This window comes from Bacteroidota bacterium (assembly GCA_016722375.1).
Taxonomy (GTDB): domain Bacteria; phylum Bacteroidota; class Bacteroidia; order Chitinophagales; family LD1; genus Bog-950.
This window is the reverse complement of sequence record JADKJG010000005.1, coordinates 173,014-403,699: the sequence shown is the minus strand read 5'-3', so window position 1 is coordinate 403,699 and position 230,686 is coordinate 173,014. Positions and strand designations below refer to the sequence as shown.

The 230,686-nt window shown below is 42.2% G+C and carries 198 protein-coding genes, 3 tRNA genes and 10 pseudogenes (2 of these 211 running past the window's edge); 96 read left to right on the top strand and 115 right to left on the bottom strand.

Features of this window, described 5'->3' with window-relative positions:
- Together IPP77_09160 and IPP77_09155 are read right to left on the bottom strand one after the other, a co-directional pair.
- Window positions 1–130, bottom strand: the 5' end (the start) of a protein-coding gene (locus tag IPP77_09160; GenBank protein MBL0309822.1) for a formylglycine-generating enzyme family protein. It extends 704 nt beyond the left edge of the window; 130 of the gene's 834 nt are visible here — the first part of the coding sequence; the start codon lies at window positions 128–130; its stop codon lies off the left edge, out of view.
- A gap of 163 nt (window positions 131–293) precedes the next feature.
- Window positions 294–2,177: a T9SS type A sorting domain-containing protein gene (locus IPP77_09155; protein ID MBL0309821.1), complete on the bottom strand. Its 1,884-nt coding sequence runs from the start codon at window positions 2,175–2,177 to the stop codon at window positions 294–296.
- 322 nt (window positions 2,178–2,499) lie between these two features.
- On the opposite strand from IPP77_09155, the gene IPP77_09150 reads away from it, so the two are divergent.
- The 12 genes from IPP77_09150 (at window position 2,500) to IPP77_09095 (ending at window position 18,865) form a co-directional block, all read left to right on the top strand.
- Window positions 2,500–3,906, top strand: a complete 1,407-nt coding sequence (locus IPP77_09150; protein ID MBL0309820.1) for an anthranilate synthase component I family protein — start codon at window positions 2,500–2,502, stop codon at window positions 3,904–3,906.
- Entirely contained in the window at window positions 3,903–4,469 is a 567-nt protein-coding gene (locus tag IPP77_09145) for an aminodeoxychorismate/anthranilate synthase component II (GenBank protein MBL0309819.1), read from the top strand. The genes IPP77_09150 and IPP77_09145 overlap by 4 nt, the downstream gene beginning before the upstream one ends.
- A gap of 4 nt (window positions 4,470–4,473) precedes the next feature.
- On the top strand, window positions 4,474–5,457 hold the full coding sequence (trpD, locus tag IPP77_09140; protein ID MBL0309818.1) for an anthranilate phosphoribosyltransferase: 984 nt from the start codon (window positions 4,474–4,476) through the stop codon (window positions 5,455–5,457).
- Window positions 5,454–6,242, top strand: a complete 789-nt coding sequence (gene trpC, locus IPP77_09135) for an indole-3-glycerol phosphate synthase TrpC (protein MBL0309817.1) — start codon at window positions 5,454–5,456, stop codon at window positions 6,240–6,242. The genes trpD and trpC overlap by 4 nt, the downstream gene beginning before the upstream one ends.
- 2 nt (window positions 6,243–6,244) lie before the next feature.
- Entirely contained in the window at window positions 6,245–6,865 is a 621-nt protein-coding gene (locus IPP77_09130; GenBank protein MBL0309816.1) for a phosphoribosylanthranilate isomerase, read from the top strand.
- Window position 6,866: 1 nt separating this feature from the next.
- Window positions 6,867–8,054 (top strand): tryptophan synthase subunit beta, encoded by a 1,188-nt coding sequence (gene trpB / locus IPP77_09125; GenBank protein MBL0309815.1) that lies wholly within the window; start codon window positions 6,867–6,869, stop codon window positions 8,052–8,054.
- Window positions 8,047–8,841: a tryptophan synthase subunit alpha gene (locus IPP77_09120; protein ID MBL0309814.1), complete on the top strand. Its 795-nt coding sequence runs from the start codon at window positions 8,047–8,049 to the stop codon at window positions 8,839–8,841. The genes trpB and IPP77_09120 overlap by 8 nt, the downstream gene beginning before the upstream one ends.
- Window positions 8,819–9,841: a 3-deoxy-7-phosphoheptulonate synthase gene (gene aroF, locus IPP77_09115; GenBank protein MBL0309813.1), complete on the top strand. Its 1,023-nt coding sequence runs from the start codon at window positions 8,819–8,821 to the stop codon at window positions 9,839–9,841. The genes IPP77_09120 and aroF overlap by 23 nt, the downstream gene beginning before the upstream one ends.
- 1,503 nt (window positions 9,842–11,344) lie before the next feature.
- Complete coding sequence (locus tag IPP77_09110; protein MBL0309812.1) at window positions 11,345–12,934, top strand: hypothetical protein; 1,590 nt, start codon at window positions 11,345–11,347, stop codon at window positions 12,932–12,934.
- A 32-nt stretch (window positions 12,935–12,966) separates the two neighbouring features.
- Window positions 12,967–15,705: a T9SS type A sorting domain-containing protein gene (locus tag IPP77_09105; GenBank protein ID MBL0309811.1), complete on the top strand. Its 2,739-nt coding sequence runs from the start codon at window positions 12,967–12,969 to the stop codon at window positions 15,703–15,705.
- Window positions 15,702–17,294 (top strand): SUMF1/EgtB/PvdO family nonheme iron enzyme, encoded by a 1,593-nt coding sequence (locus tag IPP77_09100; protein ID MBL0309810.1) that lies wholly within the window; start codon window positions 15,702–15,704, stop codon window positions 17,292–17,294. The genes IPP77_09105 and IPP77_09100 overlap by 4 nt, the downstream gene beginning before the upstream one ends.
- Window positions 17,295–17,473: 179 nt before the next feature.
- Entirely contained in the window at window positions 17,474–18,865 is a 1,392-nt protein-coding gene (locus IPP77_09095) for a T9SS type A sorting domain-containing protein (protein ID MBL0309809.1), read from the top strand.
- A gap of 126 nt (window positions 18,866–18,991) precedes the next feature.
- Here the strand turns inward: IPP77_09095 and IPP77_09090 are convergent, their stop codons facing one another.
- Both IPP77_09090 and IPP77_09085 read right to left on the bottom strand, forming a co-directional pair.
- A complete protein-coding gene (locus tag IPP77_09090) occupies window positions 18,992–19,366 on the bottom strand; it encodes a helix-turn-helix transcriptional regulator (protein MBL0309808.1) in 375 nt (124 codons plus the stop codon).
- Window positions 19,367–19,391: 25 nt separating this feature from the next.
- Window positions 19,392–22,592 carry a PKD domain-containing protein gene (locus tag IPP77_09085; protein MBL0309807.1) on the bottom strand — a complete coding sequence of 1,067 codons (3,201 nt, stop codon included), beginning with the start codon at window positions 22,590–22,592 and terminating at the stop codon, window positions 19,392–19,394.
- A 289-nt stretch (window positions 22,593–22,881) separates the two neighbouring features.
- Here IPP77_09085 and IPP77_09080 point away from each other — a divergent pair, with 289 nt between their 5' ends.
- The 5 genes from IPP77_09080 to IPP77_09060 are packed head-to-tail and all read left to right on the top strand — an operon-like array spanning window position 22,882 to window position 25,339.
- Window positions 22,882–23,370: an asparaginase gene (locus IPP77_09080; GenBank protein ID MBL0309806.1), complete on the top strand. Its 489-nt coding sequence runs from the start codon at window positions 22,882–22,884 to the stop codon at window positions 23,368–23,370.
- 2 nt (window positions 23,371–23,372) lie between these two features.
- Window positions 23,373–23,759 carry a lipocalin family protein gene (locus tag IPP77_09075; GenBank protein MBL0309805.1) on the top strand — a complete coding sequence of 129 codons (387 nt, stop codon included), beginning with the start codon at window positions 23,373–23,375 and terminating at the stop codon, window positions 23,757–23,759.
- Window positions 23,760–23,812: 53 nt separating this feature from the next.
- Entirely contained in the window at window positions 23,813–24,229 is a 417-nt protein-coding gene (locus tag IPP77_09070; protein MBL0309804.1) for a hypothetical protein, read from the top strand.
- Window positions 24,230–24,256: 27 nt separating this feature from the next.
- Window positions 24,257–24,745, top strand: a complete 489-nt coding sequence (locus IPP77_09065; GenBank protein MBL0309803.1) for a hypothetical protein — start codon at window positions 24,257–24,259, stop codon at window positions 24,743–24,745.
- Window positions 24,746–24,751: 6 nt separating this feature from the next.
- Complete coding sequence (locus IPP77_09060; GenBank protein MBL0309802.1) at window positions 24,752–25,339, top strand: DUF3109 family protein; 588 nt, start codon at window positions 24,752–24,754, stop codon at window positions 25,337–25,339.
- A 184-nt stretch (window positions 25,340–25,523) separates the two neighbouring features.
- Here the strand turns inward: IPP77_09060 and IPP77_09055 are convergent, their stop codons facing one another.
- Window positions 25,524–25,751, bottom strand: coding sequence for a hypothetical protein (locus tag IPP77_09055; GenBank protein MBL0309801.1), 228 nt, complete (start codon window positions 25,749–25,751; stop codon window positions 25,524–25,526).
- A 220-nt stretch (window positions 25,752–25,971) separates the two neighbouring features.
- Here IPP77_09055 and IPP77_09050 point away from each other — a divergent pair, with 220 nt between their 5' ends.
- The 10 genes and pseudogenes from IPP77_09050 (at window position 25,972) to IPP77_09005 (ending at window position 34,947) form a co-directional block, all read left to right on the top strand.
- Entirely contained in the window at window positions 25,972–26,622 is a 651-nt protein-coding gene (locus IPP77_09050) for a fibronectin type III domain-containing protein (GenBank protein MBL0309800.1), read from the top strand.
- A gap of 55 nt (window positions 26,623–26,677) precedes the next feature.
- Entirely contained in the window at window positions 26,678–26,833 is a 156-nt protein-coding gene (locus IPP77_09045; protein ID MBL0309799.1) for a hypothetical protein, read from the top strand.
- A gap of 88 nt (window positions 26,834–26,921) precedes the next feature.
- Window positions 26,922–28,262, top strand: coding sequence for a T9SS type A sorting domain-containing protein (locus IPP77_09040; GenBank protein ID MBL0309798.1), 1,341 nt, complete (start codon window positions 26,922–26,924; stop codon window positions 28,260–28,262).
- 129 nt (window positions 28,263–28,391) lie between these two features.
- Complete coding sequence (locus IPP77_09035; protein MBL0309797.1) at window positions 28,392–29,006, top strand: hypothetical protein; 615 nt, start codon at window positions 28,392–28,394, stop codon at window positions 29,004–29,006.
- Between the two features lie 234 nt (window positions 29,007–29,240).
- Window positions 29,241–29,900, top strand: coding sequence for a rhomboid family intramembrane serine protease (locus IPP77_09030; GenBank protein ID MBL0309796.1), 660 nt, complete (start codon window positions 29,241–29,243; stop codon window positions 29,898–29,900).
- Window positions 29,900–30,793, top strand: a complete 894-nt coding sequence (locus IPP77_09025) for a rhomboid family intramembrane serine protease (protein ID MBL0309795.1) — start codon at window positions 29,900–29,902, stop codon at window positions 30,791–30,793. The genes IPP77_09030 and IPP77_09025 overlap by 1 nt, the downstream gene beginning before the upstream one ends.
- Before the next feature lie 80 nt (window positions 30,794–30,873).
- Window positions 30,874–31,989: an endonuclease/exonuclease/phosphatase family protein gene (locus tag IPP77_09020; protein ID MBL0309794.1), complete on the top strand. Its 1,116-nt coding sequence runs from the start codon at window positions 30,874–30,876 to the stop codon at window positions 31,987–31,989.
- Window positions 31,990–32,023: 34 nt separating this feature from the next.
- Window positions 32,024–33,486: pseudogene (locus IPP77_09015) on the top strand (cysteine--tRNA ligase).
- A gap of 32 nt (window positions 33,487–33,518) precedes the next feature.
- The gene (locus tag IPP77_09010; protein ID MBL0309793.1) at window positions 33,519–33,896 is read left to right on the top strand and encodes a GxxExxY protein; all 378 of its coding nucleotides are present in this window, start codon (window positions 33,519–33,521) and stop codon (window positions 33,894–33,896) included.
- Window positions 33,897–33,906: 10 nt separating this feature from the next.
- Window positions 33,907–34,947, top strand: a complete 1,041-nt coding sequence (locus IPP77_09005; protein ID MBL0309792.1) for a M28 family peptidase — start codon at window positions 33,907–33,909, stop codon at window positions 34,945–34,947.
- Between the two features lie 50 nt (window positions 34,948–34,997).
- On the opposite strand, the gene IPP77_09000 is transcribed toward IPP77_09005, so the two are convergent.
- Window positions 34,998–35,918 carry a rhodanese-related sulfurtransferase gene (locus IPP77_09000; protein ID MBL0309791.1) on the bottom strand — a complete coding sequence of 307 codons (921 nt, stop codon included), beginning with the start codon at window positions 35,916–35,918 and terminating at the stop codon, window positions 34,998–35,000.
- Between the two features lie 96 nt (window positions 35,919–36,014).
- Between IPP77_09000 and kbl the strand changes: the two genes are divergently transcribed.
- Window positions 36,015–37,202 carry a glycine C-acetyltransferase gene (kbl, locus tag IPP77_08995; GenBank protein ID MBL0309790.1) on the top strand — a complete coding sequence of 396 codons (1,188 nt, stop codon included), beginning with the start codon at window positions 36,015–36,017 and terminating at the stop codon, window positions 37,200–37,202.
- A gap of 5 nt (window positions 37,203–37,207) precedes the next feature.
- Here kbl and IPP77_08990 read toward each other — a convergent pair whose 3' ends face one another.
- From IPP77_08990 to IPP77_08920, 15 genes and pseudogenes are all read right to left on the bottom strand, one after another.
- Window positions 37,208–39,628 carry a transketolase gene (locus tag IPP77_08990; GenBank protein ID MBL0309789.1) on the bottom strand — a complete coding sequence of 807 codons (2,421 nt, stop codon included), beginning with the start codon at window positions 39,626–39,628 and terminating at the stop codon, window positions 37,208–37,210.
- Window positions 39,629–39,683: 55 nt separating this feature from the next.
- Entirely contained in the window at window positions 39,684–40,184 is a 501-nt protein-coding gene (locus tag IPP77_08985) for a hypothetical protein (protein MBL0309788.1), read from the bottom strand.
- Window positions 40,185–40,190: 6 nt separating this feature from the next.
- On the bottom strand, window positions 40,191–40,427 hold the full coding sequence (locus tag IPP77_08980; GenBank protein MBL0309787.1) for a hypothetical protein: 237 nt from the start codon (window positions 40,425–40,427) through the stop codon (window positions 40,191–40,193).
- A gap of 45 nt (window positions 40,428–40,472) precedes the next feature.
- Window positions 40,473–41,021 carry a DUF420 domain-containing protein gene (locus IPP77_08975; protein ID MBL0309786.1) on the bottom strand — a complete coding sequence of 183 codons (549 nt, stop codon included), beginning with the start codon at window positions 41,019–41,021 and terminating at the stop codon, window positions 40,473–40,475.
- Between the two features lie 11 nt (window positions 41,022–41,032).
- Window positions 41,033–41,779, bottom strand: a complete 747-nt coding sequence (locus IPP77_08970) for an SCO family protein (GenBank protein ID MBL0309785.1) — start codon at window positions 41,777–41,779, stop codon at window positions 41,033–41,035.
- Window positions 41,780–42,411: 632 nt separating this feature from the next.
- Window positions 42,412–44,228, bottom strand: a pseudogene (locus tag IPP77_08965) (excinuclease ABC subunit C).
- A gap of 3 nt (window positions 44,229–44,231) precedes the next feature.
- Complete coding sequence (locus IPP77_08960) at window positions 44,232–46,457, bottom strand: transglycosylase domain-containing protein (protein MBL0309784.1); 2,226 nt, start codon at window positions 46,455–46,457, stop codon at window positions 44,232–44,234.
- A gap of 75 nt (window positions 46,458–46,532) precedes the next feature.
- On the bottom strand, window positions 46,533–47,888 hold the full coding sequence (locus IPP77_08955; protein MBL0309783.1) for an MATE family efflux transporter: 1,356 nt from the start codon (window positions 47,886–47,888) through the stop codon (window positions 46,533–46,535).
- A gap of 99 nt (window positions 47,889–47,987) precedes the next feature.
- Window positions 47,988–48,176 carry a 50S ribosomal protein L32 gene (gene rpmF / locus IPP77_08950; protein MBL0309782.1) on the bottom strand — a complete coding sequence of 63 codons (189 nt, stop codon included), beginning with the start codon at window positions 48,174–48,176 and terminating at the stop codon, window positions 47,988–47,990.
- 41 nt (window positions 48,177–48,217) lie between these two features.
- Window positions 48,218–48,757 (bottom strand): DUF177 domain-containing protein, encoded by a 540-nt coding sequence (locus IPP77_08945; GenBank protein MBL0309781.1) that lies wholly within the window; start codon window positions 48,755–48,757, stop codon window positions 48,218–48,220.
- Between the two features lie 267 nt (window positions 48,758–49,024).
- The gene (locus tag IPP77_08940; protein ID MBL0309780.1) at window positions 49,025–51,184 is read right to left on the bottom strand and encodes an OmpA family protein; all 2,160 of its coding nucleotides are present in this window, start codon (window positions 51,182–51,184) and stop codon (window positions 49,025–49,027) included.
- A 261-nt stretch (window positions 51,185–51,445) separates the two neighbouring features.
- Window positions 51,446–53,344: an amidophosphoribosyltransferase gene (locus IPP77_08935; protein ID MBL0309779.1), complete on the bottom strand. Its 1,899-nt coding sequence runs from the start codon at window positions 53,342–53,344 to the stop codon at window positions 51,446–51,448.
- Between the two features lie 48 nt (window positions 53,345–53,392).
- Complete coding sequence (locus tag IPP77_08930) at window positions 53,393–53,605, bottom strand: type II toxin-antitoxin system HicB family antitoxin (GenBank protein MBL0309778.1); 213 nt, start codon at window positions 53,603–53,605, stop codon at window positions 53,393–53,395.
- Window positions 53,602–53,796, bottom strand: a complete 195-nt coding sequence (locus tag IPP77_08925) for a type II toxin-antitoxin system HicA family toxin (GenBank protein ID MBL0309777.1) — start codon at window positions 53,794–53,796, stop codon at window positions 53,602–53,604. The genes IPP77_08930 and IPP77_08925 overlap by 4 nt, the downstream gene beginning before the upstream one ends.
- A gap of 6 nt (window positions 53,797–53,802) precedes the next feature.
- Window positions 53,803–54,582: an AAA family ATPase gene (locus IPP77_08920; protein ID MBL0309776.1), complete on the bottom strand. Its 780-nt coding sequence runs from the start codon at window positions 54,580–54,582 to the stop codon at window positions 53,803–53,805.
- A 372-nt stretch (window positions 54,583–54,954) separates the two neighbouring features.
- On the opposite strand from IPP77_08920, the gene IPP77_08915 reads away from it, so the two are divergent.
- The 4 genes from IPP77_08915 (at window position 54,955) to IPP77_08900 (ending at window position 58,355) form a co-directional block, all read left to right on the top strand.
- Window positions 54,955–56,412 carry a flippase gene (locus IPP77_08915; GenBank protein ID MBL0309775.1) on the top strand — a complete coding sequence of 486 codons (1,458 nt, stop codon included), beginning with the start codon at window positions 54,955–54,957 and terminating at the stop codon, window positions 56,410–56,412.
- Window positions 56,413–56,620: 208 nt separating this feature from the next.
- The gene (locus IPP77_08910; protein MBL0309774.1) at window positions 56,621–57,349 is read left to right on the top strand and encodes a hypothetical protein; all 729 of its coding nucleotides are present in this window, start codon (window positions 56,621–56,623) and stop codon (window positions 57,347–57,349) included.
- A 5-nt stretch (window positions 57,350–57,354) separates the two neighbouring features.
- On the top strand, window positions 57,355–57,918 hold the full coding sequence (locus IPP77_08905; protein MBL0309773.1) for a cytochrome-c peroxidase: 564 nt from the start codon (window positions 57,355–57,357) through the stop codon (window positions 57,916–57,918).
- Window positions 57,912–58,355 (top strand): c-type cytochrome, encoded by a 444-nt coding sequence (locus IPP77_08900; GenBank protein MBL0309772.1) that lies wholly within the window; start codon window positions 57,912–57,914, stop codon window positions 58,353–58,355. The genes IPP77_08905 and IPP77_08900 overlap by 7 nt, the downstream gene beginning before the upstream one ends.
- A gap of 113 nt (window positions 58,356–58,468) precedes the next feature.
- On the opposite strand, the gene xylA is transcribed toward IPP77_08900, so the two are convergent.
- Window positions 58,469–59,800 (bottom strand): xylose isomerase, encoded by a 1,332-nt coding sequence (gene xylA / locus IPP77_08895; GenBank protein ID MBL0309771.1) that lies wholly within the window; start codon window positions 59,798–59,800, stop codon window positions 58,469–58,471.
- A gap of 3 nt (window positions 59,801–59,803) precedes the next feature.
- Window positions 59,804–61,303, bottom strand: a complete 1,500-nt coding sequence (locus IPP77_08890) for a carbohydrate kinase (GenBank protein MBL0309770.1) — start codon at window positions 61,301–61,303, stop codon at window positions 59,804–59,806.
- Window positions 61,304–61,364: 61 nt separating this feature from the next.
- Here IPP77_08890 and xylF point away from each other — a divergent pair, with 61 nt between their 5' ends.
- The gene (gene xylF, locus IPP77_08885) at window positions 61,365–62,405 is read left to right on the top strand and encodes a D-xylose ABC transporter substrate-binding protein (protein MBL0309769.1); all 1,041 of its coding nucleotides are present in this window, start codon (window positions 61,365–61,367) and stop codon (window positions 62,403–62,405) included.
- A gap of 2 nt (window positions 62,406–62,407) precedes the next feature.
- Complete coding sequence (locus IPP77_08880; protein ID MBL0309768.1) at window positions 62,408–63,919, top strand: xylose ABC transporter ATP-binding protein; 1,512 nt, start codon at window positions 62,408–62,410, stop codon at window positions 63,917–63,919.
- A gap of 413 nt (window positions 63,920–64,332) precedes the next feature.
- Here IPP77_08880 and mfd read toward each other — a convergent pair.
- Window positions 64,333–67,708, bottom strand: a pseudogene (gene mfd, locus IPP77_08875) (transcription-repair coupling factor).
- Between the two features lie 473 nt (window positions 67,709–68,181).
- Here mfd and IPP77_08870 point away from each other — a divergent pair.
- The 6 genes from IPP77_08870 to IPP77_08845 all read left to right on the top strand — a co-directional run bounded on the left by IPP77_08870 (window position 68,182) and on the right by IPP77_08845 (window position 74,438).
- Window positions 68,182–69,045 carry an ABC transporter permease gene (locus IPP77_08870; GenBank protein MBL0309767.1) on the top strand — a complete coding sequence of 288 codons (864 nt, stop codon included), beginning with the start codon at window positions 68,182–68,184 and terminating at the stop codon, window positions 69,043–69,045.
- 4 nt (window positions 69,046–69,049) lie between these two features.
- Window positions 69,050–70,303 (top strand): ATP-binding cassette domain-containing protein, encoded by a 1,254-nt coding sequence (locus tag IPP77_08865; GenBank protein ID MBL0309766.1) that lies wholly within the window; start codon window positions 69,050–69,052, stop codon window positions 70,301–70,303.
- Between the two features lie 5 nt (window positions 70,304–70,308).
- Window positions 70,309–71,187 carry a hypothetical protein gene (locus tag IPP77_08860; protein MBL0309765.1) on the top strand — a complete coding sequence of 293 codons (879 nt, stop codon included), beginning with the start codon at window positions 70,309–70,311 and terminating at the stop codon, window positions 71,185–71,187.
- A gap of 4 nt (window positions 71,188–71,191) precedes the next feature.
- Window positions 71,192–71,983: a hypothetical protein gene (locus tag IPP77_08855; GenBank protein ID MBL0309764.1), complete on the top strand. Its 792-nt coding sequence runs from the start codon at window positions 71,192–71,194 to the stop codon at window positions 71,981–71,983.
- A 3-nt stretch (window positions 71,984–71,986) separates the two neighbouring features.
- The gene (locus IPP77_08850; protein MBL0309763.1) at window positions 71,987–72,913 is read left to right on the top strand and encodes an alpha-1,2-fucosyltransferase; all 927 of its coding nucleotides are present in this window, start codon (window positions 71,987–71,989) and stop codon (window positions 72,911–72,913) included.
- Window positions 72,914–73,313: 400 nt separating this feature from the next.
- A complete protein-coding gene (locus IPP77_08845) occupies window positions 73,314–74,438 on the top strand; it encodes a GDP-mannose 4,6-dehydratase (GenBank protein MBL0309762.1) in 1,125 nt (374 codons plus the stop codon).
- A 12-nt stretch (window positions 74,439–74,450) separates the two neighbouring features.
- Here IPP77_08845 and IPP77_08840 read toward each other — a convergent pair whose 3' ends face one another.
- The 4 genes from IPP77_08840 to IPP77_08825 all read right to left on the bottom strand — a co-directional run bounded on the left by IPP77_08840 (window position 74,451) and on the right by IPP77_08825 (window position 78,688).
- Entirely contained in the window at window positions 74,451–75,104 is a 654-nt protein-coding gene (locus IPP77_08840) for an MBL fold metallo-hydrolase (protein ID MBL0309761.1), read from the bottom strand.
- 9 nt (window positions 75,105–75,113) lie between these two features.
- A complete protein-coding gene (locus IPP77_08835; protein MBL0309760.1) occupies window positions 75,114–76,205 on the bottom strand; it encodes a DegT/DnrJ/EryC1/StrS family aminotransferase in 1,092 nt (363 codons plus the stop codon).
- Between the two features lie 18 nt (window positions 76,206–76,223).
- On the bottom strand, window positions 76,224–77,552 hold the full coding sequence (locus tag IPP77_08830) for a hypothetical protein (protein MBL0309759.1): 1,329 nt from the start codon (window positions 77,550–77,552) through the stop codon (window positions 76,224–76,226).
- 65 nt (window positions 77,553–77,617) lie between these two features.
- Complete coding sequence (locus IPP77_08825; protein ID MBL0309758.1) at window positions 77,618–78,688, bottom strand: PorP/SprF family type IX secretion system membrane protein; 1,071 nt, start codon at window positions 78,686–78,688, stop codon at window positions 77,618–77,620.
- Window positions 78,689–78,936: 248 nt separating this feature from the next.
- On the opposite strand from IPP77_08825, the gene IPP77_08820 reads away from it, so the two are divergent.
- The 3 genes from IPP77_08820 to IPP77_08810 all read left to right on the top strand — a co-directional run bounded on the left by IPP77_08820 (window position 78,937) and on the right by IPP77_08810 (window position 88,261).
- The gene (locus IPP77_08820; protein ID MBL0309757.1) at window positions 78,937–79,878 is read left to right on the top strand and encodes a hypothetical protein; all 942 of its coding nucleotides are present in this window, start codon (window positions 78,937–78,939) and stop codon (window positions 79,876–79,878) included.
- Between the two features lie 821 nt (window positions 79,879–80,699).
- Window positions 80,700–81,935: an NAD(P)-binding protein gene (locus IPP77_08815; protein MBL0309756.1), complete on the top strand. Its 1,236-nt coding sequence runs from the start codon at window positions 80,700–80,702 to the stop codon at window positions 81,933–81,935.
- A 452-nt stretch (window positions 81,936–82,387) separates the two neighbouring features.
- Window positions 82,388–88,261 (top strand): T9SS type A sorting domain-containing protein, encoded by a 5,874-nt coding sequence (locus IPP77_08810; protein ID MBL0309755.1) that lies wholly within the window; start codon window positions 82,388–82,390, stop codon window positions 88,259–88,261.
- Between the two features lie 80 nt (window positions 88,262–88,341).
- On the opposite strand, the gene IPP77_08805 is transcribed toward IPP77_08810, so the two are convergent.
- Together IPP77_08805 and lptB are read right to left on the bottom strand one after the other, a co-directional pair.
- Entirely contained in the window at window positions 88,342–89,868 is a 1,527-nt protein-coding gene (locus tag IPP77_08805; GenBank protein ID MBL0309754.1) for a GH3 auxin-responsive promoter family protein, read from the bottom strand.
- A 15-nt stretch (window positions 89,869–89,883) separates the two neighbouring features.
- Window positions 89,884–90,621 (bottom strand): LPS export ABC transporter ATP-binding protein, encoded by a 738-nt coding sequence (gene lptB / locus IPP77_08800; GenBank protein ID MBL0309753.1) that lies wholly within the window; start codon window positions 90,619–90,621, stop codon window positions 89,884–89,886.
- Between the two features lie 293 nt (window positions 90,622–90,914).
- Here lptB and IPP77_08795 point away from each other — a divergent pair, with 293 nt between their 5' ends.
- The 3 genes from IPP77_08795 (at window position 90,915) to IPP77_08785 (ending at window position 94,595) form a co-directional block, all read left to right on the top strand.
- A complete protein-coding gene (locus tag IPP77_08795; GenBank protein ID MBL0309752.1) occupies window positions 90,915–92,696 on the top strand; it encodes a gliding motility-associated C-terminal domain-containing protein in 1,782 nt (593 codons plus the stop codon).
- 315 nt (window positions 92,697–93,011) lie between these two features.
- Window positions 93,012–94,157 carry a glycosyltransferase family 4 protein gene (locus IPP77_08790; GenBank protein MBL0309751.1) on the top strand — a complete coding sequence of 382 codons (1,146 nt, stop codon included), beginning with the start codon at window positions 93,012–93,014 and terminating at the stop codon, window positions 94,155–94,157.
- Between the two features lie 30 nt (window positions 94,158–94,187).
- On the top strand, window positions 94,188–94,595 hold the full coding sequence (locus IPP77_08785) for a DoxX family protein (protein ID MBL0309750.1): 408 nt from the start codon (window positions 94,188–94,190) through the stop codon (window positions 94,593–94,595).
- Window positions 94,596–95,577: 982 nt separating this feature from the next.
- On the opposite strand, the gene IPP77_08780 is transcribed toward IPP77_08785, so the two are convergent.
- The 3 genes from IPP77_08780 to thiL are packed head-to-tail and all read right to left on the bottom strand — an operon-like array spanning window position 95,578 to window position 98,079.
- Window positions 95,578–96,360: an enoyl-CoA hydratase/isomerase family protein gene (locus IPP77_08780; GenBank protein ID MBL0309749.1), complete on the bottom strand. Its 783-nt coding sequence runs from the start codon at window positions 96,358–96,360 to the stop codon at window positions 95,578–95,580.
- 10 nt (window positions 96,361–96,370) lie between these two features.
- Window positions 96,371–97,006, bottom strand: a complete 636-nt coding sequence (locus tag IPP77_08775; GenBank protein ID MBL0309748.1) for a hypothetical protein — start codon at window positions 97,004–97,006, stop codon at window positions 96,371–96,373.
- A gap of 29 nt (window positions 97,007–97,035) precedes the next feature.
- The gene (gene thiL / locus IPP77_08770; protein ID MBL0309747.1) at window positions 97,036–98,079 is read right to left on the bottom strand and encodes a thiamine-phosphate kinase; all 1,044 of its coding nucleotides are present in this window, start codon (window positions 98,077–98,079) and stop codon (window positions 97,036–97,038) included.
- Between the two features lie 80 nt (window positions 98,080–98,159).
- Here thiL and IPP77_08765 point away from each other — a divergent pair, with 80 nt between their 5' ends.
- The 6 genes from IPP77_08765 (at window position 98,160) to IPP77_08740 (ending at window position 102,960) form a co-directional block, all read left to right on the top strand.
- Window positions 98,160–98,570 carry a CPBP family intramembrane metalloprotease gene (locus IPP77_08765; GenBank protein ID MBL0309746.1) on the top strand — a complete coding sequence of 137 codons (411 nt, stop codon included), beginning with the start codon at window positions 98,160–98,162 and terminating at the stop codon, window positions 98,568–98,570.
- 288 nt (window positions 98,571–98,858) lie between these two features.
- Complete coding sequence (locus tag IPP77_08760; protein MBL0309745.1) at window positions 98,859–99,446, top strand: hypothetical protein; 588 nt, start codon at window positions 98,859–98,861, stop codon at window positions 99,444–99,446.
- A gap of 11 nt (window positions 99,447–99,457) precedes the next feature.
- Window positions 99,458–100,360, top strand: coding sequence for a DMT family transporter (locus IPP77_08755; GenBank protein ID MBL0309744.1), 903 nt, complete (start codon window positions 99,458–99,460; stop codon window positions 100,358–100,360).
- A 55-nt stretch (window positions 100,361–100,415) separates the two neighbouring features.
- Window positions 100,416–100,985 (top strand): crossover junction endodeoxyribonuclease RuvC, encoded by a 570-nt coding sequence (ruvC, locus tag IPP77_08750; GenBank protein MBL0309743.1) that lies wholly within the window; start codon window positions 100,416–100,418, stop codon window positions 100,983–100,985.
- Window positions 100,986–101,215: 230 nt separating this feature from the next.
- Entirely contained in the window at window positions 101,216–101,833 is a 618-nt protein-coding gene (locus tag IPP77_08745; GenBank protein MBL0309742.1) for a hypothetical protein, read from the top strand.
- A complete protein-coding gene (locus IPP77_08740) occupies window positions 101,833–102,960 on the top strand; it encodes a c-type cytochrome (protein MBL0309741.1) in 1,128 nt (375 codons plus the stop codon). The genes IPP77_08745 and IPP77_08740 overlap by 1 nt, the downstream gene beginning before the upstream one ends.
- Here IPP77_08740 and IPP77_08735 read toward each other — a convergent pair.
- The 6 genes from IPP77_08735 to IPP77_08710 form a co-directional block, all read right to left on the bottom strand.
- Complete coding sequence (locus IPP77_08735) at window positions 102,944–103,963, bottom strand: agmatinase family protein (protein ID MBL0309740.1); 1,020 nt, start codon at window positions 103,961–103,963, stop codon at window positions 102,944–102,946. The two genes, IPP77_08740 and IPP77_08735, sit on opposite strands and share 17 nt — an antisense overlap.
- 34 nt (window positions 103,964–103,997) lie before the next feature.
- Window positions 103,998–104,687 carry a VIT1/CCC1 transporter family protein gene (locus IPP77_08730; protein ID MBL0309739.1) on the bottom strand — a complete coding sequence of 230 codons (690 nt, stop codon included), beginning with the start codon at window positions 104,685–104,687 and terminating at the stop codon, window positions 103,998–104,000.
- Window positions 104,688–104,731: 44 nt separating this feature from the next.
- Window positions 104,732–104,818, bottom strand: a tRNA-Ser gene (locus IPP77_08725).
- 10 nt (window positions 104,819–104,828) lie between these two features.
- Window positions 104,829–104,913: transfer RNA gene (locus IPP77_08720), tRNA-Ser, on the bottom strand.
- A 19-nt stretch (window positions 104,914–104,932) separates the two neighbouring features.
- Window positions 104,933–105,706, bottom strand: a complete 774-nt coding sequence (locus tag IPP77_08715; protein ID MBL0309738.1) for a TatD family hydrolase — start codon at window positions 105,704–105,706, stop codon at window positions 104,933–104,935.
- Window positions 105,703–106,344 carry a polysaccharide deacetylase family protein gene (locus IPP77_08710; protein ID MBL0309737.1) on the bottom strand — a complete coding sequence of 214 codons (642 nt, stop codon included), beginning with the start codon at window positions 106,342–106,344 and terminating at the stop codon, window positions 105,703–105,705. Before IPP77_08710 ends, IPP77_08715 begins: the two co-directional genes overlap by 4 nt.
- Before the next feature lie 725 nt (window positions 106,345–107,069).
- On the opposite strand from IPP77_08710, the gene IPP77_08705 reads away from it, so the two are divergent.
- The 8 genes and pseudogenes from IPP77_08705 to IPP77_08670 all read left to right on the top strand — a co-directional run bounded on the left by IPP77_08705 (window position 107,070) and on the right by IPP77_08670 (window position 112,741).
- Window positions 107,070–108,611: a glutamate--tRNA ligase gene (locus IPP77_08705; protein MBL0309736.1), complete on the top strand. Its 1,542-nt coding sequence runs from the start codon at window positions 107,070–107,072 to the stop codon at window positions 108,609–108,611.
- Between the two features lie 87 nt (window positions 108,612–108,698).
- Complete coding sequence (locus IPP77_08700) at window positions 108,699–109,043, top strand: hypothetical protein (GenBank protein ID MBL0309735.1); 345 nt, start codon at window positions 108,699–108,701, stop codon at window positions 109,041–109,043.
- A 60-nt stretch (window positions 109,044–109,103) separates the two neighbouring features.
- Window positions 109,104–109,511, top strand: a complete 408-nt coding sequence (locus tag IPP77_08695; GenBank protein MBL0309734.1) for a cobalamin B12-binding domain-containing protein — start codon at window positions 109,104–109,106, stop codon at window positions 109,509–109,511.
- 71 nt (window positions 109,512–109,582) lie between these two features.
- Window positions 109,583–110,365, top strand: coding sequence for an enoyl-CoA hydratase/isomerase family protein (locus IPP77_08690; protein MBL0309733.1), 783 nt, complete (start codon window positions 109,583–109,585; stop codon window positions 110,363–110,365).
- 45 nt (window positions 110,366–110,410) lie between these two features.
- Window positions 110,411–111,807 (top strand): annotated as a pseudogene (gene fumC / locus IPP77_08685) (class II fumarate hydratase).
- 94 nt (window positions 111,808–111,901) lie between these two features.
- A complete protein-coding gene (locus tag IPP77_08680) occupies window positions 111,902–112,222 on the top strand; it encodes a hypothetical protein (GenBank protein ID MBL0309732.1) in 321 nt (106 codons plus the stop codon).
- Window positions 112,162–112,479, top strand: a pseudogene (locus IPP77_08675) (DUF1573 domain-containing protein). The gene IPP77_08680 and the pseudogene IPP77_08675 overlap by 61 nt, the downstream one beginning before the upstream one ends.
- 91 nt (window positions 112,480–112,570) lie before the next feature.
- Window positions 112,571–112,741 (top strand): hypothetical protein, encoded by a 171-nt coding sequence (locus IPP77_08670; protein ID MBL0309731.1) that lies wholly within the window; start codon window positions 112,571–112,573, stop codon window positions 112,739–112,741.
- A gap of 2 nt (window positions 112,742–112,743) precedes the next feature.
- Here the strand turns inward: IPP77_08670 and sucD are convergent, their stop codons facing one another.
- Genes sucD through IPP77_08655 form a run of 3 tightly spaced genes read right to left on the bottom strand, consistent with a single transcriptional unit; the run spans window position 112,744 to window position 115,151 of the window.
- Window positions 112,744–113,631 carry a succinate--CoA ligase subunit alpha gene (gene sucD / locus IPP77_08665; GenBank protein ID MBL0309730.1) on the bottom strand — a complete coding sequence of 296 codons (888 nt, stop codon included), beginning with the start codon at window positions 113,629–113,631 and terminating at the stop codon, window positions 112,744–112,746.
- 21 nt (window positions 113,632–113,652) lie between these two features.
- Window positions 113,653–114,411 (bottom strand): ATP-binding cassette domain-containing protein, encoded by a 759-nt coding sequence (locus tag IPP77_08660; protein MBL0309729.1) that lies wholly within the window; start codon window positions 114,409–114,411, stop codon window positions 113,653–113,655.
- Window positions 114,408–115,151: an ABC transporter permease gene (locus IPP77_08655; protein ID MBL0309728.1), complete on the bottom strand. Its 744-nt coding sequence runs from the start codon at window positions 115,149–115,151 to the stop codon at window positions 114,408–114,410. The genes IPP77_08660 and IPP77_08655 overlap by 4 nt, the downstream gene beginning before the upstream one ends.
- A gap of 111 nt (window positions 115,152–115,262) precedes the next feature.
- On the opposite strand from IPP77_08655, the gene IPP77_08650 reads away from it, so the two are divergent.
- On the top strand, window positions 115,263–115,985 hold the full coding sequence (locus IPP77_08650; protein ID MBL0309727.1) for an SDR family oxidoreductase: 723 nt from the start codon (window positions 115,263–115,265) through the stop codon (window positions 115,983–115,985).
- A gap of 96 nt (window positions 115,986–116,081) precedes the next feature.
- Window positions 116,082–116,534 carry a RecX family transcriptional regulator gene (locus IPP77_08645; GenBank protein ID MBL0309726.1) on the top strand — a complete coding sequence of 151 codons (453 nt, stop codon included), beginning with the start codon at window positions 116,082–116,084 and terminating at the stop codon, window positions 116,532–116,534.
- Window positions 116,535–116,580: 46 nt separating this feature from the next.
- Here the strand turns inward: IPP77_08645 and IPP77_08640 are convergent, their stop codons facing one another.
- From IPP77_08640 to IPP77_08630, 3 genes are read right to left on the bottom strand one after another with little or no spacing between them, the layout of a single operon-like run.
- Window positions 116,581–116,781 carry a DUF167 domain-containing protein gene (locus tag IPP77_08640; GenBank protein ID MBL0309725.1) on the bottom strand — a complete coding sequence of 67 codons (201 nt, stop codon included), beginning with the start codon at window positions 116,779–116,781 and terminating at the stop codon, window positions 116,581–116,583.
- Window positions 116,750–116,944: a hypothetical protein gene (locus tag IPP77_08635; protein MBL0309724.1), complete on the bottom strand. Its 195-nt coding sequence runs from the start codon at window positions 116,942–116,944 to the stop codon at window positions 116,750–116,752. Before IPP77_08635 ends, IPP77_08640 begins: the two co-directional genes overlap by 32 nt.
- Window positions 116,945–116,968: 24 nt before the next feature.
- A complete protein-coding gene (locus IPP77_08630) occupies window positions 116,969–117,259 on the bottom strand; it encodes a helix-turn-helix transcriptional regulator (protein MBL0309723.1) in 291 nt (96 codons plus the stop codon).
- A gap of 386 nt (window positions 117,260–117,645) precedes the next feature.
- On the opposite strand from IPP77_08630, the gene IPP77_08625 reads away from it, so the two are divergent.
- From IPP77_08625 to IPP77_08570, 12 genes and pseudogenes are all read left to right on the top strand, one after another.
- The gene (locus tag IPP77_08625; GenBank protein ID MBL0309722.1) at window positions 117,646–118,350 is read left to right on the top strand and encodes a hypothetical protein; all 705 of its coding nucleotides are present in this window, start codon (window positions 117,646–117,648) and stop codon (window positions 118,348–118,350) included.
- 134 nt (window positions 118,351–118,484) lie between these two features.
- Window positions 118,485–120,023: a T9SS type A sorting domain-containing protein gene (locus IPP77_08620; GenBank protein ID MBL0309721.1), complete on the top strand. Its 1,539-nt coding sequence runs from the start codon at window positions 118,485–118,487 to the stop codon at window positions 120,021–120,023.
- An 81-nt stretch (window positions 120,024–120,104) separates the two neighbouring features.
- A complete protein-coding gene (locus IPP77_08615) occupies window positions 120,105–121,373 on the top strand; it encodes a dihydroorotase (GenBank protein ID MBL0309720.1) in 1,269 nt (422 codons plus the stop codon).
- Window positions 121,374–121,382: 9 nt separating this feature from the next.
- Complete coding sequence (locus tag IPP77_08610; protein MBL0309719.1) at window positions 121,383–121,706, top strand: DUF4199 family protein; 324 nt, start codon at window positions 121,383–121,385, stop codon at window positions 121,704–121,706.
- An 8-nt stretch (window positions 121,707–121,714) separates the two neighbouring features.
- Entirely contained in the window at window positions 121,715–121,951 is a 237-nt protein-coding gene (locus tag IPP77_08605; protein ID MBL0309718.1) for a DUF4199 domain-containing protein, read from the top strand.
- 10 nt (window positions 121,952–121,961) lie between these two features.
- On the top strand, window positions 121,962–122,906 hold the full coding sequence (locus IPP77_08600) for a glycosyltransferase family 2 protein (GenBank protein MBL0309717.1): 945 nt from the start codon (window positions 121,962–121,964) through the stop codon (window positions 122,904–122,906).
- Window positions 122,903–124,045 carry a glycosyltransferase gene (locus IPP77_08595; GenBank protein ID MBL0309716.1) on the top strand — a complete coding sequence of 381 codons (1,143 nt, stop codon included), beginning with the start codon at window positions 122,903–122,905 and terminating at the stop codon, window positions 124,043–124,045. Before IPP77_08600 ends, IPP77_08595 begins: the two co-directional genes overlap by 4 nt.
- 35 nt (window positions 124,046–124,080) lie before the next feature.
- A pseudogene (locus tag IPP77_08590) lies at window positions 124,081–125,101 on the top strand (dehydrogenase).
- The gene (locus IPP77_08585; GenBank protein MBL0309715.1) at window positions 125,098–125,682 is read left to right on the top strand and encodes a D-sedoheptulose 7-phosphate isomerase; all 585 of its coding nucleotides are present in this window, start codon (window positions 125,098–125,100) and stop codon (window positions 125,680–125,682) included. The pseudogene IPP77_08590 and the gene IPP77_08585 overlap by 4 nt, the downstream one beginning before the upstream one ends.
- Window positions 125,683–125,714: 32 nt before the next feature.
- Complete coding sequence (locus IPP77_08580) at window positions 125,715–126,833, top strand: glycosyltransferase family 4 protein (protein ID MBL0309714.1); 1,119 nt, start codon at window positions 125,715–125,717, stop codon at window positions 126,831–126,833.
- Between the two features lie 158 nt (window positions 126,834–126,991).
- Complete coding sequence (locus IPP77_08575; protein ID MBL0309713.1) at window positions 126,992–130,486, top strand: PKD domain-containing protein; 3,495 nt, start codon at window positions 126,992–126,994, stop codon at window positions 130,484–130,486.
- A 136-nt stretch (window positions 130,487–130,622) separates the two neighbouring features.
- Complete coding sequence (locus IPP77_08570) at window positions 130,623–131,138, top strand: 3-hydroxyanthranilate 3,4-dioxygenase (GenBank protein MBL0309712.1); 516 nt, start codon at window positions 130,623–130,625, stop codon at window positions 131,136–131,138.
- Between the two features lie 109 nt (window positions 131,139–131,247).
- Here the strand turns inward: IPP77_08570 and IPP77_08565 are convergent, their stop codons facing one another.
- Window positions 131,248–131,985 (bottom strand): gamma-glutamyl-gamma-aminobutyrate hydrolase family protein, encoded by a 738-nt coding sequence (locus IPP77_08565; GenBank protein MBL0309711.1) that lies wholly within the window; start codon window positions 131,983–131,985, stop codon window positions 131,248–131,250.
- Window positions 131,986–132,067: 82 nt separating this feature from the next.
- On the bottom strand, window positions 132,068–132,322 hold the full coding sequence (locus tag IPP77_08560; protein MBL0309710.1) for a DUF2442 domain-containing protein: 255 nt from the start codon (window positions 132,320–132,322) through the stop codon (window positions 132,068–132,070).
- A 253-nt stretch (window positions 132,323–132,575) separates the two neighbouring features.
- Between IPP77_08560 and IPP77_08555 the strand changes: the two genes are divergently transcribed.
- Complete coding sequence (locus IPP77_08555; protein ID MBL0309709.1) at window positions 132,576–133,460, top strand: hypothetical protein; 885 nt, start codon at window positions 132,576–132,578, stop codon at window positions 133,458–133,460.
- Window positions 133,461–133,770: 310 nt separating this feature from the next.
- Window positions 133,771–134,298, top strand: a complete 528-nt coding sequence (locus tag IPP77_08550; GenBank protein ID MBL0309708.1) for a fasciclin domain-containing protein — start codon at window positions 133,771–133,773, stop codon at window positions 134,296–134,298.
- A gap of 364 nt (window positions 134,299–134,662) precedes the next feature.
- On the opposite strand, the gene IPP77_08545 is transcribed toward IPP77_08550, so the two are convergent.
- From IPP77_08545 to IPP77_08520, 6 genes are all read right to left on the bottom strand, one after another.
- On the bottom strand, window positions 134,663–135,196 hold the full coding sequence (locus IPP77_08545) for an NAD(P)H-dependent oxidoreductase (protein ID MBL0309707.1): 534 nt from the start codon (window positions 135,194–135,196) through the stop codon (window positions 134,663–134,665).
- Window positions 135,197–135,305: 109 nt separating this feature from the next.
- Window positions 135,306–136,085: a PIG-L family deacetylase gene (locus IPP77_08540; protein MBL0309706.1), complete on the bottom strand. Its 780-nt coding sequence runs from the start codon at window positions 136,083–136,085 to the stop codon at window positions 135,306–135,308.
- A gap of 326 nt (window positions 136,086–136,411) precedes the next feature.
- Window positions 136,412–136,804, bottom strand: coding sequence for a hypothetical protein (locus IPP77_08535; protein MBL0309705.1), 393 nt, complete (start codon window positions 136,802–136,804; stop codon window positions 136,412–136,414).
- 306 nt (window positions 136,805–137,110) lie between these two features.
- Window positions 137,111–137,935 carry a hypothetical protein gene (locus IPP77_08530; GenBank protein MBL0309704.1) on the bottom strand — a complete coding sequence of 275 codons (825 nt, stop codon included), beginning with the start codon at window positions 137,933–137,935 and terminating at the stop codon, window positions 137,111–137,113.
- A 146-nt stretch (window positions 137,936–138,081) separates the two neighbouring features.
- Complete coding sequence (locus tag IPP77_08525; GenBank protein MBL0309703.1) at window positions 138,082–138,708, bottom strand: hypothetical protein; 627 nt, start codon at window positions 138,706–138,708, stop codon at window positions 138,082–138,084.
- A gap of 31 nt (window positions 138,709–138,739) precedes the next feature.
- The gene (locus tag IPP77_08520) at window positions 138,740–139,609 is read right to left on the bottom strand and encodes a restriction endonuclease (GenBank protein ID MBL0309702.1); all 870 of its coding nucleotides are present in this window, start codon (window positions 139,607–139,609) and stop codon (window positions 138,740–138,742) included.
- 618 nt (window positions 139,610–140,227) lie between these two features.
- On the opposite strand from IPP77_08520, the gene IPP77_08515 reads away from it, so the two are divergent.
- Window positions 140,228–140,770 carry a fibronectin type III domain-containing protein gene (locus IPP77_08515; protein MBL0309701.1) on the top strand — a complete coding sequence of 181 codons (543 nt, stop codon included), beginning with the start codon at window positions 140,228–140,230 and terminating at the stop codon, window positions 140,768–140,770.
- 69 nt (window positions 140,771–140,839) lie between these two features.
- On the opposite strand, the pseudogene IPP77_08510 reads toward IPP77_08515, so the two are convergent.
- Window positions 140,840–141,963: pseudogene (locus IPP77_08510) on the bottom strand (aminopeptidase).
- A 62-nt stretch (window positions 141,964–142,025) separates the two neighbouring features.
- Between IPP77_08510 and IPP77_08505 the strand changes: the two are divergent.
- The 3 genes from IPP77_08505 to IPP77_08495 are packed head-to-tail and all read left to right on the top strand — an operon-like array spanning window position 142,026 to window position 145,802.
- Complete coding sequence (locus tag IPP77_08505) at window positions 142,026–142,541, top strand: DUF4442 domain-containing protein (GenBank protein ID MBL0309700.1); 516 nt, start codon at window positions 142,026–142,028, stop codon at window positions 142,539–142,541.
- Window positions 142,542–142,567: 26 nt separating this feature from the next.
- Window positions 142,568–145,327 (top strand): HEAT repeat domain-containing protein, encoded by a 2,760-nt coding sequence (locus IPP77_08500; protein ID MBL0309699.1) that lies wholly within the window; start codon window positions 142,568–142,570, stop codon window positions 145,325–145,327.
- A 1-nt stretch (window position 145,328) separates the two neighbouring features.
- A complete protein-coding gene (locus IPP77_08495; GenBank protein MBL0309698.1) occupies window positions 145,329–145,802 on the top strand; it encodes a cyclic nucleotide-binding domain-containing protein in 474 nt (157 codons plus the stop codon).
- Here IPP77_08495 and IPP77_08490 read toward each other — a convergent pair.
- The 36 genes and pseudogenes from IPP77_08490 to IPP77_08315 all read right to left on the bottom strand — a co-directional run bounded on the left by IPP77_08490 (window position 145,793) and on the right by IPP77_08315 (window position 189,234).
- A complete protein-coding gene (locus IPP77_08490) occupies window positions 145,793–146,386 on the bottom strand; it encodes an HD domain-containing protein (GenBank protein MBL0309697.1) in 594 nt (197 codons plus the stop codon). The two genes, IPP77_08495 and IPP77_08490, sit on opposite strands and share 10 nt — an antisense overlap.
- 21 nt (window positions 146,387–146,407) lie before the next feature.
- Entirely contained in the window at window positions 146,408–147,703 is a 1,296-nt protein-coding gene (locus IPP77_08485) for an adenylate/guanylate cyclase (protein ID MBL0309696.1), read from the bottom strand.
- 520 nt (window positions 147,704–148,223) lie between these two features.
- On the bottom strand, window positions 148,224–149,123 hold the full coding sequence (locus IPP77_08480) for a hypothetical protein (GenBank protein ID MBL0309695.1): 900 nt from the start codon (window positions 149,121–149,123) through the stop codon (window positions 148,224–148,226).
- A gap of 42 nt (window positions 149,124–149,165) precedes the next feature.
- The gene (locus IPP77_08475) at window positions 149,166–150,152 is read right to left on the bottom strand and encodes a site-specific DNA-methyltransferase (protein ID MBL0309694.1); all 987 of its coding nucleotides are present in this window, start codon (window positions 150,150–150,152) and stop codon (window positions 149,166–149,168) included.
- Complete coding sequence (locus IPP77_08470; protein MBL0309693.1) at window positions 150,145–150,468, bottom strand: helix-turn-helix transcriptional regulator; 324 nt, start codon at window positions 150,466–150,468, stop codon at window positions 150,145–150,147. The genes IPP77_08475 and IPP77_08470 overlap by 8 nt, the downstream gene beginning before the upstream one ends.
- 610 nt (window positions 150,469–151,078) lie before the next feature.
- Window positions 151,079–151,333, bottom strand: a complete 255-nt coding sequence (locus IPP77_08465) for a hypothetical protein (protein ID MBL0309692.1) — start codon at window positions 151,331–151,333, stop codon at window positions 151,079–151,081.
- Window positions 151,334–151,649: 316 nt separating this feature from the next.
- Window positions 151,650–152,417 (bottom strand): SCO family protein, encoded by a 768-nt coding sequence (locus tag IPP77_08460; protein ID MBL0309691.1) that lies wholly within the window; start codon window positions 152,415–152,417, stop codon window positions 151,650–151,652.
- Window positions 152,384–153,826, bottom strand: coding sequence for a cbb3-type cytochrome c oxidase subunit I (locus IPP77_08455; protein MBL0309690.1), 1,443 nt, complete (start codon window positions 153,824–153,826; stop codon window positions 152,384–152,386). The genes IPP77_08460 and IPP77_08455 overlap by 34 nt, the downstream gene beginning before the upstream one ends.
- 21 nt (window positions 153,827–153,847) lie before the next feature.
- Window positions 153,848–154,288, bottom strand: coding sequence for a cytochrome C oxidase subunit II (locus tag IPP77_08450; protein ID MBL0309689.1), 441 nt, complete (start codon window positions 154,286–154,288; stop codon window positions 153,848–153,850).
- Window positions 154,289–154,915: 627 nt separating this feature from the next.
- A complete protein-coding gene (locus IPP77_08445) occupies window positions 154,916–155,629 on the bottom strand; it encodes an SDR family oxidoreductase (protein ID MBL0309688.1) in 714 nt (237 codons plus the stop codon).
- 30 nt (window positions 155,630–155,659) lie between these two features.
- Window positions 155,660–156,109 (bottom strand): carboxymuconolactone decarboxylase family protein, encoded by a 450-nt coding sequence (locus IPP77_08440; GenBank protein MBL0309687.1) that lies wholly within the window; start codon window positions 156,107–156,109, stop codon window positions 155,660–155,662.
- Between the two features lie 144 nt (window positions 156,110–156,253).
- The gene (locus IPP77_08435; GenBank protein ID MBL0309686.1) at window positions 156,254–156,910 is read right to left on the bottom strand and encodes a sigma-70 family RNA polymerase sigma factor; all 657 of its coding nucleotides are present in this window, start codon (window positions 156,908–156,910) and stop codon (window positions 156,254–156,256) included.
- A gap of 45 nt (window positions 156,911–156,955) precedes the next feature.
- Window positions 156,956–157,294 carry a cupredoxin domain-containing protein gene (locus IPP77_08430; protein MBL0309685.1) on the bottom strand — a complete coding sequence of 113 codons (339 nt, stop codon included), beginning with the start codon at window positions 157,292–157,294 and terminating at the stop codon, window positions 156,956–156,958.
- 3 nt (window positions 157,295–157,297) lie between these two features.
- Window positions 157,298–157,837 carry a DUF4142 domain-containing protein gene (locus IPP77_08425; GenBank protein ID MBL0309684.1) on the bottom strand — a complete coding sequence of 180 codons (540 nt, stop codon included), beginning with the start codon at window positions 157,835–157,837 and terminating at the stop codon, window positions 157,298–157,300.
- 139 nt (window positions 157,838–157,976) lie between these two features.
- On the bottom strand, window positions 157,977–166,628 hold the full coding sequence (locus IPP77_08420) for a cyclic beta 1-2 glucan synthetase (protein ID MBL0309683.1): 8,652 nt from the start codon (window positions 166,626–166,628) through the stop codon (window positions 157,977–157,979).
- A gap of 71 nt (window positions 166,629–166,699) precedes the next feature.
- Window positions 166,700–168,346 carry an alpha-D-glucose phosphate-specific phosphoglucomutase gene (locus IPP77_08415; protein ID MBL0309682.1) on the bottom strand — a complete coding sequence of 549 codons (1,647 nt, stop codon included), beginning with the start codon at window positions 168,344–168,346 and terminating at the stop codon, window positions 166,700–166,702.
- A 42-nt stretch (window positions 168,347–168,388) separates the two neighbouring features.
- Window positions 168,389–169,360, bottom strand: coding sequence for an L-histidine N(alpha)-methyltransferase (locus tag IPP77_08410; GenBank protein ID MBL0309681.1), 972 nt, complete (start codon window positions 169,358–169,360; stop codon window positions 168,389–168,391).
- Between the two features lie 7 nt (window positions 169,361–169,367).
- Window positions 169,368–171,347 (bottom strand): 6-phosphogluconolactonase, encoded by a 1,980-nt coding sequence (gene pgl, locus IPP77_08405; protein ID MBL0309680.1) that lies wholly within the window; start codon window positions 171,345–171,347, stop codon window positions 169,368–169,370.
- Window positions 171,316–172,845, bottom strand: coding sequence for a glucose-6-phosphate dehydrogenase (gene zwf, locus IPP77_08400; protein MBL0309679.1), 1,530 nt, complete (start codon window positions 172,843–172,845; stop codon window positions 171,316–171,318). The genes pgl and zwf overlap by 32 nt, the downstream gene beginning before the upstream one ends.
- A 1-nt stretch (window position 172,846) precedes the next feature.
- Window positions 172,847–174,265, bottom strand: coding sequence for an NADP-dependent phosphogluconate dehydrogenase (gndA, locus tag IPP77_08395; GenBank protein MBL0309678.1), 1,419 nt, complete (start codon window positions 174,263–174,265; stop codon window positions 172,847–172,849).
- A gap of 80 nt (window positions 174,266–174,345) precedes the next feature.
- Window positions 174,346–176,010 (bottom strand): hypothetical protein, encoded by a 1,665-nt coding sequence (locus IPP77_08390; GenBank protein MBL0309677.1) that lies wholly within the window; start codon window positions 176,008–176,010, stop codon window positions 174,346–174,348.
- Between the two features lie 26 nt (window positions 176,011–176,036).
- Window positions 176,037–177,245, bottom strand: a complete 1,209-nt coding sequence (tal, locus tag IPP77_08385; protein ID MBL0309676.1) for a transaldolase — start codon at window positions 177,243–177,245, stop codon at window positions 176,037–176,039.
- A 33-nt stretch (window positions 177,246–177,278) separates the two neighbouring features.
- Window positions 177,279–177,994 (bottom strand): annotated as a pseudogene (locus IPP77_08380) (FAD-dependent oxidoreductase).
- A 126-nt stretch (window positions 177,995–178,120) separates the two neighbouring features.
- Window positions 178,121–178,597 carry a DNA starvation/stationary phase protection protein gene (locus IPP77_08375; GenBank protein ID MBL0309675.1) on the bottom strand — a complete coding sequence of 159 codons (477 nt, stop codon included), beginning with the start codon at window positions 178,595–178,597 and terminating at the stop codon, window positions 178,121–178,123.
- Window positions 178,598–178,623: 26 nt separating this feature from the next.
- A pseudogene (gene tkt, locus IPP77_08370) lies at window positions 178,624–180,650 on the bottom strand (transketolase).
- A gap of 48 nt (window positions 180,651–180,698) precedes the next feature.
- The gene (locus IPP77_08365) at window positions 180,699–181,715 is read right to left on the bottom strand and encodes a fructose-bisphosphate aldolase class I (GenBank protein MBL0309674.1); all 1,017 of its coding nucleotides are present in this window, start codon (window positions 181,713–181,715) and stop codon (window positions 180,699–180,701) included.
- Between the two features lie 9 nt (window positions 181,716–181,724).
- Entirely contained in the window at window positions 181,725–182,261 is a 537-nt protein-coding gene (locus tag IPP77_08360; GenBank protein MBL0309673.1) for an RpiB/LacA/LacB family sugar-phosphate isomerase, read from the bottom strand.
- 3 nt (window positions 182,262–182,264) lie between these two features.
- Window positions 182,265–182,879, bottom strand: a pseudogene (locus IPP77_08355) (HAD-IA family hydrolase).
- Window positions 182,880–183,278: 399 nt separating this feature from the next.
- Window positions 183,279–183,530, bottom strand: a complete 252-nt coding sequence (locus IPP77_08350) for a hypothetical protein (protein ID MBL0309672.1) — start codon at window positions 183,528–183,530, stop codon at window positions 183,279–183,281.
- A 24-nt stretch (window positions 183,531–183,554) separates the two neighbouring features.
- Complete coding sequence (locus IPP77_08345; protein ID MBL0309671.1) at window positions 183,555–183,770, bottom strand: DUF2945 domain-containing protein; 216 nt, start codon at window positions 183,768–183,770, stop codon at window positions 183,555–183,557.
- Window positions 183,771–183,821: 51 nt separating this feature from the next.
- The gene (locus tag IPP77_08340; protein MBL0309670.1) at window positions 183,822–184,373 is read right to left on the bottom strand and encodes a DUF488 domain-containing protein; all 552 of its coding nucleotides are present in this window, start codon (window positions 184,371–184,373) and stop codon (window positions 183,822–183,824) included.
- Entirely contained in the window at window positions 184,373–184,702 is a 330-nt protein-coding gene (locus tag IPP77_08335; GenBank protein ID MBL0309669.1) for a carboxymuconolactone decarboxylase family protein, read from the bottom strand. The genes IPP77_08340 and IPP77_08335 overlap by 1 nt, the downstream gene beginning before the upstream one ends.
- Window positions 184,703–184,733: 31 nt before the next feature.
- On the bottom strand, window positions 184,734–185,222 hold the full coding sequence (locus tag IPP77_08330; protein MBL0309668.1) for a hypothetical protein: 489 nt from the start codon (window positions 185,220–185,222) through the stop codon (window positions 184,734–184,736).
- Between the two features lie 178 nt (window positions 185,223–185,400).
- A complete protein-coding gene (locus tag IPP77_08325; GenBank protein ID MBL0309667.1) occupies window positions 185,401–185,826 on the bottom strand; it encodes an OsmC family peroxiredoxin in 426 nt (141 codons plus the stop codon).
- Between the two features lie 66 nt (window positions 185,827–185,892).
- A complete protein-coding gene (gene acnA / locus IPP77_08320) occupies window positions 185,893–188,679 on the bottom strand; it encodes an aconitate hydratase AcnA (protein MBL0309666.1) in 2,787 nt (928 codons plus the stop codon).
- A gap of 84 nt (window positions 188,680–188,763) precedes the next feature.
- Complete coding sequence (locus tag IPP77_08315) at window positions 188,764–189,234, bottom strand: universal stress protein (GenBank protein MBL0309665.1); 471 nt, start codon at window positions 189,232–189,234, stop codon at window positions 188,764–188,766.
- Window positions 189,235–189,922: 688 nt separating this feature from the next.
- Between IPP77_08315 and IPP77_08310 the strand changes: the two genes are divergently transcribed.
- Complete coding sequence (locus IPP77_08310) at window positions 189,923–190,675, top strand: DUF2249 domain-containing protein (GenBank protein ID MBL0309664.1); 753 nt, start codon at window positions 189,923–189,925, stop codon at window positions 190,673–190,675.
- Between the two features lie 64 nt (window positions 190,676–190,739).
- Here IPP77_08310 and IPP77_08305 read toward each other — a convergent pair whose 3' ends face one another.
- On the bottom strand, window positions 190,740–191,258 hold the full coding sequence (locus tag IPP77_08305) for a hemerythrin domain-containing protein (GenBank protein MBL0309663.1): 519 nt from the start codon (window positions 191,256–191,258) through the stop codon (window positions 190,740–190,742).
- Window positions 191,259–191,513: 255 nt separating this feature from the next.
- Window positions 191,514–192,974 (bottom strand): catalase, encoded by a 1,461-nt coding sequence (locus IPP77_08300; protein ID MBL0309662.1) that lies wholly within the window; start codon window positions 192,972–192,974, stop codon window positions 191,514–191,516.
- A gap of 919 nt (window positions 192,975–193,893) precedes the next feature.
- On the opposite strand from IPP77_08300, the gene IPP77_08295 reads away from it, so the two are divergent.
- Together IPP77_08295 and IPP77_08290 are read left to right on the top strand one after the other, a co-directional pair.
- On the top strand, window positions 193,894–194,820 hold the full coding sequence (locus tag IPP77_08295) for a magnesium transporter CorA family protein (GenBank protein MBL0309661.1): 927 nt from the start codon (window positions 193,894–193,896) through the stop codon (window positions 194,818–194,820).
- 259 nt (window positions 194,821–195,079) lie between these two features.
- Window positions 195,080–197,212, top strand: coding sequence for a T9SS type A sorting domain-containing protein (locus IPP77_08290; GenBank protein MBL0309660.1), 2,133 nt, complete (start codon window positions 195,080–195,082; stop codon window positions 197,210–197,212).
- 32 nt (window positions 197,213–197,244) lie between these two features.
- Here IPP77_08290 and IPP77_08285 read toward each other — a convergent pair whose 3' ends face one another.
- Both IPP77_08285 and IPP77_08280 read right to left on the bottom strand, forming a co-directional pair.
- Entirely contained in the window at window positions 197,245–197,862 is a 618-nt protein-coding gene (locus IPP77_08285) for a YdcF family protein (GenBank protein MBL0309659.1), read from the bottom strand.
- Between the two features lie 4 nt (window positions 197,863–197,866).
- Entirely contained in the window at window positions 197,867–198,697 is an 831-nt protein-coding gene (locus IPP77_08280) for an alpha/beta hydrolase (GenBank protein MBL0309658.1), read from the bottom strand.
- A 67-nt stretch (window positions 198,698–198,764) separates the two neighbouring features.
- On the opposite strand from IPP77_08280, the gene IPP77_08275 reads away from it, so the two are divergent.
- On the top strand, window positions 198,765–199,835 hold the full coding sequence (locus tag IPP77_08275; GenBank protein ID MBL0309657.1) for an endonuclease/exonuclease/phosphatase family protein: 1,071 nt from the start codon (window positions 198,765–198,767) through the stop codon (window positions 199,833–199,835).
- A gap of 46 nt (window positions 199,836–199,881) precedes the next feature.
- Here the strand turns inward: IPP77_08275 and IPP77_08270 are convergent, their stop codons facing one another.
- The 4 genes from IPP77_08270 to metF form a co-directional block, all read right to left on the bottom strand.
- Entirely contained in the window at window positions 199,882–200,412 is a 531-nt protein-coding gene (locus tag IPP77_08270; protein ID MBL0309656.1) for a hypothetical protein, read from the bottom strand.
- A 70-nt stretch (window positions 200,413–200,482) separates the two neighbouring features.
- Complete coding sequence (locus tag IPP77_08265; protein MBL0309655.1) at window positions 200,483–202,438, bottom strand: T9SS type A sorting domain-containing protein; 1,956 nt, start codon at window positions 202,436–202,438, stop codon at window positions 200,483–200,485.
- 258 nt (window positions 202,439–202,696) lie between these two features.
- Complete coding sequence (locus IPP77_08260) at window positions 202,697–203,098, bottom strand: phage holin family protein (GenBank protein ID MBL0309654.1); 402 nt, start codon at window positions 203,096–203,098, stop codon at window positions 202,697–202,699.
- A 12-nt stretch (window positions 203,099–203,110) separates the two neighbouring features.
- Complete coding sequence (gene metF / locus IPP77_08255; GenBank protein MBL0309653.1) at window positions 203,111–204,070, bottom strand: methylenetetrahydrofolate reductase [NAD(P)H]; 960 nt, start codon at window positions 204,068–204,070, stop codon at window positions 203,111–203,113.
- 144 nt (window positions 204,071–204,214) lie between these two features.
- Here metF and IPP77_08250 point away from each other — a divergent pair, with 144 nt between their 5' ends.
- Window positions 204,215–204,625, top strand: a complete 411-nt coding sequence (locus tag IPP77_08250) for an OsmC family protein (protein ID MBL0309652.1) — start codon at window positions 204,215–204,217, stop codon at window positions 204,623–204,625.
- A gap of 144 nt (window positions 204,626–204,769) precedes the next feature.
- Here IPP77_08250 and IPP77_08245 read toward each other — a convergent pair whose 3' ends face one another.
- Window positions 204,770–205,036, bottom strand: a complete 267-nt coding sequence (locus tag IPP77_08245; protein MBL0309651.1) for a hypothetical protein — start codon at window positions 205,034–205,036, stop codon at window positions 204,770–204,772.
- A 349-nt stretch (window positions 205,037–205,385) separates the two neighbouring features.
- Between IPP77_08245 and IPP77_08240 the strand changes: the two genes are divergently transcribed.
- The 3 genes from IPP77_08240 to IPP77_08230 all read left to right on the top strand — a co-directional run bounded on the left by IPP77_08240 (window position 205,386) and on the right by IPP77_08230 (window position 206,911).
- On the top strand, window positions 205,386–205,613 hold the full coding sequence (locus IPP77_08240) for a hypothetical protein (protein ID MBL0309650.1): 228 nt from the start codon (window positions 205,386–205,388) through the stop codon (window positions 205,611–205,613).
- A 380-nt stretch (window positions 205,614–205,993) separates the two neighbouring features.
- Window positions 205,994–206,536, top strand: coding sequence for a hypothetical protein (locus IPP77_08235; GenBank protein MBL0309649.1), 543 nt, complete (start codon window positions 205,994–205,996; stop codon window positions 206,534–206,536).
- 108 nt (window positions 206,537–206,644) lie between these two features.
- Window positions 206,645–206,911, top strand: a complete 267-nt coding sequence (locus tag IPP77_08230) for a T9SS type A sorting domain-containing protein (protein MBL0309648.1) — start codon at window positions 206,645–206,647, stop codon at window positions 206,909–206,911.
- A gap of 119 nt (window positions 206,912–207,030) precedes the next feature.
- On the opposite strand, the gene IPP77_08225 is transcribed toward IPP77_08230, so the two are convergent.
- The 7 genes from IPP77_08225 to IPP77_08195 all read right to left on the bottom strand — a co-directional run bounded on the left by IPP77_08225 (window position 207,031) and on the right by IPP77_08195 (window position 213,144).
- Window positions 207,031–207,750, bottom strand: coding sequence for a methyltransferase (locus IPP77_08225; protein MBL0309647.1), 720 nt, complete (start codon window positions 207,748–207,750; stop codon window positions 207,031–207,033).
- Window positions 207,751–207,940: 190 nt separating this feature from the next.
- A complete protein-coding gene (locus IPP77_08220; protein ID MBL0309646.1) occupies window positions 207,941–208,603 on the bottom strand; it encodes a hypothetical protein in 663 nt (220 codons plus the stop codon).
- Between the two features lie 91 nt (window positions 208,604–208,694).
- Window positions 208,695–209,453 (bottom strand): alpha/beta hydrolase, encoded by a 759-nt coding sequence (locus tag IPP77_08215; protein ID MBL0309645.1) that lies wholly within the window; start codon window positions 209,451–209,453, stop codon window positions 208,695–208,697.
- A 70-nt stretch (window positions 209,454–209,523) separates the two neighbouring features.
- Entirely contained in the window at window positions 209,524–210,561 is a 1,038-nt protein-coding gene (gene galE, locus IPP77_08210) for a UDP-glucose 4-epimerase GalE (protein ID MBL0309644.1), read from the bottom strand.
- Between the two features lie 3 nt (window positions 210,562–210,564).
- Window positions 210,565–211,503, bottom strand: coding sequence for an NAD-dependent epimerase/dehydratase family protein (locus IPP77_08205; GenBank protein ID MBL0309643.1), 939 nt, complete (start codon window positions 211,501–211,503; stop codon window positions 210,565–210,567).
- 61 nt (window positions 211,504–211,564) lie between these two features.
- A complete protein-coding gene (gene rfbA, locus IPP77_08200) occupies window positions 211,565–212,425 on the bottom strand; it encodes a glucose-1-phosphate thymidylyltransferase RfbA (protein ID MBL0309642.1) in 861 nt (286 codons plus the stop codon).
- Between the two features lie 101 nt (window positions 212,426–212,526).
- Window positions 212,527–213,144, bottom strand: a complete 618-nt coding sequence (locus IPP77_08195) for a hypothetical protein (GenBank protein ID MBL0309641.1) — start codon at window positions 213,142–213,144, stop codon at window positions 212,527–212,529.
- Between the two features lie 604 nt (window positions 213,145–213,748).
- Between IPP77_08195 and IPP77_08190 the strand changes: the two genes are divergently transcribed.
- Window positions 213,749–215,149 carry a hypothetical protein gene (locus IPP77_08190; protein ID MBL0309640.1) on the top strand — a complete coding sequence of 467 codons (1,401 nt, stop codon included), beginning with the start codon at window positions 213,749–213,751 and terminating at the stop codon, window positions 215,147–215,149.
- Window positions 215,150–215,221: 72 nt separating this feature from the next.
- On the opposite strand, the gene IPP77_08185 is transcribed toward IPP77_08190, so the two are convergent.
- Both IPP77_08185 and IPP77_08180 read right to left on the bottom strand, forming a co-directional pair.
- Window positions 215,222–216,880 (bottom strand): ATP-binding protein, encoded by a 1,659-nt coding sequence (locus tag IPP77_08185; protein MBL0309639.1) that lies wholly within the window; start codon window positions 216,878–216,880, stop codon window positions 215,222–215,224.
- A complete protein-coding gene (locus IPP77_08180; GenBank protein MBL0309638.1) occupies window positions 216,877–218,082 on the bottom strand; it encodes an SIR2 family protein in 1,206 nt (401 codons plus the stop codon). Before IPP77_08180 ends, IPP77_08185 begins: the two co-directional genes overlap by 4 nt.
- A 194-nt stretch (window positions 218,083–218,276) precedes the next feature.
- Here IPP77_08180 and IPP77_08175 point away from each other — a divergent pair, with 194 nt between their 5' ends.
- Entirely contained in the window at window positions 218,277–218,939 is a 663-nt protein-coding gene (locus IPP77_08175; protein ID MBL0309637.1) for a hypothetical protein, read from the top strand.
- A 261-nt stretch (window positions 218,940–219,200) separates the two neighbouring features.
- On the opposite strand, the gene IPP77_08170 is transcribed toward IPP77_08175, so the two are convergent.
- The 4 genes from IPP77_08170 to IPP77_08155 all read right to left on the bottom strand — a co-directional run bounded on the left by IPP77_08170 (window position 219,201) and on the right by IPP77_08155 (window position 220,984).
- Window positions 219,201–219,611: a DUF559 domain-containing protein gene (locus IPP77_08170; GenBank protein ID MBL0309636.1), complete on the bottom strand. Its 411-nt coding sequence runs from the start codon at window positions 219,609–219,611 to the stop codon at window positions 219,201–219,203.
- Window positions 219,612–219,834: 223 nt separating this feature from the next.
- Window positions 219,835–220,059, bottom strand: a complete 225-nt coding sequence (locus tag IPP77_08165; GenBank protein MBL0309635.1) for a hypothetical protein — start codon at window positions 220,057–220,059, stop codon at window positions 219,835–219,837.
- Window positions 220,060–220,192: 133 nt separating this feature from the next.
- Window positions 220,193–220,876 (bottom strand): RNA pseudouridine synthase, encoded by a 684-nt coding sequence (locus IPP77_08160; GenBank protein MBL0309634.1) that lies wholly within the window; start codon window positions 220,874–220,876, stop codon window positions 220,193–220,195.
- 34 nt (window positions 220,877–220,910) lie between these two features.
- A tRNA-Asn gene (locus IPP77_08155) sits at window positions 220,911–220,984 on the bottom strand.
- A gap of 74 nt (window positions 220,985–221,058) precedes the next feature.
- On the opposite strand from IPP77_08155, the gene IPP77_08150 reads away from it, so the two are divergent.
- Window positions 221,059–221,988, top strand: a complete 930-nt coding sequence (locus IPP77_08150; GenBank protein ID MBL0309633.1) for a bifunctional hydroxymethylpyrimidine kinase/phosphomethylpyrimidine kinase — start codon at window positions 221,059–221,061, stop codon at window positions 221,986–221,988.
- Here the strand turns inward: IPP77_08150 and IPP77_08145 are convergent.
- On the bottom strand, window positions 221,985–222,983 hold the full coding sequence (locus IPP77_08145; protein ID MBL0309632.1) for an aspartate-semialdehyde dehydrogenase: 999 nt from the start codon (window positions 222,981–222,983) through the stop codon (window positions 221,985–221,987). The genes IPP77_08150 and IPP77_08145 overlap by 4 nt on opposite strands.
- A 47-nt stretch (window positions 222,984–223,030) precedes the next feature.
- Between IPP77_08145 and IPP77_08140 the strand changes: the two genes are divergently transcribed.
- The 3 genes from IPP77_08140 to IPP77_08130 all read left to right on the top strand — a co-directional run bounded on the left by IPP77_08140 (window position 223,031) and on the right by IPP77_08130 (window position 227,454).
- The gene (locus IPP77_08140; protein MBL0309631.1) at window positions 223,031–224,725 is read left to right on the top strand and encodes a gliding motility-associated C-terminal domain-containing protein; all 1,695 of its coding nucleotides are present in this window, start codon (window positions 223,031–223,033) and stop codon (window positions 224,723–224,725) included.
- Window positions 224,726–224,898: 173 nt separating this feature from the next.
- Window positions 224,899–226,017 (top strand): DNA polymerase III subunit beta, encoded by a 1,119-nt coding sequence (dnaN, locus tag IPP77_08135; GenBank protein ID MBL0309630.1) that lies wholly within the window; start codon window positions 224,899–224,901, stop codon window positions 226,015–226,017.
- A 39-nt stretch (window positions 226,018–226,056) separates the two neighbouring features.
- Window positions 226,057–227,454 (top strand): hypothetical protein, encoded by a 1,398-nt coding sequence (locus IPP77_08130; GenBank protein MBL0309629.1) that lies wholly within the window; start codon window positions 226,057–226,059, stop codon window positions 227,452–227,454.
- Here IPP77_08130 and IPP77_08125 read toward each other — a convergent pair.
- Window positions 227,411–228,076 carry a DUF502 domain-containing protein gene (locus tag IPP77_08125; protein ID MBL0309628.1) on the bottom strand — a complete coding sequence of 222 codons (666 nt, stop codon included), beginning with the start codon at window positions 228,074–228,076 and terminating at the stop codon, window positions 227,411–227,413. The two genes, IPP77_08130 and IPP77_08125, sit on opposite strands and share 44 nt — an antisense overlap.
- A 26-nt stretch (window positions 228,077–228,102) precedes the next feature.
- The gene (locus IPP77_08120) at window positions 228,103–229,287 is read right to left on the bottom strand and encodes an aspartate aminotransferase family protein (GenBank protein ID MBL0309627.1); all 1,185 of its coding nucleotides are present in this window, start codon (window positions 229,285–229,287) and stop codon (window positions 228,103–228,105) included.
- A gap of 35 nt (window positions 229,288–229,322) precedes the next feature.
- On the opposite strand from IPP77_08120, the gene IPP77_08115 reads away from it, so the two are divergent.
- A complete protein-coding gene (locus tag IPP77_08115; protein ID MBL0309626.1) occupies window positions 229,323–230,513 on the top strand; it encodes a sulfotransferase in 1,191 nt (396 codons plus the stop codon).
- A 49-nt stretch (window positions 230,514–230,562) separates the two neighbouring features.
- Window positions 230,563–230,686, top strand: partial view of a polyprenyl synthetase family protein gene (locus tag IPP77_08110; protein MBL0309625.1) — the 5' end (the start) only. 851 nt of this gene lie beyond the right edge of the window; only the first 124 of its 975 coding nucleotides appear in the window; its start codon is at window positions 230,563–230,565; its stop codon lies off the right edge, out of view.

Genomic DNA, 230,686 nt, shown 5'->3' with positions numbered 1-230,686 from the left:
CAATAATTTCAGGCTTAGAAGCGTTGTGCTTGGCTGCTTTGCCATGCGTTTCGTTTTCATCGGGGGCGGCCTGAGTAAAGCCGATTGACATCATAAAAAAAAAAAACAGGAGGGGGAATAACTTTTTCATAAAGGTAAATTTTGACTGTGCTATGTATTTAATGGCTTTGTTGAATAATGATAAGTACGATGGCTGTACGAAAAAGGTTTCATCTTTTTCTGTTTTATATTGCCATATATAAAGCGATAGCATGTTGAATAAGGTTTATTGATAAACAAATTTTGAACTGAACTTATTCCCGTTGGTGGCAGCGCTCAGTATGTATGTACCGGGGAACCAGACCACCCACATTAATATTGATGGTCTTCATCACACCATTTTCTTCTACGGTATATATGTTGTCATAAACCATCCTGCCGTTGATGTCAAACAAGGCTAACGAGATTTCATCTTTCGGGTTGTCCACTTCCAATACTAGGTTGCTGGTGGTAGGATTTGGATAGAGCCTGAAATTAGATTCGCCGTCTTCGCTCAGTTTTGCTTCGGCTATTTTTGAATATTCAAAGTTGCCGTTGTTGTCTATCTGTTTCAGCCGATAGTAATAACGTGTTTTTTCATAAGGATGGTCGTCATGAGTATAGGTATTCGTGATGGTAGAATTATTGTGACCGTCCACCCATCCTATATCTATAAAGTTAATGCCATCAGTACTTCGTTGAATTTCAAAGCCACGGTTGTTTACCTCTAGGGCAGTAGCCCAATCCAGACGAATCAGGTATTTGCCTTGTGCTTCGGCAGTGAAATACAGCATCTCCACCGGCAAGGCATTTCCGGAAGGCCCTTTGCCCAAAGAGAAGTGTGAGAAGTCATGATAAAGCCCACCCGGTATTCCACCGGAGTTATTGCAACCTGCATTCATGGTGTAGGTTAACAAGTCGGTGGGGTTGGATACCGTGGAAGCAATTTCGGGCATCCAATCCACTTCGGGAGTAGAAGGGTCATCGCCATAAGCTGATTCATGCTTGATCGCCCGCCACATCGTACTCAAATCCATAGCGGTCATCCCGTTGGGAAATACTTCCATGTCATAATAGTATCCGGTATCGGTAGAGGCGAAGCTCCAGTAGCCGTGATCCTTGGGGGTACTTTCAATAACCAGCCATTGTGGTATATATGCGTTGCATGGATTGCCGGGAAAGTATTTGTTGAATCCATTATAAACGGCTGTTGGATTAGAGCCGTCACATCCTTCACAGCGTTGCGACATCTTCCCGATGTACCCACTTGGGTTGGTTGACCCGGAGCAGAATTTGGTCTTTACACTACCGGTTCCGGGAACCTGCACAAAGTTCAAACGAACTCCGTTAAAACCTTTGTCGGGCGTTCCTACCGGCCAAACATAACTAGTGGCAGTATTGATTTTTCGTTGCACACCGCCAAAGGGAGTACCTCTTTTCCCGCTGCTCAGAATATAGCCGGTAGTAGGTGCGCCCGCTGTTTGCAATACCGGATAGCCGATAATAGCATCGGGACGGCCATTGCGGATATTTAAAAGAAACTCGGTAGAATCGGTATAGGTTTTTAATAAGCCCTTTTGATTGTTATTAGTAAACAAGTTGGAGGGTTCATACGTGGTATTGATGCTGGCTGTGCCAAAAACCAGAGAGCCATCAATGACGATGGAGTCCTGCATTTCTACTAGAGAGGTAGCGTTTGATTTGTCAATCACCAAATTATAAAAACTCGAAACGCCCGGATGGTGCATATTTCCTTTGATAGCCTGCGTTCCTGACCCAACGAACTTGACCGCCTTATCTTTAGAACTGCCAGTATCTGAAGTAAGGAAAAGCGCACCGTCTTTATTTTCAAAGTCGCCTCCTACCTCAATAATCCCATCGTTATTAATCAATCCGGTGGAGTCGCCTGAGCCATTTACGAAATTACTTTGCACATGAATCAAGCCGGCCTTTTGTACATATATATTACATCCTTGGTTGATGAAACCACCCTGTGCTTTTCCTGCCAACGGGGTAAAAACCATAAACAGCAAAGCGGATATAATCACCAGCAAAGAGATGAGTTTCTTATGGTCATTCGACGATACCACTGAATAGTGTGAGCGACGCAGGTAAGCGGTCCTTTTCAAATAGGCCAAATGATGACTTCCTTCAATCATAATCCTTCAATCAATACAAATTACAAAACATAAAAGGTTCCTATCCAAAAGCTAAACCACTCTTGGCTTCTGTCTTTGTATACGATGAGCCGTTCAGGAAGTTTCACTTAACCGTTATTTATATTTGATAAATGGATAGGCCGCTTGTGCGGATTTGGATGATTACTATATTTGTGATTGTAAATGAAGACGAACAATTCAAATCAAAGTTGGTGGCCCGTATATAATCAGGCGGCTGGCTGTTCGTTATATTGATAAACGAAAAGAAACTATAGAAATATGAAAGCCCGCTGCAAACACAGCGGGCTTTTTAATTTTAGTCATGGCACAAAAGATAAAATACACTAGTAGGACCACCAAGATGTTGGCAGATACCTATACGCCCGTTTCGGTCTATCTGAAACTGCGGGATGTATATCCCAATGCCATCTTGTTGGAAAGCACGGATTATCGCGCTGCGAACAATAGTTTCTCCTATATCTGCCTCGACCCACTGACGTCTATCATCTGGAGCAATCAGGAAATCAGTATCTCCAATCAACAACATCAAAAGAAGAAGCATAAAGTAGGAGAGGCAAAAGACGTTTTTGATCTCTTTGAAGATTTTAGAAATGCTTTTCTGGAGCAAGAAGGAATGCAGTCTATCGCTAATGGCCTCTTTGGCTATATGTCCTTCGATGCAGTGAATGTTTTTGACAAACTGAATTATAAAAGCGAGCGAGAAAATGAAATCCCCTTAATGCATTTTTCGTTCTATCGCTTTGTCATAGCCTTTGACCATTTCCGGGATGAATTGGTAGTGTATGAAAATATCCCCGAGGGAGATTTTTCGAGAAAGGAAAGATTGCAATCGCTTCTTCAAAACAAAAATGTTTCGCAACTCCCATTTATGATAAAGGGGAAGGAGCATTCAAATATCAGCGATGATGCTTTTGTGAAAATGGTAGAGAAAGGGGTGAAACATTGTTACCGGGGAGATGTGTTTCAGGTAGTTTTGTCCCGCCGGTTTACTCGAAAGTTTACCGGTGATGATATGAATCTGTATCGCTGCCTGCGCTCTATCAATCCTTCGCCCTATCTTTTTTATTTTGATTATAGCAGCTATCGCATTTTTGGCTCCTCACCGGAGGCTCAATTGGTGGTGAAGAAGGGCGTGGCAAAAATAAATCCAATCGCGGGTACTTTCCGGCGTACCGGTGATGATGAAGCAGATAGGGAGTTAGCGGCAAAGCTGGCAGCCGATGAAAAAGAAAACGCAGAACATGTGATGTTGGTTGATTTAGCCAGAAATGATTTGAGTAAACATGCAAGAGAAGTAACGGTAGAGCACTATAAGCAGGTGCATTTCTATTCTCATGTCATTCACTTGGTCTCCGAAGTAACCGGTAATCTTTCGAGTTCATATAACCCTTTAGCCTTGATTGCCGATAGCTTCCCGGCTGGTACTTTATCCGGTGCGCCAAAACACCGTGCCCTGCAACTGATTCATGATTATGAAAACCAGGAACGGAGCTTCTATGGCGGTTGTATCGGATTTATCGGCTTTAACGGAGATATCAATACCGCTATCACGATTCGCAGTTTTATGAGCAAAAACAACACCTTGCATTATCAGGCCGGTGCAGGAGTAGTGGCGGCTTCAAACCCGCAGTCGGAGTTGGAAGAAGTAAATAATAAATTGCGCGCGCTGCGTAGCGCTATAGAAATGGCAGAGCAATTCAGATTATGAAAAAGATATTGGTCATAGATAATTACGATTCGTTCACCTACAACTTAGTGCATCTGTTGCTGCCCCATGCCGAGGTGAAAGTGGTGAAGAACGATGAGGTCAATATGGACCAAGTCAAAGAGTTTGACAAGATTTTATTTTCCCCCGGTCCGGGTATTCCCGAGGAAGCCGGACAGATGATTGCGGTGATCAAAGAATTCACTTCGATTAAACCTATGCTGGGAATTTGTCTCGGACATCAGGCTATCGGAGAAATATTTGGAGGGAAGTTGAAAAATCTAAGTAAAGTATATCACGGGGTATCTACACCGGTGAAGATTACTAAACCGGAGCATTACCTTTTCAAAAACATTCCTGAAAGATTTGAAGTGGGCAGATACCATTCATGGGTGGTGGATGAAACAAGTATCTCTCAGGAACTTTTGGTCACAGCTGTGGATGATTCGGGAATGATTATGGGCATATCACATAACGAATACGACATCAACGGTGTGCAGTTCCATCCAGAATCTATTATGACGGAATATGGAGCTACGCTTATCCAAAATTGGGTGAATCATTGAGGGCATGAAACAAGCATTGAATGACTTACTGGAACATCAAAGCCTGAATGAACAGGAGGCCTATAATTTGATGAAAAAACTTGTTACTGAGCCAACGAATGAGGCGCATACGGCTGCTTTGCTTTCCGTCTTTATCATGCGGGACATCAGTTTGCAGGAATTAAAGGGCTTTCGCAATGCTTTGTTGGAACTCAGTCTTCCTTTCAAAGTAGAAGGGGATGCCATTGATATGTGCGGCACCGGAGGCGATGGCAAAAACACCTTTAATATATCAACCCTGGCATCGTTTGTTACTGCCGCTGCCGGTGGAAGAGTAATGAAGCATGGTAATTATGGAGTGTCTTCCGTTAGCGGTTCCTCGGATGTGATGGAATATCTAGGATACAAATTTACCAACGATACCGATGCCTTAAGTAGGCAGTTGGACAAGACAAACATCTGCTTTCTGCATGCGCCTTTGTTCCATCCTGCGCTTAAACAAGTTGCACCGGTGAGGAGGCAAATGGGGATCAAGACCTTCTTTAATATGCTGGGACCTTTGGTCAACCCCGCCTGTCCATCTCATCGTTTTACCGGAACCTATAATTTGCAATTGGCAAGATTGTACCACTATCTATTTCAACAGGAGGATTGTCATTATACCGTGGTTCATGCTCTGGATGGTTACGACGAAATCTCGCTCACCGCCGGTTGCAAATACTATAGCAATGATGAAGAGTTTATCTTCTATCCACCTGACTGGAATTTGCCGGAGTTAAAACAGGAAATGCTTTTTGGCGGAAATACTATTAAAGAAGCAGCAGATATATTTGTGCGAGTGCTGGAAGCAAAAGGGACAGAGGCGCAACATGCTGTAGTCATCGCCAACGCCGCTGCGGCTCTTCACTGTCTGCAACCAACAACACTCATTGGCGATTGCGTGGACTCTGCCACCGATGCACTTGTTTCGGGCAAGGCTCTTAAAACATTTAAACGTACCATAGAATGAACATACTTGAGAAGATTGCGTCTTTCAAAGAAAAAGAAGTAGCAGAGAACCGATCGCTCTATCCGGTGAAACTTTTGGAGCGCAGTATTTATTTCGAAACCAAGCCGGTATCCTTGCGCACTTATCTATTGGATAAAAACCTTTCAGGTGTTATTGCTGAATTTAAACGCAAGTCACCATCAAAAGGAAATATCAATCCTTATGCTCCTGTCGGACCAACAACCTTGGGCTATATGCAGGCTGGGGCTTCTGCTCTATCTATTCTCACCGACAAAGAGTTTTTCGGAGGAAGCAGCAATGACCTGACCGAAGCACGCAGATACAATTACTGCCCAATCCTTCGTAAGGATTTTATCATAGATGAATATCAAATCATCGAAGCGAAGTCTATAGGAGCAGATGCTATATTATTAATCGGTGCGCTGCTGACCAAAGAGAAAGTGAAGCAACTATCTGACCTTGCTGTTTCTTTTGGAATGGAAGTGTTATTTGAAATTCATGACGAGACAGACATGGTCAAGTTGAATCCTTCTATTATTCATGTGGGGATCAACAATCGCAATCTGGAGAATTTTGAGGTGGACACAGACCATGCTCTTCGGTTGGCAGAGAAGTTGCCGAAGAATGTTGTGAAGATTGCAGAAAGCGGTATCAGTAAACCCGAACAGGTGTTAGCTTTTCGCAATAATGGTTTCAAAGGTTTTTTGATTGGCGAGCAATTCATGAAAGAAAGCCGCCCCGGGTTGGCCTGCAAAAAGTTTATCCGGCAATTGAACGCACTCTAAAAATGAAACTCAAGATCTGTGGTCTAAGGGAAGATGAAAATGTCAAAGCCATTACGGCCTTGCGACCAAAGTGGATGGGTTTCATCTTTCATCCTACCTCGCTCCGATATTTTATTAATGCAGAGCATCCGGCAAACATCCTTTCTATACCGATACACATAAAAAAGGTGGGTGTTTTTGTGAATGAAAGCGAAGAGGAGATCATGCGAATTCATCAATTGTATGGGTTGGATATGATTCAACTTCATGGGGATGAGAAGCCTGAATTTTGCCTGAATTTGAACAAAGCAGGAATTAAAATTATCAAGGCATTTAGGATAGATGATAGATTTGATTTTTCAAGTGTTGAATTGTATGCGCCTTATGTAGAGATGTTCCTCTTCGATGCAGCGGGAAAAAATTATGGGGGAAATGGCGTTGTGTTCAATTGGAACTTGCTCGAAGGGAAAAGGTTTTCGCGACCCTTTCTTTTAAGCGGTGGTATTGGCTTGGAGCAGGTTGCTCTTTTAAAATCATTTCATCATCCGGATATGATTGGGGTGGATGTCAATAGTTGCTTTGAGTTATCACCGGGTATAAAAGACATTGCGGCCTTGCAATTATTTAAACAGCAAATTGTGTAGCATGGATTTCAAAGCAAACGATAAAGGATATTATGGAGAATTTGGTGGCGCCTACATTCCCGAATTGCTTTATGCTAATGTAGAAGAGCTGCGGCTTCGCTATAAAGAAATTGTAGCGGAGGAAAGTTTTCAAAAGGAATATCATCAACTGCTGAAAGACTATGTCGGAAGACCTTCGCCTCTTTATTATGCTACACGCCTTTCAGAACATTACGGAAGTCATATTTACCTGAAACGCGAGGACCTGAACCATACTGGCGCTCATAAAATCAATAATACAATTGGCCAGATTCTTTTGGCCCAACGATTGGGTAAAAAAAGAATCATTGCCGAAACCGGAGCCGGTCAACATGGGGTAGCGACGGCAACGGTCTGTGCTCTGAAGGGAATGGAGTGCATTGTGTACATGGGAGCAAAGGATATGGAACGCCAGGCGCCTAATGTGGCACGCATGAAAATGTTGGGGGCCAAAGTAGTTCCCGCTTTATCGGGCAGCAGAACTTTGAAAGATGCGACCAACGAAGCCATTCGTGATTGGATTAATCATCCTGAGGACACTCATTATATTATTGGGTCAGTGGTGGGGCCACATCCTTATCCGGAGATGGTAGCCAAGTTTCAATCTGTGATTAGTGAAGAAATGAAATGGCAATTGAAGGAAGCCACCGGCAATGAAAATCCAGATTATATAATGGCCTGCGTGGGGGGTGGCAGTAATGCCACCGGTGCTTTTTATCATTTTCTGAATGAGGAAAAAGTAAAACTAATAGCTGTGGAAGCCGCAGGAATGGGGGTGGATAGTGGCCACACCGCCGCAACTACTTATTCGGGACGGAAGGGCATTATTCATGGAAGTAAAACTTTGCTGATGCAAACGGAAGACGGACAGATTGCAGAACCTTACTCTCTCTCTGCCGGCTTAGATTATCCGGGTATTGGCCCTTTACTGGCTCATTTATTTACCTCAAAGCGCGCCGCGTTTGAATATGTCACCGATGAAGAAGCTTTGAAGGCGGGTTTCTTCCTTGCTAAGCAGGAGGGAATTATTTGTGCGCTAGAAACAGCTCATGCACTGGCCGTTTTAGAAAAGAAAAAATTTGGTAAAGAAGAAGTGGTAGTGATTTGCCTTTCAGGCAGAGGAGATAAGGATTTAGATACGTACATGAAACATCTTGACACTTATGTCTAACCGAATTGATACCCTATTTGAGAAGAAGAAGGAAGGAATTCTTTCCGTTTATTTTACCGCCGGTTATCCGAATCTGGAGGATACAATACCTATTCTTCAATCCTTGCAGAATGCAGGATGCGACATGGTGGAAATCGGCATGCCCTTTTCTGACCCCTTGGCGGATGGTCCGGTGATTCAGCATAGCAGTACGGTGGCACTTAGCAATGGAATGAGCATCAAAAAACTTTTATTGCAACTAAAGGATTTCAGAAAGCAGATTCATCTACCCGTACTTTTGATGGGCTATATGAATCCGGTGGTTCAATATGGCATAGACAAGTTTTGTAGCGACGCTTCCGCGGTCGGTGTGGATGGATTGATTATTCCCGATATGCCTTTGGATATTTATCAAGATCAGTATGCTGCTCTTTTCAAAAAATACAATCTTCATCAGGCACTCTTGATTACTCCACGTACTGGCGAAGCACGAATCCATGAAATTGAAAAATCAAGTGGAGGATTTATTTATGCGGTGTCTTCTTCCTCAACTACTGGTTCTGTTTCCGCAGATAAAAAGAAACAGCAGGACTATTTCGAGCGATTGAAATCACTTCGCTTGAAGAAGCCTGTCATGATTGGCTTTGGTATAGGCAACCGCGAGCAGTTTCAATTTGCCTGCCGCTATGCACAAGGTGGCATCATCGGTACGGCATTTATCAAGCATATCGAACAATATCCCAATTTAGAGAATAGTATTCCTCAATTCATACAATCCATTCGACATGATCATACAGTTAACGGCTGATATCACCGCGCAGCAGAAAAAAGAAGTGAACGACTTGCTCTCTTCTCTGCAATTCAGCAGCAGGGAAATAGAAACGAACCACAAAACGTATCTGGTCTGTCCGGAAAGCAAGACATTTGACATCCGGTTAATAGGTCATTTGGCCGGTGTGGCCGACGTACACATAGTGAAAGATCAGGTTCAATTGGTGTCGCGTCAATGGAAAGTGGAAGACACAAAGATTGACCTGGGTGATGGGGTAGTTATCAGTCGCGGGAATTTCTCATTGATGGCCGGACCTTGTTCGATAGAGAACGAGGAGCAGGTAGAGAAAACGGCGAGTTTTCTCGCTGAGCAAGGAGTAAAAATTATGCGGGGCGGTGTGTTTAAGCCGAGAAGTTCACCTTATGCTTTCCGGGGATTGGGCATTGAGGGCCTGAAATTTTTCTATAGCGTATGTAAAGCAAAGGGAATTAAAATCATCACCGAAGTCATGGAACTTTCCCAAATACCAGACATGATGGACTATGTAGATATTTTTCAGGTAGGCGCGCGCAATTCTCAGAATTTTAATCTGTTGGATGCGCTCGGCGAAGCAGGTAAGCCGGTTTTGCTGAAAAGGGGAATATCGGGAACTATAGAAGAGCTGCTTTCTTCTGCCGAATATATTTTCTCTAACGGCAATGAGAAAATAATTCTCTGCGAGCGCGGCATTCGTACTTATGAAAAAGCATACCGCAATACGCTGGACTTGAATGCCATTCCATTATTAAAGGAGAAAACGCATTTGCCGGTGATGGTTGATCCTTCTCACGGAATAGGCATGCGCGAACATGTGGAAGCTGTTTCCCTTGCCGGGGTGATGGCCGGTGCTGATGGTTTAATTGTGGAAATCCATGAATGTCCGGAGAAAGCTTTTTCTGACGGACAACAAACACTGGATTTTAATGAAGCAGCGGCTCTCTTCGATAAAGCGCGCAAGGTTTACGAACTTCATCATAGTTTTGAGATGGGGATTTAGTTTTGCAGGTTTGTCTATTCATTAAGTTGATTGTCCTCAGTTCATCCATGAAGGCAAGTTATTAGCTTGTATATAGATCAAACTATTAGAGGCTGTTTGGATTTCTCTGTAAAAAAATGTGTATCGCACAGAGGCACGGAGCATCACGGAGAAAATACCTCTATGTTCTCCGTGCCTCCGTGCGACATATCAGATTCATAAGAAATTCGGTTGTTCAAACCCAAACAGCTCCTTAGGAAATTATTGACTTTGCCTTATTTCAACCACAAAGGGATAGTAGGAATTTTAATTCCTCGAAAGTATAGATTCAGTAAAACGTTTATCCAAAACTCTTGGTACCAACAGTTCCGCTATGAATGGCGGTTTATAACACCGCGTTTCAGTGTGTTGAGAGTCCGACTCTTGCTAAATGGCTTTAGCCATGATGATCGCGCAGAAAATAAGTCCTTGAACATTTAATGTCGCAGCCTATTTTGGGCTAACTGGTCCCTATCTTTGGCTAACAGGGACCGAATAGCTGCTAACTGGTCCTTGTCTTTAGCTAACAGGGACCGAGTAGCTACGAACGGGCACCTGTCTTTGACTAACAGGGACCGAGTAGCTGCTAACAGGCACCTGTCTCTCGCTAACAGGGACCGAATAGCTGGAGATGGGTACCGAATAGCAAAAAATTGGTCAAAAATGGATGGAGAGAATGACAGTTTGGCATGGAAAGGGCGCGAAGCGGGGAAATCTAATACATACTTATTGCTGTTCCTTTTGTAACACATATATATAGACAACAATTATTGCCGAATTAACTACTCTGGGAAGGCATATACAAAGTAGGGAAAAGGCGATTCAAGTCGGTCATGTAGGTTTTGCTTAAACCAATCAAGCAACTATTTTCCTTAAGCAATAAAAAGGTCTTTGAATTTTCAACTATCCAATAATGGATAGACACGAAGGATTCGCAATCAAATATCAAACGACCGAACCAAAATACTACTTGAAAGCTACTGAATACTTTCAGTAGGTAATTAAACGGCAAAGAACGGGTGTTTTATGGTAGTTGTTTAAAAAGTTTGGGTATAAAATCTTAGAGGATTAAGATGGGATAGTGTTAGTTGCGCTGATTGTATTGCTCATAATAGAGATGATTAATCTATATAGCCTCAAAAAACTTTTCCATAGCAAGTGGTATTTCAGACACCCTTCAATAAACCCAATAGATGGCTTCAAAGGCCCTACTCTGTATAGAGAACTAAACAATGAATGACCAGATTTAAAGACACTTTTGGAAAAGCCAGATTGGAAACTTTAGCCCTTAATAACCTATGGGTTTCACTCCTATTTAAGGGGCTTATAATACCTTATTATACTTTATGGCATGATAATTGCGATGCAGGGAATCGCAGGCATAACTGCAAAATGTTAAAAGTCAAATAAATTTGTCAAACGCACTTGCTTTTTTATAATTTCCACATTATTTTATAATTTTAAACAAAAATTTAAAGCATCCTTATGAAACATTTATACTCCTGGATTTTCTTTTTGGTGCTGGCACCAATCACTCTTCTGGCGAATAATCTTCAGATTGACAGCGTCAGTGCGACTGTTTCCACCGTTACTTTCCAATTGTCTTGGGATAACAGTTGGAATATTAATAACCTGAGCAGAGATGCGGCCTGGGTATTTGTTAAGTATCAGGATTGCGGCTCGGCAAACAAATCATGGGATCATCTTGATTTGAGCACCTCTAGTGGTAGCCATAGCGTAACCGGTGGTCTTTTGCAGGTAGATGCTGTGACGGATGGGAAAGGGGTTTTCATTTATCGCTCCGGTTTTGGCGGGGGAAACAATCCTACTGCTTCTGTAACACTGACATTTGGAACCGCCTTTGCCGATATTTCGCAGGTTAACTTTGACGTGGTAGGTATTGAGATGGTCTATGTGCCACAGGGAAGTTTTATTGCTGGAGATGGAGTAAGTAACAGTTCTTTTGGAACAAATGGTACCAACGTGCCAAACACTATAACCAGTGAAGGATCTATTGCCGCTGACGGACTGGCAAGTACTACAGCATATAACTGGGATTGGGCAAATAAACATCCTGCAATTCCCGCCGAGTTTCCCAAAGGCTATGCTGCATTTTATTGTATGAAGTATGAAATTACTCAAGCACAATATGTGCATTTTCTGAATCTTCTGCCAGCCGCTCACCAAGCGGTGCGTACTGCAGTGGCTCCTGGATCAGCAACAAAATCGGAAGCAATGACTACCGCTAGTATTCCTTATACTTATCGTAATTATATACAAATTAAAACTCCAGCAGCCGGAGGGCCTCCTCTAAACCCTGCAGTTTATGGCATGAACAGAAATAACAACAGCACCTTTGATGAAGTGGATGATGGCGGAAATATCGCGTGCAACTTTTTAAGCTGGACCGATTTGCTGGCATACCTTGATTGGTCAGGCTTGCGTCCGATGACGGAGCTCGAATTCGAGAAATCTTGTCGTGGACCTGCCTCTGCCGGGCCTTTCCCTGATCAGATTTATGCATGGGGAAACATTAATCTCTCGCAAGCAACCAATCAGTGGGATGATGGGTGGAGGATTTCAAACCCCGGTCGTCCTGATGAAATATCAGGACAGGCTGGCGATGGGCTCTGTCCGTACAGCATAGATAATAACGTTTCAGGGCCTTTTCGTGTAGGGTTTGCCGCTAAATCGGGTACCAGTCGTGCCCAAGCAGGCGCTACGTATTATGGCATTCTGGATATGAGCGGTAATGTTGCAGAGCAGTGTTATCACATCGGTCGTATTCACAACGAGGGTAACCCAGGGCTTGGGCCGATGACTATGACTGCTGGTTTCCAAGGAACTTTAGGCGATGGTACGCTCAACTCAAATGGCGAAGCCGACCAAGCCAGTTGGGGATCTCCGCTCGTTGATTATCGTGAATCCATTCTCCGTGGGGGAGACTTTGCAAACGACTGGAGCCAACTAAGAGTTTCAATGCGCTATTATTTGCACCCGCGTATGGAATGGAATGGGCCTCAAACTAATAACCGTTGGTATTATGTTGGCGGTAGAGGGGTTAGACAATTTTAAGATCCACTGTCACACAGTAAAGATCTACGCCGATGTATGGAAAACTACCCATATCTTTAATACTTAGCTGCATCATAACTTGGTTTAGTGTCACTTCCATGTATGGTCAGGCTCCGTTTGTTGGAGGATCATCGGATGGGCAGTCGGGTGTCAGACTAACTAATTCCACTTGCGTTGCTATCACGGCCAATCCTTATGCCGGAGGGGACGGCAATACTCATTTTTATGATACTTTAATCAACTCGGTTTGCGCTCCCACTTTGTTTACGGCTTTCAGTGGTGGAGTGGCAGATGGTTTTGCCGAAGGACAATTAATTGTTTCGGTTTGCACTCCTTCATTATTACTTCCCTTTAGCGGTGGTGTTGCCGATGGGTTTGCACAGGACAATCAAATGAACTCAACTTGTTCTTCAGTCATTATTAATCCGTTTAGTGGCGGTGTGGCGGATGGCTTTGCAGAATATGCTTTAATTAATTCCACGTGCTATTCGGTCATTATCAATCCGTTTAGCGGTGGTATTGCTGATGGGTTTGCATATAATACACAGGTTGTTTCGGTTTGCTTTCCTATACTGATTACTCCTTTTAATGGAGGAATTGCCGATGGGTTTAGCAATGATGCCTTTATACAGTCGGTATGTTATCCAGAACTGTTTTCCATATTTAGCGGGGGCGATGCCGATGGCTCTGCCGGTGCCCTGTTGGCTGCTTCACTTGGTTTTAATGTTCCTCCTCCGGCCTCCAATCCTGTCTGCGAGAACAGCCAGGCCCTTATTGGTTTAGCAGGGGGAGATACATCGCTTATTTACCAATGGGAGCTATCTATCAATGGCGGAACCGTATTTAATTCTATTTCAAATGGCGCTCCTTATACCGGTGCAACCGAAGATACCTTATGGATTGATCCCGTAACAAATTCATTTAATGGTTATGTATATAGGGTTTTAGTGAGCTATCCGGGGTGTATCTCCGGCTATTCGCCAAATTCAACATTGGTAGTAGGTGCCCAGCCCTCATCACCAACTATTATTAAGGATCCCAACGTGGATTATGTTTGTCCGGGTACGGATGTAGCGGCCTCTTTCAATGCCGGAACAGGAGGCGTTGGCACGATTCAAGATATATATGAATACAGTACCAATGCTGGTACTCTTTGGAATTCATACACAGTAAGTGATCCCATTCTTACAAACTCTTTACAGGGGATTGAAATTGTAAAAATCCGTTCATGGCGTTCGGCTACCGGCCAAGGATGCCTGGCCGCTGATTCAAGTATGGCTTCCTGGACGGTAGCAGGAGAAGGCTATTGGATAGGCGTGACCAGCCCCGACTGGAATACCAATTCCAACTGGGGATGCGGTATTATACCGGACACTACCATTGATGTGACCATCCCCGAAGTGCAGCTCGGCAATCACCAACCCAATATTTATAATACGCCGCCTGCTTTTGCACATAATCTAACTATTGAACCTGATGCCTCGGTCACCACTTTTTTTGGATTCAATCTGGAACTTCATGGAGATTTCACCAACAACGGGATAACTTCGCTTGGTATTGGCACGGTCAAATTCGGAGGCCCTACGCTGCAATCAATACAGGGGACGATCCCAACTGAATTTTCCTATGTGGAGGTCGCTAATCGCAGTCTTTCCACCGCATTAATATTAAATCAGGATATTGATGTGAGCGATGAGTTTAAGATTACACAAGGCATGGTGAATCTGAATGGTCATTATATTGATTTGGGCACTACCGGTATGCTCGCCGGAGAAACGGAAACCAGCCGTATCACTGGCGATTCAGGTCAGGTAAGAAGTTTAATTGATATATCTCAACTCTCCACCGCCTATAATAATATTCATGGACTTGGAATTGACTTGACAACCGGCGCCACAGCGGCACCGGGACTTAGCGAAGTCAACCGTGGTCACCATTCTTATCTGGTAGAACCCGGCAGCCCCGCCATAGAGCGATATTTTGAAATTATTCCAGTGGTAAACGCCAATCTGGATGTCACCATGAAAATGCACTATTTCGACGCTGAACTTGCCTCCAACAGCGAACCGGTCTTGACTCCTTGGCGGTCTGAAGATCAGCGAGCGACATGGACCGGACAGTTCTTTCCTTCGCTGCTCACTCGAGATGCAAATGCTAACTGGGTGCAACAAACCGGAATAAATGCCTTCTCAGACTGGACACTTAGCGGTCCTGGTTCGGCGCTACCGGTGGAACTGCTTGAGTTTACCGCCTGGGCAGAAGGAGAGGTAGTCCGGTTGAAATGGATGACCGCCATAGAAATCAATAACGATTATTTTACGGTAGAGCGCAGTCGTGATGGAGTTAATTTCTCCGACCTGTTTATGGTAGATGGAGCGGGAAACAGTACAGCAGTACTTACGTATAGAGAAACGGATAAACAACCACTAAGTGGAGTATCCTACTACCGACTTCGCCAGACAGATTTTGATGGAACTACCACCCATTCTCAGATAGTGGCCGTTTCGTTCAACTCATCCTATTCACAATCTTTCAACGCTTTCGTTGGAGAAAATCAAAATTTCAACGTATCGTTTCAGACAAATGTAAATGAACGTCTTAGCCTCTCTGTATTCGACGTGGCAGGCAGAAAGGTAATCAGCCAAGATGCGAATGCCACCAAAGGGAATAACATGATATTGGTGAAGAATCCGGGGCTGGCCGCTGCTATGTATATTCTGGAGTTCATTGCGGGTGATTTTCACGAGAGTAAAAAATTATTTGTAAAATGAATTACTCAGTAAAACGAGACAAGGTGAATACGAGCTGCAACCTTTGGAAGCGCTTTGGGACAACGCTTTTTGCAGTGATTGCTTTTTGTGGTTCTGCTTTTGCCAATAATCTGCAATTGACAAATATCTCTGCCACTACATCAACTATAAGTTTTGATATCAGTTGGGATAATAGTTGGAATATGTCCTCCGCCCCTTCCAATTGGGATGCCGTTTGGGTGGTTGTGAAGTATCAGGATTGCAATACGGAGGAAAAGACTTGGAACCAACGGATACTTAGTACCACCAGTGGAAACCACAGTGTTTCTGGAGGAGTATTACAGGTAGATGCCGTTACAGATGGGATGGGAGTTTTTATTCGTCAAAGTGCTGTGGGTACGGGCAATATTTCTACCAGTTCTGTCAGTTTGGCGTTTGGAACTGCCTTTAGCAATATTGCCAATGTAAACTTTGAACTAGTGGGTATTGAAATGGTGAATGTGCCTGAAGGTGCATTTTATGTAGGCGATGGAAGTACAGCAACTCCTCCACTATCACAAAACTCCATGGGGACTAACGGCACATCTAGCCCGAAAGAAATAACCAGTGAGGGTGGACTTTCGGCCAACACTCTTGCCGGATACAACAATACTGCTCCTACCCAACACCTTGCTATCTCCGCAGATTTTCCAAAAGGCTATGCAGCCTTTTATTGCATGAAATATGAAGTGAGTCAAAATCAATACATCCAGTTTCTCAATCTATTACCAGCAGCTCAGCAAATCAACCGTACCGCCTCATCGGTTACCTCTTCTGTCGGCACTTTGGCATTGGCTCCTGCCGCCACACCTAGCCGAAACGGAATCAGAATCAAAACTTCCGCGACCGGTTCACCCCTCAGCCCGGCAGTGTATGGAGCAGACCTGAACAATAATGGCACTTTTGATGAAGCCGACGACGGAGGGAATATCGCCTGCAATTACTTGAATTGGTATGATTTGATTGCCTACTTAGATTGGGTAGCCTTACGACCTATGACGGAGTTGGAATTTGAAAAAGCTGCGCGCGGACCTTCTTCGCAAGGGACACCCGTAGTAGCGGCTCATGTATGGAACACCACAACGATATTGCAGGCAAAATCTGATGCCTTATCCAACGCCGGGCAAGAGACAGAAGTTTCAACGGCCTCCGGCAATGGCCTTTGTGCTTATGATGCAGGCAACACTTTAGGGCCGCTTCGAGTAGGTTTTGCCGCCACCGGAAGTACCGATCGCGCTGGAGCAGGCGCTTCTTATTATGGCATTCTTGATTTGTCGGGTAACGTTTGGGAACAAGCATATCATATCGGCTTTAATAGCGGCTCCGGCTACGGAGTTGCCCCCGCATTTACCGGTGTACTGGGAGACGGCGAACTCGGTGCTATCGGATTCGCTGATGCGACAAACTGGGGTGGGCAAAATGGGGTGGTTCGCTCGGTAGTCCGAGGTGGTAATTGGAATAATATTTCTTCCTATTGTCAGACTTCAAACCGAAGTTTTGTTACTTCTGCCGGTGGAGAAAATTCAACCCGCATCAACAGAACCGGAGGAAGGGGAGTCAGGCAATTTTAGTTGCTGATAGATTCCTCTTGCTAAAATTTCCATCTTAGCTCTGTATGTTGCAAAACAAAACACATCAGGGAATCACCATCTTTTTTGCTTTAGTCTTTTTATGTCCAGGTCTCCATGCTGCCACTTGGCTTGTGGGAGCAAGTCGCACTTATCCTTTGCCGAGCACAGTAAAAAATCTTGTGAATGACGGTGATACGATTTATTTAGACGGAGGGACCTATGTTAATGACGCGGTAAAGTGGGAAAAGAAGAATTTAAAATTCATCGGAATGGGCACGAGTCAGAACCCGACGGTGATGAAATATACCGGTGACATTTCTAACGGCAAAGGAATCTGGGTATTTGAACAGCCAGGGGTATCTGACAATGCCTATATCGAAAACATCACCTTCGACGGAGCACAGGTTTCAGATGGCAATGGAGGTAACGGCGCCGGTATCCGGTATCAATCAGTTAATCTCCATATCAGAAATTGCTGCTTTGTGAATTGCCAGAATGGAATTTTGGAAGGCGGAAATTATAACGGCAGTCAGGTGATTATTGAGAACTCTGAGTTCAGCAACAATGGCTATAACGGCAGCAACTCATCATACATAGGCTACGAGCATCATATTTATATCAGTGCCAACACCGACAGTTTCGTGGTAATGAATTGTCATTTTCATGACCCGAGGGGACAAGCTAACTCTCTAAAGACACGGGCGCAGAGAAGCTATATCTTATACAATCTAATTGATGAAGCATCTGGTAACGGTAGTTGGGAATTGAACATAGCACAAGGTGGAATGTTGGTCGTGATTGGCAATGTGATTATTCAAGGACCTTCCGGCGCCAATCATGGTATTATCGGATGGGATGCAGTTACTAATCCGTTGGAGGAACTATATTTTATCAATAATACGGTCATTAATAAATTTGCAGGAAATGTTCGATTTGTAAATGTTTCTCCGGTTTCCGACATTACGGCCTTCAAATTTTACAATAACATTTTTGCTTCCACCACTGGTGCATCGAACACCTTGTTTTCAGGGAACATACCTGCGGTGCTGGATACGTCAAACAACCTCTTCATCCCGAATTTCGTTTCTTTTAATTTTGCCAATTCGACTGATGGTGATTTTAATTTACTGGCATCTGCCACGACTGCTATAGATCATGGAGCAAACCCTGGCCAGACCAGCACCGGATATAACTTGGCTCCTGCTTTTATGTTTCAAAGCGATACCCTGCCTTTATTACAACGTAATATTTCCGGCGCAGCTATTGACATTGGGGCTTATGAATATGGGTTCCCTACTTTTTTGAGTAATGAAATGCAAAATCAATTGGCTATTTCTGTTTTCCCGAATCCTATGCGTAAGGAAGCAATCATAGAAATGATGGCAAATGATTTGCTAGATGGGATGAATTTTTCCCTATATAATGTGCAAGGTCAGGTCGTGATGAAAGATATTCCTCTGGTTTTAAAGAAAACTAAAATCACCGCCGAGAATTTACCTTTGGGTATTTATCTTTATAAGGTCATCCGCCACGGAGAGATGATTGTCACAGGTAAGATTGTGTTGGAATAGAAATAGAAACTGACTGAGGAGATGTAGTATTTTCTACCAACCTAACAGCTGTTCGTTCTGTACTTATGTGTGTCTTACGAAGGAAGCCTATTTGTGCTTTAACAGCTTTGAGTTGAGGGCACATTATCACATAGTGAGATTATCTATCGCATTTTTCTTTTGTAGGAGGCTTTCGTAAGCTTCGGCTTTGGCTTTCAATAATTTGAAATCATTGAAAACGCTAGAATAGTTCAGGCGGTCGAAGGTTTCCATATTTTCCTTGGTCACCGGAATGTCGGTAGCCAAAAGGAAGGGTAAATCCACCTTCATGACGTTACAAAACTTCTTCAACGTATCCATTTTTACATTGCCTGCTTTTCGTTCGAGAAAGCTGTAAGCTTGTTGAGAAATCTGCATGTCGTTCGCTACAGAGATCTGCTTAAATCCACGAAATTCTCGAATGGTCCGGATGCGATCAGAGATGCTCAGTGGTTTGTTTAGATTGTTTAAATTATTATTCATAGTTGTATTATTAAGAGATAAATTTTTATCGGACAGCGGTTACATTTCCGCTTTTAGAAATCGTATTACCATTTTCACATTTGCCTTGGAACATATAGACATAGACACCGGTGGACTCAAATTGTTTGTTAGGAGCTAAGCCATCCCAGCCTTTATCCAACTCTGTAGTTTCAAACACTACCCCGCCCCATTTATCAAAGATGCGGAAGTAGTCAAGGCTAGTTAGTGATAGTGAACGGATGCGGAAGACATCATTTCGTCCATCGCCATTGGGGGTAAATGTGTTGGGCACAAAGACCGTATTTTCATCACATCCGGTGATGCGGATACGGATGGAATCTTGAGTTTTGCAACCATATTCATCAGTTACTTCGATTTGTACCGTTTGTGAAAGGGTAGGGCGAATGACCGGTCGGCGACAGTCGGTGCAACTGAGTTCTTCGGGTGCCTGCCATTGATAGCTTACTTTTTTACTGGAGGTAGCCAATAATTGTATTTCAGAATTTGGAGTGGTGGTGATATCATTTGATACCTCTAACACCGGTAAGGCACGTATATTGATTGTAACGATTTCGGTATCTGCTTCACATTCACCTCCTGACGCAATTAACTGAAAAGTGATTGGACGGTTTTTCATCACAGCGAAAGGATTAGCTGTCTGTGCATCATCCACGTAATAGGGTGGGCTCCATTGGTAATGAACTCCGAGCACCGAACCAAAGTTCATCATGGTTTCAATCTGAGTGGTATCGAAAGGACAAACGGCGAAGTCTTGTGGTAGTGAAATATCCACTTTGCTTTTGACGGTTATAGGAACTATGGCTGTGGCCGAGCAACCGAGAAGATTATAACCGGTAACTGTATAATCAACAGATTGTTGCGGTTTGCAGAGAGGGTTCAATGAAGAAGAATCATCTAAATATATGGCTGGAGACCAAACTATTCTCGGGGCATTGCCGACAAACAATTGATATTCATCGTTTGCACAAAGGCTTATGGGGCCTGTACTCACTAAATTTGGTATTGGCTCTACATTTACTTTAATCGAAGCCTTTGTTTCGCATCCTCCCTTGTTAGTTGCTACGATTTGATAAGAAATAGTGTCATTAGAAGAAACAAGCACATTCTTGCAAGTATCACAGTCCAGAAATTGAGAAGGAGTCCATTTAAATCGGGTACCATCTGATTTCAGACTGATGGTCGGATAATCACCGCGACATACAGAAGTATCTTTGACCTCCAAAGTTGGCGAGGCGTATGTTTTGATAGAATCTAATGGATAAGAAACAGAACAGCCTACATGATCTATCAGCACAAACTTTGGGTAAAAGGTTCTCGCTTCAGAATAGGTATGATTGATGCTAAGCGAATCTTCTATTACATTTCCGTCACCCAAATCACACCAGAATTTTTTAGTGTTGGATGAAGGCTCGGCTGAAATATTTACTTGAAGCGGCAAACAACCTAGCTTTGGTGATACATTGAATTGGGCTGTTGGTCCCTGCACTTCAATCAGGTCAGGATAATTAGCTACATCCTTACAGCCATTTTTATTTGTGCCGGTTAGTTTTACGGAATACTTACCCGGGTAGTAATAAATATGTGTGGGGTTTAGCTTGCTGTCCTTAACCCCGTCTCCGAATTCCCATGAATAGGTTAATCCGCTGGTTTTTGAAGTGTTTTTAAAAGTAGCCACGAAAGGTGGACAAGGAGAGAAGGTGGCATCCACATTAAAATCTACGTTGACCGTATCTATCTTAATAGTTTTTGTGATGCTTTTCTCACAACCTAAAGAGCTTCTTCCTCTTAGCGTTACATTGTATGATCCCGGATTGGGAAATGTAATTTGGGGATTGGTGGTGGTCGAAGTCGTCCCATCATAAAACGTCCATAAATAAGAAGTTGCCCCGGCGGAAGAATTCCGAATAGTATAAGGAGTGCCAAAGCAACCTGTCGGAGTGTTAAAATTTACTCCTGGTCCAGAGGTGCTGATATAATTAGGAAAACTCATCTTTGTAATACATCCGCCACTATCCATTACAGTTAAGGTAACCGTAAACGAGCCAGAACTGGTATAGGTGTGTGTGGGATCTAATTCAGTGGAAGTATTTCCATCTCCAAAATTCCATTGAAGACCTATAACTCCATCCATCGGCGTTTTGTTGGTGAAGTTTACTTTTAAAGGCGGTGTGCATGACTGGCTAACATCTGCCGAAATTCCCATGCCGTTTATTTTGGCACCTGGGGTAATGGTAAGGAGCGCTAGATACATAATGCTGTCCTTACATTCTCCATCCGCAATTCGTAAGCTGACATCATAGATGCCGGGGTTTTCATAGGCGTGGGAGGGGGTTTTTGATGTAGAAGTAGTACTGTCACCAAAATCCCAGAACCATTCTGTTCCCAGAAAATTTGAAGTATTAGTAAAAGTGATGTTCTCTCCGGTACATACAATATACTTCGAGGGCTTAAAATTTGCTGTCATGGATGTCGCTTGTACTACCACACTGTTTTTACTTCTGCAACCGTTGGAATCTGTTACGGTCAGATTAGCACTGTATTTTTGCTGATGGTAAGTGTATGCAGGGGGATTTTTAACTGTAGATGAATTGACTCCGTCAAAGTCCCAATAATAGCTCAATCCATTTCCGGTAGAACTGTTACTAAAGTTCACTGTTAATGAAGGATTGCAAGTCTTGGTAGGGTAAGCTGTAAACTTTGCTACTGGTGGTTTAAATACGTTTACATACCCTGGTTTGATTAGGCTGGCAGAACATCCATTAGAGTCTTTAACCACTAAAGTAATATCATAGGAACCTACTGGATATTTAAGGCTTGGATTGGGTATAATAGTCGCTAAACCATTTCCATATCCCCATCCATAATCAGTAATTGGAGCATCGCCCAGAGTAATGTCATGATAGAAAAAGATAGTATCATAAGTACAGGCAATCGGTTTATTTACATAGAAATCTACTTTTGGTGTCCTGAAAACTCTGATATTTCTAGTTGTTGAATCGGTTTCGCCCAAGTCATTTTTAACTGTCAGCTTTACCAGATAATCTCCGGGTTCCAGAAACAGAGCAGAGGGAGACTGTAAAAGCGAAGTGTTTCCGTTGCCAAAATCCCAAAGCCAATCCGTTGTATTGTCTGAAGAAGAATCGGCGAAATCAACTAACAGTGGCGGACATCCGCTTGTTTTGTCAGGTAAAGCCTGCCTGAACATTAGCCCAAGAAGCACCTGATAAAACCACTAAGAGAATTGTAAAAATCCGCTTCATCTAGCAATCCATTTTTCTAAGTTATACGACGACGATGCTTTTAAGATTCAGTTTGGCGGATATATTTTGTAGCATACCAATAATCCAACACAACCTGCCGTGGTACTTTTACAAGGTTTGACTGGTAAATTAATCGTCTGTTTTTTCAGAGAGTTATAATCGCTTTATAGAGATCAAACTCCGGTTCTCGCCCGAAATAGATTCCTTTTCTACTTTTGCGCTATATCATATTGCATGGCTATTAAAATTCTGGTTACCGGTGGCACCTTCGATAAGGAATACGACGAGATAAACGGGCAGCTTTATTTCAAAGACACGCATCTTCCCGAGCTGTTGAAGATGGGGCGAAGCAACCTGAATGTGCAGGTGCGTACCCTGATGATGGTGGACAGCCTGGAGATGACCGATGCCGACCGCGAGTTAATCGTGAGCCATTGCAAACAATGCAACGAAGAAAAGATTGTGATAACCCACGGAACCGATACCATGGAATTGACTGCCCGAAAATTGGGTGAGGTCGCTTTGGACAAAACCATTGTACTGACCGGTGCTATGATTCCTATTAAATTTGGCAGCTCTGACGGTCTGTTTAACCTCGGTAGTGCCATGGCTTTTGTGCAGTCACTTCCAAAGGGCGTTTACGTGGCGATGAATGGCAGATACTTTATGTGGAACAATGTTCGAAAGAATAAAGGAACCGGTACATTTGAAGAAACTAAATAATTATGAAAACAATATCCATCATTTTCATTGGGCTTATGCTCACCATGTCCTCCTGCAAAAAAGTAGCAGAAAGTGTCGCCCTTATCGGAACCTGGAAGGTGGACAAATATTATGAAGACGGAGCCGACAAAACGAATGATTTCAATACCATGCTCAGCAATTACCAGCTTAAGTTTGAAACCAACGGCACCTTTACCGAAACGGCGATGGCCGTTTTCATTCCGCTCACGGTCACTGGCCCTTGGGAAATAAACAACAACGGAAATAATCTGAAGCTGACAAACAGCGCCGACCAAACTGTTCGCAATTATGGATTGTCCGGCCTCACCGCTAAGAAGATGACATTGAAAGAAGGCAGCAATAAAGAATATCGTCTGGTGAAATTATAAGCAATGCCGTTTAAGAATTTTTCTATTTTCGACCGTCTGAAAACCAAAACCGGATGAAAAAAATATTTCCACTCCTGTTACTAACGCTGGCCTTCGTTTCTTGCAACAAAGAGGGTACTTATAAAAAAGCGCTGGATGGCAACTGGGAGCTTTACAAATACCTCTACCGGAATGCAGACCGGACAACGCAGTTCCAGAGCGATTTCGCCGGCTATATGATTTCATTTACAAAAGCCGGAACTTTTTCGGAACAATATGCCGGGAATCCCGATACCATTCGCACGGCGGGAGCCTATTCTTTTTCTGATGATGACACCAAAATTATTCTCGCCTACACCGGCTATAAAACCGTGGACACCGTACAGATTCCCTACGACATCCTTCGTGCTTACACCATTTTTAATCTCACTTCTGCCCATGTGCAGTTGCGCAACGACAGCACCGAATTGTATTTGCGCAAATTAGAGTAAGCCTATTCATTCAATAAAAAATATACTGTGAAAAAAACGCTGATCATTTTCTTGGGCTTGGGCATTTTACTATCCTCTTGCGACCGAAAATCCTTTGTCAAAAAGCTGAGCGGCACTTGGACACTCGATAAGTATCTATATGCCGGACAGAATTTTTCAACCAAAATGAAAGATACGGTGATGGTAAATTATCGGCTGACTCTGGACAACAACCAGAGCTATTTAGAATCATGGGAATCGTTCACCTATTCGGCCAATTTCTTTGTCGTTCCCGATACTTTTTACAACACCGACGGCTCCATCAATTTTATCCAATACGACACCACCCACTTTGTGGACACTGCGGTTATTCCAAGTGCTAATTCGGGAGGTTGGGAACTGATCAACAGCGAAGAAGACCTGCAACTGCGCAACGCCGCCACCAACGATGTGCGCATCTATCGCATTCTCAATCTGAGCGGCAGCCAACTGGATATGCGCAAAGGCAACGAGGAGATTTATCTTAAAACCCTTTAGACTATTATGATTGTCATTGATGATAAAACAATCAGCGATGATGTGGTGGAAGAGCAGTTCGTCTGCGACTTGAGCGCCTGCAAGGGTGCTTGTTGTGTGGCCGGCGACTTCGGCGCGCCATTAGACCAAAGCGAATTAGAAATTCTTGACTCTATTTATGAAAAGGTGAAACCCTATCTCACCGAGCAGGGCATTCGCGCCATCGAGAATCAGGGGAAATATGTTTTCATCAAAGAAAATAAAGAGTGGTGCACGCCTTTGATGGACAACAGCCCCGGCTGTGCCTGGCTGAATTATGATAAAAACGGCGTGGTCATCTGCGGCATCGAAAAGGCCTTTCGCGACGGGGTGATTGATTTCAAAAAGCCTATCTCTTGCCATCTGTATCCCATACGAATCAAAAAATACAAAAATTATGACGCGGTAAACTATGAGCGTTGGAATGTGTGCAAGGCCGCCTGCAAAAACGGCAAAGCATTAAAGGTGCCGGTGTTTAAGTTTTTAAAAGAGCCGCTCATCCGAAAATACGGTGCCGAATTCTACTCCGTGCTCGAACAATACGCACAAGAATATCAAGAAAAGAAATCCAAGTAGCTGCTCGCTTAGGGCCTGCCTCCGAAACTTAGGGTGGGGCAAATAAATATTTGGAAATTAGAATACAGTTGCTAATTTCGTTTAGGATTCATAGCAAAACAGCCGCCACGTGCTTTTGAAACAAACAAATAAAAATCTCCTTTCTATCGCTACAATGCCCTCTGGCAGCGTAACAGGGGCGCTTTTACCCCCCCCCATGTACTTTAATATTTAGGAAACCTCCCATCACCGGTCTGCTTTTGCAGCATCGGGAGGGCAAGTATTTTTCATCCACCAAGATGTCTTTCTCGTCAGGTTGTATGTCAAACTTGTCAGGTTTGATGTCTAACCTATCAGGTTGTATGTCTAACTCGTCAGATTTGACGTCTATCTTGTCAAGTTTGACGTCTTCCTCGTCAGTTTGTATGTCCAACTCATCAGGTTTGATGTCTAACCCGTCAGGTTGGACGTCTATCTCGTCAGGTTGACGTCTGCCGTCTCAGGTTTGACGTCTGATTTCAAAAAAGGATGTCTGTTTTTCAAAATAGGAGACGCTCGCTTCAAAATTTCCTTGTTTTTATGTTAAAACCGTCGAAAACCCCGCCTTCATGGCTCTATCATAAATCCATTTTTTAACCTCAAAATCAAACAAAATGCTACCTACACAACTCGTTTTAGACCTCTGGAACAAAACTCTAGACAAAAAAGTTGACTTTACCGAAGAATTGGTTCAAAAACTCACGGGCGATGTCCGATTCACGAATCCCGACCCTACTTTGGCCGATGTAACAACGGCGGTGGATGCCGCCCATCAGGCTTTATTAGATGTGGCGAACACAAAAGGGGCCTATACAGCGGCAGTGGAGGTGCAAGACCTCCGCGAAAAAGCACTGGTGGAGATTGTTACCCGCCTGGGAAATTATATTGAAACCACCAGCGGAGGCGACAAAACTATCATCGAAAGCCTCAACCTAAAAACCAAGGAACAGGGCAATGCCAGCCCGCTGCCTCCAAGAGTGGCGGATGTTGGGCTTACTCAAGGTGATAATCAGTTTGAAATTGATATTCACTGGCATCGCATTTCTAAACTCTATAACATCCAGAGTTTCCAGATTCGCTATGCCATTGGCGATGCCGTTCCTTCTTCTTGGCTGACGTATGACAAAACCACTCGTAAATCGAGCATCACTTTTGTCGGCACTCAGGAAAATGTGCGGGTATGGATAGAAGTGCGCGCCGTGAACGCCACCGGCGACGGCCCCTGGAGCGAAGTGGCGACTATTGTGATTGCACCGCATACCTAAACAAAACCTTAAAACAAAAACGGGCTCCCGGGTCGGAAGATTCGGGAGTTTTTTTATGCTTAAAAGAATATGGGGACATATCACCCGAGGTTGGGATGAGGAACCTTATTCGCATCCCCGCATGAAACTACTGCCACCCATTATTTGGGAAATATTGGCCTACGCAATCGGTGCAAGCATATTATATGAATTGGGGAAGGTGGGCTTTTGATATTCTGAAAGAAAAGTATTTTTAGTCTTGAAACATTAAACCCAGGTAGCCGAAAAGGGGAGATAGAGTAGGCGGGAAAACCAACATCATGAAAAATAAAATTATGCTAATTGCTACTTCCATTTGTCTTGTAGCATTCCAGCAGCTTTCCGCACAATGGCAAGTCACTAGTGGCCCTACCCAACCAAATGTTACTGCAATAATCCCAAATGGTTCAAATTTATTTGGTGTAACAAGCACAGCGGTATCTATTACTTCCAATGATGGCGGAAATTGGGCAATTGTTAGCGGCACGACTACCGGGCCATATTATTCTTTGGCTACCAAAGGTTCGGATATTTATGTTGGAGCTGGTGGTGGCGGCTTTTATCAATCTTCTAATAATGGAACCAATTGGACTAATACAAACAATGGATTGGGTGCTTATGATGTAAGATGCTTAGCTGTTGACAACGGAAATATTTATGCTGGAGCCTTTGGTGTTTACAAATCAGGAAATAATGGTTTGAATTGGAATAAGATAAACAGTTGGAATGCTTTAGTTGCTTCCTTAGCCGTCAAAGGAGACACAATTTTAGCAGGTACAATTAGTAACGGTATGTATTTGACAGTAAATGGAGGCGTCAACTGGAATACAATAAATAATAGTGGTTTGCCTTCTCAAATTAGCGCTGTATCATTTTTCAAGTCAAAGTATCTAGCAGGAACTAATTCTGGTTTATATGTATCTTCTAATAATGGAAGTACCTGGACGGCAACAAATGTTACCGGAGCGATAAGTTCCTTTTTAGTAGTAGGCTCTAATATTTTTGCTAGCAGTAGCAGCGGTGGCGGCGTTTATCTATCCATTGATGGGGGCAGCACTTGGGCTGCCATTAATAATGGCTTAACCAATCTGACTGTATTTTCTTTAGCAGTAAACAATGGATACATTTTCGCCGGGACTACGGGATATGTATGGAAAAGATTGTTGTCAGATGTATTGCCATTTACTGTAACGACATCTGCTAATCCAGTTAATGGCGGTACAACTACGGGCAGTGGCACCTATACTTCAGGCAGTGCTGTTACTGTTTCAACTTCAACCAACACTGGTTACTTATTTTCACATTGGTCTGAAAATGGAAATAATGTCAGTTCCGATACTAGTTACACCTTTTCTATATCATCCAACAGAAATTTGGTCGCTGAATTTTCTCAAATAACTAAAATAGAGGAGAACTCAATTGATTATTTTCTCAATATTTATCCTAATCCTGCAAATGGATTTATTATTCTTGAAACTCAAACCGAGAAGTTTATCACCCTTACCAATCTTTTAGGCGAAGTGTTATTCAATGAAAAGGCGATAGGCAGAAAAGAAATAGATGTCTCTCACCTGCCTAGCGGCATGTACTTTGTCAATAACAAGAAATTTGTGAAGGAGTAGGTGGAGAGAGATCTCTAAGCTAGTGGCTTAAAAATAAAACGCAACCCTGTTCCCCCTTTGGGGGTTAGGGGGCTCCCAGGTAGCCGAAAAGGGGATATAGAGTAGGCGAGAAAATATTAATAAATAAAAATGAAAACCATCCTGTTTACCATAATTTCAATTATTTTTTCACTACCATCTTTTTCGCAAAACTCAGATTGGCAAAAAAGTGATAGAAACGGGGTTTATGATGAGGCAATGAATTTGTTATCAAAGTACACCCATATAAATCAGGAACAAAAACAATCAGTTGCATTATGTTTTTTAGAAGAAATAACTAAGAAATATTCCAAAGCAGACTACAATGCTAAAATTGATGCCGAACTGAAAAGAATTCAAAGTGCTGCATTAAATGTTTGTTCAAAAAATGTTGGTGTTGAGTTAGCTATTCCTAAAATCGAGGAGACCCATGTTCCAGTTAAATCTGAAGTTAATAATCAGTATTTAGTAGGCTCATGGAGAACAGGTTTAGAGTCGTTTACTTTTGCTGAAAGTGGAATGTGTTTGGTGGAAAACGGTAGTAAAAGCTGTTCGGGTGCTTGGACATTGATTGGGAAAACCGTTTCAATTAATAGTAAAGGTTCAAAATGGGGTAAGTTAGATTCATGTAACAAGGACAGGCAATTTGAAATCGTAACTTATACTGAAAATGAAATGATTGTTTTGATGGGGAAAGAGAAAGTTCGTTTGACGAGAGAAAAATAAAATTTTATGTCCCCAACTGGGTGTAGGCCATTTAAACTACAAAAGTCTCAAAGACTTTTGTAGTTTATAAAACCCAAAGCCCCGTTCCGATAGCTATCGGGCGGGGTTTTTTCTTCTTATTTTATTAGCTGGCGCAGGTCTGAGGCAGTTTCAAAAGAAAAAAATAGTCAAGAGGAGGAGAAGAGATGATTCAAATCTGAAAGGAGGGGTTAAATTTGCCTTATGTTCGGACAGATGAGTGCGCGGAGTGTGGTTTTTAACCTGATTTTGGTGAACGTGATAATGTTTGCCGCCACGATGTTGGGCGGCGAAAAGCTTTATACACTTTTTGGCTTGCATTATTTTGCGAACCCCGAGTTTAAGCCTTTGCAGATTGTGACGCACATGTTCATGCACGGAGGGCTGGCGCATATTTTCTTCAACATGTTTGCGCTGTATATGTTTGGGGTAGTGCTGGAGCGAGTTTGGGGGCCGCAGAAGTTTTTGTTTTTCTATATGGTGACCGGCTTGGGTGCCGTGGCGCTTCACATGGGCGTTCAGGCTTGGATTGTACATAATTATACCGGCACTTTTTTCCCGTCGGCGCAGGAGGCCTATTCTATTCCGGGCTTGCGGAGTATTTATTATAGCACAACCGTGGGAGCTTCGGGAGCCATTTTTGGTGTGTTGGTAGGCTTCGGTGTTTTGTTCCCTAATACGGAATTGATGCTTTTGTTTTTTCCGGTACCGGTCAAGGCAAAGTATTTAATCACAGGATATATTTTGTTGGAACTCTACCTGGGGATTAATATGAACTCGGGGGATAATGTGGCACACTTTGCCCACTTGGGCGGGGCTTTGTTTGGTTTCATATTGGTGAAATACTGGAGCCGAAACACCGATTATTTTTATTGATGCTGACGCAATCTTTGATCGGTGATTTGAAATATAAGTTCCGCTATGGCAACGTGGTGGTGAAGCTGATTTTCGCCAACATCGGGGTATTTCTGGCGGTGGGCTTGCTGCAACTTTTCAGTTTTCTGTTTCAAACCAACAGCTTTATGGAATGGCTGATTAGCAACCTGGAAGCACCCGCTTCGCTATCACTGCTGATGAAACAGCCTTGGTCGGTTTTGACCTATATGTTTTTGCATAAAGGAGTTTTTCATGTGTTGTTCAATATGCTTTGGTTGTATTGGTTTGGCGAGATTTTTATTTTGTATTTGGGAGATAAAAAAATATTGCCGCTCTATCTCATCGGCGGATTGGCCGGGGCAGGGCTTTATATTTTGGCCTTCAACGTACTTCCGGTATTTAAACCCATGTTGGAGAGTTCGTACATGCTCGGTGCGTCGGCCAGCGTGTTTGCCATTGTCTTTGGCGCCACCACGCTGAACCCTGATCACGAAATGCGGCTGTTGTTGATTGGGGATGTGAAGATTAAGTACATCGCTCTGGTATCGTTGCTCTTAGGGGTGATTAATATTCCGATGGGGAATCCCGGGGGCAACATTGCGCATGTGGGCGGAGCCTTAAGTGGTTTTCTTTTTATCAAAGCGCTGAGAAGTGGCGTGGATTTGACCAGTCCGTTCAGAAGGTTTTTTCAATTTTTGAAAGAACTATTCAATCCCTCATCGAAAATGAAAGTGACGCACCGCAGTGCGCAGCAGCGTTCCGAAACGAACCATCCCCGCTCAGGAAATGAGCAGGAGAGAGTAGATGCTATTCTGGATAAAATAGCTCGTTCAGGTTATGACGGTCTGACCAAAGAAGAAAAGGATTTTTTGTTTCATTATTCTAAGAAGTAAATGGTTGTCAGATGGTACTTCGCGGAAAAAATAGAACGGCTGTTTCTGTCAACTGCTATCCGTTAACCGCTAACTAAATAATGCTTCGAGGCTTTTTTAAAATATTGAACATCCTTGCCCTGTTGGTGTTGTTGGCGTCCTGCCTCGCGGCATATATTAACCCGGCAAAACACTGGCAGTTTGCTTTTATCGGCTTTGCTTTTCCGGTAGTGCTGGTGATGAATTTTTTCTTTCTGGTTTTGTGGATTGCTAAACGTGACCGGTTTGGCTTGTTACCGCTATTTGCTATTGTGCTCAGTTGGTCTTTTATTCAGTCCACCTTTGCGATGAATTTCAAAGAGGACAGTAAGGAAGAAGGAATTAAACTGATGTCCTGGAATGTAAAGAGTTTTGACCTCTATAACTGGAGTCACAACAAAGAAACGCGCACGACGATGTTGGCCTTGATTGAAAAAGAACAACCGGATGTGCTTTGCATGCAGGAGTTTTATACCAACAATCTGTTTTTTCATAACCTTGAATATTTCAGAGATACGCTGGGCTATCCTTACTATTACTTTCCGCCGAACGTGGATTTGTATAAGTTTTATAAAACAAAGGCTCCTAAAAACAATTGGAAAACTGATCTGTTGAATCAGCAATGGGGCGTGGCGATATTTTCAAAATTTCCGATTGGTGAAAAAGGGAAGATTGATTTTGACAATTCATTAAGCAATGGAGGAATTTATGCCGATATTCAGATTAAGGGTCAGACCCTTCGGCTATTCAATGTGCATTTTCAGTCCATCCATTTGGGTCAGGATGATTACGCCACGCTCGATTCGTTGGAAACAAAGCAACAAACCAACTTGCAGGGAATCAAAAGCATTGTGCGCAAAATGAAACGAGCCTACACCCGGCGTTCGATACAGGTGAATGCCGTGAAAGAGCATCTGGATGAATTCAATGGACTTAAAATTCTTTGCGGCGATTTTAATGATGTACCGGTTTCCTATACCTATAAAACAGCGGAGGAGGGATTGAACGATGCGTTTATCGAAAAGGGGAAAGGTTTTGGAGCGACGTACGCTCATCGGCTGTCCATTTTCAGAATTGATTATCATTTGTATTCACCTTCGATAAAAATTAATTCATACCGAACGATTACTAAGCCATTGTCAGATCACTATCCGGTGGTGACCACTTTCTCATTGTAATACCATTCGCAGAATCTCCCATTATATTTACACCATGCAGGAACTCAAAATTTATAACACCCTTAGCCGAGAAAAAGAAATTTTCAAACCTATTAGCGCGCCGCATGTCGGCATGTATGTATGCGGCCCCACTTTGTATAGCCATGCGCATCTCGGCAACTGCCGCACCTTTCTTTCGTTTGATATTGTGTTTCGTTATTTGTTGCATTTAGGATATAAGGTGCGTTACGTGCGCAACATTACGGATGTAGGGCATCTGGAAAGCGACGGCGACGAAGGGGAAGATAAGATTGCGAAACGGGCACGGCTGGAGAAGTTGGAGCCAATGGAAATTGTTCAGTTATATGCTGTGGACTTTCATCGCGTATTGGAACAATTCAATCTGTTGCCACCGAGCATTGAGCCTTCCGCCAGCGGACATATCATCGAGCAAATCGAAATGACAAAAAAAATCATGGAGCATGGTTTGGCTTATGAAGTAGATGGCACGATTTGGTTTGATGTGGAAAATTCGCCAAGCAGTATCCATATACCAAACTAAGTGGTAGAAAATTAGATGAGTTGCTCGAAGGTACTCGTGAGAATTTAGAAGGACAAGAAGAGAAAAAGGGAAGACTGGATTTCGCACTTTGGAAAAAGGCAAAGCCGGAACATATCATGCGTTGGCCAAGTCCTTGGGGCGAAGGTTTCCCGGGTTGGCATATCGAATGCTCCGCGATGAGTACGAAGTATTTGGGAGAAGAGTTTGACATTCACGGAGGTGGAATGGATTTGATTCCAACACATCATACCAATGAGATAGCACAAAACGTTGCTTGCAATCATAAGGCCCCTGCTAAAATATGGATGCACACAAATATGCTGACGGTGAACGGGCAGAAGATGAGTAAGTCTCTCGGCAATTCTTTTTTACCGGAACAATTATTCACGGGTAATCATCCTTTGTTAGAGCAAGGCTATTCTGCCATGACGGTTCGTTTTTTCATGCTTCAAGCCCACTATCGCAGTACGCTAGATTTTTCTAATGCCGCCTTGCAAGCTGCTGAGAAAGGTTATCAGCGCTTGATGAACGCTGCTAAACTGGTGGATACTTTAAAAACATCTTCCACTACATCGTTTGATTTGTCAGCGATTAAAGCAAAGGTCTATGAAGCCATGAATGATGACTTCAATACCCCGATGGCCTTGTCGCACTTATTTGAAGCCGTTCGCATTATTAATTCGGTGAATGATGGTAATGACAGCATCTCTACTTCTGATAAGGAGCAACTTCAAAAACTATTTCAGGAATTTGTGGTGGGTGTTTTGGGCCTCAAGGAAGAGGGAGAATGCGGAGGTGATAAAGTAGAAGGTCTAATGAACCTGATTCTGGAACTTCGAAAAGATGTACGGACTCGGAAAGATTTCGCGGCTTCAGATAAAATACGCGATGAATTAGCGAAGGTCGGAATCCAGGTAAAAGATGGGAAGGAAGGAGTGTCATGGAGGGTGGGATAATTGTTCACCACAGATTACGCAGATGATCACAGATGAAAACTAATGATATAACATATAAAATCATTGGCTGCGCTTATAAGGTTCATTCGGCTTTGGGTCCCGGCTTATTGGAAAGTACTTATGAGGTTTGCTTGGTTCATGAATTAGTTAAGGAAGGATTGAGTGTGGAACAACAAAAGAGCTTGCCGGTTGTTTATGATGGGATAAAATTGGAAGCAGGTTATCGGATTGATTTGTTGGTAGAAAATGAAATCATACTCGAATTAAAATCGGTTGATGCGATTGCCGAAATACATAAAGCTCAGATCTTGACATACCTGAAATTATCTGGAAAAGAAATCGGTCTGTTAATTAACTTCAATGTCACTGACATGAAAAAGGGTATCAGTCGTTTAATCATGTCTCCTTAAATAAAATATCATGTCTTTAAATCTGCGTTTATCTGCGTTCATCTGTGGTGCTTCACTTTTTCTCTCCTCTTGCGATAAGTGCAATAACCAACCCAAAGTTGTGGATGTGCCACCGGTGCATACCATTACGGTGAATGCTCCATCTTTCAATACCGACTCTGCTTATGCTTACATTCAAACCCAAGTAGATTTTGGACCGAGGAATATGAATTCTAAAGGACATGAGGCATGTGCAAAGTGGATAGAAGATAGAGCCAAACGATTTGCCGACACGGTATTTATTCAAAAATTTGATGTGAAAGGTTTCGATGGAACGGTGTTGAAATGCACCAATATTATCGCCTCATTCAATCCTTCCGCTGCCACCCGGATATTACTCACCACCCATTGGGATACTCGCCCTTGGGCAGATCAAGACTCTAAAGATCGCGATAAACCAATTCTCGGTGCCTGTGATGGTGGAAGTGGTGTTGGGATTCTGTTGGAAATAGCAAGAGCCATGCAATCGCAGCAGCCAAAAATCGGTATAGACTTATTCTTCAATGATGCTGAAGATTATGGCTATAGTTCATCAGTTGATGATATCATAAAGGCAGTTCAACCAACAGACAATACATTCTGCCTTGGTTCCCAATACTGGAGCAGAAATCCACATGTTCCCGGCTATAGAGCTGACTTTGGGGTATTGTTAGATATGGCGGGGTCAAGAAATGCGGTGTTTGCCCGTGAAGAGAATTCATCCTTTAACGCCGGCTGGGTGCAAGATAAGGTTTGGGAGAATGCTCAGGCTCTGGGGTATTCATCTTTTTTCAGTAATGAATCTGCTCCACCCATCACAGACGATCATTTTTACATCAACCAAATTACCAAAATACCCACGATAGATATTATTCCTTACGATAGAACCTCCTCTTCAGGAACCTTTCCCGAATTCTGGCATACGCATCAGGACAATATGGATGTGATTGACAAGGCAACTCTGGAAGCAGTCGGAAGAACCGTGCTTTATACTATTTACCAGTACGATTCAGAAAAAAACATGAATCCGTAGGGGTAAAAAATTCTTTGTGTCTTTGTATTGGGGCAGATGATTATCTGCTACTATGAAACGATCTCTCGCTGATAATAACCGGTACCGTCATAGACACGTCTCGATGGAGCTTTCATGCAGGCCTCGCTGCAACAACCGTCCATTTTCCTGCCACATTCTTCGCAGAGCACGAAATGCTCGTTACACTCGGGGTTAGCGCAGTTTACCATGTGGGCTGATTTGTTGCCGCATATTTTGCAACTGGACACGATGGAAGGCCTCAATTGATTCACGTCCACCACCACCCGGTTATCAAATACATACAGCTTACCCTCAAAATTTTTACCACCGGTTTCTTTGGCATATTTCACTACGCCCCCGTCCACCTGATAAACATTCTTAAACCCATTTTGCAGCAAGTAACCACTGGCCTTTTCACATTTAATGCCCCCGGTGCAGTAAGTAACAACCTTTTTATCCTTCAGATGTTCCAGTTCTTTCAACTGTTCGGGGAAGTCGCGGAAATTATCAATGTCCAACTTCAAGGCATTCTTAAAATGACCTACATTACTTTCATAATTGGAACGGACATCCACAAAAATCACGTCGTCCTGCTCAATCATTTTATCTACTTCATGTGGTGCCAAGTGAATTCCTGTAATTTCATTTGGATCCACATTTTGGATTCCCCGCAGACTGCTGTGTACAATCTCAGGTTTGAAACGCACATAAAGTCTTTCAAAAGAAGGGGCGTCCATCTCATCCATTTTAAATTCTATTCCATCAAACAGAGGATTCGATTTCACATGGTCCATATATTTTTTACACTGCACCACGGTGCCCGAAATGGTGCCATTTAAACCTTCTTCGGCTACGATAATACGACCTACGATTCCGAGCCTTTCACAAAACTCCAAGTGTTGCTGCGCAAATTCCTCGGCATCAGGAATCCTAGTGTACTTATAATACAATAGCGTTTGATATGGTTTCATCTTTATAAAGTGGGAACAAAAATAAGGATTCTCGACTTGAATATCTATATCAAGATTCAGTCCTTCATTCGTTTATATTCGCACAAAAAATCAGTCATGTATACCATAGAACAAAGACTTAAGAGCGAAATAGAGGATATTAAATCTAACGGGCTCTATAAAACGGAACGTATTATTACTACCCCACAAGGAGCAGATATCAAGACCTCGGCCGGCAAGGAGGTTATTAACTTTTGCGCAAACAACTACCTCGGGCTGTCCTCGCATCCTAAGGTTATTGAAGCAGCAGAAAAGGCAATAGATAGCCACGGCTATGGCATGAGTAGCGTTCGTTTCATTTGCGGCACGCAGGATATCCATAAGGAACTGGAGAAAAAGATTTCAGAATTTCTTGGTACGGAGGACACCATACTCTACGCTGCGGCATTCGACGCGAATGGCGGTGTATTTGAGCCTTTGTTCAATGAACAAGATGCCATTATCAGCGATGAATTGAATCACGCTTCTATAATAGATGGAGTTCGTTTGTGCAAAGCAGAGCGCTTTCGTTACAAGAACAGCGACATGGCGGATTTGGAACAGCAACTGATTGCATCGAAGAAAAATCGCTCTCGAATCATTGTTACCGATGGGGTATTTTCTATGGATGGAACCATCGCCCAACTCGATAAAATTGTGGCGCTAGCTGAAAAATATGACGCGATGATTATGGTGGATGAATGTCATGCTTCGGGCTTTGTGGGTAAAACCGGAAGAGGCACGCATGAGTATTGTGGGGTGATGGGAAAGATTGACATTATTACCGGTACACTGGGCAAAGCATTAGGCGAAGCCAGTGGCGGCTTTACTTCTGGCAGAAAAGAAATTATTGATATTCTGCGTCAGCGTTCTCGACCCTACCTGTTCAGCAATACGTTGATGCCGGCTATTGTAGGTGCGTCCATAGCAGTGCTAGATATGTTAAGCGAAACGACTGCACTGCGCGATAAACTGGAAACCAACACTAAATATTTCCGTGAAAAGATGACGGCTGCCGGTTTTGATATCAAGCCAGGCATTCATCCAATCACTCCCGTGATGCTTTACGACGCGGTGCTGGCACAAAACTTTGCGGCGAAACTTTTGGATGAAGGAATCTATGTCATCGGATTTTTCTTCCCGGTAGTTGCCAAAGGGAAAGCCCGCATCCGGGTCCAGGTAAGTGCCGCTCATGAAATCCACCACCTTGACAAAGCCATCGCGGCCTTTACGAAAGTAGGGAAGGAATTGGGAGTTTTGAAATAGTCGGCCTATATCGCCGGATAACTACCGGGGTCTGCCTCATTCATCATTCCGTAGATTACTTCGAAGATATCCTCTGCATTTGGTTTGCTGAAGTAATCGCCGTCGCTTCCATAAGCGGTACGATGCTCTTTAGCGGTAATCGTTTTAGGTTCTGAATCCATGTAGCGGAAAGCAGCCTGCCCCTCAAAAACTTTTTGGAACATATAAGCAGAAGCTCCTCCCGGAACATCTTCATCCAGAAATACCAAGCGATTCGTTTTCTTAACCGATTCGATGATGGAGTGATGAATATCAAAAGGAACCAAAGTCTGCACATCAATCAACTCGACAGAAATACCTACCTCTTCCAGCATCTTCATAGCTTCTTCTGCAATACGAACGCAAGAGCCGTAGGTGACCAGCGTTAGGGCACTACCTTCTTTTATCACTTCAGGAATGCCTAAAGGAACTGTGAACTGGCTTAAATTATCCGGCAACTTTTCTTTCAAACGATAGCCATTCAAACATTCAATGACTAAGGCTGGCTCATCACTTTGCATCAGAGTGTTATACATCCCTGCAGCCTGCACCATATTGCGCGGCACACACACATACATTCCACGAAGCGAATTTATAATCATGCCCATCGGCGAACCCGTATGCCAGACTCCTTCCAGCCGGTGCCCTCGTGTACGGACAATCAACGGTGCTTTTTGAATGCCTTTGGTTCTGTATTGGAGACACGAAAGATCATCTGCCAGTGGCTGCAATCCATAAAGCAGGTAATCGAGATATTGAATTTCGGCTATAGGTCTGAAACCACGAAGGGCCAATCCTATTCCCTGCCCCATAATAGTGGCTTCGCGAATGCCGGTATCGAAAATCCGGTTCTCACCATATTTTTCCTGAATACCGCTGAAGCCCTGATTCACGTCGCCGATCTTTCCTACATCCTCTCCAAAGGCTACTATGTTCGGATATTTAGAAAAGAGATGGTCAAAAGCAGCATTCAGAATTTCAAAACCATTTATAGTTTTTGAATCAGAAGAATACTCGGCTGGCACCACAGGGACTTTAAGTGCATTTTTGTCGCTCTCACTATAGAGGTGTGAACTGTATATGTTCTGGTATTTGGCTTGAAATCCTTTCACCCAATCACGAAAATCATCGAGGGCGGTAAAGCTTTCGCCCCGCAATTGGAACAATACTCTTTTAGCAGCTTTCAGGATGTCCCTGCGCACAGGGTCAATAGTCGTTTTCAATTGTTGAATCACCTCGTTCGTGAAATCTTCCTGACCGCCTTCAGTACCTACTTCAGCTATTTTTTCAATCACCTCGGCGATTTCTAATTTCATCGGCTCGTTGAACTTTCTCCAGGCCGCCTTCTTGCTTTCGGCTACATGTATTTTAGCCTCCTCGCGGATTTGCTCACATTCTTCTACGGTAGCGAGTTTATTTTCTACCATCCAATCGCGCAGCTTTTTGATGCAATCAAATTCGGCTTCCCACTGCAACCGTTCGGCGCTTTTATAACGCTCATGCGAGCCCGAAGTGGAATGTCCCTGCGGCTGTGTCAATTCAGTAATGTGAAATAAAGCTGCGTTATGCGTCCGGCGCATTTTTTCGATGCCGCTTTTGTAGGTTTCAATTAACTTGGGGTAATTCCATCCTTCACAGGTATAAATCTCCACTCCATTCCCTTCAGCATTGGTCTGGAAACCTCGGGTGATTTCGGAGATACTTTCTTTGGTTGTCTGATATTTTTTAGGAACGGATATTCCATATCCATCATCCCAAACAGAAATGGCCAAGGGCACTTTCATCACGCCGGCGGCATTCAGGGTCTCCCAAAACAAACCTTCGCTGGTCGAAGCATCGCCAATAGAAACAAAGGAAACTTCCTCTCCATGATTGGAGAAAATAGTGAAGTCTTCCAACTCCTTATTCGCCCGATAAAGCTTTGATGCCAGAGCAATGCCCAGAGAGCGGGACATTTGTCCTGCAGTCGGTGAAATATCCGCCGATGAATTATAGCGCGAACTTTGTTCCAGCCAGTTGCCGTTTTCATCTTGCAGAGCGGTTACATAATGGCCGTTCATTTGTCGGCCTGCGCTCATGGGTTCTTCCTTCTGGTCAGGATTAGCATAAAGTTGGGCGAAGAATTGCTCCACGGTCAACTGGCCTATAGCCATCATCCAAGTTTGGTCGCGATAGTAACCGCTGCGCCAATCGCCGGGTTCAAATGATTTGGAAAGCGCAATCTGCGCTACTTCCTTGCCGTCGCCGAATATGCCAAACTTGGCCTTTCCGGTCAGCACCTCCTTTCTCCCGAGCAAACTGGTTTCGCGCGAAATGCAGGCAATGCGATAGTCATTCAGCACCTCGCTTTTAAATTCTTCAAAGTTCAACTTTGCCTTGCTGCCTTTTTGTATGATATTTTCTGCCATAATCCTCAAATCTGCCGCGAATATAATGCAGATGAGTGACGAAACCCTATATAAATCAGGATAAAGAGCCTTGTAAAGTCTCAATAAATTGCTGCGGGTTGTCTGGAGTAAGCACTATATTCTTCCCGTTTTTGGTCAATAATATGACCCAATTTTTACCCTGACTGGCGTACCATGTCATGTGTCCGAGATGGCGATTGTAGAACTTGCCATAATAGCCAAACAAGCCTCCCACACCAAACGTCCGAATAGAACTTACCATTTCTTCGTCTCCGGCTCTTCTTATTTTGTCCATTTCGGCTTTCGGATAAACGATAGATCTGAACGGTGTTTTTATAATGATGGCAGCTTCTGTACACTCGTATCCCGCCGGATGAAATCCATAACAAAGGACAAAAATGAGCCACAAAGAGATTGCAATGACCGCAGTCAAGGTAGAATTCAAATTGGAAAACACCAAAAAGAAAACCGTTTGTCCGATGAATAATGCACCTACCAACGACGAAATGATCATTGTTTTCTTATCGAAGGAGGCCTTAAACTTTACCGATTTCATTTAAGTTCATCCCTGCGCCTTCTTTCTGGCTTTCCACCAAAAAAAGCCAATGGTGCCTATGATGAGATAAGGCATCATGAAGATGTAGAGGATTCCTTTATTCAGTCCTTCCGCCACAGAGGCACCGGCTCCGTGTGAAGACTCTGCCGTGGCTTGACACATGGCACATTGAGCAGCCGAGTCAGAATACGAGAGTGTGAGAATAATAAGGATAAAAAAAGCAAGTGCAATCCAACGTTTCATCTGGTAAATATAAGGATGTTTTAAGTCTGCTTCATTAAAGAAGATTTAGGCGAGTTGGTAATAGGGAGAAATCATCAGATAGACCAGTACTCCTGTGATAGATACATAGAGCCAGATTGGAAAGGTGATGCGTGCTATTTTTTTGTGCTTCGCAAACTGTCCCGATAAACTTTGGTAAGCGGTATAGAGAATAAAAGGGAGGATTATTCCGGCCAACACAATATGTGTGATGAGAATGAAGAAGTAGAAATATCGGATAGCTCCGATACCCCCAAACTTAGTTTCTCCGGCAAAGAGATGATGGGCGATGTAGGAAACCAAAAAGAGAACTGAGAGAAGGATAGCTCCGAGCATCGCTGCTCTATGTGCTTCATATTTCTTTTTCATTACCAAAACATATCCGGTAACTAATAGAACTGAAACCAGAGAATTAATCACCGCATTCATCTTTGCAAAAATGTGCGCATCAAAACCTAAAGTCACCGAAAAGGGATTGTTTTTCAGAAGTACCACAGCGGCAAAAACAATGACGGATACAATACCGATCAACCAATAGGCCAGTTGGTCGTTTCTTTTAATAGTGGCACCTAACATGATTGCTTCACCTATTTTTTTGTTTTGTTCTTGAACCCACCGCCAAAACTTTTCCGACCTTCACTTTCGCGCAGCAACAATACTACATCCGCCATCAGCTTATTCACGGTGCTACTGTCCACCCCGCTATAATATCCGCGGATATTACCCTGTTGATCTACCATCACCAGTTTCTCGCTATGGATAAAATCTTCCGGTCCGCCGCCGTCATCTTCTTTAGCCGTCAGAAAAAAACCTTCGCTGGCCAATCGGAAAATATTTTCCCGGTTCTGGCGTAAAAAATACCACTTGCCCGGAATAGCATTGTGCTCATTGGCATAGCGGCGCAAAACATCTATCGTGTCGCGCTCCGGATCTACCGTGAATGATACTAGTCGGAAATTACCATCCTTAATAAATGCTTGCTGCACCCGCTCTAGGCTATGGTTCATCTTGGGACAAATGCCGGGACAACTGGCGAAGAAGAAATCAGCGATATAAATTTTTCCGCGCAGCGAATCTAAAGCCAGTGAATCGCCGCTCTGAGTTTCAAATTTCATATTGGGAATGGAGTGATAGACCGAATCTACCGACTTTTCTCCATCGAAATCGGTGGTTTCCTGTACGCCGGAGGCAAACATCTTGCCCGGTGAATGTGGCCGATTCTGCTCGCGCGACAGATTTTGCTTCTCTATATACCATTTGAAAAAGAAGGTGAGGACGACCGGTGCCGCTATTGCCAATATCAATCCAATAATTTTATTCCTTTTTAAATTCATGTTGTTCTTTGAATGAATAGTGACCAGACCCCTACAGGCCACTAAAGCAGATGCAAATAAAGTCAGAAATGAGGACGAATTGAATTCAACTCCACCGTTCTAATCGTTTTGTAGGCTATGATACCGTAATACATCTCTGTTTTAACAAAATATAGACCTGTGACCGTGGTGGAAGTATCCTTCCGTTTGCCAAATCAGCAGCTTGACCTGCCACTTTGACCGTTTGATTCTTAGAAAGGACGTCTTTCTTCGTAACAGGCACCGATCTCCTCGTAACCGGTGCCTGTTAGCAAGAGACAGGTCCCTGTTAGCAGCTACTCGGTACCTGTTAGTAAGAGACAGGTGCCTGTTAGCGGCTATTCTGGTACCTGTTAGCAAGAGACAGGTCCCTGTTAGCAGCTACTCGGTACCTGTTAGCAAGAGACAGGTCCCTGTTAGCGACGATTCGGTACCTGTTAGCCAAAGATCGGTACCTGTTTGCAGCTATTCGGTACCTATTTTATAAATGCCTGTCCACCAAGTGTTTAGAGTTTAGATGAAGATAATTTGTATTGGATTTTTGATGAAATGGATGAGATTTGTATAACTCCCAATTGTCATTTTTTGAGATTGTACAGACAAAGATGCTCAGACTATTCTTTTTCGCCTGAATTATTCCCCCCTTTCAACCCCTCCATCACGACCATCGCTTTCTTTTCGCCCAACACTTCTTTCAATTCTTCTAAAGAGGCTTCCTTGATTTTTTTCACGCTCTTGAAATGTTTAATGAGCAGTTCAAACGTTTTTTTACCAATGCCTTTTATGTTGAGCAGTTCAGAGTTGATGGCTGCTTTGCTACGGCGCAAACGGTGATGCATAATGCCGAAGCGGTGGGCTTCGTCCCTCATGCGCTGGATGAGACGAAGCGATTCTGATTTTTTGTTGATGTAGAGCGGCAGCGAATCGTCGGGGAAATATATTTCTTCCAGCCGCTTGGCTATTCCCACAATGGCTACTTTTCCATAAATGCCCAACTGCTCCAGCGCATGCACCGCAGAACTGAGTTGCCCTTTGCCACCATCCACAATAATGAGTTGAGGCAAGTCTAAGCCTTCGTCCAACATTCGTTTATAGCGACGGGTAATTACTTCCTCCATCGAAGCAAAATCATCGGGGCCTTCCACTGTTTTGATGTTGAAGTGGCGATAATCTTTTTTTGAGGGCTTTGCTTCTTTAAATACTACACAGGCACTCACGGGGTGGGTGCCTTGTATGTTTGAGTTGTCAAAGCACTCGATATGGCGCGGCAGTTCGGTGAGTTTCAAATCTTCTTTCAGCGTTTTCATAATGCGGAACCCAGGCTTCTTTTCTTCGGGTGTCATGTTTTGGCGCACCCGTTCCTCGCGCATATAGAGGGCATTCTTTAAAGCTAAATCAAGCAGGCGTTTTTTATCACCCACTTGTGGTATGGTCAGTTTGATATTCGCCACAGGAAATTCAATCTCAAAAGGAATGATGATTTCGGCTGCCGGTTCTGTTTCGGACAGTGAATGTTCCGTTATTGCACGAAGCAAAAGTTCTTCTCTGGTTTCATCCAGAATTTTCTTCACCTCAATGGCGCGGGTCTTCACTACGGTTCCGTTTATGATTTTGAGATAATTCATAAAGGCCGCTGCGCTGGATTCGGTGTAACCATACACATCTATATCAGTCAACTTGGGATTGACAATCGTGGATTTACTTTCATAATCGCTCAGCATGTCAATCTTCTTCCGGAATTCTTCTGCCTTTTCAAATTGAAGTTGGTCGGCGTATTCATTCATCTTCTTGGTCAGATAATTTTTGACCGATACAAAATTACTTTTGAGGATGTTGCGGATTTGCTGGATGTTTTCGTTGTACTCTTCCGCAGTTTGCAAGCCTTCGCAGGGGCCAAGACAATTCTTGAGATGATACTCCAGGCATACTTTGAATTTCCCGGCCTGAATATTTTTATCTGTAAGCACCAAGTTGCAGGTGCGCAGCGGAAAAATACTCTTCATCAGGTCGAGTACAATCCGCGCATTGAATATGGAAGTGTAGGGGCCGAGATATTCTGATCCATCTTTAATCACATTGCGCGTGAAGAACACACGCGGGAAGGGTTCCTTTTGATGCAGATAAAGGGATAGGTTCTATCGTCGCGCAACATCACGTTATAGCGCGGCAGATATTTTTTGATGAGTGAATTTTCGAGCAGCAAGGCATCTTGCTCGGTATCTACAATCACGAACTCAATATCTCGAATGAAATGAATCATGCGCGCGATACGGTTCGAGTGATCGTTTTTGGTGAAGTAGGAGGAGACTCTTTTCTTCAGGTCTTTGGCCTTACCGATGTAGAGAATCTGACGTTCTTCATTCAGGTATTTGTAAATGCCCGATTCATTTGGAATGGCATCTCGATAGGATTTGAATTCTTCGGAGGTCATGCCTTACTCATATTCGCTACCTTTCACCCGGCCGCTGCTGCCTCCGCTGAATTTACTACAGTCCAGTTCGATAGTCATCTTTTCTACCGGAGGCTGAAAGCGATGTTCAGGATTGATTTCCTGATGGAAATTGAGGCTGTCTGCATAAACTTTTTGGAAAAACTTAGCCCATATAGGCAAAGCGGTGCTAGCCCCTTGCCCATATTGCATACTTCGGAAGCGGATATAGCGGTCATCGCAGCCTGTCCAAGAACCGGCAATTAAATCAGGGGTGCAACCGATGAACCAACCATCAGAATAGTTTTGGGTTGTACCGGTCTTGCCGAAAATGTCATTCATCAGTTTATAGCGATAGCGTAAACGAACACCAGTTCCACCCAACACAACGTTGCGCAATAGCTCTACCATCACGTAAGTGGTCTGCTCATCAAGTGCTTCATTTTTATTCGCTACAAAATCTTGAAGCACATTCCCGTTTTTATCTTCAATGCGCGTAACGAACATAGGCTCGACATGGGTCCCGCTGTTGGCATAGGTGGTGTATGCTCCGACCATCTCGAACAGCGAAATATCAGGTGTGCCGAGACAGATAGAGGGCTGAACCGGTATCTCACTTTTTATACCCATAGTTTGCACCAATCTAATAACGGCTTCGGGACCTATTTCATGCATTAAATAAGCCGTCACCACATTCACCGAATTGGCTAACGCTTGCTTTAAACTTAATGTGCCCCCGTATTTACCATCGCTATTGCGCGGCGTCCAGTTTTGAATCAAGTTAAACTTGGGATCGCCTTTCTCAAAAGTGACGGGCTGGTTTGGAACCCGGAAGCAGGGGGAGTATCCTTTATCTCGGATAGCCACCGTGTAAACAAAGGGTTTGAAAGTAGAACCAATCTGTCGCTTGGTATTGATGTTGACATGGTCGTATTGAAAGTATTTGTAGTTCACTCCGCCAACCCAGGCACGGACGAAACCAGATTCGGGATCAACGGCGAGAAAACCGTTTTGTAAAATCATCCGATGGTAGCGAATGGAGTCATAGATGCTGATGAGCGTATCTTTTTCGCCACCATCGTACGAAAATATTTTTCTCATTTCGGGTTTATTCATTTCCCGGTCAATCTCAGCTTCTGTTTTCCCCTCTTTTTTTAATTCTACATAACGTGGATGGTGCTGATACATCGCCTTCCATTCCGTAGGAAAATCTTTCCAGGGGTCTTTGCCTTTCCAATGTTCAAAAAATAATTTCTGCACTTCGCTCAAATGCTCTCGTTGAGCTTCTTCTGCATAAGTCTGTAACCTCGAATCCAACGTGGTGTAAATTTTCAAACCGTCTTTATATAAACTGTATTTACTTCCATCCGGTTTGCTATGTGTTTCGCACCAGTTCTTCATCCACAGTCGTAGGTATTCTCTGAAGTAGGGTGCAATTCCCTCCACCTGAGTATCTGCATGAAAATCGAGTTTAATAGGTAGTTTAAACAGGGAATCTCTTTGTTCTTTTGTAATAAACCGGTAGGTGCACATCTGGTCAATCACAACGTTTCTCCGCTGCCTTGAGGTTTCGGTATGTGAGCGGGGATTAAAATAGCTGGGAGCTTTCAGCATACCTACCAATACAGCGGCTTCTTCTATCTGAAGAGAATCTACTGCTTTGCCAAAGTACACATGAGCTGCAGATTTCACCCCATAGGCATTGTCGCTAAAAGGAACGGTGTTGAAATACATGGCCATGATTTCCTCCTTTGTATAAGCACGTTCTAACTTGACGGCTATAATCCACTCCTTAAATTTTCGAAATGCTAGTTGAATTTTATTTAACCGCTCACGGGGAAATAGATTCTTGGCTAATTGTTGTGTGATTGTGCTGCCTCCTCCCTGGCTTTCACCGGTAAACAGACCTTTGATGACGCGGAGTAACGCCCTGAAATCTACTCCAGTATGACTGAAATACCGAATGTCTTCTGTTGCCAGAAGAGCATTTTTTAAATTGGAATTGAGGTTTTCGTAGGCAACATTGCTCCGGTTCTCAAGATAAAATTTTCCGATGATTTTCTGATCGGTGGTGATGACCTCGGTAGCCAAGCTATTGTTTGGATTTTCAAGATCTTCAAAGGTGGGCATATAGCCCATCTTCCCATTTGCTATGAGGTAAAACAGTAGGATGATAGTAGAAACACCCACTAAAAACATAGCCCAGAGACCTAAATAGATTTTTTTGCGCACCGAGGGTAAATGTAGAAAGAAAGTGTTCTTTTTTATGAAATGGTCAGATAGTAATCATCGGAGAGCAAACTGAGTTTATACTTCCTCAAATTTTATTCTGGGTACCATCCATTTGAATCTTGAAATCTGCATCACAGCAGTGACACTCAAACCGACAATGAACCCGATCCAGATTCCCTTTAAGCCTAACCCAAATGTAAAGGTCAGCAAATAGCAAGTAGGCAGCATAATCATCCAATAAGAAACAAAGGCTATAACTGCCGGAATCTTTACATCCTGTACCCCTCGCAGCACTCCGGCTGCCACTGCTTGTAAACCGTCACTGATTTGAAAAAACGCCGCAAAAAGGAGCATGGAAGATGCGAGAGCTATTACTTCCGTATCGTCCGTATATAAAGTTGGCAGAAAGCGGGCACCTGATAAAAACAGGATAGCAAATAGGATTTCTATTGCTATAGTCAGCATAAAAGCGGTGTTACCCGCAATACGAATTTCTTCTCTGTTCCGGGCACCATAGGCAAAACCGGCCAGAATACTGCCCGCCGCAGAAATACCGGTTAAAATCATAAAAGTTATTGATGCCAAACCTATAGCAATTAGGTGAGCGGCTTCATATTTCACACCAAGCCAGCCGCTCATAATTTGAGCACCGCCAAAAGCGGCCACTTCCCAAAAGAATTGTAACCCTGCTGGAATCCCTATTTTTAAAATCATACGGATGTAACTGATTCCTTCAGCCACGGTTTCCTTGTATTCGTTTCTTAATTGGCCAAGTTGTTTATCCCATTGAATAAAGGATAAAAAAGCAATCACCATCAGAACCCTTGAAATTGTGGTAGCAATTGCAGCGCCTTCAATTTCTAATCGGGGCACACCTAGGTTTCCGTAAATAAATATCCAGTTTAAGAACACATTGAGTATCAGGCCGCCAATAGTGACCACCATTCCCACTTTTGTTCTGCCCATGCCATCCAGCAGTTGCTTGCAGGCTGTGAAAAGAAATACAAAAATGGTGGAGTAGTTAACGATGTTTAAATAACGGGTTGCTATTTGATCTACCACTTTATCCTGACCAAACCAATGAATATTGGTTGTGATGAGCATCATAGCACCTGTAAATAGGACAGATAGTACCAGTGCTACTTTTATACCGGATCGGTAAACCGCCATCGCTTTCCAGTTTTGCTTTTCTCCATATACCTCTGACACCAAAGTAGAGATTGCAAATAAAATTCCCATGCCAAGCAGGTTCGTCATCCAATAAATACTATTGGCAAAACCTCCCCCGGCGATATACTCCTGTCCCAGTCCTCCTATTTGGATAATGTCAAAGAAGCCCATTAACACCTGCCCTAATTGTCCGATAATAATCGGTAAGGCCAAGCGTAAAGCCTCGCGGGCTTTATTTCTATAGATTTCTGATAGTAACATGAATCAATATCCTTGAAGGAATTCTTATCCGGATAAAATAAAAAACCCCACCAGCAGATGCCGATGGGGGAAAAAATAGTTTTTTACTTGGTAGCTTGCCTACTTCTTGGTTTTCTCTAAAACGGTCTTACCGCGATAAACCAGTTTATCTTCGCTCCAATGAGCCCGGTGCATCAGGTGTGTTTCGCCCGTGGTCTGATCTACGCTGGTAGTAGGAGCTTCGGCTTTGTAATGAGTTCTTCTTTTGTCTCTTCTCTGTTTAGAGAGTCTATGTTTAGGATGTGGCATAAATATTATTTTTTAAAGTTGATTAAATATACTAAGGCTTATTAGTTCTTCAAATTTTTAAGTGCTGCCCATCTGGGGTCAACATCTTTTTCTTCTTTTCTCTCTTGTCCAATTTTTTCGTTGATGATATATTTCAATACCTCCTTATTACATTGAGGCTCTTCTCCCGGATTCTGGCAGCCCTTCTTTTGAATGGGAAGGCAAAGAATAATGTACTCATACACCAAGTGTGAAACATCGAGAATGGTTTCATCCGGTGGAATGAATATCACTTCATCTTCATCTTTCAAATCCAAAGCGCTCTCGCTGAATTTCACATAACAAGTAAAGTCGCCAAAAACTTGCTTGTCGAATGGCTCTAAGCACAGGTCGCACTCGGTACGGACAGTGCCATCAATGAAAAAATTCAAAACAAAGAACGTTTCCTTTTTCTCCAACTCCAGTTTTACCTTCACCTTACAATCCTGTACAGGCGATTCGGCGAAAAAACTGAAGAACCTTTTGTCAATATCAAAACTGAATTGATGATTGCCAATCCTCAAACCGACAAAGGCTATTTCAAATTCTCTTAGTCCTTTCACAATCCTTATTTATATTATGATTTCACTCGGATTCCGAACCTATTAACTCAAACACTTTAACTACTGTTTTTGCCAAAAGGACGGCAAATATAGGAGAATTACAGAAAATTAAAAATACTTGGGGAAAGAATCTGAATTTCCATCAATGATGCCTTTGCTGCTTTCAAAAGCGCTAAAGGAGAACTCTTGTCAATTACTAATGCCGGCAGTGGCACGTTGGTTAGAAATGAAAAAGGCTTCTGAAATTTCAGAAGCCTTTTTTCAAAATTATTTATCAGATGATCCTGCTTTGAGTCCGGGATGTGGTGCAGGAGGATTGCTGCTACCACTCTCCCCATCGTTGGCGTAGCGGAAGTCCACCTTGTTGGTTGCCTTACGCTCGGCAGGTGAACTTGCGGCCTTTTTCCCGCCGCGATATTTTAAAATGAATCGGTCACGAGAGATGCCGTATTTTTCTACAAGATAATCTACTGCGGCGTTGGCCCGATTCCAACTTAATTGTTCGTTAAATTTGGGATCGTTTCTCGATTCATTAAATCCGGTAACCACTAACCTAATATCCGGACAGAGCAACATCCTTTCGGCTATTTGCTGTAGTTTATTTTCATAACTCGGATCTATATTGAACTTATCATCATCAAAAGAGATGTAAGGCAACGCAACTTTGGCACAATCAATTCCAGTACCAGTACTGGTACCAGTGCCAGCACCTAGACGAGGAGCAGCGCCTTTTCTCTTATCCACCCGCTCACCCGCATCTACCGCAGTTTCTCGGATGGTATTGCCCTTTTGTTGAATTACTGCTCCTGTCGAATCCGTTTCCTGAATATTATTACCATGAACAAGTTCCCCCTCTGGTCCTGTCTTATAACTATTGCCCTGATTAACTTCATCACAACAACTTGGAACTATCGCAACACCTACCGAATCAATCGGATATCCCGGCGGCGAATAAGGCTCCTTATCTTCACAATCAATGATGCCATCTTTATCGCTGTCTAAAGCTACACCATGTGTATCAACCGGACAATCTTTTTTCGTATTAGGCTCTTTGTCAAGCATGTTTGGAACCCCATCTCCATCATCATCCTTAAACAAGGCTTCTGCAATCGCTTCTGGATTCATATCTCCAATCTTCTTGTAAGAATATTGAATCGGATTGAGCCAATAAAGCGGCTCTGTTCTCTTCTTCAATCCTATATGGAAGTTAAAATTCAACGAGGTATAAGAGATATTATCATAGTGGGATGTTAGTGAGGAGTGCTCATCCTGCTCCCAACGGTAGCCATCCAAAAGTCGGCTGCTTTGGCTAAGAATAACCCGTTCCTCTAAGCCAATAGTGAACCATTTAGTAGCGTGGAACATTATTCCTGCACCAACGGTAAATGCCGGTACAAAATGCCATTTTTTAATGCCGACCAGATTGTCATCTTGTTCGGCATCCGTTTCGTATTTCCCATCCAAAATTTGGTTCAGCCTGATGTAAGCTTCTTTTCTTCTATCCTTCCTAGAGGCATTTACCCAAGGACTATTCGCTGGGGTCTGTTGAAGTTCCATCACTGGCGAAAAATCATAAGCTTGGCCGTTTTCATCTAAGGCATCATACCGGGTTCGATAAAAGTAACCATCCACCCCGCCTAACAAGTAGATATTGATAATATTTCTCTCTCGGTGAAAGTTGATATTGCCGATGTTGACAATCGCTTGCAGGGAAACATCATGGACGTAGGTCCGGTAGTTAAAGAAGAAAAAACCGTTCATCCGTATGCCCCTCGATGTCCGGGTAGCATCTAATTTTGGATTGTTATAGTAGCTCGGTCCTATAGAGTCGCGAACAGTATTATTGGTTCCGGGCCCTTGCTGTAGCGGATTCAACACCCTATTAAACCGTAGAGTGGCATCGGGTCTCCAGTTTCTACCTGTACTACGCTGAAAGAGATACTGCAAACGGACGGAAAATACATAACCAACTGCCTTTCGAATGGTAAATCCTGCTCCGATATTATCAAAGGGACTAAAAGGAGAAAGTTTAGGACTTACGTTTCCACTGACAAAAGCGGCTCCGAAATTCACCCCAATCTCCCAAGCATCTTTAGGTTTTGCCGGGAAATAGTATTGACTGTTTCTATAAGATTGTTGTTGCTTTCCTCTTTTCTTCCCCCGCTGAAAGGCCGCCGAATCCGTATCATAACGCGGCATGAGGGGTGTAGAAATTTCTTTTCGCTTGTAGAAATTATATTTTTTTGATTCCAAGTCAGACTGCATAAACTGCATCTGGTTTTGAGGATCATGTAGCTTCTTTTTTTTCTCTTGCAAAGTTGTATCCCTAAAAGAGGTGTCTGCCTTTGCTACCTCATATCTAGTCACCACCGCGTTTTTCAACGTGTCTTTGCGGTTCTCTCCTGTCTGAATTTTTGTGGAATCCACTGACGCATTTTGCGCAAAGGCAACACAGAAGCCAACGCTCAGAAGTAATGTAAAAAGGAATTTCGAGTAGTCTTTAATCATTTAGCGGTCACTTTAATTATTCATTTATCGCCTTTGTCCCTAGGAAAATTAATCTGTGGCATGCAAATTAAATCAAAAAGGCTTATCCACACAACCTTGCGCTAAGTTTCTTAAAAAAAACAGAAAATAACTATTGTCTATAAATGGAATACAAGAATCGAAAGGCGCAATATTATCTTCCTAATAAGCCCGATCATTTTTTCCATCCACATAGTTAATAAATGCTTGGTTGGCCACTCGGTTTCCACCAGGGGTTGGATAATTTCCGGTAAAATACCAGTCGCCCAAATTATCGGGACAAGCCAAATGCAGGTCTTCAATCGTTTGATATATAATCTCTACATCAGCAAAAATGTGCTGTGGACGAACGATTTCAGCTATCTTATTTGAAATTTCTGTAGCCGAAAAGAGGTCATATAGTCCCTTTAAGCAGTTTTTTACTTCATCAGCCGGCTTTGCGTTTGCCATTTTACATAATTCATATACCTCCTGAACTTGGGTTTCCAAGGCTCGGTCTATTAACAAGGCCATCAGGGCTCGAAAGGCGACGAAATCTTTCATGCGACTCATATCAATTCCATAACAGTCAGGATAACGTATCTGCGGCGCAGAAGAAACAACAATAATTTTTTTCGGATTCAGCCGATCAAGAATAGAAAGAATACTCTTTTGAAGAGTCGTTCCTCGAACGATGGAATCATCCATCACCACCAAGGTGTCTTTTCCTGAAACGATAGACCCATAAGTAATATCATAAACGTGGCTGACCATTTCATCGCGAGACTTATCATCCGTAATGAATGTCCTTGCCTTGACATCTTTCACCGCTATTTTTTCGACGCGTGGCCGTAAATCGAGTAGCCGTTTTAATTCTTCCGGGGAAATATTTTTTTCGGCGCTTATTTTCTCACGCTTATACTTATTCAAATAATCCTCGACTCCTTTCATCAATCCATAGAACGCCACTTCGGCAGTATTGGGAATAAATGAAAAGACGGTATTGTCAAAATCATAATCAATTGCCTTCAGGATTGCTGGAGTCAATAATTCTCCCAACTTCTTTCTTTCACTATATATTTCTTTATCCGTCCCCCGGCTGAAATAGATTCGTTCGAAACTGCATGATTTTTTTTCACCCGGTTCGCGGACTAAATCATGCTTCACTCTGCCATCCTTTTTAATGACCAATGCATGACCCGGCCTAACCTCCTCAATTTTCTCAAAGGGAACATTAAAAGTGGTTTGTATCGCTGGCCGTTCTGAAGCTACCACCACCATCTCGTCATCATAATAATAGTATGCGGGACGAATTCCATTCGGATCGCGCAGCACAAAAGCATCACCGTGACCAAAAGCTCCTATAATGGCATATCCGCCATCAAAATCTTTGGCAGAGCGCGACAAAATACGCCGAACGCTTAACTCCTTAGCAATAAAATCAGTGATTTCCTTGTTGCCATAGCCTTGATCTTTATAGCGATCAAAAATCTTCTGAACTTCATCATCCAAAAAATGTCCAATTTTTTCCATGACGGTAATCGTATCACTTCTTTCTCTTGGATGCTGACCAAGATGGATGAGCATGTTAAATTGGTCATCTACATTAGTCATGTTGAAGTTGCCAGCCAATACAAGGTTCCTGGTCATCCAGTTGTTTTCACGAATGAAAGGATGACAAGCACTGTCATTGTTTTTTCCGTAGGTGCCATAGCGCAAATGTCCGAGAAGCACCTCACCTATGAAAGGATTGTTTCTTTTATACCAGTCTGCCTCTGCAACCGGATTGTCCAGAGGTTTCCGTCCATCTGGGAAGGAAGAAAATATCTCCGTAAAAATATCTGCAATAGGCTGGTTCGTGCTGCTGCGCACCCGATTGATAAAATGACTACCCGGATGTGGATCCAGCTTGATAACCGCAGCACCGGCTCCATCTTGCCCACGATTGTGCTGCTTTTCCATCAACAAATACAGCTTATTCAGCGCATAGTTAACGGTGCCGTATTTTTCGGCATAATATTCAAGGGGTCTGAGCAGACGAATGAGTGCAATACCGCACTCGTGTTTAATAGGATCGCTCATAGCGGGAGCGCAAATTTAATTCTTTTAGAAGGACTTATTGGTTAAGAATTACTCAAAAACAAAATAACTGGCATCAGAAGTTGCTTTGGGCAAACTTTCTTTTTCCAGTTTCATACCTTCTAAATGAAAACGGATAGCCTCATAAATATTCTTTGCCACCATCTTCACTGTCTTGCCAGTAGCAGCTACACCAGGAATATCGGGAGAATAGGCCGAATAGCCGGTTTTTGTTTTCTCTGTTACAATTAAATACTTTTTCATTTTTGGCTGATTTGAGCTTGTTTCCAAATACTATTTAAAGTTCCTACTGCAATATCGTCAGAAAGTTGATGAAATGCAAGCGTTACCAAGCCTGATTTAACCGGATGTTTTAATTGGCGATGGCTTCCTTTCTGCCTAACGACTTCCCAACCATCTTTTTCAAGTGTTTTCAAAACCTCACGCGCCTTCATACAATATTACAACAAACCGCCGATGATTTTATCAATACTTAAACCCTCTGCTTCTGCTTTATAATTTTTAAACACCCGATGGCGCAAAATAGGCAAGGCCACCGCCTTCACATCTTCAATGTCCGGCGAATACTTTCCATGAATCGCCGCATGAGTTTTGGCGCCAAGCACCAAATATTGCGAAGCCCTTGGGCCCGCACCCCAACTGATATAATTATTGACCGACGTCGGCGACCCTTCCCGATTCGGGCGGGTGCTGCTGGCCAACTTCACCGCATACTGCATCACATTGTCTGCAATCGGAATGCGCCGAATCAATTGATTTTGCGTAGCCAATACAAAAAACGGCAAATCCAAACTATGCTTCTTGCCGCTAATCGTCACACTTCTTTCCTGCATCGCCTCCAGCAAAGCCGACTGCGTTTTGGGCGGCGTACGATTGATTTCATCCGCCAAAATAATATTAGCAAACACCGGCCCTCGGTTAAACCGAAACGTGCGGTTCTCCTCCAAGATTTCCGAACCCACAATATCGCTCGGCATCAAATCGGGCGTAAACTGAATCCGGTTAAAACTCAAATCCAACACATCCGCAATCGTATGAACCATCAACGTCTTCGCCAGACCCGGCACTCCAATCAACAGACTATGTCCATCCGAAAAAACCGAAATCAAAATCTCCCGAACCACCCCATCCTGACCTACAATGACCTTCGCCACCTCACTTTTCAACTCCTTATATTTTGCAGCAAAGGCATCGAGCGCTTCTACGTCAGATTTATACATGTTATGGCTTAATAATTTTTACGCTAAAAAACAGCGCGCGCAAAGAAAGAAAAAATTGCTCGTGCCAAACCCCGCAATTCACAAGTCCTGCCACTTGAGCTCACTTCCATAGTTTCTACTCAACATATAAGGGTATCAAAACTGTATAATGAATATCACTCGCCCCTAAGCTGCGATATACAAACAGCTGAGCAAATCCATCAATAATGACAAACACCAAAAAGGAAAAGAGAAACCCATTACCGAAAAAACAGTACTCTTGTCAACCTGTTCCAAGAGGAAGCCATAGCCCGCCAATCTGTACCAGGATGATTATTTCATTGATTTTGATCCAATCATCATCGCAATGAAATAAGGATTATTAAAACCGCGATGCGCAGGAAGTTCGCCACCAACCTCTTATTTCTCTTTGCCGCCAATCTTTTGGTAAAGCCTTTCTGGATATTCGGCATAGACCGAGTGGTACAGAATAAAGTCGGACCCGAACTATACGGCACCTACTTCGCCGTCTTCAACTTCAGTTTCATCCTGAGCATTTTCCTTGATTTCGGCATCAACAACTTTAACAATCGAGCTATTTCCCGTCATCCAAAACGCGCCGGAGAATACTTGATGAACCTGCTCGCCGTGAAATCTGTTTTGAGCATTGCCTACTTTATTTTCACCTTGCTCACTGCCTTTTTCGCCGGTTTTGACCACGAACAAATGGTCATGCTCATTTTCCTCGCAATCAATCAAATCTTGCTTTCGGCTATATTATACTTCCGCTCTCAACTTGCCGCGCTTCAACTGTTCAAAACAGATTCCCTCCTTTCTACCCTCGATCGCCTGTTGACCATTCTGTTTTGTTTAACGCTGCTGTATCATCCGTTCTTCAGCGAAAATTTCAATATCCTCTGGTTCATTTATGCGCAAACGCTGGCACTGTTGCTCACCGCTATTATCGCTTTTGTCCTTGTGGTTAATAAATCAGGATTCATATTCAGTTGGTGGAAAATAAAATTCACCCAGATGATATTATGGAAGTCTCTGCCCTTTGCCTTGTTGGCTTTGCTGATGGGTATTTATTACCGCATTGATGCCGTGATGATTGAGCGGATGCTACCCGACGGGGCACTTCAAGCGGGTATTTATGCAGCTTCGTTTCGTTTGCTTGATGCAGTGAATATGTTCGGCTTTCTTTTTGCCACGTTGCTGCTCCCCATGTTTGCCCACATGATTCGACGAAATGAAAGCGTAAAAAACCTGGTCAAGTTTAGTGCCGAACTTATTTTCGTGATGTCAGTAATCGTGTCGGTGAACTGTTGGTTTTTCCGTTCCGAAATCATGAGTCTGTTGTATCATCAAACCGACGGATATTGGTCGAAAATATTCGGCTGGCTGATGCTGAACTTCATTCCTATGAGCAGCATCTATATTTTTGGCACCTTACTCACCGCCAAAGGAAGTTTGAAAACGCTGAACTTCATTGCTCTTGGAGGTATGGTAATGAACGTGGTGCTCAACCTATTCCTAATTCCAAAGCATGGCGCCTTTGGAGCCACCATAGCGACTTTGATTACTCAACTTGTTGTTGCGTTGGCACATATTATAGCGGTAAACAAACAGTTTAGACTTGATTATCCTGTCAGCAACCTCTGGCGACCTACTTTATTTGTATTGGGCTGTTGGCTCATTTTAATGTTGATCAATTACTTGCCTGTCGCGAATCGTATGTATCTATTTTTTCTCGCCATTTCTGCTTGCACTGCTTTATCTGCACTGCTGCGATTGCTGCCTGTGAAAGAGGCTTGGGGATTTGTACAGAATAAGAACTTTCAGGAACGATAAGCCGCCTCCTGATTTCGCACGCTGGTTGACACTTTTTAGTTCCTTCCTTCTGACCGCACAGAAAGAGAAAGTGGAAATAAATGAATTCAATATAGTGTTATGAAAATTTCAATCGCGCCTTGTGTGACAAATGTCATAGTTGCTCCCTGCCCTTTGCTATAGCTTTGCGTGGCGAGAGATAATCTGATTTTTAATAAAATAATTAAGCATGAAATTCATTGATTGGGTAAAAGTAGGCACCTTGTTTTTGGTAATAGTGGCTGGCTCAGGATGCAACAAGTCAGATCCGCCGGTTATCAGTTCCACTGTATTATTAAATACTTCCTATAATGTGGATGATCATTCGTTGATATTTGATAGCCTGATGTATGTGAATGCGGCTGGCAACCTTTATTCATTAAACAGGTTGGAGTATTATATCTCCGGCATTACTTTACTGAAGGAGTCGGGGGATAGTATTCGTTTTGACAGCATATTTTATATAGATGCACAAACCCTAAACACAAATTCTTTCTCTCTTAAAGACGTTCCGGTTGGAAATTATATAGGAATGACCTTTCATTTAGGTTTAAGGCCGGATCAGAATGTCAGCAATAGTCTGCCCGCCACCAGTGAAAATGTAAATATGGCATGGCCCGACCCGATGGGTGGCGGCTACCATTTTATGAAGATGGAAGGGCATGTCAAGGACTCTGTATCTAGCCAAGGCTACGCTGTTCATTTGGGCAATAACATGAACCTAGTCACTTGTGTTATTCTCCATCCCTTTAAAATTGAAAAGGCCTATGAGAATATTGACTTGGCCATGAATATTAACGAATGGTATTCGAACCCATATACCTATGACCTTCTACTGGATGGCAATTATACAATGGGGTCTATGGCGCTCATGAGTAAAATATCCAAAAACGGTGCCGATGTTTTCACGTTTAAGTAAATTGAATGAGCACTATTCGGATTTATATTTTTTCACTGTTGCTTTTAGGGTTAACCTTTGCTGTTTCATGCAATAAAGAACCCACGCCACCTACCGACCTTCATCCGGTAAGTCTCACTTATCCCAAATATATTCCGCCACCAAACCTTTCAGCCGACAACCCGCTGACTGAAGAGGGCATTGCCCTTGGACGAAAATTATATTACGATCCAATACTTTCAAATAATGGAAAATCTTGCTCCAGTTGCCACCCGCAACAAAGCGGGTTTACTGATTCTATATTCAATGCTTTACCACACGTTAACTTGGCATGGAACAAATATTTTCTTTGGAATGGAAAGGTAAAGGGTTCTCTTGAAGACATCATGGATTTTGAGGTTAGAGAGTTCTTCAGCACGGATGTTTCAAAGCTTAATGCAGAGCCCACTTATCCTGACCTGTTTAGGAAGGTGTTCAATGCGAAGACCATTAAGGAAGAGCATATAATTAAAGCATTATCACAATTCATGGCTACGCATGTCAGCATGGATTCAAAAGTTGATAAGTACTTGAAAAGGAATGGATGCTGAACGATGATGAACTGAGAGGGCTATATATTTTCAATACTGAAAAAGGCGACTGCTTTCATTGTCATTCGCTGGGCTTGTTTACCGATGGGCAGTTTCATAATATTGGAATAGACTCCGTATTTTCTGGAGTGAATCTGGGAAGATATAATGTTACAGGGGAGGATGGCGATATAGGAAAATTCAAAACACCAAGTCTTAAAAACATTGCCTTAACCGGCCCATATATGCACGATGGAAGATTTAAAACTCTGGAGGAGGTAATTGAATTTTACAACTCGCAGGTCCGAAAATCACCTAGCCTGGACCCAATTATGAGCAAGCCTAGTTTCAAATATGGGCTGCAATTGACCCAACAGGATAAAAACGATTTACTTGCTTTTTTGAAGGCATTGACCGACTCTGCTTTTATCCATAACCCAGCCTTAGCTGCCCCCTGACAGTTTGTATTCTAAATTTCTTTCTATCGCTTTATGATATCTGTGCTTTCCACGTCCTACATTTCACCAGTAGATTTCCACTCTTAAATTATTTAAGAAAGCCTTGGTTGTATTTAGATATAACGGTTAATCAGGTTCTCCATCAATTCCTGTTTACCACTAATTTGTTTCGGCTCTCCACTTTGAATAGCAAGGTCGCGAAGCTGCTCAAGCGATAATTTCCCTTTTGAAAATTGGAAACCGGTATCGGTATCAAAAGAGGCGTACCGTTCGCGTCGATTTTTTTTGTAGTCCGACTTTTCGAGAATCTCATGAGCGATTAAAAGTGCCCGAGCAAAAATATCCATGCCGCCAATGTGGGCGTAGAAAATGTCTTCCAAATCTGTTGAGTTCCTCCGCACCTTTGCATCGAAGTTGATGCCACCGGTGGCGAATCCGCCGGACTCCAGAATGATGAGCATGGCCTCGGTGGCTTCATAAATATTGTTGGGAAACTGGTCGGTGTCCCATCCGTTTTGATAATCGCCGCGGTTAGCATCCATGCTGCCGAGCATGTTGGCATCGGCAGCGACCTGCAATTCGTGGGCGAAGGAATGAAGCGCCAGCGTAGCGTGATTCACCTCAATGTTCAGTTTAAAATCATGGAGCAAATCAAACTCTCGCAAAAACCCAATCACCGTAGCTGCATCAAAATCGTATTGATGCTTGGAAGGCTCCATCGGTTTTGGTTCAATCAGGAAAGTTCCTTTGAAACCAATTTTTCTTCCGTAGTCACGGGCCATCGTTAAGAACCTCGCCAGATGTTCGCGCTCACGTTTCATATTGGTGTTGAGCAGCGAAGAATATCCTTCACGCCCGCCCCAGAAAACATAATTCTCGCCGCCCAGTTCAACGGTCGCTTCCAATGCGGCTTTGACTTGGGCCGCAGCATAAGTAACAACTGCAAAATCAGGATTGGTGGCCGCGCCATTCATATAGCGTGGATGAGAAAATAGATTTGCTGTGCCCCACAACAACTTAACACCCGAATCTTTTTGTTTCTGTTTGGCATAAGCCACCATCTCTTTCAAATTCTTTTCAGATTCGGCGATGGTATTTCCTTCAGGCGCGATGTCGAAATCATGAAAGCAATAAAAAGGAATACCCATTTTGGTGATGAACTCAAAGGCCGCGTCCATCTTGTCTTTAGCAGCCTGCATGGGATTGCTGCACTGCAACCAAGGATAATTTCTGGTGCCCGGACCGAAAGGGTCCGCACCGGTACCGCAGAGTGTATGCCAGTAAGCCACTGCAAAACGAAGATGCTCTTTCATGCTCTTGCGTCCGACTATTTGCCTTTCGTTGTAATAACGAAAGGCAAGCGGATTGGCAGATTCTTTGCCTTCATAAGCAATGCTTTTTATGGTGGAGAAAAATTCTTGGCTGCCGGTGAGGATGTTTGTCATGGTTTATGATTGTTGGGATAAGATTTTGTTTAAATGTTTTAGCCAGTTGGCATAAGTATCCTGATATTTTGTTGCTAAATGTTTATCTGGCTCAACAGTGCGGGTTTTGTTCAGGTTATTAAATGCTTCGCTAAAGCTTTTGTAAAAGCCGAATCCAATTCCGGCACCTCTTGCCGCGCCTTGCGAGCCGTCAGTATTATACAATTCAATGATCGTTCCGGTCAACGAAGAAAATGCTTCGCAGAAAACCGGACTGTGAAACATATTGGCTTCTCCAGCCCGAATCACTTTTGCTTTCACATCCATGCCTTTCATAATTTCCAAACCATAATTCAGGGCAAAGACAATTCCTTCCTGTGCCGCCCTAAGAAGGTGTGAAGTGCTGTGAGTATTGAAATGAAAGTTTTGAAGCAAGGCGCCGGGATTTTTATTCTCCAAAATTCTTTCTGCTCCATTGCCGAAAGGATAAAAGAGCAGCCCTTCAACACCAACTGGAGCCTGTCCAGCTAGTATATTCATTTGCCCGTAGGAAAATTCTCCGCTGATATTGAGAAACTGTTTGAGCCAGCTATTCAGCACACCAGCGCCGTTGACACACATCAACACTCCATAGCGGGGGATTTCTTTGGCATGGTTGACATGAACAAAGGCATTCACTCTGGAACGCTCATCATATTTTGTTTGGTCGGTCACGCCGTAAATCACACCGGATGTTCCTGCCGTGGTAGCCAACTCGCCTGGATTCAGGCAGTTCAGAGAGAAGGCGTTGTTTGGCTGGTCACCCGCACGATAAGTGATTTTGGTGCCGACCTTCAATCCTAATTCTTTGGCGGCGGTTGAAGAGAGTGTTGATTGAATAGAAAAGGTGGAAACTATTTCAGGGATTAAACTTTCAGAAATACCATAATGATTCAGCAACAAGTTCGCAATGCCCTGTTCTTTATAATCCCACAAGGTTCCTTCTGAAAGTCCGCTGATGGTAGTCTGAATCTCACCCGACATTTTCATGGCAATGTAATCACCGGGCAGCATGAATTTGTAAATGCGGTTGTAAACTTCAGGTTCATTTTCCTTTACCCATTTTAATTTAGAGGCCGTGAAATTGCCGGGTGAGTTGAGGAAGTGGGAGAAACATTTGCTCTCGCCAATTTCAGTAAAAGCCTTATCACCAATTTCGCTGGCACGGCTGTCGCACCAGATGATAGCGGCACGGAGCGCTTTCTGATTTTTGTCCACCAAAACTAATCCGTGCATTTGATAAGAGATGCCGATGGCCTTGATGTCTTCTATATTCACAGTCTTTTGGGAAAGAATCTCTGCGGTTGCCGCTTTGACATGCTCCCACCACAATTCCGGATCCTGCTCAGCCCAACCGGGTTTAGGGCCTGATATTCTCATTTCCGTCTGCGGTGAGAAAGCAGAAGCAATTAACTTGCCGTTAGCACCTTCTATCAAAGATGCTTTTACAGAAGAACTGCCGATATCATAGCCGAGGAAGTACATTTTTGTTAAAGGGGTTAGAAATTTCTTTCTTTATCTCCTGTACAAAATAAAGAATCCATTTATGTCTGATAAAACTTTCAAGCCCTTATCTGTTTTATTCTTTGCCTTAGTAACGACCATTCTGTTTTCAGGATGTCATGGCAATGCCGAAAAAAACAACCAGCCTGTTATTGGCTTGTTGCTCGAAACCCTGAAGGAAGAACGCTGGCAGAAAGACCGTGATTATTTTGTTGCCGCAGCAGAAAAACTGGGAGCGAAAGTGATAGTGCAAAGTTGCAATGGAAGCGACGAAACACAAATCGCTCAGGCAGAGAATATGATTACTCAAGGAGTAGATATCTTGGTAGTGGTGCCGCACAACACCAAAATCGCTGCTACGATTGTCAACAACGCTCATAAGAACGGTGTCAAAGTGATTGGGTATGATAGGATAGTCAACGATTGCGATTTGGATTTGTATATCTCTTTTGATAATGAGCAGGTGGGTGAGTTACAGGCGCAATATTTAGCGGAACATGCTCCTTCCGGAAATTATATTCTGATTGGAGGGTCACCTGTTGATTTTAATGCGAAGCAAGTCCGTAAAGGTCAATTGAAAGTTTTACAGGCTTTGATGGACGCTGGTAAAATCAAAATCGTTGCCGACCAATGGGCGATGGACTGGCAACCAATTGAAGCATTGAAACATACAGAGAATGCGCTGACCAAAAACAATAATGATGTAGTGGCGGTGGTCACTTCCAATGATGGAACCGCAGGCGGTGCCATACAAGCATTGCAGGAACAAAAACTGGCAGGAAAGGTTTGGGTGTCTGGACAAGATGCAGACTTGGCAGCTTGTCAGCGTGTGGTGGCAGGTACACAAAGCATGACCGTTTATAAACCTATTCAGCCCTTGGCTCAAGCCGCAGCAGAAGCAGCCCTCCTGCTGATTCAGAATAAACCGGTTCCGAATGCGAAAAGAACAGTCAACAATGGACAAATAGATGTCCCGAGTATTTTGCTCACCCCGGTTACCGTTGACAAATCAAACCTTATGGAAACAGTCATCAAGGATGGTTATCAGAAAAAAGAGGAGGTTTATAAAGTTGCAGCAAACTAAAAATGGCTTTTCTCCAACTCAAGAATATTTCCAAACATTTCTCCGGAGTTCATGCTTTGAGGAATGTCTCCTTCTCTGTGGAGCAGGGAGAAGTTCATGCTATATGTGGCGAGAATGGTGCTGGCAAATCCACTTTGATTAAAATTCTCGGAGGTATTTATCCTGCGCATAGTTTTGATGGTGAAGTTCTGTTTGAGGGAAGCCGCACTAATTTCTCAGGAATCAAAGATGCGGAAGAAGCGGGTGTAGTCGTTATTCACCAAGAACTTGCTTTGGTAAAATACATGAGCGTGGCAGAAAATATTTTTCTCGGACGGGAACCAAACAGTGCCGGAGTGATTGATTATCATAAAATGTATTCCGACACTTCCAGCTTGCTTCAACAATTAGGATTGAACATCAATCCGCAAAAACAGGTAGTGGAATTGGGTATTGGAGAACAACAATTAGTAGAGATTGCCAAAGCCATCAACAAAAAAGCACGCATCCTGATTTTGGATGAACCCACTACTGCCCTTTCAGAAAAAGAAACCTCAAAATTACTAGGCATCATCCGTGAGTTGAAAGCCAAAGGAGTCACCTGCGTCTATATTAGTCATAAGTTAGGTGAAGTACTTTCCATCGCGGATTGTGTCACCGTGATGCGTGATGGACAATACATCGCAACGAAGAAGGTTTCTGAAATTACTGAAAGAGAACTTGTATCCCAAATGGTCGGACGCGAGATTACTGACTTCTACCCCAAAAGAAATCTTCAAAGAGGAGAAGTGTTGATGTCGGTAAAAGACTTCTCTTTGTTCGATCCGGATATTCCAGATAAAAAGAAGATAGACCATGTCAGTTTTGATATTTATCGCGGAGAGATTTTAGGTATCGCGGGACTGATGGGGGCGGGAAGAACGGAACTGCTCACCGGTTTGTTTGGTGCCTGGAATGGAAAAAAATCTGGTGAAGTGATGCTCAAAGGAAAGGTGCATGATTTAACGGTTCCTCAAAAGGCTATTGAAAATTATATTGCCTTAGTCCCTGAGGACAGAAAACGGCATGGACTTTTAACAGAGTCATCTATCAACACCAATCTAAACCTGGCGAGCTTATTGGATGTGGCCTCCGGTGGTTTGGTAAGAGGTAGTAAAGCATCCAAAAGAAGCAAGGAAACAATTATTCAAGTCGGTATTAGGTGTAAAGATGCAGAGGTGGAAGTAAAAACGCTTTCCGGCGGTAATCAGCAGAAAGTGGTTTTGGGTAAATGGCTGCTCACCAATCCCGACATTTTATTTCTCGATGAGCCTACCCGTGGGGTAGATGTAGGCGCCAAAGCCGAAATCTATGAACTGATGAATCAAATGGTGTCAAAGGGAATGGCTGTGGTGATGGTTTCCTCCGACCTTCCCGAAGTCATTGGTATGAGTGACCGCGTTTTAGTACTGCATGAAGGAAAATTGGGCGCCGAATTTATAGGGAAGGCCATCTCTCAGGAGCAAATCATGATGGCGGCGACGGGGCAGAATTGATTATAAATTACGATGCTTCGATTTTTGCCCATTTTTTACCCCAAAATGTACTTTTTGACATGTTTTCGGCTTCAGTTTTTAGCCTTATACCAAGTGTTTATTATAGCCTAAACAGCTATTAAGTAGTCTTTTATGTCTGTAGACACCCCATTTTAGCCGTTTCGTTGCAAACTCTTCGTGTTTTATACAAAACAGCTCTCGTTTGTATACAAACGCGAAATATTCGCACCAAAACGCCATCTGTTTTGGTCAAAATAGATGGCGTTTGATACAAGACAGCATGTGTTTTGGTGCAAACAGGAAGTATTTTGTACAAAACAGTCCGAGTTTGAATGCAAACGTTTTCTGTTTTTCATCGAATCGAAAGTGTTTGTATCATTTCATCCTGAGAGATGCCCATTCGATACACAAAGTCACTTTTTTTCTGTCACCGAAAGAATCTCTTCTAGTTTTCCTTCTGCCTCTTTCATTGAACGTACTCCTTCAAAATTCAGTACGAGGAATTTTTCAGTCTCCCGCAGATAAATACCTTCTTTATGTTGCTGAACGTAAGTCAACACTTTCCCAAACATGCTGGAGGAATAGAAACTTGATTCCCGGTTAGCAACAAAATAGCATCGCAGGTGCTTTGATTTGAGAATGATCTGTTCCATACCGAGTTTAGTGGCAAGCCACTTCAGGCGCATGGCATCAAACAATTCATATACTTGTGGTGGGATGGGCCCAAAGCGGTCAACCAGCTTTTCTTCAAAATCTTTGATGGCCGGCTCATCTTTTAAATCGTTTAAATCGCGGTAGAGCAACATCCGCTCCGTAGAGTTAGAAACATAATCAGATGGAATGAGCGTTTCCAAATCTGTTTCGATGGCACAGTCCCGCACATAATCATGAGAACGTTCCATCTCGTCTTTATATAAATCTTTGAATTCAGTGGTTTTGAGTTCGCGAATCGCTTCATCCAAAATTTTGTGATACACATCGTAACCAATCTCAGCAATAAAGCCGCTTTGTTCTGCGCCAAGTAAATTACCTGCACCGCGGATGTCCATATCACGCATAGCAATGTTGAAGCCACTTCCCAATTCACTGAATTCCTCAATTGTTTTGAGTCTTTGTCTGGCATCGTTGGTCAGCGTACTCAACGGAGGGGTAAAAAGATAACAGAAGGCATGTTTATTACTTCTTCCCACTCGACCACGCAACTGGTGCAAATCACTCAATCCAAAATGATGCGCATTATTAATGATAATCGTGTTGGCGTTTGGAATGTCAATACCACTTTCAATAATGTTCGTACAAAGCAATACATCGTATTCGCGATTGATAAACTTCATCACTACCTCTTCCAATTGATGCCCTTCCATCTGACCATGTGCTACCCCAATGTCCACTTGCGGAACAATTTTCATCAACATTTGCTTCACTTCAGCAATATCTTTCACCCGGTTGTGTACAAAAAAGATTTGACCGCCCCTATATACCTCGTATTCAATTGCCTCTTTAATCATGTCTGGGTCAAGCGCATGAACCTCTGTAGTGATGGGCTAACGGTTAGGCGGCGGCGTGTTGATGATGGATAAATCTCGCGCGCCCATCATACTGAATTGAAGTGTTCTGGGAATGGGTGTGGCCGTGAGAGTGAGTGAGTGTACCTGAGCCCTCATGTTTTTGAGGGTTTCTTTGGTGCCCACGCCAAATTTTTGTTCTTCATCTATGATGAGCAGTCCCAAGTCTTTGAACTTGACGTTTTTACCTACCAATCCATGTGTTCCAATAATGATGTTGGTCTTGCCTTCCGCTAAGTTTTTAAGCGTTTCTTTTTTCTCTTTCCCAGATTTAAAGCGATTGATATAATCCACTTCCACCGCAAAATCGTCCAGTCTTTCTTTGAAAGATTTGTAATGCTGCAAAGCGAGAATAGTAGTCGGCACCAGTACAGCTACTTGTTTGCCTTCTACTGCTGCTTTAAAAGCTGCACGAACGGCGACTTCTGTCTTTCCAAAACCCACATCGCCACATACCAACCGATCCATCGGTGATATGTTTTCCATATCGCGTTTTACATCTTCCGTGGCTTTGGCCTGGTCTGGAGTATCTTCATACATGAAAGATGCTTCTAACTCAGTTTGTAGATAAGAGTCTTTAGAAAACTGAAATCCTTGAGAGGCTTTGCGGCGGGCATAAAGTTGAATCAGGTCAAAAGCGATTTCTCTGATTTTTTTCTTCGTCTTCTTTTTAAGGTTCGACCAAGTTTCAGTCCCTAGTTTATTGACGCGAGGTGGCTCCCTTCTTTTCCTACGTATTTGGAGATTTTATGCAGCGATTGAATTCCTACATATAAGATATCATTGCTGGCATAAATCAAGCGGACGGTTTCCTGTAGCTGTCCGCCCACTTCAATTTTTTCTAAACCGGAATACACTCCCACCCCGTGATCAATGTGTGTGACGAAATCGCCGGGCTTCAATTCGCGGAGAGTTTTGAGAAGCAGCGCTTTGTCTTTATTGAAACCTTGTCGAAGGTTGTATTTATGATAACGGTTAAAAATTTGGTGATCTGTATAGCAGGCTACTTTTAAATCATCATCTATAAATCCCTGGTGAATCCCAATGCGAACCGGAGTCCAATTGATCTGAGCCTTCAAATCTTCAAAGATGGCATAGAAACGCTCCATCTGTTTTTCGTTTTCCGAAAAAATGAGATTGGAATATCCCTTCTCAGTATTCTCATGCAGATTGGAAATGAGTAAATCAAAATTTTTATTGAAAGAAGGCTGCGGACGGGAATGAAAGGAGATGTTGTCTTCTGATTTGAAAAAAGATTGTCTGCCAAATTCAATCAGATGAAAGTTTTGCATCCCTTTGAGCAAATCACTCCAGTTCAGAAAAACATCTCCCGGCTTTCCCTCATTCAGAGGATGCTTCTCTGAAAGCGAAGCATGACCAATACTCTGTTTGTATTTTGCAGCCTTATCTAAGGCCATCTCCATCTTTTCAGCAAGCAGTTGCGTGTCCTTTATCCAAATGACAGTGTTCGGTGGAAAAATTTCGAGCAGCGATGTTTTTTCTCATTGCCAAAATGCGTTTGAATATTGGGCACGATGGATACCGAAGCAATTTTGCGAACAGAAAGCTGTGTCAATGGGTCAAAAGTGCGGATGCTTTCTATTTCTTCTCCGAATAGCTCAACGCGATAAGGAAACTCATTGCCGAAGGAGTAAATATCCACGATGTCTCCGCGAATACTGAATTGACCTGGTTCATAAACAAAGTCCACCCTTTCAAATTCAAACTCCACCAACAGGTCAATAACAAAGTCAATATCCAACTTTTCATTCACCTTCATGCGAAGGGTCTGTTGTTGTAGTTCATCTGCTTTTACCACTTTTTCAATCATGGCTTCGGGATATGACACCGCTATTTCGGCTCTTGAACTAGAATTGCTGATGCGATTCACCGTTTCTGTGCGAAGCAGAATATTATTATTGTTGAGTTCCGAAAAATCTTGCGGTCGTTTAAATGAATCGGGGAAAAAGAAAATGTCCTTTCCATTCAAAATGTTTTTCAGGTTGTTCTGAAAATAGGCTGCTTCTTCTTTGTCCGGCAAGATGAAGAAATGATTGAACTCTGATGATTTGAAAGTTGCTGCTGCGATGAAGGAATCCTGAGAGCCGAGCAGGCCTTTAAGATGGATATTCCTTTTCAGACCACCATTAGCGCTTAATTGACTGGTAAGTCGCTTAACCGATTCGCTTTCGCAATATGCCTTTAGTAATTCTTCAATATTCATAAAAAGATTTAACCCCGTTCTGAAGCAGAACGAGGTTCCAATTAATTAATAGGGCGAAAATAAAATTTTGAATTCTAAGGATAATCAAACCGAATGAATTTTACTGAAACAGATTTGTTATCCACCGGAAACGATTCAGTCTCTCCCTTTCATTTCTTCAAATTGATACGTGAAAGGCATTGAATTATCTTCTTTACAGAATTCATTATGGATAAGAAATATTGGAACACAATAGCACCGCAACTCAGCCAGAAGATTTTCGACGTTTTCGAGAATGACGGAATTCAATAATTCACCTAAATGGATGGGCGCTCCCTATCCTTGGGATTGGATGGTGATTGCACAAAGATTGAAATAATTGTCCTTATCCAAATGAAATTTACGGTGCTGGCTGGTATTATTTATATCTAAAATGCCCTTATTCCTATAATTCTTAATGACACTTGATATATTCGTCGGTTCAAGAAGGAGATATGGAGTCTATAGAAAAAATTGAAAGTAATTGGACTGAGGTGATAGCGCCTCGTCGAGGGATATTTGATATTAATTTGAGTCAGATTTGGCACTATCGTGATCTTATTGCATTATTCGTCAGGAGAGATTTTGTTTCGGTTTATAAACAAACCATTTTGGGTCCACTTTGGTTATTTATTCAACCGCTTTTTACAACCTTCACTTTTTTATTCGTATTCAATCGAATTGCCAAAATACCGACCGATGGGGTTCCGCCGGTGTTGTTTTATTTATCAGGGATAACTCTTTGGACATATTTTTCAGACTGCTTTACTAAAACTTCCAACACCTTCGTCGTAAACGCAGGAATTTTCGGCAAGGTTTATTTCCCCCGCTTGGTTTCTCCTATTTCTATCATCTTCTCCAACCTAATTAAACTTGCTATCCAAGGTAGCTTACTACTGGCGGTGTTAGTTTATTATATGGTTTTTGAAGGCACCCGATTAAATATTAATGTGACTTTATTTTCTTTGCCTTTTCTTATTGTTCTCATGGCCCTATTAGGACTTGGGCTTGGGATTGTTTTCTCGTCTTTGACTACCAAGTATAGGGATCTTGCATTTTTACTTCAATTTGGTGTTCAGTTGCTGCTTTATGCAACTCCGGTGATATATCCTTTGAGCTATACCACTGGGAAAATGAAACAGTTCATTTCTTTAAACCCTTTAACACCAATTATTGAATCGTTCCGCCATTCAATATTTGGTATCGGCCAGTTTGATATTGTAGGTTTGGGATATGCAACCTTATTTACCTTCATTGTTTTAATAGTTGGGGTAGTAGTTTTTAATCAGGTGGAAAAAAGCTTTATGGACACAGTTTGATTTTATGAGTAATACTGTAATTCAGGTAGAACATTTATTTAAACAATATAGACTTGGTCTGGTAAGTTCAGGTACATTAACTAATGATATTAATCGTTGGTTTCATCGGATTCTAGGTAAAGAAGATCCATATGAAAAGATAACTGGTGTCAATAAGCGTGACGAAACAACTAACGGCGAATATGTTTGGGCACTATCGGACATCAATTTTGAAGTAAAGGAAGGGGAGGTGTTGGGGATAATTGGGAGAAATGGTGCCGGCAAATCCACATTGTTGAAAATCCTTTCTAAGGTCACTGGGCCTACTAAAGGAAGTATTAAGGTGAAAGGCAGGATTGCATCACTGTTGGAAGTAGGAACCGGATTTCATCCGGAACTTACTGGTCGTGAAAATGTTTTTCTGAATGGAGCAATATTGGGGATGTCCAAATCAGAAATCAAATCAAAGTTTGATGAAATAGTGGCCTTTAGCGGAGTGGAAAGATATATTGATACGCCGGTAAAACGATATTCCTCCGGGATGTATGTACGTCTTGCTTTCGCAGTAGCAGCTCATTTGGAGCCGGAGATTTTAATCGTAGACGAAGTATTAGCGGTTGGAGATGCGGATTTTCAAAAAAAGTGTTTAGGCAAGATGAAGGATGTGAGCAGCAGAGGCAGAACCGTGCTTTTTGTGAGTCATAATATGAAGGCTGTTGCCAGTCTATGTCCAAGAAGTATATATATGGTTAATGGCGCTGTTGAATATAACGGTGAAACGGAAAAGGCTTTAAATATCTATCTGAATAAGCCAGATGTTCAGACTGACACATTATACTATACAGGAGACGCTATAGAAGACCAGAAAGATGGAATTAGATTGGTAAACGCACGAATAGTTAATGAGGCGGTCATTAAAAACAGTGACCCCGTTCAAGTGGAAGTTGAGTTGCATTTTGGAAAAAAAATACGTGAGTTTCATTTTAATATTCAGCTAAAAACAATCTCAGATATTCACTTGTTGCAGGCTTCCAGTGCTTCATTTGGCACAAATCCGGATGAGACCAAAAAGGTGACATTTTCAATTCCTGCACACCTATTGAATGAAAGTCAATATAAGATTAGCTTTAATTACGTTTTGGATAAGTCCCAAACTATTCATACCATTTATGACAAGTTGATTTTTACCGTAATTGAAGATTACAAGAACCATGATTTAAACTGGTATGGTAAAACACCCGGCTTACTTAACATGAAAATACCGTCCACCGTTATTTAATGAATATGAACGAATCAAAAACATTGCAAGCTAAAGATTGGATGAGAGCCACATCAGAAAGCCTTCTTTCTACTCTGAACTTATTACAAACTTTTTGTCCTTCTTGGCAAACGGAAAAGGAAAATCGAGATAAACAAGTTGCCTTTGTAAATAATTATGTGAAGGAAACACTTTTAAAACTTACAAACCATCATCCGGTATTTGGTCGACCGATTATTGAATCAGGACTATTTCAAAACATCAGGATAGAAAGTGTGGCAGACCTACAGGCAGGAATTGCACAAAAACTATTTGGAGTATATGAGATTGAAATCAAAGAAGACTTAGAGCGATTTTTGAAAAATAAGTATGATTATGTTTTAAATATTGGTGCAGCCGAAGGGCTCTATTCAATTGTATTTAGCAAAGCATTTCCCAGCACTCCAGTTTATAGCTATGAAGAGAGTTATCATACTCGGAAACTATTTAGAAAGTTGTGCGCAATCAATAATGCAGAGAATGTAGAAGTACTAGGCAGATTTGATGTAGAGGAGCTTGATAAGTTGAACAGCTCATTTAAAGGACTTGTTATCTGTGACTGCGAAGGTTTCGAAAATGTAATTTTTAGTCAGGCCAATATTCAAAAGTTTCTGAAAAGTGACATACTTATAGAGACTCACGACCACATGGTTCCCGGCACTACCACTAATATTCGCAACATTCTTGAGAAAAATTTTGAAGTGAAAATTGTGGAACAAATGTCGCTTGAATCAAGAGCATCTCTAATAAAAGAGAAGGCGTTCAACAATTTGGACATTGCCAGTAAGGTTGCCGCGCTCGATGAAGATAGAAACCCCCTTAATCGTTGGATTGTAGCTAGTCCGAAAATCAATTTGAATCTCTGACCTAATGAATAAGAAGGTTGTTATTTACACCGCTATTTTCGGTGACAAGGATGATGCCCCGATAATTCATAACCCTGAAAAGATAGATCTTTCGCATATTGATTTTTATTGTATCACCGATAATCCTGAGCTAAGAAGTATAGATTACAAAATGCAAGTAGTTAGCCGAAGGTTTTCAGACGTAACGAAAAATGCAAGGTATTTTAAAATTTGCGGGGCGCCAGAACTGTCGGGATATGATGTTGCTATATGGCATGACTCGAGCGTAGTTATTCATGCATCCCAAATTGAAAAGATTATTTCATTCTCCGCAAAATTTTCTTTAGCCACTTTCAGACATGGGCATATCTGCATTTATCCCGAAGCTCGACAGTGCATTGAGATGGGGAAGGACAGCCCTTTAAGAATTGCACTTCAGGTTATCTACTATGGCTTCATATTGAAATATCCTCGCAAGAATGGAGTGTACGAAACAACGATGCTCGTGAAAAATCTCCATGAGTATGATGGAAGTGAGCTGCAAAAAACATGGTGGAAGCATGTTCGCTGGTTCAGCCGGCGCGATCAATTATCATTGCCCGTGGCTAAATGGCTTTCGAATCAAGAAATTGGAATTTTAGAGGGAAAGGGATTTGATAATCCATATTCTACTTATAGGGGGCACCGTTATTATCATTATATCACAGGAAACCCCTTGTGGAAATTGAATAGTGCATGGCTGAAAAAAATTGGCGTCTGGGTAACTTATAAGGTAGAGCACTATCTTTCGAAAAAGGGATTAGTGAGGCAAACTTAAACCATGATTGTCACTCGCATCTTTCAGGGATTAGGAAATCAAATGTTTCAATATGCTTATGGTTTTGCCAGAGCCTATGAGTTGAAAACGGCTTTGAAAATTGACACTACCTATTATGAAAAACATTCCGAAGTTGAGCAGTGGGGATATAAATACAAAAGAGATTTCGGACTCAACCGGTTTAGAATATCTGCCGTCGAGGCAGACAAATCAGAGATAGAGCAGGTTATTTATCCAAAAGGGAAGAACCTGATTCAAAAATTGAAAAACCAATACCGATTACGATGGGCACCAGCAAATCACAAGTTTCAGATTAAAGAGAAGAATTATGAATTTGATTACGCCTTGTTGAATATTTTAGATAACACGTATGTAGAAGGTTATTTTACTGATGAGCGCTATTTCAAAAACGTATCAGCTCAGTTAAGGTATGAATTTACATTATTAAACAGACCATCAGACATTAACATAGAACTTATCACTAAAATGCAGAACAGCAATTCGGTCTGTATCAGCGTTCGGAGAACTAATTTTTTAAACAATCCTTTACACGGAACCTGTGGTGAAGAGTATTACTACAACGCCATGGATGAAATGGCGGCCAAAGTTGATGCTCCCACTTTCTATATATTTTCTGATGACAACCAGTGGTTAAAAAATCATTTCCGAAGTAAGCATAGCTACCAAATCATGGAGCACAATTACCCTGACTTCTACGAAGATTTCAGACTTATGGTTAGTTGCAAGCACCATATCATACCAAACAGTACTTATCCTTGGTGGGCTGCATGGTTGAGCAATAGCCCTTCAAAAATTGTAATTGCTCCGAAATACTGGCTCAACACTACCGAAATTAACTATTCTAATTTTGTTCCTGCAAATTGGATTAAACTGGAACATCAGATTAACACCAAATTCAGCGGTGATTAGCGAATTTTCCGCTCTATTTATGGTTTTTCTATACTCAGCCCCATAGCGATTAATATTTAATTGACGGTTTGGCGGATCATTATGTAAAACTCGAGTTTCCAAGGTGATAATTCAAGTTATCGGAGCAAAAGCTTGAGTTATCGCTCTAAAAACTCAAGCTTTCAAATCAAAAACTTCAATTTTTACACTGAAAACAATTGTTATCGGAGCGGAAATAACTATTTCTGCGCCTGAAACAACTGTTTCTGACGCGATAATTAAAATTTAAGTACGAAAAACTGGAGTTTTAAGCAAAGAAATTAGTAGTCTTAGATACCACTCTTTATAATTGCGGATTGTTGGGGTATCTGGATTAGGGGATGTATATTTTGAGGAGATTTTGAATAATATTAAAAGCAGAATGAAGAATATTTTAATCACAGGCGGTGCTGGCTTTATCGGCAAAAGGTTGATAGAAAAACTAGGGGGGACTCTAGAATTAAAAATTTCAGTATTGGATAATCTGGACAAGCAAATTCATGGTCTGAATCCCGACATTGAATATTTTAAGAAAAACACCAATTTTATCGTTGGTGATGTTCGCAATGAGGATTTGGTTGAAACTCTTGTTTCCAAAGCCGATTCCATCATTCACTTGGCGGCCCAAACCGGAACCGGTCAATCCATGTACCAGATAAGGAACTATACCGATGTCAACTGTATGGGAACTGCTGTGTTAATGGAGGCTGTTTCAAAACACAAATCAAATGTGGCAAAGGTAGTAGTGGCGTCCTCGCGAGCTGTTTATGGCGAAGGTAAATACACTTGTGCCACGCATGGAGTACAATACCCCGGACAGAGAAACGATGCGGAAATGAAGTCTGGAATTTTCAATCCTGTTTGTCCGATATGCAATAGTCAATTAGCGCCTTTGCCAACCGATGAATCATCGCCGGTTAAACCTGTGTCGGTTTACGGGCTTTCAAAATATTATCAAGAAGAATTAGTAAAAATCGCCTGTGGCTCTATGCAGATTCCTTATACCATCCTTCGTTTTCAGAACGTATATGGTGCGGGCCAGTCTTTGAAAAATCCTTATACAGGAATACTTTCTATTTTTTCAAGTTTGATTTTGGGAGATAAAAAGATGAACGTGTTTGAAGATGGTTTAGAAAGCCGTGATTTTATTTGTGTAGATGATATATGTGACGCCATTATTCAGTCTTTGAAGGATGAAAACGCAAACAATCAAATCTTTAATGTCGGCTTGGGTCAGGCAGTTTCTGTTTTAGATATTATTCAATACTTAGCCGAGGCATACGAAAAAAAGCCTGAGTATTTTGTATCGGGCAATTACAGAGCAGGAGATATCCGGCACAACTACGCCGACATTTCCGCTATTAAAAATGCCATTGGTTTTCAGCCAAAAGTCTCACTTAAAGAAGGGATACAAAAATTAGCTGACTGGGTAATGACGCAACCCTTAGAAACAGTTGCTTATGAAAAGAGCCTTTCTGAAATGAAAGAGAAGAAACTTTATAAATAGCCAAGGAATGGATTAGGCGAGAAATCCCTGTTGTATAAACGGATTATTCAGTCGTTCGAATCCAATGGATGTTTCGGGCCCATGTCCTGAATAAACCTTCACATCATCGGGCAATGCCATCATTTTTTCAGTAAGTGTCTTGTATAAAACAGTACCATCAGATCCGGGCAAATCATAACGGCCTATGCTTCCATAAAACAATACATCGCCGCTAAAGAGGAGCTTTTCGGATTCGTTATAGAATGAAAGGCTTCCCGGAGAGTGACCCGGTGTAAAAAGTACATGAAAGGAACTTTCCCCAAACTTGATTATGTCCGGCTCTTTTAGAAATATTTTGGGCAATGGCGAAGATTCACAATAAAAGCCAAACATTTTTCCGTATTCCGGTGCGCTGCGCAATAGCGGCAACTCCAACTCATGAATTTCAGGTAATAGGCCATACTTATCAAAAACAAATTTATTTCCCGGAACATGATCAATATGGCAGTGTGTGTTTAGCAAACGAACCGGATTCAAACCAAGGGATTCGATTCCTTCAACCAGTTCTGCTTTTTCCTTTTCATTAGAGCAGCCCGGATCTATGATGACACATTCCTTTGTTTCATCAGAAACCAAATAGGTGTTTTCCATAAAAGGGTTAAAAGTAAGTTTGTGGACTTTGAGCATTTTGTTTTGTTAGGATTTGAACCGGATAACCTGACGAATTATTTGACAGATGCGTTTAACCTGTTCGTTTTCCAACTCGAAGTAAAGAGGTAAACATAAGGCTCTTCTGGAAATATCTTCGCTGACCGGGACGCTGTATTTCTTGACGTAATTAAGCGTTGAAAGACTGGGATAAAAATAGCGACGAGGATAGATAAACTCAGCATTCAATGCATCACGAATATGCAGCAGAGTCTTTTCGTTTTCAAGAACAATAGGATAGTACGCATAATTGTATTCTGTTTCAGCAGGTATTTCGGGCCTCCGTATATTTAGCCCTCCGGATAGAAGCAGTTCATCATACTGTTCTGACAATTCCTTCCTCTTCTTGATTATTTCTTCAATATAGGGAAATACACACAAACCCATTGCGGCATGAAACTCAGAGTTCTTTGCGTTAATTCCCAAACCCCAAAAGTCTTCTTGTCCTTTATGTCCAAAATTGCGCATATAAGAGAATCGGTGGGCGTTCTGTTCATCATTTGTAATGATGGCACCACCCTCAACTGTGTGAAATAGTTTAGTCGCATGAAAACTGAGTGTAGAGGCGTCGCCATAGTTCACCAATGGAACTCCCTTATACTTAACACCAAATGCGTGCGCCGCATCATAGACTACCTTCAGGTTATACTTCTTGGCTATTTTTTCAATGGCTTCAATATGGCAAGGAATACCATAAACATGGGTAGCGAGGATAGCAGATGTCTTAGCGGTAATACATCGCTCAATTTCAGTGGGGCTGATAGTTAAGGTCTTTTCATCTATATCTGCAAAGACCGGTTTGCAATTCTCCCAAACAATGGAAGACGTAGTGGCAACGTACGAAAACGGCGTCGTAATAATCTCCCCCTTCAACTCTAAACCTTTTATGGCGATTTGTAAAGCCGAAGTACCATTATTCAGAAATAAAAAATGATTTGCCTGAAAGTAATGTTTCAACTTCTCCTCCAACTCCGTCAAAATTGGTCCGTTGTTGGTCAGATGTGCGCGCTGCCATATCTCCTGGAGATAGGCTTGGTATTTTTCAATCGGAGGAAGAAAAGACCTAGTAACGTGAATCATGCTTCTGCTTTAAAAAGATTATCCATACTTGATTCGGTATCTTGTTACCGAAATCAACACAACAAAGAAAGGTAAAATGGGGATTTTGTAACGAACCAAAGCTCCGTAATTAAAACTGGTCATTCCTACAGCAATACCGATGGCAACAATAAAAAGGATACAGAACATGACAATATGGTCTTTCGACAACACACTAAAGGCTCGATATACCCGGATATTTATAAAAACTGTAGAGAAGTAGTATAAGAAAATCAAACTTTCGATTCCAGAAACCAGCATCACCACATTTTTTATCTGCCACACAAAGGGGCCAAAAAGTGTGATAGCTAATGCCAGTGGAGCCTTGCGCATGATACCCGCTACACTATAGTCCACATCATCGCCCAGCGAATAAAACGAACCGCCCTGTGTTTCTCCCAGGGTAGTATGCCAACTGTGAAAGCCCTCCGCCTTTTTTTGTAAACTCTCCATGCTGTACGACTCTACCATGTTGCCAAAACGTTCCACAAAAACAAGCGAGCCTACTAAACCAATACCTATAAATACTGGCAAAGCAACAAAACGAACCACAGCGCTTTTAAATAGATTTCGATAATAGACTGCGGTCATAAGCAACAAGCCCGGGGCAATGGTATAGACCAAAAACCCACGAATCTGTGATATGATATAAACCACTATCATCAGCATGAATAGGTTTCGAATAATTTTTCTTTTTCGGATAACCAGGTCATAATAAGTGCAGAAGAAGAGCATGATGCTTCCGAGCATGATAGAATCTTTCCCGACACCGGAACCCCAGAAAACAACTGATGGAACCATGAGAAAAGCGATGACAAAATCTTTTTCAAGTTTTGGATATAGAGACACAAAAAGACGGAATGCCCGCCAGACAAACAGGTAGCTGACAAACCCAAACATGATATTACAGACAATAAAGGAATTCAAACTCAATATGCTGATGATGGAGCCCAGCCGAATAACCGTCAGACTGGCAGTGCCGCGCAATATATAAGCTACTACCATTCGGTTGGCCTGATAAGCACATTCAGGTGGATAGAGTTCATTCCAGGAGGTCATAAAACTGAAATAGCGATCCGGTTGGCTGAAGGCCAATTTAGAAAGAGGCTTCATAGCGTTATAAAAGCTCATGGCATCGCCGTTGCCGTAGTAAAAGATATAGATGAAGGAAAAGCCAAGCGCGCCCCCCATTTTGTAGTTTAACCCTCGGATGAAGTTGCGTTGATATACCGGATCGTGTGCATTGCGTTTTCGGATCTGGAAAGCGATGAGATAGAAGAGGCCAAGATAAAGAGGCAACAGCAGAAAGTCTATCGTTTCAAAATACATATCGCGAACGTAAATAAAAAAAGGGCACCCCTTGGGACGCCCTTCTATCTGTTTATTTTATTTAACTAAAACTTTGGACAGTAGATGGTCGAAGGTCCTCTCTTCTTGCATTTGCCAATATAGGTAAGGCCGATTTCAAATCCACCGTAAGAACGAGTGCCGCTGATTAGTTTAGAGACGTTAATATCATAACCTAATCCCAAATTAAAACCTAACCAATCTACTCCGGCAGTCAGCACTACGGATTCTGCATTGATAGCTTTGTCTTTCCAAGGGGCACTTGCGTCGCCGCCCACCAAGCGCATCATCGCGCCAAAACGGAAGGCTGCTCCATTCGGTTCTCTTTCTTCAAAGAGTACGCGAACATCGGTAGCAATCATCAACTCCATAGATTTTCCCTGCATCATGAAGATAAATTTCGGCTGTAGATCAAATCTTCCTTTTATCGGAAAAATAATTCCTCCGTGACCGGCAAATTTCATGTTGAGGCGAACATTGCGGTCGCCGAGAAAAGAAATGTTCGGACGGTTGATGTGATATGCCGAAGCTCCTAAATACACATTCGTCCTTTTGCTCAATTTCATGTACCAAAGCAAACCGGCGTTCACGTCCCAATACAGTTTGTTGTTATCCACCAAAAATTCGTTGGTAGGCAACAAGGCATTGTAGCTGTTTCCATCCCACTGACTGCCAAATTGTAATCGGGAATAGTCAATGCTTTGATAAAAAATCTGTGAACTGAATCCCAGTGCCAGATAGTTGGTGCCTTTACTGTTTAATGATTTATGATAAGCCAGACCCAAACCTCCGATGGTATAACCAAAGCGGGATTCACCGGCTTTATCGCTCAAGAAATGAGCGCCAAAACCAAAGGCATCTTTCTTTCCAAAGCCGCGGTTGGTGCGGAAATCGGCAGAGAAGGTATAGGTGCGATACATCGGCACCTGCTCGCTGCGCAACACCGAGCCCCATTGGCTGCGGAATAATCCTGTTAAACGATAGCAGCCATCAAAAGCCCCCGTCAATGCCGGGTTCAAATACATGGGTGCCATATAGAATTGCGATAAGTGCGGGTCCTGTGCTGAGGCGCAGAAAAGCGTCAGTGACAATAGCAGCGTGGGTATAATTCTTTTCATTCTCCGGTTTTAATTGACGGTCTAAAGTAAAAACTTTTTGATTTTACCAAATTTTCCTTTCAACGAGGATAACTATTCTGTATTCTTTTAGCGAAAAACAGGACTAAATGTTTCGATTTTCGGCTTCTTATTTAATCGCTTAGCAAATATACAAGTCAAGACGGGGTTGATACAAGTTCCGTTGTGTGTAGCGCGAAAAAATATTTCTTTTTATTTTAGCCCTGCTTTCGCTAAAAACCATATTTGATATGAGCCGGGTCATCACGCCAAACCGATTTTTAGAGCAATTGACTTTATTGAAGAACATAAAGGCAAAGCATGATTTGGATGGCCCCGCCAGTGTGTTGCTTCCTTATCTTTTGCAGCAGGAAATTGACCTGAATGTATTGGCCGCTATCGCTACGGCGGCGTTGGCACGTGACGAAAGCCGTCAGACATGCCAAAGCGAAAAAGAAAAGAACCGGGAACTGCGCGACGTGAAGTTTGGACCCGTGATGAAACGCTTGCGCGCCGAGGTGCAATTTCTGAAAAATCTTTTTTCGGATAATGTACACGAATTGGGAAACTGGGGAATTACGGTGAATGGCAAAGGGCGCATCGTTTATCCGGCATCTATCGAGAAACGGGCGGTGGTGTTTGCTAATTTTAAGACGAAGCATGAAACCTATCCGGTGGGCAGCCGTCCCTTGCAGGTATATCTGGATTTGCATGGCATAGATATGGCGGCTGATAGTGTTTTGGTGGGCGAAGCGCTGGATAGGCACGAAGATTTTATGAAGGCGGCCAAGAACGAGGAACAGGAAACGGAGCTTCGGAATAAAATATGGAAACCGGTGGTGGGCGAGTTGCGCGGCGTGGCCAATTATTTGAAAAAATTATTCACGGGCAATACACAGGCGCTCGGAGATTGGGGTTTTGTGGTGAATAGCAGCCCGAAAAAGCACCACGAGCGAACCACGAGGCTGCGCCCGAAAATGAAACGAAGGGTGCGGTCGGTGATACGGGGTTCTTTGTTCAAGAATTTGGGAGCAACTGAACTACATTTGTATGGAGGAAAGAAGGGGGCTTCCGTGCCTTTGATAGTTCCTCCCGAAACGGAGGTGAAGCTGCCTCGAGGATACAGCAGTTTGACCGTTTTTAATACATCTATGAATGATTTTGGAAAACATAAGGTCATTTTGAGCCAGTAGAAGGTCGGATTTTTATTAGATAAGGTCGGTTATAAATTATAAAAGGTCATTTTTGAATATAAAAAGGTCGGATGTTGGTTAAAAAAGGTCATTTCTATAGGAGAAAGGCGGAAGGGAATGGCTGGAAGGTGAGTAAACTACAAAAGTCTTAAAGACTTTTGTAGTTTCTATTTCTACGCAAGCCCGGCAACCGAAGCGCCAACCAGAACAATTTCGGAGAGTAAGACATGATAAGGTATTGGGAAGATGACAAAACAAATGCTGTCTGTGTATTTTAGCTCCGTAGGAGCTATATGTTTGGTAGTAAATAAGTCGCAGCTCATTTAAGTTCCGTAGGAACGTACGATACGAAACAATCGGTCGCCGCGATAGGGCTTAGCTTAGTATGATTGAAATCTTCCTGTCAAAGGCTTTGGCCCTACGGGTCAAGCAACCAGTACTACATAACATTATATAAGGTTCTGAACAGTTATGGTTACAGTCTATGTCGCGGAGTTCAACTACAAAAGTCTTTAAGACTTTTGTAGTTTATAAATTAAAAGTTTCTCAAAGACAATCTGTTTAAAGAAGCGCTAAGCCCGCGGCAGGGATAGAGCCGGCATCCTTTTTCTTTCCAAAATATTTTAGAGTTAAGAAAAAGATATAGGCGAAAGCCCGGCTGCCGCCATCCTCATTAATTTTATTGCGCAGGCGAGGTTTAATGTGGTGCGTTTAGGCCGCCATGCTCGGCGGGTCTCTGATTCAAATCATAGAATGGATTGGTTTTCAATTTTAATATTGCGCCTCGTTGATTTTCAATCTCAGCGGGTTTAATTTTTTATATGGAAGCGAAGTATGATTATGATGTTGTAGTAGCTGGCGCGGGGCCGGCGGGGCTGTCGGTTGCGGCTGAATTGAGTAAGGATTTTAAGGTGTTGGTGTTTGATCGTCGCCTTTCTGCTATTCCGGGGGCTACTTGGTATAGTTATGAGGATCGGATGATTACTTATGGATTGGAAGAGGCAATTGCGAATCGTTGTTCGTCGTTAATATATGAGTCGCCGAACCATCGGCACGAGATGAAGGATGATTGCATTGTGGTGGATGAGAAGGCGGTATTTGAAATATGGCAAAAGCGAATATTGGATAATAAGGGGGAGATAAAGCGGATGAAGCTGGTGTCGTGTTCTTCGGATAAGGATGGGGTGGTGGTTCACGCAGATAAGCAGCATATACGCGCCCGGTTGCTGATTGATTGTACGGGAATTGGTTCGCCTATTTTGCGCAAACATCGGCTCGTGAAACATATCAATTCGTGGGTGTGTTATGGATATTCGCTTTTGGCCGAGAATGTGAATGCGGATCAGATTCACTTTGCGCCTTTGAATGATGAGATCAACACGTATGTTGGGATACATCCCACCTCGGCGACGGAAGTGAACTTTTATGTCTTCGTGAATGTTGAAAATGAAGTGGGCGATAGTTCAAAGCTGAAGCAGAGTTTTGAGATGGCGCGCGAAAAATATTTTCCCAATGCGAAGAAGCAAAGGCTGATAGAAGGAAAAATAATTTCGGGAGAATTGAAACGCTATGCTTTGGATCATGTGGTGTTTTTTGGCGAAGCGGGCATGTTGACTCCGCCGGGAATTGGTATGGGTTTCAATGAGATATTGGTACAACATCGTCCCTTCACCGAAGGGATTGCGCACTTGATGCGCACCAACCGGCTTCGAGCAAGCCATCTCCAAAAGCTTTCGCTGAGTCTGCGAGATAAAGAAACCATCAACTTCCAGCGAATCATCGGTAAGTTTTCATACTACTTCAACTTTGAGCCGTCGAAATATGATGGAGGTGTTCAATGGTTAAACAAGATGGGCCACGATAGCAAGTATTGGATGCGGAACGAGATAAATATGGCTTGGATAAAAAGTGGAGTTATTAATCTGAACAATATTTTTACGCTAAAGGAAGTGCTAAGGGTGATGCCCGCTAAAGATTTTTTGTTTATAGCAAAGCATTTCCTCCGCTTTCTAAACAATGCGCTCTCCGTTGAAATCAGGAATTATCGAGGCAAATAATTATTTGCGCGGATGTCCTTAGATAACCTTTGAAAAATCTTCTTTAGGAGTGACCCACCTCCGGAAGCAAAAGTCTTTAAGGCTTTTGTAGTTTATATAGAGCGCGGGTTTAATAGAACACCTTTTGGTTTACAAGTTTTAGCGCGCTCGATACTTCATTCTTTATGTCGCATACAAGTTTTAGCTTGTAATAAAGTGACGACATGTTGAAACCTTAATTGCCCTTTAGAGTATAATGTATTAAGACCCGTAATACTCCCTCCGATTACGGTTCTCTTTGAACTATCTTCCTAACTGACAACCACCCCTCGTTGTTGAGAAACGGTCAGGTATTTTCAGAGTAAGTTTTAGGTGATTTATTTTTTGGAAAAAAACGTAGTTGGCCCAAAGAGGCTTGGAGTATGGTTATGGAGGAATGTTTATTGCCCAAAAAAAGTAAGTACCGGTATCGGTTGAGTCAATTAGTAAGAGACACGTTTGGTTTTCTCTTGCTTTTATTCTCCACCCATACTTATGCGGTTACTAAAACCTCTGTTGCTACAGGCAACTGGAGTGACTCGGCAATCTGGAGCCCGGGCGGCGTGCCGGCTTCGGGGGATGATGTGGTGATTCACGGTGGAAATGTGGTAACGATAGATAGTGTTTTCACTTGTCGTAATTTGGATGTCAGCGATGCGACTTCCGGAACTACTACTTTAAAAATTATTACAGCAGGATGCGGTATGACCATAACGGGCGATCTGCGCATCAATCCCAACAACAGGGCAAGCACCATTGTGCTGGATGCAGGGCCTGGTGTGGTCAATGTTTCAGGTACCTTCAGCACCTGGGGAACAGCCGGAACTAATTCATTTAGAATCGGATTAGGCGGTGTGCTCACCTTTGCTCCCGCCGTTACAATATCCGCATCCACCCAATACATCACATTTTATGCTGCTGGAACGGTTAATTTTAATTCCTCTTTCACAGATAACTATAACAGGTTAACCACCTATGCCGCCTGTATAGTGAATTTCAAAAGTTCTTATACGGTGAATACAACTAGTGCCAGTTGGGCAGCTAAAGGCACGGCCTATTTTTCAAGTACCGGCAGCATTACACCAAACACCAACCTTACGCTGTATGCCGTGGTGTTTAATTCAACCGCCAGAACCACACTAAACGATAGCGCGGGAACGGTAATTATAGGTGGACTGGTTACACTGTCTTCCGGTGCTGTGTTTACTTGCCGCAAAGATATAGAGGTGAACGGTGCCTGGACCAATAATGGAGGTACTTTTAGTGCTACCGGCAAGACGGTCACTTTTAATACGGGTGTTATCATTAGCGGCTCGGCTGCAACGACTTTTCCAAATATCAAAATAGGACAAGAAAGCAGTGCGGCGACCAAGGCTATCACTATGAACAATAATAATTCGTGTACGGGTCTTTCGTTCAGCAGCGCTGCACGAGCGCGAACACTGACTATTTCGACGGGTGTTACCTTGACGATTAACGGGGATTTAACCATCAATCAGAATACAGGTAATTATCCCAACACCCTATCGGTGAATGCAGGAAATTGTTTGGTGAGCGGAAACCTCATTTTTACCGGAACGGACAATACCGCAAGCCAGTATGGAAAAATAGGGATAACCAGCGGAGCTTTTACCTTGAACGGAAATGTCACCTGGATGAATAATACGGCAGTAGTCACTGAAGTGATTACGGTAAGCACCGGAAGTCTTATCTTTAATAGTTCTGTAACGATGGGTGATGGCACCGGAACCGTATCTGTAACCGGCGCCGGTGTAGTTAACTTTAACGGCACCACTGCACCCTCATTTACTTTTGGCGGCGCATCAACGGCTCCGGTATTTACTACCGCAGCCGGATCAACAATCAACTTTGCCAAAGGCTTTACCAACAATACAAACACGCTTACTTTCTACTCAACCAGTACGGTAGTCTTTACCGGTAACGGGGCAATTACTCCAAACGCCAATATTACTTTTGGAAAAGTGACGCTCAACACGAATGATACCTTAAATGCCGGAGCAGGGTATGTAAAAGTAGCGGGAGTTTTTACGCTTGCTTCAGGCTCTTCATTTATAACAAATAAAAGTTTTGAACTGACAGGGAACTGGGTTAATAACGGAGGAACGCTCGATGCCGCAAATGATACCATTTTTCTAAACGGTACCGCTCAAACTATCAGCGGCACCTCCTCTACTTCCTTTACTACCCTTCAAATGGGCACTGCTTCTGCTATTACGGTGGTATGCACCATGAATAACAGCAATACCTGTACTAACCTGACATTCTCTACGTTTACCAAAGGGCGAACGTTGTCATTAGGAACAGGATCCATATTGACCATCAACGGAGATTTGAACATGAATCAGGCTACTGCAGCGGTTACCAATTACCTGAATATAAACACCGGCACTTGTATCCTGAATGGGAATCTAATTTTCACCGGCACCGTTAATACCACTACTTATGCCTGTAAGGTAGCAGTCACTACGGGCTCATTTACGTTAAATGGAGATATTACCTGGATGAGCAATACCGTTGTTGCTACGGAGGTAATCAGCGTCACCACCGGTACATTGACCTTTGCCAATTCATTAACCATGGGGCAAGGCTCGGGTACCATAACAGTATCCGGTGCGGCCACGGTGAATTTTAACGGCACTTCTGCTCCCTCTCTAAATTTCGGAGGCGCAGTCACCAGCCCGATATTTACCACCGCAGCAAATTGTACAATTAATTTTTATGCCGGATTTACTAATAATTCTGTTGCATTTACTTTTAAATATCCCAGCACTGTGGCATTTACCGGCAACGGAACGGTCACTTCTAATGCAGCGATAACGTTTAGTAGTATCCAGATAAACTCAGGAGCCACGATGACTTTGGGCGGTAATATTTATATTAAAGGAAACTGGACAGACTTGGGGACTTTTGTGCCGAGTACCTATATCACTAACTTCAACGCAGTCAGCCCCAATATACAAACCATCTCTCGAGTTGGCGGAGAAACTTTTTCCAGTCTAACTGCATCGGTTACCGGGGCTACATTGTTTCTTGCAAACAATATTATGGTTACTAGCTTATTTACCATGGGTGGACATGGCATTAATTTGAACGGAAATACTTTGACCTTGGGGGATAATGCATCTGCCTCATTGACCCGTACTGCCGGAATTGCTTACGGGGGCACTTGGAAGAGATGGTTTCCTGCTTCTGCCATTACCAGTAGTTCAGGCGCTTACTTGGGATTGTTTCCGATTGGCACCTCTACCGATTATCGTCCGATCGCTATTAATACCACAGTAAGCCCCACCACTGCCGGATATGTGATGGCAACCCACGTGAGCGCTACCTCCATCACCTTGGTTACCTATACGGATAATGAAGGTCACAACATCCAGGACATTTCGGATATGAACTCTACTCTTTCCACTTCAGACTTAGCAGGAGGAACCTACAAGATAGATATGTATTTCACCGGTTTTATGAATGCTGGAGTTACTACTGATTTGAAGTTAGAAACCTATACGGGTGCCACTATGGGTTCGGCAGGAACCAGCGCGGCAACGACCGGTACGGTGATTAACCCTACCGTAAAAAGAACCTTGCTAACGGTTGCTGACTTGAACAATGTTTGGGTAATAGGAAGTAAAAATCTTGCCAGCACTCCTCTTCGCCAGTTTTACTTTTCGCGCAAGACCGGCAATTGGAATGACGTAACAATTGGAGCTGGAACCTGGTCTTATACTCCCGGTGGAGCTGGAGCCAGTTGTGATTGTACGCCTTCCGGTACCGGATATGCCATTATCAATAGCGGACATACCGTTACCATCACTTCAAACGCTTCGATAGATTATATCGAAATCAATTCGGGAGGAACGCTGAAAGACAATGGAACTGCTACCTTAACGGTGAATCGGGATATTCGTCTTTCCGGTACCGGCACATTCAATAATAGCAGTTCCTGGACGATTACAGGCGGTATGTATCTTGATTCAACATCTGCAACAACCAGTACAGGAACCATCACCATCAACGGAGATCTTAACATTCCGGCAGCAGCTATATATACTCAAACCTCCGGGACATTGAACCTTGTGGGAGATGGCATGATTGACGGAACCATCGTGGTGAGTACCGCTACAGTAAGTTTGAGTGGTAGTAGCACTGTATTAAGTGGTAACGGGGCTTTCATCAGTACCGGAACTTCTACTTTTAATATGAGCAATAACCGAGAAATATCTGTTGGTTCTAATCTGACCATAGGTTCTGCAGCCACCCCTGTAACATTTGCTATCACCGGCGCTAAAACGATGACTAATTATGGCACCGTTAAAATATATGGCAACCTTACCGGTACGGTTGCCGGTTCTACCTGGCTTAATGCGGCGAATTCATCACTTGAGGTAACCGGAAGTCTGCTGACCACCGGTACTCTGAATGTTTCATCCAGCCCCAATACAGTAAAATATAGCGGCACTGGCTCACAAACCATCAAGGCTCCTGCCAGTACATACTATCGCCTCGTGACTTCCAACTCAGGAACAAAATCTCTTCCTGCAAATATTGCGATTGATGATGCAGTTACCATTCAGGATTCTTCCATTTTGGATATGATCACCTACGTTTTGACCGGGTCTGCTGATTTGAACATGACTGGGAATAGTGAATTAAAATTGCAGCGCAGCACCAACGGAACCTATCCGGGATTAACGGGTGATTTCAACCTTTCTGGCGGTACGGTCACAATCAACCAAACCGCAAACACGGCCACCTTGGCTCCTGCCCGCTACCACCATGTTAAATTTACCGGCAGCCGTCCCTACGATATTTCAGGTGTGGCAAATATTGATGGTAATTTTACAGTCCAAGGATCTTCAACCTTGATTAATAATATGGAATTAACCGTAGGTGGGATATTTACTTATGCCAGTTCGGCTACTACAACGTTGAATGACGATTTGCACACAGGGGGTATTACGCTCTCCGCCGGGACATTAGCCGATGGAGGCAACACTATTTCTATTACCGATACAGCAGGATGGGAAAATAACGGTGGCACCTATAGTACGACCGGATTAGCCATTTTTTCCGGCCTTGTTCCCCAAAAGATTAAAGGAAATACATCCACCACCTTTAATGCGCTTGAAATAAATAACCCCTCGGGGGTCACTCTGAGCCTGAGTGGTTCTGCTTCTGCCATAGTGAGCGATGCGCTTATTTTAGCCAAAGGGCTGTTAACTACAACTACGGAACAAAAACTCATCATGCTCAATGGTTCTACGGCTTCCGGCGGCTCTGACATAGCCTATATCAATGGCCCGATGGTTAAAGTAGGCAACGATGATTTTGTATTTCCCATTGGTGGAGGAGGAAGATGGAGAAGAGTGGGCATCAGCGAAATCAGCGATAGCTTGACTGAAGTTACAGCCGAATATTTCCCTAGGGCATATTCCAACCTGACACCTATAGTTCCTCCATTATATAACATCAGCGATCGCGAATACTGGAATGTGAGCCGGGAAATATCCAGCGATTCGATAAAACTAACTTTATTCTGGGAGGATGTTATTCAATCGGATGGATGGGAATGTGACCATATTACTGTTGCTCACTGGAAAGACAATCAGTGGATAGATGAGCCGGCCAAAGTGGTCAGTGGTTCTTCTTGTAATTTGGGCGGCAAGGGAAGCATTCAAACTATCGGATACGTTAACTCATTTAGCCCTTTTACCCTTGGAGGATATACTCTCCACGCATTGCCGATTGAGTTGGTATCGTTTAATGCGATGCCTCAGAATAATTTTGTTCAAGCAAAATGGACGACAGCACTCGAGATTAACAATGATTATTTTACGCTAGAGCGAAGTGAAGACGCTGTCCACTTTGAAGAAGCTGGTCAAGTAGAAGGCGCTGGAAACAGCACCACCGAAATAGCTTATGAATTCACTGATGAACATCCATTTTACGGAACCTCATATTACAGGTTGAAACAAACAGATTTTGATGGGCAATACACCTACTCTAATATTGTTTCTGTAACAATGAAAAATGAAAGTAGGTTTACCTTATATCCCAACCCAACTCAAGGAGACATTTATTTGGGCATCACTCATCCTTCCGACAAAATAAATGTACAAATCTATGACCTAAACGGGCAAAAGGTCATGTCAGAAATTTTTGACGGCGAGACCGAAACTTCTGTTCAAACATTGAGTATTCATGTCAATCATCTATTGCCTCCAGGAATATATTTCGTCAAGATATCTACAGGGGACAGTAATGCAACTGAAAAGATGATTGTCCAATAAAATGATTCTATACGCAATGATTCTATACGCAGGAGGCAAAAAGTGAGCCTGAACAAATCAGGCTGCCCGATTTTTAATGCTCATGATATATTTTGTTCGATAACTTGTAATAATTCTTCCATCACCCTTCTGCCATTCACCAGCCTGGGGACTTTATTTTGGCCGCCCAATTTATTTTGTGCGAACATCCATCGGTAGAATGTTCCTTCGGGAGCAGAGAGGAGTTCCAGAGGGGCAAGCGCCAAATTGTTACTTCTTTTTTGGGCATAGTTTGAGTTTTCCCGTTTGAGTTGTTCGTCTAAGTTAAGTTCAAAATCTTTGAGATTTTCAGGCGCTTTTGAAAACTCAATGAGGAATTGAATTCGCCCCTTAGACTGCATGTTGATATAGAAAGGCGCCACGGTATATTCTTTCACTGAGCAAGACGAGATTTGACAGGCTTTCATCAGTGCATTTTCTACGTTAGCAAGCAGGAGGTCTTCTCCAAAAGCATTGATATATTCCTGTGTTCTGCCGGTAATGCGAAAAGAAAAGGGATGAAGATTTGTGAAAGTCAGCACGTCACCCACCACATAACGCACTAACCCATTGGAAGCTGTGATAAGCAAGGCGTATGGAATATTAATTTCAACTTCCGAAAGGGGGATAGCCTCAAGATTTCCGGTAGTGTATTTTCTTAGAGGAATAAATTCATAGAAAATATCATTTTCAGTCAAAAGCAAAAGATCTCCCCCTGTGCTGTTTTTTTGAATACCAAAAAAGCCTTCAGTAGCATTATAGACTTCATAGAAGATAAAATCGGTTCGACCTGCTATTTCTTCAAACTGTTGCCGATAAGGCTCAAAGCTCACTCCGCCGTGAATAAAGAGTCGGAGGTTTTTCCAAACGTCTGTTAGTTTATGAAAAGAAACATGATGCATCATTTTTTGTAAGGTAGCGAGATGCCAGGTGGGTACCCCGCTTAACGTTCCTACATCTTCATGAATGATTTGTCGGACGGTTTGCTCCAACTTTCCTTCCCAGTCAGGACGTGTCTGCGTTTTCAAATCAGGGACATAAAAGGAGCGATAGAGAAAGGGGACATTCAGCGCCATAATGGCGGATATATCGCCAATGGTGATTCCCGAAACTGGTAAGGTTTCATAAATACCTCCGGGAAGCAATAGTGTTTTATGGTTCAAAAGATGAAAATCCTGATGGATTTGATGGATTTTTGAAAGGCTGAAAAAAACACCCCGAACATGGTTACGATGAATGATCCGGGAAGTAATTGGGATGAGTTTGCTTTTGCCACTTGTAGTGCCCGCTGTTTTGGCCAGCCACTTCACCACTCCGGAACTCATTACACTTTTTTCGCCGGCCATAATACGGGCGATGTAGGGCTCATAGAAATCATATTGCGTTACAGGAATTTTATTTCTAAATTCCTCATAAGTTGAAATGTGACCTAAACCGAGTTTAGCACCTAACTGTGTTGGAGAAAGTTCGCGACAAAGCTGATTTAATATCTGCTGCTGGTCGCGCAATGACTTTTCAGCTGTAAATTCAGGTGAAAAAAAATGCTTGAGATAAAACCGAAAGGCGATGTTGCGCCAAAAAGAAACCATTGGGCGAAGATATACTCAACGCGCGACTTTCTTTCTCAATTCAGAGTTCTGGCCAAGATAGACTCTGCGCACCTGTTCGTCAGCAGCAAGTTCATCCGCGTTCCCCTGTTTGAGGATATTTCCTTCAAACAACAAATAAGCCCGGTCAGTGATAGAGAGGGTTTCGTGCACATTATGGTCGGTAATCAGGATGCCAATATTTTTTTCTTTCAATTTTTCAACGATGCGCTGAATATCCTCTACTGCAATGGGGTCAATACCGGCAAATGGCTCATCTAGCAAAATAAATTTTGGGTCAGTGGCAAGTGAGCGAGCGATTTCAGTTCGCCGCCTTTCACCGCCGCTTAGTACGTTTCCCATACTTTTCCGCACTCGGTTCAAACCAAATTCTTCTAACAAAATCTCCAATCTTTCTTTTTGTGCTGCTTTGGAAAGCGAGGTCATTTCCAGTACCGCCTTCACATTATCTTCCACCGAGAGATTGCGAAACACAGAGGCCTCCTGGGGCAGATAACCCACTCCCATCTTCGAACGCTTGTACATGGGCATGTTGGTCAGTTCTTTCTCACCGAGAAATATTTTTCCTTCATCCGGTGGAATTAAGCCTACAATCATATAGAAGGAAGTGGTTTTGCCGGCTCCGTTGGGGCCGAGCAATCCAACGATTTCGCCTTGGTTCACTTCCACCGAAACATGATTCACCACCGCGCGACCGCGATAGGTCTTTAATAAATTATCAGCCCTGAGTTTCAGCATACCGTTTCTCCTAATTTTGAAGTTGCAAAATAGAGGAATTCAGGAGAGGGGGATCTAATCTTCATTTTCTTTAACAAAAGGTCGGAAGCAGATTGCAAGTGTACTGAGGCTAAAGGTATCGTTGACCATCAAAAGGCATCATTTATGTAGGGAGTAAATGATGTTTTAATTGTCTGGAGTAGGACTTTCTTCTTCTTCAGCTTGTTTGTATAAAATACTTTCCCCTTTCCTTCGTTTGAAAACAACCTTTGCCTTCGTTTTCAAATCCTTTTATTTGCAGACTTTATTTAATGAATAAGCACCGCCTCATCTTATTGTTTGTCTTCGGAATGTTGCTCCGGCCTTTATTCGGGCAAACCATCCTTGCACCCGATCTACAGTGTGTTGAGAACAATAACGTGAATGGCAACATCACACTCTATTGGACCAATGCCCCTACCAATCCCTGCGGCGCTTTTGTAGAATACACCATTTACGCTTCCCAAAACGGGCCAAACGGACCTTTCAATCCGATTGCTGTCACTACCCAGTCTGCCACCAGTTTTGTATTAGCCAATTACCTTTCTCTTTCCACTACCTGGTATTTTTACATGGAGGCCAAGTACAATTGCCCCGGTGCAACGGCGTTACAGTCGGACACTATCAATAACCTGAACCCAGCCACACCAAAAATTATTAATGTAGATGTGACCCCCGGGGGCGATGTAATATTCAACTGGGCGCCTAGTTCGTCACCCCAAACGCATGGGTACATTATCTATTACGGCTTGGCAAACGGCAATGCCACTCCACTTGGTACCGTTACAGGGCGCTTTAATACCACCTATCTTGATGTTGCCGGAGACCCCTCGACCGAGCCGCTAGTCTATACAGTGGCTGCGGTAGATAGTTGTGGCGGAGTAAGCGCCTTTGATACTCCTTTTCATTTTACTATTTATCAAACTGCTTCTATCGCGCGCTGCCAACGACAGGTGAATATCAACTGGACCAACTATTTCAATTGGCCGGCAGATGTATTAGAATATCAGATATGGGTGAATAAAAACAATGCCGGTTTTGCGATGGACGGCACCACCGGTCCGGGAACACTAGTCTATGCCTTTACCAATTTCAATGATGGCGATTCTCTTTGTCTCGTGGTGCGTGCTATTAGTGCTGCTGATACGACCATTGTATCGAATAGTAATATGGTCTGCATGCACGCATCTATCATTCAACCTCCATCTTACATCTATATCACCAATCTGACTGTGAATACAGACGACCAAATTGAGATGACTTGGATGACTGATACCATTGCTCAATTACTTGTTTATAAAATCATGCAGAGTACCAACGGTACCAGTTATTTACCGGTGTACCAGTTTGGGGTTCCTTCTCCACTGCAACTTTTTGAAATGCACATTGACTCTGCGGTATTCCCAAATATGAACCCCTATTACTATCAAGTGGTGGCGGTGGATAGCTGTCAGAACCAATATCCGACACCCTACGGCAAAACGATTCATTTGGACGGTGAACTATATGATTTTTATCTCGCCAACCTGAAATGGAATGCTTTTGAACTGGAATACGCTACCGTAACCAACTATAAACTATACCGTAATTACGGTTCCGGTTACCAGTTGCTCGCTACCTTGCCCGTAGGCACTACCGAATATTCGGATTCATTACAACAATTTTTGGATCAAAAAGGAGTGTTCTGCTATCGGATTGAAGCGACCTATCAATTGAATTTACCAAACGGCTACAGTGCGACACTTTCTAGTTGGTCAAACGAAAAGTGCATCATCCACCGGCCTATTATATATGTCCCCAATGCTTTTGCTCCAAATGGATTGAATAATGTTTTCAAACCCACCATTATCTATGGAGAGAAAAGAGGTTATTCTATGATCATTTATAACAAATGGGGCGGAAGGGTGTTTGAAAGCAACGACTACGACACCGGCTGGGACGGCACTCAGGGAGGAAAAGCATCGCCACCGGGAGGCTATGCTTATTTTATTGAGTTCACCGCCGATGACGGGGTGGTGGTGCAACGACAGGGAATGCTGCTTTTGGTAAAGTAGCACACGTCTGTTGATAGGGTATTGGGCCGTTTTCGTCATAAGTTAAGGGCTGCCACACAATTTTTTATACACCTAGTCGTTGAAACAAAGCAAAGCCAGATGGGCCTTATGCTGGTGCATTTTAACAAGAGAATTACCAAGCAGAAGACCGCAGTTGTTAATGAACCAGTAGGTTTCCATAGAAATTATATTCATGTCCTGATTGAACAAAAAATGAATTTCTGAACTTCCGTTTCCCTGTACAATCCCTTTCTATAATTATATGTTTCGTAGCTCAAGGTTAAAAATGGATATTATTGCGAAGCAAATCCTGACTTGAGCCGCAGAACCAAAATAGTGGTCAATACCCGTTTCCTGATTAAGAATAAACTGGAGGGTATCGGTCTTTTCACCTTCGAATCGCTGAAACGGATGACGCAGGCGCATCCTGAAGTAGATTTCACCTTTCTTTTTGATAGCTATTATGAAGATGAGTTTCTGTTTGGGCCGAACGTGATACCTATGGTAATTCTGCCCCCTGCCCGTAGGCCAATTTTGTGGTATTGGTGGTTTGAAATCGAAATGGCTATTTGGCTGAAACGAAATCCACACGACTTATTTCTTTCTACTGATAGTTTTGGCTGTTTAAGATCAGATATACCACAGGTACTGGTAATGCACGACTTATCTTATGAGCATTTCAAGAATCAGGTGCCTTGGCTTTCGTTGCTTTATTATAGATATTTCATTCCCCGTTATGCGCGCAAAGCAGCACGCATCGCCACGGTATCTGAATTTTCAAAAGAGGATATTGTGAAATACTACGACATTTCACCGGATAAAATTGATGTGGTGTACAACGGTGCCAAGGAGGTTTATCGCCCCATAGCTGAAGACAGAAAGCAAGAGGTGAAAGAAAAATATAGCGATGGAAAGAACTACTTTGTTTATGTAGGCTCCATTCACCCGCGAAAAAATGTCGGAAACTTATTGCAGGCGTTCGAGCAATTCAAGACCGGTACCGGTTCAGATTTTCAACTGCTGATTGTCGGGCGAAAGGCATGGAAGTACAATGAAGTGGAGCAGATTTATAAGAAAATGAAGCATCAAAAAGATGTCAGCTTCTTAGGGCATATTCCTTCGGAAGATTTAGGGGAAATTGTCGCTGCTGCTTTTGCTATGGTTTATGTTTCTTTATTCGAGGGTTTTGGAATTCCCATTATCGAGGCGATGAGCTGCGAAGTGCCTGTCATTACCTCCAACGTCAGTTCCATGCCCGAGGCCGCCGGAGATGCGGCGTTGCTCGTCAATCCTTTGTCGGTAGAGGAGATTTCTTCTGCCATGAAAAAGCTAAGCGAAAATGATGCATTGCGCCAAGCACTTATTGAAAAGGGGAAAGAACAAATAAAGAAATTCAGTTGGGAGCTAACCGCTCAGAAACTCTGGAACTGCTGTGAAAAAGTATTGGTTAGGAATAGATAATTCATATATTCGGGAAACAAATTTACTGCCATGAAAAAAATACTCTCCATCAAATACACAGACTTTGGATTTAATCTCGCCCTGCTGATTTTACGATTGGCTTCCGGCATATTGATGATGGCACATGGATATGGGAAACTGATTCAGTATGCCGAAAAGAAAGATGGCTTTATGGATTTTATGGGCTTGGGAGGACCGGTTTCATTTGCCCTCCTCATCTTTGCCGAATTTTTCTGTGCTGCTTTTATCGCTGCCGGGCTTTTTACTCGCTTAGCTGCCATTCCCCTCATATTTGCTATGAGTGTGGCTTTGACTCATGCTCACGGTGGCGATGTTTTTGGCAAAGGCGAGGTGCCCGCACTTTTCCTTGTCTCCTTCACTACTATTCTGCTGCTAGGTCCTGGCAAATTCAGCGATGATGGGGTGATAGGAAAATGATGCTGCCCTATAGATTTATTCCTGAATTCCATGTCAATATCTTTATTGGTTTCAGCAATTCTGTAACCACTGATGTCAGAAGTTTGAGGGAATTACAACGCTTGAATACATGTTTCCCGCAATCATGATCTGGACAGCTGATGGAATAATATCTGCTTATATTCTCAATCATATATAACGCTATCTCAGTGAAAAAATATGAAAGACTGCCTAATTATAAAGATTTGATACACAGTTACCTCCAAAGATACTGCATTGCCTCATGACTCCAAATCATCAAAGGGCCTAAAAAACGCTTATCTTGAGCTATTCGGTACCGAATAGCTCAAGATAGGCACCCATCTCTTGCTAATAGGGACCAAGTAGCAGCTAACAGGCACCGAATAGCAGCTAGCAGGGACCGAATTGCCGCCAACAGGAACCTATCTCTTGCGAACAGGCACCGAGTAGCTACGAACAGGGACCTGTCTTTAACTAACAGGGACCGAGTAGCAGCTAACAGGCACCTGTCTCTTACTAACAGGTACCGAATAGCTACAATCAGGGACCTATCTCTTACGAACAGGGACCGAATAGCTACGAACAGGCACCTGTCTCTTGCTAACAGGGACCGAATAGCTAGAGATGGGTACCGAATAGGAATAAGTCGGTCAAAAATTGAAAGAGAAGAGGACAATTTGGCAAAGAGCCGGTTGAAACGGCAAAAGCTAATGCCTACTTATAGCTGCTTCGTGTGTAACACCTATTGTTAGACAACGATTATTGCCGAATTAACTAATACAAGGAAGGCAAATACAAAGACCAATTCCTAGTGAAATGTGTTATCTTCTTAGTCCAACTTGCCATACCGGGTTCAAAATGCAAGCCATTTCATCTAAACCGAACTTAGATTCGTGGAGGTGTGATGAATTTAGCTGGACTAAACTAAGTTGATTACAATTTCAAATCTAAAAGACTAGCAATTCCTTTTTAAGGTAGTGTCTTACTGTCCTTTAAATTGTGGTTTCCTTTTTGCTATGAAGGCAGCAACGCCTTCTTGATAGTCTTCGCTGCTTCCTGCTATGCCTTGGTTATAGGCTTCGTATTGCAGCATATTATTCAAGTCGGAGGTATAGGCTTTGTTTAGCATCTTCTTCACCAAACCGTAAGTTTTAGTAGGGCCGGTAGCATAGCGCAGAGCTAATTCCTGTGTAGCGCTGTCCAATTCTTCAGAGGATACTACTTTATAAACGAAACCAAAATCTAATGCTTCGCGGGCAGTGATTTTAGTGCCGAGCGTGATGAGTTCAAAGGCTTTGTTGTATCCCACCAGACGAGGCAGGAAAAAGGAGGAGCCGGAATCGGGCACCAGTCCCACGTTGATAAAGACTTCAATCAGGGAAGAAGATTCAGCGGCAATAATCAAGTCGCAGGCCAATGCCAACGAGGCACCGGCACCGGCGGCTACTCCGTTCAGTTTGCAGATAATAGGTTTAGGCATTTCGCGGATGGCGAGAATCATCGGATTGTAGCGACGCACCACGGAATCGCTCAGGCTGCGGTTTCCGGTTTGGTTCTGTATATCTTTCAAATCTTGCCCCGAGCAGAAGGCTTTTCCAGTACCGGTAATAATAACTACGCGAACGGCTTCGTCTTTGTCGGCCTTCTTCAATGCATCAATGAATTCGGCACTCATTTCTTCATTAAAAGAATTGAAAACATCCGGACGGTTGAGAGCAATAGTGCAGATGCTGTCGCTAATCGTAAAGGTGATGGTTTGATACATAAAATAGGTTTTAGAATAATCGTGAAATCAAACTGAATGCAATAAACTGGCAGGTGAAACCGGTAAGGTATCCGGTGAGAACTTCCTGCTCGCTATGCGCTTTAATTAATAGTCTGGAAGCGCCAATGGCTCCGCTTAAAATTAGGATACCGAGGAAAACAATTCGGAGGTCATAGGTGGAATAGCGAATCATGGTTAGGCAAATTGCTATCATGCTTCCAGCGGCCAGGGTGTGTAAACTGATTTTGGAAAAGATGTTGATGACAAAAGCTGCAAATACGGAGAGCGAGGCACCTGCCATCATATAGAAGAGCAATTCGTTGGAAGGGATTTTCATATTGACTGCCGGCTTAAACATCCACGTCGCCCATAGGTAGAAGGTGGCGGTAGCGATAAAGGGGATAATTCGTTCGCGCGAAGTTTCAAGGGCTAAACTTTGAATCATTTCCAGTCGCCTCATCATGAGCAACCAGATCACCGGAAAAACAAAAGTGAGGGCAAAGACTATAATCAACCAGGCCATTTGAACCCGATTGCCAAAGACGCCAAACCTATTGGGGTTGCAGAACAGAATAAAGGTGGAGCCGTAGATGGGAAACAACAAGGGGTGAAAGAGGAAGGAAATAATTCGAGCGGCGGTTTTCATGCTGTAAAGATAGAAAGGCTTAGACGTATTTATTTTTGTCCGAAATGATTCCAGCCCTGTGCTTGCAAAGGGTGCCGGTTTCCGCTGCGGGTAACCAGCATCGTTCCTGTTGCCGTTTCCGTGATTTGCCCAATAATCGAAAAGGCTTCTTCACCGCCCAGTTTGGTTTCATCTTCGGGACGGATGGTAAAAAGCAATTCATAATCTTCACCGCCGCTCAAGGCACAAATAATAGGGTCGAGATTGAATTGTAAAGCCATATTGTATACGTCTTCGCTTACCGGAACCTGGCTTTCCATGATTTCGCAGCCGACACCACTTTGTTTGCAGATGTGCAGCATATCAGAGGAAAGGCCGTCGCTTAGATCCATCATAGCGGTAGGCTTCAAATCAATTTCATTGAGAAAGCGGATGACATCTCGTCGGGCTTCAGGTTTTAGTTGCCTGCTGATTAAATAAGGGGCATTTTCCAATTCGGGTTGTACTTCGGGATGCTCCAAATAGATTCTTTTCTCCCGTTCCAGAATTTGCAAACCCAGATAGGCAGCGCCTAAATCGCCACTTACGCAGATCAGGTCGCCTACACGAGCTCCATTTCTATAAACCAGATTTTGTTCATCGGCTTGACCAATAGCAGTGACCGAAATAATCAAGCCCTTTTGCGAAGAGGCCGTATCGCCACCGACTAAATCTACTTCATAATTCTTGCAGGCTAAACGAATGCCTTCATATAATTCATCTAAAGCCTCTAAGGTAAAACGGGAAGAGATACCAATAGAAACAGTGATTTGTTTTGGATGAGCGTTCATGGCATAAATGTCACTTAGATTTACCACCACACTTTTATATCCTAAGTGTTTAAGCGGCACATACATCAGGTCAAAATGAATGTCTTCTATCAGCAGGTCGGTACTTATCACGGTCATTTTACCTGTATTATCTATTACAGCCGCATCATCTCCTACTCCTTTAATAGTAGAGGGTTGGGTTTTTTCAAATGACGATGTTAAACGGTCAATTAAACCAAATTCGCCCAGCGTATGGATGGGAGTCATTTTCTTTTCGTTGGACATGCAAAGAGTTTATTTCGGCAAGATTAGTATATTGGTAACCAAATTCAATAAAGGTGCAACATAAAAAACGCCTTCATTTTATGAGTTGGCTCACACTGGTGGCTATGGGCATTGCCGGTGTTCTGTTGGTTATTTATTGGCAGAAAAAGGATGTCAACAAGGTTTTGATAGGGGGCAAGCGCCTTTATATACAAGCGCTCACCGGATTGTTCTTTGGCACATTTTCTTCCCTGCTCGCAGCTGCCTTGATTCATGGTAGGAGGTTCAAAGGTGTTTTACTTTTTTTTGAAAATATCGTTCAGCAGGTAAATCCATCCTTCCTCAATATTCTATTCTATTCCACTTGTGCCGGAATCGGGGAGGAAATACTTTTCCGGGCAGGTATCCAGCCTATGATAGGAGTTTGGCCTGCGGCCATAGTTTTTGTCTTGCTGCATGGCTATATCAATCCTTACAACCTGAACATGACTATCTATGGACTTTTCTGGTGATTATCGCGGCAGGGTTTGGCTACCTATTCAAATTTTTTGGACTCCTGTCAGCGACGATGGCTCACATTATTTATGACGTTTCGATGTTTTCTCTTTTGAAATATTCCACCCGGCGACAGGTGCTCACTTAAAATTTCTGAAATAATTACTTTCGCTGCCCAATTTTAATGTTCCTAATTTTTTCTTAAAGCAATAGTTGTGTTTAATGAACTGAAAAACATACCGGAAGCTTGGCGCAGAAAGTTCCGATCAAAATCTTGGATCAATCAATTTTCTGTTTCTGTTTTGGTGCTGACATTAGTTGCGGCACATAATTTTCATTTTCTACAGGTTTGGCAGGAACGGGAAGGTGTTCAACTGAATGACATGCTATTGAACCAGCTCCCTCCCGTTGATTTGTCGTTATGGATTTTTCTGCTTGAATACTCCACGCTTCTCTTGGTTTTTGTTTTTATACTTCCTTATCCAGACAGGTTTATCAGAGGTATTCAAATGTTCACAATGGCAACCTTCCTGCGCACCATCTGTATTTATTTTGTGGCCTTAGAACCACCCAAGGATATGATTCATCTGATTGATCCTTGTGCCAACTTTTTTCTTCATTCCAATGGAGTCTTTGTAACCAAGGACTTGTTTTTTCCCGGACATATTGCCGCTATCACACTGATGATGCTCGTTTCGACTAATCGGTATGTCAAAACGTGGGCATTGCTGGCAACCATAGTTATCAGCATAATGTTGCTTACACAGCATGTGCATTACACCTTTGATGTTTTGTTTGCTCCGGTAGCGGCCTTTATTTGTTATAAGGTAGTCTTGTTTGCTCATAGCCAAATAGGGCAAAAGACTTTTGAGTTTCAAAGTCAGAAAAACTAATCATTGGCTTGGTGGATTCACATCATAATCCATTAAACTGGTTCATTATCTTTTTGCTGACTATTATTTGGGGATCATCCTATCTCCTAATAAAAAAAGGTCTCGTAGCATTTTCTCCGGTTGAGTTGGCCTCGTTACGAATTAGTATTTCCTTTTTGGTTTCTCTGCCATTCGCGATCATCGCCTTACGGAAAATCTCTCGTGAAAAATATTTATCGGTCCTTCAAATAGGCTTCTTTGGTAGCGGAGCTCCCGGATTTCTATTTGCCCTCTCTATGACGAAGTCGAGTAGTGCAGTCAATGGGATATTGAATTCGCTGTCCCCTTTATGGACCTTGCTGATTGGGTATTATTTGTACAAAGTGCAAATTTCTTCTCAGAAAATAGTCGGAGTAATTATCGGTTTTCTGGGGGCCGTAGTTCTGGTATTCGGCAAGACAGGTGGAGATTTTCAGATGGAGGTGCTTTATACTGCTTTGCCGGTGGCGGCAACCTTTTGTTATGGATTGAGTACCAATATCACGAAGCAAAAACTACAAAACGAAAATTCGCTTTACACTACTTCGCTGGCCATGGCTTTTGTAGGCCTTCCGGCGTTCATCATCCTGATGTTTACAGATGCTCCGGCAAAAATATATTCCGGAACTATCTGGCTGCCGTTTATGTATGTAATGATTCTTTCTCTGTTCGGTACTTTGATAGCCTGGGCGCTTTACTATAAGTTAATCCAACGCACCGATGCGCTCTTCGGGGCAAGTGTGACGTATCTTATTCCTGTTGTAGCTGTTGGATGGGGGTTATTTGACGGCGAGGTGCTTTCTATGATGCAATTGGCAGGTATGTTATTGATTTTGGGCGGAGTTTATTTTACTACCTCTCCAAAGGCCATCGGCCTGAGTAAGTCTTTTAAGTAGATAAACTTAGTTTGACATTTCCGTCCTTTCCGTGGTAGGTTGCTATATTTGAAAGGTGAGCGGCAAAAGTGAAATCATCCTTGGTGTGGATCCTGGCACCATTGTTCTGGGGTATGGAATCATCGAAGTTGAAAAACAAAAGATGAAAATACTGAGCATGGGTGTGATTCATTTGTCTCAATATGAAGATCATCTGGAGAAGTTGAAAATCATCTATGAAAAGATTCAGGGGCTGATAGAAAATTATCGTCCGGGAGCTTGTGCTATTGAAACACCTTTCTATGGCAAGAACGTACAAAGTATGCTGAAACTAGGGCGCGCGCAGGGAGTGTCTATTGCATCTGCACTGACAAACAATGTCCCGGTTTTTGAATATGCCCCAAAGAAAATAAAGCAGTCGGTTACCGGCAATGGAAATGCCTCTAAAGAGCAGGTGGCATCTATGCTTCAACGACTGTGTCATTTTGAGTTACAACCTAAATTTCTCGATGCTACGGATGGGCTGGCTGCTGCTGTGTGCCATCATTTCCAAGGGAAAGTCGCTATCCAAGGTGCAGAGAAAATGTCGGGATGGAAGGATTTCATCAAGCAAAATCCGGAGCGTTTGGGCAGAACCAAAGAATGAAGAGATTGGCACGGTTGAAGTATCGTTTGTTAAACAAGAACAAACATCATTACAGCGAAACGCTATTTCTGCTAATTTAGAATCTCTTATTAGTGGAGATGAAATTTATATCAGCATATTTATTGGCAATCATATTGCTTTTGTCAGCCCCTTCTTGCAAAAAGCCGAAGGATGATAGTAGCCTTAAGGTTGAGCTCAAGGGTTTCGTGGAAAGCCACGAACTTAGTTTTGTGAATACTATATATGGAGATGGTGCCGGTAAAGAATTTTTTTTCAGCGCCTTTAAATTTTATGTGTCTCATATCAAACTGATTAAGAATGATAATTCTACGGTGGAACTTAGCGAGGTAGAATTTTTCGATTATTCAGAAACCATTTCAAAATCATTTTCAGTGAATGCGCCAGCCGGAGATTATAAGGGTATAGAATTTTTTGTAGGATTGGATTCAGCTCAGGATAAGACCAAGCCAGAAGACTATCCTGCTAGTGAGCCGCTAGGTCCTAAGACCGGAATGTATTGGCCTTGGTTGAATCATCGGTTCGTAAATCTGGAAGGTACTGCCGATACCTTAGGGCAGAATTTTGCAGGAGGTAATATCGGACTGAATTATCACGTTGGTACGGATGCTTGTTACAGGCAAGTGTCGCTCTTAGGCAAACCATTTTCGATTATTGATGGAGCATCCAAAACAATCTATTTGAATGTAGATATTCTTAAAGTTTTTTATGGGCAGACTGATAGCTTAGATATGTTTCTAAATCCTGGAACACAGTCAGAAAATAATGACATCGGAGTTGCCATTAAATTTGCCGATCAGTTTTCAAAGGCCTTTTCATATTCTGATTAATGGCAAAGAAGTTTTTTCTAAGTTCGATTCTTATCGTTTTTCTGTTCGCTCTTTTCCCTTCCTGCAAAACAGATTTGCCTCTTCCTCCGGTTGGAAGCGAACCGGATAGTTTATTCGTTGGCACACCTTATGTGATAACCGCTCCTCAATTTGGATTTCCACCTATTTCAATTCCTCCTGATAATCCAATGACGGTGGAAGGAATACAATTGGGTAGGCTGTTATTCTATGACCCTACACTTTCATCTGACAGCATGTTTTCATGTTCCTCTTGTCACAAACAAGAGTTTGCTTTTGCCGATGGAGGTAAAGTATTAAGCCAAAATATTTTTGGGCTGACGAAACGCAACACGCCTCCATTATTCAATTTGGTATGGATGAAAAAATATTTCTGGGATGGTAGAGCAGGGTCATTGCCGCAACAGGCAAATGATGCCCTGATACACGAACAAAATTTTATTGCCAGTCAATCAATAGCCAGATTAAGTGCCAAGCCCGAATATGTTTCTCTGTTCAAAAAAGCATTTGGCAGGCCCGGTGACATTACGCAGCAGAAAATTGAAAAGTCTATTGCGCAGTTTATGATGACGCTTATTTCGTCCGAATCAAAATTTGATAGTGTACAAAGGGGCCAGATGTCTTTCTCTCCTGCTGAACTTCATGGATTTAATCTTTTTCTTACCGACACTCCTAATCATGGGGCCGATTGTTTTCATTGTCATGCGGATAACTCAGCCGGCACTTCATTCACCATGATTGATAATGGATTTCATAATAATGGATTGGATGCGGCCAATTCGTTTACCGATTTCCCCGACTTAGGATTGGGAGGATTCAATGGCAATATGTTGGACAATGGAAAATTTAAAACACCACACCTCAGAAATGTAGAGGTGACCGGTCCCTATATGCGCAATGGAAGATTTGTAACGTTGGAACAGGTCGTCAACTTTTATAATGATAGTTTGAAGACATCTCCTACGATTGACCCGTTTATGAAAACTGCATATCGTGGAGGACTACGCTATTTAAGCGAACAAGACAAGCAGGATCTAATTGCCTTTCTTAAAACGTTAACCGACCACCGCTTCCTGACCAATCCAGATTTCTCTACCCCTTTTCACTGATAAAATAGGCACAGCAAAGCTGAAAGAGCATACGCGCTCCTACGTTGGCATCCCATTCATCTTCGCGGGGAGAAACTTCATTGAGGTCGAAACTGATAATATTTCTTTTCAAGGCTACCTGCTCTAATAAATAAGAGGCTTCCGCAAAGCTCAATCCACCCGGAACCGGTGTCCCGGTATGCGGACATAAATCAGGAGTCAGTCCGTCAATATCGAAACTGATGAAAACATTTTCGGGGAGGGTGGCGATAATCTTTTTGCAAATCTCATCCCAGTTCCCTCCCTTCAGCTTATGTGCCTGATTCTCACGGTCAAAAAACACTTTCACTCTTTCTTTGGAAGAATTGATGTATTCCACTTCTTCTTCGCAATAATCTCTGATTCCTACTTGCGTTAGTGATTGAATATTTTTCAACTGCATTGCATTATACATGATAGAAGCATGAGAAAAATCAAATCCTTCATAAGCTTTTCGCAAATCGCAATGGGCATCTATATGCAAGATTCCAAACTTCTTCTTTTTGGAAAGTGCCCGCAACAATCCAAGCGGAGTACTGTGATCGCCGCCTAATCCGGCAACTGCTTTTCCCTTATTCAGAAGTTTTTCCGCTCGCGACTCTACTTCATCAACCATGTTTGAGCAAGCCTCATTCACCTCCTTTTGCAGTTGCTTGTCTATCTTCTTTCCCGCGGTGATCTGTGCAATAATCTTCTTTACCTTCTTCCGAGATTCGGTGCTTAGCTTACCCATCTTGGTAGAAATCTCATCCATTGCTATCTTCTTTTTCCATACCTCCTTAACTAACGGATGGAATAAGTCAATCTGTTTGGATGCTTCAAAGATGGCTTCAGGCCCTTTGACGGTTCCGGCTCCATAAGACACCGTAGCCTCCCAAGGAACGGGAAGCAAAATAAGTTGGGCTTCATCCATACTGTATGGTAGTCCGAATACATTACTGTCAGCAGTACCGGGGTTGTTTGGATTAAAGTCTGTATGGCTCATATCGTTTTTCTTAAGCGGCAAAAATAAAATTTTGCTAAGCCTGAATAAGTTTGGCCAAGCCAAATGCGGCACCTGCGGCAAGCGCTCCGATTAAAGTTGTTTTAACGGCTCCGTTGAGCGGCGGCTGTCCAATGGCTTTGGCTTTCAGAAAACCGAAAACAAACAGTGCAATCAGGGTGAGCCCTAACGATATATAAAGTGCTTGTGTGGAATCCTTGTCAAAAAAATAGGGGGCAAGTGGGACCAACCCACCAGCGATATACGCCAATCCGATGTTGCGAGCACTCTGCGCTGCTCGCTTTTCGTTCGGCTTTTCTAATCCTAATTCAAACCGCATCATAAACTTGACCCACTTGTCTTTGTCCTTGGCCATTTCCTCCGTGATGCTTCGGCTGGACGCTTCCGTGACTCCAAATTCCTGAAGCACTTCCATCACTTCTGCTTTTTCCTTTTCAGGATATTCTTCTATCTCTAAATATTCACGGGCTTCTTCCGAAGCATAATGATCAACTTCGGTCTTTCCGGCCAAATATCCTCCCAACCCCATGGCAATGCTTCCGGCCGCAATTTCTGCAATGCCCGCAGTAACAATAATAGTGCTTGAATCTACTGCCCCGCTTAGTCCGGCGGCTAAGGCAAAAGGCACGGTGAGACCATCGGCCATTCCAATGACAATATCCTTTACAAAATCAGGACTTTCAAAATGTTTTTCCTCGTGTGCCATAAAAGAATTTTAATAAAGGTAAAAATTCAGAGAAAGGTAGGTTGCGGAAAGAGAGGGATTCGAACCCTCGGTACCCTTACGAGTACAACAGTTTTCGAGACTGACCCATTCAACCGCTCTGGCATCTTTCCTGGGTGTTTGCAGAGAGTGAGGGATTCGAACCCTCGATACCTTGCGGTATACACGCTTTCCAAGCGTGCTCCTTAAGCCACTCGGACAACTCTCTAAAGTGGGGTGCGAATTTATCAATTCAATTGAAAAACCTTCAAAGCATTCTTCGTCGTTATCTCTGCCACCTCTTCAAAACTCCTTCCAAGAGCATCGGCAATGGCGGCACAAATGAGTTTTATATGGGCTGGCTCATTTCGTTTTCCCCGATGAGGAACGGGTGTTAGGTAAGGCGCATCGGTTTCGAGAACGACATTATCCAAACCAACTTCAAGTAGTGTTTCTCTTAAATCAGTCTTCTTGTAAGTAACCACACCGCCGATTCCCATGTACATTCCTAAATCAATAATTTCGCGCGCCTGTTCCAGCGTTCCTCCGAAACAATGAAAAATTCCTTTGGCTTTTCCGCCAAACTTTCGGACGATTTCAATACAATCTCCGGTCGAGTTGCGGCTATGAATCGCAACGGGAAGGTTTCTGTTCACCGACCATTCTATCTGCCTTTCAAAAGCGATAATTTGTTGTTCCTTGAAACTTAAATCCCAGTAATAATCCAAACCGATTTCGCCGATAGCATAAAACTTTCCCCGGTCGAGATATTGTTCCACTACTTTTAATTCTTCTTCAAAATTTTCTTTCACACTGCAAGGATGCAAACCCATCATGGGGAAGAGTTGGCAGTTAGCCGCTGACAGTTGGCAGAGTTTCAATAGCCTTTCATGCGTACCTGTATCTATTGCAGGGAGAAATATCTTATTAACTCCGTTTTGTTCTGCTCTTTCGATTACGGTTTTCAAATCCGCATCAAAGTCTTCGAGATATAAATGGCAATGGGTATCAATCAGGCTCATAATTTTTCAAACTTAAATCCTTTGGCGGCAAAATGCTCCAACACTTTCGGCAGCGCAAACTCCACCTTTGATTTCGCTTTCAGGCTGTCGTGAAATACCACGATGGAACCTTCTTCGGCATTCTTCAAAACATTCCACAACACTTTTTCTTCCGCCATCGTTAAATCAAAATCAAAACTCAACACATCCCACATCACCAACTTATATCGCCCCTTCAAAAACCAATATTGTGAAGGTTTTAGTTTTCCATAAGGAGGACGGAACAAGTTGACAGTTGGCAGTTCGCAGTTGGCAGAAAGGGTTTCACTACATTTTTCTATACTCTCGAAATATTCTTTATCAGAATAATTCCAGCCATTCAAATGGTCGTAGCTGTGATTGCCGATGGTATGTCCTTCATCTATTATCCGCTGAAACAATTCAGGATGTACCGCCACATTTTTCCCGATGCAAAAGAACGTTGCTTTCGCATTCCACTTTTTCAATTCATCTAAAACAAAAGGAGTGATTTCCGGTATCGGTCCATCATCAAAGGTGAGGTAGAGATTTTTTTCTTTCGTCTTTACTTTCCACAAACACTCCCGATACACCGCGCTGAGTAGGGATGGGGTTTTGGTGAAAAGCAAGGCATCTAACATGCCGCAAAGGAAAAAGAATCGCTTTAAGAATTTACCACGTTTTTTAAGTGGGGTGAACTACCGAATTTTTACAAGAGGATAGAAAACGAATTTTCAGCCAATTTGGCAGCAAATTCGCCAATTCGTCACTGATATAAAGGGGGAAAAACAGCTTTTTACAAAAGCAGCACACATCTTCAGCGAATGCGTGCACATTGCAAGCGAATGTGTGCACTTCTTGACAAGAAGTGGGCAGGTTAGCACTAAACATGTGCATGTTTAGACAAGAAGTGTGCAGGTTTAGTGAAGATGTGTGCATGTCTTCGCTAAACATGCACACATTCGCACTAAATCAGCGCGAGATAGCACGCAATGTGTGCACTTCTTGTCAAGAAGTGTGCAAGATAGCTGAGAAGCTGCTTTTTAAAAAAAAGTGATTTTATCTTCCGCCGCAGATTCTCCGCTTCGGGACTGTGCGAAAATGAAAGAGCAAAAAACATAGCACAGAGTCCTTTTTACATTTATATTTATTGAAAAATGAGACGCTACGGGGGGACGATTATTATCTGACCCGCTCTTCCACGTGTTGCGAATCCCACTTGGAAGAACTAATGAATGCAAGTCTGGAGATTTGCACTTGGACAGCTTAGTCAAGACTTTCCTTATTTATAAAACCTGAAAAGGCTTAATGGTATAGCGTTTAGCAACAAAAACTAATTTCGCTCCCCACGATTTTTATGGAGAAGATGAACAGAAAAGTAAGAGTGCGTTTTGCACCCAGCCCCACCGGCCCGCTGCACATGGGCGGCATCCGCACGGCCTTGTATAATTACCTATTGGCAAAACAACAGGGCGGCGATTTTATTTTGCGGATTGAAGACACCGACCAGAACCGTTTTGTGCCCGGCGCCGAGCAGTATATTATAGAGTCCTTGAAGTGGTGCGGCATCGAGCCAAATGAAGGGGTAGGTTTTGGCGATGGTCTTCATGCGCCTTATCGCCAGAGCGAGCGCAAGCATTTGTACCGCGAGTTTGCCGACAAACTGATTGCCAGCGGCAACGCCTATTACGCTTTTGATACCGCCGAAGATTTGGAACAGATGCGCGCCAACATGCAGGCACAGGGCGTTCCGAATCCGTCCTATAATTCCGTGACGCGGGCATACATGAAAAATTCAATCACGCTGCCGCATGATGAAACAGAACGCCGCTTGAAAAACGGAGACCCTTATGTCATCCGGTTTATGATGCCGCGCAATGAAGAGGTGAAGTTTCACGATGAAATCCGCGATTGGGTGACCTTTAATACTTCACAGTTAGACGATAAAGTTTTGTTCAAAAGCGATGGCATGCCCACCTATCATTTGGCGAATGTGGCAGATGATTATTTGATGGAGATTACGCATGTGATTCGCGGGGAAGAATGGCTGAGTTCTGCGCCGCTGCATGTGCTGTTATATCGTGCTTTGAAGATTGAAGATTCGATGCCGAAGTTTGCGCATCTCTCTTTGATTTTGAAACCGGATGGAAATGGAAAACTGAGCAAGCGCGATGGCGACCGCCTAGGCTTTCCTTCTTTTGCCCTGAACTGGACCGATCCCGCAACCAAAGAAACATCCACCGGTTACCGCGAGCGCGGATTTTTTCCCGAAGCCTTTATCAATTTTCTTTCTCTGCTCGGCTGGAATCCGGGAGGAGATAAAGAAATGATGAACAAAGAAGAATTGATTCAATTGTTTTCGCTGGAGAAAGTACACAAGGCCGGTGCCCGTTTTGATTTTGAAAAAGCAAAGTGGTTCAATCATCAATATCTGAAAGCCAAACCGGATGAGGAACTGGCCTTAGCCATCAAAGATCAGGTGATTACTAAAGGCTATCCCTTCGATTTAGAATTTGTGAAAGAATTCTGCCGCCTGATGAAAGAGCGGGCCACTTTTATCAATGACCTGTTGGAAATAGGCTATTATTTTTTTGAGGACATCAAAGAATATGACACCGAAACGGCGAAAAAGAAATATGTCCAATCAAATCGCGAGAAATTTAATCAGATAGTTTCGGCTATTGATAGTGTCCCGGAATTTGATGTGGCTTCGATAGAGAAAACGGTGAAGGAGGCAATCGCAACTATTGGGATGAAGGCGGGAGAAGTGATGCCTATCCTGCGTCTTGCTTTGGCGGGAACCATGCAGGGGCCTCCGGTGTTTGATATGATGCACCTGCTGGGGAAAGAGCGCTCTGTAGATCGCTTAAAGAAGTCTCTGGACTATTTTGATTCTTTGCAGGGCTAAGTCCTTTCGAAAAAAAATTGTGATTCAAAATAGAGAACTATTAAATTTACATCGCAAAACGTATCAAACAATAAAAATCGCAAAGCTATGCCAAGTAAAAAACCTAAAAAAGAGGAGGAAGAAAAACCCCTAAAGAAGAAAGGCGCTAAAGCAAAAAAGAAAGAGGAGGATGATGACGAAGAAGAAGAGGACGAGTTAGTCGTTGCCAGTGAGGAAGAGACGGAGGCTGAACCTTCTGCTGATGAAATCCAGTCCATGGAGGGAATGGAAGAATTTGATGACATCATCGAAAAGCGTTCAACCGGTAAAGGACGAAAGGCTTCGAGCAAGGATGATTATGATGAGGAAGACTTTGAAGGGTTTGATGACTTCGGAGAAAATGACGACGATGATTACGGCGGCGGCAGCCGTGGTTCTGACGACGACTATTAATATAAGTGGACAGGGCAGGAGAAATTAAACTATTCCTGTCCTGTTTTTTATTCTGCATACATGAAAAGACCTATCAGAATCTTAGTGGCAAAAGTAGGACTCGACGGTCATGACCGCGGAGCTAAAGTGATTGCTTCCTCTCTGCGTGACGCAGGCATGGAGGTGATTTATACCGGCTTGCGCCAAACTCCTGAAATGGTGGTGAACTCTGCTTTGCAGGAAGATGTGGATGTCATTGGCATCAGCATTCTTTCAGGAGCACACAATACGATTTTCCCCAAAGTGCTTGCCCTGATGAAGGAAAGAGGGATGAATGATGTGTTACTTACAGGTGGCGGCATCATTCCCGATGACGACATGAAACAACTGAGAGCTCAGGGCTGCGGTGAACTGTTTCCTCCCGGAACGCCTACTGCTACCATTTCGGGATACATCAACCTTTGGGTGAAAGAACACCGGAACTTCTGATGAAATAATCTGAATACAGATTTCGCTGTTTCACACAGCTATTTACATTTGCAACCTCAAATTTTAGCTACATGAATAAGTACACTACGCTCCTGACAGAACTATCTGATGGTGTTTTTGTCATCACGATTAATCGGGAAGACAAACTCAATGCCCTGAATAAAGCAGTGATTAACGAACTGGACGAGGTCATGAATGAAGTATATTCAAATCCGGAAATCAAAGGAGCCATTATCACCGGCAAGGGAGCGAAATCTTTTGTGGCCGGTGCGGACATTGCCGAATTCAAGGGGATGAACGAAGAGCAGGGAAAAGCATTGGCCAGAAGGGGTCATAATGTTTTCAATAAGATTGAAATGAGCGGTAAACCCATTATTGCCGCCGTGAATGGTTTCGCCTTAGGTGGTGGTTGCGAACTGGCTATGGCTTGTCACCTGCGTATCGCGAGTGAAAATGCCAAGTTTGGGCAGCCGGAAGTGAAATTGGGCTTGATTCCGGGATACGGGGGTACGCAACGTTTAACTCAACTGATTGGGAAAGGAAAAGCATTAGAAATGCTGATGACGGCTGACACTATTGACGCTACCACGGCTGAACGACTGGGCTTGGTAAATGATGTAGTGCAAACCGTTGAGTTGCTCGAAATCTGCCGGGCTTTGATAGTTAAGATTACCTCTATGGCTCCTTTTGCGGTGGCGCAGGTGATTCAAAGTGTTTACGCACACTTCAAGAGCGGCATTGACGGATTTGATAAAGAAATTGAGTTTTTCGGTCAGTGTGCGGCTACGAACGATTTTGCCGAAGGTACTACCGCATTTTTAGAGAAACGCAAAGCTGCTTTTAAGGGCAATTGATGGTAGCATCTGTGTCATTATTATAAATCCAAATAATCGGTAAATATGGAATTCAGAAAAGAAAAAGACACAATGGGAATAGTGGAAGTTCCCGCCAATGTTTATTGGGGCGCACAAACACAACGCTCGATTGATAACTTTAAGATTGCGCAAGACATTAACAGGATGCCCAAAGAAATTATCGCTGCCTTCGCTTACTTGAAAAAAGGAGCAGCACTCACCAACTTTGAAGCGGGGGTATTATCTAAAGAAACCTGCGACCTCATTGGTAAAGTCTGCGATGAAATCCTCGCAGGAAAATTAGACGACCAGTTTCCGCTGGTGGTTTGGCAGACCGGTTCGGGAACGCAGAGCAATATGAACGTGAACGAAGTAGTCGCTTACCGCGCTCACGTGCTGAACGGCGGGAAGTTGACGGACGAAAAAAAGATGGTACATCCCAATGATGATGTGAATAAATCACAATCATCCAACGATACGTTCCCACGGCCATGCACATTGCTGCGTACAAAATTCTAATGGAGAACACGCTCCCCGGAATTAGAAAACTGAGAGATACTCTCGCTGCGAAAAGCAAGGAGTTTATGGGTGTGGTGAAGATTGGAAGAACACACTTGATGGATGCCACCCCACTGACGCTGGGTCAGGAAATATCCGGATATGTTTCACAACTCAATCACGGCATCAAAGCTATTGAGCATACGTTGCCCCATCTCGCCGAACTGGCTTTGGGAGGCACGGCAGTCGGTACCGGCATTAATACCCCACCGGGTTATGATGTGAATGTGGCAAATAAAATCGCTGAACTCACCAAGCTGCCTTTCGTTACTGCTGAAAATAAATTTGAAGCACTCGCCGCGCATGACGCTATTGTAGAAACACACGGTGCCTTGAAAACCGTCGCTTGTTCTATGATGAAGATCGCCAATGATATTCGCTTGCTGGCATCCGGCCCGCGCTGCGGCATCGGCGAGTTGTATATTCCCGATAACGAACCCGGCTCTTCTATCATGCCAGGGAAAGTGAACCCTACGCAATGTGAGGCGATGACGATGGTGGCAGCACAGGTGTTGGGCAACGATGTAGCCATCAACATCGGTGGAGCAACCGGTCACTTTGAACTGAATGTTTTTAAACCGGTGATGATTTATAACTTCCTTCATTCTGCGCGCCTCATCGGCGATGTGTGTGTGTCGTTCAACGACAAATGCGCTATGGGTATCAAACCGATTGAAGAGAACATTAAAAGGAACCTCAACAATTCGTTGATGCTGGTAACGGCGCTGAACACCAAAATCGGCTATTACAAAGCTGCCGAAATCGCACAGACGGCCCACAAAAGTGGCAAGACTCTGAAAGAAACCGCCATTGAACTGGGCTACCTCACCGCCGAACAATTCGAGGAATGGGTGGACCCGAAGACAATGGTTGGGAATATTTGATGAGCGCATTATTGCTCGTTAAATTTTGTCAATCTCTTGTGCGGGGGTTTACTTTCTTTGTGATAGGGTGTATCTTCACTTTCAAAATATAGTTATGAAAAACGTTTACCTCATTTTCATTATGGTGCTGACGATTGGCGTTCGTGCGCAGACTAAGGCTCCTGAAGCTAAGAAAGCCACACCAGCCGCTACAAATGCGGCAGTGGGACATGAAGGCCACGATCACGATGGACATAGTCACGATGCTTTGATGAAGCAGGTTGGAGGGGATGAAAAGAAGGTGGCGCCTGCCAACCCGAATGCGCCGAGGATAATTTTTAAGGAGGATGGTTTTGAGTTTGGCGAGTTGCCGGAGGGCCGCAGGCTACTCATGAGTTTAAGTTTACAAATACGGGTAAGGAACCTTTGCTTTTGAGTAATGTGCGTGCTTCTTGTGGTTGTACTACGCCGAGTTGGCCTAAGGAACCGATTCTGCCCGGAAAGGACGGAACGGTTTTGGTTACTTATAACACCCAGGGTCGTGTAGGGCCTTTTACGAAGACGATCACGATTAGTTCCAACGCTCAGGAAGACAGTAAGGTGATCACTATCAAGGGGGATGTTGTGAAGGCGGATCCTGAGAAGTCGGTACCGGTAGAGAAGCCGTCGTTGCTTTCTCCAAAGGGCAAATAGTTTTTTATTGTTTTAAAGCTCGAGGGCGCTAAGGATGATGTGGATACTAAGAATTCTTGGCGCTTTTGATGTTTAACAGCCGCTATCTTTTATGAAAAAAGGATTTGTCATGTTCCTCATCATTCAACCGATTGTGTCGTTTGCGACGGATATGAATGACGTAGATGCAGATTCTGACTCAGGCACTTTGGGGCTGATTATTGTATCGGTTTTTTTAATCGCCGGCATCGTTGTGCTGGCGCTGCGAAGAAAAAAGGATTGAGCTTAGGTTTTGGCCGGATTTCCTTTCAGCACTTTGGCCATGGTTTCACCAATGGCAGCCGGTGAGTCAACTACGGTAATCCCACATTCACGCATGATGGCCATTTTGGCGGCAGCGGTATCGTCTTTACCTCCGATGATTGCTCCGGCGTGTCCCATTCTTCTTCCTGCCGGAGCGGTTTGTCCGGCAATGAATCCTACTACCGGTTTGGTGCCGTTAATTTTTATCCATTGAGCGGCTTCGGCTTCAAGGTTTCCACCAATTTCTCCAATCATAATGATGCCATTGGTTTCGGGGTCGTTCATGAAAAGTTCTACAGCTTCTTTTGTCGTGGTTCCGATAATTGGATCTCCGCCAATGCCGATGGCGGTGGAGATACCCAGCCCGGCTTTTACCACTTGGTCGGCTGCTTCATAGGTTAATGTTCCGGACTTAGAAACGATTCCTACTTTCCCTTTTTTGAAGACGAAGCCAGGCATGATTCCAACTTTCACTTCTTCGGGAGTAATAACGCCCGGACAGTTGGGTCCCACCAGTCGTGTTTTTTTATCGCTGAGGTATGATTTTACTTTTACCATATCCTGCACGGGGATGCCTTCGGTAATACAAACAATCAATTCGACACCTGCTTCGGCGGCCTCCATGATGGCATCGGCAGCAAAAGCCGGAGGAACAAAAATGATGGACACGTTGCAGCCCGTAGCTTTGCGGGCATCTGTCACCGTATTGAAAACGGGCTTGTCGAGATGTTTTTCACCGCCTTTGCCGGGGGTTACGCCACCTACTACATTGGTTCCGTATTCTATCATTTGAGTAGCATGAAAGGTTCCTTCTTTGCCGGTGAAACCCTGTACTACTATTTTGGAATTTTTGTTGACTAAGACACTCATGAGGTATAAAATTTTAGATAATTAGATTTTAGCGTTTAGGCGCAGATCTTTCAAAAAATCGGAGGCGAATATAAAATCAAATAATTCTCCTTCGGTGATTTTCATAATCTCTGTATTCGGTCCTTCCCATTTTTTCAAGCCCTTGCTGATGAAGAAGACCTTATCTCCGATACCCATCACTGAATTCATATCGTGGGTATTGATAATGGTAGTCATATTGAATTCTTGGGTGATTTCGCGAATCAATTGATCAATTACAATAGCTGTTTTGGGGTCTAAGCCGGAGTTGGGTTCATCACAAAAAAGATATTTGGGATTCATCACAATGGCCCGGGCGATACCGACTCGTTTTTTCATGCCGCCCGAAAGTTCAGCAGGATATTTATGGTTACTGCTCCACATATCTACGCGCTTGAGACAAAAATCTACGCGCTCTCTCTTTTCAATCGGTTTCATGTCGGTAAACATATCGAGCGGGAACCGGATATTTTCTTCTACCGTGAGGGAATCAAAAAGAGCGGTGCCCTGAAAGAGCATGCCTATTTCTCGACGGATGGTTTTGCGCATGGCAAAATCCATTTCTGTCAGATTTCGTCCATCATAAGAAATGTCTCCTTCATTGGGTTCATATAAACCCACCATGCACTTGACCAGAACCGTTTTGCCTGAACCGGATTTGCCGATAATGAGGTTGCACTTGCCCGTTTCAAAGACCGCTGAGATTCCTTTGATTACTTCATTTTCGCCGAAGCTCTTCTTAATGTTTTTTATCTCAATCACAACAGCAACAGGGCAATAAGGAAGTTAGCAACAATGATTACGATACTACTCAATACCACCGCTTGGGTAGAGGCTTTTCCAATTTCAATGGCACCACCGCTAACGGTAAAACCCTTGAAACAGGAAATAGAGGAAATGATGAAGGCGAAGATGATGGACTTGACCAGCATTATGTTTACGTCTTTCATAACAAAGGCATCTTGTAAGCCACGCTTATATTCTGTCAGTGTAAAATAGCCGCCAAGCACGCCACCCAGATAACCACCTATAATGCCCAGAAATACAGCGATCACTACCAACATAGGAATGACAAAAATAGCAGCGAGAATCTTAGGCCCGATTAAGTAGGCCGGTGTATTTACGCCCATAATTTCATAGGCATCAATTTGTTCAGAGATTCTCATACTGCCCAATTCCGAAGCAATGTTTGAACCCACTTTGCCCGCCAAAAGTAGGGCTGAAATAGTCGGTGCCAGCTCCATAATCATAGATTTCCGAAGGATAGATCCCATCCACCACATTGGAATTAAACTGATACTCCGCAGTTGGTATGAGAACTGAACGGCTGTTACTGCGCCCAAGAATGTTGCGATAATGGCAATAATGCTCAAAGAACCTACGCCTATATCCGTCGCTTGACGGAATACTTCTTTCCAGTACATGGACGATTTTTCCGGCAAGGAAAAACATTGCCTCATCAAAATGAGATAGCGCCCAAAATCTTCAAAAACTTTTATCATAATAATGAGTCGCGAAGATAACAAAGGCAATAAGGTAGGAAAGTGATGACGGAAGGTGCCGGAGATATTCAGGTTCTAAAGATTAAGTTTGTTCCTATAATCAGTCAGAACGTGAATAAGAAAATTGTCATTACCGGAGCAACTAAAGGAATAGGCAGGGCGGTTGCCGAAAAATTTGCCCAAGAAAATTTTGACCTAGCTCTTTGTGCCAGAAATGGAGCGGATTTAGAGCAACTGAAAGCGGAGATTGGAAAACAGAGAGGGGAGAGCGGAGAGCAGAAATCAGCGGTTTTTATCCAGCCTTGTGATGTCAGCAAGAAAGAGGATCTGAGAAATTTTTCAGATAGGGTGACGAAGCAATTTGGTGCGGTGGATATTATCGTCAATAATGCGGGAATCTTTCTGCCCGGGCAGGTCTATAAAGAGGAAGAAGGGGTATTGGAGCAACTGATGGCCACCAACCTTTATAGCGCCTATCATCTTTCTCGCTGGCTCTTGCCGGAGATGATTAAGAGAAAGCGCGGACATATCTTCACCATGTGTTCGGTAGCAAGCATCGGAGCCTATCCCAACGGAGGTTCTTACAGCATTTCAAAATTTGCGATGTTGGGGCTGACCAAAGCGCTGCGAGAGGAACTGAAGCCATTCAATATTAAGGTGACCGCTATTATCTCCGGTGCGGTCTATACCGACTCCTGGAAGGGAAGTGGGCTGCCCGAATCGCGATTTATGAAAGCAGAAGATATAGGAAAAGTGATTTGGGATACTTTTCATCTTTCCGACAGCGCTGTGGTGGAAGAAATAGTCTTGCGACCTATGCTGGGAGATATTTGAAAAGTAGATTGAAAGTATTACTTAGATTTTCTTCGCTCCAAATAAGAAACAGCGCTGCACAAATTTTCTATTTAACCGCTTACTTAACTTGCACAGATGTTTGACCGGACCATTTATGACAAGCTCACTTCCTATTGTGCCTATCAGGAGAGATGTGCGGCGGATGTCCGGGGCAAGTTGTTCAAGCTAAAAACCGATAAAGAAGATTTTGGTTCTTACATAGAGCGCCTGACAGAAGAAAACTTTCTGAATGAAGAGCGCTACGTAAAATCATTTATCGAAGCTCATGCAAAAAAGAAGTGGGGCAAAACAAAAATGAAAAGTGCGCTGTTGCAAAAACAGATGAATTCAGGGCTTATCAAAAAATATCTGGACGAGATAGTAGAAGAGGATTATACTGAGCATATTAAACTGCTTGCCGAAAAAAAACTAAGGAGCATCAAATCATCTTCCAAAGCTGAAACAAAAACCAAGTTGATGCGCCACTTGCTCAACAAGGGTTATGAAATGCAGAAAATTTCCGGGGTGCTGAAAGAGCTAAAACTTTGAAAAGATGTCGTTCACGTAAACTTCCTCTGCTTCAATTTGAAATGTTTTAAAAGCATTGGTTTCGCCCTTCATCAAGGTTGATTTTTGATTTTGGCAGACTCAGCACTCCAGCAAGGTATTTCATCAGATATTCATTCGCTTTGCCTTCTACCGGTGGAGCTTTTATTTTGACTTTGAGCGTGCCGTCTGCTTCGCGGATGATTTCATCTTTCTTGCTATTGGGCTTGGCTTTGATTCGGAGAAGCATCTTCAAAAATAGCTTTATGAGGGAAAAGCGGGATAGCTGCCAAGCCTACCAACGCAACGCTCATCGTTTTGTGATGAAACACCGCCACGCCCACTAAGGTCAGTGCAAACAGAAAAAACTCTAATTCAATTTCCCCAATATGAACCGGTGCAAATAATTCCATTGACGCGGATATAATATAGCGGGGTTATGCAAAAAGGCCAGAATCATTTTGAGGAGGTATCGGCATAGTCCATAAATATTTTTTCACTCTTCCCTCCCGCGCATTTTTCAATACCAAACCTTCATCTAGCCCCAACTCCTTACACATTTGCAGAAATTCCGGCATGGTGGGCGCGGCTTTGCCTTTCATAAATCTGCTGTACCGGCTTGGCTGCATGTTGAGGTGATAAGCAAAGTCCTGTTTATTGGGGAATTTAGACTTCCGCTGCTTCTCAATCAGGTTCACTACCATGTGTATGGATTCACACTGCTTCATGGGTGGGGTGTTAGTATCCACAAAAATAAAGGAAAATCATTTTTAACAAAAACTTGCCAGTGGGGCAAGAATAGTTTAGAAAGAGTCCCGATTCTTGCCCCCGCAAATCAGACGACAGCCATGCAAGCACTATCTTCCATAAGCCTTCTTTTCAACGGGAATAGCCTTATTCTTCGCTTCCAGAGCCTTATTGTTGCTGTCAAGAACCTTCTTTCCGTGAGGAATAACCTTATTCCCGGCGTCCGGAACCTTCTTTTCGGGAAGAATAGCCTTCTTCTTGTCAAGAAGAACCTTCTTTCTGCTGTAAATAGTCTTCTTTCCGGCAGGAAGAAGATGATTTTACCCCTATTTCTAACACATTTCTTCACTTATAAACCAATTTAACAATGAAACACAAGTTTTATCTGCCAACAACCGACGATGGCAAAGTGACCTGGTTCACTGCTTTCAATTTAAACTTACCCACCTATGCCGCCCTCTTTGGTATAGACCCCTCCGTGGTGGCATCGCTGCTTGACGATGGCACTTTTTTCAGCTTTCTGATCGGGCTGATGCCTGCTTTTAAGGATTATCAGAAAACGCTGATTGATTACAAAGACATCATTCGCGATGGAGGAGCGCTGGGGGTGTCGGACGTGCCCGCGCCTCCGATTTTAGCGCCACATGCTGCAACCGGCGCCGGAATATTTCAAAGGGTGGCGTCCGTGGTGGGGCAAATCAAGGCACACCCTGCTTATACCGAATTGATTGGCGCAAACCTTGGCATCATTGGTGAGGAAATCACGGTGGATTATAACACGGCCCAGCCCAATCCGAAGGGAATTTTGAAAAACAATCATGCTTATTTAAAGTGGGATATGGAACATGCCGACGGCGCTAATATTGCGGTGGATTATACCGGTGGAACCAATTACAAATTCATAGGCCATGTGGTATCGGGTCATTTTTTAGACCCGCATACGCCTGATTCGGGCGTAGCTCAAAAGTTTGCCTACATCGTGCGCCTGACCATGGGCCCCGAGCAAGATGAAGTAGGGTCTTGGAGCGACCCCGTGCTGGTGACCGTGACGGGACTGGAGTTGATGCGGTAGGTGCCGAGATTTGACAAATTTTAAATTTGTCAAAGCTGGATGAACCAAAAAAGCCATCTCGCAAGGGGTGGCTTTTTTTATTGGATTCATTCCACCACCACCACTCCATCAAAATAAATATCTTTATAAAACCGATGAGAAGAATAAGGTATTTGACCCTGACGATAGGTTGTTGTCTGTTGCTGTTGATGGCGGAGGGGCAGAAGCATGATTATGTATGGCTGATGGGTTATAATAGCCATCTTGGTGATACTTTGGGATTTCATTTTGGTAACACCATATTTGATTTCAACTCATCAACCATGGAGATGAGGCGGGATTCGCTTAGGATGAATTTTGACTTTACCAATACGAGCTACTGTGACAGCAGCGGGAACCTTCTTTTTTATACCAATGGAATCTATGTAGCCAACTCCTTAGATGAAACCATTGAAAACGGCGACAGCTTAAATGCGGGCTGGCTTCAGTATAAGTGGGATACTACAATCAGAAAGTATGGCTATCGCGACGCTCAGGGGGTGCTGGCTTTCCAGGATGGCAGGAACAATTCTTATTTTTTACTGCATTCCTTTGTTGATTCCAATGTGAATAAGGCCCCTTTTGGAGCAAGATTACTTTTGACTTATTTGGATATGGACGAAAATGTAGGTCATGGAAAAGTGATAAATAAAAATCAGACTATACTTAAGGATAGTATAGGAACTGCTTTATCTGCTACCAAGCATGGTAATGGGAGGGATTGGTGGATTTTGGTGCAAAAACAATTAAGTAACTGCTATTACCGGATACTGATAGACAGTAGTGGTCCTCATGTATTGCCGGATTTAACCTGCGGGGCAGCAACTGTTCCACTTTTTGACGCGGCCGCGGCTTGCTTTTCTCCGGATGGAAGCAAATATGTTTACCTCAATGTCAAAGGAGGTATAAGTCTTTTTGATTTCGACAGATGTAGCGGAACATTAAGCAATGCAAAATATATGCCATTGCGGGTTCTTGTTGATTCCGGCTGGTACGGAGTGGGAGTTGCATTTTCCCCCAATAACCGGTTTCTGTATGCTTCGGTTTCGGTGCACCTATATCAGTTCGATTTATCGGCGCCCAATGTTTTTGCGAGCATAGATACAGTTGGAGTTTGGGACGGATACGCAGCGCCATTTGGCAGTATATTCAAACAGCCGCAGATAGCACCGGATGGTAAAATCTATATCAACTGCGGTAATACTGAAACCGTTTATCATGTAATCAATAATCCCGATGCCAAAGGGGATTCATGCAACTTCGCTCAACACAGCATAGCCCTTCCTACTTTTGCAGGCAACAGTATTCCGAATTTTCCGAATTACCGCTTAGGAAGAAAAGTAGGGAGCGAATGCGATACGCTTTGGAATGACCTCACCCCCGACCCCTCTCCAAAGGAGAGGGTGATAAAGGTCTTCCCTAGTCCGGCTACAGATGTAGTAACGATAGATTATGGGTTTACGGATTGGAGTAAGCAAGGGGATGTAGCAATGGAAATTATCAATGAACTCGGACAGTCGGTACTTCAACAACAGCTACCAAAGTATTCCGGGTTCCAGCGATTAAATGTTACTTCTTATCCTTCGGGCATCTACATTACCTATATCAAACGCAACAACCAAATCATTGCAACCAGCAAGTTTGCGAAGCAGTAGGGCCAGCCCGGCTTGCTAAATTTTGACCGGCTCCAAGCCCCATTCAAAAAATAATATCTTTGGGCTCCGGTAAAACAAGACATGGAAATTCTCCTCCGTTCGGCACGAATCATAGACACCGGATCCCCTTTTCATAATCAAGTGAAAGACATCCTGATCAGCGATGGTTTGATTAAAAAGATTGGCCATAAACTGGCGGGCAGTTCTAAGGCCAAAGAAGTGAAGGCCGATAACCTGCATGTGTCCATCGGCTGGATGGATTTGAATACTTTTTTAGCTGACCCCGGTTTTGAATATAAAGAGACCATCCGAAGCGGATGTCGCGCGGCGGCGGCGGGCGGCTATACGCATATCTGCTGTATGCCGAACACGAACCCCGTGATTCAATCTAAATCGCAGATAGAATATGTGTTGCAGAAATCTGCCGGCGAGGCGGTGAGTGTTTGGCCGATTGGCGCCATGACGCAGGACGCCAAAGGCAAGGACCTGGCCGAGATGTATGATATGTTCGGCGCCGGGGCGGTGGCCTTCGGCGATGGGATGGTGCCGGGCGCGGCGGCGGGCGTGGTGGAGCGCGCCTTGTTATATGTCAAAGCCTTTAATGGCTTAATCATGATTCACCCGGAGGATAAAAGTATTTCGGGCAACGGGGTGATGAATGAAGGCGTGGTGAGTACCCGCCTCGGTCTGCCCGGTATGCCTGCACTGGCCGAAGAGGTAGCCGTGAGCCGCGATTTGTATCTGTTGGAATACACCGAATCGAAACTTCATTTTCTGAATATTTCTTTAAAGAAATCGGTGGACTTGATTCGCGCCGCTAAGAAAAGAAAGCTGAAGGTGACCGCCTCGGTAAATGCGCATCATTTGATACTGGACGATAGCGCAGTGGGCGATTATGATACGAATATGAAAATCAATCCGCCTTTGCGCGCAACAGAAAATATAGCCGGACTGGTGAAAGGCATTTTGGATGGAACGATTGATACGATTACTTCTGCTCACCAGCCACAGGATGAAGAATCCAAGAAATTGGAATTTGACAAGGCAGATTTTGGAATGATTGGACTGGAGACTTGTTACGCCATTGCCAACACCCAACTCAACAAGCCATTGGGGATAGATAAGTTGATAGAATTATTTACTGCGAATCCGCGAAAAGTGTTGGGTATGGCGGTACCGGTGATTAAAGAAGGAGCCAAAGCAGATATGACCCTGTTCGACCCTAATAAGAAATGGAAGTTTGCAGCGAAGGATATTCGGTCTTTATCAAAAAACACTCCCTTTGTTGGCACCGAATTTACGGGGAAAGTCATCGGTATTATTCACAAGAATCAATTAGAAACCAACTAAAACCTCCAAATGGAAAATTTTAAAGTTCCCATTCGTTATGGCATTATCGGTGCCTTGATAATGAGCATTTTCAGTTTTGTTTCCTACTTGTTTTACCGCCAATTGTTTAGTTCGTTTTATACCCAGATTGCGGTGGGGATTTTCTCCTTTGCGATTATGGTGCTGATTCCCATCATAGGCGGACTCGCTTTTCGGAAAGACCGGGGAGGAATTCTTTCCTTTCAGGATGCACTGGTCGGGTTAATGCTTATTTGTGCCATTTCCTTTGCCGGAAGCGCCATCATGGGGTACCTGATTCCAAACGTGATTGACCAAAATATCCGGAGGAGGTGACGCAATTGATGAAAACTACAACCCAGAAAGCCATGGAAAAGTTTGGCACCTCCGATGAAGAAATGGAAAAGGCAATGGCAAGATTTGACGAAAATCAATTCAAGCCCTCCATTTTGCAAACCGTAAAAGGCTACGGCATTGCACTGGGCATTGCGCTGATACTGAGCTTAATCATCGCCGCTTTCATTAAGCGGGCACCAAGCCCGGAAATAACAGAGGTGGATTCAGATACCTCCTCCTCATAACCTCTTATCCATGCAGATTTCTGTTATCATCCCATTATTGAACGAAGAAGAGTCTCTTCCCGAACTCACCGCCTGGATAGAGCGAGTGATGAAAGAGAACAACTATTCTTATGAAATTATCATGGTGGACGATGGCAGCCGCGACAAGTCGTGGTTGGTGATTGAAGAGCTGGCTTCGCAAACCCCCCATATTAAAGGAGTTCGATTTCGGAAGAACTACGGAAAAAGTGCCGCGCTTCAAATAGGGTTTCAATCTGCGCAAGGCGATGTAGTGATCACTATGGATGCCGATATGCAGGATTCGCCGGATGAAATTCCGGGCCTATATCAAATGATTACTAATGAAGGTTTCGATCTGGTGAGCGGCTGGAAACAAAAGCGTTATGACCCGATTACAAAGACGCTTCCCACCAAACTTTTTAACGCGACAGCTCGTGCTGTCTCCGGCATATATCTTCACGATTTCAATTGTGGTTTGAAGGCCTATAAAAATGAAGTGGTGAAAAGTATAGAAGTATATGGGGAAATGCACCGCTATATCCCCATCCTTGCCAAGAAATCGGGCTATAGCAAAATAGGAGAGAAAATCGTACAACATCAGGCGCGCAAATTCGGTATCACAAAATTCGGCATGGAGCGTTTTCTCTATGGATTCCTCGACTTGCTGTCTGTTTCTTTCATGACGCGCTTTGCCAAGCGACCGATGCATATTTTCGGTGGGCTGGGATTCCTGAGTTTTTTCATCGGCTTTTGCATCGTGTTATATCTGACTATTGCCAAGTTCGCTTTTATGCAATACCGGATGACCGAGCGACCGGTCTTCTTCATCGGTTTATTATCTATTGTGGTAGGCGTACAACTTTTTGTCGCCGGATTTCTGGGTGAATTGGTTTCCCGTTCTTCTAATGACCGAAACCAATACGACATAGCCAAGCTATTGAATCTGCGTTCATGAAAATAGTCATTCTCGGAAGCGCGCATCCGCTTCGCGGGGGATTGGCTGCCTATAATGAAAGATTGGCTCGGGAGTTTATCAAGCAGGGGCATAGCGTTCAGATTTACACATTCAGCTTACAGTATCCGTCCTTTCTTTTTCCCGGCACATCACAATACAGCGATGCCCCGCCGCCCGATGATTTATATATTCATGTCAAGGTAAACTCTATCAATCCTTTTAACTGGATAAGCGTAGGGAAAGAAATAGCAAAACTGAATGCCGACTTGTTGCTTATAAAGTTCTGGTTGCCCTTTATGGCTCCTTGTTTGGGAACCATTTCTAGAATCGTAAAGAAAAACAAGAAAACAAAAGTAGTGGCCATTCTCGATAATATTATTCCACACGAAAAACGAATCGGGGATGTGGCGCTGGCAAAGTATTTTGTAAACTCTGTGGATGGCTTTGTAGCCATGAGCGAATCGGTTTTGCAGGATTTGAAACAATTCGACAATGAAAAGCCGAAGGTTTTATCTCCGCATCCTTTGTTTGACAATTTCGGCGAAGCCATAAACAAAGCAGAAGCTTATGAACGATTGGGGCTGGAAATAAACACTGAATACATTCTCTTCTTCGGATTCATCCGTGATTATAAGGGTTTGGATTTGTTGTTACATGCTATGAATGATGAGCGGGTTCGTTCATTAAACATGAAGCTGATTATTGCAGGCGAATTTTATGCCAACGCAAAACATTACCTCGATTTAATCGCTGAGTTAAACCTGGCAGACAAGCTGGTTTTGAAAACACAATTCATTCCCGATGATGAGGTGAAAAACTATTTCTGCGCGGCAGACTTAGTCGTACAGCCTTATAAGCATGCTACACAGAGCGGTGTTACCCAAATCTGCTATCATTTCGATCGTCCGATGTTGGTTACAAATGTCGGCGGACTTCCCGAAATAGTGCCAAACAAAAAGGTAGGCTATGTGGTAGCCCCGGAACCTCAGGCTATTGCAGATGCCATCGTTGATTTCTATCAGAATCATCGTGAATTCGTGATGCGCGATCACATCAAAGAAGAAAAGAAAAAGTATTCATGGGCCATGATGCTGAATAAAATTTTGGATGTAGCAAAGGCCAATTCTTCTCATTCATAAGTGTATCATTAAATTGCGCCCGTTTTAGAACCAATATGATTATTCGCAGCAAAGCACCCTTACGACTTGGATTAGCCGGTGGCGGCACCGATGTTTCTCCCTACTCCGATATATACGGAGGAGCAATCCTAAACATTACGATCGGCATGTATGCTTATGCTACGATTAAGCCTCTGACGGGCAAAAAGATTCACATCAAAGCCATTGACCGGAACGAAGAACTTATTCTGGATGCCAAAAAGGAGTTACCGGTTACCGGTAAACTGGATTTAGCAATCGGTGTATATAACCGGGTGATTAAAGATTTTGTAAAAAAACCATTGGCATTTGAACTTGCTACTTACGTAGATGCTCCTCCCGGTTCCGGACTTGGCTCATCTTCCACTTTAGTGGTCGCAATTTTAGGTGCCTTTGTGGAGTGGTTAAAACTGCCTCTTGGAGAATATGACATTGCCCATCTTGCCTATAAAATAGAGCGTGAAGATTTGGGTATGCACGGAGGGAAGCAAGACCAATATGCCGCTACCTTTGGCGGGGTGAACTATATGGAGTTTTATAAAGAGGATAAGGTAATTGTCAATCCGCTGCGTGTGAAAGATAAATGGCTGCATGAACTGGAGAACAACTTGATTCTTTTTTTTACAGAAACTTCCCGATTGTCTTCTTCTATTATTGCCAAGCAATCGGAAAATGTAAAGAAAAAATATAAAATCCATTGCAGCGATGAATAGCCTGAAAGAGCAGTCGGTGAAAATGAAAGAGTCCCTTCTTAAAGGTGATATAGACGGAATCGGCAAGATACTTCATGATAGTTGGGAGCATAAGAAAGCTATGGCAGAGGGAATATCTAATCCATTCATCGAACAGATTTACCTCACCGCGATGAAAGCGGGAGCCACCGGAGGGAAAGTATCGGGAGCCGGAGGAGGAGGTTTTATGTTTTTTTATGCCCCCTACAATGCTAAGTTCAAAGTGATTGACGCTCTAAATAAATTAGGCGGTAAGGTGATGAGATATAATTTTACCCAACACGGATTAACCACATGGACTATATGATGCAACATCAAGAAAAAATTAAAGCCATCGTTTCAGCTTCGGTAGAAGTCAAGAACAAGATACTTGCTGATAATATCTTGTTAAATCGAATCGAAGAAGTATCTAAACTAATTTCTACCGCATTCAAAAGCGGCAACCGACTGTATCTGTGCGGCAATGGAGGCAGTGCTGCCGATGCGCAGCATCTTGCTGCTGAATTTACGGGCCGTTTTTATTCTGATCGCGAACCGCTTCCTGCCGAAGCCTTTCACGTCAACACTTCTTTTCTTACAGCTGTAGCAAATGATTATTCGTACGATGAAGTTTATCAGCGCGCAGTGAAAGCGCATGTGCGAAAGGGCGATGTGTTAATCGGAATATCCACTTCAGGCAATTCAAAGAATATTTTGTTAGCGCAAGAAGAAGCAAAAAAACGAGGAGCAGTAGTTATTTCATTCACCGGCGAGACCGGAGGAAAGATGAAAGATTTCTGTGACTATCTTTTCAATGTACCAAGCAAAGACACCCCTCGCATCCAGGAAAGCCATATCCTTATCGGTCATATCATTTGTCAGTTGGTGGAAGAGACGCTATTTGCATAGGTAGATGAAATCATTTCTACTTTATAGGCTGAATGGATGACGCGTTGATGACAATGAAAAAGACAAAGATTTTATTTCTTATCGGTAGTTTTGCCTTTGGAGGAAAGGAGCGTCAGTTGCACGTTATCATGGAACATCTTTCGCGAGAGAAATACGAGGTCTATTTGTTGTTCAAATCGCATGACAACACCTTCTTTAACACGATAAAAGACAAATTGAACGGCTATAAAAATTTAGATCAGGCACATTTTAATTTTAAGTCTGTGGTGAAGACCTATAAATATATTCAGGAAGTTAAGCCGGATATTGTTTTCAGTTTTGCATACACCGCATCTCACATCGCGCTGATTTGTAAGTTTTTCAGTAGCCTTAATTTTAGACTTTTCAATGGTGCTATCCGAAATGCTCCTGACCGTTTAAATCTCAAAGAGAAGATCGAATCTTTATTATACAGACTTTATAGAAATGTTGTCGCCAACTCTTATGCAGGATTAAAGTCATTCCGACAATTGGGGAAAAGGGGGCGGCATGTGTTATACAATGGTTGTTATACTTCAGAAACAGAAACTATTTCTAGATATAAAGCACAGGAGTCAATAGGCTTTGCAAAGAATAGTTTCCATGTGATCATGGTAGCTTCTCTACGACGAGATAATCCTAAAGATCCGATAACCTTTCTGAAAGCTGCACAAGAAGTGCAACCACTTGAAAAAGACATTCAGTTCCACCTGGTTGGAGGTGGGGAAATGTTGGAGGAACTCAAAAATTATGTTCAAACTAATCATATACATAATGTAGAATTCCTAGGCTACCGATCAGATATTCCGGACATTGTTCAGGCTGCTCATCTTTCCGTACTCACATCAAGAACAGAAGGCGTATCCAATTCTATTTTGGAATCTATGTCCTTTGGTATACCCGTCATTGCCACCAGCGGCGGTGGCACCCCGGAGGTGATTGTGCCAAACGAAAATGGATTTATTCTTCCCTTTCAAGATTATAAGGGTGTCGCGGCATTGGTCATTCAATTAAAAAACAATCCCAGTCAATTGCACGTGATTGGGGAAAAAGCAAAGCAGACTGTAATGGACAAATTTTCTATTCGGGCTACGATTCAGCGGTTTGAAGAAATCATTCATTCAACCGAATAAGGAACTACATAGTCCTTAATATTACACAAGTGCCCACGACTGTTTAATATTTTACATAGAGAGACCTAAGTCGATAATTAGAAAGCACGGTAAATTGCACTTGGTTTTAGAAATCGTGATTTTTAAGTTTCAGTGAACCCAATTTTGGATTTGATTGAATGGATAATCGTATAAACATTACCCGACGCGGCCCTATGTACAAAATATTTTTTCTATTTACAGGCTGGCTGATATGCCTGTCCGGGCATGCTCAACATTACAGACTAATATCTCCGAAACAAGACTACGTTTTTTCTGACGCTACCATCAATTTCCGGTGGAACAATGTGGACAGTGCTGTTACATACGACATACAGATTGCACAGGATGCGGGATTTGGCAACTTAGTTCAATCCCAAACGGGGATAAGCGGGACCAACGTGCAAATAACATTAGCTCTTGGAACTACTTACTTCTGGCATGTAAGAGCGAGCACTCCATCCGGTTCACAATCATGGTCGTATAGCCGTAGTTTTTCAATTTATAGACCTACTAATTTTCCAGGACTGGCTGCGTGGTTTGATGCCGAAAAAAATGTGGTCAGCAGTGCAAACAAAGTTTCATCATGGACAGATATCAGCCCAGCATCGTTAACGGCGGCACAACCTACAGCCAACAAACAGCCAACCTTTGTAAGTGGCATCGCTCAACTGAATAGTAAACCTGTACTCAGGTTCAGCGGGTCTTCCTCTACCGGAAGCACCCTGAACTTTACTTCTATTTCGCTGACCGATTTCACCATATTTATGGTTAGAAACTATGCATCAAATAGCAACCTGATACAGTATGTCTTGGGAGGAACCAAATCGGGAATTTGTGCTGCGGCTTCGTATTACACTGCCGGATATGGTGTTTACAGCAACCTTACATCTACCGATGCTTTATATGCTGCCAATACCGCCTCTCTCAATACTGCATATTCAATTTATTCATACCAGAAAAATCGCTTGGCACGAAACGGCATACAACCTCCGCTTGCTTTATCCAAACAAATACCGGGGATCAATTTTTCTGCCATTGGCACTCGCCCTGATGCCACCAGTTTTGCATTTCAGGGAGATATAGCAGAAATCATTGTCTATAGCAATGCAATAGACAGCACCGGAATCAATAATATAGAAGGATATCTTCGGTTTAAGTATTCTAAGCATGTTGATTTAGGTGCCGATACCATTTTGAATAGTTTCTGTGTCTCTGTTCCGATACCGGCCACTCCCGGATTCAGTTCTTATCTGTGGTCAACCGGAGCAACCACTTCCTCTATTACTGCGACCAAATTTGGTAAATACTGGGTCCGTGCTACTGATATATTTGGCTACGTCTCTTCCGACACTATGGAAATCAGACCACAAATTGTTTTCAATCAATTGCCAAAAAATATCGGTTTGTGTCAAGGAGATTCTATTGAATGGAACACCGGTTATCCCTCCTCCGGGTTTCAGTTTACGTGGTCTACCGGTGCTACCACTCCTTCCATAATTATCAAAAATCCGGGCACTTACTCTGTCCGAATAAAAGACGCGGGAAATTGCACCCTCAATTCAGATACAGCCAAAGTTGCCATTGATAATTTTCCTAATTATACAGTGGGAGCCGATACTTCATTCTGTTCGGGAAACCGATTGAATTTTGGTTATACCAACTCATTGACATCTATCCTTTGGTCTAATGGGGATACCACTCAAACACCCGCCATCTTTTCGTCTGGAAATTATTCTGTAGCGGCTATCAACAGCAATAGCTGTAGGGCTTGGGACACCCTCCACGTGAATATCAAAGGATTGGCACCCAATGCTAATTTTAGCTTTCAAGGTATATGCCTTTCTGATACTTCTCGGTTTATGGACTTATCACAGACCGTGCCTACCGATCCCATCAGTTCATGGAAATGGACCTTCGGAAATGTAGGGGCCTCTATACTTCAAAATCCCAAAATCGTTTTTGACAGCCTGAAGACCTATCCAATTACTCTATTAATTACCACCGACTCAGGTTGTACAGATGGAATTACTAAATCTGCCACCATCGGATCAATTCCCACAGCAGATTTCGCTTATCCCCCCATTCAATGTCTGGGCGGGTTGGCAAAGTTTACCGACAACAGTTCTGTTCTAATCACAGACACCATTATCCAGTGGCAATGGATTTTTAACCAAACAGATACCCTGCAAGGACAAACTCCTGAATATTCTTTTCCCCACAAAGGAATTATTCCGGTTACATTAAAAGTAACTACCACGCGCGGTTGCGAACACACCGCTTTCAGAAGCGTATCGGTATTTAATGAGTTGATTGCCGACTTTAAATACTCCGGTATTTGCGATGGCGACTCTACCTCTTTCACCGACATCACCTCCTCCTATTCGGTGGTTAGATGGCAATGGAATTTCGGTGACGGTAGCTTTCTTTCTGCCCTTAAAAATCCTAAACACAAATTTACAATTCCCGACTCCTACGTGGTGAACTTCACGGTAGAGAATGCCATTGGTTGTGTGGATACGGTGCAGAAAAATGTTCAAATCATCCGAAAGCCTACCGCATCATTCAGCAAAATTTCTTCTTGCGTTAATGCCCGCTATACACCCCTTCAAAACAGCCTGTCCCCAACGGAGCCGATTAGCCAATGGCAATGGAACATCAATGGCAGCAGTTATAATAAACCGGCACCGAATCATGTATTTAAAGATTCAGGAACCTATTCAATAAAGTTGATTGTTACTACTCAAAGCGGATGCAAGGATTCGATAACCAAATTGGTCAGCGTTACACCCAATCCGGTCGCTGCTTTTGGCTATACTCCTCTGTATGGCGAAGCTCCTTTAGATGTAAATTTCAGCAACAAGAGTACCAAGGCCAATACTTATAGTTGGGACTTTGGCGATGGATCGCCTTCTTCTGCTTTAGTCAATCCTTCACATACGTACGAGGATAATGACACTTTTCGCATTGTGTTACACGCCTATTCGGGAAGTGGCTGTGTGGACTCCGCCGCAAAAACGTACATTGTAGTACCCACCCTGCTCGATCTTTCGGTTGATGATGTTCAAACCAAAACAGAACCCCAGACCGACGGCTCGGTATTAGTAACCGTCACAGCCTCTATGAGCAATCTTGGCACCCGTTTGATTACCGATGTTCGCTTATTCGCATCACTGGGAACCGGTGGAATAATCACCGAGGACTGGGCCGGTGCCCTTACCACCGGTCAAAGAATGGACTATATATTCAAAGCTCGTTTTGTACTATCTCCCGATGCTATCAACAACACATACGTTTGTGTGGAAGCCAGAAATGTCAATAAAGATGAGCCGGAGACTAGAACCGACAACAACCGTCAATGCCATTCAGTTAACGGAGTCATTCAGTTAGTGGGCCCCTTTCCTAATCCATCAAGAGAAAATTCCAGACTGGGACTCATCTTGCCAAAAGCCGGTATTGTAACAATAAATATTACGGATCTCTATGGACGCTTCATCATTCAAGAGGAAATGCTGACTTTACCCGGCGGCCGCAGTGATTATGCCCTTCCTATCGGCCAGCTACGGGCGGCTACTTACTTCATTCATGTGTCCTACCTCGACGAGCTAAGAGTGATTAAGTTTGTGGTAAGGTAATTCGCTCTATTTAATAGAATGGGCAAATAGCATGAAAAGGCCTGTGGCGTGGATAGCAGGTTGTATAAATCCGGGAGTCGGGTTATCTTCATAAACTGTATATGGAAATGTTTCTGAAAAATCAAAATCAAACACCATGATTACCAAGCCCTTCAACTTCAAAAAATGGATTGACGAGCATCGCCATTTACTCAAGCCTCCGGTCATGAATCAGGTAGTTTATAGCGACAACGACGACTTCATTGTGATGGTAGTCGGAGGGCCCAATAAGCGCAAAGACTTTCATTACAATGAAACCGAAGAATTCTTCTACCAACTGGAGGGAAACATTGTGGTAAAAATTGTAGAAGACGGACACGTGAAAGACATGAATATAAACGAAGGAGATATTTTTCTCCTTCCAGCACGGACACCACATTCACCACGGAGGCCGGAAAATTCCGTTGGCTTGGTGATGGAAATAAAACGCCCTGCGGGCATGAACGATGGCTTCCAGTGGTATTGCGAAAACTGCGGCACTTTCCTGCACGAAGAAAAATTGCCCGTTAAGGATATTGTAAAAGATTTGCCGGCTGTGATGGATAAGTTCTACTCTAACCTTGAATTAAGAACTTGTAAAAAATGTAACAGCATTTTTGAGCCGCCGAAATAAGCTAGGGTGCTTATTTTACTATGACCAGTCTTGGTCATAGTAAAGGCTTTTAGTCCGGCACGAGCAAGCGAAGTTCCAAAGCTGAAAGTATTTCTGCTGAATCTTCTTTTTAGTGGATGGGTTGATTGCTTTCATATTTCTTGTGCTTCACTTCTTCTAAAAACCTTTCCCGGATATTTTTTGAAAAGGGATTTGTTTCCCCATCCTCCATTCGTTCCGGATGCCATTGCACACAAAGCATCCAGGGTTCTCCTTCTTTCTCTTTCCATTCCAAGGCTTCAACCACCCCATCCGGACTTGTCGCACTAATCATCAACTCCTCGCTTATCTTTCCGGCGGCCTGGTGGTGCGCAGTATTTATCTTTCCGGATATTGCTCCGGTCACCTGATGAAGTAGTGTTCCTTCTTTGGCCTCCACTCCATGATATTCATCTTGGTCGCCATGCCTCCGATGATCATTTTTTCCGGCTTCTTCCAAGTCTTGAATCAAATCCCCACCAAGCGAAACATTGACCAATTGCAGGCCGCGACAAATAGCCAGTACCGGATGGTCGAAATTTAAAGCAGTCTCAAATACGTGCATTTCAAATTCATCCCGCTTTTCGTTCCACTCTTTCGGTTTGTTGGGATAGTTATCGCGTTTACTATTATAAAATCGAGGATGCGCATCCAACCCACCGGTCAACACAATGCCGTCACAATCTGCAATCTCATCCCAATTTTCCTTATCTGATGAAAGGTCAATGACTTCAATCCAATCCTCGTTTCCTTTTATCCAATTGCCATAATTCTCCCCTCTTGTGTCGGCATGAGTAATTCCGATCACAATTTTTTGTTCCTCACTCATAATGCTTCTTGATACAAGGTTTTATAATCTTCCCGACTCACCGGCTTCGGGTGGTTCAGATGGGCAAAATCTGCAAAAAAGTTTAACAGGCGATAGACTGTGGATGGAGCAACTCCTTGACTGAAATATCCACTTCCAGTTGAGGCCAACGAATAACGTAACCCCCGGCTACGATATGAAACTTTGTTCGTTGAAACGGACTGGCTTGATACAACTTAGGGAACCAAGCTAAAGGATAGGAAACCTCCTCTCCATCGACGAGGCAAATAATAATCTGTTCTAGCTCAAAGCGAACATCGGTCGCAAAGAACAATCTTGGGGTGAATAAGCTGTCCATATATTCCAGTTTTGGGACTGAATTGAGTTGCAATGTACAAAGTTCTTCCCGAAAAACAAAATCGGGATTAAATCCAAATACTGGGAGGAAAGTTAGAAGGAACCCCACCGTAAGTACTCATTTATTTAAAGACGCACAATCCTAAAACCGCACAGTAATCCTTTGTTGGAGACAAGTGGCCAATTTCCCAAAGCGGCCTGATATAATAAATCACTGCCCCTCTGCGTTAATATATTATCCTAAATATCAAGCTATGTATGCCTATTCCGTCCCTTGCCTCGTCCTGCTGTTATGGTCATTCAGTGCACACAGCGAAAACGCCTACAGCCTTTCTAACGCTTTACAAAAAAAGCTGGTGACCGTCGAAATCCGCGGAGACTCACCGGATACTTCGCTTCGGGATTATTCCTCTCATTATGGCCCCTCTATGGCCATGAAGATATCGAACAAATCTGGGATTGCCCTGCAAATCAATCTGGACTATGGCTATAAAATAGTGCCTGCCGATTCTTCCTATCAAACCATGATAGTCACACAAACTGCCACTATCCACCTACCCGCCGGTCAAAAGAAAAACAGCCAACTGTATGCCATGTGTACCGAGGCGAATGACCATGGTCCTTCGCCATTGGCACCCTTCTCTATGGGTCCGCGGGCGACCGGAAGCCTGCTGCAACTGTCAGAACTAATCAACCGAAAAAATTATCAAAGCGATGCGGCGCAGCAGGCCGTCTGGTGCTTGACCAATGACTACGACCTCCACACCATCTATAGCGAAGATACTTTGATGATGTACCACCTCCGAAGATTTATTGCTCAAGCAAAAAAGATTCCCCTCTCTAAAATCTATGAATCGGAATCTTCCTATGCGGAACCCACTTACACCACCCGAACTATTTATTCCGGCAGCATCGGCTATTCCATAGCCAGCATGCGACCGGTGAAGGTGATGATTGCGCTGTTCGATGAAGACAACCACATGAAAACAATTTATGTAAACAACGAGTTGCAGCGCGAAGGAATCTACAACTACGACTATCGCGTGAGCAGCGAGGAGATGAACCATAAAAAACATTATCTCCGTATGTTCCGCGATGGAAAAATGGAAGAAGAAGTGGCGATTATTCCGAGGGAATAAATAGATCTTCGATTATCAGAGAGAAGAAGGGTTACATCGGATTATTTGAAAATTTAATCTGCCAATAGGGCTGTATGGTAGCCGCAGGCTACCTACTTAATAGGACGTAAGTACAGTTTACCCCTTATGGGGAGAAGTCAGATTGGGTTATTCATCCTTTAACCAATTTTATTAACCAATTAAACAAATTTCAACAGAGGTCTCCAGGTCGTTCTCCTCTGAAATCAAAAAATAATTTCAAAGTCGCGAACAAATTTGAACTCTGTGTGTTTTAGATAGTATTAATTAACCAAAACTTAAAAAACAAAGAATGAAAAAGCAAATTTTAACCTTTGCCTCGGCTCTAACCTTAGTGGCAATTATGACAGTTTCTTCCTGCAAAAAAGACGAAACACCCACCCAAACCATTACTCAAATTGCAGCGGGTGACACCACCTTCAGCATTTTAGTGTCGGCATTAACGGATCCCAGGCTTTCCACCAACTATGCTACTGTGTTAAGCGGAGCAGGCCCTTACACCGTATTTGCACCCACTAATGCCGCTTTCAGATCTCTTCTAACGGAATTAGGTGCTACTTCCCTGAACGATCTTCCGGGTGCTACTCTGGAAGCTGTGCTGAAGTATCACGTTGTTTCGGGCAAGGTGTTATCCTCCAGCCTGACCAACGGCCAAGTGGTTAGTCCGCTGCTTACCGGAAAAACATTTACCATTGGTTTGACCGGCGGTGCAAAAATCACTGACGGAAGCGGTCGTGTTGCCAACATCACTACTACAGACCTTGAAGCTACAAATGGTGTCGTTCACGTAATTGACAAGGTATTATTGCCAATGCCATAAATCAGTCCTTCAATATTCCGATAAGGAATAATTTTAATCACCAATGGGGGTTTGGTGGTTAATGCGGGGTTCACGGCTTTTCGTGAGCCCCTTTTTTATTTTCTCAAATCAGAAACTTACCATCCTGATAAATCTTCACTCCATCGGCCCAAATCTCACCTCCGTTTTTCATATCGGTGATCATGTCCCAATGAATGGCGCTTTCATTCATTCCCCCGCACTATTTGTAGGATTGGCCGACGGCCATGTGAATACTTCCACCGATTTTTCCATCGAACAGAATATTGCGGGTGGTTCATTGGGTATTGTAATTGGTTCCAATCGCCACTTTTGGGTAGGTGCTGTTAGCTGCTGGCGTTTTTTTTTAGTTTATTATGTTTTTAAAAGCATCAATAAATTTCATAAAACTCTCTTGTGTTTTTTTGTCCGTAATCTGTCCTTGTTCATTTATTTTCCCCTTTATTCCTTGTATTAATAATGTTGTTTCGTCTGTAAATTTTGTCATTACGGTTTTCATAATCAACTGCAATTCTTCGTGTCCTTTTTGTCCGCTTGCAGAAGCCGTTATAAGTCCGATTGGCTTGTCCGAGAAAACTGTAGTGGAAATGCACCATTCAATTCCATTTTTCAGACCACTTGGTATGCTAAAAACATATTCAGGTGTGCAAATTATAATTCCGTCTGCGTTTTCAATACTTTTTCTAAACTCTGTTATTTCTGTCGGTGTATTGCCTACCGAAAGTTCTGGGTCAAAATGAGGAAGTGTTTTCAAGTCCTTAAAGACTGTCAAATTAAAAACGTCCTTTGTCAAATCAACGAAATTGTCTACGAGCTTTTCGTTTGCAGAATTTCTACTTGCACTTCCAATAATTACAAAAATATTTTTCTTCTCTGTCATATATTTTTGTCTGTTGGTTACGGTCTTTTACGCTTGCAGATTACGTTTGGCAGCTACCCGAAGGGCGGGATTTTTACCACTAAACTTGATTTGAAAAACTAAACTTCCATTAACCACAAAACTGTCTTTGGAAAACGAAACCCCGCCTTTTGTGCATGGAGCGGCTATCGGCGGCTATCTCTCCATAGCTTTTTCCCAACAGCGGATTAAACACACCGACATCCACCTGTACCTGGTCCGGTGAGGTGGTGTTGTTTCCACCGAAATTGAAGGTGTTCCAAAACAAGCGTTTGGTTTTCCAGATTTTCAACTCTTGTAACTGTTCCGGAAACCGGTTGGCATCGGCAGCCGCTTCGAATGCTTCTAAGGCAAGCAGGGCAGAGGCGGTGTGATGACCGTGACCTCCTTCACCGGTAGTAGGGAACCGGCAGATAATAACGTCGGGTTGAAAGCGGCGAATAACGCGGACTACATCACTCAGCACACTATCGTGATTCCAGAATTTCAGTGTTTCCTCCGGGCTCTTTGAATATCCAAAGTCATTGGCACGAGTAAAAAACTGTTCGGCTCCGTCAATTCTTCTGGCTGCGAGCAGTTCTTGCGTGCGCACAAGTCCGAGCAAATCGCCTTGTTCTTTGCCCACGAGGTTTTGTCCTCCGTCGCCGCGAGTGATGGAAAGGTAACCGGTGCGCAGATTCTTTTCTTTGGCTAAATAGGAAAGCAGCCGGGTGTTTTCATCATCCGGGTGAGCCGCTATGTATAATACCGAACCGACGGTATTCAGTTTCTTCAAACCTTGAATAATTTCAGAAGAGCCGGGCTGGGCCACTTGTTGCGCCTGAAGCACAGAAGTCCATAACAGACTAAAGAATAGAATATACCTCATCATAAGGCGGCAAAGAAATAAAAGAAATGGGGTAGAGATGTTAAGAGGTGGTAAGTCGCTTGCGAGCGTGAGCCCCTTTCCGCATCCTGCGTATTTAGTAAAATATTGCCGGGGGCAAATTTATACCGTCACTCAGGAGATGCGAACTACGGCGGGGTGTCATGGGTCTATCCAATCTTAACCCGGGCTGAAACTTCTCTTTGGGCTTGTTGCAGCAGATCTTCGAAAACGGCGACGTGCTTTTGGAAGTGTGCGTAGAGGGTACCCTCCACCGGGTTTCGGGGCGCTGCGTAGAAACAATTATCATCCATTGAATCTTCGTCGTCTATCTATGTTTGATAACCAATTTCTGCGGCTGCTTCCATGAATTGCTCCAGGACTTTGAACGGGTTGATATCCATTTTTTCAATGTGCTGCCTGTAAACAGAGAAACAAAAACACATGGTGAAGGGTTTTTTCTTAGGTCTCAGGTAAACACCTTCCAACGCTTCAATGCATTTTGTGGGCGCGAAACTAACATAGTAATCAAAGCCCTCCGGAAGATAGGCAACGTCGAAATCAAGAAATTTTTCGGGGGGCATATTTACGTATGCCTCGCCTCCATAAAAGGATATTATTCCATCATCATACTTCTTCCCCTTAAACATCACCGACCAGGTATAGGGTCCTTTGTCTTTGGGCGCGGGCACCACATCAAATATGGGGTTGTGGATCTCTTTCATATTGAGGGCGCAATTTTAAGAATGTATTTTTGCTTGTACAATGAAGCCAATAAAGACTTTGCTGGTATAAGTTTAATCCACCCCTTCCGGCGCAGACTACTCCCAGATGAATTCAGGATATGCCGATAGGGCAGCTGAAGAAATGAGGAAGAGATGAATAAACTGGGGGTGAGAAAGAAAGACACAGCGGAAGATTGCCGGGAAATATTCAAAATTGATTTTCAATGGAATATTATTTGTAATTAGCTGTAGTTAGGTTGGCGAAGCACCCATCGGGGCGATAATGAACGCAACGACACTGGTAGATTAAATAGGATCGGCTAACTTATCATTGACTTGACCCATGGCGGAAAGAATATTTTCTACCGGATACATGCTTAATTGAGCTTTGAAGTAATAATCATAGAAGTCTTTCCATTTGCTCTCATTCCCAATTAAGATTTTTGCTTTGTCATCTTCTCTATTAATACAAGCATCATTTAGAACCATTTCTGGAAGATTAGACATCCGAGCAAATGTTTTGGGATCGGTTTTTGATTCTGTTTCGAAATGCGTCAGTACTACAAAATCATTAAGCAAAAATACTTCAGGATTTAGTTTTTTATGAAACGCACTTATTACGCGCTTATTGTCAACTTCAAAATGGGTCAGTAGAGTAAAGCCAACTCGGCAATCGCAATTGTCATCTAAACAAGCGTTCAAATCTTTGCATAATTTTTTTCGCATTGTTTCAAAATGTATTTGTGGCAGAACGTCCATTTGCTCTTCAATCTTTATCCTTAAGCAAAGCCGCCATACAACAGAAAGTAAGAAAGTATAAAACCCCGATGCATCATACTTCCATTCATAAAGAGCTAATTCTTTGGTTAACTCCTTGATAGTAAATTGCCCCTTATATTTCTCTTGTCTAATTTTTTCGACCAATAAAGCTTTGAATTTACTTTCCAGTTTGCCTAATGCATCTTCACAATACGAGCAAAATATGAATTTGCAGGTATGAGAATTCTGGGTTATTGTAGTTTCTTGGTTTTTTAGATTTCCTCTTCCATAATGAACCTCTCCCGTTCCCTCTTTAAAATCAATAGATATTGCTTCTTCTTTGTTCCTATCTCCAATTGCTGACTCAATCATCCAAGTGGGAGTAAAGTGGGATTCAATAGATGAAGCCTTTCTTTCCGGGTTCTGGCAAATTAGGCAAATGTCCTTTGAGGTTCTCATTATTAATTTTCTCTTCGATAGGCATTCTTGCCAACCGTGTCAAAGAAATGTTTTACAAGTTATTCAGCATAGGTATAATGCTTTGTTGGTCTATCCAAAAATCTTTTAGTCGCATTTTTCATATAGAGATTAAAGTCAAAGAAAAATGAAATCATTCCTTCTAACTGTCCTTTCCACTCTTTTAGAAATAATTTATAATCTCCGTCAGACATTCCTTCTCTCCTTCTTAGGTCGACTTGCCCATCTATATTATCCTCCAAATATTTCGTCCAGCGATAGCATGTTTCCATAATCTGACCGTATTCGTACCAGATTAAATTTTCTTCAAAAATTCCTTTATTTAATGATTTAGAAACTAAATTGAAAACCTCAATCATATTCTGAACATCACCGTTCCCACAGCCGCCCTCAGAAAACATTGTTTCTATATAATCCTTTCGTCCATTGTCTAGATGAAACTCATTTTCGGGAACCCCTATCGGATTATTTGCGTGAAATAAGCTGACAAAAGTCTCTATTTGATCTTTGCTGATATGCTTCCTTAAATATTCTAAGGTCTTATAGGTGTTATCAAGTTTTCTTTGACGGGTATTGTCAATAAATGTTTTTATGGTAACAATTGCGCCAACTGTACCAAGAATTAAAATCACCCAGTTTCTAATTTCAGCAAGGTTCTCTACTGTCATAAACTTTACAATATATTTCGTTCATAGATTCTCATTCTATCACTTGTTCACTTTCAGGCTTTTCATGTTTCACCTTTCCTGGAATAACATTGATCATTATATTCTCCAGCTTTCGGATATTCTTGCTTTCTAGTTCTATAGGAGAAAACATGACAGCATAAAAAATGAAATCCTCAAATTCTACAAACCCAGTGTACTCCGGAGCTGGATAGGTTGGGATTGTTACTTTGCGCAATGCGGTTTTATTTCTTTCTCGCTTTATGGTCGGCACCATTTCGATTTGTGCTTCTAATCCATCAAACGTTGCGAGTTGAATTTTTAGCAAATCATCCAAGGACACATTTTTAATCCTTCTATCCCAAAAATTTACGTACATCCACTCTCGCTTATCCGCTGCTTCTTCAAAAGTTAGTCCCCTTTGATATATTAGAGCAAGCCAATCATTTTCTTTTGTTCTATTATCAATAACACAACCAAAAGGGGCTGGCAAAAAGACACTTATATCTCCAGCGAAAGGGAATGCTAAAAAACCGTGATATTCTTTTAGTTCTTTGAAATTCAAGATATCGAGTTCGACATCACTTGGATCATTGTAGGCTCTTTTGATTGCTGCATTTGTATAGCCTTCTTGGGTGATAAGTAATCCTTTATGTACACCTATATCTGCTAACATTCCAATAAAGCATTCGACATCCTTAACATCAATTTTCTGATTAAAAAATTTTGCGTCGATAACAATAGTAATACGATTTCCAGCGACGTAATCCTGAATCAGAATATCAATCTGCCTATTAATTAAGGAATATCTTCCTTTTAATTTGGTATCACTAGTGATTTCAGCTTTTGGAAACTCTCTTTTAAAAATTGCATAGATTTCCTTTTCGTACTTCCGCCAATCCATATTCCTCCCGCCGTTTCCGGTGTTTAGTTCATCAAGTGAAAATAACCATAAGAACCTCACCCACAACCCAGCCCCAAAGGGCATCTCTCCAGAATCCGCAGCTTTTGTTCCGAAGTTCATGGTCTTTGCTCCAAAGTTCATGGGATTTGTTCTGAAAGCTATGGCTTTTATACCAAAGTCCAAGGACTCTATTTCGAAGTTCGCGGCTTTTGTTCTTGAGTTCATTGCATTTGTCTCAAAGTTCATGGACTTTGTTCCAAATGCCACGACTTTTGTTCCGAAGTTCAGGGACTTTGCTACAAAGTTCAGAGCTTTCGCTCCTATGTCGCTGGCATAGCAGAAAAAGACTGTCTGCATCGGGTACAAAACAAAGCAGGTATTTTATAAAAGCGCTGTAATAACGAAACAGAAGAAAGTGGATGGTGTATATTTATGGTATGCCTTATTCATCTACGCATACACCGCGATGCATGATAACCGCATAGAGGGAAATGAAGTCCCGCTTGAAAAAACTTCTGTATTTTTTTAACCAAAAACATAGATATGGCGAAAATTAAAATTGGATTTTCGAGGCTGAGAACAGCGGATCAGATTGACCGCGCGTATCACATCGTATCCATGATGACGGGAAATTTGAGTTTTCCGGCACCTTCTCCCACGCTGCCTAATGTCAAGACAGCCACGGATGCTCTGCTTGTTGCCTATAATGAGGCAAAAGATTTGGGCAAGACCAAAACCTACATTATGCGCCAGAGGCGGGCTGCGTTGCTTGCGCTGATCAGCAGACTGGCTGCGTATGTACAGGATGTTTCGGACGGAGTGGGAACGGTTATCCTATCCAGCGGATTCGGCGTAACAGCCGAGCCCCGACCTCTTGCACCAGTGGGCATGGTGTTGCACCTGCGCCTGAGGGGCGGCAAGTTTCCCGGAAGTATTCATGCAATTTGGGACAAGGTGATTGGTGCCGGCGCTTATGCGGTGGAGATTTCTGACGAGGGTCCGTCACCGGATTCTTTTTACCTCCACAAGATAGTGTTGTCCAGCCGATGCGATATTATCCATCTGGAACCGGGCAGGATGTACTGGGTACGTGTGTATGCCGTGGGTCGCCTTGGATACGGAGAGGTGAGTGGTGTTTGCGTTGCACACGCAACTCTGTAAATTTTTCTGGTGCATCATCCCGCGAAAAGCGGGATGGTGACCCGTGCCTACTGCGAGTGTAGCGGAGTGCTAAATCAAAAACTTCCCGTCCTGATAAATCTTCACTCCATCCGCCAGGATTTCTCCTCCATTCTTCATGTCGGTAATCATATCCCAGTGGATGGTGCTTTCATTTTTTCCGCCGCATTGTTTGTAGGATTGCCCCACCGCCATGTGGATGCTTCCGCCGATTTTTTCATCGAATAGAATGTTTCGCGTGGTGCGCTGAATATTATAGTTCGTGCCGATAGCCACCTCACCCCATTGACGGGCACCTTCTACCGAAAAAACCTTGTCGAGAATTTCTTTCCCCTGCTCGGCATCCCATGTCACAATCAGTCCATCTTTCACTTCGAGCGAAATGCCGGTTACATCTTTACCCATATAAATAGTAGGATAGCTGAATTTCACTTTCCCATTCATACTGTCTTCCACCGGTGCACTGAATACTTCGCCGCTGGGCATATTAGCTCGACCATCGCTGTTCATCCACTTTCTTCCTTTCACAGAAAATGAAATATCCATATCCGGGCTTTTGTATTGAACCTTGTCCACTTTATTCAGGTAGTCCACATAAACCTGTTGTGTCTTGCGCATTTCCAACCACTTCGCCACCGGATCGGCTTCATACAAATTGCAGCTTTGATAAACAAACCTTTCATATTCTTTGAACCCAGTTCCGCATCATCGGCGGCAGCTTTAGTAGGATACTGGCACAAGCATCTACGCATAGAGCCATTGCCAATCCGTTCAAAATATATTTTGTTCAACTCCTGTTGGGCCTTCTGATAGATTTTGAATTTTTCAGGTTGTTCAATGTTTACTTCGTCACTTCCTTTTTCAAAAGATGCTTTGATGTTGAGATAGCAATCGAAATGTTCCATCACATGTTTCCGCATGGGGTTCACCCAAGATAGCTGGTGTTCTTCTCCATATTGCAAAGCAAGTTCACCAATACCATTTAATTCAACATTCAACACCGGAATTCCTCCGGCGAGATAAATTTCTTTCACCACTTCACGTAGCAGCGGTTCGGCGAGATAAGAAGAAGACACAAAAACCTTGTCATTCTTCTTTACATCCAGACAGTAGTTGATGAGCAGCCGGGCGTATTTTCCATGAATCTCTGTATTTGCTTTAGTGCTTGTCGTCATAAATCATTTGTTTTGAGGGGGCGAATTGATATAAAAGAATCTATAGAACAAAATGCAGGAGCATGGAACTGTTTAAAACTGAAAGAAAAGAGTCGGGCGGAACGACCTTGTTGCGCTGGGCATACAATTTCTGGCCTTGTATTTTTTGCAGTGGAGGTAGGGTGACTTTTATTGCTGCTGATTTCAAAGAAGTACATGTGCGCCTTTCTTTAAACTTGCGGACCGTAAACCGGGTGGGAACAATTTTTGGTGGTAGTATTTATAGTTCGATTGATCCGCACTTTATGCTCATGTTCATGAGGATTCTGGGAAAGGATTATGTGGTATGGGATAAAGCAGCCCATATTCGGTTTCTTCGTCCGGCGACGGAAAAAATGAAGTGTCGGTTTTTGATTCAGGATGAAATGATAGATGAAATACGACAACAGGTGGCGATGAAAGGTGAATATGTTTTTGATTTGCCCCTAAAATTTGAAGATGAAAGTGGTAAGGTATATGCCGCTATCAATAAGACTTTATACGTTGCCAGCAAAGAGTTCTATCAGAAAAAAATAGAGGCCAAACAGAATAAAAACTAAATTAGCTTCCACAGGGGACCGACTCTATGAAAAATAAAATTCTCCATTTGTTCAACATCCGACAGGAGGAGGCGTGGCTGGTAAATAATCTGTTTTGGCTACAGTTTTTTCAGGGGGCCGGAGTAGCGATTTTCAATACGGTAGCGTTTGCGCTTTTTCTGCAACATTTTGCTGTTCATGAATTGCCCAAGGTTTATCTGTTCTCTGCCCTTTTATTATTTATAACGGGCTTCGCATACAGCAAGGTGGAACATGCGCTGTCTATCAATAAACTGGTTCCCCTTGTCATTGTTTTTATCGGCCTGAGCATTTTTGCTTTTTATGCGCTCTATCAAAACTCGGAGAATGTCTGGTTTTTGTTCCTGATGTTTAGCTGGTATTACGTTATCTATCTCCTCAGCAATTTAGAGTTCTGGGGCTTGGCTGCTCTTCAGTTTGACATCCGGCAGAGCAAACGACTATTTGGTATGATAGGCGCGGGGGATATTCCTGCCAAGTTGATTGGTTATTCAGCGGTGCCAGCGCTGATAAAAATTTTTAGTAGCAGCGGGATGCTGGTGGTGGCGGGGGGGTCCATTCTGATTTCATTGATCTTCTTTTTCAGGCTCCAACGTTCAGGGATATTAACCGTTCATGTAGCACATACACACCAACACCACCGCGCCCATAAAGTCACCGTGAGTTGGCAGGAAATGTTGAAAGGATTTTTCGGTAATCGGATGATTGCCCTAGTGGCCTTTCTTTCTTTTATCATCGTTACCTGCGTAACGATTATCAGCTTTTCGTTCTACTCAGAAATTAAACACCAGATGAAGACCGATGTGCAATTGGCCAGTTTTATCGCAGCCTTTTACGCCGGTGGTAGAATCCTGGCTATTTTTATTCGTCTGATTTTAACCGGAAGATTAACCAACGTGTTGGGCACAAGAGGGTCTCTGCTGATCAGCCCAATTATTCTTTTTGTTTTTCTGTTTGCCATTATAGCCCTTCCCTTATTTACCGAAAATCATTCCGCCTTGCTTTATCTATTCGGAATGATGATGATCATTACCGAAGTATTAAAGACCTCCCTGCAAGACCCGGTTTTCCTTTCGCTCATGCAGCCTCTTTCATCTTCTCTGCGCCTGAAAGGACATACCATCGTGAAGGGCGTGATGGACCCATTCGCACTGGCCTTCAGCGGTTTTATGCTTTACTCACTGATAAAACTTTCCGGCGGAGTGGATTTGTATTTGCTCAGCTATTTGTTGTTCACGCTACTCATTGTTTGGGTCATTATGATATTTGTAGTGGATCGGCAGTACGTACAAACCTTAGTGACGGCTCTGGATAAACGCTATTCCATTGGACAAGAGATGGATATGAATAGTGAACAAACTCTTGCTGTGTTGAAGTCGAAAATTAGCGACTGCAAGCAAGGAGAGGCTATCTATATTCTGAACCTGATTGAAAAACAATATGCTGAAGACAAGGAAGAGATAGTATTGAAAGCCTTAGAACATCCCATGACCGAAGTGAGGATGGAAGCCATTAAATTAGCAGAACGAAAAAAGGTTTATGCCGCCTTGCCCTACATTGAAAAAATCATAGCGGCGGGAACGGAAACAGGGCTGCTGCCCGAAGCGGTGAAGGCTAAATGTATGTTGCTTCCTGACGAGTCAGAAAATTTGGATGTGTATGTAAAAGACGCAGACCAGCGGCTGATGAAATCGGCCATTATCGGATTAATGACCAGCGGGGGTATCGGAGCGGTGGTTACCGCCGGTCAGCGCCTGCTTCAACTGATTAGTTCGGTGGATAGCAAGGAACGAAAAATGGGAGCTGAAATCATTGGTGAGTTGGGAGTAGATTCCTTCTACAAGCCTTTGCTCACTTTGCTCAAAGATGAAGATGTTGCGGTGCAAAAGGCGGCCATCATTGCTTGCGGATCGGTGCGAAACGCGCGGACGGTTCCTCCGTTGCTGGATCTATTTCTACAAAAAAAGCATGAAGGAATTATTCTGGATGCACTGCGCCACATTGGAAATATCGCCTTGCCTCAATTAGAAAGCACATTGACCGGCACCTCACTGAGTCGCCAACAAAAAACCAAATTGATTTTACTTCTCGGAAAAATTGGTACAGCGGAAGTTTCTGAAATTCTCGATAAATTGGTGTGGAAATTACCCTCCTTTCAGATAGATATTTTCCATGCACTGCATTTATGTGCGTTTAAAACAAACCCCCATAACCGCGAGGGACATATCGCCCTCATGAATCAATATACTACATCTGCCATTGCCATTATCTTTATGATTCAAGAATTAGAAAAAAATTCTACGGCACAGCTATTAATTGATGCGCTTTACTTGGAGTTGCAAGAAATCAGAAATGCACTATTGTTACTTTTCTCCTTCACATATAACCGGGAAATGATGATGAAAGCTAGAAGCGCTTTCCAGTTTAACAAAAAGGAAAGTATCGCTAATGCCTTTGAGGTGATCGAAATTGAGGTGCCCAAAGAAATAGCGCAGAAATTTATCCGCATATATGAGCCGGCATCCATCGCTGAAAAGTGTGCCGGATTAAGAGAATATTTTAAACAGCCTTTGAGCTATCCGGGCATTATTGATACCATACTAAGCAACAAAAAACACCCCTTCCATCGGTGGACAAAAGCAACCGCTTTGCACTCGACGTTATATTATCGAAGTCCAGAAAAACAAAACTGGCTGAATGCGGTGAAGGACGATTCGGATATCTTACTGCTGGAAGTGGCTCAAAAAATTAAATCAGAACTAAACTAAAATGTCAAGCAAGAACCCTCCTTTTGAATCGCGCCTTATCCTGATCGAGAAAGTGCTGCTGCTAAAATCCCTAAGCCTGTTTGAAGAAACACCCGAAACGGTGTTGGCAGAAGTAGCGGAGATTTTGGAAGAAGTAGAATATGAAGAAGGGCAAAATATTTTTCATGAAGGCGACCTAGCCAATAGCATGTATATCATTTTTAAAGGAGCGGTCAATATTCATAAAGGCAGTCATAGCCTGGCCATTCTGAAGGAGAATGATTTCTTCGGTGAGTTGGCCTTGCTCGATACCGAAACCAGGTCTGCCAGCGCCACGGCTCAATCAGAAACCTTTCTGCTTAAAATTGATCAGGAACCTTTTTACGAATTGATGGAAAGCCGTATAGAAGTAGCGAAGGGAATCATTAAAACCTTATGCCGGAGATTGAGAGCCTTGAACGAGAAATCTGCCAAGCAGAACAACGCTCAATCATAGGAATTCACGATACTGATAATTTCTTCCAGATGTTTTTCCTTCTCAGCCTCGCGGTTCTTTTTGCAAAAGTCTGTAAAGTATTTGTGGGTCCTTAGAAAGTTCATCTGGATGATATTCCATTGCCGCTCACTCTCTAAATTCAGATAGATCTTCATTTCGTCATAAAGAGTTTTCCCTATCTTTTTGAATTTATCTGTCCCCAAATAGTCTAAGTCTGAATCAGCGATAATCCGCTCTAATTTGGTTTTAGGGTTCTGCGGAATTTTTGTGGCCATAATCATCCCACAAATAGTCTGAAGATCAGCCGAATTAAATCCAAATCTGGTCAATTCCGTTTCCGCTATTTCACAGCCCTTCTCCTCATGGCTCTTATAAACTTTCGTAAAACCAATATCATGAAACAGGACCGCCACCTTGAGCAAAAACATTTCCTCTTCCGAAAGGTTTTCCTCTTGTCCAATCTGCTCGGCAGATCTCAAAACATCTAAAGTATGATGATACCCGTGGTAATATAAATCCTTAGGCAATTCAGACTTTAGTTTTGCGATTACATATTCTTCAATCTTCTGATAATTCTTCTTCACGCAGTAAAAATATATTGTGGATTAAACAAAACCCGTAGCTTTTTCAACGAAGTACATGTCAATTTCTCCTTTATTCTTCGCTTCAATCTTGCCCCGATGAACACAGGCGAACTTGTCCTTTACCAATTCATAAGTCGCTCCTGATATGTTTATTTTACCCGCTTCGCTGGTCTGCTCCATTCGGGCAGCCATATTCACGGTATCGCCCCAGATGTCATAGGCAAACTTTCTAATTCCAATCACCCCCGCTACTAATTGTCCGGTGTGGATGCCTATCCGAAATTCAAAAGGAATTTTTCCAACGGCCTCGCGCTCTCGTTTAAGTTTGCCAATTTCATATTGAAAATCAAGGGCGGCCTGCACCACCTCATGCGGATTGACATCATTCTTTGTAGGGACGCCACCCGCACATACATACGTATCGCCAATGGTTTTGATTTTCTCTATCCCATACTTTTCTATCACCAAATCAAATCGTTCGAAATAGGCATCCAGGCCCTCAATCAGGTCATCGGGTGATAAGATTTCGCTGATGGCTGTAAAGTTTTTAATGTCGGCAAAAAGTACAGTGGCTTTGGCATAGTTGCGCGCCTGTGTTTTGCCATGCTCTTTTAATTCCTGCATCACCTCCACCGGCAAAATATTCAACAACAATTCATCGCTGCGTCTTTTTTCTTCTTCAATGACTTTATTTTTCCCGGACAACTCCTTGATAGATCGTTGACGGGTAACGAGCAAAGCGCCTAATACCACAAAGAAAGACAACAACAAAGCAGCCGCTATAATATACCAACGGTTGCGTTGATCCTGTGCATCTATTTCCATTTGCTGGTTGTGCAATAGCAAATTCTGCATTTTGACACTATCCTCTTGGTGAAGCAATGCTTCTTTTGTTCTGTGAACCACCAACTCAGATTCCTGCAATTGGCTTTGCGTTATCGCTAACCTCGCTTTAGCCGAATCAATCAATGCATCGGTCTCGATCAGTTCATGCTGCTTCACATCTAGCTCACTCTTTGCACGAGCCAAATCTACTCGGGCCTGGCTTGCATCCAGATGCGCCCGTTCGGCCTCCTGTCTGCTGCTTTGAATTTGAATGGATTTTTGCTGATTGTCCTGATTCAGTTTCTTGATCTCCTGTTGCGACGATTGCGTATTCCATTCAGTTTGCTGCTGTATGGTTTTTTGCTCTTCTATCATCTGCTTCTTCAATTTGCGCATTTCCTCAACTTGCGTCGCTTTAGAATCGCCCGGTGTTTGTGCCCGAATTTGGAAAGAGAAAAAGAGAAAAACGGAAAGAAAAAAGATTTTTCTCATGAGTTTGGCAGATGCCTTAAGGACCTATCAGAAATGAAAGTAAAGGAAATCCGGCACTTATAATAACCAAACTCATAAATTTACTTTCGCTCTCCAGTTGCGAAGCATTGAGGCCTCTGCGCTAAGCTAGTTTACCCAACTGGGCGCAGGCCGTGCCCATAAGCGTTCGAAACATGATAATCTGTGGCTAAAGCCAACCCCCTTCACACACACTACTCCGCCATGAATGGCGGTTTATAACACCACGCTTCAGCGCGGTTAGAACTGGCTCTTATTAAATGGCTTTAGCCTTGATACTTAGACTAAAACAATAAGGTTTCGAACACTTATAAGTTGCAAATTTGCAGGACGTAGGCACAGCCTAAGCCCAGTTAGGCTGATAGAAGTGTGTGCTTTGTATTGAGGGGTCTGCCGGCCCAAGTTTGCAGTGTCAGCGTGCGGTTGCTTACACTCCTTTTTTATTTTTTCTGCGGTTGCACTGTGCGTTGCAAAAAATAAAATGTGAGTGCAAATGCGTTGGCTATATGAATTTCCAAATGTCTTCAATGAGTAAGTTGTCAAATGTTTTTATGTGGTCTTTCAAAATACTTTCTGTTCTCATGTTCGGTCTGATGTCGCAATAATAAACTCCGTCAAGCGGATTTAACTTTACTGTGTAACCTTTGAAATGTCCTGGAAGAAAGGTCGCACTTACGCCATACTCATTTTCTCGTTTTGTGTTTTTCCTTTGAACATCATTCAAGAAAATTGCAATGTGTGGTGTTGCTTTTTCAGTGAGTTTGTTGTAAAGAAACTTGTCAATGAAAATTTTATCAATTCGGTCTTTGCTCGATGTTTTAATTGAGCCAATAACTTTTACATCTCCTTCTTTCTCAATAATTAAATCGTGCTGATAATTCATATTGAACTGCGGCTCGCTGTCAACGATTACTGGAATTTGAATTACACCTGCATTGCAAGTAATTCCAATTTCACGAATGATTAAGCGAATGAAATGTTCAAACAAATCGCCATTCAGTTTTCTTGCAGTGTTTGATTGCCCTGCCGGTAAACCGTCCAAAGCTGAACCTACAGATTGTTGTATGGTGTATGTTGCATTGTTTAAGATGTTACGAATTGCTTCATCTTTTTTGTCAATGGTTTTTATGCTGCGCAATATTTTCAAAAACTCTTTTGATGTTTTTAAAAATGCTTTCGCGTCATACATCAATTTTGAATTAATTGGTCTTGTAATTTGAAAATTTCCTTCTTTCTTGTATTGATAAAAGCAATAGTGATTTTCATTTTGTGAAACGATTGTTGCTTGCAAATTGTCGCTGATGAAATTCAAGTACTCATCACAAAATGCGATGTATGCTTTCAAGTCAACGAAGTTGCTTTTGTCTTTAGCTTTGTTTACGAGTTGTTTTAAGTTACTCACAGTATAATTTTATTTTAAAGGTGTTCGTGAATGCTTCGCATGTCATCTTATAGAGTTGCGTCTTTTTTGATTTTCAAAATCATATTTAATCCATTTGTCAATGCTCCAATCTTCAACTAATTCAATTCGATTTGATGCCCAATCCAAATACTCTGGCGATAAGTCGCAAGACAACCATTTGCGTTGAAGTTGCTCTGCACAAACAGGAGTTGTTCCACTTCCGCAAAATGGGTCAAGCACTGTGTCGCCAATGTTGGATGATGCCAAAATAATTTTTCGTAAAAGTTCTTCCGGCTTCTGTGTTGGGTGTGGAGTCTTTTCGTGCATCCCGTTACAAGTTGTTGGCACTTCAATAATGTCTTGTGGAATTTCTAAAACATCTTTTGGTTTTGCTCCAAGCGGATTTGGTTCCCAAATATGATTTCCATTTTTTCCGTTGTTGTATTGACTTGTCTCCGCTTGCGGATGGCTCGGATATTTCAAAGTGTGTTCGCTGTATGGAATACGGATCTCGTCAATGTTGAAGGTAAAATTTTTTGTCTTACGAAAATGCAAAATACTTTCGTGGCTTCGTCCCCAATCACTTCCGAGGTTTGCTTTGTTTTTGTAATTCCAAATAATCCATCTGCACGATTTAAAAAGTTTTGAAGCCGGATGTTTTAAGTCTGCAAGAATTTCAGAGAAACCGCAAATGAAAAGTGTGCCTGTCGGTTTCAAAACTCTTGCAGCTTGTTCAATCCAGTGCATCGAAAATTTTATGTATTGCTCTTGACTTTCAAATGTGTCCCAATCTGCTTTCTTTATGTTGTAAGGTGGGTCGGCAAAAATTAAATCAACACTTTCTGTCTGCAACGATTTGAGCCAAGCAATACTATTGCCTTGCCAAAGTTCTCCGTGTGGGTGCTGGTAAAACAAAATTGGTTCTTCGTTTTGCTTTTGTGAAAAGTCAGCAAGTAAGCGTTCACCTTTCAGTTGCACTTCACCAAAAAATGTCGGGAGTTCTGTGTTTCTTATTAATGTTTTACCCATTGCGTTGTGTTTTATAGTAAGATACTTTTTGTTCTGCCACTTTCAAAATTTCTAAGTCCGCTTCTTCGTCTAAAATTTTGTAAGCGATTTGGTCGCTTAGAAATTCGTTTTGTAATTCTTTCAAGTCAACCTTGAAATAGCTTGCTACTTCTTTGATGAGTTGTTTGGTCGGTTGTCTTTCGTTGCGTTCAATCTTTGCAAGTAGCGAAGGGTCAATGCCAAGCTGAGATGCAACTTCTCTCAAAGGCAACCCCGTTTCTGCTCTCAATGTTCGGAGGTGTTCCCCAAATGACTTGAATTTCTGTTTAGCTAGCATCAGGACAATTTTTGTCCAAAGATATAAATTGGAAATTTATGGACAATAAAAGTCCACAAAAAGTTATTCACAAACGTCAAGCGGTCAATGGTGTGGTTGGGCAAAATAAAATGTGAAGCAATTGTGTGTCGGCTTTATGGGTGGCGTTGCTTCTCTTTTTATTTTGCGAAGCGTTGGTATTTATTTCTCGTTTGTCTGTCTAATGTTAGCACTGTCGTCTTTTAGGGTGAGGCATAACTTGTTTATGCCCGCATCTCTTTCCCCAAAGGGTGCAGGTATCCCAGCCAAGCAAATTTATAATTTTTACAAATCGAGGTCACCCAAAGGACTCTTTATTTCTCCTATCTTCTTGCTGCTTATCCGAGCTATATAGATTCATAGTTTCCAAACTATTCAGTCCCTAAATAGATCACTTACAGAGGATTATGTCATTCGATCAAAAACAGGAGCTAGTTTATCTTATGCCAAACATCTATGATAGATAAGCGGAAGAGACAGATTGTATTTCACCTCTTTCAGCTTTTCCATCAAACATGAATTAAAACAATCATAATATGCCATCCTTTCGTATTTTTCTGTTAATTCATGGATTTTCCGCAAATATCCAGACTCATTCTGTCACAGAATGAGGCAAAACCGCGACAGAATGAGGGAAGTTCGTGACGGAATTAGGACAAGTCGCCGCGAAATTAGGGAAGTCCAACACAGAAATACCTAAGTCCGGCGCAGAAATAGGGAAGTCCATCACGGAAATAGGTAAGTCTGTGAGAGAAATAGCTATTTCTGAGGCGGAAATAGGCAAATCTGTGTCAGAAATAGGCAAGTCCGCCACGGAAACAGGCAAGTTAGCGGCAGAAATACCCAAGAATATGGTGTAGATAAGGAGGCCTTTAAGGGAAATTAATTGGAAGAGTCTGTCGTATGAGTATTTTATACGGTATTTAAGGAGCAACATATTAATAGGTGATAGGCTCGGTTACGGACAGTGGCTTTGTGATAGAAGGAAGAGCAGTTTGTTTCCCGTCTAGCAGAAAAAATTCGGGATTTGCTTCCTCTCTGTCCGGTGCTTTATAGGGATCGTTATACGGCAGTGGCCGAGATGAAAGTCGGCAGCGCAAATTAGCCTACGGATAAATAGCCAGGAGGTTTTTAAAATACGTATGGTTACCGCAGCGCTGTCATTAGCTTGTAACAGTCGTGTCGTTGGCTTTATTCCGAACCAGATAGCTGATCAAGGCGAGCAGCAACACGGTGATCACCGCCGGAAGCGCTATGAAAAGCAGTCCTAGGCCGGGCGTGTTTTTGCCGGTGGTAGGGTCATAATTAAAGCAAGAGAACAAATCATTTTTCCCCGGCAAGCGATAGGTAGGGGAGAAAATATTATGGACGCTGCCGATTAACAGGCTCAAATCGTTTGCAGACCGAAGCCCTATCAGCTTCTTGGTGATGTATCCATCTTTATTGATCCCCACCAAAAGGGCATCGTGATCGTATTGCTGTTTTACACTGTCCCACACCGGATAGAATCCAATGGATTGGGTGAGCCGGTCTATACTGTCTGTTATGGCAAAGGTCCATTGCTCGTTATTTTCTAAAGCCAATTTTTGAGCTAATAGGTTCATGTTGTTCACGCTGTCTCGCGGATCAAAACTGACAATCAGCACGTTCACCGAATTGTTATTGCCGGCAAGCGGCAAGGCTTCTTTTAGCTGCAATAAAAACGGATTGCATACCCCCGAACAGCGCGTAAAGATACGCCCAAGCAACAGCGGTTTTTTTTGGTACAGTTCGCTGATTGAAACGGTTGGGGTATCGGTTGTAACGAACGGCGCGTTGTATATTTTTTGATAAATGTTTGTCTCCTCTCCAATGGGGGATGAAGCAGTCTGCCCTATGGCAAGAAAGCCCCCACCGATCAGGAAGATGGTGAGGAGAGTATTTTGACACATCCTTTAGAAATAGTAAAGAAGAAAATCAGAATCGCAATTAAATAGATGGAGGCAAAGGCGGCTCCTATGGTAGCCAAAGGCGCACCCAAAGCAAGTTCTGCCGGATAGTTGCTGTATCGGCGCGGAATAGAGTCGGCCCCGCCGAGATAGAAAGCTAAAAGAAATCCGATGCCCCCTATAAGAAGTAAGGTCAATACCACCTTGGTGTATTTTCCCATGTTTATTTTCTCCGTACCCAAAGTGGCAAACCAATAGAAGAAGCCCAGACTGAATAATACATTTCCCATAGCGTTGTAGGTGTGGAAGTGTGCCGGTACCCATAAAGTGTTATGCAGCACTATGTTATTGCTGATGGTGGCATCAATGACTGCACCCATACCGCCAATCACCCATCCGGCAACGCCGATAAAAAATAATAGGTTGGGCAAAGACCAATTGATCTTGGTGCGATAAACAGCTATAAAAATACTGAACACGGTCACTCCGGCAGCCGGTAAGCTGGCTAAATAGGAGGCAAACTGGCCCACAATTTGCAAACCTTCGGGCTGCACAAAATCCATGTATAAATGGTGCAAAAAAGCAGTGAGAATAAATACCAGTGTGCAGTTCCATGCTACCGCTACATACCAAGTAGTTTTCCATTTCGGTCTTCCGCTAATTTCGGGAAACAGTTCATAGATAACCGCGAGCCCCAAATAGAGCATCTCGTTGGCAATGGTATGTCCGAAGAAATAGGTGAGGTTTTTCATTAACAACGCATCATTTACAAAAGCGCCATTTGAAAAATATTCGGCAGCCGTGAGCGCCACCAGCACTGCTGCGGCTATCAGGCAAGTGGTGATGCCCACGAGCGTAATCATGCTGATGAGTATGAAAGGAGGCGTCTCTACTTTCGGGTTCTTTTTAAAATGCTGCCAGGCAAATGCCTCTGATAGGGAGTATTTTTTAAGTATCTGCGCGATGAGACTTAGACACCAGATCAGCCATCCCACCGCCAAAATAGTTAGGGAAAGATAAAATACGGGAGTAGCCCATTTTGCCCACATCACCTTGAGCGGTAAAGGATAAAGGAAAGTCCATCCCGCGTGAAACTTACCGATAAAGGTAGAGGTCCAGAGCATCAGTACCCCGATAACCGTCAGTATTAAGGCAAGCATATTAATAGTGTAGCTGGTCTTTACATAGCGCTGCATTAGAAAATTGACGGACACCATGCCTGCCACAAACCAAATTCCAATCATGGTTACGCCGTGCGTGGTCATATTGACATAAAATGCGACCGGTGTTTGTTCTATCATGCCGCCTTGATTGAGCCGCATTAGAATACCCAAAACAATACTGACCACGAACAAGGTGAGTATCGTTATAATCCAAACTGCTGTGATTTTTTTTGACTTAATTGATTCCATAGTTTCTATTTTTTTGATGATCTATTTAACAATGAATGAGGATGCCATGCCCTGATGAGCCATTCCGCAATATTCCAGACAGAAGATTTTGTAGGTGTCCGGCTCGCTGAATTTATAGCGCAGCCGATTGACATAGCCGGGCATAGCCTGAGTCTGTGTCAGTAAAGTGCCTTCTCCGTTATAAATGGCAAACCCGTGATTTACGTCTGTGCTGGTCACCCTAAACTCAATCAACTGGTTGACCGGTAATTCAATTGCTTGTCCCGAAGGTCGTAGAGGATCTATGGCCTTTTCTGACATCACGAAGGCAAATTGCATAGCCGATACATAAACCACCTTTGCCGGTGTTTCGTTTTCAAAAAGATAGTAAGGGGATTTGGGAATAGTAACCGTGGCAAAGATTCCCAGTATCACAAACAGGATCAGGATAAACCAAAATCGTTTTTTTAAAGGATTGGCCATTCCCTGTTCTTCCGACTTCACATTTTTGGACGATAGATAAACATAGATAAAGACGATGGCTGCTAGACCTGCCAGTACGAGAAAAAATAGTAGAATGGATTGTTGTTTCATAGTAGCTGTGATTTATAGTTGATAAATGGTTATTAATACTCCGCTCCGTGTGGAGGAGTTGTTTTGATTAAATTTCATGTTGACTTGTCATCTTTTAGTTACAGTGGGTTTGCCGGATCAACAAGCCCCTGAATTTCTTTTTCTCCTGCTTTCAAAAAAGCAATCGTTGTGACTATACAAGAATAACGCACCGCGCCAAAAAGCACTAATGCGAGCGTGAAGGCCAACTAAAGTTGTATACTCATTCTTTACCCGGGGATTTTGGAATCCACCAATCTTTAGTAAAAATTCTTTAGAACAGATATGGTGACACCATCGAACCCTAATAGTCTGCAAATGAAGATAATTGTGCGGACTTGTTGTATCTATATTATAAACAGCATTCAAGGCTTAGTACATTATTGCATAATCTCTCCAGTGACAAAAAATAATTTTAGAAGAGCGAAAGAGATGACTTGTTTGTAGTTGTATAGTACGCGCCGTCTCGGCTCTCCACCGGTTGCTTGAAAGGAGTGATTATTCACTGGCGTTTGGCATTAAAGGGCGCAACGTAATTTCATCAACTAATAAATTATCGGGGGTTTCTAAAATATGCATGACTAAAGCAGCGATGTCGTTAGGTTGCAACATGCGGTGATGTGGTTTTATCCCCGAATCTTCAAAAAAATGCGTGTCTATACTTCCCGGATTAACGCAGGTTACTTTGATATTGAATGAGCGCAGCTCTTTGAATAAGGCTTCGCTAAAGCCCTGCAATCCATATTTAGTAGCAGAGTAGGCAGCACTATCTGAGCTCGTTGTTTTTCCCAGGGTGGAACCGATATTGATAATATGGTAAGCATTCCGATTTCGCTTCATGATCGGAACTATAGAGGAGGTCAGATAGAATAGTCCGTTTAAGTTAGTGTTGATCATCTCATGCCAGTGCGCCAACGAAAGTTCTTCTATCTTCTTCAAATAGCCCACCCCGGCATTGTTGATGAGAATATTCGGAACACAGGAATCGGAAAAGGTTTTGTTTACCCAATCGTTGATTGCTGTTTGGTCGGTAATGTCTATGCCAATAGGTATAAATGAATCTCCCAAGGTGTGGTGAAGGGCATGGAGTTTCTCCATATTTCTGCCAAGACCATAAACCACTGCTCCTTTATGGACCAAAGCACTGGCAAAGGCAGCGCCTAATCCACTACCGGCACCGGTTACCACAGCAATCGTCTTCTCAATTTTCACTTGTCTATGTTTTCAAAACATCTCGTTTTGTCAGGGTTCATAAGAACCGGGTACGGTACGAAAACTTATAGCTAAGCGGTTCCATCCGTTTATAGCTATAATAGCCATTGTAAGCGCTACCAATTCCTTTTCACTAAAATATTTGCAAGTGGCTTGGTAAAGCGAGTCCGGTATATCATTTTGCGAAATCAATGTTACTGCCTCCGTCCAGGCCAGTGCCGCACGCTCTCGTTCACTATAGAAAGGGGTCTCTCGCCAGGCGCTCAACGCATATAAGCGTTGTTCGGTTTCTCCCGCCTTGCGGGCATCTTTGGTGTGCATGTCCAGACAATAGGCACATCCGTTTATCTGGGATGCTCTTGTTTTTACTAACTCATATAAGGAGTGTTCTAATCCGGAGTTCGCTGCATATTTTTCAACCCCCAACATAGCCTTTAAGGCATCGGGATCAACCGTAGCGTAATTCAATCTTGCTTTCATTCTTTAAATTTTTAATAGTTTATCAATGCATTGATTTAACCATGAGAAGACTATCAAAAATAAAAATATCATCGCAGATGGATGTCCCCGGCGAGCTCTTCATGAAATCATTGCCGATCAATTCAATCGTAGCATCATAAGAAACTATAAGCCAAGTTTTTTGATTTTGTCCATCACCCTTGCTACCATTACGTCACAATAAATCAGGTTGAATTCAAAAATTTCTTCGGGTGAATAGGATTTGGCTACTTCTTTTCTCAACATAGCTTTTGCTCTGCTAAATCTGACCTTCACATTTGCTTCGCTGATGTCTAACGCATCTGCTACTTCTTTCACCTTTAGCCCGTTTACCTCCTGTAAGATAAAAGCCACGCGATACTCTATTGGTATCTGCAACAACGCATTTTCTATGACAGAACTCAATTCTCTATTCATAACTGTTTTATTGGTTTCTAATCGTTGACTATCAGAAAAAACAGGGGTTGATTGTTCACTTATTTCGGTGTAGGTTATGTTTTTGAAATTCCATTTTTGCCGTTTTCTAAAACAATTATTCAGCATTATTTTGACTATCCAGGTTTTGAAAGTCGAACGATCTTCAAACTTGGATAAGCCGATAAAGGCATCAACATAGGTATCTTGCATCAGGTCCTGCGTGTCTTCATGATTATAATCCTGAGACCTTCCAACTTTGTACAAGTAGGGGTTATAGCGTCGAATCAACAATTCGTACAATTCTGTTTCCCCTTCTACTACCTTTTGTATAATTTCTGAATCCGTATACTGTATCGGTTCTTTCACGAATAATCTTCTTTTTTATCTGATGCCAACATATTACTCATCTAATTATTTCACTACCAGCTCTCCTTTCATATTAATATGGATGCTGCAATAGTAAGGATCACTGCTATTAATCACCTTTTGCCAAGTAGCTTCGGGAGGCAAAGTTGGAGACGCCCAAGCAGCATCCTTTTGTGTCACGTTATGCGCCACAATGTCTTCATTGACCCATGTTACGGTATCTCCTTTGCTTAGCGTGAGTATGGCAGGCTGAAATTGCATATCTTTAATCTCAACAACATAGGCCCGCGGGGCCTGACCCGCCTGACCGCTGTTGCAAGCCACCAACGAAACCACTGCTAATAAAAAGAAGATACCGTTTTTCATGGAAATCAAGCCCTTCATGTCCTATTTTATTTGTTTTTGAGTCATCATAACATGCTCCAAATGGGCTTCAAGAATAGGTACTACTTTTTGCAGCAAAGCTTTCAACTCACCGTTTTGAGATTGAGGTATCAAGACGGTTTTAACCGCCGCAATCACCGCTTTGTGATAGGTTACCTCGTTGTCAACATAGGCTTTATTAAATTCTTTGCTAGATTTTGAATTGAGCATTTCCTTTGTTTTCTCTGCATCGGAAAGCATCTTTTTACTTACCGCATTGTCTTTGGGAGTTACGTGCAACTTTGTAACCAACGCCACTGCCAAATCAATGACCGACTTATGATCCTTTATCATTGTATTGGCGAACTCCAACACTTTCGCGTCGTGCGACTTTTGCTTCGCTATTTGAGCGAAATCAATATCGTTCTGATTAGCGACTACGGCTACGGAGGCTATCTCCGCATCAGAAAGTGTTGTTTTTTCCTGCCCGAATACTGGAGACAAAGATACAAGTGAGAACAGAGCAACACTCACTGCAAGGACTACTTTTTTATTGTTTTTCATTTTTATTGAATTTTGAAGGTTAACTGAATAAAATTTAGAATCTACCCCCCAATAGAGTAGGGCTGTGGTAAAAAGGTTACAATCTTTATCATTTTAATTTCTACTCGACCAATTTTTTGTTCGTAGATATGAAATACGTTTAAGTGATTTTATCCTCCATGTCATTCTTAATCCCTTTACTAATGGTTACTAGTACCTCATGTTCAGCTTGGTCATCTATAAGAGCAATTACATTTTCATCCTGCTTCACTCCATCAACCGTTACGGACATTTTTTCGCCAGCAGGGACCCGCATTACTTCGATATGATAGAACGTACTTTTATACCGGTAGCGTGCTTTAAATGACTCCCATTCGTCTGGAATACAGGGAGTACATCTCAATTTATCTCCCTCCTTTTGTAACCCAAGAAATGACTCTGTAATTAAACGATACAGCCAACTGGCAGAACCGGTGTACCAAGTCCATCCACCACGTCCGGCATGGGGTTCGCGTGAATATACATCAGCCGCTAGCACATAGGGTTCTACCTTGTAGATAGCGATTCTCTCTGCTGTTTTGCCATGATTAACGGGATTGATCATGTTTAATAATTCCCAGACACGTTCATTATTCCCTAGTTTAGTAAATGCCATGATCATCCAGATAGCAGCATGCGTATATTGACCGCCATTTTCTCTTACACCGGGTATATATCCTTTAATATAACCCGGATTCAGGTTGGACTTATCGAACGCAGGATCTAGCAACTTAATAAGCCCCACATCTTTTTGTACTAGATTTTTATAGGCTGACTCCATAGCAGTATGAACTAGGCTTTCATTGCCTCCACCCGACAAAACAGACCAGCTTTGAGCAATAGAATCAATTTTACATTCTTCATCAGTTTTAGATCCCAGTGGTGTTCCGTCATCAAACCAGGCACGTTTATACCATTCGCCATCCCAGGCAGTTTTATCAATATTCACTTTTAATTTTTGCGCCTCATTTTTACAGGTATCCGCAAACGTTTGATCCTTGTGCAAAGTTGCAGTATCTGCAAAACGATTCAAGATATCATAAAGAAAGAACGCCAGCCATACGCTTTCGCCTTTGCCATGCTGCCCTACTTTGTCAAAGCCATCATTCCAATCGCCAGTACCAATTAATGGCAGCCCCTTTTCGCCAAAACGGAGCCCATGTTTTATTGCCTGAACACAATGCCCATACAAGGTGGCAGGGGCGTTAGCATTAAGTGGAAGATCGTAATAGGATTCTTCTTCCGGATTTAACGGACGCCCATCGAGAAAATCAATTAATACATCCAGCACTGCAACATCACCGGTATGTTTAATGTAAAAAGTTACTACAAATGGCAGCCAGAGATAATCATCTGAAATACGGGTGCGTACACCGCGCCCGCTAGGCGGATGCCACCAATGCTGTACATCACCCTCTTTAAATTGCCGGGAAGCAGAAAGCAATATCTGTTCGCGGGCAAGTTCAGGTTTTGTGTGGATCAGCGACATCACATCCTGCAACTGATCTCTGAAACCAAAAGCACCTCCGGACTGATAAAACCCACTTCTACCCCACAGTCGTGAGGAGAGTGTTTGATAAGTAAGCCAGCCGTTGGTAATAATATTGATGGCGGCATCTGGAGTTTCTACCTGTAAAGCTCCAACGGTTTCTGTCCAATATTTTTTTACTTTTTCCAATGCCTCCGTGGCTATTTCTTTTCCCTTGAATTGTTTGGCTATGGAACTTGCTTCTTTCGAATCTTTGCCTGCTCCAAGTCTGAAAACAATTTCCAGTTCTTCACCATCTGGTATAATGAAAGGAACTTGTATCGCAGCGCAGGGGTCTAAACCAAGTCCGATTTTTCCGGAAAGTTTTAAACGGGACATGACATCGGGATTTTGCAGATTGCCGTTGCGGCCCAGAAATTCTGTGCGATCACCGGTAAAGGTTTTTTTTAAAGAATCAACATCAAAAAAAGCCACTCTGCTGTTAAACTCCGTGCTATATGGATTCTTCGCAAAAAGTGCTCCACTATCCGGGTCCATCTCTGTTCGAATATACATGGCAGTTTTCGTCCGGTTATCTCCTAACACCCATTCAACATAACCGGTAGCAGATAGATTACGCAATCTTCCTGATTGATTCCGTATTTTTAAAATGGTAAATTTCACTGCGGACTCTATATCCACGAACACGGTCATTTTCGAATGGATGCCATCTTCAATATGTTCAAAAACACTATAACCAAATCCGTGACGGGTAATATACGGTGATAGACCACCAGCGGGCAGCAAAGCAGTAGACCAAAAATGACCGCTTTCTTCATCCCTTAAGTAAAAGGCCTCTCCGCTAGTATCCGATACAGGATCATTACTCCATGATGTAAGTCTTAATTCGTGTGCGTTTTCAGTCCATGAATATGCCGATCCACTTTCTGAAATAACCGTTCCGAAATTTGGATTCGCAATTACATTTACCCAGGGAGCCGGCGTTTTGTTTTTGTTATCTGTTTTAATAAAATATTCTTTCCCATCTGGTGAAAACCCTCCTAATTCATTAAAAAAGATAAGTCCTTGTGGCAACTGAATGGAAGCCGTAGAGAGTGGATATGTTTCGCTTCTGTTAATAAATGGAATAGTCACTTTCTTAAGTTCCTTTCTATTAACATGATCTGTGAATGACCCACCACTATCGGAAATAATAATACGAGCTACTGTTTGAAATAAAATACGATCCTCATTTGGTATTTGGTCGGAAGCAGTTATAAAAATGCCTCCCTTTTTTCCATTTAATTCTGTCGGAATAAGCGCCTGAATATCATCATGAAACTCTTGCCGGTAACCATAATGCATTTCGTTCCAAATAACAAGATCCACCATGAGCCCTTTCAAACGCCAGTAAGCATGTGCCTGAATCATTTGCTTTATCAATGGCATGTTCTCCTGGCTTTCAACCTTTAAAAGAACAATAGGTAAATCACCCGAAATAGCATATTTCCATAAACCAGATTGTTGTTGATGATTGTTGATTAGAATAGCAGGGTCGGCACGAAACAAAGCATTCGGAAATAGAATTGAACTTGCCAAACGACCATATAGTTGCGCATCCCTTTCGGAAGCATTTATATGGTGAAGAACTACCTGACTATGTGACCAGGCCATTTCAAATACTCGGTCTTTATGAGCTTTGTTATCATAATATTTGTTTATCAAATTCTGGCAAATTTCTCTCGTATCTGCAACGCCGGTAACCATATCAATAGTTACGGTCTCTTCAGGCTCAATAGTTATTCTAAAACGGATGGCAACAATAGGGTCCAATACTGATCCCTGACTCCCGCTAAGCTTCTCCTGTTTCATGGCTTGCGGATTGACGATGGAGTTGCCACGACCAATAAATGCCATCCGGTCTGTTTCATAGGAGATTTCATCAACAGCTTTTCCTTCTGAGGCCATCAAATGAAACATCCATGGAGGAGTTTCTTCCGCAGACCTCGGTCTGCGGGTGCATAAGATTGTATTTTGATGAGGAATAATTTCTGTTTGAACAAAAAGATTGCTGAAAGCCGGAGCTATTAAATCCGATGCAGCGGAGGCCAGTACCACTTCTGCATAACTGGTAATCTCTAATGTTTTGCGAATACCGGAACCGTTTGTCACGTGCAATCTACGCATCTCTATATCGTCTTCAGGCGAAACAACAATTTCCGTGCGGACATCTATTTCATGTTGAGTGATATGAAAATCAACACGACCCTGCGAATGAACTACTTCATATTTATCTGCATTTTTAAGTGTGGGTTGGTGGGTATTAGACCAATAAATTTCGCTTTCTAAATCGCGGATATAACAAAAGGTGCCTCGGTTATCGCAGGTAACATCATCGTGCCAGCGAGTAACCGCAAGGTCTTTCCAACGACTGTAACCCCCTCCAGCATTACTTACCATCACATGATATCGTCCATTGGACAATAATTGCACTTCAGGTATAGAAGTGTCTGGAACAGTGATGATTCGTGTTTCTTGGCCACCTGTTGCAAGGCTAATCTCTGCTATGTCTGTAGTGTGTGTAAAAAACGAAGTTGCTTTTGGAGTCCTTTCCTGTAACAATAAAAGTGTTGCTTTAAACTGTGGTTCCGATTCAAACAGTTTTTGCATCGGTTTATCCTGAAGCAGGTAGGCTAATGATAGCAGACTCATCCCGTGGTGATGCGCCATAAATGAATAAACAATAGCGCTTGATTGCCCCCGCTGTAACCGTGATGGCGTATAATCTACCGCTTCATAAAACCCATATTTTCCTTCCATTCCATTTTTACTTAATAGTTCCATGTTTTCACATGCTTTTTCAGGTGCTACCATCAGTGCCAATACGGATGCATAAGGAGCAATTACTGTATCTTCTTCCAGTCCTCGTTTCAACCCAAGTCCGGGAGCACCAAATGCACGGTATTGATAGTTGGAACTAGTATTAATCAAATTGTAGCCCGATTCAGAGATACCCCAAGGCCTACCTGCTTTTTTATTATATTTAATCTGCCAGTCTACCGCTGCTTTATAAGTTTGATCAAGCAAGGTATTTTCAAAAGTAGGCATCACTAAAAGTGGCATTAAGTATTCAAACATGGAACCACTCCATGATAAGAGTATAGAATGACCATTAATATTTGTTAGTAAGCGCCGTAATGCGAACCAACTTTCTTCCGGAAGCTTTCCTTGAGCTATACATACAAAAATACATAGCCTAACTTCGGATGCGAGCAGATCATAATAACTTGCATCTATACGATGATCCTGCACATTGTAACCAATGCTAAACAGATGACTTGACTTATCATATAAAAAATCCCATTCCATGTCTGCCAACTGATAGCATTTCTGTGAAAGTTTCTCAGATGCAGTAATTAATTCGCGTGTTTGACCAATTGATTTGGTTAAGGCTGCTTGTATTATTTCAAGCCGGTGGTTTTCATCTGAAGTGCTATTGTCTTTTTGCCTACCCGTTACCTCGGTTTGCAAGTCTCTTGTCTTTCTTAATAGTTCATTCCAGGTAGTATTTATATCGGGGCAGATAATATCCTTGAATGAAGAAGAAGCCTGCAATAAATACCAGGGAGTAAAAATTATAAAGCATTGATTTACCTGATCTAATTGTTTAATAAGCAGTTGCTTCCATCGAACTGTTTCACTGTTCGAGTCGCCATTTAGTCCTTCAACTATGGGATTTAATTTTCTAACCAAATCTTCATGAAGCTTCTGTATTTCATATAAAGCTGTTATCTCTGTAGTACAGATTGCATCTAGGTCAATGGCAAGCTGTTCCAGCAACTCAATATTTTTTTCAGCTATCGTATCCGATAGTACCAGGAATGTATCACGAAGACCTTCGAATAACTTTAGACTTATAATTTTTTGATGAGGCAATGCCAATAAGCCCTGTCTTAATACTAGCAAATGCCCCGCGAGATTTCCGCTGTCAACAGTAGAAATATATTTTGGTTGAAGTGGTTGAAGCGTTTCCGTATCGTACCAATTATAAAAATGGCCGTTATACCGTTCCATTTTCTCCATCGAGTTGATCGTATTTCTTGTGCGTTCAATTAACTGGCGAGTAGTTATATACCCAAATTCGCAGGCGCTTAAGCTGGCCAATAATGAGAGACCAATATTGGTGGGAGAAGTGCGATGGGCAATTGATTCAACAGGTTGTTCCTGGAAATTATCAGGCGGCAAATAATTGTCCTCTGCAACAACGAAGTGCTCAAAGTAACTCCATGTTTTTCTGGCAAGTTTTTGGAGAAATATATTTTGATTATCAGAAAGTGTAGCAACCGGTTTCTCTATGGGTTTACTGGTAAACCAAGCAATATAAGGAGCAATGAACCACACCAACAATATAGGCGATGCTAAAATCAACTTTTGAGGAGTATAAAATACTAAGAAGGCAAAGACAACTACAGTAAGAACAGGCTCTACCCACATAACGGTGTATGAGATACGTAAACTGGATTGATCTGCCTTTTTAGTATGGGATGACGGATTCCATTCCAGTAACTTTTCTCCTGAAATGATCATTCTCCATAGTGTCTGAATGATTGCCCTCAAATTTGCAAATGCTTCATAGGGAAGGCAAATGAGCGTGAACAGAGTATTGACAGTAACTTCTCTGAGATTTTGATAAGAATTTCTAACGTGATACCTTAGTAACACATTTTTCGGCTTCCTAAGAGTATCCCAGAGTGAGGTGATAAAGATGGGGAAAACAATAATCCCGGAAATAGTAATCGTCCAGAATAAAAGAGATGGAAGAACAATCCATGCCAATAGCAATAATACAGTTAGCGCAATAGAAACAAGACTTCGCCGCATATTGTCGAATATTTTCCAGCGGGATAATGCAGAAATGGGATTTTTATACAATTGATTTCCTAGACCGGGCACCCAGGGTAAAATCCAGAAAAAAATCTGCCAGTCACCACGTACCCAACGTTGGCGGATTTTCATATCTGCACTATACGTTGTTGGGTATTTCTCAAACAGCTGAACATCGCTCAAGAGCCCAGATCGAATGTAGCAACCTTCTAAAAGATCGTGGCTAAGAATGCGGTTTTCTGGAAACCTTCCATTAAGTACTTTTTGGAATATGTCAACATCATAAATGCCCTTTCCAATATAAGAGCCCTCTCCAAATAAATCCTGATAAACATCCGAAGTTGCACGAGTATAAGGGTCAATGCCAGGTTCATTTCCATGCATTCGTGTATATCTTGAACCGGTTATGTCGGGTAAACTAATACTTATCCTTGGCTGCAAGATTCCATATCCTTTTGTTACCCGCTTCTTTTTCTCATGGTACCAAGCTCGGTTCAAAGGATGTGCCATTGTTCCGATTAATTTCCATGCAGAATTAAGCGGCAATTGGGTGTCGGCATCTAATGTAATTACATATTTTATTTTCGGAAAAATAGATTGGTCACCTGTAATTAATGAAAAAGGTTCTTTTGAAATTCCCCTTAATAGGGCGTTTAGATCTGAAAGTTTACCACGTTTTCTTTCGTAGCCCATCCATACATTTTCCTGAGGATTCCATTTTCGAGGCCTATGAAAGAGAAAGAACAGATCGTTATTCCCCCTTTGATATTTTTTATTCAGTGCTTCAATTCCATTCTTTGCAGTATCTAAATGTACCTGGTCATCAAAAAGTGTTTCATGCAAAGCATCGGTAAAATCTGTTAATAGGCCAAAATACAAATTGTCTTTCCTGTTAGCCAAAAACCTAACTTCCAAATCCTCCACTAAATTTTCTACTTCGGCAACAGTTGTAAGCATTGCCGGAATTACAACCAATGTACTAGATGAAGCAGGAATTCTTGTCGAATAATCCATCCTAGGCAGGAGGTTGGGCTTAACCAGTAACGTAGCAAAAAAATTAACTACCGAAACGGCAAGCTGGCTCGCACTAAACAGGACAAGAATGCTAATAAACAGAAGCAGCCATGTGTTATTTATCTCTATATGTAATTTGATAAAGATGGCAGCGGCTATACCGATGGTTATAAGTAAAATAAATAATAAATAATAGAGGAAACCATGCTTTTGAATACTGTCCTGCATCTTTCGGATACCAGACGAGTTTATTTTTGCAGTTCTTTTTGTTTGTTCCAATCCTTGCCCTATCAGATAGTAGCCTACATGTGTAGCGCTTTGATCGCTACTAGGCGTTTGTGCACTCTCCTGCATTAATTGTATGGCAATGCGGGCAACTTCCTCTTCACTTAATTTGCTTTTCTTTGAAAGGCTTTCCACCACATGACGATAACGGTCTCGGGTGTCAAAATCCATTAACCCATAAATCCCATCATAATCCTGTAATAATATTTTTTCAACAATGCTGTGTGATTCCACAAAGATTCTCCAATCAATTGCTCCGAGTAACCGAAGACTTCCAATGCTGTTACTTATAGATATCTGGTCTGCCGTCTGTTTTTGAATTTCAGCATTAACCAATTCGGTGCTTTTCAATCCTTTTCCGGATAATTGCTGTTCTAACCAGTTAAGCACTAATGCCAGTTCAGCGCCTTTTCCACGTAACTGGCGAATTAATTCGGAAACAAATGCACCCTTAATAGGTGGGTTCGACCTTGCCATATCGGCTAATACCAGTATTAGTTCTTTAGGTGTTTTCTCTGCAATTTCAATCATCCTTTTTGCCCAGTAATCTGCAAGGTTCCTGTCAACTTTGTCAATTGCAATACGGGCAGAAACCCGCCTGATATTTTCAATAAGTGCTAGGCGAATCATAATCGGAATAGACCATAATTCGCCCAATTTTAAATTGGTGATTGTCTGATAGGCCTTCACAAAACGGCTAAGGCTTTCCATATCTATTCTTCCATCACTATGAGAAATTATCTGGATAGCAATATCATAACTACGTGTAATCCCTGAAGACGTTCCTTCTATAACCTGAGGCAAATCCTCGCTATAATTCTTGGGGAAATGAATTTTAGCAAGCCGAATATGCTCTTCTATGAGATAGAAATTATCTATTAGCCATTCACCAGCCGGAGTTACCGGATAGTTTTTTTTTATGGATTCCGTTAACAGTTTTCTTACTTCCTGTAAAACGATTTCATTGCTTGCAAGCCTTTTCAAAAGATGATCTCTTGTCGGTTTTGTACTTACCTCGTGCCTTTTCGCAAGGGTCTTGCCAAAGTGTTCCATTTGATCAGAACTGAACAGCTCCTCCTGCATGGGTTCTTCGTTTAAGTGGTTGAGATTATCATCGCCCATCTTAAAAAACACCCTTATTCTGGATATGAGATCATGCGCTACAGGGGTCAGTTTAAATTTCATATGCTCGTTTAATTCATCTTTAGCACAGCATTGACAATGGATTGCGCCTCTTCTATAATTCTTTTTAGGTGATCTTTGCTCAAAAAGCTTTCAGCGTATATTTTATAAATAGCTTCAGTACCAGAAGGTCGTGCCGCAAACCACCCATTTTCTGTCACCACTTTTACCCCGCCTATTGATGCATTATTGCCAGGTGAGTTGGTCAATATAAGCTTAATTTCTTCCCCGGCAAGGTCCTTGTGTCTTATTTTTGCCCCTGAAATCTTTTTTAATTTTTCCTTTTGCTCAGGAGTTGCAGTTGCTTCTATGCGGTCATAAAAAGGTTCCCCGAATTCCTTTGAAAGTTCATTATATATGATGCCAGGATCTTTTCCAACCTTTGCTGTTATTTCTGCGGATAGCAATGTGGGAATAAATCCATCTTTATCTGTAGTCCAGACGCTACCATTCAATCTGGAAAAAGAAGCGCCTGCGCTTTCTTCTCCACCAAAGCAAAGGGATGAATTTAACAAGCCATCAACGAACCATTTGAATCCAACAGGCACATTATAAACTTCTCGTCCCAATTTCTCTGCTATACGATCAATGAGGTGAGTGGGGACAACAGTCGGGCCAATAGCGGCATTTTTATTCCAATCCGGACGATGCCGCAGTAGATAAAAAACAGCCACAGATAAATAATGATTAGGATTTAACAGCCCGGAACTTTTTGTAACGATCCCATGCCGGTCATGATCTGTATCACAAGCAAAGGAAATATCATAGCGATCTTTCATCGCAATCAACCGTTGCATAGCATAGGAAGAAGAGGGATCCATGCGGATTTGCCCGTCCCAATCTACGGTCATGAAACTAAACGTAGGATCAACGATTTTATTTACAATGTTCAGATTGAGCCTATAGTGTTCTGCAATGGGTTCCCAATAATGAACACCAGCGCCACCCAGCGGATCAACACCTATGTTGATATTTGAATCGCGGATGATATCCATGTTGATGACGTTTCCCATATCTCTAATGTAGGTATTGAGATAGTCATGGCGGTGAGTTGTAGTCGCATTTAAGGCTTTAGTAAAAGAAACCCTTTTTACTAACGAAAGATTGCTTTGCAGCAATTTGTTTGCTTCAGCTTCTATCCAATTGGTAACGGCGCCTGATGCAGGACCACCATTGGGTGGGTTATATTTAAACCCTCCATCATCAGGCGGATTGTGAGATGGCGTAATTACAATGCCATCTGCCAGACCAATTTTTCGACCAATATTATATTGCAAGATTGCATGAGAGATCACGGGAGTTGGTGTGTATTCATCTCCCGCAGCAATCATTACTTCAATATTGTTTGCAGCCAGCACTTCCATGGTAGTAGCAAAGGCAGGTGCTGAGAGTGCATGTGTATCAAAACCAAGATATAAAGGGCCGTTAATCTTTTGTTCTTTTCGGTAAAAGCAAATAGCTTGTGTAATGGCAAGGATATGGTTTTCATTAAACGAATTTTTTAATGAAGAGCCTCGATGACCAGAAGTGCCAAATGCAATTCGCTGGCTTGATAAATTAGGATCAGGTTTCCCAACATAATAGGCAGTAACAAGACGAGGAACATTTACTAAGACGCTCTGTTCTGCAGGTTTACCTGCTAGGGGATTTATAATCATCTCATTTTTATTTAGTTGTGGTATTTAAACCCCTCCAGATTTCTACTCAATAATCTCCGCCGAGGCCACAGCCCTGTTCACCCGCCATATCACATCAGTAAAATAGTTGTTGCTGTCAAAAAAACAAGCAACAGGCGTAAATCCCGACTCCAATGCAGTTCTTTCAATCACTTCAATCGAATATTTCTGCGATATTTCCATTAGGATAGTTTCGTTTTTTTCAAAATTGAATAAATTGTTATCACCAATACAAACATCCTGCTTTTTCAATGACACGAGATAACTTTTACATGCGCCATTGTCCGGATCATAAGACTCATAATGATCAAACAGTTTGATATTAAAATTTCCATTTAATTCACTGTTGATACGGGTTAACAGGTTCAGGTTAAACTGGCGGGTAAATCCATGTGCATCATCATAGGCATCGCGTATTTTCCTAGGATGTTTCTTAAGGTCAAATCCTATTATTACAAAATCTCCTTCTGACAGTTCGTTGCACAATCGGTGGCAAAACTGCGGCATCTCATTGGATTTAAAATTGCCAATGTTGGCTCCTAAAAACAATACCAATTTCCTATTGTTTGAAATTTCATTTGCTTTAGACAACATACTGAAGTATTCACCATTTAAGCCGTGTATGTTGAGCCCCGGCAATATAGGTGGTAATGTCTTGTTTAGAAAATCAATGATATGGTCTGAAATATCTATCGGAAAATAAGTGGCTATTGCCTTCCTTTTCAATAACTCTTTTAATAGGTGCAACGACTTGGTAGCATCACCCGCACCAAATTCAATCACATCCAATTGCTTGTACCCATTCGAAACAGAATCTGCTATTTCAGCAGTTTGTGTGGAAAATATTTCCATCTCACAATCAGTAAGATAATACTCATCGCTTGTCATTATTTTTTGAAATAGTTCATCCCCTTTTTTATCATAAAAATATTTCGAGTCTAAATATTTAGGTGAAGATTGTAACCCTTTCAGCACATTTTGTAAAAAATTGTTCATGATTTTTTTATTGGGCTAATCGTATGCCGGTATATTGCCAACGTAATTCAGGTTGAAAAAAATTGCGATAAGTGATTCTACTATGGCCTAATGGAGTCGCATCTGATGCACCACGTAATACCATTTGATTTACCATAAATTTACCATTGTACTCGCCGATGGCACCGGGTGCTTTCGAAAATCCAGGATAGGGAAGATAAGCGCTGTTAGTCCATTCCCAGCGCCTACCCCAATCAAACTGTTTCGCAGCAATCTCCCATTCAAACTCTGTCGGCAAACGCATTCCCTTCCACGTTGCATAAGCGGTAGCTTCATAAAAACTCACGTGACAGACGGGTTCGTCCATGTTCACCGGCACCAAACCAGCGAGGGTATAGTTATACCATTTGCCTTCTATAAAATGCCAATATAAAGGAGCCTCAAATTGTCTTGTTTTTACCCAGTTCCATCCATCAGAATACCAGTAATTAAAATCTTTATACCCACCTGCATTTATGAATTCAAGGAACTCTCCGTTGGTTACCAAGCTGGTTGCTATTCTAAAATCAACTAGGTAAACCGGATGTCTGTTCAATTCATTATCATAACAAAATCCATCTCCTTCAAAACCAATTTCATAAACGCCTTTTTCGATGTTGATGAAAGAACCTATTTGCGAAACTTCTTTTTTTATCTTTTCATCTGTTGAATTTTTATACGCCGGAAATAAAGGATTGTTTCCTAAAATATATTTAATGTCTGTCAGTAAAAGCTCTTGGTGTTGCTGCTCATGATTGAAACCTAAAACCAGAATTTTTTCTACATCCTTCGATATATCTTCTTGCAAAAAATTAATCATGGCACCATCCACATATTTTCTATATGCATAAATATCATCCACAGTAGGCCTGCTTAGGTTTCCACGGTTTGTGCGAATCACTCTCGCACCTATTGTTTCATAATAACTATTAAAGACATAATTATATTGGGGATTAAATTCCACATAATCCTTGGCAAATTCCTTCAGAATAAGTGTTTCAAAAAACCAAGTAACATGGCCAATATGCCATTTGGGCGGGCTTACGTCTACGACAGGTTGCACGACGTAATCTTCCGTTTTTAGCGGCTTGCAGATATCTTCTGAATATTTTCGAACTTCCTTATACTTTTTTAATAGATCCATTTTACCTTCTCGTTTTAATAAAGAAAGAATGTTCGCAGGTGCGCTTAATTTTACACAGTGTTCTTTCCCAATGTTAGTAGGCAACAACGCTGCCGCCTTTTTATCAACAAACCAATATAAGTTGCCGTCCTCCGCATTGATTACCTGCGCAGGATATTTATCCGGCTGTTGTGGACCACTCAGGACAGTCTTTAAGATTTCTGCCTTATTTTCTCCTTCTACAAGAAAAACAATGTTATGTGCTTTGTTGATTAAAGGTGGAGTCATAGTAATACGAAACATATGTTGCTCCGCTACGAACACCTCCCTTACCAATTGTGTGTTTTCAAAAACAACATCACTTCCGGGGAATAATGATGCGGTGTGACCATTCTCACCTAGGCCAAGAAAAATGAGATCAAAGCGAGGTGTATCTTTCCCAAAAAATTTACTTATTCTGCTAGCATATTCTTTTGCAGCCTTTTCCGGCTCTAAATCAACAGGAATCGGATAAATATTTATTGTTGGGATATTAATTTGATCCAGCAATAGGGCTTTAGCCATATTGGCATTGTTTAGCTTATTATTCGATGGCACAAAACGTTCATCACCCCAAAAAATGAAGGTTTTGTTCCATGGAATTTGATCTCGATAAGGTGGCTTTGCTAAGAGAGTATATAAATATTCGGGAGTGGTGCCTCCAGATAAGGATATAATAAACTTCCCCCGGCTTTCAACTGCCTGCTTTGAAATCTCCACTATTAAATCGGCTGTCGCATACGCCAAAGCCGCTGCAGTCTTAAAAACGTTTATATTATTCTGTCGGTTTAGGTTCATCTTTTTCAAAAGGTATTGCGATCCAATTGTGCCCATCAACCGCTATCAATGCGTCTGCATCTTCAGGTCCTTGTGATCCGGCATCGTACGTTGGAAAATTAGGAGAAGTGTTTGCTTTCCATGCATCTATTACAGGCATTAGTATTGACCATGCTGCTTCTACCTGGTCCGCACGCATAAAAAGTGTTGCATCTCCCTGGAAGATATCAAGCAGCAATGTCTCATACGCTTCTGGCGTTCCACCAGTGTAGGTATCGTGGTAGTTAAACACCATGTGAACGGGGTTAAGTAGCATTTTAAGCCCGGGTTGTTTTGCTTGGAAGCTTAACCTTATTCCCATACAAGGCTGGATATTAAGGATAAGTTTGTTAGGTTGCCAATTTTCAATGGCTTCAACTGGGAATGAATGATGTGGTACCGGTTTAAATTGAATAGTAATCATGGAAATCATCTCGTTCATTCGCTTTCCGGTACGAACATAGAAAGGCACTCCTTGCCAGCGCCAGTTATCTACATAAAATTTTACTGCCGCAAAGGTTTCTACGTTAGATGACTTGGCCACATCTGGTTCCTGCCGATAACCCTTAGCCTTGTGGCCCTTTACCCATCCACTACCGTATTGGCCTCTTACTGCATTTTTATGAACTTCTTCCGGTTTTATTTTTCTAATTGCATTCAATACATCTACTTTTTTATTACGGACTTCATCGGCTTCAAAAGAAATAGGCGCTTCCATGGCAATAAGACACATCAACTGGAGTAGGTGGTTTTGAATCATATCGCGAAGTGCGCCTGCCGTCTCATAATAATTTCCTCTAAGTTCAACGCCCAGTTCTTCTGACACAGTTATCTGTATATGATCTACATAATTCCGATTCCAGATCGGCTCAAATAATGCATTAGCAAAACGGAATGCCAGAATATTTTGTACTGTTTCTTTACCCAAGTAGTGGTCAATGCGATAAATCTGTGATTCATCAAAATTAGAATGCAATAAGGCATTAAGGCTAATGGCACTTTCCAAGTCGTGTCCGAAAGGCTTTTCTATAACAATGCGACTTTTTGACTTATTTTCTGCAAGCCCTGACGATCCTATCCTCAAAGAGATTTCTTCGAATGCATTGGGCGGAACAGCAAGATAAAAGATGCTATTGGCTGTGGCATTCCACTTTTTTTCGAGAGTTTTTATTTGCTTTTTTATGGCAGAATAGGTAGAGGCTGCATTAAATTCTCCTTGCTGGAAGGTCAGGTATTTAGAAAAAAATTCCCACTCGTCTTTCTTTGTTTTTCCCCTTCGTGAAAATTTATCTACACCTTCGTGCAGATGTTTTTCGAACTCGAGGTTTGTATATTTACTGCGGCTTACCCCAATGACTGCAAATTCTTCGGGTATCCACCTATCTAACCAGAGGTTGTAAATTGCCGGAATCAGTTTCCGCCAAGTTAAATCCCCCGTAGCACCTAGTATTATAATGATAGTGGGACTTGTTTTTGATTCTGTTTCCATTTTATTTTTTTTGATTCCAATTTGTATGAAAAACTCCTTCCCTATCATTTCGCTCATAAGTATGAGCCCCAAAATCATCTCGTTGTGCTTGTATTAAATTTGCGGGGAGCCATCCACTCCTGTAACTGTCGAAATAGGCTAAAGCTCCCATCATTGCAGGAACAGGAACTCCGGTTTCAACAGCTGTTTGAATAACTTTACGAATTCCTTGTTGTGATTGTATTAACTTTCTTGAAAAAGCATCGCTCAATATAAGATTTGACAAATCTGAATGTTGCGAAAATGCAGAACGAATGTCTTCCAATAAAGATGCGCGGATAATACAACCACCTCTCCAGATAGCAGCAACATCGTCTAATTTCAAGTCGTATTTATATTTCTGGGATGCTGCCTGTAAAAGTACCATTCCCTGTGCATAGGTTGTGATTATAGAAAAGTAAAGTGCCTGCTCCATCCATCTCACCAGCTCATTTTTGTCCCCGGTAAATTTCGTTTCAGGACCTTTCAGTTGTTGCTGTGCATCGTGACGTTCTTTTTTATAAGCTGATAAATTCCGCATGGAAACGGCAATATCAATAACCGGAATAGGTACCTGTAAATTCATTGCATCTTCAGAAGTCCAGGCACCCGTACCCTTTTGTTTGGCACTATCAAGTATCTTGTCAATGATCCGGCTATCGCTAAGCTCATCTTTTTGAGTAAAAATATCTGCGGTGATTTCTATTAGATAAGACTGCAGTTCACCCTCATTCCACTTTGAAAAAACAGTGTACAGCTCATCGTTGCTCATATCCACACACTCCTTCAACAAGTGATAAGCTTCGGCAATTAGTTGCATCAATCCATATTCAATGCCGTTGTGCACCATTTTTACGTAGTGTCCCGCGGCGCCAGGCCCCAACCATGTTACACATGGTTCATTATTCGCTTTGGCAGAAACAGCTTCCAACATTTGAGCTACGCGCTCATACACTTTTCTTGGTCCCCCTGGCATAATGCTTGGTCCGTGACGGGCACCTAACTCCCCTCCAGAAATGCCAACGCCCATAAAGTGAATGCCTGATTCTTGCAATTGCTCATTCCTTCTGTTGGTATCCGTAAAGTGTGAATTGCCAAAGTCCAATAGCAGATCATTTTTTGATAAAAACGGCGTCAATTCATTGATAACTTCATCCACAATTTTCCCGGCAGGCACAAGCATTATGATTACCTTAGGTGCCTTCAGCATTTTAAGAAACTCATTCAGGTTTGATGTAGCAACTACCTTTTCCGTATCAGCTTCTTTCTTAAGTGTTTCCACCTGAGTATTATTTTTATCAAAACCAATGACAGTATATCCATGATCGCTCATGTTGTATGCCAGATTACGTCCCATAGTACCAAGGCCAATCATTCCGTAGTCAAATTTTGTGTCTTTCATATTTATTATTCCATTTATTTCTCCGAAACCGATTGTTCTTTGCGATGAGCTATAATACAATGAGAAAATAGGCGATCACATTACTGCTTCTGAGATTGATGCTGCTTGGCATCCTTGACAGATTGAAACAATTTATTGAGGCCTTGATCAATGTTTTTGTCCAAATGTATTCGTATAACTCTTCGCCCCTTGTCATCAAGTGAGCGGAAGTCGCCAAGCGCCTGTGCTTTGTGCAAAGTGGCAAAACCAAATTCTTCTCCGGCAATGGCCAAGTCCTTTTCCTCATCACCAATCAATATAATATACAGCCCCGTATCCGGGCCGCCCTTGTGTAGTTGGCCAGTAGAGTGAAGATAGCGCGGCCCATTCAATAATGTAGTAGCAATCTTAAGCTCATCTCGCATCAGTTGTCTCCATGCTTGCAAAATCTTTGTGCGTTGATTTGTTATCATGAAATAAGGCAACAAAGCTATATAGTCGTTTGGTTTTGCCATCGCAGTAAATCCATTTACCGCAGCTCCTGCCGTTTTGTAATGACCTAAAGCAAGCTGTTCCGTCCTTTTGCCACCGTAAAGGGAAATATCCTCTACATTTAAAAGTGGCTGCGAAATTTTGAAATCCCCATCCTTGCTCCACGCTTCAAGCAATTGACCTGTGTGTTTTTTACTTTCCTCAACATTTGGTTGGTCAAACGGATTAATGCCCATGATAACCGCTGCAATAGCCGTTGCAATTTCCCACCGATAATATTCTCCTCCCAAAGCTATTTTATTTTCCACTTTGATTCTTACAACAGGATATTCCGCTTCTTCGAGTGCTTTTATTTTTTTATCATCTGCGATATTATTATCAGCAGGGAGATACATATGTATAAATATCCTGTCCTTACCATAATATTCTGGATCAGCAATGGTTTCTCCATGTACAGGAATTAACCCTTTACCTTCTTTGCCGGTGCTTTCCGCGAGTAATTGTTCTACCCAATAACCAAAAGATGTGATAGAAGAGGATAGGATAAATGTTACTTTATCACGACCATTTTTTTGGCAAACACCCAGAACAATTCCTAAACTAATTCCTGGGTTGCTTGCCGAGGGAACAGCATCACAACTGTTCTGCATTTGTTCGGCGCTTGATAAAATAGCTTTGATATCAATTCCCATCAATGCCATTGGTACCAAACCAAAATCAGACAAGACGGAATAACGTCCTCCGAGATCCGGGGGATTAATGAAAACTTTTCTAAACTTAAATTCTTTAGCCACTTTAACCAATGGAGTATCATGGTCTGTAATAGCTATAAAATTATTGCCGGGTTTGGCTTTCTTTCTAGTTTCCAATTGCCGATAGAAATAATGAAAGAAACTTAGCGTTTCTTGGGTTTTTCCTGATTTGCTGGCAACAATAAATAGTGTTTTTTCAAGGTCAATCTTACTTTCTATATCTAGTATGGCAGAAGGATCTGTGTTATCCAATACCCATAATTGAAGGTATCCATCAGTGGTAGCATATGTTTGACGCGCTACTTCCGAACATAAACTGCTTCCACCCATGCCTAACAATACTGCATGGGTATAACCTTCCCCCTTAACTGTCTTTACAAAAGCAACGATAGCTTCTACACTCTTTGTAGAATGATTAGGTAAGGTTAGCCATCCCATTCGCTCGCTGATACTTTTTATTTGCTCCGCATCCTTTTTCCATAGTTGTGGATATTGAGCAAACAGAAGTCTTGCTATTTGCATTTCATCTATTGATGCATAAGCGGCTTTTACCTCAGCATCCTGTTTACCACTACTAATCTGCTGCGGAGATACTTCATCCCCAATATTCTCATTCTTTTATCTGCCAAGTTACTGATTAATTTATTATAATCTTCAATAAATTTCCGAATGCCCTCATTTTCTAGTTGTTGTGTAATTAATGAAATATCAAGATCCATTTTATTTAGTTCATCAAACAATTCACTGGCTTGCTCGAGGTCTTGCTCAATGGCATCTTTCCTTAACTTTCCATAGCTGGCAAATGCTGTAATTGTTTTGTCAGGTAACGTATTTATTGTGTTTTCACCAATCAGTGCTTCAACGTAGCGGAGATCATCGTAGAGTGGATTTTTGTTGCTAGTACTTGCCCACAAAGGCCGCTGTACATGAGCCCCTTTTTCTTCTAATTTTTTCCACTTATTATCACTGAATATTTCCTTAAATTGTTGATAACATAAACATGCGGTGGCAATTCCTGCCCTACCCGATAATAGAAATGTTTGGTCTGTATCTTTATTTTCTTCGGAAGCACTAATATACTGATCGAGTAGTTGGTCTGTAAGTACATCAATCCTACTGATGAAAACACTCGCCACTGAAATAATATGATTCACGGGTTTGCCTTCCGCGATCCTTCGTGTCATGGCATTGATGTATGCTTGTGCCACTTCAACGTATCGCTCAACTGAAAAAAGCAATGTTATGTTGATGTTGATTCCTTCGTAAAGCATTTGTTCGATAGCAGGAATACCTTCCTTTGTTCCGGGAATTTTAATTTGACAGTTTTGTTTTCCAACTGCACCAAATAATCTGCGAACTTCTTTCATTGTACCCTCTGTATCTCGCGCGAGAAAAGGAGGTACTTCAAGACTTACAAAGCCATCGGCACCCTCTGATTGTTCATACACAGGATTCAGGATGTCACAAGCATCCTGAACGTCTTTTACAGTAAGTGCATCATAAATTTGCGAAGGGTTTTTGCCTTCTTTTACCAACTTGGAAATTTGAGCATCATAATCTGACCCACTTGTAATAGCCTTATTAAAAATGCTTGGGTTTGAAGTTATTCCTCTCAGCCCTTGCTCGTCCACTCTTTTTTTTAATTCACCAGAGGCGATTTTACCTCTTGTTAAATTATCCAGCCAATAACTCTGGCCGTATTCCAGTAATTTGATTAGCACATTCACTTTGTATAATATTTTGTGTGATTGAATCATTTATATAATCAGCGTATTCGTGAATTCCTTTTACTAATAACCCGAAAATTCTTCTGTACGAATATTATCATCATCTACACCTGCTTCATTAAGCGTTTTGCGAATAGACGTTACCATTGACGGTGGACCTGATATGTAGTAGATTGGCTGGGACAGGTCGCCAATGTATTTTTGCAACATCTCTTTTGTAAAAAAACCCGTTTCGCCTTTCCAGTCATTAGAGCCATCAATGTCAGTCATTGATGCAACTAGCTTAAAGTTGCCATTTTCTTTCTGAGCTGCTATCAACTCATCCAAGTAAGCCGCATCGTTAGGTGTTTTATTAGCGTAAAAAAGAAAAATTCTGTGTGCGGTTTTTCGTGTGTCGCTTGTAAAATAATGCTTCTTACAGGAGTAATGCCAACACCACCGGAAAGAAAAACAGCAGGAACTTTAGTGTTGTTTTGAAGAGTAAAAGACCCATAAGCACCATCAAAGATTACTTCTGTGCCTATGGCCATCTTTGTTAGGTTTCGTTTGAAAGCAGTATCACGCATTCTCGTGGTAAATATGATATCCTCTTCATAAGGTGCGCCTAGAGAAAAACCTCTTGTATCCCCTTCTGCATCTGTCTCAGATGGGTTAATCAGTGTGTAATCAGCAAACTGACCTGACTTAAATGTAAACCCCGTCGGTTTATTAAAATGAAATGCCATCGTACCGGAGGCCACTTCTTTTTTACTTTTCAGTTTAATATTAATCTTTGTCATAATGATGGATTTTAGTTTGTGTGAATATTTATAAGCTTGTTTGGCTCTGTGATAAATAATTTTTGTTCAACTGTATACCCGTATTCCAGTCTAAGGAAATATTTTCAAAGCAAGGTCAACTATTCTCTAGCTTAAGTGAGCCCGAAGCATCCAAGCCGTTTTTTCATGGCGCTCCATCAATCCAGTAATGTAGTCACTGATCCCTTCGGCCTTTAGCTTATCTGCAATCGGTTTTATATTTTCTCTAATAAAAACAATAATACTTTCGTGATCCATTAATAACTCCGCAAAAAGAGTTTGACTATCATTCTTATTAGAGGCCTTTTCAGACAGATGGGTAAGTGCCAGGTATTTATTAAGTTCTGCCGGCACGTAATGCCCTAGGGCACGTATCCTTTCGGCTACAGTGTCAACAATTTCTTGTTGCTGGTTATAGAGCGTTTCCAGATACAAGTGTACAGCATGAAAATCTGGACCTTCAATATTCCAATGTGCATTGAGTGTTTTGGAATATAGCACAAATTCATCTGCTAGTATTTTTGATAACTGTTCAGTAATTATTTGTCTGTTTTTTTCGGAAATTCCGATGTTAGCATTTTTCATTTTTTTGGTTTTAAGTTAATATTCATTTAAAGTCCTTCGCTTATGCCGTATGATATCAGAGCTTTGGCTCTCTTTACTACATTTTCTATAGTAAAGCCAAATTCTTTCATCACTTCTTCTCCCGGAGCAGATTCTCCAAATCTATCGACGCCTATGACATCGCCTTCGTCTGTTACATATTTGAGCCAGCCCAATGACAATCCGGCTTCTACCGCCAATCGTTTCCGTAATGTTGTAGGAAATATTTTTTCTTTATAAGACTTATCCTGTTTTTCAAATAATTCCCACGATGGCATACTTACCACACGTGCGGCTACGTTTTGTTCATTTAATTTTTGCTGAGCTGCAAGCAGCAACTGCACTTCTGAGCCTGTACCAATTAAAATAACATCCGGCTGTGTTTTTGATTCCGAAAGAATGTAAGCCCCTTTTTCCAATTCAATGGCGTTTGTATATTTTTCCTGATCAATTACCGGAATTTTCTGACGGGTTAAAATTAACGCGACCGGCCCACCGGAATGCTCAATCGCCACTCGCCACGCTTGTACGGTTTCGTTAGCGTCTGCTGGGCGAATCACTGTTAGGTTGGGAACAGAACGTAAACCGATGAGTTGTTCTATGGGTTGGTGGGTGGTACCGTCTTCTCCTAATGCTATACTGTCGTGCGTAAAAATATATATGGTTCGTATTTTCATAATTGCTGCGAGCCGGATAGGTGGCCGCATGTAATCCGAAAACACTAAGAATGTAGCACTGTAAGGAATGATATATTTACTAAGTGCTAATCCATTTAAGATAGCACCCATAGCGTTTTCCCTAATACCAAAGTGAAAATTACGACCATCATAATTTGTTGCTGAAAATGATCTGTATTTCTCCAGGTTGGTGTCAGTAGAAGGGGCAAGATCTGCCGAGCCTCCTATTAAATTTGGCAAATAATCAGCAATTGCATTTAACACTTTGCCAGAAGCTTTACGCGTCGCCATTTCTTCTCCCGCTTTAAATACAGGTAACTTTTCTTTCCATCCTTCTGGCAATTTACAGTTGCTCAACAACTCATATTCATAAGCCAGCTCAGTGTATTTTTCTTTGTACCTCTTATAGAGATCATTCCAATCTTTTTCTATATCTATTCCTTTCTTCCCTGCTTCACGGTAATAATTTAATACCTCGTCGGGCACAACAAAATATTTATCAGGATCAAACCCAAAATTCTCTTTCACGAGTTTCACTTCTGCTTCGCCTAAGGCAGAACCATGTGCTGCGGCCGTATCTTGTTTGTTGGGGCTGCCATAACCAATATGAGTACGAACCTTTATCAGGGAAGGACGGCTTGTTTCCTTTTGTGCGTTTTTAATTGCTACTGATAAAGCCTTTAGATCATTGCCATCTTCAATCACCTGCACATGCCATCCATAGGCTTTAAACCGCTCTGCTACGTCTTCATCGAACGTGAGATCTGTATTGCCTTCAATACTTATATGGTTATCGTCATACAAATAAATTATGTTGCCTAATTGAAGGTGACCGGCAATAGAAGCAGCTTCGGAACTTATACCTTCCATCATATCGCCATCACTGCAAATAGTATAAACCTTATAATTAAAAAGATCAAAACCCGGTTTATTATATCGGGCCGCCAAATATTTCTGTGCAATGGCAAATCCTACGCCATTAGCGAATCCCTGCCCTAACGGGCCGGTCGTTACTTCAATGCCGGGTAACAAACCGTATTCAGGATGTCCCGCTGTTTTGCTGTGCAATTGCCGAAATTCTTTAATATCATCCAGTGTGATGGGATAACCCGTTAAATACAAGAAGCTATACTGCAACATACAGGCATGACCGCAGGATAAAATAAAGCGATCCCTATTTGCCCATCCTGGATTTTCGGGATTATAGTTCATGATTTCAGCCCATAAAACATGGCCAACAGGGCAAGTCCCATAGGCGTCCCGGGATGACCGGAATTTGCTTTTTGCACAGCATCCGCCGCAAGTATCCGAACAGTGTTTATCCCTTGCTGTTCAATTGTTTCTGTTTCAAGTTTCATATCAATAATTTTAACGTGTTCTATATATTTTACTTGTTAAACAACTAATCATCCCAATGCTGTATTGTATTCACCTTTTCTCGCAGCAGCATCGTATTTGGCACGTCGGTATAATAATTTTTGAGCTTCCTCCACATTGGACTGTTGCCCTCTCCATATTTCTAACGCTGGTTGTTGAATGGCTCTTGCGAACGAAAAGCTAACTATCCATGGTAGCCGACCCTTAAATTTTTTATTTATGGCATTCAAGTGTCTAGTAGCTTCTTCCGGTGATTGGCCACCAGATAAAAATGCTATAGCAGGCACAGCAGCAGGTACTGATGCAAGGAAACAATTAAAGGTAGCTTCAGCAACTTCATCAATGCTGTTTTGTGCATGACTTTCTGTTCCGACAATTACCATGTTCGGTTTTAAAATCATTCCCTTCAAATCAATTCTGAACTGATAAAGCTGATAAAAAAGATTTTGTAATACCTTTTGTGTTACATCATAACAACGCTGCATAGTATGGCCCCCACTCATCAGTACTTCGGGTTCGACAATCGGCACAATGCTTACTTCCTGGCAAAGTGCTGCATAACGCGATAAGGCATGCACATTGGCCTCAATGCATGCTGTAGTTGGGATGTTGTTTTCAATCTTAATCACTGCACGCCATTTGGCAAAACGGACACCCATCTTTTTATATTCGGCTAAACGATCACGCAGGCCATCCAGACCTTCTGTAAGTTTTTCATTGGGGAAACCGGCCATTGGGTTGGTGCCTATATCAACCTTAATCCCCGAAACAATACCGGCTTTAATCAAAACATCAATTAGAGAAATTCCAGCTTTGGTTTGCTGACGAATTGTTTCATCACATAAAATAGCACCCCCAATACTTTCATGTAAGCCTGGTGTTGTCACAATCAGTTCGCGATAACTGCGCCTCATTTCAATTGTTTGAGGAATACCTGCTGCAGCAAAACGTTTGTTACAGGTGCTGATACTTTCATCCATTGCAAGCAATCCTTTGCCATCTGTAAACAGTTGGTCAATGGTATCTCTTAATATTTGACGGTTCATTTCCAGTATTTAATCTTTATTCATTTCCAGTATAGCAACTTTGTTAAGGCGTCGCAGGAATCGTTCTTCATTTTTAAAATTGGCATTAATGAATATCTGCACTAATTCCCAAGCTAATGCCGGCCCTGTAACGTTGCCGCCTAAACACATTATATTCATATTGTCATCCTCAACTCCCTGGTGAGCTGAGAAAGAGTCGGTAATCAAAGCTGAACGAACACCGGTAATTTTATTGGCAGCAATACAAGCCCCAACACCGCTGCCACAAATAGCTATGCCTCGTGTAACTTCTCCATTAGTCAAGGCTTTTGACATCGGGATAACAAAGTCAGGATAATCATCACCGGTATTGAGTTGATACGCGCCGAAATCTTTTACTTCATAACCAGCAGACTTGAGCAATGCCGCTAGTTGTACTTTCAAATCAAAGCCTCCATGATCAGACGCAATACCTATAGAGGTATTTCTTCCTGCAGGAGCTGAGGTTTCTTCTTTTATATCCTGTTGCGTATATTCTATATCATTCTGTTTAACAGGAAGACCCATATCTGCTAACGCTTTCGATGTTGATAGATAATCGGTATGATGAATACCGGTAATCCCCATGTCCTTCGCCACATCTACAAACCTTTGGACATCATCTATGTAAACAATTTCCTCTATCGGCACCTGAGCGCAATCAATTGCAAGTCGAACAATCGCAGCATCTGGCTTTCTTAAATGAACATAACAGGAGGATACAAAAAAGTCAAATATTTCATTCAATTTGAAAGTGCTTATTCGGTAAGCATTTAGTTCCCTTCCTTCATTGCTAACTGCGATAATCTTTAGTCCATATCGCAACTTAATCTTCTTTATAAAAGCAATCATTTTTAAATCAGGTGTAGATAAAGAGTACATGAAGTCTTTAAATCCGGTGCGGGTAAAATCCCGCTTTGTATAAAACACAACGCTATCAAGATATTCATCAAGCGTAATCCTTCCTTCTTCATACGTAACAAACAGACGACCGTGGTATTCTTCCATTTTATCCGCATCCAGATTAAAATGCTTAGCAGCTCGCTGCCTGAATTCGTGACCCCATCCGTTTGAAAGCAGTACGCCTCCGATATCTAAGAATAAACAACTAATAGTACCCATAACATCCACTTTTGAAATATCCATTTAGCTAGGAGATTAGAAGCAATAGAACATACCTAGTCCACAAAAATTATCCCATTTTATCCTATAATTCATTTCATTTTTCATTATAAATTCTCATGAACTATCTTAGCATGTGCAGATAGTCAAAACTTTTCTACCACTATTTTCTCTTTGTTGACGCGCAATTTCTGGAGTATACCTCGGTTTGAATTCGTATACATCTGGTTTGTTTACTTTAAACAGATTTACGTTGTGCCTTATATTTTCTGTTCCCGGAACGTTTACAATATGTTTTTTCATAGCTATAGATATTGAGTATTGCTAAATATACTCTGAAACAAACCTTATGCCTCCAGAGATGTAGTAAGCGTTAATAAAAACACAGACTCTTTTATTGCCTTTACACTATGGTGCAATCCTTCATGCAATGCAATCATATCTCCCTGTCTTAATACCTTGGTGTCGTAATGCCTCTTCATGCAATGCAATCAATACAATACGTAATCCGTTTGTTTTAAATACCGTAATAGCATTACGATCGCCGGTTCGCCATGTAACCTCAGCTTTTAATTGCTTTATAAATTCAGGAATACATATACTTACCAATGGAGCATCTATTATTCGGGCTCCTTCTGGCCTTAATTCTGTAGCGGCATTTTTCTTTATTTCCATGATTGTGTGTTTAGAGTGAAATAATTATCTGCTTAATTTTGTAAGTGCTCTCCCTTTATGCACAGCAACATGGTCGGTCTTGTCGCTTTTTATGGCGTATTGAGGGTCCTCTTTAGTGGCGTGATGGATATAGCCTTTATAATCAAAGTCAGCAGTATGTACTTCTATGATTTTACCTGATACATATCCGGCCTCCGAGTTCCATTTCACATGATCGCCTATTTTAAATGGGTATTTCATTTGCTATTTTTTTCTCGACCAATTTCTATTGCGTAGATTTTTAAAGTTTCATCAGTCTTTATTTTCTTTCTCTTCAACTTGATAAGTCAACTCGCCGGCTACGATTCTTGCCGGTTGTGTATATGGGTGTTCTTCCGCTTTTCCAATACCCATAATATGCATGACATCCCAACCTTTTGCTTTCAAGTAATCAGATACCATAGAACGATGGCAGCGCCACCACACTGCTTCGGAACACATATAGGCAGTGCGTTGAGCAGAAGCTATCTGTTCTAATTCTTTTATTCCTTCTTTAAAGGCCTCCGTTTCCATAAAATCTGCATAACCACGAAAGGAGGGGTGATGCCAAGAGGTATTTTTCGAATTAGGGTTGACCTTTCTTCTTCCGCCAAGATTTTTAAAATGCAGATATTGGAGGCTGTGTTGAGGTAAAGAAATTTCCAGTGCTTCTTTATTGAATTGAGGAAATTTTCTTGAGCCGGGAAAGCTTCTGATATCTGCCACCACTTGCACCTGAAATGACTTAAGCATAGCTATAAATTCATCTAGGGCATGGGTAGAGTGCCCTATGGTCCAAATCTTCCTATGTTGCTTGATTTTCATTATTTCTCCATCTCATCCATCGCAATGGTTGCATGAGCATAGGCCGCACCTGCGCGCATCTCAGAGGCAACCCATATTGCTTCCATAATTTCTTCCTTGCTCGCCCCCTTGCGCATCGCCTGTTTCGTATGCGCTCGAATGCAGTAAGGACACTGAGTAACGTGTGCCACTGCTACCGCGATGAGTTGCTTAGTTTTTTCAGGAAGAGCGCCTTCTTTAAATACAGTCTTGCTAAAGTTTCTCCAAGCCTCTAAGTTTTCAGGGGCTAATGCAGCTTTTTTATCTGCTAGTTCTTTTGTTGTTTTTGGATATAAGCTTTCGTTTTCCATGATGTGCTTTTTTATTTTTTAGATTAATATTTTACCATCCTCTTGACAAAATTACTCCCAATAAAACGGCCAATAAGGCAAGTGCAAAACTCACTCTACCCAATAATCGGGATAAGGTTCGCAATCGAATAGTTTCCGTATGTTCAGGTCGATTTTTCCAAGCATCAATAGCGCGAGTACCCAGATAATAATCGTGTATAACGCTAATTAAGGCTATAGCAATAAAGACAAGGATTTTAAGCGATGCCACTTTGCCAAAAGAATTGGTGGTAAGATAATCTACATTCCACTGCACTCCTCTGAATTCGAGCTGAACAAATCCGGTAATGAATAAAAGAATGAGCGCCACGACACCAACTGTTCTGTATTTAAGTGATACAGCGAAAATTAAGTCTACTTTATCTGGATGGTTTTTAACCCCCGGTATAAAAGCCAGTATTAAAAACAACATACCACCTAACCATGCACAGGCAGAGATCACATGGACAAAAACCGACAGTATGTATAAATCACGACTCATTTAAAAAATCCTACTCTTTCAAAAGGTATTCATTCCATCTTTCTAAAGATTCCTACAGTATGTATCGCAAAACCCCTCCGTTCTGATAATGTTCACTTTCTCTCAGTAAACGAGTTGGGTAATAGCTTGCGATTTCATCTTATTTCTTGTTTCGTATTGAACAATAAGCTAGGTTTACTTAGCTTAACTGAGCATCAGCCGAAATTTTGGCGGTTCCTCCTGCGTACAACCTTGAAACTGGACATTTTTCTTTGGTAATTGCTGCCAGTTTCTTCAACTTTCCCTCGTCCAGCCCCTCACACTTTACCTTACAATTCAGTTTTATTTCAGTAATGTGAGGACCGGAGTCATCCTTAGCAATCGTCACTTGAGCATTAGTATCAATGCTTTCTGGGCTCAGCCCTTCCTCGGTGAGTAACAGTGACAGGTACATGGAAAAGCATCCGGCATGGGCAGCACCAACTAACTCTTCAGGATTAGTGCCTTTACCTCCTTCAAATCGAGAGGAGAAGGTGTAAGCGCCTTCGTAACCTGTGAATTTCATAGTACCACGTCCATCTTTGATCTTTCCGGTCCATTGTGCTTGTGCGTTTGATATTGACATAATAGTTGGTTTTTAAGTGTTTAACTAATAGATAGAAATTATTTTCAGTCACTACTTTCCTGCTCCTTATTTATCTAGAAATTGCCGCAGTACGTATTGTAAAATTCCTCCATTGCGGTAATATTCAATTTCTATCAATGAGTCGAGTCTGGCAAGCACATTGAATTTTATTTCCTTTCCCGATTCATCTTTAGCAATGACCTGAATTTCCTTTAAAGGTTTGATATTTTGAGCTATGCCGGTCATTGTAAAAACTTCTTTACCTGTAAGTCCTAAACTTTCGGCAGTATCTCCCTCTTTATATTGAAGCGGCAACACACCCAGGCCTACTAAGTTACTTCGGTGAATACGCTCGTAACTTTCGGCCAATACACATTTAACCCCCAACAGGAAGGTACCCTTTGCCGCCCAATCGCGGGAGGAGCCACTACCATATTCCTTTCCTGCCAAAACCAATAAAGGAGTCTTGTCTTCCTTGTATTTTAAGGAAGCATCGTAAACGGTCATCTCTTTTCCCGAAGGCAAATGATTAGTATAACCGCCTTCCTTTTCTGCCAGTTTATTTTTGATGCGCACATTGGCAAAAGTTCCACGCACCATCACTTCGTCATTTCCCCTGCGCGATCCATAGGAATTAAAATTCTCTTTTTTAACTCCGCGTTTTAATAAATACTCGCCGGACGAGGAGTGCTCACTAAATGCGCCGGCAGGTGAGATATGGTCGGTGGTCACGCTGTCTCCCAACACCAATAGCGCCCGGGCATTTTTAATATCCTCCAAAGGCCCAACGCTTTCAGAAATACCATGGAAGAATGGGATTTCTTTGATGTAGGTAGAATCCGAATCCCATTCATACAACTTGCCGGTGGGAACCTCTAAGTTTCTCCAGATTTCGTTTCCTTCAAATATTTCTCCGTAATTTTTTGCGAAATCCTCCGGCGATAAAACACGATTTAATATTTCATTGATTTCATCATCCGAAGGCCATATATCTTTTAGATAAACCGGCTCTTGGTTAGAATCATGGCTTATCGGCTCGTGAATCAAATCTATATCCACCCTACCGGCTATAGCATAAGCGACCACCAACATAGGGGACATCAAGAAATTCATTTTCACCTGAGGATGAATCCGAGCTTCAAAGTTTCTATTTCCCGAAAGAACGGAAGTAACTACTAAATTATACTCATCAACTGCCATTGCAATATCCGGAAGTAAAGGACCGGAATTTCCGATACATGAAGTACAGCCATAACCCACCAAATGAAATTGCAGTGCCTCCAAGTCCTTCATCAAATCTGCTTTCTCTAAATAGTCAGTTACTACTTTAGAACCCGGAGCGAGGGAAGTTTTCACCCAAGGTTTTATGTTTATGCCGTGCTCTCTGGCTTTCCGGGCTACCAATCCGGCTCCAACCATCACAAACGGATTGGAGGTATTAGTACAGGAAGTAATAGCTGCGATCGCCACATCTCCGTCTGAAAGCAAAAATTGTTGTTGCCCTCGCGTAATCCAAACAGATTTTAAACTGTTGGATTTATCCAGTTTTACATCTTGCAATAGTGCTTTATCGCTATGTCCATACTGAGCCTGATTGCCTCCTTCGCCTTCAAATCGTGTAATAGACTTTTGAATCTCTCGCACATCTTTTGCCCGATAAGTTCTGCCGAATGATTTATCCAACAGATCAATGAATTTGTTTTTAAAATCTTTCAACAGAATTTTATCCTGTGGCCGCTTGGGGCCTGCCACCGTGGGTACAACGGTAGAAATATCCAATTCTAGCACATCGGTATAGGTAATTCTGTCTTCATGCTCCCGCCACAACATGTTTGTTTTGCAATAGGTTTCGACTAAAGCAATTTGTTCTTCAGAGCGATTACTTTTCCGCATATACTCTAAAGTCTTATCGTCTATCGGAAAGTAAGTAATGGTACATCCAAACTCAGGCGACATGTTTCCGATGGTTGCCCGGTCGGGAACTGAAAGATGGTTCAAGCCAGATCCAAACACCTCGACAAACTTTCCTACCACACCGCGCTTTCTAAGTAAATCGGCAATTGTTAATACTAAGTCGGTGGCCGTAGAACCCACCGGAAGTTTGCCGGTAAGTTTTAATCCTATTACTTCGGGCATTATGAAATAGAGCGGTTGTCCCAAAATGGCCGCTTCGGCTTCGATGCCGCCAACGCCCCAAGCCATCACACCAATACCGTTAACCATAGGAGTGTGGCTGTCAGTTCCAACCAAACTGTCGGGAAAAACTTCTCCGTTTCTTTCTATAACCCCTTTCGATAGGTATTCCAGATTTACCTGATGACAAATACCCATTCCGGGAGGTACTACCGTAAAATTATCGAAAGAATTTTGTGCCCATTTCAGAAACTGATAGCGCTCCTTATTGCGATGGTATTCTTCATCCATATTTCGCTTGTAGGAATATTCTGTTCCGAAATAATCTACCTGCACCGAGTGGTCTATCACTAAATCAACCGGGATAAGCGGATTAATAGTATTGGGGTCTTTACCTTTTCTCGCCACTTCTGCACGGAGTGCGGCAATGTCCACCACCGCAGGAACCCCCGTAAAATCCTGCATCAACACACGAGCAGGCTTAAACGGAATATCCTTATCAGAACCTTTCGGATCCCAATGCAACAAGGTTTCAATGTTTTCTTTGGTGACTGAAAAGCCATCGTAGTTGCGCAAAGTATTCTCTAACAATATACGAATAGAAAAAGGCAACTTCTGAATTGCAAAACCCTGCTTTTCTAATTCGGGAAGACTGTAATAATGAAAATCGCCATTTTGGGTAGTCAGAGATCTTTTTATCTGATAGGGGTCTTTGGACATGATTTTATAATTTTTTGCTTCTCTCTAAAAGTATCTTCCTATAATTATTCCATCTCAAATTCCACTCCACTCAACCTGCCTTCTTTATTTTTCTTCTTTAGACCGGGTAGGGATAATAAATAGCGGTATTGAACTGTGATTTAAAACTTGCTCCGCTACACTTCCCAATAAAATCTTCTCTACCCCTCTCCTACTGTGTGTGCCCATAACAATCACATCCGCCTTCAATTCCGCTGCAGTATCCAATATCGCTTTGGCAAAATCACCACTTCTTAGAGTTGTTTGAATCGTTTCATCATTCAAGTGCTTTTTTGAACTGTCTAAATAGTTTTGCGCCATTCTTTTTAGCTCATCACTACCTTCTGTTTCAATCATATTGCTGAAACTATCAAACCCCATAATGGGCGAATAGTTCAAGGATGAATAATACTTGAAGTCCGAGGTTACGTGCAATAAAATCACTTTGGCGTCCATGGACTTTGCTAATTGATAGCCGGTCTCTGCAACTTTCTGTGCACTTGGATTATAGTCTAAGGCAATTAATATCTTTTTCATTTTTATTGGATTTATGGTTTTACAATCTCTATTACTTAGCTGAATTAATGACTGAAAATTCTTTAGAAAAAAGTACTTCGTGGGATGTAGTATGTTCTGCCAATCCTTCCCCGACCCCGAAAACGAATAAAGCAACGCTGCCTGTTGGCTTTTTCAGGATGATTTCACTTACTACTGATCTGTCAGTATAAGGAATGCTGTCAACGGGTATAAATGGTTGTGAAGTTTCCATCGTGTTACTCAAAAAAGAAAATTGGGTGGTAACTGATCGACCGTGAAGGTCAAAGGTAATATCATTTTGAAGAAAGGAGATCAGTCATGGGATAAATGATGTTAAACAATACAGCGTCGAAAAATATTTGTCAATGTGAATTGATTGATTAAATATTCGTCGCGGCTCCCTACCACAAAAGAAAATTAGGGGCTCGAAGCATTATATTCTGTTTGTCAGTCGCTCCTTCATAAAGTTTTGCAGCTACTCAAAGGCAAGACATCCACCACCAAATTTAATTTGAGAAAATTGGACTTCATATAAGTGCCTAACGACCTTTAGTAACCTTAATAATTCAATAGGTAGTAAATGCAGGTAATTTAATTTGGCACCAGACCTCCTTATGTTTTAATCAGTAATATTGCCGCTCATAACCAAACCAAACAAATAAACCATTAGGCCTAAAATTAAATTACCATGGATAATCAAATACAGAAAGAAGAGTTGGATATGCGCGTGCTTATCCCTATTGAAAGACATAAGAAATTGATACAGCTCTTCAAGGAATTACCCGTTGATGAAAGTTTTGTTTTTATCAATGATCACGATCCTATCCCTCTCTATTATGAGTTTCGTTCGATTTATGGAGATGTGGTTGGTTGGGAATATCTCAATCGTGGAGGCAGAGAGTGGAAGGTGAAAGTTACTCGTACAGAGGCCTCACAGGGAAGAGAGTTTACGGATATATCCACTTTGCTTGACCTTAGGAAAGCAGAGGAAAATGAGTGGAAACAAATTGTATTCCACCGGTACGGTATGATGGAGCAAGGTGATACCATGGAAATTATCGCTGCAGAAGACCCAAAAGAAATTCATGCAATTTTTGTAAATAAATTTGAGGGACAACATGCTTGGATATATAAAAAGCAAGAGCCCAATGAATACGTTATTCACATAACTAAAAAGGTAAAAAGCGGTTTAGGAGATGATGGCTTTTCAGTGGTTAACGAATTTGACTTACGCCCTTTTCCACCCACAGAGCGGCATGAAATGTTTTATAAAGCCTTTGCCGATATAAAATCGGGGGAAGCTTTTGAATTTATCAACGACCATGATCCTTTGCCTCTTTATTATCAAATGGAAGCAGAAAGTAAAGAACCTTTTAAGTGGGAATATATTGAAAAAGGTCCTGAAAAATGGAAAGTGAGAGTCATCAAAACAAAAAAATAATCTTCATAAAGGGAACCAACATGGTTCCCTTTTTTTATGCTCCTTTTTGATTTTTTATCCTTGACTACTCGTTAGAGAGCTGGACGATTTCATCAAAATCATAGCCTGCTCTCGCTAAAGCTCGCCTGGCAGCTTCTATTGCGATGGGTGCCGGATTTGGAGGATGCAAGGGAACTTCTTCCGTAACTATAAGTTGATCTAAAAGCTCCTGCGTTTGATCGTGCGTCAATGCCTCACAAATTTCATACAATCCGCCCGGCTCCTCTTCAGCCAGATTGTGTCTTTCTAAAAGATACCTAACCACTCCAATTATAGATGTAGTAGGTGGGGGCACCATTAACGCAGTCAGTGCTCCATGCTCAAGCCGATACCTTGGAATGAGTTCCTGCATCAATGTTTGATCTGCCCTTTTTGCTGCCGGAAAAAGGATTTTCTCTTCCATTTTAATATGCCGCAATAACCGGTTTCGAAATTGATGGTAATAATTCATTTCAATTTCGTTTGGTTGCTCAGTCATCTTATACAACAACTGATCAATCCGGTGATGATCTTCTGCAAAAAATTGATACAAGGGCTTATTCATAGCTTCTTTTTGGAACGGTTAGCTAATTTACTCCTCCGGACAACAACTCCGGTCCATGTCCTCTAAGAACAAGAAAATTGCTTTTTGCTATAGGTACATAATGGCTCCTTCTGTCTCTTTCATTGAAAGACAAGAAGTAATTGTCTTGCTGGTTTTTTTAATACGCCTAACCTGCATGAGCAGCACGATGAACTTCTCTCGCCTTCAGAGACATCTGGCTGAAAGAGGCTACTCGATTATAGAGCGCTTTATTCTTTACAACTTCAAGTCACTGATATTGATTCCCAAAGCCATAGCAACACCTTTCCCGTAAGCAGGGTCTGCTTTATAGCAATTAGAAATATGCCTTTCTTGAATGAATTTTTCGGCACCGCCAACCTCAGCAGCCGTATTGTCAAACAACACTTGTTTTTGTTCTGCCGTCAAGATTCTAAAAAGATTACCCGGTTGTGTGTAATAGTCTTCATCTTCCCGGTGGTCATAATGAAATGCAGCACCTTCTAATTCTAAAGAAGGCTCTACGAATTCCTTTTGTTCCTGCCATTGTCCGTAGCTGTTAGGTTCATAATGCAGCGTGGAGCCTTCATTGCCATCTATACGCATGGCCCCATCGCGATGGAAATTATGAAATGGACACTTGGGCTTATTTACCGGGATTTGATAATGATTGACTCCCAATCTATAACGTTGTGCGTCGCCGTAGGAGAACAATCGTCCTTGTAACATTTTATCTGGAGAGAACCCGATGCCGGGAACCACATTAGCCGGATTAAAAGCAGCTTGCTCCACATCAGCAAAATAATTTTCCGGATTTTTATTGAGCTCCATAACCCCCACATCTATCAAGGGATAATCGCCATGTGGCCATACTTTGGTCAAATCAAACGGATCAAAACGGTAGGTTTTAGCCTCTGCTTCCGGCATGATTTGGACTTTCAATTCCCATTTAGGAAAATCACCTTTTTCAATCGCCGTAAACAAATCTCTTTGATTGCTTTCTCTGTCCTTGCCTACGATTGCCGCTGCTTCAGCATTGGTCAGGTTTTGAATTCCTTGCACCGATTTGAAATGAAACTTCACCCAATACCGTTCGTTTTTAGCATTAATAAAACTAAAGGTATGGCTTCCGAAACCGTGCATGTGTCTGTAGGTTTTAGGAATTCCCCTATCACTCATGACAATGGTAATTTGATGAAGTGCTTCGGGCAGCAAGGTCCAAAAATCCCAATTGTGATTGGCGCTTCGCAGGTTTGTTTTGGGGTCGCGTTTCACCGCTTTGTTCAAATCAGGAAACTTATAAGGGTCTTTAAGAAAGAATACCGGTGTATTATTCCCGGCTAAATCCCAATTACCTTCTTCGGTATAAAACTTAATGGCAAATCCTCGAATATCTCTTTCTGCATCTGCTGCACCACGCTCCCCGGCAACGGTCGAAAAACGAACAAACAAATCTGTTTTTTTGCCAATCGTCGAAAATATTTTTGCCTTGGTGTATTTGGTAATGTCATGAGTAACCGTAAAAGTTCCAAAAGCACCAGAACCTTTAGCATGCATTCTTCTTTCGGGAATTACTTCTCTATCAAAATGAGCCAGTTTTTCAAGAAACCAAAAGTCTTCTAACAGCATGGGGCCCTTTTTCCCTGCTGTCTTTACATTTTGATTTTCGGCTATTGGTCTCCCTGAAACCGATGTGAGTTTTTTCTTTTCGTCCTTCATCTTGTGTTATTTTAAGTAAATAAATTTATGCTTGTCTAAAATGTTCTATTACGGTTATATAGTGGTAAATATAGCCCTTTTACAATTGCTTTCAGCGATAGATATACATACATAATTTGCATCACCCCTACCTACTATATATAAAGACAAGAAGCCGGTTCCATGCTAGCCTCCATATATATGATACGTCTAACCTAACGAGAATATTGTATGCTAACCTATTATTGTATGGTAGCCATAGCCTATCTGCTTGCAGGAGTTATGAGCTATTTACAATGATGTATGTATCTCGGATGAATGGCTGTAGTTATTCTGCCAAATTGTCCTCTTCCCTTTCCGCTTTTGACCGACTTATATCTATTCGGTACCCATCTCCAGCTATTCGGTCCCTGTTAGTAAGAGACAGGTCCCTGTTCGTAGCTACTCGGTCCCAGTTAGCTAAAGACAGGTCCCTGTTAGTAGCTACTCGGTGCCTGTTAGCCAAAGATAGGTCCCAGTTAGTGGCTATTCGGCACCTGTTAGCCAAAGACAGATGCCTGATCGTAGCTATTCGGTCCCTGTTAGCTGCTATTCGGTACCAATCAGCTAAAGACAGGTACCAGTTAGCTGCTATTCGGCACCTGTTAGCTCAAAACAGGCTTTGCCACTAAATCTGCGAATCCATATTTTTCTCTGTAATCGTCATGTTTAAAGCCATTTAGTTAAGAGCTACAGTCAACATCCACTAGAATCTCCTTGACAATTAGTTCCTGTTCTCTTGACAGCCATTATAAAAATGGTGACCGGCATTTTAAAAAACAATATTTTTGCAACACAGAAATTAATTATCCAAGGCTATGGACGATTATTGTTTTGATTGTTCAACTTGAATAGGGATTAAACACCTCGCCTCTATTCTTTAACAGGCGGGGGAGACGGTATGAAGACCTTTTTAAAAGACGGAATTGGCTTAGTTTCAATTGAAAAATGGGAAGCAAAATGTTGGATAAATATTGAACAGCCGACCCAAGAAGACAAAGCATATTTGCTTCAAGAAATTCAAATTCCCGAAGCGTTCTATAATGATATAGAAGATGTGGATGAAAGACCCCGCATCGAGATAGAAGATGGATGGACTTTGATAATTTTAAGACTTCCTTATAAAAGTGCTGATTTAAAATCGCCCTTTTCCACCATCCCTCTTGGGTTGATATTCAAAGGCGATATTTTTGTTTCCATCTGTTTTCATAATTCCGAAGTAATTCCGGATTTCATTACTTATACAAAAAGGAAAAGGATAAAAATTAAAGACAGTTACTATTTAGTTTTCAGATTGCTATTATCATCAAGCGTCTGGTTTCAAAAATATTTAAAACAGATAAACCAAAATATCAAGTCCGCTGAAAATCAACTGGAGAAATCAATTAGAAATGAAGACTTGCAAACCTTATTGCAACTAGAAAAGTGTTTAGTCTTTTTTACGACTTCTTTAAAAGGCAACGACATTTTGGTCCATAGACTAAAAAACACGAAGCATCTTAAAGATACCTTTGACTATGAATTGGTGGAAGATGTTGAAATTGAATTAAGGCAAGCACTTGAAACGACTAATGTCTATAGCAATATTCTAAGTGGTATGATGGATGCTTATGCTTCGGTAATATCTAATAACCTTAATGTTATTATGAAGCAACTTACATCCATTTCTTTAATTTTAATGATACCGACTTTAATTGCAAGTTTATATGGAATGAATGTGCCCAATGCACTGGAGAATAACAAATCTGGCTTTTGGATAGTTCTATTGATATCATTAGGTTTTTCATCTTTTGGAGTAATTATTTTCATGAAAAGAAAATGGTTCTAAATAAACGCAGCGGCTGACAAGCCAGAAGATTATCAGAGGCCTGTTTTTTAGGTATGGATTATGAAAGCAGCCTTCTTCTATAAATAGCCTCAAATGAGTGGGCCTTGTTCGTTTGTCATCTCAGTGTCATTTTTTGAACATTTATCCACAAAATATATCTTGTAGTTAGAATGGTTTAATGAGAGTTTTTTTATTTGCCTAATCAAGATTTTAAAAACCTTATAAAAAATAGTTGTTTGTTGATTATTAGTTACGCTATATGAAAAGAACTCGTTTTACTACTTTCTTGTTTTCTGCCCTTATTCTTCTGCTTCATTTTCAATCCTTCTCTCAAAGCGAAACCTTTCGGTGTGGCACTGATGAAATGAGGAGGCAGCGCATTGCTTTGCATCCTGAAATTCTTGCGGAAGAAGCGAAACTCGAAGACTTTACTAAGCAATACATCCAGAACAATAAGAGCAGTCAGGCACAACGTTCTGAGCCTATTATCATTCCAGTAGTTTTTCATATTCTCCATCAGGGAGGAGCAGAAAATATTTCAAATGAGCAGATAATGGATCAATTGCGTATTCTGAATACAGACTACAATAAACGCAATGCAGATACTTCACTGGTCATTCCCTCCATGCAACAATACATTGGAAATATCGGCATAGAATTTCGATTGGCCAATATAGATCCAAAGGGAAATATTACCAACGGTATAGACCGTATTAACACGGTACAAACATTTGTGGGCGATGATTATTCCAAACTAAGTTCATGGCCACGAGAAAAATATCTGAATGTCTGGACCGCAAAAACCATGAGGGAAGGTGCAGCAGGCTATGCCTACTATCCGGGAGGAGTTTCGAGTATTTATAATACACCAAGCATGGATGGCATTATGATTCTTCACAATTACGTGGGCAGCATAGGCACCTCCACTCCGGTTCGGTCACGTGCTTTGACGCATGAAATCGGGCATTACCTGAATCTAAAACACACTTGGGGAGATACCAATAGCCCACGTATGTCTTGTGGAGATGATGAGGTAGATGATACTCCTTTAACTAAAGGATGGGATTTTTGTCCCTATCCTCAAAATGCGCAGGAATGTAACCCCGGAGTGATTGAAAATTATCAGAACTATATGGATTATTCCTATTGCTCAAACATGTTTACAGAAGGTCAAAAAGACAGGATGCTAGCCGCTTTGAGTTCTACAGTTTCTCAGCGATCTAATTTATATTCTGGCGAAAATCTGATTGCGACAGGCGTGCTGAACACCGTGCCATTGGTCGGTGTGCCGGTGGCAGATTTTGCTTTGTCCAAGCGGTATGCCTGTTCAAATCAATCTGTATATTTTTATGATGCTTCGGATAATGCTCAGATAGACGAATATTACTGGGAGTTTGACAATGCAAGTCCCTCCAGTTCCACGCTTAAAAACCCGGTAGTTCAATTTCTTGATTATGGTTGGCATCGGGTCAGTTTGACCGTACGTAATCTTGATAACCCCGATAAGTCCAGTACAAAAGTAGACTCGTTTGCCGTGTTCACCGGATACAGTAATGGGTTATACTATGCGCCTTACTATGAAGGATTTGAATACTCAAGCATTTTTGATGTTGACTGGGCATCCGTAAACTATGACCAGAACAATACCCGGTTTCAACAAACCAACGAAGTCTCACATACCGGTACGGGAAGTGCCTTTGTCAATAATTATTTCACTCGTGCAAACCGTGATATAGATGAAATTGTTTCGCCCGGAATAGATATGTCTTCTTTGGCTCCTGATCAAATGACGCTTTCATTTTTTTACTCCCTAGCAAGTTGGAACGGGTTTCCTCCTTCTTGGGAAGATTCATTAGTAGTTTCTGCCTCAAGCGATTGTGGTGTGAATTGGAAAAATATTTACAAAATCGGAGGCACCCGGTTGGTCATGGGCAGTTGGGTAGGCTCTTGGAAGCCTTTGCAAGAAGCGGGTTCTTGGAAAAAGGTGAATATCTCTATTCCATCAAATCTCAATCTGAGGCAGCCGAATGTGCGTTTCCGTTTCCAACTGTTCAGTTCGATCCAAACCAACAACTTCTATTTAGATGACATCAATATCGGTAATGTGATGGTGACCGGTCTGAATGAAACAGCGTCGATTGAAGAGGCCACTCTTTTCCCTAATCCAACAAATGGCTATACGATATTAAATCTCTCTTTACTAAAAGCGGGAAAAGTCAGTGTAGCTGTTTATGATCTGAATGGCCGAGAAGTAATGCAGCCGGTTGAATCCTTTGTTAACGAAGGAATGAATCGTATGGAACTGGATGGCTCTATGCTAAATTCGGGAATTTATGTGTTGCGCATTATTTCGGGCGATACACAAATCCAAAGAAAATTAGTGAAAGATTAGTCGGTCAACTAGCTTAGGAACTACAGCTATTTTCAACTTCGGATTTTGATCCAGTAATACAACTGTTTAATCCACTCATTGTTCACGGCAATCAATCCGTCTTCACTTTGCCACCAATACATTTCGTCAAAACGAGAACTGGGAGCACCGTGCATCATGACCTCAATATTGTGTGGGTGTAATTGTTTATAAAAAGTATTCCTTGCTCGGCCTGTATGGAGTAAAGAAGTAATTAGAATCACTCGTTTAATAGCGTTTGATTGGCAATAATTCAGAATAACCGCTGCTTCTTCTTTCGTGCTGGTTCCTTCGCGCAATTCAATGATGACCGAATCGGGAATATGATGATGCCGAAGGTTGGCGGCGGTCATATCACTTTCCAAGGTATCAATTCCAAATACTTTCATTTCAATTACCGGATTGCCACCCGTGCAGATAATTCTAGGTGCAAAACCCTGCTCATATACTTTCGCCGCTTCGTTCCCACGGTCGAATCCCCCTCCCGAAAGAACAATCATGACGTCGGCGTGCTGCAAGGAATCCTCATGAATCAAGAAGGTGACAAAGGAGCGCAGGATAGGATGGCGCAGAACGAAAAATCCCACAGACAAAAACAACAGCAACAAAACTAAATAGAGCGGTTTCTTCATTGGCTCAATATGCCTCGAGCCATTTGATAATATAATTCACTACCTCGGTGCGGTCCGGCTCTGGCTCGTTGTGAAGCTCATGATAATAGCCTTCCCAACTTTTGAAGGTGAGGAATTGGTCTGAAGCCTTTTCCGAAAATTCTTTAGAGGCTTCATACGAGGTCAACCGGTCGGCAGTGCCGTGCATGATCAACAAAGGAGTTTTTAATTCGCCGGCATGAGCCAAAGCCCATTTACCCGCTTTGTGCATACCAAAGAAAAGCCCTGCGGTAATCCGGCCGTGATTATAGGGGTCGGCAATATACTTCCGAACTTCTTCTTTATCTCGCGAAATAGCATCTGCATCTAAGTTAGCCTTCTCCGAAAATTTTGGGTAAATGCTTTTCATCATCCATGCTAAGAACACCTTGAAAGCGGGTGGCTCAAAAGCCAGCTTGAATAAAGGCGCGGTGGCAATGGCACCTTTTATCGCTGACGATCGTTTTAAAATAAAGTTCACCACAATCGCACCGCCCATGCTGTGCCCATACAAAAATATGGGCGTGTTTGGAAAGCGGGTATTGGCTTCGTCTAAAATTATCTTTACTGAATCAAGCATTGCATCATAGGAGGGCGCATATCCGCGTTTGCCCTCTGTTCTGCCATGACCGAATTCATCAAAGCTCAGCATCGCATATCCCGCTTGGCATAATCGCTCCGCCACATGCCGATATCTTCCGCTGTGCTCATTAAATCCGTGTATCAGGCAAACCACTCCTTTGGTCTGCGGCGGGCTCCATCCCTGAGCATAGAACTTCACGCCTTCTTGTGTCCAACTCCATTCAAAGTGATTCATAATTTTCGATTTGTTTGCTTGTTATCAAAAGTAGGAATTATATTGTGTTCAGTTCAAAGCGGAATATATGAAACAGATACTACTCGTTTTCGGAATCTTGGTTTTGGCAGCGGTCGTTTACGTTGGAGGCATGATATTATTTGGCGTGCTCACCAAATTCCGGCCCAAACCGGTGGAAGATATCGCGGTTAACATGGAGAATCCTTCCTTTCATCAACCGGTGGTGATTGAAGATTCTGTGCTTAGCCTTTTGATTTGGAATATCGGCTATGCCGGTCTGGGTGCTGAAACTGATTTCTTTTATGATGGAGGTAAAATGGTGACCGCCCCTAAGGCACAAGTAACCAAGGACCTAGAAGGCATAAAAAAATATCTCGTCGAGAACCGCAAAACAGATTTTATCCTTTTGCAGGAGACCGACCGGAAGAGTAAAAGAAGTTGGAAAACAGATCAGGTGAAAGAAATTCAAAAACAATTGCCCGAACATGTTTCGGCCTTTGCACCAAATTTTGATGTTAAGTTTTTGCCCTTTCCATTCACTAATCCTATCGGTGAAGTGTTTGGCGGCTTGCAGTCTCTCAGTCGTTACCTGCCTTCAGAATCACAGCGCATATCCCTACCCGGCATCTCAGACTTTCCCCGCCGCTACTTTTACTTAGACCGATGCCTATTGTTGCAGCGCTTTCCGGTTAAGAATGGAAAGAATCTCGTAGTCATAAATACACATTTCGAGGCTTATGATAAAGGAGGGACAGTGAAGGTAGAGCAAAGAGCGCTGACTAAGAAAATAATGGAAGACGAGTATGCCAAAGGAAACTATGTGATAGTCGGTGGCGACTGGAACATCGCTCCTCCGGGCTTTAATGTACATCAATGGGAAAAGCAGAAAGAGGAAGATGAACTTTATCTCATGAACAATGACTCTATCTACATACCCGGATGGTCTTATGTTTATGACCCTGCTATTCCTTCCAACCGGAAAAACAATTTTCCCTATGACCCAACAACAACTTTCACGACGGTAATTGACTATTATTTTGTTTCTCCAAATATCGAAGTGCTGCAAGTGAAAACCAGCGATATGCAGTTTGCCTACTCAGATCATCAACCGGTGAAGATGGATATCAAGTTGAAGTAACCGATGGAGCTAATGAACATGATTGCATTAAAGACTAACACAAAAACTATTTAATCTTCCTCCCCCCGGCTATTCGTTGCCGCACCTGCATTTTATCAATTTTGCGCAGGTTCACCAACAGGTGAGCATAACGGCTATCGGGGTCGGTATTATATTCCAGACCTGAATAGTGTACTTTGCCGCTGCCATTATTCCATTCAGATGCCAACAGAACAAACTTATCACCCATATTTGGATTGATGCCGAAACTGAGCGAGTGATCGTCGCCCATTTCAAAGCTCACCATCATTTTGTTTTCACGAGGTATTTCAGTCAATACACCTGGTGTTCCTGAACGAATCAATATTTCATCCACCCTTTTCCCTTGCTTCATTTTGATCTTTCCCTGCACTATTTCAGTTGAGGAATTTGATAGCCGTCTTTGTAATATAATATCATGAGAAACATAAAACTGTATGCTGCGGATCTGCTCATCAGTCCAGTTGTAACGTTGCTTCATGGAGTCGGTGAAGGGAACCAAGGTCTTGCACGAGTAAAACCCGGAGGCGACAATAAAAAACAAAAGCAGTTTCTTCATTTTAAAATTTTTAAAGCGCGATTATATAACGCCGCCTTGCAGGAGTTGGATACATCCTAACACCTTAAGTTTATCGTTGTAGAGAAAATTTTAAGATTTTTTCTGAATGTGTGGTGCTAACGGAAACAAAGTATAAACCCGAAGCATAGCCGGAAAAGTCTAATGAAAATCTTCCAACTTTAGAATCCATACTTTCCTGACGCAATATTTCTTCTCCTATCAAATTGTAAACTTTTACGGTAACCGGTTCCGGTTTATTTAAACCAAATTCTAATATCGTCCTTCCGGTCGAAGGATTTGGATATAGCCGAACATTCATCTTGGTCTCTCCTCCATCAATATTTTTTACTCCAACCGGGCCTTCTGTAATTTGAAACCGGTCGAGGCCACCTTCTACAATATTCTGACTACTACCGGGAACATCATTTACAACAAAGTTCACTCGCATATTATTACCCGGTGTTAAAAAATCAGCTATTCGAAAGACCTTTTCAGTCCAAATATTGGTTGGCTGATTTGAAGTATCTATGGTTTCAATCGTTACAGTATTTAGACCATCTGTCAATCGAACCAACATATTATCGCCGGAAGGCACCATGCCTCCGTTAAAATACCAGCGTGAATAATGAATATATGGATCTGCAAAGCCTGTAACATCAAACGAAGGGGTAATCAAGGACACAGAACCATTGTTTACTCCGTCGGCTAATGGGTTCGCCGCACCGTTACCGGTTACGTAGCATTTTAAACCGAAATCATCGGGCAGGTCTGAAGAGGGATTAGCCAAGCTACCACCAAAGTAAGTCCCGATTGGATTCTCACGCACCCAGAATCCGGAAGAGGCCGTGTTAGATTTGGTCCAGCCGAAATCGAAAAGAAAGTCATCGTAATAATGATTTCCCTGAAGTCGAATCGTGCGGAAACCGGTACCCGAGTCGAAATAGGCGTGAATCGTATCCAGTTTGGTCCGATAGCCCCAACTTCCGGCATACACATCATAATATCCTTCTACCAGATTGGGGATAGAAAAAACACCACCTGCATCTGCCGTTGCCTCAAATTTCAGCGGCCCATCAAACAATATTTTTGCGTTCGAAACTCCTGAAGATGTTTGCATATCTACTACCTGACCACTATAAGGAAAATTAATAGTCTGATCGGTACAGCCTAAAGCAGATTGAATAGAAAGACGACAATTATTGAGCACCGCCTTGATTCGTTCTTTTTGCCCGTAGGTGAACATCCAAACCTGATCATCATCCGGGTAGTCCATATAGTTCATCCACATATCATAATCATCCACCGGTGTTTCTGTACAAGTGTTTTGAAGCAAATTTGGTTTGCCATAGGTTGCCTCTTTTTCTGGCGGCGTATCGCATACGCGGTCACCGTCTAGGCTACAAGTTTGAGGTGTCCCTCCGGCACAACTATCTTGAAAGTTGTGAAACAAACCCAACCAGTGACCCACCTCATGTACTCCCGTTTTACCCAAATTTTTATTGCCCGGAAAAGGATTAACCGGTGTTTTGCCTACCATGCGATAATCAAGTACTACACCATCCTGATTCTTTGGAAACAAGCAGGGAAAGGTGGAATAGCCCAACAGCGGAGGCAAGAGTTCTGTTGTCCAGATGTTCAGATATTTATCCGCATCCCAAATGGTAGCAGGTTTGATCACATTATCAAAATAATTTTGGTTGCTGATATTGGTAAAGTCGTGTCGGGTAATTCCAGAGGTAGGATTTCCTGCAGGATCAAATCGAGCAAGGCAAAATTCAATATCCATATCGGCGGCTCTATTCTTGAACCAACTTGGAATCAATGCGGCATCCGAATTTCTTTTCCGAAAGCAGGTATTCAATACTTCTAATTGTGAAAGCAATTGTGCGTCCAAAATATTTACACCCGTACCTAAAGGTTGGCCACTGTGAATGACGTGGAACACTACTGGTATAGTCACAATCAAGCTTCGTTCTGCATTGTGTTCTGCCGGACGACTCTGATATTCCTCTATATTTTTTTCCATCTGCATCCACTTTTCCAAGGCGGAAGGATCCTGTTTAAATAATTCATGTCGGTATTGATCCGTTCCGCAGGGTTCAGAAGGATTTTGGGCATTTATAAACAGGGCAAACCAAGAGCAACAAAAAACAATGACAAATTTTAATCTCATCAGACAGATTGAATTAATAATGAGAGCGAATTTAGAAGAAAAGGGTTGTGAGAATTTTTAATGAATGATAGTATGTGGAAAGCGTCGCTTACTTTTCGCTACACTCGGGGTTTACGCAATCCGGTTACCGTCCTTATCGAATACCTTAACAGAATCTTCGCGATGCTTCGCTTTAATTGTCAAACGCTCAAACAAGCTGCCGATAACCGAAAGCAGTATGCTGAACAGCAATGCCCACCAAAATCCATCTACCTTGAAATTCGGTTCCAAAATCCAAGAAGCGATAATGATGATAAAGGCGTTGATGACCAACAGAAACAGCCCCAGCGAAATGATAGTGGCCGGAATAGTCAGAAAAATAAGTACCGGTTTGACCGACACATTCAACAGAGCCAGCAAGGCTGCTAGAATCACCGCATACCAAAAGTCGGTGAGATGAACCCCCGGTAGTAGATAGGCCGTAATGATGACAGCCAGTGCATTGAGTATCAGCTTTAAAATAAAATCAATCATACTAAAAGGGTTTTAAAAAATGGCTCGTGCAATTTCAATAGTTGCTTCCGAGCGGCTCATCGTGTAATAATGCAGACAAGGAACTTTGGCGGCTTTCAATTCTTTCGATTGCTGAATAGCCCATTCAATACCTACTTGCTTCACCGCTTTATCATCTTTGCATTTCTCCACCGCGTCCGCCAATGCCTCCGGAATATCAATATGAAACATCTTCGGCAAAATATGTAGCTGTGATTTGGTCGAAAAAGGTTTAATCCCCGGAATAATCGGAACCTCTATTCCTTTAGCACGACATTTTTCTACAAAATTGAAAAACTTTTTATTGTCAAAAAACATCTGCGTTACGATATAGTCCGTGCCCGCATCTACTTTGTGCTTCAACCAATTTAAGTCTGTATTCAGGTTGGGTGATTCAAAGTGTTTTTCAGGATAGCCTGCCACACCGATACAGAAATTTGTCTTCATTTCATTTTCGGTTTCTTCATGCAGAAACTTGCCCTTATTCATTTCTGCTACCTGAAGCACTAATTCCGAAGCATGTTTATGCACCCCGCTTTTTGGAACTGCCGAAGCCCTTGAATTCTTTTCTGAATCTCCCTGCAACAGCATCAGGTTGTTGATGCCGAGATAATGTAGGGTGAACAGTGCGTCTTCTGTCTCCTCCGGCGTAAAGCCACCACAGACCAAATGAGGCACCGTATCCACATTAAATCGGCCTCTGATGGCAGCGCAAATACCCACCGTGCCCGGACGTCTGCGCAAAGGAACTTCCTCTACTAATCCATCCGGCCTTTTTTTATAAATAATTTCTTCGCGGTGATAAGTGACATCAATGAACGGAGGTTTAAACTCCAGCAATGGCTCAATGACGTTCAGCAAATCATCAATAGTTTTTCCCTTTTGCGGAGGCAAGACCTCAAAAGAGAAAAGGGTGGATTTGGCTTTCGCCAGATGCTCGGTTACTTTAGGCAAGACTCTAAGATTAAGCCCGCAAATGTAATGGCTTTGTGTTTATTACCCTAACCGGCTGTCCTTCCCGACCGGTGAAACCAAAAAAGGCTGAAAGTTTTTATTTTCGCCAGAACAGAAATTGAGTTAATCTAAAAAACAAAAAAGATGAAAAGAACAGCTACTGCCGTTTGGAGCGGCACCGGAAAAGAAGGCAAAGGACACCTCAGCAGCCAAAGTGGCGTACTTGCTCAAAACCACTATGCCTGGAACACCCGCTTTGAAGAAAGCAAAGGTACCAACCCCGAAGAATTGATTGCCGCCGCTCATGCAGGATGCTTCGCCATGAAGCTGAGTTTTGTATTAGGTGAAGCCGGTGCCACCGCCGAATCTATCGAAGCCAGCGCCACCGTTACGCTCGAAGGCGGAAGCATTACAACTTCTCACCTTGTAGTGAAAGCCAAAGTGCCCGGCATCACCAAAGAAAAGTTTGAAGAATGTGCTCAAAATGCCAAAGCGAATTGTCCGGTCTCTAAAGTACTGAACCTCGCGATAAGCATGGAGGCCGTGCTGGTGTAGAAATTTGCTTTCCCGATACTTTAATGTGACAAATATCTCCTCCGAGGTTTGGTTCTATTCCACCATCTGTACGGTTGATTTCGGGTAATTCTAAGAAACGAATACCAATTTCGGAAGATATTGGTGGAAGTTAAATAGAAACTATCAAGCCTTTCTACCGAATACCATCTTGCCGAGAACCGTGTGGTGTTTTTCTACTACTTCCTTCCCTGTTTTCACCACGATTTTAGGTATTTCTGTGGCGAGGTTGCCTATTTCTGCCACAGACTTCCCTATTTTTATGATGAACTTCCCTACTTCCGTGACAAACTGTCCTATTTCCGTGGTGGACTTCCCTGTTTTTGCGATGGACTTAGGTATTTCCGCCGCAGACTTCCCTAATTTCGTGGCGACTTGTCCTAATTCTGTCACGGACTTGCCTATTTCCGTGGCAGTTTTGCCTATTTCTGTGACAAAAACAGTCTGGAAATTTCTGGGAAATCAATGAATTAACAGAAAAAAAAACAAATCGCCTGATTTCGCTATTTTTTGATAATATATTAAGGGATTGTTTTGGGAGACCGCTTTTTAACAAATGGCAAGGTGGATGGATATGAAGCAATCTAACGTTTATTCATAATATATCGGTGTCCATTGTAAAAATTCGTTCTAAAATTTCACCGCCCTTGATGGTGTTTAGGTTTCCAAAATAATTTTTAGTGCAACCCTGCCCGTCCGGTCAGGCGAGCGTCATCATCAAGTTTTTTGAGAAGAATTCAAGGTGAACGCTAGAGACCGTCAATATCCAATTTGGAAACGAAATTCGTTGAGTATTGATTTGTTTACAGAAAAGGTGTTTTTGCAAAAACCGGATTACATTCATGATAACCCGGTACAAGAAAAATGGGGATTGTCAATATTTCCGGAAGATTACAAATATTCATCTGCGAGCTTTTATTATCACGGCAAAGATGATTTTGGATTCCTTAAAGATTTCAGGGGAGAGTAATTTAGCGGGCACCTCTCCACCCAACTGGGTTGTTAGTGACGTTCACTATATTTGTTTTTAATGGATGAACTAAACACCAACGGCACAAAGACTTTCAATTATTATCTCTTCCAAGTGCGCTTCGCAACACTTGGAAGAACAGGATGCTCTTTCAAACAATTCGGAGTTACAATTAGGAATCCCTTATCCAAGTCCAACTAGTGATTACGTTAAAAATCCAGTCTTTCTATCCGGAAAGGAAAGATTCGATCTTGTTGTTTTTGATGAATTAGGTAGGTCCGTCGCTTGCTTTAATTATCGGGATGTAGCCGAATGAGAGAATTGGGTTAAATTCTCTTGTTCAAATTTAAGTAAGGGAATATATTTTGTTAAGCTTGTGGATGAAAAAAAGAGTACTTACATTTCTCGGTTCGTACATCAATAGCCGAATGAAAATTTCGTTATCATTTATTCTAATCCTATCGATTGGAATATCAGGATGTAAAAAGGATTCTCTCTATGCTGGGTCGGCTTTAAAGAACGGCTCAAATTGGGAAGCAACGGCTTATGCTTATATTGATATTGGTAAGTTAAATATCACCTTATCCAATAAAAAAAGGGGAAACTATAATCTTCTCTACTTTATACATATTCCCACAACCGGAATGACTTATTTCAATTCAGTGAACGGGATTGAGGACACCCTTCCTATACTCAACTATATGTATTTTGATAATTACGGTGGAATAGACGTAGCTTGTACCGCCTATAAACATAACTACGGAGATACCTCTTGGATTACTATCGACAGTTTTGATTTAAGTAATCGGGTAGTAAAGGGAAGGTTCTCATTAAGTCTTAAAGTTGATTCATTTGGAAAATGTAGTGCCTCTGATCCGGATTTTATCAAGTTTGAACAAGGAGAGTTTTTTGCACAGTTTTGATTTGGGCATATTTGCATTTGTACCCAAGTCAGTGTGATATCTATAACCTTGACTTGAGCTTTCTGCTAATGGAATTTATTTTATAGAAGTAATGATGAAAGGGAAAGAGTGGAAAAGGAAAAAGTACTAAAAGCGTTTCCGAACCCAGCAAGCGATGTTGTAACAGTAGATTATGGTTTTACGGATTGGAGTAAAGACGGAACGGTAAGTATGGAGATAGTGAATGAATTAGGACAAGTGATACATCAACAAGCACTGCCTCAATACAGTGGTTTTCAGAAACTGAATATTTCTTCATACCCTTCGGGTATTTATACGGCTTATATCAAACGCAACCGTAGCGTAGTTGCGGTGGCCAAGTTTGCGAAGCAGTAGAATATCCACCCTCGTAGATTCTCCTTTTTATAGGTTGGGGACTCTAAGAAGTAAAGTGAACTTAGCAACGCATCGGGAAGTTTGAAACAAGCCTCTCCTACGAAGAGAGAAGCATCCAATCAAAAATTCAGATAGAAATCACGGGTCAACTGTTTATATGCTTCGGTAAACGTATTATCCTCTTTCTTGATGGTAATAGTGCTTTTCTCTGTTCCGGAGTTAATTCGCTCCACTTGTATCATCAACACATAAGGATCCATTCCTTTTACAGCCACAACCTCTGTCGTAGTGGTTACAAATAATCCTCGCAGGGTGGTCTTTTCACGAAACAGCGGGAAATTGGCAACAGGAAGAATCAAAAGCGCCTTGCCTTCTTCGGATAGTAAGTGTTTGATGCCGATAAGCAAATCATCGTAGTCCAATTCGATTCCATGCCGGGCAACGTTTCTTTGATGGCGGTGAGATTTAAAATCATTTACAAAGTAGGGGGGATTAGAAATGATTAAATCATATTTTCTGTTCGGCAAAAAATTTTGCAAGGAGGAATGAAAAGCCGTCAACCGCTCTGCCCAGGGACTGTGACCAAAATTCTCTTTTGCCTGCCTCCAGGCTTCTTCATCAATATCAATCGCATCAATTTGAGCCCCTTCATTTCCCTGCGCCATCATCAAGGCGATGACACCGGTACCGGTGCCAATATCCAATATGTGCGTTGCATCGCCCTTATTCTTCCAAGCCCCCAACAGTACGCCGTCTGTATTCACCTTCATCGCACAGCGGCCTTGCTCGACCTCAAATTTTTTAAACCGGAAAACAGACGAAGGCATTTTAGTTTTCAAGGATTGGTATGATTGTGTGGATTCTCTCGTGGCAAAAAAAGAAAATGTCCCGCTTTTTTGATCTGTGCCTACCTTTCCCAAGAAAATAGTTCTCAGCTACTATTTAGCTCTGAATGATAAAAGCGGTCAACTGTCTCTAGTGAGCAGAGTGTGTCTCGGCCAAATGCGCACACGCCTTCATAGATGGAAGCTAAACATTTAGATACCTCATCAGGGCATCATACCGGTCTTTGATTTCACCGGTGTATTCAGTTTCGTTATAGATATTGCGCACGATATATTCATACCTTTCAAAGGCGGCGATGAGTGCCGAAATATCAGTCGTATTCAATTTGATAGTAACTTCCACCGTTCCGTTGGCTTGGTTGCGGTCAGAATAGAGGCAGAGAATCGTTGCATCATTTTCTTCCACAATTCTCGACAATTCTGAAACAGAATAATTGCGGGCATCGGTCTCCAATTCTAAAACTGCTCCCTGGCTTTTTACCGAACTGAGCATAGCAAAAGAGCGCAGACAACTCTGGGAAGAAATGATTCCCCAATAATTCAAGTCTTCATCTACCACCGGCACCATCCGCACATTAAACTCTACAGCTACCCTCATGATGTCGAAGATGTGGGCATTTTGAAATACCAGCGGCTTGTTTAAAGTCAGGTCAAAGCTTTTTAGTGGCTTTTTCTTATTCTGCAACCGATTGATTTCCTCTATAGAAATCAAGCCGGCATATTTTTCTCCGTCCAAAACAGGAAGCTCGGTCACAAAATATTCTTGCATGACAGACCGCACCTTCTCCACCGAGTCGGTCATATAAACCGGAGGTATAGAATCTGAGATAAGTTGTGGAGTAATCATAATAGGATGCCCTTCATTATATATATAGACGTATAATTCACTGAAAAGTTCGCCATTAGTTGGCGAATAATTCCTTGATACAATGAGGCAATCATAACCATTTATTCAAAAACTGTTCTAATAGGCGGTTAAATTCTTCCGGCTTTTCCATCATGGGCGCATGTCCGCATTGTTTGATAATGTGTAATTCGGAATTGGGCAGCAGCGTATGAAACTCTTTTCCAACAAAGGGCGGAGTAATGGTATCGTCTTCGCCCCAAATCAGACATACCGGTACTTTCATGCCGGGTATCTGTTCGCGCAGATTATTTCGCAGGGCAGATTTGGCCATAAATATCAGGCGCAGCACTTTTTCTCGATTGTTTACAATTTCAAAAACCTCATCTACTAATTCTTTAGTAGCGTGTTTTGGATCATAGAATGTAGTCTGTGTTTTCTTCTGCACAAATTCATAATCACCCTTTCGGGGATAGGCGTCGCCCAAAGTGTTTTCAAACAAGCCGGAACTGGCGGTCAGCGTCATGGTCTTTATTTTTTCAGGCCGCAGCAAATAATAAAGCTGAGCGATATGCCCACCCAACGAGTTGCCAATCAGATGTAACTTATCAATTTCTTTATGGCGGATGAACCCGTCAATATAATCGAGCATGCCATCTACATTGGTTTGCTCGGGCTTCAAATCATACAGGGGCAATATCGGAATTATGATTCTGAACCTATCCGAAAAACTGTTGATCAGATGTTCAAAATTGCTTAACGCACCAAATAATCCATGCAACAATAACAGCACCTCACCGGTGCCGGTCTCGGCATATTTGAACCGCCCTTCCTGTTTAATTTCTAACAACATGTGCACTGAAATGACCCACTCAAAAGTAAATATAAATAAACATTCCTCCGGCTCGGTGCTGGAAGTATTTTCACGCCCTACCGGCGAGAATTTTTTCCCACTCCCAAGCTGTGCGCATCATGAGGTCGAGGTCGCGCTCAATTTTCCAACCCAATTTATCTTTTGCTTTTTGATTGTCTGCGTAAATAGCAACCACATCACCCGACCTACGTGCTCCGGTTTTCCAGTTCAGCATTTCGCCGCTCACTTTCTCAAAAGAATGGATGGCTTCCAGTACCGTAACTCCGTTACCGGTGCCTAGATTGAACACCTCACAGTTTTCCTGATTCTTATTTTCCATCAGATATTGTAGCGCTTTGGTATGTGCATTTGCAATATCCATCACGTGAATATAATCACGAACACAGGTGCCGTCGCGGGTATCGTAGTCATTTCCAAAAACAGTGAAATCTTTAAACTTTCCAATCGCAACACCGGTAATACGGGGAACGATGGCGGTCACCACGTCGGTAGAATCTTCTCCCAGTTTTCCGCTTTCATGTGCGCCCACCGGATTGAAATAGCGAAGCATAATATATCTTCCAGCTTCAGAAATCTTCGCAAAGTCGTGTATGATGCCTTCGCCCATCTGCTTGGTGCGCGCATAGGGAGATTCAGCATCACCTAAGGGAGTGGTTTCCATAACCGGCAATTCAGTAGCATTGCCATACACCGAACAGGACGATGAAAACACAAAATCTCGGATGCTGAATTCTTCGGCAAGTTCAAGAAGATTGAGCAATGAATCTAGGTTGTTGCGATAATAAAGCAAGGGTTTGTTCACCGATTCGGGAACCGATTTTAAAGCAGCAAAATGAATGATACCGTCTATCTTTCCTTCCTCTTTGAATATTTTACGGACGGCTTCCTTGTCGCACAAATCTATTGGGTGGTTGACAATCTTTTTACCGGTAACCGCCTCGATGCGCTCTGTGGTGGCCGCCTTCGACCGCATATTGCTGTCTATGCTGATGGCATCAAAGCCGTGGTTCAATAAATCTACTATGGTATGCGAGCCGATGTAGCCACAGCCACCGGTGACTAGAATTTTTGGTTTCTTATTCGTCATGGATTAGAAGTTATACTGTCCGCTTTCGATAGTCTTGCGGATTCCTTCCTCAATTGTTATCATCGGTCTGCCCAATATCTTTTTCATCTTGGCAATATCCGGCTTTCTTCTGGTCATATCCCCTTCTATTAGGGCGGGCAGATGAACCATTTCTGATTTTGAGTTTGTTATTTTAATAATTGCTTGAGCTAGTTCGATTACTGTCATCTCGTTATCGCTCCCTATATTGACCACATCATTCAAATACGTATTTGTTTCCATGGCGTTGATGCAAGCATCAATGTTGTCGTCCTTGTAGCAAAATGTTCTCGTCTGTTTACCGTCACCGTAAATAGATATTTTGTGGCCTGCCACCGCTGCTTTAATGAATTTCGACATCACAAAATCAGTACTCTGTTTCGGACCGTATGTATTGAAAAAGCGGAAGATGGTGTAATCCAAACCATATTCCTGTTTGAAGGAACGAATAAACGCTTCACCCACATTTTTCACCACCGCGTATGGCAAACGGGAGTTGAGTGGCGTGGTCAATTCGTTTTGTGGGTGCTCAAAAGGTTCACCATATACCTCGGAGGAAGAAGAATAGAACACCTGTTTCACTCCGGTGTTTTTACATAACTCTAGTACATAGCGAATACCCTGTATATCGCGCAAAACCGAAACCGGATTTTCCAGTGTTCTTTTCACTCCCACTACGGCGGCATAATGAAACACATAGTCAAACCGGTAGGCCATCATCACGGCAGATATATCGCGATACTCGTTGCAATCGCACTTGATGAATTTCCAATTAGTATGTTTTTTATTGGGCAGGCGTTTGATATTTCCGGTAGAAAGATCATCTACAAGCAACACAAAATTGTCGGGGTTTTCAATCAGCCTATCGGCTAGACAACTACCGATAAATCCGGCGCCACCGGTGATGAGAATTTTATTTTTCATGGTTTTATTTATAACTAAAATATAAAGAGGCGGAGAGGGCTTTCCGCGCTTTTTTTCTGTTTTACGAAATCAATTCCATTAAATATTTTCCGTAACCACTTTTCATTAAAGGCTCGGCCAAGTTATGTAATTGTTCTTTGGAAATAAATCCTTGTCTCCAAGCTTCTTCTTCAATACAACCCACTTTCAATCCCTGCCTTTGTTCAATCACCTGCACAAACTGCGAAGCCTGCATCAGCGAATCAAAGGTGCCGGTATCCAACCAGGCGGTACCTCGATCCAAAATGCCTACTTGTAAATTCCCGTCGTGAAGATACTGTTTATTTACATCGGTGATTTCGTATTCGCCGCGTGGACTGGGTTTTAGATTTTTAGCAATCTGCACCACTTCATTATCATAAAAATATAATCCCGGAACAGCAAAGTTTGATTTTGGTTTGACCGGTTTTTCTTCAATAGAAATTGCTTTGCCGTCTGCATTAAACTCGACCACTCCATAACGCTCCGGATCTGAAACGTGATAGGCAAAAACTACCCCGCCATTTGGATTCACCATAGATTTCAGCAGTTGGTCTAATCCGCTGCCATAAAAAATATTGTCGCCCAAAATCAGCGCGACACTGTCCTTGCCGATAAATTTTTCACCCAACACAAAAGCCTGCGCCAATCCATTGGGAACTTCCTGCACTTGATAAGAAAACTTGCAGCCATATCGCTTTCCATCACCCAACAATCTTTCAAAATTGGGCAAGTCAGTAGGAGTAGAGATAATGAGAATTTCGTTGATGCCCGCCTTCATCAGCACCGACAGCGGATAATAGATCATCGGCTTATCATAAATCGGCATCATTTGTTTGCTGATGGCGTAAGTAATAGGATAGAGCCGGGTGCCCGACCCTCCGGCGAGTATAATTCCCTTCATGATGAATAATCGTTAAGACACAAAGAAAGCAAAATCAGAAAATGACAGGTCTTCATGTCCAAAAAAACTCGGCAGCGCTGCGGCGTTTAATTTCTCGTCTATTAATTATGAAGATACATCACCGTTACTAAATCGCTGTATTGGCCTATCGGTTTATCCTTGATAATTCCCACCGCTTTGATGATCCATTTTTCGCCCGAGCCTGTCAGCTCATCCGGTGGCTTGAAATAGAAAGGGCTATGCGACCGTGTGCCGATGAACTGCCAGGCCTCGCTGCCATTTTTCATGCCATAAAATTCTAAGCGTTCTACTCCTTTTTTCTTGAAACTTATTTTTATCAATTGGCCGGATGCGCCCACTTTCAAAACCGGCTTGTATTCGTGCGGCTGAAAGACTGGCCGGGTAGCAATAATGCCCATTTGTTTGCCCATGCTGGGATTATAATCGCCTGAAATTTTAACGCGCTTCATCAATTTTCGCAAGGGCTGCAAATGGGTGGTGCGCATGGATTTCTTTTTGGCGTTTTCTTTTTTGGCAGCCACCTTTGCCTGATGAGCAATGGTGATTTGCTGGCTGAATTCGAGGCACAAATCCTGCGCGGCTATAATTTGAGCATTGCTCAAACCGACATTCACGCCAAGTTGCCCAATGCCGACTTTAAAAACTTCCAACCAATTTTTTAAATCGCCGTCCTTGCCGGGGATAATGTCTTTTGCCATGATTCCGAATTTATTTTACAAATTAAACTACATCAAAAATGAGATAAATAATTGGCAACTAAAATAATTTCGTTTGATTTATATAAAAATAAGCCGCCTTTTGAAAATATACTGAAGACCCTATAAAATTATCTGCTTTCTTTATTTTTATTTATATCGGAAATTAAAATGATTTTATTAGCTGTGAAATAAATTCAGGTAGCGATATTTATTAAATCCACAGCAAAAAATAAAATATTGCCTGTTTTTGATCTTGATTTTTAAAAATATTTTATCGGAAAATAAGAAGCTGTTTGGATTTGAAAAACCGAATACAGTTTAACGCAAAGTGAACAGCCGCGCAAAGAGCGCAAAAGATATAGTCAACGACTGAATTCTTTGCGTTAAACTGTATTTTTTATCCGATAATCGTTAAAAGTGCAAACAATAGAATGGTTTTGTAACATGTTGCCATTTTAAAGTTGTGTCCACACGGTAGGCTTTAGACGAAGACATGAAGAGAATGTAGAGAGAGGATATTCAATAAACTTGATTTTCAAAAGAAGCTGCAAAGTCCTCTTGAAATAAGCTAAATTTTCTCTAACTTCGTTTCTAAATTTCGCCCATGAAAGAACGGAAGACACCACACCCCTTGCGGACCATCAACCTACGCTACGACCCATCCATACCCGAGTCTGAATACGAGAAACAACTGTTCGAATCCTACCTCGCGCTCCATTCGCGCATGCAGGAATTAAACAAGGAAGCCGAGCGCTTGCTTTATCTATACACCGAGTTTGAAGACAAAGTGAAGGCGGTGGACGAAAAATTCAAACCGGTTGCTGAAACCTTACAAGCTTTTAAAAATGAGGCCGAAGTGCTTACAACCAAGTTAAAAAGCACCGAGGCGGTTAACGACCTTATGGAACGTATCCAGGCTTACTACCCAACCGTGAATGATTTTCATGAAGAAGAGCTGGCTCCGGTTTATAACGAGTTCGAAAACATCGAGAAAGACTACAACCGGTTTAATGAATTGAATGAAGCCGTGAATAAGGTTTATGACAAGTTCAGAAATGAGACTGATGAGTTTTATAAAAACCACGCTAAATATTCGCTCGACCTTACCGCTTTCGACAGCGACTTCGATGATTTCAAGGGGCGCTTCACTAAACTCCGCGATTTTGAAAAACGATGCAGCAGAATAGTGAATCGTTATGGTGAATTGAATTACCGGGTGGGCGAAGCCTACCGCGAATGGGATGAAACCAAAAAGCTGGCTTCAGATTTTTATGATGACGGAAAAATGCTGGACTGCTCGCTTTCCGAAAGCTATGCCAACGGAACCGGTGACCCTAAAACCAAACCCAAATACCTGATGCCACCCGGCGACGAGCGTATCCAAAAGTTTAAAAACAGTATGGGACTGATGGGCAGCGGACAAAACAAAACGCTGGTCATATCTGTGGATATGGATGTGGTGAAATCCGGTCAAACGGCCTACATGGATGAACTGGTGATGACGCTGCAGCATTTTCCAAAGCTCATCGAAAAATTTCTTTTTTCGGTGCAACTCAATTTTCTGAACCGCGATGGAAACCCGATGACCGACGACGGCTGGAAAGGCCAACCGATACCGATGCGCTGGATATCCGGTATGTGCAAAAGTGTTCCCTGTATATTCTTCTTTCTTCAGGACCACGACGCAAGGGCTTATTTCCTGATGGGTGACCTGATATTGGATAAAAGGCTACCAGTAAATGAAGCCGATGGCTCTGTGACCTTCGAAGGGGAAGGCTTTCAGGAATTTGCACAGCGGCTGTTCCATATCTGCTGGTTCATGCTTATCTATTGCCACAATACCGGTTTTGATCCTACACCCTATATCGAATCTGTACTTGCCGATTTTGACATCGGCCTTTCCTTCGAGCATATATATAAGCAATATGAAGAGGACATAAAGAGTGGTATTGAGCTAAAGGCCGTCCCCGTGAAGGACGGTAAACCGGGGGAGGGAAATAGTTAAGGCATTTACAAATGCAAACCCTTACACATCCTCGTCGCTCTGCGTTAGCTCCGTTTCAGCCGAGTTGGTAAGTTATTTTATTGCTTTTGATTTAAGTCTTGGTGTATTTGATTGCGGTTTCTTTTCCGGTTCTGTAATCTTAACTAATAATGGCATTGGAAAATCAACTCCAACTAATAATGCTTCCCCTTCACCTAAAGTTGGAAGAAATCCTAACACGCTTTTATTTGCTGATGAAGCCGCGTTCTCAATCGATTTTTTATCCTGTTCGTTTATTAGCCTATGAACAATGAAAGTTCCCATTTGGCTTAGAGTTCCAACTGGTATGTCTCTTGGCATTTGTGTGGCTAAGCAAAGAAACAAACCATACTTTCGACATTCTTTAGCAATCAGGTCAATATTCTGTAAAGAGAATGTAGTATTGTCTTCTGCATTAATTCTTTTATTTAGAAATTGATGTGCTTCATCGATAAAAAGGATTAAAGGATTTGCGATAAACTTATCTTCTCTTGATTTTTTTAAAAGGTGTGAAGAAAGAAAGTCAACGATAAGTTCTCTAATTGCAAAATCATACGATAACTTTTCAAATCCTATTCTTAATACTGATTTCTTATTACTTGGTTTTAAAAAGTCATCAAGCACAGTTATAATGTCCTTTGTTTCAGAGCTTGAAGTAGTTTTTATACCTAATGCCGAGCAAACAATATGATTATTTAAAAGCAAATTGATTCTTGAAATTAAGTGGGATGTATAACCAAGTTTAAAACTATCCTCTTCATAATTATTTCCCCTCCCAACTCTTACACATTCATTTGCAACTTGTGATGCAAGATTTTCAATTTTGAAATTGCAATTCCTGAATTTGTGAACATTATCCCTTACCAACCTTGTGCAATTGTCTTGATTTTTGCCAATTTTAATGCCGTCAGTGATTGCCACGAGTTCAATTAATTTCAGACTATGAATTGCATCGCAAAGTGCGCCCACTGTATTTGGAGAGTGTTCTTGAAAAAGAAAACAAAAATCACTATTTGAAAGATATTTAAAAGGAAATGAAGTATCAATACCAAAAACGACATTATTAGTGAAAACACTTTTGTATTCACCTGTTGCATCAATGAGAATTACTTTATTGTCTGTTTTGGCCTTTACTTCATCAATCAACTTTGCAACTGTCCAACTCTTTCCACCTCCTGTTGTTCCGACTATTGCACAATGTCGTCCAAAAATTGAATTCATTGAAACTTTGCAGGCCGCATCATTGGAAGTCAGCTTACCTAAATCAGCGTAAACATTTTCTGATTCATCTTTTTTCTTTCCAAACTCCTTTACATAAATTGCAATTTGTTCATCTGAACATGAGTAAACTTTTGCACCAATTGCGGGATATTTTGAAACAGTCTTTTCTGTTTTCTGTGGTTCAAATACACTGAAACTTAATAATAACTCTGCCTTGCCAGAAGGATGAAAAGTAGTTTCATCATGTTGAATTGCTTTTTCACTTATTGATTTTCTTTCGCCATCAGGCAACTCAATTTCAATTACCCGTGCAAGAAATCCGATTTCTTCTCCTTCAATCACAATGAAATTTCCAACATTTCCGCCAGCATAAAAAACTCCTTGGTGACTAAATTTTTCTAATAAGTTTGAAGATGGAAAATGAACTTTCACATATTGTGGTGAAACTTCATTGATGTAGCCCAAAAAGTAATTATGATTAAAGGGATTCATTGGCTTGATTCTTTATTGGGTTCTATATAGGTGTAGTTAGATGGATATTTTTTTGTAAAACCACTGAAGCTGTCATATACAATGTTTACATTTCGTTTAACTTTCTTGCTTGCTTCTTCAGAAAAGAATTGTTTTAAGGAAGTTGTGTCAATGCCATCATTATCATTTCCAGTGTAGCTAACTATTATCAGTTGGAAACTCGGATTCTGTTCCACTGCTTCAATAATAGCGTTTTGAATATGCTTGTCTTGAAAACCAAAACCAATTACGACAAGTAAAGTATTTTCTTTCCGTAGTGCTTGTTGAAATCTTGACATCATTTCAAAGTATGGTTGTTCGTATGAACTTTCATATTTTTCACTTGCGGGATAAATTATCAATGGCTTTTTAGGGCTATCTTGCTGTACAATACTTTTTGAATCGTCTTTACACCAGTTTAATGAACCATGCAATTTGTAGAAATGAAAGACTTTTGATACAAAACTTTCTTCTTGTTTTATTCTTGTTTTCTCTCGATTGACAATATCAAGGTCAAAGTATCTTCCTGAAAATTTCCTTGGTTGAGTAAATGAGAATCCGTCAATTACGACAAAGCCACCTTGATTAGCAGCTGATTCAAAAAGCAAATCATAGTTGGTTGTAAAAAGTTGAACTCTTGGGTCGCTTGGTTTTCTTGCAGTAATTTTATTTAAGAAATCTTTATGTGGTGCTTGCGGCTGCAACTTCAATTTACACGCTTCTGCAATTTTTGCTTCAAGTGTTTCCCTTAAAACTGTTTCGCCTTTCTTTATTACTCCATTTAATTTTTCAAATAAAATGATATGAGAAAGTAAACCTTCAATGTCTTTATTCGTGTAGAATTCCTTTGTTTTGATTTCTTTTATTGAATCTTCAAAAGCATCTATCTCCTCTTGGCATAATGTCCATAGCCCTTCTCTTGTTTTGCCGTTTGTTTCTTTAGTTCCATTGTCTAAAGAAGTTCCTGCTGCCGTCAATACGACTACATTCTTGAAATGCCTTTTCAAAAATGTTTCATAAAAAAAAGATTGTTGTATTTCAAAGCAAAGCTCCTTTGGTGGAGTAGTTTCTCCTTCTTTCTTAAAGGGCTTGTCATTAACGAGACATTCTTCATCAGTATAAGCCAAAGTGTATTCACTTTGAATCAAAATATATTTCGGCGGTTCAACCTTTTTCTTTTCCATTAACTGATTATTAAAATATTAATGCTTTATGTCTAATTACGCTTGCCGCTAACTGGCATATACTCGGTATACCTTCTTTCAGAGTGCGCCTATCCACCCAACAAATCTAAATTTATTTCAAACCCCGCTCATCATCCCACTCGCCCTCCTATAGCGCAGGAATGAATTTCTTACCTTTCGCAAAATTCATTTCTATGAAGCCCCTCATGATCCGCCTTCTTACTTTTTTCGGCATACTGGTATGTTTTTTTGCATCAGCACAAACTTGCGAGCATTGGGGAGACGATTGCAACGGAGCAATTTTTAACGGATGTATGCTGCGCGACATCAAGCTGTGCGTGGTGGACACACCATTCGAATCATTCACCACCACGAAGAAACTCATGGCCACACTACCGGTCCAGGAAGGTTTGGGCAGGGGAGAGCATCGCGAGCGGGTGGCGGCAGAACAACGCAATGTGATCATCACGTCCGCTTATCTCTTCATGGTTTCCAGGGAAGAGGATAATGATTACCATTTAATTTTGGGCGATAAACGCAATTATCGCAAAGGCAATTTGTTCAGCGCGGAGGTTGCCGGGCTTCCGTTGGACGAAACTCATCCTTTCTACCATCTCCTTAGGGAGCTACGCGAAAAATTTGAAGAAGAAATCGGGGGGCCATCTTCCTGCGGCAAACCACCAAAACCTTATGGCAAAAACCTGACGCTGCACCCGATAAAAATTACCATCCGGGGCTCTCTTCTTTTCGATAGTCAGCATCAGCATGGCGGCTCAGGCTATACGGATGGAGCCGTTTCTCTTAAAACTCCCACCGGCTGGGAAATCCATCCTGTTACCGGTTTTGTTTTGTTGTGAACTTTCGCCCTCGCTCGCGTCCCGTTCTTCCATTGCGCTGCGCAACACTTGGAGGAATTGGGCATCGGTACAAAGCAGAGAAAGTGTTTTGAAAAAGAGAGAATCCTCCTACTGACAAAAATTCCACCTCCGTCTTTTTCTGCTGCCGCAGAAAAAGACACCTCCGCCAGCCGGAGGACAAACAGCCGCCCTCCTATCTAAGTCTGTCTTTATAATGAATGACTGCATTTGTCCCACGCTGGCGGGGGTGGACCGCCTCTATCAGCGGGACGGGGGTGGAATTTTCTGCTTTTCGATTTCTTCAATCACTTTTTCAATTTGCGCTATCACCGGTCCCATATTTTTCAATACCTCATCATCATTAAACCGGAGGACTATAAAACCAGCCGCCTTCAAATCTGCATCTTTCTTGTTGTCCTTCGCATGGGTTTCTTCCCATTGATGCGTTAAACCATCTACTTCAATTATCAGTTTCAATTCCATACACATGAAATCGGCAATGTAATGAAGCACCGGTCGCTCGCGACGGAACTGATATCCTTTCATTCCTTTTGCTCGCAAGGCAAATTTCCATAAGCAGGCTTCTGCTTTGGTCATTTCCTTTCGCAGTTTGTTTGCAAAGGGTTGATGGTCTTTATTGTAAGCGTGGTTATTTGATTTATCCGCTTTCATTTTTCTAAAATATAAAAACATTCCACCTCTGTCTTTTTCTGCTCTCGCAGAAAAATCCACCTCCGCCAGCGGAGGACAAACAGCCGCCTCCCTGTCAAAGGCACCCTGTAGAATGAAAGGCCATCGGTACGTGAGCTAGAGCGCCGAAACTAGTTAAGGACAAGTCTAAACGCCCAAAAACAGCTCTTTCATGTTACAAAATACTATGATTTAGGCACTATGCTCATAAACCCCTATGCCATAAACGATTATCAACAATAATCCCCGGAATATCAATCATAATCCCCCGATTCTTAATCAATTTCCCCGGTATATTGATTAAAGAAGCTGCTATATCAATCACATCTTCGGCTATCTTAATCACAGTAGCCGCTATATTGATTAAGCCGTTCGTTATATTAATCAAGGCAGCCGCTTTCTTAATCATAAGTGCGGCATTCTTAATCATATCTTCCGCTATCTTGATCGAAAGCTTTGCTTAATTAATCACAGCATCCGCTATCCTGATCAAATCATCTGATGTTTTAATCAAAAGAGCGGCTATCTTAATCACAGCCCGAAGAGGAAGACATTGCGGCATTCTATTCCATTCCAAAGGCATTCCAAACCACCTCGTTGGGCGGCGGGGCTACGATGATAATGCGCTCTTCTTTCATCAGTGTATAAACTCTACCGGCGGGCGTGGAGGAAATAGAACCATCGGGGTTGGTGCGTTTGGAGCCATATTTCACATCGCCTTTAATGGAACAACCGATTTTAGAAAGTTGTACGCGAATTTGATGATGGCGACCCGTAAGCGGATTGATTTCGAGTAGATGGTAGCGGTCAATGCTTTTCAGTAATTGATAATCGAGTTCGCATTTTGATGTGCCATTCACCTCTTTATCATATCCGGTCGAAATATTTTTCTGTTCATTTTTTTTCAACCAATGAACCAAATGACCGGAAAGCGGGTCGGGAAGATTAGCCACCACAGCCCAGTAAGTCTTTTTGATTTCCTTTTCGCGGAACATTTCGTTTAACCGCTTCAGCGGTTTGCTGCGTTTGGCAAAAATAACGATGCCACTCACGGGCCGGTCTATTCGGTGTGCCACGCCCAGAAAGGCTTCGCCGGCTTTGTTGTATTGAATGCGGAGATATTCTTTCACCACCCCTTCCAAACCGGGATTGCCCGATTTGTCGCTCTGCACGATTTCCCCAGCAGGCTTGTTGACGACAATGATGTGGTTGTCTTCGTAAAGAATTTTGAGGTCGGCAGGGGTCATAAACAATAAAGCCTCGCTTAATGCGAGGCTTCTGCTCCCCCTCCTGGGCTCGAACCAGGGACCCCAAGATTAACAGTCTTGTGCTCTAACCAGCTGAGCTAAGGAGGAATTTTGGACAAAAATAGAATTACTACCGAAATTCCACAATCTTGCGCGCTTTTAAAATAACAATAACCGAAATCATGAGTTTACTTACCGTTGGAACCGTCGCCTTTGACGCTATCGAAACCCCTTTTGGAAAAACCGATAAAATAGTGGGCGGAGCCGCTACTTATATTGCCTGGAGCGCTTCTTACTTTTCCAAGCAGGTGAATATAGTCTCTGTAATCGGTGATGATTTTGACATGAATGAGTTGGATTTGTTGCGCGCTCGGGGAGTAGATACCACCGGCATTGAAATCAAGAAAGGAAAGAAATCTTTTTTCTGGAGCGGAAAATATCACCTCGATATGAATAGCCGCGATACGCTAGTGACTGAATTGAATGTTTTGTTGGAATTCAATCCGATTTTACCCGATTCTTATAAAGGCAGTGACATTGTTCTGCTCGGGAATATTGATCCCGCTTTGCAGTTGAATGTGATTAGCCAGATGGAGGATAAACCAAAGTTGATTGTGCTCGACACGATGAATTTCTGGATGACCGAACCATTTATTGATAAATTGAAAGAGGTAATCGGCTTGGTAGATGTATTGACCATAAACGATGCGGAAGCCCGTCAATTGGCCAATGAGTATTCGCTCGTGAAGGCGGCAAAGAAAGTATTGGCGATGGGCCCTAAATATTTAGTGATAAAGAAAGGAGAACATGGAGCTTTATTGTTTCATGAAAATGAAGTGTTTTTTGCACCGGCACTTCCGCTGGAGGAAGTTTTTGATCCGACCGGCGCAGGCGATACCTTTGCCGGAGGATTCTGTGGCTATCTGGATAAAAGCCGCGACATCTCTTTCGAAAACATGAAACGCGCCGTTATTTACGGTTCAGCAATGGCTTCTTTCTGTGTAGAAAAATTTGGAACGGAAAGATTGAAGACTCTTTCCCATCATGATATCGAAGGCCGGGTAAAAGATTTTATTGATCTGGTACAGTTTGATATTGTGTTGGAGGATTAATCCGTTCTGAGTAAATTCTTTGCAACCAGATATTCTGCAATCTGTACGGCATTGGTCGCAGCACCTTTGCGCAGATTATCTGAAACAATCCAGCAGTTCAAGGTATTGGGCTGGCTTTCATCGCGGCGTATTCTACCTACAAAGGTGTCATCCTTTTCATGCGCCAAAATCGGCATGGGATATTTCAGGTTTGGCAAGTCATCATAGACCACTACTCCCGGAGATTTTGCGAGTAGAGCACGAACGTCTGTTTCGGTAAAATCTTTCTCAAACTCAATATTCACACTTTCACTATGACCACCGATAGTAGGAATGCGTACCGTGGTGGCAGTGATACGAATGGAATCGTCGCCCATAATTTTCTTCGTTTCGTTCACCATTTTCATTTCTTCCTTCGTGTAGCCGTTTTCAAGAAAAGCATCAATATGCGGCAGGGCGTTCATATCAATCTGATAGGGATAGGCCATAAGACCTTTTATCCCGGCGCGTTCATTCATTAACTGATCTACCGCCTTCTTGCCCGTGCCGGTTACGCTTTGATATGTGGAAACCACCACTCTTTTAATTTTGTATTTGTCGTGCAGCGGCTTTAGCACAACCACCATTTGAATAGTAGAGCAATTCGGATTGGCAATGATTTTGTCTTTTGCTGTCAATATTTCCGCATTTACTTCAGGCACCACCAAAGGAATATTCGGCTCCATTCTCCAGGCAGAAGAGTTGTCAATCACTACGGTGCCGACTTCGGCAAACTTGGGGGCCCACTCTCTGGAAGCGCTGCCTCCCGCAGAAAATAAAGCCATCGCTGGCCTCATTTCAACAGCCGTATTCATGTCCACCACAAAATACTCCTTACCCTTGAACAGTATTTTATTCCCCACAGATTTCTCTGACGCTACGGGAATCAACTCAGTAATAGGAAAGTTCCTTTCTTCCAAAACCTGCAACATTTTGGCTCCCACCAGACCCGTTGCACCTACCACCGCTACTTTCATGAATTTTATTTTGAGGTCGCGAAAATATAGATTTCAAGAACGGTTATATGTTATCCGGGCTTCCTATTCTTTATTTAGTGATGTCCATCGCTGCAAGTTTCCATCCCCGGAAAGACAAATTTCGTCTTGAATATCCAACCTTATTAGTGATTAGCCCATCTAACAATCGGATTTCGGGGGAGTGGCCAATTGGTGATTATCAGGAAATAGATACTTTAACGTCCCAATTTCAAAAAGAAATCGAGTATAAAATGATAAAGGCAATCTATGCGCTTGGTTTGATGTTGACGAGTTATGGCGTATTTGCCCAGTCATTAGTAACCAACAACGGAGCTAATATATATGTGAAAGACGGCGGGTTTATCATTGTAAAAACCGGGTCTGTTTCAAACAATACAGTAGGCGGACAAGGCTTGATTGATAATCTTGGTACCATTACGGTTGAAGGTAGTGTTACCAATAGTGCAACGATTAATGGCAGCGGCGATACCATTCGTTTGTTTGGAGATTGGGTAAATAACGCTGCCTATACCGGTAGCAATAGTTGGGTGGATATGTTTGGCGGAGACCAACAAATTACCGGTACTGCTATCACTACTTTTGACAACCTGAATCTTGGAGGAGGTAATGTGGTTAAAAAACAAACCATTAACGCGGTTACTACTAAAATTCTAGCCTTGAATAGCGCTGAATTAGCTACCAACGCGAATGAAATGTTGGTGAGCAATCCAGCTACTGCTGCTATCACGCGAAACGTTGGCTTCGTGAGCAGCGTTGGTAACGGAAAGCTTTCACGTGCCACTAATACCACAGCAGCCTATCTCTTCCCAACCGGTTCTCCTTCTTATGTGGGCGCTCCTTCTATTTTTCGGCCGATTGATTTCACGCCTGCGGCTGCCGGAAACAATACCTATGGAGCTCGTTTAGTAAAAGGAGATGCCACGACTGATGGCTACAGCGTTTTTTCTGTGGACGACCAATTATGCGCAGTAAACCCCAATTTTTACCACTGGCTTTATCAAAGTAGCGGCACAGATGCTGCTGCTTTAACGATGTATTTCAACCCGGCTACTGACGCAAGCTGGACGGACGCAGCCCATTGGGATGCGCCAAATCGCTGGAACTATCTGGGAACTCCTGCCGGTGGAAGCGGTCTCGGAATGTCCACTATTACAGTGAGCGGCGCCAATGATTTTACTCCACAGCCGTTTGCGCTTGCTAAACGAAAATTCCTCCTAGATGCCGGGAATCCAATCAGTATTCCGGCGGGACAATCCACCACATTGAATCCAGTCATTGGAACTCCATCATTTACTTCTATTGTTTGGAGTCCCCCTGCCACGCTGACTTGTAGTGATTGTCAAAATCCGGTGGCAACACCCCCTGCTACTACTTATTATACTATCACCGTGACTGATGATGCCGGCTGTGTCGTCAGCGATTCGGTATTGGTTACTATTATAGCTGAGCAGTTATTAATTCCCACCGCGTTCTCTCCAAATGGAGATGGCATGAATGACATTTTTAGATCTAAAAATGATAACCTCAGTAAATTTAATTTACAGGTTTATAACCGTTGGGGCGAAAAGGTTTTTGAAACGGACAATGTAAGCGATGGATGGGATGGGACCTTCCGCACGGTGGCACAAGGTTTGGGTGTTTATGCTTGGCAATGCCAGTATCAGTTTGCCGGAACCACCAAGATAATCACGGCAAAGGGGAATGTAACGCTCCTTCGGTAATTAATATCCCAATTTCTGAGTGAGTATCGCGCATCGTTTTGATTCGTTTATGTTACCCTCTCGAATCGGAACACGTGACGCATTCTTTCAATTGTATTTATAAACAACACCACCGAAAAACACATCAGGTGAAATTCCTTTGATAATTATATTTGCACAACTAAAAGTAACTCATGAAATTTATCGTTTCCACTACAACCCTACTTAAAAGCCTGCAAACTGTTGGCGGAGTGATTAATTCTAATTCCGTTTTGCCGATTCTGGAGGATTTTTTGTTTGACATCAAAGGCGGAAAGCTTACTGTTTTTGCGACAGACTTGGAAACTTCTATGAGTACAGAGTTGAAGGTGGAAGCCAAGGAAAACGGCCGTATAGCTATCCCTGCAAGGATACTGCTTGATACACTCAAAACCTTGCCAGAGCAGCCCTTGACATTTAAGATAGATGAGAAAACTAAAGGTATTGAAATTACGTCCGAAAACGGCCGATACAAACTGAGCGGTGAGAACGCAGACGATTTCCCCAAGGTGCCACAGCCAGAAGCGGTTACCGAGTTGAACATGTCAGCTTCGGCTTTGAGTCGTGCAGTGAGCGAGACCATTTTCGCTGTTAGTTCCGACGACCTACGTCCGGCCATGACCGGAGTGCTTTTTCAGGTATCACCCGAAGGAATAAATTTTGTTTCTACCGATGCTCACAAATTGGTTAAACTGACTCGCGCAGATATCAAAGCTGCCAAGCCAGATCAATTTATAGTACCCAAAAAAGCTTTGGGCTTACTGAAGGCCGCTCTGCCTTTAAGTGACTCTGGAGTGAATGTGTCTTTCAATAAGTCCAACGCATTTTTTGCATTTGAAAATACTCGTATGACCTGCCGTTTGATAGATGCTAACTATCCGGATTATGGAGCGGTCATTCCTCAAAACAATCCAAACAAACTGAGCATTAGCCGATTGGAATTTTTGAACGCTTTGAGACGAATCTCTATTTACGCTAACAAAACAACCTATCAGGTGGTGTTGTCCATCGCCGGGAGTGAATTGAAGATCTCCTCCCAGGATCTGGATTTCAGCAACGAAGCGAATGAAAGGTTGGCTTGTAGCTATGAAGGAACGGACATGGAAATTGCATTCAATGCCCGTTTCCTTATTGAGATGCTTGGCGTATTGGATTCAAATGAAATTGAAATTGAACTTTCCACACCTACCCGCGCCGGAGTACTTCGCCCGGTCGAGAAAAACGAAAACGAAGATTTATTGATGCTCGTGATGCCGGTGATGATTAATTCCTAATCGTCCTTCCCTGCCATTGGGGAAGTTTATGTCCGTGATATGAAGAAGTATCTGCTCCTTTTCTATTCACTATTTTTTACTCTTGGTTCACTCGTTGCTCAAAAAGGCTTGGTTGCGACCGCCACCGATTTTATTGTACGCGAGGACTACCTTGCAGCTAATCTTTATCTGGATTCTTTATTGCGCGCTGATTCTACGAATGTAGATGCACTTATGATGAAGGGTAATGTATGTCTGAACCAAGCGTTAGGTAAGTTACCCAATATCAAGACCATAGCTAAACCCGACGAATCTATTTTTACAAGTGGTATTGGCACAATAGCAGAGGAGGTCAAAATTATCCCGACTAAATCAGTAATCGAAATAGAACGATGGTGGAAAAAATGTCTTCAACTAGATAAGCAACGAGTAGATATTCATCAGGGGCTTTGCACTGTCTATGCTATGGCGCTGATGAAAGTTGAATTGGAGAATCAAATAGCCGAATTGCTTAAAATAAAAAAGGATGAAACCGGCGAACAAGCTTACCAACTGGCAGAGTATGCGCGAAAATTTAAGGAGCGAGGTCGTTTTGACGAGGCGATAGAAATATATGAGTTTATCGCCCGTCAGTTTCCCGATCTGGCAGGGATTCGTTGTGATATTGGATCCGAGTTTTTTTATGATGGCCGCATGAATGATGCGCTGCGCTATTTAGATTCGGCTATGTCCAAGAAAAGTGTGGACGAGTCCTCCTATTTAAATGCTGCATTCATCTATAGCGAATTGGGCTATTTCGATCAGGCGCTTAAATGTTTTTCTGATTATTCTAAGTATTATAATGCCCAGATGGATTTGTTTTACAAAGGCTTGATGATGTTCAGCAATCAAAATATAAAATACTCTGACACACTGAATCGATTCATCTCGAGCATTGACTCCAATGCCTATTATCCTGAATATCTTTTAGCAACTCGTTTGTTATCCTACAAGGAATTTACGATGGCAAACTATCAGCAGATAATTAAAGCAGAGACTCCTGAGTGGTATCTGCCGTTGATTTACCAAAGGACGATGCGCCAATACCCCGACAGTTGCCAACCGTTTATTGATTATGGGATTTTCCAAAGCCGAATAAAAAATTATCAGGCGGCGGTGCAGTTTTTGGAGGAAGGCGAAAATTGCAACATAGAAGCAGCAGAGAAAGAGTATTGGATGATCTGTTATGCCTATACACTTTATCAAATAGAGGCTAATGAAAAATCCTTATTGTATTTTAAACAGTTAACCTTATCAAAGAATGATTTCTATCAGCAGGCCTCAAAATATTTTATGGCTCGGTTGCTTATTAAGCAGGGGCAAGTTAAATCTGCTAAATCTCTACTAGAAGAAATAGTTAGCGCTGCTCAAAAAACTAAATACCAGGCTCTCGCTGAACGGTTGTTGGCGGGATTATGATAGCTTCCTCTTCTTCCTCTTCAAGTTTGGTCACTCCTCCACTTACAATAAACTTCATTATGTCTGTAGTGCCCACATCGTGCAACACTTGAACCTGATCCTGATTAACGATGTACATAATGCCTGAGAGGTTATAAGAAAGCGGGGTATAGATGGCCACCTTATCCTTGATATTCAAATCACTTAAATCTTCCTGGGTGATAAATCCAAGCTTAAAAACACCGCTGCCTTTTCCTAATTCAAACATCACCGGCTTGTTAAACTTTTTCTTGTTACTGATAAAAGCACCAAAAAAATCTTTTAGCGACGAATAAATATCCTTCACCAAAGGAGTCTTTTCTAAAAGAAAATCTATAAGATGTAGTAGCGGCTGCACAATGACTAGCGAGCCTATGAATCCGATGGAAGTAATGAACAAGAAAATAGTTACCAATCCCAAGCCGGGAAAGCGAGAATGAAAAATATTTTCAAATAAGTCGTTAACTCGAGAATCAAAAAAATTGAAGAAATAGAACAGCGCATATAGCGTTACAAAAGTAGGCGCAATCAATAGCAGCCCCTGAAGGAAGTAAGCTACAATTTTCCCGAATCCTGATTTAAAGAAATTCTTGGTTTTGCCCATGGGGTGTGTTAGTGGCTATAAAAATATCAATTTGCTTCAAGGGCTTGGAGAATAATTTTACAGGCCGTCCTGATTTCATCTTCTGATATAATCAACGGGGGCGCGATACGCATGCAATGCGGGGCGAACAAAAACCAATCGGTCAAAAGGCCGAGTTCTATACTCTGATCAATGATTCTTTTATTCTGCTCAAAACTATCGAATTCCAAAGCCATCAATAAGCCGATTCTTCTTTTTGATTTTATTCGGGGATGATTCAATAATTGGTCAAACAATTTTCCCTTTTCTTCCACCTTAGAAACAAGGTTTTCTTTTAGTAAAACCTCCAACGCTGCAAGCCCTGCTGCGCAGCAAACCGGATGACCGCCGAAAGTGGTGATATGCCCCAAAGCCGGATTTTCGGAAAGTGACTTCATCATTTCTTTAGCCGCTATAAATGCACCCAGCGGCATCCCTCCTCCCAATGATTTGGCGAGCAGAAGAATGTCGGGAACAATACCATAGTGCTCAAAAGCAAATAACGTTCCGGTTCTACCTAAGCCAGTCTGAGCTTCATCCAGAATGAGTAATGCTCCGGTGTCATTACAAACCGTCCGTAGTTTTTTAATAAAACTATCAGATGGAATGGTCACTCCCGATTCTGCCTGAATAGGTTCCAGTATAACGGCGGCCGTATATTGATCAATCGCATCTAAGCCCTGCTCGTTTCCATATTCCAGTTGCAAGATATCCGGCAAAAGGGGCCTGAACTTTCTTTTAAAGCTTTCGTCTCCCATCACGCTCAGTGCGCCTTGCGTACTACCGTGGTAAGAACTCTTAAATGAAACAAATTTCGTTTTGCCCGTAAATCTCTTGGCAAGTTTCATGGCTCCTTCTGTGGCTTCGGCACCGGAATTGGTGAAGTACACATTGTTGAGCGAGGCGGGCAGCAACTCAATCAAACGATGAGCATATCTCACCTGCGGACTTTGCACAAACTCACCATACACCATCAGGTGCATATACTTTTCGACCTGCTCCTTTACTGCTTCTACTACCTTGGGATGTGAATGTCCCAGATTACTGACTGAAATTCCGGCGATCAGATCTATATATTTTTTGCCATCTACTCCATATAGGTATATACCCTTCGCGCGCTCGATTTCCAACATTAATGGAGCCACGCTGGTTTGAGCAATAGAGTTTAAGAAAATTTGGCGGCTGGATAACATGTTGTGATGTTAAAGAAAATAACTTTGGCAATTATGTGTCAAACATATTCATTTACATCTGGCCTTGGAAGATGAAATATTTCAAGGCCTCGTTCTATTTTGTCCGATATGATATTCTCGGCAAAATTATCCGAGAAACATACCGGCAATTCAAATGGAAAATATGGCTGCTTTCCATTCTCTTTATTTTTCTTTTCTTCCTGAGTCAAGTTTTGCACCTGATATTCAGGATTTGCGATGAGCTCTTTTATCGAGACTTCAAAAAGATAAAAATTAAAGAACCGGTATTTATCATCGCCAATCCTCGCAGCGGCACTACTTACCTACATCGCCTGGTCAGCTTAGATGAAGATAGGTTTACCTACACCCACTTTCTCTATACCTTCCAAATGACCACTTCCTTTGTTCGTTTCACAGCCATTTTTAGATGGATTGATGCTCGCTCTGGCAACATAATCAGAAAAGTCATTAACCAAATAGACAAGGCATTATGGGGAGGATGGAACGACATACATTCCATGCGTTTTGACAAGGCAGAAGAAGATGAACAAGTTTTTGCTCAAGCGCTGATGAGCCCCGGCGTTTTTATTCCCTTTCCATACCTGCATCTGATTCACGGCAATAAATTTCTTGACCGCGAACCCATAGAGATAAGAAACTCCGTCATGGATTTTTACGAAAGCAGCGTGCAGCGATTTGTTTTTGCCACCGGGCCCAATAAAACATATTTGGCGAAAAATGTGATGAGTACCGGCAGATTCAAATCACTGCTTCAAAGATTTCCTGATGCTCGTTTCATCTATATCTCCAGGCATCCGTATCAGGCATTACCTTCTTTTGTCAGTATGTGCAGTTCTATGTATCGCTGGCATTCTCCAGAAATTTCGGATAACTCTCCTGCAAAAAAAGCCTGGGCGCAACTGGGAATTGATTTCTATAAATATTCGAGAGAGATGAAGACCACGATTCCGGATAATCAATTTGTAGAGTTGAAATATGATGATCTCTTGCGCGACCCTAAGGGAGAAGTATTAAAAATTTATCAGCACTTCGGCTGGACAGCTTCGGAGAAGTTCCTTGAAAAACTAGAGGCTGAAAAATTAAGCAATCGAAATTACCACAGTAGCCATGAATATTCCTTAGAGCAGTTTGGTCTTCAAAAAGAATTGATCTATCAGGAGCTTGCCGAAACGATGGACGAGTTAGGCTTTAGCAAGGATTGCTGAATCCCGGTGTATCCGCAATAAATATGTCCGAAAGTTTACTTTAGCGGCAATGGAATTGCACCTGAACGACATCCGGAAACCTATCGCGAAAGAGTTGGATGAGTTTGAAATTCGTTTCCGGGAATCTATGCGTAGCAAAGCCCCTTTGCTCGACCGAATTACGCACTATATTG

Coding starts and splice junctions, on each gene's coding strand:
- IPP77_09155 (MBL0309821.1), bottom strand. CDS start 2,177: ATGATTGAAGGAAGTCATCATTTGGCCTATTTGAAAAGGACCGCTTAC.
- IPP77_09150 (MBL0309820.1), top strand. CDS start 2,500: ATGGCACAAAAGATAAAATACACTAGTAGGACCACCAAGATGTTGGCA.
- IPP77_09145 (MBL0309819.1), top strand. CDS start 3,903: ATGAAAAAGATATTGGTCATAGATAATTACGATTCGTTCACCTACAAC.
- trpD (MBL0309818.1), top strand. CDS start 4,474: ATGAAACAAGCATTGAATGACTTACTGGAACATCAAAGCCTGAATGAA.
- trpC (MBL0309817.1), top strand. CDS start 5,454: ATGAACATACTTGAGAAGATTGCGTCTTTCAAAGAAAAAGAAGTAGCA.
- IPP77_09130 (MBL0309816.1), top strand. CDS start 6,245: ATGAAACTCAAGATCTGTGGTCTAAGGGAAGATGAAAATGTCAAAGCC.
- trpB (MBL0309815.1), top strand. CDS start 6,867: ATGGATTTCAAAGCAAACGATAAAGGATATTATGGAGAATTTGGTGGC.
- IPP77_09120 (MBL0309814.1), top strand. CDS start 8,047: ATGTCTAACCGAATTGATACCCTATTTGAGAAGAAGAAGGAAGGAATT.
- aroF (MBL0309813.1), top strand. CDS start 8,819: ATGATCATACAGTTAACGGCTGATATCACCGCGCAGCAGAAAAAAGAA.
- IPP77_09110 (MBL0309812.1), top strand. CDS start 11,345: ATGAAACATTTATACTCCTGGATTTTCTTTTTGGTGCTGGCACCAATC.
- IPP77_09105 (MBL0309811.1), top strand. CDS start 12,967: ATGTATGGAAAACTACCCATATCTTTAATACTTAGCTGCATCATAACT.
- IPP77_09100 (MBL0309810.1), top strand. CDS start 15,702: ATGAATTACTCAGTAAAACGAGACAAGGTGAATACGAGCTGCAACCTT.
- IPP77_09090 (MBL0309808.1), bottom strand. CDS start 19,366: ATGAATAATAATTTAAACAATCTAAACAAACCACTGAGCATCTCTGAT.
- IPP77_09085 (MBL0309807.1), bottom strand. CDS start 22,592: ATGTTCAGGCAGGCTTTACCTGACAAAACAAGCGGATGTCCGCCACTG.
- IPP77_09080 (MBL0309806.1), top strand. CDS start 22,882: ATGGCTATTAAAATTCTGGTTACCGGTGGCACCTTCGATAAGGAATAC.
- IPP77_09075 (MBL0309805.1), top strand. CDS start 23,373: ATGAAAACAATATCCATCATTTTCATTGGGCTTATGCTCACCATGTCC.
- IPP77_09070 (MBL0309804.1), top strand. CDS start 23,813: ATGAAAAAAATATTTCCACTCCTGTTACTAACGCTGGCCTTCGTTTCT.
- IPP77_09060 (MBL0309802.1), top strand. CDS start 24,752: ATGATTGTCATTGATGATAAAACAATCAGCGATGATGTGGTGGAAGAG.
- IPP77_09050 (MBL0309800.1), top strand. CDS start 25,972: ATGCTACCTACACAACTCGTTTTAGACCTCTGGAACAAAACTCTAGAC.
- IPP77_09045 (MBL0309799.1), top strand. CDS start 26,678: ATGCTTAAAAGAATATGGGGACATATCACCCGAGGTTGGGATGAGGAA.
- IPP77_09040 (MBL0309798.1), top strand. CDS start 26,922: ATGAAAAATAAAATTATGCTAATTGCTACTTCCATTTGTCTTGTAGCA.
- IPP77_09035 (MBL0309797.1), top strand. CDS start 28,392: ATGAAAACCATCCTGTTTACCATAATTTCAATTATTTTTTCACTACCA.
- IPP77_09030 (MBL0309796.1), top strand. CDS start 29,241: ATGAGTGCGCGGAGTGTGGTTTTTAACCTGATTTTGGTGAACGTGATA.
- IPP77_09025 (MBL0309795.1), top strand. CDS start 29,900: ATGCTGACGCAATCTTTGATCGGTGATTTGAAATATAAGTTCCGCTAT.
- IPP77_09020 (MBL0309794.1), top strand. CDS start 30,874: ATGCTTCGAGGCTTTTTTAAAATATTGAACATCCTTGCCCTGTTGGTG.
- IPP77_09010 (MBL0309793.1), top strand. CDS start 33,519: ATGAAAACTAATGATATAACATATAAAATCATTGGCTGCGCTTATAAG.
- IPP77_09005 (MBL0309792.1), top strand. CDS start 33,907: ATGTCTTTAAATCTGCGTTTATCTGCGTTCATCTGTGGTGCTTCACTT.
- IPP77_09000 (MBL0309791.1), bottom strand. CDS start 35,918: ATGAAACCATATCAAACGCTATTGTATTATAAGTACACTAGGATTCCT.
- kbl (MBL0309790.1), top strand. CDS start 36,015: ATGTATACCATAGAACAAAGACTTAAGAGCGAAATAGAGGATATTAAA.
- IPP77_08990 (MBL0309789.1), bottom strand. CDS start 39,628: ATGGCAGAAAATATCATACAAAAAGGCAGCAAGGCAAAGTTGAACTTT.
- IPP77_08985 (MBL0309788.1), bottom strand. CDS start 40,184: ATGAAATCGGTAAAGTTTAAGGCCTCCTTCGATAAGAAAACAATGATC.
- IPP77_08980 (MBL0309787.1), bottom strand. CDS start 40,427: ATGAAACGTTGGATTGCACTTGCTTTTTTTATCCTTATTATTCTCACA.
- IPP77_08975 (MBL0309786.1), bottom strand. CDS start 41,021: ATGTTAGGTGCCACTATTAAAAGAAACGACCAACTGGCCTATTGGTTG.
- IPP77_08970 (MBL0309785.1), bottom strand. CDS start 41,779: ATGAATTTAAAAAGGAATAAAATTATTGGATTGATATTGGCAATAGCG.
- IPP77_08955 (MBL0309783.1), bottom strand. CDS start 47,888: ATGTTACTATCAGAAATCTATAGAAATAAAGCCCGCGAGGCTTTACGC.
- rpmF (MBL0309782.1), bottom strand. CDS start 48,176: ATGCCACATCCTAAACATAGACTCTCTAAACAGAGAAGAGACAAAAGA.
- IPP77_08935 (MBL0309779.1), bottom strand. CDS start 53,344: ATGAGCGATCCTATTAAACACGAGTGCGGTATTGCACTCATTCGTCTG.
- IPP77_08930 (MBL0309778.1), bottom strand. CDS start 53,605: ATGAAAAAGTATTTAATTGTAACAGAGAAAACAAAAACCGGCTATTCG.
- IPP77_08925 (MBL0309777.1), bottom strand. CDS start 53,796: ATGAAGGCGCGTGAGGTTTTGAAAACACTTGAAAAAGATGGTTGGGAA.
- IPP77_08920 (MBL0309776.1), bottom strand. CDS start 54,582: ATGTATAAATCTGACGTAGAAGCGCTCGATGCCTTTGCTGCAAAATAT.
- IPP77_08915 (MBL0309775.1), top strand. CDS start 54,955: ATGCGCAGGAAGTTCGCCACCAACCTCTTATTTCTCTTTGCCGCCAAT.
- IPP77_08910 (MBL0309774.1), top strand. CDS start 56,621: ATGAAATTCATTGATTGGGTAAAAGTAGGCACCTTGTTTTTGGTAATA.
- IPP77_08905 (MBL0309773.1), top strand. CDS start 57,355: ATGAGCACTATTCGGATTTATATTTTTTCACTGTTGCTTTTAGGGTTA.
- IPP77_08900 (MBL0309772.1), top strand. CDS start 57,912: ATGCTGAACGATGATGAACTGAGAGGGCTATATATTTTCAATACTGAA.
- xylA (MBL0309771.1), bottom strand. CDS start 59,800: ATGACAAACATCCTCACCGGCAGCCAAGAATTTTTCTCCACCATAAAA.
- IPP77_08890 (MBL0309770.1), bottom strand. CDS start 61,303: ATGTACTTCCTCGGCTATGATATCGGCAGTTCTTCTGTAAAAGCATCT.
- xylF (MBL0309769.1), top strand. CDS start 61,365: ATGTCTGATAAAACTTTCAAGCCCTTATCTGTTTTATTCTTTGCCTTA.
- IPP77_08880 (MBL0309768.1), top strand. CDS start 62,408: ATGGCTTTTCTCCAACTCAAGAATATTTCCAAACATTTCTCCGGAGTT.
- IPP77_08870 (MBL0309767.1), top strand. CDS start 68,182: ATGGAGTCTATAGAAAAAATTGAAAGTAATTGGACTGAGGTGATAGCG.
- IPP77_08865 (MBL0309766.1), top strand. CDS start 69,050: ATGAGTAATACTGTAATTCAGGTAGAACATTTATTTAAACAATATAGA.
- IPP77_08860 (MBL0309765.1), top strand. CDS start 70,309: ATGAACGAATCAAAAACATTGCAAGCTAAAGATTGGATGAGAGCCACA.
- IPP77_08855 (MBL0309764.1), top strand. CDS start 71,192: ATGAATAAGAAGGTTGTTATTTACACCGCTATTTTCGGTGACAAGGAT.
- IPP77_08850 (MBL0309763.1), top strand. CDS start 71,987: ATGATTGTCACTCGCATCTTTCAGGGATTAGGAAATCAAATGTTTCAA.
- IPP77_08845 (MBL0309762.1), top strand. CDS start 73,314: ATGAAGAATATTTTAATCACAGGCGGTGCTGGCTTTATCGGCAAAAGG.
- IPP77_08840 (MBL0309761.1), bottom strand. CDS start 75,104: ATGCTCAAAGTCCACAAACTTACTTTTAACCCTTTTATGGAAAACACC.
- IPP77_08835 (MBL0309760.1), bottom strand. CDS start 76,205: ATGATTCACGTTACTAGGTCTTTTCTTCCTCCGATTGAAAAATACCAA.
- IPP77_08830 (MBL0309759.1), bottom strand. CDS start 77,552: ATGTATTTTGAAACGATAGACTTTCTGCTGTTGCCTCTTTATCTTGGC.
- IPP77_08825 (MBL0309758.1), bottom strand. CDS start 78,688: ATGAAAAGAATTATACCCACGCTGCTATTGTCACTGACGCTTTTCTGC.
- IPP77_08820 (MBL0309757.1), top strand. CDS start 78,937: ATGAGCCGGGTCATCACGCCAAACCGATTTTTAGAGCAATTGACTTTA.
- IPP77_08815 (MBL0309756.1), top strand. CDS start 80,700: ATGGAAGCGAAGTATGATTATGATGTTGTAGTAGCTGGCGCGGGGCCG.
- IPP77_08805 (MBL0309754.1), bottom strand. CDS start 89,868: ATGGTTTCTTTTTGGCGCAACATCGCCTTTCGGTTTTATCTCAAGCAT.
- IPP77_08795 (MBL0309752.1), top strand. CDS start 90,915: ATGAATAAGCACCGCCTCATCTTATTGTTTGTCTTCGGAATGTTGCTC.
- IPP77_08785 (MBL0309750.1), top strand. CDS start 94,188: ATGAAAAAAATACTCTCCATCAAATACACAGACTTTGGATTTAATCTC.
- IPP77_08780 (MBL0309749.1), bottom strand. CDS start 96,360: ATGTATCAAACCATCACCTTTACGATTAGCGACAGCATCTGCACTATT.
- IPP77_08775 (MBL0309748.1), bottom strand. CDS start 97,006: ATGAAAACCGCCGCTCGAATTATTTCCTTCCTCTTTCACCCCTTGTTG.
- thiL (MBL0309747.1), bottom strand. CDS start 98,079: ATGTCCAACGAAAAGAAAATGACTCCCATCCATACGCTGGGCGAATTT.
- IPP77_08765 (MBL0309746.1), top strand. CDS start 98,160: ATGAGTTGGCTCACACTGGTGGCTATGGGCATTGCCGGTGTTCTGTTG.
- IPP77_08740 (MBL0309741.1), top strand. CDS start 101,833: ATGGCAAAGAAGTTTTTTCTAAGTTCGATTCTTATCGTTTTTCTGTTC.
- IPP77_08735 (MBL0309740.1), bottom strand. CDS start 103,963: ATGAGCCATACAGACTTTAATCCAAACAACCCCGGTACTGCTGACAGT.
- IPP77_08730 (MBL0309739.1), bottom strand. CDS start 104,687: ATGGCACACGAGGAAAAACATTTTGAAAGTCCTGATTTTGTAAAGGAT.
- IPP77_08715 (MBL0309738.1), bottom strand. CDS start 105,706: ATGAGCCTGATTGATACCCATTGCCATTTATATCTCGAAGACTTTGAT.
- IPP77_08710 (MBL0309737.1), bottom strand. CDS start 106,344: ATGTTAGATGCCTTGCTTTTCACCAAAACCCCATCCCTACTCAGCGCG.
- IPP77_08705 (MBL0309736.1), top strand. CDS start 107,070: ATGAACAGAAAAGTAAGAGTGCGTTTTGCACCCAGCCCCACCGGCCCG.
- IPP77_08700 (MBL0309735.1), top strand. CDS start 108,699: ATGCCAAGTAAAAAACCTAAAAAAGAGGAGGAAGAAAAACCCCTAAAG.
- IPP77_08695 (MBL0309734.1), top strand. CDS start 109,104: ATGAAAAGACCTATCAGAATCTTAGTGGCAAAAGTAGGACTCGACGGT.
- IPP77_08690 (MBL0309733.1), top strand. CDS start 109,583: ATGAATAAGTACACTACGCTCCTGACAGAACTATCTGATGGTGTTTTT.
- IPP77_08680 (MBL0309732.1), top strand. CDS start 111,902: ATGAAAAACGTTTACCTCATTTTCATTATGGTGCTGACGATTGGCGTT.
- IPP77_08670 (MBL0309731.1), top strand. CDS start 112,571: ATGAAAAAAGGATTTGTCATGTTCCTCATCATTCAACCGATTGTGTCG.
- sucD (MBL0309730.1), bottom strand. CDS start 113,631: ATGAGTGTCTTAGTCAACAAAAATTCCAAAATAGTAGTACAGGGTTTC.
- IPP77_08655 (MBL0309728.1), bottom strand. CDS start 115,151: ATGATAAAAGTTTTTGAAGATTTTGGGCGCTATCTCATTTTGATGAGG.
- IPP77_08645 (MBL0309726.1), top strand. CDS start 116,082: ATGTTTGACCGGACCATTTATGACAAGCTCACTTCCTATTGTGCCTAT.
- IPP77_08640 (MBL0309725.1), bottom strand. CDS start 116,781: ATGCTTCTCCGAATCAAAGCCAAGCCCAATAGCAAGAAAGATGAAATC.
- IPP77_08635 (MBL0309724.1), bottom strand. CDS start 116,944: ATGGAATTATTTGCACCGGTTCATATTGGGGAAATTGAATTAGAGTTT.
- IPP77_08630 (MBL0309723.1), bottom strand. CDS start 117,259: ATGAAGCAGTGTGAATCCATACACATGGTAGTGAACCTGATTGAGAAG.
- IPP77_08625 (MBL0309722.1), top strand. CDS start 117,646: ATGAAACACAAGTTTTATCTGCCAACAACCGACGATGGCAAAGTGACC.
- IPP77_08620 (MBL0309721.1), top strand. CDS start 118,485: ATGAGAAGAATAAGGTATTTGACCCTGACGATAGGTTGTTGTCTGTTG.
- IPP77_08615 (MBL0309720.1), top strand. CDS start 120,105: ATGGAAATTCTCCTCCGTTCGGCACGAATCATAGACACCGGATCCCCT.
- IPP77_08610 (MBL0309719.1), top strand. CDS start 121,383: ATGGAAAATTTTAAAGTTCCCATTCGTTATGGCATTATCGGTGCCTTG.
- IPP77_08605 (MBL0309718.1), top strand. CDS start 121,715: ATGAAAACTACAACCCAGAAAGCCATGGAAAAGTTTGGCACCTCCGAT.
- IPP77_08600 (MBL0309717.1), top strand. CDS start 121,962: ATGCAGATTTCTGTTATCATCCCATTATTGAACGAAGAAGAGTCTCTT.
- IPP77_08595 (MBL0309716.1), top strand. CDS start 122,903: ATGAAAATAGTCATTCTCGGAAGCGCGCATCCGCTTCGCGGGGGATTG.
- IPP77_08585 (MBL0309715.1), top strand. CDS start 125,098: ATGATGCAACATCAAGAAAAAATTAAAGCCATCGTTTCAGCTTCGGTA.
- IPP77_08580 (MBL0309714.1), top strand. CDS start 125,715: ATGGATGACGCGTTGATGACAATGAAAAAGACAAAGATTTTATTTCTT.
- IPP77_08575 (MBL0309713.1), top strand. CDS start 126,992: ATGGATAATCGTATAAACATTACCCGACGCGGCCCTATGTACAAAATA.
- IPP77_08570 (MBL0309712.1), top strand. CDS start 130,623: ATGATTACCAAGCCCTTCAACTTCAAAAAATGGATTGACGAGCATCGC.
- IPP77_08565 (MBL0309711.1), bottom strand. CDS start 131,985: ATGAGTGAGGAACAAAAAATTGTGATCGGAATTACTCATGCCGACACA.
- IPP77_08560 (MBL0309710.1), bottom strand. CDS start 132,322: ATGGACAGCTTATTCACCCCAAGATTGTTCTTTGCGACCGATGTTCGC.
- IPP77_08555 (MBL0309709.1), top strand. CDS start 132,576: ATGTATGCCTATTCCGTCCCTTGCCTCGTCCTGCTGTTATGGTCATTC.
- IPP77_08550 (MBL0309708.1), top strand. CDS start 133,771: ATGAAAAAGCAAATTTTAACCTTTGCCTCGGCTCTAACCTTAGTGGCA.
- IPP77_08545 (MBL0309707.1), bottom strand. CDS start 135,196: ATGACAGAGAAGAAAAATATTTTTGTAATTATTGGAAGTGCAAGTAGA.
- IPP77_08540 (MBL0309706.1), bottom strand. CDS start 136,085: ATGATGAGGTATATTCTATTCTTTAGTCTGTTATGGACTTCTGTGCTT.
- IPP77_08535 (MBL0309705.1), bottom strand. CDS start 136,804: ATGAAAGAGATCCACAACCCCATATTTGATGTGGTGCCCGCGCCCAAA.
- IPP77_08530 (MBL0309704.1), bottom strand. CDS start 137,935: ATGATTGAGTCAGCAATTGGAGATAGGAACAAAGAAGAAGCAATATCT.
- IPP77_08525 (MBL0309703.1), bottom strand. CDS start 138,708: ATGACAGTAGAGAACCTTGCTGAAATTAGAAACTGGGTGATTTTAATT.
- IPP77_08520 (MBL0309702.1), bottom strand. CDS start 139,609: ATGGATTGGCGGAAGTACGAAAAGGAAATCTATGCAATTTTTAAAAGA.
- IPP77_08515 (MBL0309701.1), top strand. CDS start 140,228: ATGATGACGGGAAATTTGAGTTTTCCGGCACCTTCTCCCACGCTGCCT.
- IPP77_08505 (MBL0309700.1), top strand. CDS start 142,026: ATGGAACTGTTTAAAACTGAAAGAAAAGAGTCGGGCGGAACGACCTTG.
- IPP77_08500 (MBL0309699.1), top strand. CDS start 142,568: ATGAAAAATAAAATTCTCCATTTGTTCAACATCCGACAGGAGGAGGCG.
- IPP77_08495 (MBL0309698.1), top strand. CDS start 145,329: ATGTCAAGCAAGAACCCTCCTTTTGAATCGCGCCTTATCCTGATCGAG.
- IPP77_08485 (MBL0309696.1), bottom strand. CDS start 147,703: ATGAGAAAAATCTTTTTTCTTTCCGTTTTTCTCTTTTTCTCTTTCCAA.
- IPP77_08475 (MBL0309694.1), bottom strand. CDS start 150,152: ATGGGTAAAACATTAATAAGAAACACAGAACTCCCGACATTTTTTGGT.
- IPP77_08470 (MBL0309693.1), bottom strand. CDS start 150,468: ATGCTAGCTAAACAGAAATTCAAGTCATTTGGGGAACACCTCCGAACA.
- IPP77_08460 (MBL0309691.1), bottom strand. CDS start 152,417: ATGTGTCAAAATACTCTCCTCACCATCTTCCTGATCGGTGGGGGCTTT.
- IPP77_08455 (MBL0309690.1), bottom strand. CDS start 153,826: ATGGAATCAATTAAGTCAAAAAAAATCACAGCAGTTTGGATTATAACG.
- IPP77_08450 (MBL0309689.1), bottom strand. CDS start 154,288: ATGGCCAATCCTTTAAAAAAACGATTTTGGTTTATCCTGATCCTGTTT.
- IPP77_08440 (MBL0309687.1), bottom strand. CDS start 156,109: ATGAAAGCAAGATTGAATTACGCTACGGTTGATCCCGATGCCTTAAAG.
- IPP77_08430 (MBL0309685.1), bottom strand. CDS start 157,294: ATGAAGGGCTTGATTTCCATGAAAAACGGTATCTTCTTTTTATTAGCA.
- IPP77_08425 (MBL0309684.1), bottom strand. CDS start 157,837: ATGAAAAACAATAAAAAAGTAGTCCTTGCAGTGAGTGTTGCTCTGTTC.
- IPP77_08420 (MBL0309683.1), bottom strand. CDS start 166,628: ATGGGCGATGATAATCTCAACCACTTAAACGAAGAACCCATGCAGGAG.
- IPP77_08415 (MBL0309682.1), bottom strand. CDS start 168,346: ATGATTATAAATCCCCTAGCAGGTAAACCTGCAGAACAGAGCGTCTTA.
- IPP77_08410 (MBL0309681.1), bottom strand. CDS start 169,360: ATGAACAATTTTTTACAAAATGTGCTGAAAGGGTTACAATCTTCACCT.
- zwf (MBL0309679.1), bottom strand. CDS start 172,845: ATGGAAACAGAATCAAAAACAAGTCCCACTATCATTATAATACTAGGT.
- gndA (MBL0309678.1), bottom strand. CDS start 174,265: ATGAAAGACACAAAATTTGACTACGGAATGATTGGCCTTGGTACTATG.
- IPP77_08390 (MBL0309677.1), bottom strand. CDS start 176,010: ATGCAAATAGCAAGACTTCTGTTTGCTCAATATCCACAACTATGGAAA.
- tal (MBL0309676.1), bottom strand. CDS start 177,245: ATGATTCAATCACACAAAATATTATACAAAGTGAATGTGCTAATCAAA.
- IPP77_08375 (MBL0309675.1), bottom strand. CDS start 178,597: ATGAAAAATGCTAACATCGGAATTTCCGAAAAAAACAGACAAATAATT.
- IPP77_08365 (MBL0309674.1), bottom strand. CDS start 181,715: ATGAACCGTCAAATATTAAGAGATACCATTGACCAACTGTTTACAGAT.
- IPP77_08360 (MBL0309673.1), bottom strand. CDS start 182,261: ATGGGTCTTCCTGTTAAACAGAATGATATAGAATATACGCAACAGGAT.
- IPP77_08350 (MBL0309672.1), bottom strand. CDS start 183,530: ATGGAAATAAAGAAAAATGCCGCTACAGAATTAAGGCCAGAAGGAGCC.
- IPP77_08345 (MBL0309671.1), bottom strand. CDS start 183,770: ATGAAATACCCATTTAAAATAGGCGATCATGTGAAATGGAACTCGGAG.
- IPP77_08340 (MBL0309670.1), bottom strand. CDS start 184,373: ATGAAAATCAAGCAACATAGGAAGATTTGGACCATAGGGCACTCTACC.
- IPP77_08335 (MBL0309669.1), bottom strand. CDS start 184,702: ATGGAAAACGAAAGCTTATATCCAAAAACAACAAAAGAACTAGCAGAT.
- IPP77_08330 (MBL0309668.1), bottom strand. CDS start 185,222: ATGAGTCGTGATTTATACATACTGTCGGTTTTTGTCCATGTGATCTCT.
- IPP77_08325 (MBL0309667.1), bottom strand. CDS start 185,826: ATGTCAATATCAAACGCACAAGCACAATGGACCGGAAAGATCAAAGAT.
- acnA (MBL0309666.1), bottom strand. CDS start 188,679: ATGTCCAAAGACCCCTATCAGATAAAAAGATCTCTGACTACCCAAAAT.
- IPP77_08315 (MBL0309665.1), bottom strand. CDS start 189,234: ATGAAAAAGATATTAATTGCCTTAGACTATAATCCAAGTGCACAGAAA.
- IPP77_08310 (MBL0309664.1), top strand. CDS start 189,923: ATGGATAATCAAATACAGAAAGAAGAGTTGGATATGCGCGTGCTTATC.
- IPP77_08305 (MBL0309663.1), bottom strand. CDS start 191,258: ATGAATAAGCCCTTGTATCAATTTTTTGCAGAAGATCATCACCGGATT.
- IPP77_08300 (MBL0309662.1), bottom strand. CDS start 192,974: ATGAAGGACGAAAAGAAAAAACTCACATCGGTTTCAGGGAGACCAATA.
- IPP77_08295 (MBL0309661.1), top strand. CDS start 193,894: ATGAAGACCTTTTTAAAAGACGGAATTGGCTTAGTTTCAATTGAAAAA.
- IPP77_08290 (MBL0309660.1), top strand. CDS start 195,080: ATGAAAAGAACTCGTTTTACTACTTTCTTGTTTTCTGCCCTTATTCTT.
- IPP77_08285 (MBL0309659.1), bottom strand. CDS start 197,862: ATGAAGAAACCGCTCTATTTAGTTTTGTTGCTGTTGTTTTTGTCTGTG.
- IPP77_08280 (MBL0309658.1), bottom strand. CDS start 198,697: ATGAATCACTTTGAATGGAGTTGGACACAAGAAGGCGTGAAGTTCTAT.
- IPP77_08275 (MBL0309657.1), top strand. CDS start 198,765: ATGAAACAGATACTACTCGTTTTCGGAATCTTGGTTTTGGCAGCGGTC.
- IPP77_08270 (MBL0309656.1), bottom strand. CDS start 200,412: ATGAAGAAACTGCTTTTGTTTTTTATTGTCGCCTCCGGGTTTTACTCG.
- IPP77_08265 (MBL0309655.1), bottom strand. CDS start 202,438: ATGGAAAAAAATATAGAGGAATATCAGAGTCGTCCGGCAGAACACAAT.
- IPP77_08260 (MBL0309654.1), bottom strand. CDS start 203,098: ATGATTGATTTTATTTTAAAGCTGATACTCAATGCACTGGCTGTCATC.
- IPP77_08250 (MBL0309652.1), top strand. CDS start 204,215: ATGAAAAGAACAGCTACTGCCGTTTGGAGCGGCACCGGAAAAGAAGGC.
- IPP77_08235 (MBL0309649.1), top strand. CDS start 205,994: ATGAAAAAAAGAGTACTTACATTTCTCGGTTCGTACATCAATAGCCGA.
- IPP77_08220 (MBL0309646.1), bottom strand. CDS start 208,603: ATGATTACTCCACAACTTATCTCAGATTCTATACCTCCGGTTTATATG.
- IPP77_08215 (MBL0309645.1), bottom strand. CDS start 209,453: ATGTTGTTAGAAATTAAACAGGAAGGGCGGTTCAAATATGCCGAGACC.
- galE (MBL0309644.1), bottom strand. CDS start 210,561: ATGACGAATAAGAAACCAAAAATTCTAGTCACCGGTGGCTGTGGCTAC.
- IPP77_08205 (MBL0309643.1), bottom strand. CDS start 211,503: ATGAAAAATAAAATTCTCATCACCGGTGGCGCCGGATTTATCGGTAGT.
- rfbA (MBL0309642.1), bottom strand. CDS start 212,425: ATGAAGGGAATTATACTCGCCGGAGGGTCGGGCACCCGGCTCTATCCT.
- IPP77_08195 (MBL0309641.1), bottom strand. CDS start 213,144: ATGGCAAAAGACATTATCCCCGGCAAGGACGGCGATTTAAAAAATTGG.
- IPP77_08190 (MBL0309640.1), top strand. CDS start 213,749: ATGAAAGAACGGAAGACACCACACCCCTTGCGGACCATCAACCTACGC.
- IPP77_08185 (MBL0309639.1), bottom strand. CDS start 216,880: ATGAATCCCTTTAATCATAATTACTTTTTGGGCTACATCAATGAAGTT.
- IPP77_08180 (MBL0309638.1), bottom strand. CDS start 218,082: ATGGAAAAGAAAAAGGTTGAACCGCCGAAATATATTTTGATTCAAAGT.
- IPP77_08175 (MBL0309637.1), top strand. CDS start 218,277: ATGAAGCCCCTCATGATCCGCCTTCTTACTTTTTTCGGCATACTGGTA.
- IPP77_08170 (MBL0309636.1), bottom strand. CDS start 219,611: ATGAAAGCGGATAAATCAAATAACCACGCTTACAATAAAGACCATCAA.
- IPP77_08165 (MBL0309635.1), bottom strand. CDS start 220,059: ATGATTAAGAATGCCGCACTTATGATTAAGAAAGCGGCTGCCTTGATT.
- IPP77_08160 (MBL0309634.1), bottom strand. CDS start 220,876: ATGACCCCTGCCGACCTCAAAATTCTTTACGAAGACAACCACATCATT.
- IPP77_08150 (MBL0309633.1), top strand. CDS start 221,059: ATGAGTTTACTTACCGTTGGAACCGTCGCCTTTGACGCTATCGAAACC.
- IPP77_08145 (MBL0309632.1), bottom strand. CDS start 222,983: ATGAAAGTAGCGGTGGTAGGTGCAACGGGTCTGGTGGGAGCCAAAATG.
- IPP77_08140 (MBL0309631.1), top strand. CDS start 223,031: ATGTTATCCGGGCTTCCTATTCTTTATTTAGTGATGTCCATCGCTGCA.
- dnaN (MBL0309630.1), top strand. CDS start 224,899: ATGAAATTTATCGTTTCCACTACAACCCTACTTAAAAGCCTGCAAACT.
- IPP77_08130 (MBL0309629.1), top strand. CDS start 226,057: ATGAAGAAGTATCTGCTCCTTTTCTATTCACTATTTTTTACTCTTGGT.
- IPP77_08125 (MBL0309628.1), bottom strand. CDS start 228,076: ATGGGCAAAACCAAGAATTTCTTTAAATCAGGATTCGGGAAAATTGTA.
- IPP77_08120 (MBL0309627.1), bottom strand. CDS start 229,287: ATGTTATCCAGCCGCCAAATTTTCTTAAACTCTATTGCTCAAACCAGC.